The organism is Niallia circulans, assembly GCF_003726095.1.
Lineage (GTDB): Bacteria > Bacillota > Bacilli > Bacillales > Cytobacillaceae > Niallia > Niallia circulans_A.
In genome coordinates this window covers 57,672-288,357 of record NZ_CP026031.1, presented here as the reverse complement: position 1 = coordinate 288,357, position 230,686 = coordinate 57,672, and the positions used below count along the sequence as shown (strand labels likewise).

The 230,686-nt window shown below is 35.1% G+C and carries 210 protein-coding genes, 1 tRNA gene and 4 pseudogenes (2 of these 215 only partly in view); 62 read left to right on the top strand and 153 right to left on the bottom strand.

Going from position 1 to position 230,686, the window contains the following annotated elements:
• The 4 genes from C2I06_RS01320 to C2I06_RS01305 all read right to left on the bottom strand — a co-directional run.
• Positions 1–1,082 carry the 5' portion of a glycoside hydrolase family 172 protein gene (locus C2I06_RS01320; protein ID WP_123257314.1) on the bottom strand. 19 nt of this gene lie to the left of the window's left edge, so 1,082 of the gene's 1,101 nt are visible here — the first part of the coding sequence; it begins with the start codon at positions 1,080–1,082; its stop codon lies off the left edge, out of view.
• A gap of 18 nt (positions 1,083–1,100) precedes the next feature.
• Positions 1,101–1,943, bottom strand: coding sequence for a carbohydrate ABC transporter permease (locus C2I06_RS01315; protein WP_095332185.1), 843 nt, complete (start codon positions 1,941–1,943; stop codon positions 1,101–1,103).
• Between the two features lie 14 nt (positions 1,944–1,957).
• The gene (locus tag C2I06_RS01310; protein WP_123257313.1) at positions 1,958–2,851 is read right to left on the bottom strand and encodes a carbohydrate ABC transporter permease; all 894 of its coding nucleotides are present in this window, start codon (positions 2,849–2,851) and stop codon (positions 1,958–1,960) included.
• A 74-nt stretch (positions 2,852–2,925) separates the two neighbouring features.
• Positions 2,926–4,206 (bottom strand): sugar ABC transporter substrate-binding protein, encoded by a 1,281-nt coding sequence (locus tag C2I06_RS01305; RefSeq protein WP_123257312.1) that lies wholly within the window; start codon positions 4,204–4,206, stop codon positions 2,926–2,928.
• A 210-nt stretch (positions 4,207–4,416) separates the two neighbouring features.
• Between C2I06_RS01305 and C2I06_RS01300 the strand changes: the two genes are divergently transcribed.
• The 3 genes from C2I06_RS01300 to C2I06_RS01290 all read left to right on the top strand — a co-directional run bounded on the left by C2I06_RS01300 (position 4,417) and on the right by C2I06_RS01290 (position 8,517).
• Positions 4,417–6,249 carry a sensor histidine kinase gene (locus C2I06_RS01300; RefSeq protein WP_164463597.1) on the top strand — a complete coding sequence of 611 codons (1,833 nt, stop codon included), beginning with the start codon at positions 4,417–4,419 and terminating at the stop codon, positions 6,247–6,249.
• Position 6,250: 1 nt separating this feature from the next.
• Positions 6,251–7,840 carry a response regulator gene (locus C2I06_RS01295; protein WP_123257310.1) on the top strand — a complete coding sequence of 530 codons (1,590 nt, stop codon included), beginning with the start codon at positions 6,251–6,253 and terminating at the stop codon, positions 7,838–7,840.
• 134 nt (positions 7,841–7,974) lie between these two features.
• The gene (locus C2I06_RS01290) at positions 7,975–8,517 is read left to right on the top strand and encodes a flavodoxin family protein (protein WP_123257309.1); all 543 of its coding nucleotides are present in this window, start codon (positions 7,975–7,977) and stop codon (positions 8,515–8,517) included.
• A 46-nt stretch (positions 8,518–8,563) separates the two neighbouring features.
• On the opposite strand, the gene C2I06_RS01285 is transcribed toward C2I06_RS01290, so the two are convergent.
• On the bottom strand, positions 8,564–9,865 hold the full coding sequence (locus C2I06_RS01285) for a globin-coupled sensor protein (protein ID WP_123257308.1): 1,302 nt from the start codon (positions 9,863–9,865) through the stop codon (positions 8,564–8,566).
• Between the two features lie 214 nt (positions 9,866–10,079).
• On the opposite strand from C2I06_RS01285, the gene C2I06_RS01280 reads away from it, so the two are divergent.
• The gene (locus C2I06_RS01280) at positions 10,080–10,979 is read left to right on the top strand and encodes a 3-hydroxyacyl-CoA dehydrogenase (protein WP_095332171.1); all 900 of its coding nucleotides are present in this window, start codon (positions 10,080–10,082) and stop codon (positions 10,977–10,979) included.
• Between the two features lie 37 nt (positions 10,980–11,016).
• Here the strand turns inward: C2I06_RS01280 and C2I06_RS01275 are convergent, their stop codons facing one another.
• Both C2I06_RS01275 and C2I06_RS01270 read right to left on the bottom strand, forming a co-directional pair.
• A complete protein-coding gene (locus tag C2I06_RS01275) occupies positions 11,017–11,484 on the bottom strand; it encodes a hypothetical protein (RefSeq protein WP_095332169.1) in 468 nt (155 codons plus the stop codon).
• Between the two features lie 2 nt (positions 11,485–11,486).
• Positions 11,487–12,275, bottom strand: coding sequence for a hypothetical protein (locus C2I06_RS01270; protein ID WP_123257307.1), 789 nt, complete (start codon positions 12,273–12,275; stop codon positions 11,487–11,489).
• 203 nt (positions 12,276–12,478) lie between these two features.
• Between C2I06_RS01270 and C2I06_RS01265 the strand changes: the two are divergent.
• Positions 12,479–13,180 (top strand): annotated as a pseudogene (locus C2I06_RS01265) (HAD family hydrolase); the annotation flags it as partial.
• A gap of 367 nt (positions 13,181–13,547) precedes the next feature.
• On the opposite strand, the gene C2I06_RS01260 reads toward C2I06_RS01265, so the two are convergent.
• Genes C2I06_RS01260 through C2I06_RS24795 form a run of 3 tightly spaced genes read right to left on the bottom strand, consistent with a single transcriptional unit; the run spans position 13,548 to position 15,365 of the window.
• Complete coding sequence (locus C2I06_RS01260) at positions 13,548–14,450, bottom strand: ABC transporter ATP-binding protein (RefSeq protein WP_123257306.1); 903 nt, start codon at positions 14,448–14,450, stop codon at positions 13,548–13,550.
• Positions 14,450–15,139, bottom strand: coding sequence for an ABC transporter permease (locus C2I06_RS01255; RefSeq protein WP_123257305.1), 690 nt, complete (start codon positions 15,137–15,139; stop codon positions 14,450–14,452). The genes C2I06_RS01260 and C2I06_RS01255 overlap by 1 nt, the downstream gene beginning before the upstream one ends.
• A 55-nt stretch (positions 15,140–15,194) precedes the next feature.
• Positions 15,195–15,365 carry a hypothetical protein gene (locus C2I06_RS24795; RefSeq protein ID WP_164463596.1) on the bottom strand — a complete coding sequence of 57 codons (171 nt, stop codon included), beginning with the start codon at positions 15,363–15,365 and terminating at the stop codon, positions 15,195–15,197.
• Between the two features lie 149 nt (positions 15,366–15,514).
• On the opposite strand from C2I06_RS24795, the gene C2I06_RS01250 reads away from it, so the two are divergent.
• On the top strand, positions 15,515–16,216 hold the full coding sequence (locus C2I06_RS01250; protein ID WP_095332161.1) for a response regulator transcription factor: 702 nt from the start codon (positions 15,515–15,517) through the stop codon (positions 16,214–16,216).
• Position 16,217: 1 nt separating this feature from the next.
• On the top strand, positions 16,218–17,939 hold the full coding sequence (locus tag C2I06_RS01245) for a sensor histidine kinase (protein WP_123257304.1): 1,722 nt from the start codon (positions 16,218–16,220) through the stop codon (positions 17,937–17,939).
• 347 nt (positions 17,940–18,286) lie between these two features.
• Here the strand turns inward: C2I06_RS01245 and C2I06_RS01240 are convergent, their stop codons facing one another.
• From C2I06_RS01240 to C2I06_RS01230, 3 genes and pseudogenes are all read right to left on the bottom strand, one after another.
• Positions 18,287–18,700 (bottom strand): DUF6678 family protein, encoded by a 414-nt coding sequence (locus C2I06_RS01240; RefSeq protein WP_095332157.1) that lies wholly within the window; start codon positions 18,698–18,700, stop codon positions 18,287–18,289.
• 17 nt (positions 18,701–18,717) lie between these two features.
• Positions 18,718–19,232: pseudogene (locus C2I06_RS01235) on the bottom strand (IS1595 family transposase); the annotation flags it as partial.
• A 194-nt stretch (positions 19,233–19,426) separates the two neighbouring features.
• Positions 19,427–19,633, bottom strand: coding sequence for a hypothetical protein (locus C2I06_RS01230; RefSeq protein ID WP_123257303.1), 207 nt, complete (start codon positions 19,631–19,633; stop codon positions 19,427–19,429).
• Between the two features lie 177 nt (positions 19,634–19,810).
• Between C2I06_RS01230 and C2I06_RS01225 the strand changes: the two genes are divergently transcribed.
• Positions 19,811–20,485: a response regulator transcription factor gene (locus C2I06_RS01225; protein WP_095332153.1), complete on the top strand. Its 675-nt coding sequence runs from the start codon at positions 19,811–19,813 to the stop codon at positions 20,483–20,485.
• The gene (locus C2I06_RS01220; protein WP_123257302.1) at positions 20,482–21,513 is read left to right on the top strand and encodes a HAMP domain-containing sensor histidine kinase; all 1,032 of its coding nucleotides are present in this window, start codon (positions 20,482–20,484) and stop codon (positions 21,511–21,513) included. Before C2I06_RS01225 ends, C2I06_RS01220 begins: the two co-directional genes overlap by 4 nt.
• Positions 21,514–21,563: 50 nt before the next feature.
• Here the strand turns inward: C2I06_RS01220 and C2I06_RS25395 are convergent, their stop codons facing one another.
• The 4 genes from C2I06_RS25395 to C2I06_RS01205 form a co-directional block, all read right to left on the bottom strand.
• On the bottom strand, positions 21,564–21,863 hold the full coding sequence (locus tag C2I06_RS25395; protein WP_249928266.1) for an SF0329 family protein: 300 nt from the start codon (positions 21,861–21,863) through the stop codon (positions 21,564–21,566).
• Between the two features lie 32 nt (positions 21,864–21,895).
• Entirely contained in the window at positions 21,896–22,039 is a 144-nt protein-coding gene (locus tag C2I06_RS25390; RefSeq protein ID WP_249928265.1) for an SF0329 family protein, read from the bottom strand.
• Between the two features lie 122 nt (positions 22,040–22,161).
• Positions 22,162–23,265, bottom strand: coding sequence for a 5-methyltetrahydropteroyltriglutamate--homocysteine S-methyltransferase (locus C2I06_RS01210; protein ID WP_123257301.1), 1,104 nt, complete (start codon positions 23,263–23,265; stop codon positions 22,162–22,164).
• Between the two features lie 309 nt (positions 23,266–23,574).
• Positions 23,575–24,405 (bottom strand): manganese catalase, encoded by an 831-nt coding sequence (locus C2I06_RS01205; protein ID WP_095332145.1) that lies wholly within the window; start codon positions 24,403–24,405, stop codon positions 23,575–23,577.
• Between the two features lie 300 nt (positions 24,406–24,705).
• On the opposite strand from C2I06_RS01205, the gene C2I06_RS01200 reads away from it, so the two are divergent.
• Both C2I06_RS01200 and C2I06_RS01195 read left to right on the top strand, forming a co-directional pair.
• Entirely contained in the window at positions 24,706–25,056 is a 351-nt protein-coding gene (locus C2I06_RS01200; RefSeq protein ID WP_095332143.1) for a DUF485 domain-containing protein, read from the top strand.
• The gene (locus C2I06_RS01195; RefSeq protein WP_123257300.1) at positions 25,053–26,579 is read left to right on the top strand and encodes a solute symporter family protein; all 1,527 of its coding nucleotides are present in this window, start codon (positions 25,053–25,055) and stop codon (positions 26,577–26,579) included. Before C2I06_RS01200 ends, C2I06_RS01195 begins: the two co-directional genes overlap by 4 nt.
• Before the next feature lie 119 nt (positions 26,580–26,698).
• On the opposite strand, the gene C2I06_RS01190 is transcribed toward C2I06_RS01195, so the two are convergent.
• Both C2I06_RS01190 and C2I06_RS01185 read right to left on the bottom strand, forming a co-directional pair.
• A complete protein-coding gene (locus C2I06_RS01190) occupies positions 26,699–27,430 on the bottom strand; it encodes a polysaccharide deacetylase family protein (protein ID WP_123257299.1) in 732 nt (243 codons plus the stop codon).
• 69 nt (positions 27,431–27,499) lie between these two features.
• Positions 27,500–28,090: a spore coat protein gene (locus tag C2I06_RS01185; RefSeq protein WP_095320305.1), complete on the bottom strand. Its 591-nt coding sequence runs from the start codon at positions 28,088–28,090 to the stop codon at positions 27,500–27,502.
• A gap of 265 nt (positions 28,091–28,355) precedes the next feature.
• Between C2I06_RS01185 and C2I06_RS01180 the strand changes: the two genes are divergently transcribed.
• Both C2I06_RS01180 and C2I06_RS01175 read left to right on the top strand, forming a co-directional pair.
• Entirely contained in the window at positions 28,356–28,550 is a 195-nt protein-coding gene (locus tag C2I06_RS01180; RefSeq protein ID WP_123257298.1) for a hypothetical protein, read from the top strand.
• Between the two features lie 37 nt (positions 28,551–28,587).
• Positions 28,588–28,944, top strand: coding sequence for a hypothetical protein (locus C2I06_RS01175; RefSeq protein WP_123257297.1), 357 nt, complete (start codon positions 28,588–28,590; stop codon positions 28,942–28,944).
• A gap of 51 nt (positions 28,945–28,995) precedes the next feature.
• On the opposite strand, the gene C2I06_RS01170 is transcribed toward C2I06_RS01175, so the two are convergent.
• The 9 genes and pseudogenes from C2I06_RS01170 to C2I06_RS01130 all read right to left on the bottom strand — a co-directional run bounded on the left by C2I06_RS01170 (position 28,996) and on the right by C2I06_RS01130 (position 41,307).
• Complete coding sequence (locus C2I06_RS01170; RefSeq protein WP_123257296.1) at positions 28,996–29,292, bottom strand: rhodanese-like domain-containing protein; 297 nt, start codon at positions 29,290–29,292, stop codon at positions 28,996–28,998.
• Between the two features lie 31 nt (positions 29,293–29,323).
• Complete coding sequence (locus C2I06_RS01165; protein ID WP_123257295.1) at positions 29,324–29,797, bottom strand: DsrE/DsrF/DrsH-like family protein; 474 nt, start codon at positions 29,795–29,797, stop codon at positions 29,324–29,326.
• A gap of 94 nt (positions 29,798–29,891) precedes the next feature.
• The gene (locus C2I06_RS01160; protein ID WP_123257294.1) at positions 29,892–30,152 is read right to left on the bottom strand and encodes a metal-sensitive transcriptional regulator; all 261 of its coding nucleotides are present in this window, start codon (positions 30,150–30,152) and stop codon (positions 29,892–29,894) included.
• Positions 30,153–30,295: 143 nt separating this feature from the next.
• The gene (locus C2I06_RS01155) at positions 30,296–32,236 is read right to left on the bottom strand and encodes a CoA-disulfide reductase (RefSeq protein WP_172860158.1); all 1,941 of its coding nucleotides are present in this window, start codon (positions 32,234–32,236) and stop codon (positions 30,296–30,298) included.
• A gap of 288 nt (positions 32,237–32,524) precedes the next feature.
• Positions 32,525–33,541 carry a threonine aldolase family protein gene (locus C2I06_RS01150; protein ID WP_123257292.1) on the bottom strand — a complete coding sequence of 339 codons (1,017 nt, stop codon included), beginning with the start codon at positions 33,539–33,541 and terminating at the stop codon, positions 32,525–32,527.
• 256 nt (positions 33,542–33,797) lie between these two features.
• Positions 33,798–34,393, bottom strand: a pseudogene (safA, locus tag C2I06_RS01145) (SafA/ExsA family spore coat assembly protein).
• 140 nt (positions 34,394–34,533) lie between these two features.
• Positions 34,534–37,947, bottom strand: coding sequence for a pullulanase (locus C2I06_RS01140; protein ID WP_123257291.1), 3,414 nt, complete (start codon positions 37,945–37,947; stop codon positions 34,534–34,536).
• Positions 37,948–39,124: 1,177 nt separating this feature from the next.
• The gene (locus C2I06_RS01135) at positions 39,125–40,273 is read right to left on the bottom strand and encodes a PstS family phosphate ABC transporter substrate-binding protein (RefSeq protein WP_123257290.1); all 1,149 of its coding nucleotides are present in this window, start codon (positions 40,271–40,273) and stop codon (positions 39,125–39,127) included.
• Between the two features lie 182 nt (positions 40,274–40,455).
• Positions 40,456–41,307, bottom strand: coding sequence for a TetR/AcrR family transcriptional regulator (locus tag C2I06_RS01130; RefSeq protein WP_123257289.1), 852 nt, complete (start codon positions 41,305–41,307; stop codon positions 40,456–40,458).
• Between the two features lie 96 nt (positions 41,308–41,403).
• Here C2I06_RS01130 and C2I06_RS01125 point away from each other — a divergent pair, with 96 nt between their 5' ends.
• On the top strand, positions 41,404–44,487 hold the full coding sequence (locus C2I06_RS01125; RefSeq protein ID WP_123257288.1) for an efflux RND transporter permease subunit: 3,084 nt from the start codon (positions 41,404–41,406) through the stop codon (positions 44,485–44,487).
• A gap of 323 nt (positions 44,488–44,810) precedes the next feature.
• Positions 44,811–45,641, top strand: coding sequence for a dimethylarginine dimethylaminohydrolase family protein (locus tag C2I06_RS01120; RefSeq protein ID WP_123257287.1), 831 nt, complete (start codon positions 44,811–44,813; stop codon positions 45,639–45,641).
• A gap of 59 nt (positions 45,642–45,700) precedes the next feature.
• Here the strand turns inward: C2I06_RS01120 and C2I06_RS01115 are convergent, their stop codons facing one another.
• Complete coding sequence (locus tag C2I06_RS01115) at positions 45,701–46,462, bottom strand: sugar phosphate isomerase/epimerase family protein (protein ID WP_123257286.1); 762 nt, start codon at positions 46,460–46,462, stop codon at positions 45,701–45,703.
• A gap of 174 nt (positions 46,463–46,636) precedes the next feature.
• Here C2I06_RS01115 and C2I06_RS01110 point away from each other — a divergent pair, with 174 nt between their 5' ends.
• Positions 46,637–47,434: a nucleotidyltransferase domain-containing protein gene (locus C2I06_RS01110; RefSeq protein WP_095332111.1), complete on the top strand. Its 798-nt coding sequence runs from the start codon at positions 46,637–46,639 to the stop codon at positions 47,432–47,434.
• A gap of 103 nt (positions 47,435–47,537) precedes the next feature.
• Here C2I06_RS01110 and C2I06_RS01105 read toward each other — a convergent pair whose 3' ends face one another.
• Entirely contained in the window at positions 47,538–48,428 is an 891-nt protein-coding gene (locus C2I06_RS01105) for a cation diffusion facilitator family transporter (RefSeq protein WP_123257285.1), read from the bottom strand.
• A 335-nt stretch (positions 48,429–48,763) separates the two neighbouring features.
• Here C2I06_RS01105 and C2I06_RS25715 point away from each other — a divergent pair, with 335 nt between their 5' ends.
• On the top strand, positions 48,764–48,895 hold the full coding sequence (locus C2I06_RS25715) for a hypothetical protein (RefSeq protein WP_275068574.1): 132 nt from the start codon (positions 48,764–48,766) through the stop codon (positions 48,893–48,895).
• A 358-nt stretch (positions 48,896–49,253) separates the two neighbouring features.
• On the opposite strand, the gene C2I06_RS01100 is transcribed toward C2I06_RS25715, so the two are convergent.
• Both C2I06_RS01100 and C2I06_RS01095 read right to left on the bottom strand, forming a co-directional pair.
• The gene (locus C2I06_RS01100; protein ID WP_123257284.1) at positions 49,254–50,189 is read right to left on the bottom strand and encodes a glycosyltransferase family 2 protein; all 936 of its coding nucleotides are present in this window, start codon (positions 50,187–50,189) and stop codon (positions 49,254–49,256) included.
• Entirely contained in the window at positions 50,171–51,280 is a 1,110-nt protein-coding gene (locus C2I06_RS01095; RefSeq protein WP_095332107.1) for a polysaccharide pyruvyl transferase family protein, read from the bottom strand. Before C2I06_RS01095 ends, C2I06_RS01100 begins: the two co-directional genes overlap by 19 nt.
• 156 nt (positions 51,281–51,436) lie before the next feature.
• Between C2I06_RS01095 and C2I06_RS01090 the strand changes: the two genes are divergently transcribed.
• Together C2I06_RS01090 and C2I06_RS01085 are read left to right on the top strand one after the other, a co-directional pair.
• Complete coding sequence (locus C2I06_RS01090; protein WP_249928264.1) at positions 51,437–52,393, top strand: glycosyltransferase family protein; 957 nt, start codon at positions 51,437–51,439, stop codon at positions 52,391–52,393.
• The gene (locus C2I06_RS01085) at positions 52,390–53,481 is read left to right on the top strand and encodes a polysaccharide pyruvyl transferase family protein (protein WP_123257282.1); all 1,092 of its coding nucleotides are present in this window, start codon (positions 52,390–52,392) and stop codon (positions 53,479–53,481) included. Before C2I06_RS01090 ends, C2I06_RS01085 begins: the two co-directional genes overlap by 4 nt.
• Positions 53,482–53,647: 166 nt before the next feature.
• On the opposite strand, the gene rfbG is transcribed toward C2I06_RS01085, so the two are convergent.
• From rfbG to treC, 6 genes are all read right to left on the bottom strand, one after another.
• The gene (gene rfbG, locus C2I06_RS01080) at positions 53,648–54,718 is read right to left on the bottom strand and encodes a CDP-glucose 4,6-dehydratase (RefSeq protein WP_123257281.1); all 1,071 of its coding nucleotides are present in this window, start codon (positions 54,716–54,718) and stop codon (positions 53,648–53,650) included.
• A gap of 20 nt (positions 54,719–54,738) precedes the next feature.
• Positions 54,739–55,683 (bottom strand): NAD-dependent epimerase/dehydratase family protein, encoded by a 945-nt coding sequence (locus C2I06_RS01075; RefSeq protein WP_123257280.1) that lies wholly within the window; start codon positions 55,681–55,683, stop codon positions 54,739–54,741.
• 12 nt (positions 55,684–55,695) lie between these two features.
• Complete coding sequence (locus C2I06_RS01070) at positions 55,696–58,647, bottom strand: cell envelope integrity TolA family protein (RefSeq protein WP_123257279.1); 2,952 nt, start codon at positions 58,645–58,647, stop codon at positions 55,696–55,698.
• A 24-nt stretch (positions 58,648–58,671) separates the two neighbouring features.
• Positions 58,672–59,418, bottom strand: coding sequence for a sugar phosphate nucleotidyltransferase (locus C2I06_RS01065; protein WP_123257278.1), 747 nt, complete (start codon positions 59,416–59,418; stop codon positions 58,672–58,674).
• A 331-nt stretch (positions 59,419–59,749) separates the two neighbouring features.
• Positions 59,750–60,223: a PTS sugar transporter subunit IIA gene (locus C2I06_RS01060; RefSeq protein ID WP_095332091.1), complete on the bottom strand. Its 474-nt coding sequence runs from the start codon at positions 60,221–60,223 to the stop codon at positions 59,750–59,752.
• 111 nt (positions 60,224–60,334) lie between these two features.
• Positions 60,335–62,017 (bottom strand): alpha,alpha-phosphotrehalase, encoded by a 1,683-nt coding sequence (gene treC, locus C2I06_RS01055; RefSeq protein WP_123257277.1) that lies wholly within the window; start codon positions 62,015–62,017, stop codon positions 60,335–60,337.
• A gap of 697 nt (positions 62,018–62,714) precedes the next feature.
• Between treC and C2I06_RS01050 the strand changes: the two genes are divergently transcribed.
• Complete coding sequence (locus tag C2I06_RS01050) at positions 62,715–63,566, top strand: STAS domain-containing protein (protein ID WP_420915973.1); 852 nt, start codon at positions 62,715–62,717, stop codon at positions 63,564–63,566.
• 291 nt (positions 63,567–63,857) lie between these two features.
• Here the strand turns inward: C2I06_RS01050 and rhaD are convergent, their stop codons facing one another.
• The 15 genes from rhaD to C2I06_RS00980 all read right to left on the bottom strand — a co-directional run bounded on the left by rhaD (position 63,858) and on the right by C2I06_RS00980 (position 82,675).
• Positions 63,858–64,694: a rhamnulose-1-phosphate aldolase gene (rhaD, locus tag C2I06_RS01045; protein ID WP_123257276.1), complete on the bottom strand. Its 837-nt coding sequence runs from the start codon at positions 64,692–64,694 to the stop codon at positions 63,858–63,860.
• Between the two features lie 249 nt (positions 64,695–64,943).
• The gene (locus tag C2I06_RS01040) at positions 64,944–65,708 is read right to left on the bottom strand and encodes a DeoR/GlpR family DNA-binding transcription regulator (RefSeq protein ID WP_095332085.1); all 765 of its coding nucleotides are present in this window, start codon (positions 65,706–65,708) and stop codon (positions 64,944–64,946) included.
• Between the two features lie 147 nt (positions 65,709–65,855).
• Positions 65,856–66,968 (bottom strand): multiple monosaccharide ABC transporter permease, encoded by a 1,113-nt coding sequence (gene mmsB, locus C2I06_RS01035; protein WP_235844462.1) that lies wholly within the window; start codon positions 66,966–66,968, stop codon positions 65,856–65,858.
• 88 nt (positions 66,969–67,056) lie between these two features.
• Positions 67,057–68,592, bottom strand: a complete 1,536-nt coding sequence (gene mmsA, locus C2I06_RS01030; RefSeq protein ID WP_095332081.1) for a multiple monosaccharide ABC transporter ATP-binding protein — start codon at positions 68,590–68,592, stop codon at positions 67,057–67,059.
• 30 nt (positions 68,593–68,622) lie between these two features.
• Complete coding sequence (gene chvE / locus C2I06_RS01025) at positions 68,623–69,672, bottom strand: multiple monosaccharide ABC transporter substrate-binding protein (protein WP_235850310.1); 1,050 nt, start codon at positions 69,670–69,672, stop codon at positions 68,623–68,625.
• Positions 69,673–70,001: 329 nt separating this feature from the next.
• Positions 70,002–71,228 (bottom strand): response regulator transcription factor, encoded by a 1,227-nt coding sequence (locus C2I06_RS01020; RefSeq protein ID WP_095332079.1) that lies wholly within the window; start codon positions 71,226–71,228, stop codon positions 70,002–70,004.
• 6 nt (positions 71,229–71,234) lie between these two features.
• Positions 71,235–73,037, bottom strand: a complete 1,803-nt coding sequence (locus tag C2I06_RS01015) for a cache domain-containing sensor histidine kinase (RefSeq protein ID WP_095332077.1) — start codon at positions 73,035–73,037, stop codon at positions 71,235–71,237.
• A gap of 19 nt (positions 73,038–73,056) precedes the next feature.
• Positions 73,057–74,058: a substrate-binding domain-containing protein gene (locus C2I06_RS01010; RefSeq protein ID WP_095332075.1), complete on the bottom strand. Its 1,002-nt coding sequence runs from the start codon at positions 74,056–74,058 to the stop codon at positions 73,057–73,059.
• A gap of 427 nt (positions 74,059–74,485) precedes the next feature.
• The gene (gene rhaA, locus C2I06_RS01005) at positions 74,486–75,739 is read right to left on the bottom strand and encodes an L-rhamnose isomerase (RefSeq protein WP_095329943.1); all 1,254 of its coding nucleotides are present in this window, start codon (positions 75,737–75,739) and stop codon (positions 74,486–74,488) included.
• A gap of 15 nt (positions 75,740–75,754) precedes the next feature.
• Positions 75,755–77,173 carry a rhamnulokinase gene (rhaB, locus tag C2I06_RS01000; protein WP_095329944.1) on the bottom strand — a complete coding sequence of 473 codons (1,419 nt, stop codon included), beginning with the start codon at positions 77,171–77,173 and terminating at the stop codon, positions 75,755–75,757.
• 169 nt (positions 77,174–77,342) lie between these two features.
• Positions 77,343–78,308, bottom strand: a complete 966-nt coding sequence (locus tag C2I06_RS00995; RefSeq protein ID WP_095329945.1) for an AraC family transcriptional regulator — start codon at positions 78,306–78,308, stop codon at positions 77,343–77,345.
• A gap of 255 nt (positions 78,309–78,563) precedes the next feature.
• A complete protein-coding gene (locus tag C2I06_RS00990; RefSeq protein ID WP_095329946.1) occupies positions 78,564–79,166 on the bottom strand; it encodes an NDxxF motif lipoprotein in 603 nt (200 codons plus the stop codon).
• A gap of 369 nt (positions 79,167–79,535) precedes the next feature.
• Positions 79,536–81,605 (bottom strand): bifunctional aldolase/short-chain dehydrogenase, encoded by a 2,070-nt coding sequence (locus C2I06_RS00985; RefSeq protein WP_123257275.1) that lies wholly within the window; start codon positions 81,603–81,605, stop codon positions 79,536–79,538.
• A 172-nt stretch (positions 81,606–81,777) separates the two neighbouring features.
• On the bottom strand, positions 81,778–81,930 hold the full coding sequence (locus C2I06_RS24790; RefSeq protein WP_163188539.1) for a hypothetical protein: 153 nt from the start codon (positions 81,928–81,930) through the stop codon (positions 81,778–81,780).
• Between the two features lie 139 nt (positions 81,931–82,069).
• Positions 82,070–82,675, bottom strand: coding sequence for a thioredoxin fold domain-containing protein (locus C2I06_RS00980; RefSeq protein ID WP_123257274.1), 606 nt, complete (start codon positions 82,673–82,675; stop codon positions 82,070–82,072).
• 215 nt (positions 82,676–82,890) lie between these two features.
• On the opposite strand from C2I06_RS00980, the gene pepT reads away from it, so the two are divergent.
• From pepT to rpe, 3 genes are all read left to right on the top strand, one after another.
• The gene (pepT, locus tag C2I06_RS00975) at positions 82,891–84,123 is read left to right on the top strand and encodes a peptidase T (protein ID WP_095329949.1); all 1,233 of its coding nucleotides are present in this window, start codon (positions 82,891–82,893) and stop codon (positions 84,121–84,123) included.
• 457 nt (positions 84,124–84,580) lie between these two features.
• Positions 84,581–85,003, top strand: coding sequence for a hypothetical protein (locus tag C2I06_RS00970; RefSeq protein ID WP_123257273.1), 423 nt, complete (start codon positions 84,581–84,583; stop codon positions 85,001–85,003).
• A 191-nt stretch (positions 85,004–85,194) separates the two neighbouring features.
• Positions 85,195–85,839 carry a ribulose-phosphate 3-epimerase gene (gene rpe / locus C2I06_RS00965; protein ID WP_123257272.1) on the top strand — a complete coding sequence of 215 codons (645 nt, stop codon included), beginning with the start codon at positions 85,195–85,197 and terminating at the stop codon, positions 85,837–85,839.
• Positions 85,840–85,878: 39 nt separating this feature from the next.
• Here the strand turns inward: rpe and C2I06_RS00960 are convergent, their stop codons facing one another.
• On the bottom strand, positions 85,879–86,322 hold the full coding sequence (locus C2I06_RS00960; RefSeq protein ID WP_095329952.1) for a hypothetical protein: 444 nt from the start codon (positions 86,320–86,322) through the stop codon (positions 85,879–85,881).
• On the bottom strand, positions 86,319–87,107 hold the full coding sequence (locus C2I06_RS00955) for a hypothetical protein (protein WP_095329953.1): 789 nt from the start codon (positions 87,105–87,107) through the stop codon (positions 86,319–86,321). The genes C2I06_RS00960 and C2I06_RS00955 overlap by 4 nt, the downstream gene beginning before the upstream one ends.
• Before the next feature lie 263 nt (positions 87,108–87,370).
• Here C2I06_RS00955 and C2I06_RS00950 point away from each other — a divergent pair, with 263 nt between their 5' ends.
• Entirely contained in the window at positions 87,371–88,864 is a 1,494-nt protein-coding gene (locus C2I06_RS00950; protein ID WP_123257271.1) for a peptide MFS transporter, read from the top strand.
• A gap of 96 nt (positions 88,865–88,960) precedes the next feature.
• Here C2I06_RS00950 and C2I06_RS00945 read toward each other — a convergent pair whose 3' ends face one another.
• The 6 genes from C2I06_RS00945 to C2I06_RS00920 all read right to left on the bottom strand — a co-directional run bounded on the left by C2I06_RS00945 (position 88,961) and on the right by C2I06_RS00920 (position 94,854).
• On the bottom strand, positions 88,961–89,452 hold the full coding sequence (locus C2I06_RS00945; RefSeq protein ID WP_095329955.1) for an RNA polymerase sigma factor: 492 nt from the start codon (positions 89,450–89,452) through the stop codon (positions 88,961–88,963).
• Between the two features lie 379 nt (positions 89,453–89,831).
• Positions 89,832–90,596 (bottom strand): LamB/YcsF family protein, encoded by a 765-nt coding sequence (locus C2I06_RS00940; protein WP_123257270.1) that lies wholly within the window; start codon positions 90,594–90,596, stop codon positions 89,832–89,834.
• A 316-nt stretch (positions 90,597–90,912) separates the two neighbouring features.
• Positions 90,913–91,632 (bottom strand): GntR family transcriptional regulator, encoded by a 720-nt coding sequence (locus C2I06_RS00935; RefSeq protein WP_095329957.1) that lies wholly within the window; start codon positions 91,630–91,632, stop codon positions 90,913–90,915.
• Entirely contained in the window at positions 91,629–92,381 is a 753-nt protein-coding gene (nagB, locus tag C2I06_RS00930) for a glucosamine-6-phosphate deaminase (RefSeq protein ID WP_095329958.1), read from the bottom strand. Before nagB ends, C2I06_RS00935 begins: the two co-directional genes overlap by 4 nt.
• A complete protein-coding gene (nagA, locus tag C2I06_RS00925) occupies positions 92,378–93,586 on the bottom strand; it encodes an N-acetylglucosamine-6-phosphate deacetylase (protein WP_123257269.1) in 1,209 nt (402 codons plus the stop codon). The genes nagB and nagA overlap by 4 nt, the downstream gene beginning before the upstream one ends.
• Before the next feature lie 284 nt (positions 93,587–93,870).
• Complete coding sequence (locus C2I06_RS00920) at positions 93,871–94,854, bottom strand: LacI family DNA-binding transcriptional regulator (RefSeq protein ID WP_095329960.1); 984 nt, start codon at positions 94,852–94,854, stop codon at positions 93,871–93,873.
• Between the two features lie 274 nt (positions 94,855–95,128).
• On the opposite strand from C2I06_RS00920, the gene C2I06_RS00915 reads away from it, so the two are divergent.
• On the top strand, positions 95,129–96,676 hold the full coding sequence (locus tag C2I06_RS00915; protein ID WP_164463593.1) for a glycosyltransferase family 2 protein: 1,548 nt from the start codon (positions 95,129–95,131) through the stop codon (positions 96,674–96,676).
• A 129-nt stretch (positions 96,677–96,805) separates the two neighbouring features.
• On the opposite strand, the gene galT is transcribed toward C2I06_RS00915, so the two are convergent.
• The 3 genes from galT to C2I06_RS00900 are packed head-to-tail and all read right to left on the bottom strand — an operon-like array spanning position 96,806 to position 100,551.
• Positions 96,806–98,323, bottom strand: coding sequence for a UDP-glucose--hexose-1-phosphate uridylyltransferase (gene galT / locus C2I06_RS00910; RefSeq protein ID WP_095329962.1), 1,518 nt, complete (start codon positions 98,321–98,323; stop codon positions 96,806–96,808).
• Positions 98,324–98,358: 35 nt separating this feature from the next.
• Complete coding sequence (galE, locus tag C2I06_RS00905; RefSeq protein WP_095329963.1) at positions 98,359–99,348, bottom strand: UDP-glucose 4-epimerase GalE; 990 nt, start codon at positions 99,346–99,348, stop codon at positions 98,359–98,361.
• Between the two features lie 30 nt (positions 99,349–99,378).
• A complete protein-coding gene (locus tag C2I06_RS00900; protein WP_123257268.1) occupies positions 99,379–100,551 on the bottom strand; it encodes a galactokinase in 1,173 nt (390 codons plus the stop codon).
• A 248-nt stretch (positions 100,552–100,799) separates the two neighbouring features.
• Here C2I06_RS00900 and C2I06_RS00895 point away from each other — a divergent pair, with 248 nt between their 5' ends.
• Positions 100,800–101,669, top strand: coding sequence for an AraC family transcriptional regulator (locus C2I06_RS00895; RefSeq protein ID WP_095329965.1), 870 nt, complete (start codon positions 100,800–100,802; stop codon positions 101,667–101,669).
• Positions 101,670–101,672: 3 nt separating this feature from the next.
• On the opposite strand, the gene C2I06_RS00890 is transcribed toward C2I06_RS00895, so the two are convergent.
• Positions 101,673–101,921 (bottom strand): hypothetical protein, encoded by a 249-nt coding sequence (locus C2I06_RS00890; protein WP_095329966.1) that lies wholly within the window; start codon positions 101,919–101,921, stop codon positions 101,673–101,675.
• A 271-nt stretch (positions 101,922–102,192) separates the two neighbouring features.
• Between C2I06_RS00890 and gntK the strand changes: the two genes are divergently transcribed.
• Positions 102,193–103,737 carry a gluconokinase gene (gntK, locus tag C2I06_RS00885; RefSeq protein WP_123257267.1) on the top strand — a complete coding sequence of 515 codons (1,545 nt, stop codon included), beginning with the start codon at positions 102,193–102,195 and terminating at the stop codon, positions 103,735–103,737.
• A 233-nt stretch (positions 103,738–103,970) separates the two neighbouring features.
• Here the strand turns inward: gntK and C2I06_RS00880 are convergent, their stop codons facing one another.
• Complete coding sequence (locus C2I06_RS00880; RefSeq protein ID WP_095329968.1) at positions 103,971–104,267, bottom strand: TIGR04104 family putative zinc finger protein; 297 nt, start codon at positions 104,265–104,267, stop codon at positions 103,971–103,973.
• 124 nt (positions 104,268–104,391) lie between these two features.
• The gene (gene gnd, locus C2I06_RS00875) at positions 104,392–105,288 is read right to left on the bottom strand and encodes a phosphogluconate dehydrogenase (NAD(+)-dependent, decarboxylating) (RefSeq protein ID WP_095329969.1); all 897 of its coding nucleotides are present in this window, start codon (positions 105,286–105,288) and stop codon (positions 104,392–104,394) included.
• Positions 105,289–105,467: 179 nt separating this feature from the next.
• On the opposite strand from gnd, the gene C2I06_RS00870 reads away from it, so the two are divergent.
• Entirely contained in the window at positions 105,468–106,313 is an 846-nt protein-coding gene (locus C2I06_RS00870) for a MurR/RpiR family transcriptional regulator (protein WP_095329970.1), read from the top strand.
• Positions 106,314–106,418: 105 nt separating this feature from the next.
• Here the strand turns inward: C2I06_RS00870 and C2I06_RS00865 are convergent, their stop codons facing one another.
• Together C2I06_RS00865 and C2I06_RS00860 are read right to left on the bottom strand one after the other, a co-directional pair.
• Positions 106,419–107,468: a C45 family autoproteolytic acyltransferase/hydrolase gene (locus tag C2I06_RS00865; RefSeq protein WP_095329971.1), complete on the bottom strand. Its 1,050-nt coding sequence runs from the start codon at positions 107,466–107,468 to the stop codon at positions 106,419–106,421.
• Positions 107,469–107,805: 337 nt separating this feature from the next.
• Complete coding sequence (locus C2I06_RS00860; RefSeq protein WP_095329972.1) at positions 107,806–109,137, bottom strand: GntT/GntP/DsdX family permease; 1,332 nt, start codon at positions 109,135–109,137, stop codon at positions 107,806–107,808.
• Between the two features lie 443 nt (positions 109,138–109,580).
• Between C2I06_RS00860 and C2I06_RS00855 the strand changes: the two genes are divergently transcribed.
• Together C2I06_RS00855 and C2I06_RS00850 are read left to right on the top strand one after the other, a co-directional pair.
• Positions 109,581–110,999 carry a polysaccharide deacetylase family protein gene (locus C2I06_RS00855; RefSeq protein WP_095329973.1) on the top strand — a complete coding sequence of 473 codons (1,419 nt, stop codon included), beginning with the start codon at positions 109,581–109,583 and terminating at the stop codon, positions 110,997–110,999.
• A gap of 140 nt (positions 111,000–111,139) precedes the next feature.
• Positions 111,140–111,361 carry a hypothetical protein gene (locus C2I06_RS00850; protein WP_095329974.1) on the top strand — a complete coding sequence of 74 codons (222 nt, stop codon included), beginning with the start codon at positions 111,140–111,142 and terminating at the stop codon, positions 111,359–111,361.
• A 438-nt stretch (positions 111,362–111,799) separates the two neighbouring features.
• On the opposite strand, the gene C2I06_RS00845 is transcribed toward C2I06_RS00850, so the two are convergent.
• Positions 111,800–111,871 (bottom strand) — tRNA-Val (locus tag C2I06_RS00845).
• Between the two features lie 125 nt (positions 111,872–111,996).
• Positions 111,997–112,524, bottom strand: coding sequence for an NADPH-dependent FMN reductase (gene ssuE, locus C2I06_RS00840; RefSeq protein ID WP_095329975.1), 528 nt, complete (start codon positions 112,522–112,524; stop codon positions 111,997–111,999).
• A 267-nt stretch (positions 112,525–112,791) separates the two neighbouring features.
• Between ssuE and C2I06_RS00835 the strand changes: the two genes are divergently transcribed.
• Positions 112,792–113,322, top strand: a complete 531-nt coding sequence (locus C2I06_RS00835; protein ID WP_095329976.1) for a DoxX family protein — start codon at positions 112,792–112,794, stop codon at positions 113,320–113,322.
• Between the two features lie 102 nt (positions 113,323–113,424).
• Here the strand turns inward: C2I06_RS00835 and nrdG are convergent, their stop codons facing one another.
• The gene (gene nrdG, locus C2I06_RS00830) at positions 113,425–113,955 is read right to left on the bottom strand and encodes an anaerobic ribonucleoside-triphosphate reductase activating protein (protein ID WP_095329977.1); all 531 of its coding nucleotides are present in this window, start codon (positions 113,953–113,955) and stop codon (positions 113,425–113,427) included.
• Positions 113,952–115,796 (bottom strand): anaerobic ribonucleoside triphosphate reductase, encoded by a 1,845-nt coding sequence (locus C2I06_RS00825; protein WP_123257266.1) that lies wholly within the window; start codon positions 115,794–115,796, stop codon positions 113,952–113,954. The genes nrdG and C2I06_RS00825 overlap by 4 nt, the downstream gene beginning before the upstream one ends.
• A gap of 209 nt (positions 115,797–116,005) precedes the next feature.
• On the opposite strand from C2I06_RS00825, the gene C2I06_RS00820 reads away from it, so the two are divergent.
• The 4 genes from C2I06_RS00820 to C2I06_RS00805 all read left to right on the top strand — a co-directional run bounded on the left by C2I06_RS00820 (position 116,006) and on the right by C2I06_RS00805 (position 118,706).
• Positions 116,006–116,731: an alpha/beta hydrolase gene (locus tag C2I06_RS00820; RefSeq protein ID WP_123257265.1), complete on the top strand. Its 726-nt coding sequence runs from the start codon at positions 116,006–116,008 to the stop codon at positions 116,729–116,731.
• Positions 116,732–116,929: 198 nt separating this feature from the next.
• On the top strand, positions 116,930–117,439 hold the full coding sequence (locus C2I06_RS00815) for a 2'-5' RNA ligase family protein (RefSeq protein WP_095329980.1): 510 nt from the start codon (positions 116,930–116,932) through the stop codon (positions 117,437–117,439).
• 6 nt (positions 117,440–117,445) lie between these two features.
• On the top strand, positions 117,446–117,871 hold the full coding sequence (locus C2I06_RS00810) for a GNAT family N-acetyltransferase (RefSeq protein WP_123257264.1): 426 nt from the start codon (positions 117,446–117,448) through the stop codon (positions 117,869–117,871).
• 160 nt (positions 117,872–118,031) lie between these two features.
• Positions 118,032–118,706, top strand: a complete 675-nt coding sequence (locus C2I06_RS00805) for a DUF421 domain-containing protein (protein WP_123257263.1) — start codon at positions 118,032–118,034, stop codon at positions 118,704–118,706.
• A gap of 15 nt (positions 118,707–118,721) precedes the next feature.
• Here the strand turns inward: C2I06_RS00805 and C2I06_RS00800 are convergent, their stop codons facing one another.
• Entirely contained in the window at positions 118,722–118,979 is a 258-nt protein-coding gene (locus C2I06_RS00800; protein WP_123257262.1) for a hypothetical protein, read from the bottom strand.
• 160 nt (positions 118,980–119,139) lie between these two features.
• On the opposite strand from C2I06_RS00800, the gene C2I06_RS00795 reads away from it, so the two are divergent.
• The gene (locus C2I06_RS00795; protein ID WP_123257261.1) at positions 119,140–121,467 is read left to right on the top strand and encodes a UvrD-helicase domain-containing protein; all 2,328 of its coding nucleotides are present in this window, start codon (positions 119,140–119,142) and stop codon (positions 121,465–121,467) included.
• A 113-nt stretch (positions 121,468–121,580) separates the two neighbouring features.
• Here the strand turns inward: C2I06_RS00795 and spoVIF are convergent, their stop codons facing one another.
• From spoVIF to C2I06_RS00760, 7 genes are all read right to left on the bottom strand, one after another.
• Positions 121,581–121,835 carry a sporulation-specific transcription regulator SpoVIF gene (gene spoVIF, locus C2I06_RS00790; RefSeq protein WP_031536798.1) on the bottom strand — a complete coding sequence of 85 codons (255 nt, stop codon included), beginning with the start codon at positions 121,833–121,835 and terminating at the stop codon, positions 121,581–121,583.
• Positions 121,836–122,019: 184 nt separating this feature from the next.
• Positions 122,020–122,148, bottom strand: a complete 129-nt coding sequence (locus tag C2I06_RS00785; RefSeq protein WP_095329986.1) for a YjcZ family sporulation protein — start codon at positions 122,146–122,148, stop codon at positions 122,020–122,022.
• A 163-nt stretch (positions 122,149–122,311) separates the two neighbouring features.
• A complete protein-coding gene (gene spoVAE / locus C2I06_RS00780; RefSeq protein ID WP_123257260.1) occupies positions 122,312–122,668 on the bottom strand; it encodes a stage V sporulation protein AE in 357 nt (118 codons plus the stop codon).
• 54 nt (positions 122,669–122,722) lie between these two features.
• Positions 122,723–123,733 carry a stage V sporulation protein AD gene (gene spoVAD / locus C2I06_RS00775; RefSeq protein WP_123257259.1) on the bottom strand — a complete coding sequence of 337 codons (1,011 nt, stop codon included), beginning with the start codon at positions 123,731–123,733 and terminating at the stop codon, positions 122,723–122,725.
• The gene (spoVAC, locus tag C2I06_RS00770) at positions 123,733–124,215 is read right to left on the bottom strand and encodes a stage V sporulation protein AC (RefSeq protein WP_123257258.1); all 483 of its coding nucleotides are present in this window, start codon (positions 124,213–124,215) and stop codon (positions 123,733–123,735) included. The genes spoVAD and spoVAC overlap by 1 nt, the downstream gene beginning before the upstream one ends.
• Before the next feature lie 12 nt (positions 124,216–124,227).
• Positions 124,228–124,707, bottom strand: coding sequence for a sporulation protein (locus C2I06_RS00765; RefSeq protein ID WP_123257257.1), 480 nt, complete (start codon positions 124,705–124,707; stop codon positions 124,228–124,230).
• Between the two features lie 389 nt (positions 124,708–125,096).
• Positions 125,097–125,453 (bottom strand): DUF1360 domain-containing protein, encoded by a 357-nt coding sequence (locus C2I06_RS00760; protein WP_123257256.1) that lies wholly within the window; start codon positions 125,451–125,453, stop codon positions 125,097–125,099.
• A 160-nt stretch (positions 125,454–125,613) separates the two neighbouring features.
• On the opposite strand from C2I06_RS00760, the gene C2I06_RS00755 reads away from it, so the two are divergent.
• The gene (locus C2I06_RS00755; RefSeq protein ID WP_095329992.1) at positions 125,614–126,102 is read left to right on the top strand and encodes a CotY/CotZ family spore coat protein; all 489 of its coding nucleotides are present in this window, start codon (positions 125,614–125,616) and stop codon (positions 126,100–126,102) included.
• Between the two features lie 354 nt (positions 126,103–126,456).
• Here the strand turns inward: C2I06_RS00755 and C2I06_RS00750 are convergent, their stop codons facing one another.
• The 4 genes from C2I06_RS00750 to mgtE all read right to left on the bottom strand — a co-directional run bounded on the left by C2I06_RS00750 (position 126,457) and on the right by mgtE (position 131,448).
• Positions 126,457–126,963: a CotO family spore coat protein gene (locus C2I06_RS00750; RefSeq protein WP_095329993.1), complete on the bottom strand. Its 507-nt coding sequence runs from the start codon at positions 126,961–126,963 to the stop codon at positions 126,457–126,459.
• 182 nt (positions 126,964–127,145) lie between these two features.
• Complete coding sequence (fabI, locus tag C2I06_RS00745; protein ID WP_016204335.1) at positions 127,146–127,919, bottom strand: enoyl-ACP reductase FabI; 774 nt, start codon at positions 127,917–127,919, stop codon at positions 127,146–127,148.
• A gap of 263 nt (positions 127,920–128,182) precedes the next feature.
• Positions 128,183–130,036: a monovalent cation:proton antiporter family protein gene (locus C2I06_RS00740; protein WP_123257255.1), complete on the bottom strand. Its 1,854-nt coding sequence runs from the start codon at positions 130,034–130,036 to the stop codon at positions 128,183–128,185.
• A 20-nt stretch (positions 130,037–130,056) separates the two neighbouring features.
• The gene (mgtE, locus tag C2I06_RS00735; RefSeq protein WP_123257254.1) at positions 130,057–131,448 is read right to left on the bottom strand and encodes a magnesium transporter; all 1,392 of its coding nucleotides are present in this window, start codon (positions 131,446–131,448) and stop codon (positions 130,057–130,059) included.
• Between the two features lie 162 nt (positions 131,449–131,610).
• On the opposite strand from mgtE, the gene prpE reads away from it, so the two are divergent.
• The gene (gene prpE, locus C2I06_RS00730; RefSeq protein ID WP_095329997.1) at positions 131,611–132,369 is read left to right on the top strand and encodes a bis(5'-nucleosyl)-tetraphosphatase PrpE; all 759 of its coding nucleotides are present in this window, start codon (positions 131,611–131,613) and stop codon (positions 132,367–132,369) included.
• 39 nt (positions 132,370–132,408) lie between these two features.
• Here prpE and C2I06_RS00725 read toward each other — a convergent pair whose 3' ends face one another.
• The 4 genes from C2I06_RS00725 to C2I06_RS00710 all read right to left on the bottom strand — a co-directional run bounded on the left by C2I06_RS00725 (position 132,409) and on the right by C2I06_RS00710 (position 135,369).
• Entirely contained in the window at positions 132,409–133,293 is an 885-nt protein-coding gene (locus C2I06_RS00725) for an RluA family pseudouridine synthase (protein ID WP_123259088.1), read from the bottom strand.
• Between the two features lie 45 nt (positions 133,294–133,338).
• Entirely contained in the window at positions 133,339–134,133 is a 795-nt protein-coding gene (locus C2I06_RS00720) for an NAD kinase (RefSeq protein ID WP_095329998.1), read from the bottom strand.
• An 86-nt stretch (positions 134,134–134,219) separates the two neighbouring features.
• Complete coding sequence (yjbM, locus tag C2I06_RS00715) at positions 134,220–134,852, bottom strand: GTP diphosphokinase (RefSeq protein ID WP_095329999.1); 633 nt, start codon at positions 134,850–134,852, stop codon at positions 134,220–134,222.
• A 148-nt stretch (positions 134,853–135,000) separates the two neighbouring features.
• Positions 135,001–135,369 carry a UPF0738 family protein gene (locus C2I06_RS00710; RefSeq protein WP_123257253.1) on the bottom strand — a complete coding sequence of 123 codons (369 nt, stop codon included), beginning with the start codon at positions 135,367–135,369 and terminating at the stop codon, positions 135,001–135,003.
• Between the two features lie 522 nt (positions 135,370–135,891).
• On the opposite strand from C2I06_RS00710, the gene C2I06_RS00705 reads away from it, so the two are divergent.
• The 4 genes from C2I06_RS00705 (at position 135,892) to C2I06_RS00690 (ending at position 138,632) form a co-directional block, all read left to right on the top strand.
• A complete protein-coding gene (locus C2I06_RS00705; protein WP_123257252.1) occupies positions 135,892–136,479 on the top strand; it encodes a CYTH domain-containing protein in 588 nt (195 codons plus the stop codon).
• Between the two features lie 140 nt (positions 136,480–136,619).
• A complete protein-coding gene (locus C2I06_RS00700) occupies positions 136,620–137,246 on the top strand; it encodes a lytic transglycosylase domain-containing protein (RefSeq protein WP_123257251.1) in 627 nt (208 codons plus the stop codon).
• Between the two features lie 106 nt (positions 137,247–137,352).
• Entirely contained in the window at positions 137,353–137,760 is a 408-nt protein-coding gene (locus C2I06_RS00695; protein WP_095330003.1) for a globin domain-containing protein, read from the top strand.
• On the top strand, positions 137,760–138,632 hold the full coding sequence (locus tag C2I06_RS00690) for a ClpXP adapter SpxH family protein (RefSeq protein WP_095330004.1): 873 nt from the start codon (positions 137,760–137,762) through the stop codon (positions 138,630–138,632). Before C2I06_RS00695 ends, C2I06_RS00690 begins: the two co-directional genes overlap by 1 nt.
• 331 nt (positions 138,633–138,963) lie before the next feature.
• Here the strand turns inward: C2I06_RS00690 and pepF are convergent, their stop codons facing one another.
• The 11 genes from pepF to C2I06_RS00635 form a co-directional block, all read right to left on the bottom strand.
• A complete protein-coding gene (pepF, locus tag C2I06_RS00685) occupies positions 138,964–140,787 on the bottom strand; it encodes an oligoendopeptidase F (protein WP_095330005.1) in 1,824 nt (607 codons plus the stop codon).
• Between the two features lie 180 nt (positions 140,788–140,967).
• Complete coding sequence (locus C2I06_RS00680) at positions 140,968–142,143, bottom strand: competence protein CoiA (RefSeq protein WP_164463591.1); 1,176 nt, start codon at positions 142,141–142,143, stop codon at positions 140,968–140,970.
• Between the two features lie 190 nt (positions 142,144–142,333).
• Positions 142,334–143,851, bottom strand: a complete 1,518-nt coding sequence (cls, locus tag C2I06_RS00675) for a cardiolipin synthase (RefSeq protein ID WP_095330046.1) — start codon at positions 143,849–143,851, stop codon at positions 142,334–142,336.
• 314 nt (positions 143,852–144,165) lie between these two features.
• Positions 144,166–144,828: an adaptor protein MecA gene (gene mecA, locus C2I06_RS00670; protein WP_095330007.1), complete on the bottom strand. Its 663-nt coding sequence runs from the start codon at positions 144,826–144,828 to the stop codon at positions 144,166–144,168.
• 521 nt (positions 144,829–145,349) lie between these two features.
• Positions 145,350–145,745, bottom strand: a complete 396-nt coding sequence (gene spxA / locus C2I06_RS00665) for a transcriptional regulator SpxA (RefSeq protein WP_016204317.1) — start codon at positions 145,743–145,745, stop codon at positions 145,350–145,352.
• Positions 145,746–146,322: 577 nt separating this feature from the next.
• The gene (locus tag C2I06_RS00660; RefSeq protein ID WP_095330008.1) at positions 146,323–146,898 is read right to left on the bottom strand and encodes a GNAT family N-acetyltransferase; all 576 of its coding nucleotides are present in this window, start codon (positions 146,896–146,898) and stop codon (positions 146,323–146,325) included.
• A 5-nt stretch (positions 146,899–146,903) separates the two neighbouring features.
• Positions 146,904–148,109 carry a putative glycoside hydrolase gene (locus C2I06_RS00655; RefSeq protein WP_123257250.1) on the bottom strand — a complete coding sequence of 402 codons (1,206 nt, stop codon included), beginning with the start codon at positions 148,107–148,109 and terminating at the stop codon, positions 146,904–146,906.
• A 178-nt stretch (positions 148,110–148,287) separates the two neighbouring features.
• Positions 148,288–150,282 carry an ABC transporter ATP-binding protein gene (locus C2I06_RS25710; protein ID WP_123257249.1) on the bottom strand — a complete coding sequence of 665 codons (1,995 nt, stop codon included), beginning with the start codon at positions 150,280–150,282 and terminating at the stop codon, positions 148,288–148,290.
• A 12-nt stretch (positions 150,283–150,294) separates the two neighbouring features.
• Positions 150,295–151,212: an ABC transporter permease gene (locus C2I06_RS00645; RefSeq protein WP_095330012.1), complete on the bottom strand. Its 918-nt coding sequence runs from the start codon at positions 151,210–151,212 to the stop codon at positions 150,295–150,297.
• A 2-nt stretch (positions 151,213–151,214) separates the two neighbouring features.
• Positions 151,215–152,150, bottom strand: a complete 936-nt coding sequence (locus C2I06_RS00640) for an ABC transporter permease (RefSeq protein ID WP_095330013.1) — start codon at positions 152,148–152,150, stop codon at positions 151,215–151,217.
• A 185-nt stretch (positions 152,151–152,335) separates the two neighbouring features.
• The gene (locus C2I06_RS00635) at positions 152,336–153,949 is read right to left on the bottom strand and encodes a peptide ABC transporter substrate-binding protein (protein ID WP_123257248.1); all 1,614 of its coding nucleotides are present in this window, start codon (positions 153,947–153,949) and stop codon (positions 152,336–152,338) included.
• A 680-nt stretch (positions 153,950–154,629) separates the two neighbouring features.
• Between C2I06_RS00635 and trpS the strand changes: the two genes are divergently transcribed.
• Positions 154,630–155,619 (top strand): tryptophan--tRNA ligase, encoded by a 990-nt coding sequence (gene trpS / locus C2I06_RS00630; RefSeq protein WP_095330015.1) that lies wholly within the window; start codon positions 154,630–154,632, stop codon positions 155,617–155,619.
• 325 nt (positions 155,620–155,944) lie between these two features.
• Here the strand turns inward: trpS and C2I06_RS00625 are convergent, their stop codons facing one another.
• The 5 genes from C2I06_RS00625 to C2I06_RS00605 form a co-directional block, all read right to left on the bottom strand.
• Positions 155,945–156,691, bottom strand: a complete 747-nt coding sequence (locus tag C2I06_RS00625; protein ID WP_047942457.1) for a YjbA family protein — start codon at positions 156,689–156,691, stop codon at positions 155,945–155,947.
• 342 nt (positions 156,692–157,033) lie between these two features.
• Entirely contained in the window at positions 157,034–157,789 is a 756-nt protein-coding gene (locus C2I06_RS00620; protein WP_235850257.1) for a DUF2268 domain-containing putative Zn-dependent protease, read from the bottom strand.
• A 346-nt stretch (positions 157,790–158,135) separates the two neighbouring features.
• On the bottom strand, positions 158,136–158,558 hold the full coding sequence (locus C2I06_RS00615; protein ID WP_163187663.1) for a Fur family transcriptional regulator: 423 nt from the start codon (positions 158,556–158,558) through the stop codon (positions 158,136–158,138).
• Positions 158,559–158,823: 265 nt separating this feature from the next.
• Entirely contained in the window at positions 158,824–160,065 is a 1,242-nt protein-coding gene (fabF, locus tag C2I06_RS00610; RefSeq protein WP_047942462.1) for a beta-ketoacyl-ACP synthase II, read from the bottom strand.
• Between the two features lie 70 nt (positions 160,066–160,135).
• Positions 160,136–161,074 carry a beta-ketoacyl-ACP synthase III gene (locus C2I06_RS00605; protein WP_095330017.1) on the bottom strand — a complete coding sequence of 313 codons (939 nt, stop codon included), beginning with the start codon at positions 161,072–161,074 and terminating at the stop codon, positions 160,136–160,138.
• Positions 161,075–161,463: 389 nt separating this feature from the next.
• On the opposite strand from C2I06_RS00605, the gene C2I06_RS00600 reads away from it, so the two are divergent.
• Positions 161,464–161,862 carry a hypothetical protein gene (locus C2I06_RS00600; RefSeq protein WP_095330018.1) on the top strand — a complete coding sequence of 133 codons (399 nt, stop codon included), beginning with the start codon at positions 161,464–161,466 and terminating at the stop codon, positions 161,860–161,862.
• A gap of 64 nt (positions 161,863–161,926) precedes the next feature.
• On the opposite strand, the gene C2I06_RS00595 is transcribed toward C2I06_RS00600, so the two are convergent.
• The 11 genes from C2I06_RS00595 to C2I06_RS00545 all read right to left on the bottom strand — a co-directional run bounded on the left by C2I06_RS00595 (position 161,927) and on the right by C2I06_RS00545 (position 171,875).
• A complete protein-coding gene (locus C2I06_RS00595; protein WP_163187661.1) occupies positions 161,927–162,703 on the bottom strand; it encodes a Cof-type HAD-IIB family hydrolase in 777 nt (258 codons plus the stop codon).
• A gap of 21 nt (positions 162,704–162,724) precedes the next feature.
• The gene (locus C2I06_RS00590) at positions 162,725–163,402 is read right to left on the bottom strand and encodes a transaldolase family protein (protein WP_123259087.1); all 678 of its coding nucleotides are present in this window, start codon (positions 163,400–163,402) and stop codon (positions 162,725–162,727) included.
• Between the two features lie 146 nt (positions 163,403–163,548).
• Positions 163,549–163,992 carry a PTS glucitol/sorbitol transporter subunit IIA gene (locus tag C2I06_RS00585; protein WP_235850258.1) on the bottom strand — a complete coding sequence of 148 codons (444 nt, stop codon included), beginning with the start codon at positions 163,990–163,992 and terminating at the stop codon, positions 163,549–163,551.
• On the bottom strand, positions 163,973–164,995 hold the full coding sequence (gene srlE, locus C2I06_RS00580; protein WP_123257246.1) for a PTS glucitol/sorbitol transporter subunit IIB: 1,023 nt from the start codon (positions 164,993–164,995) through the stop codon (positions 163,973–163,975). The genes C2I06_RS00585 and srlE overlap by 20 nt, the downstream gene beginning before the upstream one ends.
• 16 nt (positions 164,996–165,011) lie before the next feature.
• Positions 165,012–165,563: a PTS glucitol/sorbitol transporter subunit IIC gene (srlA, locus tag C2I06_RS00575; protein WP_095330020.1), complete on the bottom strand. Its 552-nt coding sequence runs from the start codon at positions 165,561–165,563 to the stop codon at positions 165,012–165,014.
• A 15-nt stretch (positions 165,564–165,578) separates the two neighbouring features.
• Positions 165,579–166,028: a transcriptional regulator GutM gene (locus C2I06_RS00570; protein WP_095330021.1), complete on the bottom strand. Its 450-nt coding sequence runs from the start codon at positions 166,026–166,028 to the stop codon at positions 165,579–165,581.
• Positions 166,029–166,039: 11 nt separating this feature from the next.
• On the bottom strand, positions 166,040–167,974 hold the full coding sequence (locus C2I06_RS00565; RefSeq protein WP_123257245.1) for a BglG family transcription antiterminator: 1,935 nt from the start codon (positions 167,972–167,974) through the stop codon (positions 166,040–166,042).
• A 118-nt stretch (positions 167,975–168,092) separates the two neighbouring features.
• The gene (locus C2I06_RS00560; protein ID WP_123257244.1) at positions 168,093–168,893 is read right to left on the bottom strand and encodes an SDR family oxidoreductase; all 801 of its coding nucleotides are present in this window, start codon (positions 168,891–168,893) and stop codon (positions 168,093–168,095) included.
• A 253-nt stretch (positions 168,894–169,146) separates the two neighbouring features.
• Positions 169,147–170,166 carry a BMP family ABC transporter substrate-binding protein gene (locus C2I06_RS00555; protein WP_249928263.1) on the bottom strand — a complete coding sequence of 340 codons (1,020 nt, stop codon included), beginning with the start codon at positions 170,164–170,166 and terminating at the stop codon, positions 169,147–169,149.
• Between the two features lie 22 nt (positions 170,167–170,188).
• Positions 170,189–170,974, bottom strand: a complete 786-nt coding sequence (locus tag C2I06_RS00550) for a Rossmann-fold NAD(P)-binding domain-containing protein (RefSeq protein ID WP_123257243.1) — start codon at positions 170,972–170,974, stop codon at positions 170,189–170,191.
• A 163-nt stretch (positions 170,975–171,137) separates the two neighbouring features.
• Positions 171,138–171,875, bottom strand: coding sequence for an alpha/beta hydrolase family protein (locus tag C2I06_RS00545; protein ID WP_095330023.1), 738 nt, complete (start codon positions 171,873–171,875; stop codon positions 171,138–171,140).
• A 284-nt stretch (positions 171,876–172,159) separates the two neighbouring features.
• Here C2I06_RS00545 and C2I06_RS00540 point away from each other — a divergent pair, with 284 nt between their 5' ends.
• Positions 172,160–172,351 (top strand): YjzD family protein, encoded by a 192-nt coding sequence (locus C2I06_RS00540; RefSeq protein WP_047942476.1) that lies wholly within the window; start codon positions 172,160–172,162, stop codon positions 172,349–172,351.
• Positions 172,352–172,526: 175 nt separating this feature from the next.
• Here the strand turns inward: C2I06_RS00540 and clpB are convergent, their stop codons facing one another.
• The 13 genes from clpB to C2I06_RS00475 all read right to left on the bottom strand — a co-directional run bounded on the left by clpB (position 172,527) and on the right by C2I06_RS00475 (position 189,798).
• Complete coding sequence (gene clpB / locus C2I06_RS00535) at positions 172,527–175,127, bottom strand: ATP-dependent chaperone ClpB (RefSeq protein WP_123257242.1); 2,601 nt, start codon at positions 175,125–175,127, stop codon at positions 172,527–172,529.
• A gap of 210 nt (positions 175,128–175,337) precedes the next feature.
• Positions 175,338–175,517 carry a YjzC family protein gene (locus tag C2I06_RS00530; RefSeq protein WP_047942478.1) on the bottom strand — a complete coding sequence of 60 codons (180 nt, stop codon included), beginning with the start codon at positions 175,515–175,517 and terminating at the stop codon, positions 175,338–175,340.
• Between the two features lie 237 nt (positions 175,518–175,754).
• Positions 175,755–176,702 carry an ornithine carbamoyltransferase gene (gene argF / locus C2I06_RS00525; protein ID WP_123257241.1) on the bottom strand — a complete coding sequence of 316 codons (948 nt, stop codon included), beginning with the start codon at positions 176,700–176,702 and terminating at the stop codon, positions 175,755–175,757.
• On the bottom strand, positions 176,699–179,821 hold the full coding sequence (locus C2I06_RS00520) for a carbamoyl-phosphate synthase (glutamine-hydrolyzing) large subunit (protein ID WP_123257240.1): 3,123 nt from the start codon (positions 179,819–179,821) through the stop codon (positions 176,699–176,701). The genes argF and C2I06_RS00520 overlap by 4 nt, the downstream gene beginning before the upstream one ends.
• A complete protein-coding gene (locus tag C2I06_RS00515; RefSeq protein WP_095330027.1) occupies positions 179,814–180,896 on the bottom strand; it encodes a carbamoyl phosphate synthase small subunit in 1,083 nt (360 codons plus the stop codon). Before C2I06_RS00515 ends, C2I06_RS00520 begins: the two co-directional genes overlap by 8 nt.
• Positions 180,897–180,974: 78 nt before the next feature.
• Positions 180,975–182,132: an acetylornithine transaminase gene (locus C2I06_RS00510; RefSeq protein WP_095330028.1), complete on the bottom strand. Its 1,158-nt coding sequence runs from the start codon at positions 182,130–182,132 to the stop codon at positions 180,975–180,977.
• Positions 182,129–182,902, bottom strand: a complete 774-nt coding sequence (gene argB, locus C2I06_RS00505) for an acetylglutamate kinase (protein ID WP_095330029.1) — start codon at positions 182,900–182,902, stop codon at positions 182,129–182,131. The genes C2I06_RS00510 and argB overlap by 4 nt, the downstream gene beginning before the upstream one ends.
• Before the next feature lie 12 nt (positions 182,903–182,914).
• Complete coding sequence (gene argJ, locus C2I06_RS00500; RefSeq protein ID WP_095330030.1) at positions 182,915–184,150, bottom strand: bifunctional ornithine acetyltransferase/N-acetylglutamate synthase; 1,236 nt, start codon at positions 184,148–184,150, stop codon at positions 182,915–182,917.
• A gap of 12 nt (positions 184,151–184,162) precedes the next feature.
• Positions 184,163–185,197, bottom strand: a complete 1,035-nt coding sequence (gene argC / locus C2I06_RS00495; protein ID WP_095330031.1) for an N-acetyl-gamma-glutamyl-phosphate reductase — start codon at positions 185,195–185,197, stop codon at positions 184,163–184,165.
• A 558-nt stretch (positions 185,198–185,755) separates the two neighbouring features.
• Positions 185,756–186,472: a LutC/YkgG family protein gene (locus C2I06_RS00490; protein ID WP_095330032.1), complete on the bottom strand. Its 717-nt coding sequence runs from the start codon at positions 186,470–186,472 to the stop codon at positions 185,756–185,758.
• Positions 186,472–187,899 (bottom strand): LutB/LldF family L-lactate oxidation iron-sulfur protein, encoded by a 1,428-nt coding sequence (locus tag C2I06_RS00485; protein ID WP_095330033.1) that lies wholly within the window; start codon positions 187,897–187,899, stop codon positions 186,472–186,474. The genes C2I06_RS00490 and C2I06_RS00485 overlap by 1 nt, the downstream gene beginning before the upstream one ends.
• Positions 187,900–187,916: 17 nt before the next feature.
• Positions 187,917–188,636 (bottom strand): (Fe-S)-binding protein, encoded by a 720-nt coding sequence (locus C2I06_RS00480; protein WP_123257239.1) that lies wholly within the window; start codon positions 188,634–188,636, stop codon positions 187,917–187,919.
• A 433-nt stretch (positions 188,637–189,069) separates the two neighbouring features.
• Positions 189,070–189,798, bottom strand: coding sequence for a FadR/GntR family transcriptional regulator (locus C2I06_RS00475; RefSeq protein ID WP_095330035.1), 729 nt, complete (start codon positions 189,796–189,798; stop codon positions 189,070–189,072).
• 254 nt (positions 189,799–190,052) lie between these two features.
• Between C2I06_RS00475 and C2I06_RS00470 the strand changes: the two genes are divergently transcribed.
• Positions 190,053–191,738: an L-lactate permease gene (locus C2I06_RS00470; protein ID WP_123257238.1), complete on the top strand. Its 1,686-nt coding sequence runs from the start codon at positions 190,053–190,055 to the stop codon at positions 191,736–191,738.
• Positions 191,739–191,792: 54 nt separating this feature from the next.
• Here the strand turns inward: C2I06_RS00470 and C2I06_RS00465 are convergent, their stop codons facing one another.
• The 4 genes from C2I06_RS00465 to C2I06_RS00450 all read right to left on the bottom strand — a co-directional run bounded on the left by C2I06_RS00465 (position 191,793) and on the right by C2I06_RS00450 (position 195,513).
• Positions 191,793–193,058, bottom strand: coding sequence for a molybdopterin molybdotransferase MoeA (locus C2I06_RS00465; RefSeq protein WP_123257237.1), 1,266 nt, complete (start codon positions 193,056–193,058; stop codon positions 191,793–191,795).
• 103 nt (positions 193,059–193,161) lie between these two features.
• Positions 193,162–194,163, bottom strand: a complete 1,002-nt coding sequence (gene moaA / locus C2I06_RS00460) for a GTP 3',8-cyclase MoaA (RefSeq protein ID WP_095330038.1) — start codon at positions 194,161–194,163, stop codon at positions 193,162–193,164.
• Between the two features lie 133 nt (positions 194,164–194,296).
• The gene (locus C2I06_RS00455; protein WP_095330039.1) at positions 194,297–194,605 is read right to left on the bottom strand and encodes a metal-sulfur cluster assembly factor; all 309 of its coding nucleotides are present in this window, start codon (positions 194,603–194,605) and stop codon (positions 194,297–194,299) included.
• A gap of 119 nt (positions 194,606–194,724) precedes the next feature.
• Complete coding sequence (locus C2I06_RS00450; protein ID WP_095330040.1) at positions 194,725–195,513, bottom strand: alpha/beta fold hydrolase; 789 nt, start codon at positions 195,511–195,513, stop codon at positions 194,725–194,727.
• A gap of 330 nt (positions 195,514–195,843) precedes the next feature.
• Between C2I06_RS00450 and C2I06_RS00445 the strand changes: the two genes are divergently transcribed.
• The 3 genes from C2I06_RS00445 to C2I06_RS00440 all read left to right on the top strand — a co-directional run bounded on the left by C2I06_RS00445 (position 195,844) and on the right by C2I06_RS00440 (position 197,136).
• On the top strand, positions 195,844–196,662 hold the full coding sequence (locus C2I06_RS00445) for a Cof-type HAD-IIB family hydrolase (RefSeq protein ID WP_095330041.1): 819 nt from the start codon (positions 195,844–195,846) through the stop codon (positions 196,660–196,662).
• 135 nt (positions 196,663–196,797) lie between these two features.
• On the top strand, positions 196,798–196,950 hold the full coding sequence (locus tag C2I06_RS24785) for a hypothetical protein (protein WP_162837581.1): 153 nt from the start codon (positions 196,798–196,800) through the stop codon (positions 196,948–196,950).
• Positions 196,951–197,136 (top strand): DUF3813 domain-containing protein, encoded by a 186-nt coding sequence (locus C2I06_RS00440; protein ID WP_095258823.1) that lies wholly within the window; start codon positions 196,951–196,953, stop codon positions 197,134–197,136. It begins immediately after the preceding gene.
• Between the two features lie 132 nt (positions 197,137–197,268).
• Here the strand turns inward: C2I06_RS00440 and C2I06_RS00435 are convergent, their stop codons facing one another.
• On the bottom strand, positions 197,269–197,631 hold the full coding sequence (locus C2I06_RS00435; RefSeq protein ID WP_095330042.1) for a hypothetical protein: 363 nt from the start codon (positions 197,629–197,631) through the stop codon (positions 197,269–197,271).
• Positions 197,632–197,644: 13 nt separating this feature from the next.
• Complete coding sequence (locus tag C2I06_RS00430; RefSeq protein ID WP_095330043.1) at positions 197,645–198,469, bottom strand: YitT family protein; 825 nt, start codon at positions 198,467–198,469, stop codon at positions 197,645–197,647.
• Positions 198,470–198,676: 207 nt separating this feature from the next.
• Here C2I06_RS00430 and C2I06_RS00425 point away from each other — a divergent pair, with 207 nt between their 5' ends.
• Both C2I06_RS00425 and C2I06_RS00420 read left to right on the top strand, forming a co-directional pair.
• Positions 198,677–199,537, top strand: coding sequence for a DegV family protein (locus C2I06_RS00425; RefSeq protein ID WP_123257236.1), 861 nt, complete (start codon positions 198,677–198,679; stop codon positions 199,535–199,537).
• A gap of 90 nt (positions 199,538–199,627) precedes the next feature.
• Positions 199,628–199,759, top strand: coding sequence for a DUF3941 domain-containing protein (locus tag C2I06_RS00420; protein WP_082138337.1), 132 nt, complete (start codon positions 199,628–199,630; stop codon positions 199,757–199,759).
• 505 nt (positions 199,760–200,264) lie between these two features.
• Here C2I06_RS00420 and C2I06_RS00410 read toward each other — a convergent pair.
• The gene (locus C2I06_RS00410) at positions 200,265–201,146 is read right to left on the bottom strand and encodes a CvfB family protein (RefSeq protein WP_095330052.1); all 882 of its coding nucleotides are present in this window, start codon (positions 201,144–201,146) and stop codon (positions 200,265–200,267) included.
• A 199-nt stretch (positions 201,147–201,345) separates the two neighbouring features.
• Here C2I06_RS00410 and C2I06_RS00405 point away from each other — a divergent pair, with 199 nt between their 5' ends.
• From C2I06_RS00405 to C2I06_RS00385, 5 genes and pseudogenes are all read left to right on the top strand, one after another.
• Entirely contained in the window at positions 201,346–201,840 is a 495-nt protein-coding gene (locus tag C2I06_RS00405) for a YajQ family cyclic di-GMP-binding protein (protein ID WP_123257234.1), read from the top strand.
• 540 nt (positions 201,841–202,380) lie between these two features.
• Positions 202,381–203,256: an SDR family oxidoreductase gene (locus C2I06_RS00400; RefSeq protein ID WP_095330053.1), complete on the top strand. Its 876-nt coding sequence runs from the start codon at positions 202,381–202,383 to the stop codon at positions 203,254–203,256.
• A 158-nt stretch (positions 203,257–203,414) separates the two neighbouring features.
• Positions 203,415–205,193, top strand: coding sequence for an alpha-glycosidase (locus C2I06_RS00395; protein ID WP_123259084.1), 1,779 nt, complete (start codon positions 203,415–203,417; stop codon positions 205,191–205,193).
• 137 nt (positions 205,194–205,330) lie between these two features.
• Positions 205,331–206,236 carry a DMT family transporter gene (locus C2I06_RS00390; RefSeq protein ID WP_095330055.1) on the top strand — a complete coding sequence of 302 codons (906 nt, stop codon included), beginning with the start codon at positions 205,331–205,333 and terminating at the stop codon, positions 206,234–206,236.
• 255 nt (positions 206,237–206,491) lie between these two features.
• Positions 206,492–207,591: pseudogene (locus tag C2I06_RS00385) on the top strand (GerAB/ArcD/ProY family transporter).
• Between the two features lie 49 nt (positions 207,592–207,640).
• Here the strand turns inward: C2I06_RS00385 and asnB are convergent.
• Positions 207,641–209,488 carry an asparagine synthase (glutamine-hydrolyzing) gene (gene asnB, locus C2I06_RS00380; protein ID WP_095330057.1) on the bottom strand — a complete coding sequence of 616 codons (1,848 nt, stop codon included), beginning with the start codon at positions 209,486–209,488 and terminating at the stop codon, positions 207,641–207,643.
• A gap of 242 nt (positions 209,489–209,730) precedes the next feature.
• Here asnB and C2I06_RS00375 point away from each other — a divergent pair, with 242 nt between their 5' ends.
• The gene (locus tag C2I06_RS00375) at positions 209,731–210,294 is read left to right on the top strand and encodes a DUF2777 domain-containing protein (RefSeq protein WP_095330058.1); all 564 of its coding nucleotides are present in this window, start codon (positions 209,731–209,733) and stop codon (positions 210,292–210,294) included.
• 77 nt (positions 210,295–210,371) lie between these two features.
• Here C2I06_RS00375 and C2I06_RS00370 read toward each other — a convergent pair whose 3' ends face one another.
• The 3 genes from C2I06_RS00370 to C2I06_RS00360 all read right to left on the bottom strand — a co-directional run bounded on the left by C2I06_RS00370 (position 210,372) and on the right by C2I06_RS00360 (position 213,565).
• The gene (locus C2I06_RS00370; RefSeq protein ID WP_095330059.1) at positions 210,372–210,863 is read right to left on the bottom strand and encodes a GNAT family N-acetyltransferase; all 492 of its coding nucleotides are present in this window, start codon (positions 210,861–210,863) and stop codon (positions 210,372–210,374) included.
• Positions 210,853–211,383, bottom strand: coding sequence for an NUDIX hydrolase (locus C2I06_RS00365; RefSeq protein ID WP_095330060.1), 531 nt, complete (start codon positions 211,381–211,383; stop codon positions 210,853–210,855). Before C2I06_RS00365 ends, C2I06_RS00370 begins: the two co-directional genes overlap by 11 nt.
• Positions 211,384–211,600: 217 nt before the next feature.
• Positions 211,601–213,565, bottom strand: coding sequence for a glycoside hydrolase family 127 protein (locus C2I06_RS00360; protein WP_206426413.1), 1,965 nt, complete (start codon positions 213,563–213,565; stop codon positions 211,601–211,603).
• Positions 213,566–213,704: 139 nt separating this feature from the next.
• Between C2I06_RS00360 and C2I06_RS00355 the strand changes: the two genes are divergently transcribed.
• Both C2I06_RS00355 and C2I06_RS00350 read left to right on the top strand, forming a co-directional pair.
• A complete protein-coding gene (locus tag C2I06_RS00355) occupies positions 213,705–214,568 on the top strand; it encodes an AraC family transcriptional regulator (RefSeq protein WP_123257232.1) in 864 nt (287 codons plus the stop codon).
• Between the two features lie 168 nt (positions 214,569–214,736).
• Positions 214,737–215,639 carry an ArsR/SmtB family transcription factor gene (locus C2I06_RS00350; protein ID WP_095330063.1) on the top strand — a complete coding sequence of 301 codons (903 nt, stop codon included), beginning with the start codon at positions 214,737–214,739 and terminating at the stop codon, positions 215,637–215,639.
• A gap of 113 nt (positions 215,640–215,752) precedes the next feature.
• Here the strand turns inward: C2I06_RS00350 and C2I06_RS00345 are convergent, their stop codons facing one another.
• Together C2I06_RS00345 and C2I06_RS00340 are read right to left on the bottom strand one after the other, a co-directional pair.
• The gene (locus tag C2I06_RS00345; RefSeq protein WP_123257231.1) at positions 215,753–216,751 is read right to left on the bottom strand and encodes a Gfo/Idh/MocA family protein; all 999 of its coding nucleotides are present in this window, start codon (positions 216,749–216,751) and stop codon (positions 215,753–215,755) included.
• Between the two features lies 1 nt (position 216,752).
• Complete coding sequence (locus C2I06_RS00340; RefSeq protein ID WP_123257230.1) at positions 216,753–217,769, bottom strand: Gfo/Idh/MocA family oxidoreductase; 1,017 nt, start codon at positions 217,767–217,769, stop codon at positions 216,753–216,755.
• 166 nt (positions 217,770–217,935) lie between these two features.
• Between C2I06_RS00340 and C2I06_RS00335 the strand changes: the two genes are divergently transcribed.
• Complete coding sequence (locus C2I06_RS00335; RefSeq protein ID WP_095330065.1) at positions 217,936–218,790, top strand: MurR/RpiR family transcriptional regulator; 855 nt, start codon at positions 217,936–217,938, stop codon at positions 218,788–218,790.
• A 64-nt stretch (positions 218,791–218,854) separates the two neighbouring features.
• Here C2I06_RS00335 and C2I06_RS00330 read toward each other — a convergent pair whose 3' ends face one another.
• From C2I06_RS00330 to C2I06_RS00305, 7 genes are all read right to left on the bottom strand, one after another.
• Complete coding sequence (locus C2I06_RS00330) at positions 218,855–220,474, bottom strand: hypothetical protein (RefSeq protein ID WP_095330066.1); 1,620 nt, start codon at positions 220,472–220,474, stop codon at positions 218,855–218,857.
• Positions 220,471–221,253, bottom strand: a complete 783-nt coding sequence (locus tag C2I06_RS00325; protein ID WP_095330123.1) for an ABC transporter ATP-binding protein — start codon at positions 221,251–221,253, stop codon at positions 220,471–220,473. The genes C2I06_RS00330 and C2I06_RS00325 overlap by 4 nt, the downstream gene beginning before the upstream one ends.
• Positions 221,254–221,432: 179 nt before the next feature.
• Positions 221,433–222,194 carry a class I SAM-dependent methyltransferase gene (locus tag C2I06_RS00320; protein ID WP_249928261.1) on the bottom strand — a complete coding sequence of 254 codons (762 nt, stop codon included), beginning with the start codon at positions 222,192–222,194 and terminating at the stop codon, positions 221,433–221,435.
• Positions 222,195–222,365: 171 nt separating this feature from the next.
• The gene (locus tag C2I06_RS25705; protein ID WP_268877119.1) at positions 222,366–222,494 is read right to left on the bottom strand and encodes a hypothetical protein; all 129 of its coding nucleotides are present in this window, start codon (positions 222,492–222,494) and stop codon (positions 222,366–222,368) included.
• 92 nt (positions 222,495–222,586) lie between these two features.
• The gene (locus C2I06_RS00315) at positions 222,587–223,681 is read right to left on the bottom strand and encodes an ABC transporter permease (RefSeq protein WP_123257229.1); all 1,095 of its coding nucleotides are present in this window, start codon (positions 223,679–223,681) and stop codon (positions 222,587–222,589) included.
• The gene (locus C2I06_RS00310; protein WP_123257228.1) at positions 223,678–224,934 is read right to left on the bottom strand and encodes an ABC transporter permease; all 1,257 of its coding nucleotides are present in this window, start codon (positions 224,932–224,934) and stop codon (positions 223,678–223,680) included. Before C2I06_RS00310 ends, C2I06_RS00315 begins: the two co-directional genes overlap by 4 nt.
• Before the next feature lie 11 nt (positions 224,935–224,945).
• Entirely contained in the window at positions 224,946–225,878 is a 933-nt protein-coding gene (locus C2I06_RS00305; RefSeq protein ID WP_095330069.1) for an ABC transporter ATP-binding protein, read from the bottom strand.
• A gap of 214 nt (positions 225,879–226,092) precedes the next feature.
• On the opposite strand from C2I06_RS00305, the gene C2I06_RS00300 reads away from it, so the two are divergent.
• Both C2I06_RS00300 and C2I06_RS00295 read left to right on the top strand, forming a co-directional pair.
• Positions 226,093–227,421 carry a hemolysin family protein gene (locus C2I06_RS00300; protein WP_123257227.1) on the top strand — a complete coding sequence of 443 codons (1,329 nt, stop codon included), beginning with the start codon at positions 226,093–226,095 and terminating at the stop codon, positions 227,419–227,421.
• A gap of 356 nt (positions 227,422–227,777) precedes the next feature.
• Complete coding sequence (locus tag C2I06_RS00295; RefSeq protein ID WP_095330071.1) at positions 227,778–228,617, top strand: YitT family protein; 840 nt, start codon at positions 227,778–227,780, stop codon at positions 228,615–228,617.
• 160 nt (positions 228,618–228,777) lie between these two features.
• Here C2I06_RS00295 and C2I06_RS25910 read toward each other — a convergent pair whose 3' ends face one another.
• The 4 genes in view from C2I06_RS25910 to C2I06_RS00280 are tightly spaced (at most 2 nt apart) and all read right to left on the bottom strand, a layout consistent with a single transcriptional unit that may run on beyond the window.
• Positions 228,778–228,966: a response regulator transcription factor gene (locus C2I06_RS25910; protein WP_338134265.1), complete on the bottom strand. Its 189-nt coding sequence runs from the start codon at positions 228,964–228,966 to the stop codon at positions 228,778–228,780.
• Positions 228,960–229,421: a response regulator gene (locus C2I06_RS00290; protein WP_338134264.1), complete on the bottom strand. Its 462-nt coding sequence runs from the start codon at positions 229,419–229,421 to the stop codon at positions 228,960–228,962. Before C2I06_RS00290 ends, C2I06_RS25910 begins: the two co-directional genes overlap by 7 nt.
• A gap of 2 nt (positions 229,422–229,423) precedes the next feature.
• Positions 229,424–230,620 carry a sensor histidine kinase gene (locus C2I06_RS00285; RefSeq protein WP_123257226.1) on the bottom strand — a complete coding sequence of 399 codons (1,197 nt, stop codon included), beginning with the start codon at positions 230,618–230,620 and terminating at the stop codon, positions 229,424–229,426.
• Positions 230,604–230,686, bottom strand: the 3' end of a protein-coding gene (locus C2I06_RS00280) for a YisL family protein (RefSeq protein WP_095330074.1). Its footprint extends 256 nt past the window's final position; 83 of the gene's 339 nt are visible here — the last part of the coding sequence; the start codon falls outside the window, past its right edge; its stop codon occupies positions 230,604–230,606. Before C2I06_RS00280 ends, C2I06_RS00285 begins: the two co-directional genes overlap by 17 nt.

Sequence of the window (230,686 nt, the reverse complement as noted above, 5' to 3'; positions counted from 1 at the left end):
TCTCTTAAAGGGAAAACAGGGAATGGCTCATGGGGCAATGTCTGATACCAATAAGCAACAGTAGAAACATCATCCTGTCTCTCAAACAATCCACGATGGCTAACACCAATTTGTTGTACTGTTATCTTAATTTCCTCTTCAAAGCGAATAGGATCCATAATATGCCAGCGATAAAATCCACGCATTGGCGGTACATCATCATTATGGTAAGGATTAACAACGGTATTATCCTGTTTCGCATAAAACGGAAAGCCTAAAAAAGGTGTAGAATAAGTTGTTTCATCCATTTTGCCATGCTCATCGTATGTTGCAAAACTCCAAGCACCACCAAAATAATCCTCTGTTCCAGTTCCGCAAATAGTCGGGTAATCTTTGTCTCCATCTAGAAAAACCTTTACCTCTCCTTCTCCCCACCAATATCTTTCTAATGTAGATAATGCCATATACGTACCAACATACTGCCCTTTTCCTTTCACACCATCTAAAATAATATAATCCTGTCCTTTTTCAGTAATACTCTGTCTTCTCCATTGGGCATGAAAATAAGCTATTTCTTTTGGCAAGGTATCATATAAGCAATAGTCTACTTGATAAAAAAAGGCAGGAATTGCTTCTTCGCATTGATTTTCGATCGTAATGCGTGCTTTTTTATGAAAAGGCATAGAAAAATAACTATTCATTCCTCTATTTGGATTAACAGCTATAGGCATGGAATTCACTAAACACCCTTGCCCAAATCCACAGCAAAAGAAATCTCCCAATGGACTTTCAACTGATGGATTCTCTTCATCATCCCAATACATTCTAATAATAATATCTCTTAATACAAACGGATTTTTATCATTTATCTTTGCAGGAACCGTTATCCAAATATGTTCAATTACACCCGGTCCATCTATTTCAGCTAATACTTTTACTTCGCCTGATTTAATGTCTCTTAAGCACGGAGCCCCTTTTCGCGAAGGCCCAAGATTACTTGCTGCCTTCCCTCCACCTCCTTTTTCACCTGTAGGATTTTCCGCATTAATTGCTCTTGTTCTTCCATTATTTAAAATAGGTAAGGTAGATAGTCCATTAAACATCGTATCACTCCAATTTTTTTATTGTTTAACTCCTCCAGCAATAATTCCTTCCATAATGTTCTTTTCAAAAATCATCACAAATAAAATAATAGGTAAAGTAATGAACCAGCCCATAGAACTTATTAAATCCCATGGAACTTCAAAATTACTTGTTCTTGGAATCGTTGTAATCCCCACACTTAATACTTTAATTTTGTAAGAAAAAAATAAAGGGGTAAAAAACTCATTTAAACATTGGATAAAGTTAATAATACTAACAGTAGCTATAGCTGGCTTCATCAGCGGAAAATATACTTTGAATAATACTTGTAAAAAATTTGCTCCATCTACTTGAGCAGCTTCTTCCAAAGACGGAGGAATTTGTTTCACGAAATTATAGAGAATTAGAACAGAGAACGGGAGCAAGGAACTCGTATATAAAATGGTTAACCCTAAATAGGTATCGACCAATTGTACCGACTTCATAAAATCGTATAGCGGTCGCGCAGTTATAACTGGTGGGATTAGTGCTGAAAACAACAGCAATTTATATCCCCAGCTAACCCCTCTTGAATAATCATATCTGGCAAATCCATATGCAGCTGCCGTACCAAATATAATAGAAGCAACTAAAGATAAACCAGTAATCAACAATGTATTAATCGCCATTTCCCCAATTCCCAATTGAATAAATAAATCTTGATAGTTTTGAAAAGTAATGGTCTTAGGAAAGTAATCAATAGGGGTTTGGAATAGAGAACCCTTTGGCGTTATAGATGAAATAAAAATCCAGTAAAGAGGCAGCAAGATAATAATTGCTACAACAAAGGTCAATCCCCATCTAAGAAAAAAATAAAAACTTTTCGTCGACCTTATATTCATTCTTTACATACCTCCTAATAGTCATTTTTCTTGATCCCTAATAAACTTATACTGCTGATAATAATCATCATCAAAAATAAAAGTACTGCTATAGCAGAGGCATAACCAATATTTAAGTTCGTGAAAGCTTCTACTGCAATTCTATATGCTAGTAAACTCGTCGAATCACCAGGTCCTCCAGTAGTCATGGCATAGACAATATCATAGCTAACAATTCGCCACATGGTGAAAAAGATACATAATGTCAACAAATTCTTCATTATTAGGGGAATCGTAATAGAGAAAAATGTTCTAATCACATTTGAACCATCCATTTTAGCCGATTCATAAATCTCTTCTGGGATAAACTGAAGTCCCGCCAAAACGAGAATCGCAAAGAAAGGAACATCTTTCCATAAGTCCACCAAAATGACCGCAATTCTTGTAGATTCTGGGTGAATTAACCAATCGAAGTGAAATGTAGTAAAGATTCTTCGTATTAAATCATTCACTAAACCATAGCTATCATTAAATGCCCATCTTGCTGCTAACCCTGTTACAACCATAGGCATTGCCCATGGTATTAACACAATTGTTCGTAAAAACTTCCTTCCTTTAAACTTCTGATTTAATAAAACGGCTAAGAATATACCTAAGATTACATGAAAGATCATGGATATGATGGTAAAAATCAATGTGAATTCTAAAGAAGTAATAATCTTATCATCTTTAAAAATAGCAAAAAAGTTTTGAAATCCTATAAATGTTGCAACCCCGCCTTTAAACATATTAATTTCAAACATACTATTAATAAAGGTAACTATAATGGGATAAATAATCGTAAATCCTCTAATAATTAATACTGGTAGTATCAAAATCCAAGCAATAACTAACTTGTTTTGAAAGGATTTATTAAGAACAGTCTTCATTTTATAGCTCCTTTCCATAAGAGGACCAAAATTCTATATAAATTTGATCCTCTTCATTTGTTTCAAGATTGTAGTTACTTGGCTAAACGAGCGATTTCCTTTTGTGCCTGCTCTACCGCCTCGTCTAAACTTATTTCATCAGAAATAAACTTTTGGAATATCGCTCCAATTCCATTAACAAACTCCATAGCCTGAGGAACTAAAGGTCTACCTCTCAACGTACTATTGCTGATATATTCTTTGACACTCTCTAATCCTTTGGCAGTAAAATTAGGATCATTAATTACATCGAGACGTGCAGGAAGTCTCCCAGACATTTCGCTATATGCTAATTGTCCATCAGGGCTAGCAATATATTGCAGTACTTTTTTTGATGCAGCTTTCTTCTCAGAAGATTTATTTAATACATAATGCCAGGAAGCAATAAAGGCATCGTTTGTCTCAAAAGTTGGCATTGGCTCTATATTTAATTGTTCAGGACTAAATTTCCCAGCTTCTTCAAATGTAGGAATTGCACCTGTATACATAAATAGCATTCCATATTTCCCATCAATAAATTTTTGATTCATAGGGTCATAGATATCAGCAAGCTGGGATATCGGGGTTACCTTTTCTTTGTGTGCTAAATCATACATAAACTGCAATGCTTCTTTTGTTTTTGGATTGGTCCAATCAAAATAATCGCCGCCAAAAAGATTAACAAAAGTACCAATTTCATTAAAAACATAACTTTTTTCCCATGAGCCGCCATAACCATATACATCGTCTTTTGTTGCCGCTTTTGCGTATTCAAGAAATTCTTCTTTTGATTTTGGAGCCTCCATGCCTGTTTTTTTCAATAATTCATTATTCACCCAAAATGCTAAGATTTCTAAGTAGCTAGGCACGGAAAAGATGCTCCCATTATAAGTTGGTATATCCTTTATATATTGCTCAGAAAAATTCTTTACGATCTCAGGAGTCATAACCTCTTTTTCTAAGGGCTCTAGATAGTCTGCTCTCGAAAAGGCTGTAATTAATTCATCATTAACATGCATTAAATCAATTGTATTATCACCTGAAGAAAGAATAGTCGTCATTTTGGCTACCATATCATCTGGGTTGGTAGGTGTAACAATAATATTTAACTTTACTCCAGTAGCCTCTTCTATTTTCTTCTGATAAACAGACCATCCTGCCTTTGTTGAATCATTTGTCATTAAAGTAATAGTCTCTCCTTCAGCCTTCCCTTCGCCTCCGGAAGCTTGATCAGCATTAGAACTTGTGTTATTTACTCCGACACAGCCAGTTAGGAAAATTGCTGTTACAATCATTAAGCATAAAACAATACTGTACCACTTTCTTGATTTTTGCATTCCCTTAACCTCCCTTTTTATAAAACGCTTTCACATATTCGAACTCATTATATAAAAGAAAAAAAAACACTTAAATATAAATTCTCATCTAAAAAATATAATATTTGTTGATTGATTATATTTTTTAAATCTATTGCTTTAATAAACTTTTCTAGATAAACTTATGGATAAAAAGTAAGCGGTTTCTGAATGGAGGGGGAGAAATATTGTATGCGTCTATACTTCTATTTAAAGAAACTTTTTCAAAGATACTTTACTAGTTTTCAAAAGAAGATTTTATGGAGTTTTCTTCTTACTTCCATTATCCCATTAATCTCTTTAAGCGTTCTCTCTTATTTTCTGTCTTACAATATTGCAAAAAATAAAATCTTTGATTCCATCTCTTATTCAAGTAATCAATTAAATGTGATTCTTTCTAATCGTTTTGAGCAGATGAAAAATGCTTCCAGTTTAATTCAGAATTATTTATACCCGTTAGTAATTCAACCACCACAAAAGTTATCGGACCAATTAGAATCATATAGTACGGTTAGGAATAATATTATTTACTTAAAAGAAGCTTACTTGTTGGATAATATCACCATTTATATAAACCCACAATTTCTTTTCAGTGATGAAGGAATTACCTTCTTTCCTACAAGTGAGTTACATAAACGTGGAATAAACGAGCAGCAACTATCTATTAATACGAACAAGCTAGAATGGATTCTATCTGAGAATATTAATGAGCCCTTTGTGGTAAACCAGTCTTATCAAAAGAAAAGGTATTTAACTTGTTTTATCACCTATCAAAAGAAAGACACAAAAACAATAGATTATGCCATTTTTCTTGATTTAGATGCACAGGAAGTAAATCAATTACTTGATGAAAGTTCTACTGACTCTTCTATTAATAGCTATTTAATTGATCAAAACGGGATTATTTTAGCACATAATAATAGCAAGCTAATCGGCCAGCAAATGAAAAAAAAGATATTTAACAAAATAGCTACGAATGAAGAGCCATTTAAAATCAAGAATAACCAGTATATTTTTAAACGTAACGAAATAACTGGCTGGTATATTGTTACAGAAGTTCCAACAAGCTATATTGTTAAGAATACTATAGTCCTTATAAGTATCTTAATTTCAGCGGTCATACTAGTTATCATCATTAGCATTGTCAGCAGTTTATTCATCTCCAAGGAATTAAGTAAAAAAATAAGAACAATAGCTAAAACGATTAAATCAATCTCTCTTGATAACAATAATCTTATTTCTGTTAAGTTGCCTATAGATAAAGAAAAGGAATTTAAAGATGAATTTGATTCATTAGCAATAACATTTAACAATATGACAGAATCGATAAATACCAATTTTAATGCTATTTTAAATTTCAAAATACAAGAAGAAAAAATGAAATATCAGTTAGAGCAATCTAAAATAAACCCTCACTTTCTATATAACATGCTTGATTCTATTAAAACTTGTCAGACCCTTGGTCGAATAGATGATGCAAATAAAATGATATCCCAATTGGCGCTTTTCTACCGGATGATTTTAAAGAAAGGCGATGAACTTATCCTAATAAAGGATGAACTAGAAATTGCTCAAGTTTATCTCCAGTTAGAAAAATTAAACAAAAGCATGGAATTTCATTGGAAGATAGAGAAAGAGGAAGGAATTGAAAATTTTCTTATTCCAAAATTTGTTCTGCAGCCTATTTTGGAAAATTGTATCCACCATGGAATGAATAATGTTAACACACCATTATTCATTCAAATTTCTATTACCTATAAAAATGATGCTATTCAATTTACGATCCAAGATAATGGGCGAGGAATTACGGATGAAAAAATAGAAACACTATGTCAGGTTCTAAACAATAACGCTTTTCGTACAAATCATTTTGGTCTAAGCAATGTAAATTATCGATTATCTTTATATTCATCCGAAAAGCCGACAATACAAATAAGTAGATTACATCCACAGGGTACTCTAGTTTCCTTCACTATCCACCAAATGATATCGGAAGAATTATTTTTTGAAGAATTAGGAGGATAAAATGAAAAAAATTATAATGATTGACGACAACACCGTTTGTTTAGAAGGTATTTATAAAAACATAAAGTGGGAAGACATTGGAGCGACCGTTTGTGGGATATATGCTAGTGGGATAGAAGCACTGAAAGAAATAGAAAAAACCCAGCCAGATTTAGTTATTTCCGATATTCAAATGCCAGAAATAACTGGAATCGAATTGGCAAAATCTATATTAACAAGATTTCCTTTTATAAAAATTATATTTATCAGTTCCTATGATGATTTTGTTTATGCACAGGAAGCAATTAGACTTAATATTTGTGACTATGTCGAAAAGCCAATTGACTATGATTATCTCACTACTGTCATTCAAAAAGTACTACGGAATATTCAACAAGAAACAGAAACGATGGAACAGTTAAAACATAGTCAACCAATATTGAAAGAGAAATTCTTTTTAAACCTTATTAATGCTGGTCCAACTTATGCAGAATACATGCTTCAAAATCAAGCTAGTTACCTAAATTTGCAATTTACAAAGAAGCAATACATTTGTATTTATTTAGAGATAAGTAAACATATAGACTACATGAACAGCCTCGGAGTAGAGCGATATCATCTCTATACTTTTCAACTGATTCATGCTGTAGAAGACTACTTCGCCTCTGAAGATGTCTATACTATAAATCAAGGGGGACGAATCATTTTTATTATTGGTCAAAAGCAATATCCCCATAAATTAAGTACCCATGTTATGAAAGCTTTCGAGACGATAAAGAAACAGTTTGATTTTTTGACGATTACAATAGGAATCGGTCATACGGTACAATCTATCTGGGAAATTTCGAATTCCTATCGAAATGCAAAAAAAGCAACAGAATATAAATTTATTTTTGGAGACAATAATATATATTCGACGGAAGAAATACATCAAGCTGCTTCTCCTCCTCTTTTTCTATCAAGACAGGATGAAGAATTACTAATTAATTTAATCTCCAAAAAAGACAAACAGGGAATTAAAGAATTTCTAGCCTATATAGAAAACAACTGGTCTAGTGTATATTATAATAAAAATGGCATTCTTTCATACATTTCATCCATTCTGTCAAAAATTTTGCGTTTTCTCTACGAAGTTGAAATTAAAGATACGGAAATTGTGGAGAAAATAACGCATATCTTTTCTATCTTGGATACATTTAACACGGTAGAAGAAGTTTGTGAAAATCTAGAAAAAATTTGTCTTCTTACTAGCGAGAAAATTCAACAATCTATTCATTCTAAACATAGCCAGATTGCTGAACAGATCATACAATATATCGAGAATCATTATAATGATTTAACGCTGAACTTAAATACGATCAGTAATCATATTAATATGAGTCCATCCTATGTTGGATCTATTTTTAAGAAAATTAAAAATACCAGTATATCTAAATATATTACATTTCTAAGAATAAATAAGGCAAAAGAACTCTTGTCTTTTACAAGTATACCAATTATGGAGATCAGTGAAAAAGTAGGTTATTCCAATCAATATTATTTTAGTGCATCCTTTAAAAAAGTAACCGGACTAACACCAACTGAATATCGTACTCATTCCACTACCGTTTAAATATAGTTGTACTCTGTTTGATAGCTTTATTCTACTATCAATTTTCTCGATGACACCTATCTAAATATTCATCTTTATTATTCGTCCCATCCAATATATGATTAATATAAATGAATAGGAAAGGGTGTAAATCCATGAAAAAAATTGCTGTTATTGATGGAGGAACTCGTCCCAATGGGAATACAGCTCTCCTGACTGAGAAAGTAATCGAAGGTATTCCGGTAGATACTATTCTGCTTAGAGAGTATACTATCCTTCCTATAATGGACATGCGCCACACTTTAGAAGGATTTCAAGAAAGAGAGGATGACTACAATTCAATAGTAGATCGCATACTTCCTCATGATATATTAATCTTCTCTACTCCTATATATTGGTACAGCATGTCTGGTTTAATGAAAAATTTTATTGATCGCTGGTCTCACTCACTCAGAGATTCAAGCTATCCTGATTTCAAAGCGAAGATGGCAAGAAAAAAAGCTTATGTTCTGTCTGTTGGTGGAGATAATCCCACTATAAAAGGGATACCAATGATCCAGCAATTTCAACATATTTTTGATTTTATGGGGATTGAGTTTGGAGGGTATATTTTAGGAAATGGCAATAAACCTGGCGATATTTTGGAGGATAAAAATGCCATTTTTGCGGCTGCTCAGTTAAAAAAGGAATTATTATAAGAACGAAAGCATCTTTGCTTGCTTTCGTTCTTTCTTTATGTCAAGGTCAAAATCCTGCCACAGTTTCATTCAGTTCCTCTGTAGATACTGCCATTTTCGCTACCGCTTGATTAATCTCCTCTAGTAATTGAATAAGCAATTGTAAATCATTTTCTGTACTTTTGATCATTTTATTATTATCTCTGCTGCTTCCTAAAATGTTATCAAAAACATCTGTTGTCAATTTAATCTCGTGGTTACCTGTATCAACTACTTTGTTAATGGTACTAATTTGCTCAATCACATTAGCGATATGTGCAATAGTACCTTGGACTAGTTCTGTAATACTGGAAGAAGAGTCCTTTGTTTGTTCTGCTAATTTTCTTACTTCATCAGCGACAACCGCAAATCCTTTTCCATGCTCTCCTGCTCGTGCTGCTTCAATCGCTGCATTTAGTGCAAGTAAGTTCGTTTGATCGGCAATCCCTGTAATAACATTGACAATTCCACCGATTTTCTTTGAGTTATCTTCTAACTCATCAATCGTTTTCATTATTCGTTGAATATCTTCCTTCAGCTCTTGCATATTTTTAATTACTTTATCTAGTTGAAGCTTTCCATTTTCTGATCGTTCTTCCATTTCGATAGAACTAGCTAAACTTTTTTTAGCACTTGTAGCAATATGACCAGATTGTTCTACAATTTGCTCAACAGAAGCGCCCGTTTCTTCTGTCATAGCAGCCAAGTTTTCCACAAATCCTCCGACAAAATTCTTAATATCTATTTTCGCTTCTTGTTCTTTTTTAGCAATCATATTTTTTTGGGCATTATGCATGGAATCGATAACTAGTTGATTTTCTAGGTTGAATATTTTGGAAATGGCCATAAATAAAATAGTAGCTTCTTTTTCATTTAACTGTAGTTCTTGGTTGACCTTTATCATAATTTCTGTCATTAACAAGTGATAGACAGAAAGAAACCAGCGAATTTCCACACCTATTTTCACATACATTTGCGCTAACATTGCTCTTCTTTGCACGTATTCCCGATCAATTTTCCCATTAAAAAAAGATAAGAAATATTTCATGCTGTCTTCTGTTGAGATTCCAATCCTGGAAGTATCAATAATTTTAGACATACCTTCATGTGAAAAATGAAATGATTCTGTTCTAATAGCTGGTAGATGCTTTGCCACGATTGGTTGAATGCTTTTTAATAACGCTAAATCCTCTCTTTCTAAACCAATAACATTTAGCTGCATCTCATAATCTGACCCTTTTTCAATATCTATTGATACTTTATTTATTTCTTGGTCAATGAGTTGCTGAATTTTATTTTCTTTCTCTTTGACACTTTTTTTAAAAAGCATGGATTTTCCTCCTACTAAGTCCTTTTCCTTTATATCGGAAAAGAAAATGGATTTTACAGTAAAAAAGAGGGAATTATAAGAAATAAATGGGAAATAAATAATATATTTGTACCATACTCAAGTTGACAAGATTTTAATAATTGCGTAGATTTAAAAGAAGAATTGAAAGAAGTGGTACATATGGGCAAATTAGTTGAAAAAAGGAGCATACAACATGGATATTAAACAGATCACCGTTGCAGGCAGTGGCGTATTAGGAAGTCAAATTGCTTTTCAAGCGGCATATAAAGGATTTCAAGTTGCTGTTTATGATATTAATGATGAAGTACTAGAAAAGTCTAAAAATAGAATGAAACAATTAGAGGCATTTTATCAAAGAGATTTAGATGCAACACCAGAAGAGCTACAAGAAGTATATAACCGCCTATTCTACTCTACCAATTTAGGAAAAGCAACAGAGAAAGCAGATTTAGTCATTGAAGCAATACCAGAAGTAGTCCAAATTAAACGAGACTTTTATCAGGAATTAGCAAAAGTAGCACCGAAGCATACTATTTTTGCAACGAACTCTTCTACCCTTCTGCCAAGCCAATTTGCTGAAGCAACTGGTCGTCCAGAAAAATTTCTAGCACTTCACTTCGCTAATGAAATTTGGAAGAACAACACAGCAGAAATTATGAAGCATCAAACAACCGAGGAACAAGTATTTCAGACAGTGATTGCTTTTGCTAAAAGTATCGGAATGGTGGCTTTACCGATTCAAAAGGAACAACCAGGTTACGTATTAAACTCTTTATTGGTTCCTCTATTAGAATCAGCAGAAATGTTACTTGTGAACGAAGTCGCAGAAATTGAAACGATCGATAAAGCATGGATGATTGGTACAGGAGCGCCGCTTGGACCATTTGCAATGCTAGATGTAATTGGTATTACTACTGCTTACAATATCGTAAAGGGCAAAGCGGAAGCTACTGGTAACCCTGCTTATATAAAGCTTTCACACTTATTAAAAACAAACTATATTGATCAAGGAAAATTAGGCAGAAGTACAGGAGAAGGATTCTACAAATACCCGAACCCTAGCTTCATTCAGCCAGATTTCTTAAAAAATTAACATTAAAAACAGTAGAGGAGAATAGATAGATTCTCCTCTACTGTTTTGCTTTTACCTTCGCTACCCCTAAAGCATAATGGCTAAATAATACATTCTCTATCATCTCCCCTTGCGACTCTTCGCAATCAACAATAACAATTATTTCAGATTGGAATCCCTTCAGTAATCTTCTCTTCTTTTTTACTATAATTTCTGTAAAAAGACGAATAACAAATCCTAGTAAAAAGCCAGCTGCCGCACCAATTAGTCCCCAGTATATCGGCCCCCATGCAAGCTTAAATCCTATACTTGCAAACACAACAGATAATGCCGTTGCTAATGCAACACCTATATCAATAAGAGAAGTTCCGTCTGATCGATGCAAGTCATCAAAAATCTTTCGTTGCTCGGTTCTATTATCAAGTGGAACAACAAATATATTTTCTTTTTTTATCCCCTTTTTTTCTAATGTGCTGAGTGCCATTTCTATAAAAACTGAGTGTTCAAATGTCGAAAATAATTGCATCTTTAATTCACCTTTTGCCCTTTTAATACTTGAAAAGACGAAGATTGATATTTCTCCCTAAAATAGAAACGTTGTTCTTTATCATATAGCTTATTGTTTTCTACCGTATTTATATAAGAATCAAATATTGCAAACCCATAAATAGATGGAAAAAACAAAAGCCACTCTGAATTAATCACATCCGTCGCTTGTTTAATCTCTCCCAAAAACAATAGGGACAAAGCTTCTAGTCCATGAGATAAATAAAAAAACACAACGCCCCAAATGATAACAAAGAATGCAGTTATTACTCTATGAATGTATAATTGTCCTAAACCAGGCATAAATAGGGACCAGATGATAGCCATGAGAGGATTTCTTTTATCAAGATAATTGATTTCCATGATACCGATACTAAATGAATTAAAGCGGTGCTCCTCTCTTTCTGCCAACACAAAGATTTTATTCAAATCTACCGTCGTTCGATAACTATCCCAAATAGCGAATATATAAACTGGGATATAAATGAGTAACCACCTTGTATCTAAGATTTCTTTAGCCTTTTCAATCTCTCCCTGAAAGGAATAAATCATCGACAAATTTAAATTGCTGTTTACATTTACTACTACTTCCCAAATGAATAAAACGAATCCTCGCAGATATTTGGATAATAAAAGATGACCAAATCCAGGGAAAGCTGCACTCCACCATGCAATGATATAAGGATTTCGCAGGTGAATTTGTGTAGTACCAAGCGTACTTACATGTGCTCTATATCTTCTTGCTGTATTGTCATTATTATAGTTGTCCATACTCACCTACACCTTTTCCATCTATGGATAATAAAAGAGAAATCATTACTAAAAGTTATTTTTAACAAAATCATGTAATTCCATCCATTTGCCGATTTTTTTAGTAGAATAGAACTAGAAGAAAAATAAACAGATTAGAATTGATAAGAATCTTTGGTTTATTAGGTTTATGTTAAACTGTACATAAATACATAAAGTTTCAAAAGGGGGAAAGTGAGTTGTCTCAAGCAATAATATTTGATATGGATGGTACACTCTTTCAAACAGACAAAATTTTAGAAATATCTTTAGATGATACTTTTCATTACTTGCGCTCGATTCATCAATGGGATGGAGAAACACCTATTGATAAATACCGCGAAATTATGGGTGTTCCATTGCCGATTGTGTGGGAAACATTATTGCCTAATCATTCCCTTAGCTTAAGAGAAAAAATAGATGCTTATTTTCTCGAACGATTAGTGACAAATATAAAAAAAGGCAAAGGGGCCTTATATCCAAATGTCAAAGAAGTTTTCTCCTATTTAAAGGAAAATGATATTTCTATTTATATCGCTAGTAATGGATTAACAGCATACTTGCAAGCGATCGTTGAATATTATCAATTGGATAAATGGGTGACAGAAACATGCAGTATTCAGGACATTGAATCATTGAATAAGTCTGACCTCGTTTGTAGGATTATTAAGAAGCATGGAATTACTCAAGCAGCTGTTGTGGGAGACCGCTTATCTGATATAAAAGCTGCAAAAGAAAATGACCTTCTATCTGTCGGTTGTAATTTTGATTTTGCTAAAGATGACGAAATGAAGCAAGCAGATATGGTTATTGATGATCTTATCGAATTAACTTCCATCCTAGCAGCATCACCTGCATTTCAAATAAAAAATAATACGATTAAATAATAGCTCACTTATACCAAAGACCAAACATAGCCTCGGGAAAAAAGGGAATATGCAGGCATAACATTTGCTTAATTCCATATATTTCCACGACCGTTACATTAATGTGAACCCAGTTTTGTTTGCTATTTTGATTGTCGTGAACTGAAATTTTGTGGTGTAAAACTTAAATCAGCTAAAATGACTGATATGTGTAAGTCCTATAGAAATAGCCGAGCTCTCTTTCCGGTCTATTTCTTGGACTGCTTATTTTTATCCATACCATCCTCATTTTTATATTTCTGATCATACTTTAATATCTACCTCCATTTTTTATCCTTATGCCTCCTTCATTAAGTGTCTAAATGTCTAAGACCCCTAATTTAAGGGGTCAGTCTAAAAATATCTCTTCTAAAGTTGGTTCCTCAACATTGACTCGGTAAACATTTGTATTACATGCCGTTAGGGCTCTTGTGATTTCAGAAATTCTATTTTCTTCCTCAACTGTGATAGTCAGTGATTCCTCTTTTAAGTGAATTTCCGTACCTTTATCTTTAATCCATTGGTGAAACTTTGATAATTCTGAAACAGGTATTGGACTATGTTTAATATTTACGATAATGTTGGAACGGTAAAATGCTCTGAGTTCATTCATTGTCCCGATTTTTACAATCCTACCTTCTTTCATGATAGCAATTCTGGTACATAATTTCTCGACCTCATCCAAATTATGAGAAGTTAAAAGGATCGTCTTGCCTTCTCCATGCAGTCTTTTTATCAGCTGTTGAATTTGAATTGCTGATTCTGCATCCATCCCTGATGTTGGTTCATCCAAAAATAAGAGCTCTGGATCATGGATAATGGCTTGAGCGACACCAAGTTTCTTTTTCATTCCAAACGAGAACTTTCCTAATTTTTTATTAGCATGATCAGCTAATCCGACTGCTTCTAATACTTCAAGACACTCACTTTTTTGTGCAGTTTCACCAGATAGTGCAGAGAAGAACCGCAAATGCTCCAGTGCTGTAGTGGATTCGTAGAAACTTGAATAATCAGGAAGCACACCAATTTTTCTTTTAACCTCTATGTGATCTATATTTCCTCCTAACAAAGAAAATGAACCTGAAGTAGGTTTCGCAATCCCTGTCAGCATATTGATAAAAGTTGATTTTCCTGCGCCATTTCTACCCAAAAATCCAAATAATTCCCCTTCTTCAATTATTAAATCAATTCCGTTAACTACTGTTACTCCGTTATACACCTTTGTCATCTTTACTGCTTTAATAGCTGACATCAGCATTCCCTCCTCTTGAATAATAAATTAGTAAGATAAATTAAGATAGCTGCAACTACAAGAAGAACTAAGAAGCTATATTCATTTAAGTCCAGATAATAAAAAGGTGATACATATTTTAGCCAACTAATTGCTGGATTAGAAGTAAGCACAAACCAACCTCCTAATATTGGTAACAATATCCCTCCAAGAATTCCAAGGAACATTGTTGCTCCTGGCTTATTGATGAGAACGGACATTAAGAGAATGAATGATATCTGCAATGTAAGTAGGCTCATCGTCTGAGCAAAAACTAGAAAATCTATTTTTTCTGTTGTTAGAGCAATTATTAAGAATGACAGAAACAGACAAACAAACCAAAACATCCAAATACCCAAAAACTTACCAACTATAATAGAAAATCTAGTTGTTTTAGTTACTAAAAACCGCATGGTTCTTTCACGGATTTCTTTATTTATACTGTCATGAGATAGACTCGCCACAAATAAATGTCCAAAAAACATAACTAAAAACAATAATCCAACTAAATGAGCTTCACCTGCCTCTTGCGCTGTCAGTTCCATTGCCTCAGCTATACCATCAGCAAACTTAGCTGAATAATAGGATGTGACTAAAAATACTAAAATTAATAAAATTGATTTAAACCCTTTAAATAATTGGAGAAATTCTCTTTTCCCTATAGTAAGCATAATATTAAACTCTCTCTTTCATCCTAAATTTTATCCTGATTCTCTTAAAGGCTGCTTAATCACTAACTTTTTTCTCTCGAAAATGGAAGAGAATTTGACCAATTAATCCAATCATCAGGATTATTGCTAAGCTAGAATAATTCTGAGCTGCAAACTCATTTCCAATATGTCTTGAAAGCATAATTACGGCCGCTACGGTTGCTATAGCACTAAATACTTTTTTCATTCTACACCTCATTTCCTTAATCTATAAGAATTATATCTATCGTACCTTAACCCTTTAAAATCAGAACCTTAATTCTTCCTTAATTTCTAATAATGAGGATAAAAAATGATATGATATCTTTATATTTGGACATTAGGGAGACGAATTATATGAAAAAGATAAGATTGTTAATAGTGGATGATGAACAGGCTATCCACCAGATGTTAAAGATTATTTTGCAGAAGGAAGGATTTGAGCGAATTGATACTGCCGAAACAGCGGAGGAAGCATTACAACTATGTGCAGTTAACGATTACGGCTTAATTTTTCTAGATGTCATGCTTCCAGATCGAAGTGGTTTTGATATTTGTCCTTTCATTAGAGAAAAGACAAATGCCACCATCTTCTTCTTAACAGCGCGGTCCACTGACCTTGATAAACTTTCAGGGTTTGCATTAGGTGCTGATGATTATATCACCAAACCCTTTAATCCATTGGAAGTAGTAGCGAGAGTGAAAGCTCATCTGAGAAGATATACAGCTAATACAGTAAAGGAATCAACTACATATCAATATGGTGACTTATTTGTAAATAGTTCATCTGGAGAAGTCATGGTAAGAGGAGTTAAAGTTTCCATGCCTGCACAGGTGTATCAGTTACTACTATATTTCTGCAAGCATCCTAATCAACTTTTCAGTAAAGCTCAACTTTATGAAAATGTGTGGGGCGAGAATTTTCTTGGAGAGGATAACACGATTATGGTTCATATACGCAAACTTAGAGAAAAAATTGAAGTAGATCCCAGCCAGCCGCAGTATATCGTGACAGTGAGAGGGCTCGGCTATAAATTATCTGTAGAAGGTTATAAATAAAATGAATATGACCAAACGATTCATCCTGCAATTCTTTTTTCAGCTTTTGTTTGTTTTTTTTCTCGTATCCATTATTTTTTTATTATTTTGGGCAATTATTGGTTTCACTGTCATGAAAAACGAACTATACTCTGACTTGACTCAGGCTGACTCATCTAATATGGAAGACTGGATATCAGTTAAAAATAGTCATATTTCTATATCCAATGATTTAAAGGATTTAGTCAGGAAACAGAATGGTTGGCTTGCTATCTTGGCGGAGGACGGAAATCCCATAAAAACATATAATCTGCAAAAGGGTACCTCATTCTCCAAAATCGACTTTGCCCTGCTACTTTCGGAAAGTGAAGATGATTCATACCATTACTATATGTGGTCAATTCAACAAGATACTGCTGAGCCCCTCATTGTCCTTTATGGAAAGGAAGTTGGCAGCAAGTCCATTTTAAATACTATTAAAGTTGCAGTAAACTGGCAGAAAAACCAACTAAATATTACCGATACTCAAGGAAAAACAATTACCAATAAACACGGTTGGGTTCAGCTGGTTAGTAAAGATGGTGTAGTTCAGGACAGTTATGAAGCAGACAATCAAAAGGATAGGTACTCTTTCCAAGAACTATTTCAGCTTACTAAGAACGAACAAAAGGATGTATCCGCCTACTATAATAGAGAGACAGGTCAGGTTCTTCTAACAGGTACAGACCAAACAAACAGCTTGCAATCCGATACAGAAATAATGCAAGATACTGGGAACAAAATTCTTTTCCTATTTTTGCTTGCTCTTTTATTGTTAATTATGCTTAATATTTGGTTTGGTTATAAATTCGGTGCTCCACTTGTTACCATCATGAAATGGATTGGAGATTTGGGGAAGGAAAATTATGAAGAAGGGCATAACAAGCACTCTATGATGCTTACGAAAAAAGGAAAGCTACAACGGAAATATAAAATATATAAGGAATTGATTACCACACTTATCCAATTGACAACATCGCTGGAACAAAATAAACAATTAAGAAGAAAGGCTAACAAAGCTCGAGATGAGTGGATTAGCGGACTATCCCATGATTTAAAAACGCCGCTTGCCTCTATAGGAGGATATGCTGAGATGCTACAATCAGATCAATATTCATGGACTGAAGAAGAAGTTCGGACTTTTTCTAGCACAATCAAGGAAAAGGCGCACTACATGAAACAGCTTCTGGAAGATTTGACCTTAACGTATCAGCTTAGAAGTGAGGGCTTTCCTATCGCCAAGGAAAAAGTGGAAATAAATGAACAAATCAGACGAACTGTCATCCACTATGTGAACGGGCCTGCAGGACAGCAATATGAATTTGTATTTCAGCCTTCCCCTAAGGAACTGATTGCAGCAGTAGATCCAAAGTGGTTCCAACGCATTATGGAAAACTTAATTGAAAATGCAATTAAGTATAATCCACCAAAAACGACTGTCACAATAACGATCGGAAAGCTTGACCATCATTTGCTGGTAATTACGATTAAAGATAATGGTGTGGGCATGGATAATGAAACACTAAACAGATTGTTCGAACGCTATTACAGAGGAACAAATACAAGCAGCTCAATGAACGGAACAGGACTCGGTATGACGATAACAAAAAAGCTAATTGAACTCCATGGCGGTTCCATTAAAGTAAGAACTGAGCTTGAGAAGGGAACAACCATCAGAATACTCCTTCCGTTACTTGATGATTAAATTTATCTTTATTGTAAAAAAAAGATAAATTCTCAAGAATTTTCCCAGCAAAATGTCTCATGAACTGGTGAGTCTAATAGTTTCTGCTCCTGGTTTTGGGAGCAGAGCTTGAAGTTTAAACAAGCTATAAACAGTAATAGCAAAAAGGCAACTACTATAACATGGGCCATTCTCTTATATTCTTTTAACTGTATTTGATCGATAAAAAAACAATTGCATCCGATTGATTATGCTTTACTCGCTAGTTTTATTTATTAAAAACAAAGGCTCTGTTAAATTTTAATGTACAAATATGGATAGTAAGTAGGGGAACCTTTTTTGGATCCCCGCTCTTTTTCATTCAGGGCTTAACAATTGAATGTTTCTGTACTTTTAACATAACCATAAATACAAATTATGCTATCTTCTTTAACAAACGGAATATTTAGCTTTTGTAATAATTCTATGAATTCATCAGTTATATCAAATCTTTCAGGTTCAATAAGTCTACCTCTACTTTTTACATACCTTGGTCTGATTCGCAACCATTCTATGGAATAGAACGGACGCAGCCCCTGTTCCCAATCACCCCAATACCATACATCTTCTATAAAAGTTTCTGGGTAAGGAGCATCTTCTAATACATACTTAACTTGATAAGGTGGGGTGAACGGCAATGTATCAATTACAAATTTCTGCAACTGCTCCCATTTCGTGTTGTTCATAACTGAAGCTAATTGTTTTTTATTTACAACTGCAACAACCTTTTGCTTTTCGTCCATATTCTCCCTCCTAAAATCTAAGCTTTAAACTTTGATAGGCGTAAACTATCATAAGTGTCGGTCATCTCAAATACAAATGATGTTAACAGAAATTCTTTAATATTGTGTTTTATGCTTTCTTACTACGGTTATCTACAAACAAAAACCACGCGAGATAGTTGTCGAGATACTTTGTATCTACACATTTAAAACGGTCTATCCATCGTTTGATTTAATTCGATAATGTTTTAATCCTTTTTCCTTTCCATAGGTTTTATAGGCTCTCCAAGCATCTTGTAACGAGTAGATTATCAGTTGTCAGTTTAGAGCCAATCATACTCTCCACTATCATTTTAACGACATGCCCCATACAAGCTACTTTTGAGACAGTTGCTTTGATACGGTCTCTTGCAATAAGAACACAAACTTGTTCGTGGCTTATGCCTCAAAGGTTGGATTTCCCGCCACGTTTACGAGGTTTGCGTTCCGAAATCCTACGTTGACCTTTTTGAGAGTACTGGAAATGGTTCTCGTTAACTTCAACGATACCTTCAATATTAAGCTCCAACTCCTCCGCTTATTTTATCATAATTATCTAAAGTGATTTTAAAAGTTCTATGCAAGAATATGACATGTTTACGAATCAGAAATATCTTGCCTATCTACACAGGAATTTAATCAAACTTTTTTATAAATGAGCAGACCTTATTAAAAGACGACATTTATGTATCTTTCCGGCTATCTGCTTCAATTTTTAATAATCTCGGCAATATTCATAAATTTGCTAGTACGAAATCCCCATAAATCGACATTTCCAATAAATTTGTAGTTCTGCTCTATTAATAAGGTTTCTAAGCTCTCTTTTCGTTCTTTAACTGGAAGTTTATATTCATCTATCAAATGTGCTTCTTCTCCTACTATTTCATAATAACTAAATAAAATGGTGTAACCCATTAAAACGATCTCCTCTCTACTACCTATCCAAATGTCTACTTAATGATTATCCGGTTTCTTCTTTATGTTTCTTAGTATACCGTGGTAAAGTAAACTGAATATAAACTTCTCTAAATTAATTTTCAGTTTACATTTTTATAATAAAATAGGTATAACTTAAATGAATGGAGGTATTAGATGTTTAAAATACTCGTGGTAGAAGATGATACAAATACTAGAAAATTAATGTGTGCTGTCTTAAAGCACCATGGATTTCAGACTTATGCAGCTAAAGATGGGATCGAAGCTCTTCAGATAATGGAAAAAGAGCATGTTGATTTAGCTGTACTCGATTTAATGATGCCCAAAATGAACGGGTACGAATTAACACAGCATTTGCGGCAGACGTGGGAGAACCTCCCTATTTTAATGGTTACCGCCAAGCAGGAGGCAGCAGATAAACGAAAAGGATTTCTTGTTGGTACGGATGATTATATGACCAAACCAGTAGATGAAGAAGAAATGATTTTACGTATTAAGGCTCTGCTGCGGAGAGCGAAGATTGTAAATGAGCATCGTTTAACAATCGGGAAAACTGTACTCGACTATGATGCCCTTACCGTTTCTCGTGAGAATCATGTTATTACCTTACCACCTAAAGAGTTTTTCTTATTGTTTAAACTATTATCATATCCAAATATGATTTTCACTCGAATTCAGCTTATGGATGAAATCTGGGGAATGGAATCTGAAACGGATGATCGTACACTCAATGTCCACATTAACCGATTAAGAGACAAGCTTCGTGATTTTCCAGAGTTTGAAATTTTAACAGTCAGAGGACTTGGTTATAAGGCAGTGAAAAAAGGATGAGAGAATTTTTCACAAAACGTTTAAGCCTTGCCATTACACTAGTCATGTTTGTTTTTGGCGTCATGATGGCAACAGTCCTAGTTGTTGCTGTTATAACTTTTGCTTTACAGCATTTAGGGATTATTTCAGACAATAGTCAGCTTCCCGTATTCCCGCTCATTGCCTTTTTAGGTTTTTGCATTTTACTTGGGACTTCCCTAACAGCCTTTCTCAGTAAGAAAGCATTAAATCCTATTCGGACGGTAATTGATGCAACCCATAAAGTAGCCAGCGGGGATTTCTCTGTACAAGTTAACATAAAGGGAATAGGCGAATTAGAAGAATTATCTCATAGCTTTAATAAAATGACCCAAGAGCTTTCTGGAATTGAAACATTACGAAGTGATTTTGTTAATAATTTTTCTCATGAATTCAAAACACCTATTGTTTCATTACGCGGTTTCGCAAAATTACTAAAAGAAAATAACTTAACGGAAGAGGAAAGACAAGAATATCTTGATATAATCATTACCGAGTCTGAGCGCTTAGCTGCACTCTCTACAAATGTACTCATCCTATCAAAGTATGAAAATCTCGAGATTATTACCGAAAAAACTCCATTTCGATTAGATGAGCAAATTCGAAAAACGATTGTATTGATGGAACCAAAATGGTCCGCAAAAGATATAGTCATAGATGTCGAGCTTGATGAAGTTACTTATCACGGAAATGAAGATTTAACTCAGCAAATTTGGCTAAATCTTTTAGATAACGCTATTAAGTTTTCCGAAATTGGCGGAAACATAACAATACATCTCACTAAGTTCAAAGAAGAAGTTTGTTTTTCGATTCACGATAATGGTCCTGGAATGGATGACCAAACAAAAAAACGTCTTTTTGATAAATTTTATCAAGGCGATACCTCTCATTCCCAATCGGGAAATGGTTTAGGATTAGCACTAGTAAAGAGAATCGTCGAACTATGTAACGGGAAAATTTATGTGGAGAGTGAAAAAGGAAAAGGGAGTATTTTTATGGTGAGGCTCTAAGCTTGTTTGAAGATGGCAAAAAGATAACCAATTAGACAGTAGCTAATCCGTTATCTTTTTGCCATTTTTTCTACCTGACATCGTATTTGATAAAATTTACTAATTAATGGATGATTCAGTGTCTTTCTATCTATATTACTTAATCTCCTTTTTCCAATCCTCCTATCAACCATAGCAAAAGCTCTAATAAATTCATTCTCAGAATGTAAAGCATGATCTATAGAAAGAGAGCAATAATCAAGAAAGGATTGATAGACATACCCACTATCCATTATATTTGCAGTTAAGAGACTTTGTTCTGCCTCTTCAGAAGCTCTTACCAATTCTTGTCGCTCCTCTGATTCATACATTTTCCACCAATCCGCCTCATACGGAATTGGCTTTAATCGTTCTTATCAAAAGTTATCCAAATCCTTCTTGGGCTATCATGGAATTTTCGATAAGCAGTAATATGAATTTGCATTCTATCTTTTAATTTTTCACTAATAAAACCTTCCATTTTGGTCTTTAACTTACTCCATTGCATCTGCTATTCCTCTCTTCTAAAACAAACTTCATAACCTTATTATATCTTTTTATAGAAGTTGCTAAAAAAAGAGGCACATTTAATATGAGTATGTGCCTCTTTTATCCTCCTATAAACCTATCTTATCCCCAAATCTCTTTCGCTACATCTACAATATATTTTAATTTATTCCATTGTTCTTCTTCTGATAAGATGTTTCCGTGATGGGTTGAAGCAAATCCACATTGCGGGCTGATACAAAGCTGTTCAAGGGCAACGTATTTAGAAGCTTCTTCTACACGTGCTTTGATTGCTTCTTTATCTTCTAATTCACCAGTTTTTGATGTGAATACACCTAAAACTACTTGTGGACCTCCATTTGGTACAAATTCAAGTGGCCTGAATCCACCGGAACGCTCATCATCATACTCCAAGAAGAAACCATCTACTTTTTCTTTTGCAAAGAAGCTAGGAGCGATTTTATCATATGGACCTTCAAACGCCCAAGTAGATTGATAGTTTCCACGGCAAAGATGTGTTGTTACGATTAAATCTTCTGGCTTTCCTTCTAGAACACCATTCACCACACGTAAAGCTAGGTCAATTAATTCTTGTCTTTCTAACTCACTTTTTGCAAATGGCAGCTTTGGAGCACAAAGTCCTGCAATATATACATCATCAAATTGTAGATAACGGCAGCCTGCCTCATAGAATGCTTGAACAGCATCACGATAAGCTTGGATAATATCATTTGCATAATCTTCAATATCCGGATAGATTTCTTCATTACGGATACCCGCATTGAAAAATTGGTTTGGACTTGGAATGGTCATTTTTGCAACGGCACGATCGCCCACAATCTCATAGAATTCTTTAAAATCTTTTAAATGAGGATGATCAGGATTAAAAGATACTTTTCCTGTTACTCGCACATCGTAAGCTTCCGTTTCAACCCCATTAAATTTATAACCATGGTCTGGTACATAGCCTTCTACTCCTGTTAAATGCTCCATGAAATCAGTATGCCAAAATCTGCGGCGGAACTCTCCATCCGTAACGGCTTGAAGACCAACCTCAATCTGCTTGTCCACAATACGTTTAATTTCTTCTGTTTCTACTGCACGTAGTTCTTCTGCTGAAATAACTCCATCTGCAAACTTCTTTCTAGCATCATGAATAGATTGAGGACGCAGTAAACTTCCTACGTGATCTGCTCTAAATGGTGCTTTAATAATCGTTTTTGTCATTTGAATCCCTACCTCCGTAAAATTTCTTCTCTCTCTTTAATATTAGATTTTTCAGAAATATGTATATATTTTTATGTATAGAAAAATCTAACTTGTGGCTTTCACACCGCTAGAATCCATAACTTGTTTAAATGTAACATGAAAACAAGCCGATGGAAACACGAAAAATTTAAACTCTTGTGATTATTTAAACTTTTTTTAAGTTATTCTACACTATTTCCAACAAGATTACTAGCCAATAAAAAGGAAAAAAATAGACACAAACTATTATTGGACCGAATAGTTTGTGTCTATTTTCCTCTATATTTTTTACTTTTTAATATTTAAATCATGATGCAATGATTCAGGTGGAATGGGATTGAGAGGAACTTGCCCCTTTGGAACTGGTTCTTTTACATACACAAAATCTCCTGTTCCATCTTGGGCACTACCTGTTGCCCAGAGACCTTCTGAAGAAGCATCTCCTTCTGATAAATTCCAGAATTCATACGCTTCTGGCTGAGATTCTTTTTCTGCTTCCGGAGGGAAGGTTGCTGGAACAACTACACCATTTTTAGCTTCTAATTCCTCGATTGCTGCTAGCCATTGATATTGGTGGTAACGATCACGAGCTAACATTTTTCTAAATGTAGCTCTTACTCCTTCATCAGTTGTCATATGATACAATCTTGCTACCTGTAAGCGTCCTTGGCTTTCTGCATGTAAATTTGAACGCATATCTGCTAAAAGATTTCCACTTGCGACAATATACGATCCATTCCAAGGTACCCCATTAGAATTAGTTGGCATGCCACCCAATCCACTTACAAGTAGATGTTGTGGATTAATTCCACCCATAATGGCTGCAACTGCTGGATCTTTCGCTGCTTCAGCCTGATCCTCAGGTGATGCACCATCTAGAAGCTGACTGATTAGAGAGCAAAGCATTTCAACGTGACCAATCTCTTCCGTTCCTATATCCATGAGCATATCCTTATATTTTTCTTCTCCGCGACAATTAAAACCTTGGAAAAGATATTGCATCATTACGGTCATTTCACCGAATTGTCCTCCAAGCACCTCTTGAATTTGACGTGCTAACATTGGATCTGGTCTGTCCACTTTCACTTCAAACTGTAATTCTTTTTGATGACGAAACATGACGCTATCTCCTCCTTGACTTTTCATATTGCTGTTCGATTAAGATGTACCCCGTCTTCAAACTTAATAAACAAAGAAAAAAATTTTAATATAGTAAATACTTCTACACAACACTATCAAAATAATTCCATTTTCCCTTAAGCTTCTATTCGCATAAATTTAGTTGTTTTCAACAAAAATAAGCCCTTTCGCTCAAGTAAAACGCTTACATTTAAGAAAAAAGAACCATTGCGATTCTTCTATGAAGTTTTTACACTATTGTTATATTGAAAAATATATTATTTTCAAGGGGGAAAGTGAATGAGTAATTTGGCCAAAGATGCAAAAAAGCAATCTCCGCCTTACGATTTCGTACAAATTGCCAATAGTTCTAAGTTCAAGCAATTAATGTCCCAAAAGAAAAAATTTCTAATTCCTCTCACCGTCTTCTTTTTACTCTTTTATTTTATGTTACCAATTTTGACTTCTTACACAACTATTTTAAACAAGCCTGCTATCGGATCGATTACATGGACGTGGGTGTATGCATTTGCACAGTTTATCATGACTTGGGTGTTATCCATGATTTATGTTCGAAAAGCAATGAAATTTGATGAATTAGCTGCTGACATTGTGGAAGAAAACCAGATGGAAGGGGCTAACAATAAATGAGTCCAATCGCATTAATGTTGTTTGTCATTATCGTCCTCATCACTCTTATCATTACATATTGGGCAGCTAAAAGAACCAATACAACCAGTGAATTTTATACTGCTGGCGGGGGATTAACAGGCTGGCAAAATGGCTTAGCCATTGCAGGGGACTATTTATCAGCCGCCTCCTTCCTCGGAATAGCAGGTGCCATCGCGTTAACTGGTTTTGATGGATTTTTCTATTCGATTGGATATTTAGTTGCTTATTTAGTCGTTCTTTATATTGTTGCAGAACCACTAAGAAATTTAGGAAAGTATACAATTGCTGATATGATAAATGCCCGCTTTGATCAGAAAAAAGTGCGTGGTGTAGCCGCATTAAGCACGATTACCATTGTAATTTTTTATATGATTGCTCAATTAGTTGGAGCTGGCGCCCTTATCCAGCTATTATTGGGAATCGATTATTGGCTTGCGGTTTTAATTGTTGGCGTCATGATGACTATTTATGTATTATTTGGCGGTATGACTGCTACAAGCTGGGTTCAAATTATAAAAGCTGTCCTTTTAATGCTTGGAACAGTTGTTATCTCCTTTCTTGTTCTTGCAAAATTCAACTTTAATATTCTTACGATGTTCGACGAAATCAAAACACTTACACCATTAGGAGAAAACTATATTAATCCCGGCGTGAAGTATACCAACTCTCTCGATACTATTTCTATGATGGCAGCACTCGTTCTAGGAACTGCTGGTCTGCCGCATATACTAATGCGCTTCTTCACAGTAAAAGATGCGAAAACTGCTAGAAACTCTGTTGTAACAGCAACTTGGGTTATAGGCATTTTCTACATCTTAACCATCTTTTTAGGCTTTGGAGCTGCTGCTTTTGTAGGGGCTAGCAACATTGTGGAAGCAAATGCTGCGGGCAATATGGCAGCACCATTGCTTGCTCACGCTCTTGGCGGTGACTTTTTAATGAGTTTTGTCTCGGCGGTAGCATTTGCGACCATTCTAGCAGTTGTTGCAGGACTTGTATTATCAGGTGCCTCAGCCTTTGCCCATGATATATATGGTCAAATAATCAAAAAAGGAAAGGTTACCGAAAAACAGCAAATGAAAGCAGCTCGTTATGCTTCGGTTGCAGTAGCCTTGCTATCCATTATCCTTGCACTTTTTGCTCAAAAAATGAATGTAGCCTTTCTCGTATCCCTTGCATTCTGTGTAGCAGCCAGTGCTAATTTACCAGTTATCATTTTTACAATCTACTGGAAAAGATTTAATACAGCCGGCGCTATATCAGGCGTAGTAACAGGACTACTTACGGCGTTAGTGTTGGTTGCCATCAGCCCAAGTGTACTTAATCCTGTACCTGGTGCTGCTATTTTAACTGGAACGGCTATATTCCCGTTAACAAATCCTGCTATCATTTCCATTCCTGCAGGTTTTCTCGGTGCAATTATTGGGACCATCCTCTCCAATAAACGAGATGAAAAGAAATACGCCGAGGTTATTGTGAAAGCAAATACGGGTATGAAGTGAAGAAAAAAGACTGACTTTCTATAGCTTAAACGTTAGAGTAGAGTCAGTCTTTTCATTTTCCGGGAAATAAAATGACAAAAAGCGCCAAAAGTCGATTACTTTTCAAAGCAATCAACCCTTCACTGCCCCTCGACTATATCAGCAAACTCCTCTAATGTGGTAGAGTACTTAACATACTTACGCGGTAACAGATAGAGTTCATCCTTTATTCCCTTTGCACTATAGAATTCTGGTGTTGTGGTTAGCCCAAAAGAATAATGCTTCTTGACTTCCTCCATTGTCTTAGAATCAATATTTCCATAAGGATAAGAAAGGGCAATGACTTTCTTTCCTGTAATTGCTTCGATTTTGTCTTTCGAATCTTTTAGCTCATGTTTATAGTCTGTTGTTTTCACCAAATCAGGATGTGTTGCTGTATGGGATTGAATTGATAGAAAACCTGAACTAGCTAATTCTTTCAACTCTTGATTAGATAACCTATTGGCATTTCCGATAAAATCTGCTATAACAAACATCGTTGCTGTTGGGGTAAAATCGTCTGTTTTTATCTTTCGAAAAATTCCCAACACTCTTACATTATTTTTATAACCATCGTCTAACGTAATAAAAATTGGCTTTCTAACTTTATTTATATCCTGCCATTTTTCAAAAGTTAACGGAGTAAAACCATGATCTCGCAAATAAATCATTTGCTTTTCAAAATTTGCTGGAGTCACATATAATTCTTTTGAACCTTGTCCATGGAACTCTTCAATGGAATGGTAAACCAAAATAGGAATCTTTGTTTGTGCAATCACCATAGAAGGTAGAAAGGGAATTAAAAGAATTAACATCATTACCGTTTTTCCCATCATACAAACCTCATTTTAACAAAGTATTATGGAGGAAAGTTATCTCAAAGAGAGATAACTTCCTTTAAATTAATGCATATTATTATTCATATTCATTTGCTGCTGCATCATTGGAGCTCCTTGTGCAGGTGCAAATCCGTTTAAGATATTTTGCATATCTTGAGCAGCTAGCTGAGGAACTTGATAATAATGATGCTTGTTTTGGTATAAAGATACTTCATAAGCCATTTCCAAACAGTTCGGAATAGAAGCTGCAATAACTCGACGTACAACCGGATTAGTTGTTTCAGCTGCTGCCATTGTTTTCATGGAAGCAGAAGCTTTTAATGCACTAAGCATTGCAACTGCAGCTTGCTGATCACTCATTTCCGTCACATTTTGAATTGGCTTTGCAGGAGGCATCTGGGTCATTCCAAAGATGAAATCATTATTTTCTTTCATCATATATGGTTCAGTTCTCTTTGCAGGAGGTTGTCCAGTTTGAAAACACTCTAATGTTAAATTGTACTCTTCTTGAATAAATTGATATTGTCTGTTTTGAATATCTCGTAATTCTGGATCCTGAATATGGTTTCCTAACAATTTATACAAATTCATTGTATTTATTGCTCCAACTAGTACTTCATGAACATCAAACATTTCATGTCCGCCATGATTCATCGCTTGTGGAACTTGACCTGTTTGTAGATTTTGGTGTACTTGCTGTCCGTTTTGCAACAATATAATCTCCCCCTGTAAATGGATTTTAAACAACAGGATTAGTATGGTGAACGTTCTGGAAACTATACGCTTAAAAATTGTTAATAATCGACAATGATAGAACTATTGCTTTGTTAATTTTTACTAGAGACTAAAGGTTTTAAAAACACTAAACCATGGATTTTTTTCTTTCTTTTTATCCATCCTATCACTAGGAGGTGTCAAGATGCCTAGAAATCAAGTTCAAGTAAATGTTGATCCAAATATGGATGGTCCACGTGAAGGGGTAATGGCGGACGCTGATGGAGATCAGTTAGGAATAAGTAGAGATACAGAAGTTGAAACAACAGCATTTCATGTCAAGCAATTAAAAAAAGATCCTGAATTAACAAAATTTAATCAGTCTTTTAAAGATAAATGATAGTAACACGAAAATTAGCAATTGTATGGAGGAAAAAATGAATAGTTATTTGGATACGATGGTCACTAAAGTGAAAGATTCCATTATTCAGGCTGCTGATTCGGTTCGAAAAGGTTTTTTCACCTTAACGGGTGAAACTTCTCTGTCCGTTAATGAACTGGCAAAATATATAAAAGAAAATAAAGAAACAAAAACAGAAAGAAAATATTTATTAGGCAATTATTATTACTTCAGTCACTTACAAGAGAATGGTATTCGTTATTATTTAGAAACAAATGGAGACTTCATCTTACAATTGGATGCGAGTACAAAAGATCATGTATTGATCGCCTACCGTTCTTACAAGGACAAGCTTTCTATAAATACTCCCGTGAAATTTCCAAAGATACAATAACAATGTTTAAAAACAGGAAGGGTTTACGCTTCCTGTTTTTAACTATACTTCTTATTCAACTTTTCCTTCCCAGCTTTGCATACCACCAATGACATTTACTACACGATATCCATTTTTATTTAATATTTGAGCAGCCTGACTACTTCTTCCTCCCGATTGACATACCATAAAATATTCTTTTTGTTTATCTAATTCATGCATTCTAAATTCAATAAGACGCAAAGAAATATTTATCGCTTCAGGAATTTTCCCTGTCGCCACTTCCGCTGGTTCCCGAACATCAATAATCGAGACTTTCTCTCCACTCTGCAATTTGCTATTTAATTCCGTTGTTGTTATTTCTTTCATTTCATTTACCCCTTCCCTCGAAAAACTAATTTTAGATAAATAAATTCACATTGCCATCCTCTGCTTCAGCCAAATAGGCAGCAACACCAGCATAATCAATCCCTTTTAACAGCTCTTCTTCTTTTAATCCAAGTAAATCCATTGTCATCGTACATGCGACAAGATTTACCTTCTGTTCCTGCGCCATTGCTATTAATTGTGGAAGTGTCATTGCCTGATGCTGTTTGCTAACATGTTTAATCATCATAGGACCAAATCCTAAAAAATTCATTTTGGATAGCCCCATTCTATCTGCTCCTTTTGGCATCATTTTTCCAAAGAGCTTTTCTAACAATCCCTTATTTACTTTTATATTTTCTTCTTTTCTTAAAGTATTTAATCCCCAAAAAGTATGAAAGATAGTAACTTCATGATCGTAAGCAGCTGCCCCATTAGCAATTATATAGGCAGCCATCGCTTTATCATAATCACCACTGAATAACACAATCGTCGTTTTCGTTGCCATATTATCTCCTCTCTTAATTACCGTTACCCCTACGGGTATATAATCATCTAAAATTATAAGCTCTACTGGTTCTAGAGCTTTTTATCTTTGTTCATTATCTGCTTTTGACTAACAGATTTACTGCTTCCTTAATCACATCATCCATTTTTTCTCCGTTTTCCTGGGCTTCTACCACACAGTCAACTAAGTTAGTGCTCACAATAACACCCATTGTTCGATCTACTGCTGAACGAACAGCTGATAACTGTGTAATCACTTCCTTACAATCTTTATTCTCTTCCATCATTTTCAGAATTCCTCTTAATTGTCCTTCCATTCGCTTAACTCTATTTTTTAATTGATCATTATATTCCAAGAAAATACCCCTTCCATTTGCTATATTTTCAGTTAGTCACTATTATCCTACATTATACATGATTTATTGATCATTATTATAGCCTGTCAAACTAGCTGAGGCGAATGTATAGCAATTGTAACTAAAGAGAATTCTCTATTTCTTTATTTTTTCTTAATCCAAAATTTAATAGTAGAACCTACTTGTTCCATTTTTAAAATTTGATGTCCTACCTTTTTTGTCCATGCTGGCAAATCACTTAATACCCCTCTATCTGTCGCTTGCAACTCTAGCACTTGCTTACTCTCTAATTGATCCATCCCTTGTTTTAATTTCACAATTGGCATTGGACAAGTTAATCCGGCAACATCTAGTACAGTTTCAATTTGAAAGCCTTCGTCTTCTCTTATTTCTTCATTTGTTTGATTGCTTTCTTCCGTTCTTTCTACCTTTTTTGTATACGCAAAAGCTGAGGAATAGGTTTTCCAGCCACCATCAACGTTTTTAACATTAAATCCGTTATTTTTTAATATTCTACTAGCTAAATATCCTCTTAAACCAACTTGACAGCTTACATAAATCGGTTGATCTTTTGATAACTCATCCATTCTCTCTCTTAGTTCACCTAATGACATATTAAGTGAACCTTCTATATATCCAAACTCTCTCTCTACACTTTCTCTTACATCCAGTAAATATCCACCATCTTGCACAATCTGATCTACCTCATGCCATTGGATTTGCTCTAATTCTCCATCTACAATATTCGACGCCACATATCCTGCCATATTTACAGGATCCTTGGCAGATGAATATGGTGGTGCATATGACAGTTCTAGATTAGTTAGATCTTCTACACTTAAATTACCTTTAATTGCAGTTGCAATGACATCAATCCGTTTATCGACACCTTCTCTTCCAATTGCTTGTGCCCCATATATTTGTCCTGATTCTTTATCAAATATCAATTTAAACGTAATTGGAGAACTTTCAGGATAGTAGCCAGCATGTGAATTAGGGTGAATATGGACTACTTCATAAGGAATTTCCCATTTTTGGAGTGTTTTTTCATTATTCCCTGTAGTAGCTACTGTTAAGTCAAATACTTTGACAATTGAAGTACCTAATGATCCTTCATACTTCTCTTTTTTTCCCATCATATTATTAGCAGCAATTCTCCCTTGGCGATTTGCTGGCCCTGCGAGAGGTATCATTGTTTTCTTTCTATTGATATAGTCACGAACTTCAATAGCATCCCCAACAGCATAAATATCTTGATTAGAAGTTTGTAATAAGTGATTTACAACAATACCACCTTTTTCTCCAATTTCTAGTCCTGCTTGTTTGGCTAACTCATTTTCTGGTCTCACTCCAATAGATAGAATGGTTATATCTGTTTGCACTTCCGTCCCATCTTCCAGTACTATAATATTTCCATTACCTTTAAATTGTTTTACTCCATTACCTAAGATAAGTGTTATCCCGTTTTGCTTAAGATGTGTTTGTACAGGACCTGCCATTTCCACATCAAGTGGACCTAACACTTGATTCCCCTTCTCCACAATCGTTACCTTCATTCCACGGGCAACTAAGTTTTCTGCCATTTCTACACCAATAAATCCGCCCCCTATAATGACAGCACTTTCTGGTGCGTTTTGATCTACAAAGGCTTTTATGCGATCTGTATCTGGTATATTTCTTAGTGTAAATAGTGATTGATGGTTTTCTATACCTATTATAGGGGGAATAATTGGTCTTGCTCCTGGTGAAAGCAACAGCTTATCATAAGTTTCTTCGTATATCTCTTCTGTTTGTAAATTTTTAATCGTGACTTTTTTATTATTCGCATCAATCGATATTGCTTCACTCTGTACTCTAATATCCAATAAAAACCTTTTTGACATTCCTTCCACTGTCTGTACGAGCAACTTACTTCTGTCTTTAATCGTTTCTCCAATATAATAAGGCAGCCCACAATTAGCAAAAGAAATGTGCTCTCCTCTTTCAATCAAGATAATTTCTACTTCTTCACTTATCCTTCTTAATCGTGCAGCAGCTGTTGCGCCACCTGCCACACCACCAATAATAATTACTTTCTTCCTCATAATATAAGATCCTCCTTATATACCTATACGGGTATTTTTTCTGATAAAAATTATACCCCTAGGGGTTTATAAAATATTATAGAGAGCAAACAAACATAAGTAAAGAAAAAAATGCTGGGTATTATAAATGACTCTTGTTTTTCTTATAATTAGTAAATTTTAGTGGTCTAACTATTAGCGCTTTTCTGTAGCAATTCTTCAAATTCTTTTCTACGGAACTTTCATAGGAAATAATACATAATGGCATACCGAAATATTCCTGTATGCCATTGATAATTTTAATTATTCTTATTTTAAATGGTTAATAAACCGCTCCACTTCCTCTTCTTTTGTTGCCCAAGAGGTGACAAGCCGAATCGCAGAATGTTCCTTATCAATTTTCCCCCATATGTTGAAGTGATAATTTTTCTGTAATTCTATAATCTTATCGTTAGAAACAATCGGAAAAACCTGATTAGTCGAAGATTGGGTTAAAAAACGATAACCTTTCTCGGCTAATGCTGTCATTAGTCTTTCTGCCAGCCTATTAGCGTGTTCAGCCAATTCGAAGAAAAGATTATCCTTAAATAGCTCATAAAATTGGATTCCTAGCACTCTGCCTTTTGCCAGCATTGCTCCTTTTTGCTTAATATGATAACGGAAATCCTCCTTTAAGGAATCTTTCTTTAACACAAGCGCTTCCCCCATCAATGCTCCATTTTTGGTACCGCCAATATAAAAAGCATCCAGAAGTTGAGGTAAATCACTTAACGTAAGATCATTGTCTTTGGCACAAAGTGCTGACCCTAAACGTGCTCCATCCATATAGAAAAGCAATTGATTCTTCTGGCAAAATTCACTTAACTGTTTAAGCTCGCTTTTGGAATAAATCGTTCCAATTTCAGTTGAATTGGATATGTATACGAGTTTTGGCTTTACCATATGTTCATCTGTATGCTCATCAAGTACCTTTTGAATTAGACTTGGTGTTAACTTGCCATTTTCCGTATCAACTGTAAGAACCTTATGACCAGTGGCTTCGATAGCTCCTGTTTCATGAACAAAAATATGTCCAGACTTAGCGGCAATGGCTGCTTCATGTGGTCTTAAAAAGGCAGAAATGGCAATTAAATTAGTTTGCGTTCCGCCAACTAAAAGATGAACATCTACCTCCTCACAATTCAGTTTTTCTTTCAATATTTCAACTGCTTTGTGTGTAAAGGAATCTTGCCCATATCCTATTTCTTGCTGCAAATTGGATTCTAGCAATGCTTGTAAAATTCGTGGATGTGCTCCTTCACTATAATCATTATTAAAACTATACATGGACATAGCCTCCTTTTTAAAAATATTTTCTCACAAAAAGATTCGTCTTGTCACTAAATGTTTTGGCAATTGTCCACTTTATCGCGGTTGTCGAATAACTATATGAAAATGGTTGGCAAGGCTTCACTGAGAACTGTGTGGATTTTCAAGAGGAAGCATTAATAGCCAGCTAGCTACCAAAATTAGAAGTATTATCTCATCACAACAAATAAAGGGATTATCACTTAATTTTAAGTAGTAATCCCTTGCTAAAATATTATTTTGATATAAACATTTTCGTCCAATAGTTACCATTTTGGTAATATCCTACACCGATTTGTGTAAAGTTTTCACTTAGTATGTTTGCTCTATGACCGCTCGAATTCATCCACGCTTGAACTACTGTTTATGCGCTTGTTTGACCTTGGGCAATATTTTCTCCAGCTGCTTTATAACTAATTCCGTATGCTTTCATCATATCAAATGGCGATCCGTATGTTGGACTTGTATAACTAAAGTACTTTTTTTGAGCCATATCCATCGATTTATCTCTAGCAACTCTTGATAATTCCCAGTTTTCCGTTAAAGCAGGAAGTCCATTTTTTGACGTTCTATATTGCAAAGTCGGATTACTTCCCGTTCTACTGTTTTAATGGAATCAATATTGGGGATAGTCAATTTTTGATTTGGATAAATTAAACTAGGATTTGAAATCTGTGGGTTCGCAGCAATAATCTCTGTTAAGCCAATTTGATATTTCACCGCAATTTCCCACATCGAATCTCCATTTTTAACGATATATGTATCAGCAAATACCATCGTAGGGAGTGCTATTAAACAAAAAAAAGTAACCATTGCTATTATTTTCTTCATTTTACCATTCCTTCTGAATAATAAGGTGCGCACAAAATTTCGTTCTTATCCTTTCGTCCATTATTTTTTTGCTTTCTTTCCCTTTTTTAAATACAAAAAGCAGAAGTTAGCTATACTCCTAACTTCTGCTATCTATTTATTTATTCTGCATCTGCTTTTTTTCTGCGAACGATGATAGAAAGACAAACACCTGCTGCTAAAATAACTATCCCAATCAGTAGATATGTGCCATTATTAGTTGCTGTATTTGGCAAGGAATTTTTTGATTTTCCGTTATTATCAGCCTTCTCACCGTTATCTCCTTTATCTCCCTTATTATCAATGGGATTCTTATCTGCATTAACTGGGGCTTCTTTATCTGGTTTTTCTGGAACTTCAGGATCTGTTGAATCCACTGGATTTTCTGGATCATTGGGCTCTTTGTCGCCATCATCCGGATTTCCGCCTGTCTCTTTTTCATTTTTTATGACAATAGTAGTAAGTGGCTCAAGTGTTATTTTTTCTGCTGTTAAAGTGAAGCCACTTTTCTCTTCAACAGAATCTTTACCTGCTTCATCATTATCCACTACTACTTTAAATTCGGTTAAATCTTCACTTAATGTCAGCTCCCTAGCTTTTGTATCACCATTCATAAATACATAATAGCTGCCTGTATTGTCTGTTGACTCATTTTTATAGGCAATAATAACATCTTCTTCCTGTATCTCTTGTGCATCAATCATGGTTACATTAGAATCGACTAAACTCTTTTCACCTAGTCGAAAAGCATTGCTTGATTTTCTTAATTCAATTAATCCTTTTGTATATTCCACCGTTTCATTATTTATTGGATATGCTTCCTCATTGGTGGCTTTGGACCAATCAAACATATTAATGGCATCAGATGAATCATAGGAATCATGAACAAAGTAACCAAACACATTGCCATTTTCATCTGTAAAAGCATCATATTTTTGTTCTGGAATTCCCTCTCCTAGCCATTGCTTGGTTCTTCCATATTCTTGTCCTGCATGTAAAAATGCCGTGCCTTGTGAAGTCAGAATCAATGAGTTTCCAAGGCGAATGCGTTTATGAATTTCTAGATCATTTTCTGGAATGGCTGGATCTTTTTTCAAAGCTTTCGCAATAATATCGTAGAGCGGCAGATTATCATGTGCTTCAATATATTGCACCATGTCTCCTGGATCATCTGCTGGCGTATTGGATGGCTGTGCTTTTATATTATTAAATATCGTCTGAATATTACGAGCTCCGCCAGTGATAAAGCGCGGCTCTCCTTCTGAACCAAAACCCGATTTTAACTCATTTCTTATTTCATCAGAGAAAACACCGACATCATCGGTTTTATCCATCCAATCTTGGTCTGCACCTTTTCCTGCCAAAGATGGGTCTGCTAAATGACCAGAGAACGTCCTCCACCCTTCTCCAATAAATAATGCATTGGGATTGATGCCTTTCGCTTCATCATAAGCTTTTTGAACAGCTTCATAGGTTGCATCCCCCATCATATCCCATCTCATGCCATCGATTTTAAATTCACGAAACCAATATTTCACTGAATCTATCATTAGCTTTTCCGCCATTTTATGATTTGTAGCTAAGTTATTTCCAAATCCTCCCACAAACTTACCATTACTGTCTTGGAAAAAATAATAGTCTGGAACAATATCATTTAATAGACTAGCATTGGACATATGTGTATATACAACATCTAGAACCACTCCCATGCCAGCAGCATGAATCGCATTAATTAGCTCCTTTAATTCTTTAATGCGCAGCTCTGGATCTTTTGGATTTTCAGAATAGGCACCATCTGGTGAGAAATAGTTATGAGGATCATACCCCCAATTATATTCATTTCCTGCTGCCGAATACGCTAATTCCCTTTCTCCCATTCTCGTTTCATCTCCCCAATACCAAGCATTAACTGGCAGGAGCTGGACATGGGTAACACCCAAGGATTTTATATAATCCAGTTTATCAATAAATGCTTTATAAGTTCCAAAGCGACCATTTAAATCAGTCTCAATGGTTGGATCAGAAGTAAAGTCACGAATATGAGCTTCCCATATAATCGCATCTTCTCTTTTTTCATAACCATCGATGTTAACACCACTAAAGTTAGCTGGGTTGGTTTGACTTAAATCAACAATGGCCGCCTTTCCTACTGTATCGCCATCACTGCCAACTTTTCCCTCTGTGTTAACAGTAAATGCTGCCATTGATTTAGCATAAGGATCTAAAACTTTAGATACTTTTCCATCATTGGTTACTTCATATTGATAATAATATCCTCTTGTGTCGTTGATGCCGAGCTCACTCGCTTTCGCTTCAATCCTCCATACCCCTTGATCCCCTTGTACTAAATCTAAACTGCCGATTTTCCTTGCTGCATCATTTTTATCATAAAAAACAGCGGTTACCTTTGAGGCTTTCGGTGCCCATAATTTTAATGTTGCATCTTTATTATGATAAGTGGCCCCTAAATCATTGCCCTCATAAAAGTAATTTTCATCTAACATTTTCCACCCAGATTTAGCTGTAACAGATCTTCCTTGATAAGAGATTGTAAAAGGCCCCTTTTCCGCATCATAAATACCTGTTATTTCCACTGTGGTTTCATTAATAATTTTCACTGCACGAAAATCTATTACTTCTTTGTCCTTATCTACAATAGATAATGCTTGCGCTATTTCCTCTTCCACAAGTCCTTTTGTACTGGAAAAAGTTAATTGGATGGTTGTGTCAGACAATAGTTCCCCTGATACTAAATCAGTTGGGGATTCCCAGTATGGTGAAATATACACTTGATCATCTTCATTTTTAATCCACAAATGATCGTATTCTTCCAATAATGCAAATCCTTTGTCTCCAGCTATCTTTTCACCATTTTCACGGTTTACAATAAGAAAGCCAATTTTTTTAGCATTCTCTTTCACTTTTATATCAACATAAGCACCATAGCGATCATTCTTTTCTAACGCTACGGCATCAGTTGGCCAATTAACAGTAGGTGATTCTACATCTTCCCATAACCACACCCCTAACTTATCATAGTTTTGGTCATCTCTTTGATAATGAATTCTAACTGTATTGTCAGCCAGCTCTACCGGCTCAAATAGATGAACACTATCTGAACCTTCTTTAATCCATATTTCATTTAATGATGGATTGTTTATCGTAACTGACTTATCTCCACTCTCTTTCTCTCCATTGGTTCTGTTTACAACAAGAAAGCTTACCTTTCTAGCATCTTCTTTCAAAGGGATATCAATATATGTACCATACTCATCTTGATTCTCTTCTTCAAACGCTGCAGCACCTTGTGGCCAATTGGCAGTTGGCGATTCTACATCTTCCCACAGCCATAACCCTAGATCCTGATACTTGTTCTCCTCATTTTGATAATGAATTCTTAATGTGTTTTCAGGTATGTCTTTTCCACTTGTGTTCTCTGCTTTTACGTTCATTTGATTGAATAAGAAGCCTCGTGTCGTGAACACAAGAACAAATATCGTTAGAATAATGAGTAATTTCCTTAACCAGTGATTCATTCCTGTTCCTCCTGTTTTAAATGTTTTAAATGTTTTAAGCAACTTAAGTCTTTTGCTAAACCTAACTAGTTGTAAAAAAATAAGCGTTTACTTCTTTTAGTGATGTAAAAGTAAACGCTTTCTTTATATGTGAGATTATAAATATAGTAGATTATGAGTGTCAATATTTCTTTTGATTGTTCACGGTAACAGAATTCCAAGCAAGATAGTTACAGGCATCCAGCTTTATAAAATAGACAAAAAATTAATGAAGCTTTTTGGTTTTCATTTTTATGAGGATTGGACGCGTTTGGCTGATATTTTCCTAGTTCGGCTGATTCCCCTGCTGTTTTGGCTGATATTTTCCTACTTTGGCTGATTCCCTTGCTGCTTTGGCTGATATTTTCCTAGTTTGGCTGATTCCCTTGCTGTTTTGGCTGATATTTTCTTACTTTGGCTGATTTCCTTGCTGTTTTGGCTGATATTTTCTTACTTTGGCTGATTTCCTTGCTGTTTTGGCTGATATTTTTTCTTACTTTGGCTGATTGCCCTGCTGTTTTGGCTGATATTTTCCTACTTTGGCTGATTCCCTTGCTGTTTTGGCTGATATTTTCTTACTTTGGCTGATTCCCCTGCTGTTTTGGCTGATATTTTCTTACTTTGGCTGATTCCCCTGCTGTTTTGGCTGATATTTTCCTACTTTGGCTGATTCCCTTGCTGTTTTGGCTGATATTTTCTTACTTTGGCTGATTGCCCTGCTGTTTTGGCTGATATTTTCCTAGTTTGGCTGATTCCCTTGCTGCTTTGGCTGATATTTTCCTACTTCGGCTGATTCCCTTGCTGCTTTGGCTGATATTTTCTTACTTTGGCTGATTCCCCTGCTGTTTTGGCTGATATTTTCCTACTTTGGCTGATTCCCCTGCTGTTTTGGCTGATATTTTCCTACTTTGGCTGATTCCCCTGCTGTTTTGGCTGATATTTTCCTACTTTGGCTGATTCCCCTGCTGTTTTGGCTGATATTTTCCTACTTTGGCTGATTCCCCCCCTATTTACTGATATCTATCATTCTAATTAGTTAGTTTTCACTTATAAATACAAAATAAAGATTCTTTCATTGCTGTTTACCATATAAATGGGTAACTCGGTCAGTAATAAATACTACCGGTTACCCAAATAAAGATTTTCCACATATTAGTATCTATTCAACTGCCACATAACCAGTTTCCGAAACAATCTGTTGGCCTTGCTCTGACACCATCCATTTTAAAAATCCATCTATTTGGGGAGAGCTATTATCCTCCAGCGTTATAGCATAAAATTCATTAATGAATGGGTAACTTCCATCTTTAATTGTTTCTACTGTAGGAGGTATTCCATCAACAGCAATATTTCTTATTTTTCCATTACGCACCATATCTTCTGAAAAATGCCGGAAAGAGAATCCAATTGCATTACTTTTATTCTGATAGTCTGCAGTTTCACTTATTATGCCTTCCATTGCATCGACAATATCCTTTGTGGGAGGGTCCATTAACGGTTTTCCATCCATGACCCTTAGCAAGGCAGATTGACTGCCACTTTCTTCTGGTCTTTGAAATGCTCTAATTTTTTCATGTTTTCCACCGACTTCCTTCCAGTTTCTTATTTTCCCAGAATAAATATCCTGTATTTGTTCTATGCTGAGTGTTTCCACTGGATTTTTTGCATGAACAAAAAAGATAAATGCCTCTCTCCCAATTGGCGTCAGCTTTAATTTCACCCCCTGGCTCTCAGCCATTTTATATTGTTTCTCTGAAGGCTTTGGCATAAATATAATGTCTGCCTCACGATTTAATAAGCGATTATATGCCTCACTTGTTTGACTTGAAACTACCTCACTTTCCTCTAACGGATACTTCTTTTGTGGATACACTGCTTGAACAAATCCTGCATATACAGGATAAAGAGCGGTAGAGCCATCTAACCGCGGAAGATTTTTTTCAATTTTAAATGGTGATTCTTCTTTCAGCGAAACTGCTTTTGTTCCCTCTAAAAATGGCATATATTCTGTTAAATCCGTATCTTGACTACTAACAACCTCTAAATTTTTATCGTAATGTTCATAAATTATATAACCCGCTATCCCGCAGATACTAATAGCTAAAATCATTAATCTTGCCTTTTTGACCGCTTTTTTCTTCCACCATTCAAAAATTAATAGATAAACAGTTATTATATAAAGTACAGTAATAATCGGTAAAAACCATAGATAAAATGTACTCGCTGTGAATAAAGTGGTTAACATTGTTGCAAAAAAACCGATAAATCCAATAAATACCGTCATTATAATTGCTTGAAATACTTTCATTTTTTTCTCCTTTATCATTACAAACTCTCATTTATTCGTCATAACAAATGATTTATTTCAATTTTAGTGTATATTTTCACTTTTATCAAGAATATTTTATTTGATACGATTCCTTGATTGCTTTGAAAGGATTTAAATAAAAAAAAGATGAATCCTGTAAAGAATTCATCTTTAAAATATATCTATTGTTGATGACTCGGATGAAGCTGAAAATATTGAAATAATAAATAGGATAACCAAATACAGTCACGATGATGTCGAATGTTTTCAATCAATCCTTTTAGTAAAACCGGGTTCAATGTTTTCTCTTCCAACTGCTCTATCAGTAAAGAAAGCGATTCGTTCACATAATGATCATCTACTTCTTCCCTTTTCCCTTTTATAAGTTGCAGTAAATCCTCTTTTGTCGCACTTTCTTCCTTAACGGACTGATGCAGCAACTGATAGATACTTTCTGTAAAATATGGTGATTCTGTATATGAAGCTAGGATGTCTGTTTTCTCTACAAGAGATTTTGCAAGCCTGTGTAAATCAAAATCAATATATTTATTATGGTTTAATACAATATGCGTATAAGTATTAAGAAACCCTTTAATACTAAATACTAAATCATACTTGATTGCTTGTTTGGATGAATCATATACTTCTCCAATCATATGCTCGATTGTTTTTTCCAATAAATGATCATAATAAGTAAACTTTCGAATAAATTCTTCATTAAACGAAAGCGCTTGCTCTTTAATAAATAACATCGCAAAACTAGAATTTTCCTTAAATGTATATAATATTTCATAATAAAAATGATAAAGAATATCATCTACGTGATTGACTGCATAGTCAAGTTTCACGATGAACTGTTCCATAAAATAATCAACTAAAGCCATAATTAGTTCATCCTTTGACTTAAAGGATAAATAGAAGGCCCCTTTAGAAATCCCACAATGTTCCGTTATTTGTTGAACGGAAGTAGCCGCAAATCCTTGCTTTGCAAATAACTCTATTGATTTTTCCATGATCAGCTGTTTTTTTGTCATCTCATTCTCTCCTATGTACTATTGATTGACATATGACTACTTAGTCATTTATTATAAGTAAATGAGTTAGATTAGTCAATAAAGGGAAGGTGTATTATGAAAGGTTTAGTAAATTTTGTGTTAGGTAACAAGCTTGCGGTTTGGTTACTAACCATTATTATTACTGTATCAGGTATCTATTCTGGTACAAAAATGAATATGGAAACCATACCAAATATCTCTATTCCATACTTAACCGTAATGGATGTTTACCCGGGAGCTACGCCGGAGAAAATCATGGAAGAAGTTTCCATACCGATAGAAAAAGTAGTAGAAAATCTGGAAGATGTTAAAGCTGTCTATTCGAATTCTTATTCGAACATGGCAAATGTTCAATTAGAATATGAATATGGGACGGATATGGATGAAGCAAAACGAGCTTTACAATCCGCTCTGGATAATGTCACCTTACCTAAAGATGCAGAGGAACCTACAATTACAGCAATCAGTATGAACATGATGCCAGTTGTAGCGTTAAGTGTCAGCAGTACAAAAGAAGACATTACCGAATTAACCTCAACTGTGGAAGATATCATTCTCCCAAAAATCGAAAAGATTAATGGTGTCGCTTCTGCAACTATCACAGGTCAGCATATTGAAGAAGTAGATTTAACATATGATAAAGAAAAAATGGCGCAATTAGATTTAACGGAAGATACTGTTAAAGATATGATTCAAGCGAGTAACTTAGCAGTTTCTTTAGGACTTTACGAGTTTGAAGAAGGCGAACAAGCAGTTGCAATTGATGGGAAATTTATGACAGAAAAAGAACTAAAGAATATGCAAATTCCTGTCACTCCATCTCAACAAAATCCTTCCCCATTTGTAAAACTTAGCGATATTGCCAAAATTAAAGTAGTTGGGAAAGTGGAATCAGTTTCTCGTACAAATGGTAAAGATGCAATCGCCATCCAAATTGTCAAAGGTCAACAAGCAAACACTGTTGATGTTGTTAACAGTGTAAAAGATTTAATTAAAGATGAGCAAAAAAATATTGATGGCTTAGTAATTGATGTTTCTCTCGACCAAGGAGATCCGATTGAAAAATCTGTGCTTACAATGGTTGAAAAGGCCGTATTTGGTTGTTTAATTGCTGTATTAATCATTTTACTATTCTTACGTGATTTTAAATCAACGATTATCTCGATTATTTCCATTCCAGTATCTATTTTCATGGCATTGCTACTATTAAACTGGATGGATATCACATTAAATATTATGACGCTAGGTGCTATTACCGTGGCAATTGGAAGGGTAATCGATGACTCCATCGTTGTCGTGGAAAATATTTATCGACGCTTGCACCTGAAAGAAGAAAAATTAACTGGCCGCGCGCTTATTAGAGAAGCAACGATTGAAATGTTTAAACCAATCCTGTCTTCTACTTTAGTAACAGTTGCGGTATTTGCTCCATTAATGTTTGTTGGAGGCATGGTTGGAGAATTATTCCGTCCTTTCGCCTTAACAATGGCTTTCGCACTTGGAGCATCATTACTTGTTGCCATTACAATCGTTCCAGCCCTTTCTCATTTCTTATTTAAGAAAAAATTATATAGTGAGAAAACAGAAAGTAATCATAAAGAAGCTGGAAAATTGGCAACTTGGTATAAAGGTATTCTCGAAAAAGCACTTAATCATAAAATCATCACTTCCGTTATCGCTGTTATTTTATTAGCTGGAAGTGTTGCCCTCACTCCTTTAATCGGCTTTAGCTTCCTAGGAAGTGAAGAAGAAAAAACGATGTATATCACCTACACTCCAGAAACGGGTGAACTAAAGGATGAGACATTAAAGAACGTTACAGAAGTAGAAGAAAAAATGCTTGACCGCAAAGATATCGATATCGTTCAATTATCGATAAATGATACAGCTGATGCACAAAGCGCAATGATGGGCACTGGAGCTGGCGGTGCACTTATGTATCTCATCTTTGATGAAGATATGAAAAATTTCCCTGAAGCTCGTGATGAAATTGAGGAATATATTACAAATCTCGACCAATCTGGCGAATGGAAATCCCAAGACTTCTCATCAACCGGAATGTCAACAAATGAAGTTAGCTATACATTCTACAGTGAAGATTTAGATAAGCTGAATGAGTCAGTGAAAAAAGTGGAAGATATGTTAAAAAAGAATGATGGTTTAGAAGATGTTACTACAACAGCTGAAGACGCTTATGTGGAATATACATTTAAAGTAAATCAGCAAGAATTGTTACAATATGGGTTAACAGCTGGTCAGCTACTTGCAACACTAAGCCCTAACAATTCAAAAGATGTGTTAACAACGATTGAAAAAGACGGGCAGGAGCTTGATGTTATTGTCCAACAAGAAAAATCAGCACAGCCGAAATCAATCGACGATATGCTAGATACAGAAATCCCGACTGCTACTGGCCAAAATATGCCACTTTCAAAACTTGTGGATGTAAAAAAAGGAACTACCCAAAATACGCTTTCTCGTAGTGAAGGCGAGTACTATGCAACTGTATCAGGAAAAATCATTGGTGATAATGTGTCCAAAGTAACAAATGAAGTAGATAAAGAAATCGATAAAATCGACTTACCAAAAGGCGTTACAATGGGAGTTGCGGGTGTAACTGCAGATATGAATGAAACATTCACACAATTAGGTATTGCTATGATTGCGGCTGTTGCGATCGTGTACTTTATCCTTGTTGTTACATTCCGAGAAGGAGTTGCTCCATTTTCGATTCTATTCAGTTTACCATTTGCTGTTATCGGTTCGTTTGTCGGATTGTACCTATCAGGTCAGACCATTTCTGTTTCGGTAATGATGGGGCTCTTAATGTTAATTGGTATTGTAGTAACGAATGCCATTGTATTAGTAGACCGAATCATTCATATGGAACGAGATGGAATGAATATGCGTGAAGCGATTCTTGAAGCAGGATCAACACGTCTTCGTCCAATTCTAATGACAGCTATTGCAACAATTGGTGCATTAATTCCACTAGCAGTTGGTTCTGGTGGTAGTGGATTAATCTCTAAAGACCTTGGTATTACTGTTATTGGTGGTTTAATCAGTTCTACGTTGTTAACACTTGTTATCGTCCCTATTGTTTATGAAATTCTTTCTAAACTATTTAAGAAAAATCGTAAAGATATTGACGAAAACTAATGACTAAATGACAAAAGCCAGTGAAGGCATTCTTCACTGGCTTTTGTCTGTCTTTTTTTCCTTTGGTTTAACTATAATAGTGGAATGAATGCTACTTCTACTGGTTTTTCTTCGCTTTCATTTCCCTGATGAACGCCACTTCCTCTAGGTTTTCTTGCCCATATCCCTTCTATGAACACCACTTCCACCACTTATTCTTGCAATTGTGTCTTTCATTGCCTTCACATAAACCTCATCCCCTAAAAATGATTTCACAAGTTCTTTCATAAAAAAAGTCATTCAGGAAAAACTAATTTCTATACTATAATGGAAAGGGTTTTATCATGAAAATACATTGTTCCAATGAATATGATCCATTAAAAACAGTGGTCTTAGTTTCTCCCGAATATATGGCTATTAAAGTCCCTATAAATGATATTCAAAAAAAACATGCAAAGAAAAATATTGATAAAAAACTAGCCGTAAAGCAGCATGAAATGTTTATTGAAACTCTACAAAAAAATGGAGTGGAAACACTGCTTCTTCCATCAGAAGAAAAATACCATGAACAGGTTTTTACAAGAGATATCGGCTTCACTTTAGGAAGTCAGATCTTTGTGGCAGAAATGGCACGAGATGCTAGACATGGAGAAGAAAGAGTTTTAATAGATTATTTAAAGAAAAAAGAAATCACTTATACAGATATTAAAGGCAATTTTATTGAAGGCGGCGATGTGATTATTGATGGGAAAACAATTTTTGTAGGCATCAGTCAGCGTACAAATGAAGCAGCGGTCCGCCATTTACAGACCTTGATGCCTTCTTATGATGTCATAGCTGTCCCGTTTACGGATACATATCTCCATCTAGATTGTGTCTTTAATATTCTTTCTCCTACAGAGGGATTAATTTTCCCAGGGGAATTTCATAAAGAAAAAGAAAAATTACTGCGAGAACGTTATGAATTCATTCACGTAAGCGCTAAAGAGCAAGAAACATTAGGTACAAATGTATTATCCATTGGCAACAAAAAGGTAATTAGTTTACCTATGAATGAAGGGGTTAATAAAGAATTGCAAAAAAGAGGGTATGAAGTACTCGAGGTTGATTTTTCCGAAATCATTAAATCTGGTGGATCATTTCGTTGTTGTTCCATGCCCTTACTTAGAGAATAGGAAAAGGTACATTTCATCAGTGGGGAAATCCCCACTGATTTATCTAGTTACGTTTATATCTACCGTACCGCTAACATTTCCCTTAGATTTCGCAAACTAATTTCAATGCTTTCCAATGGAGTTCTTCTAGTTGCATCCTGTTCAATGATCCACCATTGGATATCTATGTCCTCTCCTTTTTCAAGTATTGCTTGAAAATCAATACTTCCTGTACCTACCTCAGCAAAGAATTGTTCTTCATCGGTTGTCATATCCTTTAAATGAATAAGCTTCATTCTGTCTTTATATGTATCAATCCATTTTGCTGGATCATAGTCTCGCTTCGAAAGCCAGTATACATCCGGTTCTGCAAAAACTAATGTTGGATCTGTATCTTCCATTATCGTAGCTAATGCCGTTCTTCCATCACTCATTATATCTAATTCAAAATCATGATTATGATAACAGAGAGATATCCCTGCTTTTCGACATTCTGCTCCTGCCATATTCAAGAAAGAAATTAGTGATTGATAATCCGCTTCTGTTCTTTTGTCTGGTAAAAGATAGGGACATACTAAAAATTTACTCCCTAATACTATTTGATCTTGAATAACCTGGGAAAGATCGCTCTCTAAATCAGTTAATGGCACATGGCATGCTGCTACTCGTAAATTTAGTTCATCCAATAATTCCTTTAATTCTGCTACAGGGATTCCCCCATATCCAGCAAGCTCTACTCCTTGAAATCCAAGATCCGCCACTTTACGGAGGGTTCCGCGAAAATCCTCCTCACACTCATTTCTTAACGTATACATTTGGATGGCAATCGGTATATTCTTCAATTTTACTTCCTCCTCCTTGTTATTCTTTCCCCCAATTACTCCCTAAAGGGATAGTCAGACAAAATAAGCACTCCCTATTATTGTACATGAGAACGTTATCATTTTGCAGATTAATATGGTAAATCGCTGATTTTTTTGGTAAAATGAGCAAAAATCAATTGGAGGTATATGCCTTTGGAAAACCATATCAGAAAAGTGATTGAGCAAACGGAAAAGGAATTTAACATAAAGGTGCTTTATGCATGTGAATCTGGAAGTCGGGCATGGGGCTTTCCATCCAAGGATAGTGATTATGATGTTCGCTTTATTTATATTCACCAGCCAAACTGGTACTTATCGATTGATCGCAGCCGAGATGTAATCGAGATTCCAAACCACGATTCATTATCAATCCCTGTTGATCCCTTATTAGATATGAGCGGCTGGGAACTAACTAAAACGCTTAAGCTTTTTCGCAAGTCCAATCCTCCGTTATTAGAATGGTTACGCTCTAATATGGTATATTATCAGCGTTTTTCAACCATCGATCAAATGAAAGAACTAGAAAAAGAAATATTCTCGCCTGCTTCCATTATCTATCATTATTTAAATATGGCAAAAGGAAATTTTCGAGAATACCTACAAGGAGATACCGTTAAAATAAAAAAATATTTTTATGTATTAAGACCAATTTTAGCAGCAAAGTGGACTCAAATATACCAAACGGTTCCGCCAATGGAGTTCGAAACATTAGTACATGAACTTATCCCTGCTGGTGACCTTCTTACAAGTATTAGTACTTTATTAGAAAGAAAAAAATCCGGCGAAGAATTATCACTTGAACCACGAATCAATCTCATTAATACATTCTTAGAAAGTGAGATCCACGAGCTAGAAGCATACGCAAAAGGGTTGCAAAAAAATTCGGAAGATCCAACCGAACAATTAAATGAGCTATTTCGATTTTCATTAAAAGAAGTCTGGAATTATTGAAAAAGGTCATTGAAAAAGCGTTCATGTAAGAACAACACTTTTTCATGACCTTTTTTAGTTATATAAAAAGTAATTGCGGTATCTTTGCATGGACAAAAGAATGCTAGTCCTTAAAATATGGATTCAAATGAATTAGCACTTCATTAATATTATCGTGCTTTGCCATTAATTTCTTTTTTATTTTTCTAGATAAATCATGACCTTCCTTAATGGTTTTATCGTAATCGATTGAGATACGTAAATCGACTAATATATAGTGACCATGTTCTCTAGCACGGAGTCGGTCAATTCGCTTTACTTCAGCAAAGGAAGAAATTATGTCATGATACTCTGCTAAAATTGCCAGATCTATATTCCGCTCCAGTAAAATATCAAAAGCTTCACTTACCATTTCCTTCGCAATTTTAAAAATCAAATAAGCTACAATGATCGTTGCAAGCTTATCTCCATAAAGAAATAAATGTATATTCAACTTTTCTCCAAGGATAGAGAACAGAACGCCTATTGCTGCTGCAATGGATGCCACAATATCAGCCTTATGATCATAAGCAATTGCTTCAATTGCTTTACTGCTTTGTTCCTTCGCAATCCTTTTACTATATCGATATAATAGCACTTTCGAAATATAAGAAATAACAGCAACCCACATTGCAATCATACTTGGTGTTGTGATGGGATGGAATAACCCAATTATTACTTCATATACCAAGTAGATAGAGACACATAAAAGAATCATACCAACAATACCAGATACAATTATTTCTGCCTTCCCATGTCCATATGGATGTTCCTGATCTGCCGGTTTATTCGCAATTTTAATAACGACTAAAACAAGGACAGAGGCAAACACATCTGCAGCTGAGTGAATTCCATCGGCAAAAACCGCATCACTATTCCCTATCCAACCCACTATTATTTTCCCAATTGTTAAGATAATATTACTAATTACACTAATCCAAGCTACTCGTTTGGCTAGCAATTCTCTCGATCCCAAATTTCATCAACCTCTTTTATTTTCCAAAAATTTCAATACACTTAAAAAGTCAACTTAAACATATTAGCAGAAAAGAAAGCAGTGGGTCTAGAGAAAAAAAGTTGCCTTCTTACAAATTAATCATTTACTTTTCTTTAGGAATGTATTCGTTTGTGGGAAATGAAAGTAAGAAAATAAGTTATATTATTCATAAATGAAAATTTTGGGATAGTTATAGTTGCAGTGAAGAAAGCTAACATTTAAATTCAAGTTGATTAAATACGGTAAGTAAACCAAAATATCATATAGTATCAGTCAAACGGGGAATTTATCTGCCCCTTTGGATTTATTAGCTAATGCGAGATGGATTTCAGCCTCTGCAAACGGCTTTTCAGCCAAACTATGGATTTATTCAGCCAAAGCGAGGGTGGAATCAGCCAAACTTGGATAATATCAGCCAAAACTTCAGGGATATCAGCCAAGCTTGAAATATATCAGCCAAAACTTCAGGGATATCAGCCAAACTTGAAATATATCAGCCAAAACTTCAGGGATATCAGCCAAACTTGAAATATATCAGCCAAAACTTCAGGGATATCAGCCAAGCTTGAAATATATCAGCCAAAACTTCAGGGATATCAGCCAAGCTTGAAATATATCAGCCAAAACTTCAGGGATATCAGCCAAACTTGAAATATATCAGCCAAAACTTCAGGGATATCAGCCAAACTTGAAATATATCAGCCAAAACTTCAGGGATATCAGCCAAACTCCCAATTTTTCAGCAAATACCATAAATAACTTCTCGCCTCCGCTTGTATTAGCATGGGGCACTTTTTCCTAGGATTACAGCTTACGGGCATTTTTTATTATGTTTTTTTGTGTAAAACTATATTTATTGCTGATTTTTTTCCAATAGTAGAATAACCAAAGTTTTATTTTTTGCCATTTATAAACACTTGCTTTTGTATTCTGTAATTCTTGCCAAGCAGAATCTAATTTATTTGCCTCTAGTAATCTTTTACTATAGTCTAATTTTAATTTTGACAAATACAAATCTATATATGGAATTTCCTCTTTATGAAGCAAATTCTCTAATGAATAAATGATCGGATAGCGATTTAATATGGTCAAATCCATGCATACACTGTTTTCTAACCCGCGGTAATAAATGGCATTGCTTTCATTTATATAAGCAATCGAATAGTTCATTCCAATTCGCAACCACATATCTTGATCTTCACCAAGAGGCTCTCCCTCTTTAAATAAACCTATTTTATCAAAAACTTGCTTTCGAACTGCGATTGCAGAAGAAATGATTGGTAAATCCTTTAATGTTTTTTCAACATAGTTTGTAAATACCCCTTCCCACTTTTCAGGTGTTTGATATATGGATGGGATTATTTTCTTTTTCGTCGGCAGAACGATTTCATAGCTTGTTGCATAAGCGCCACATTCAGGATATTTATCTTTTAAATAGATAATTTTCTCAAGAAAACCTGGTTTCCACTCATCATCTGCATCAATAAATGTAATTAATTCAGCTGTAGCTGCAAGTATTCCCTTGTTTCTAGCTGCTGAGGCACCTTTGTGTTCCATCTTTAGGACCTTAATCCGCTCGTCTATCCATGTTTCCGCTTTTTCAACACTGCCATCTGTTGAACCATCATCTACAATAATAATCTCAAAATCTTGAAATGTTTGCGAAAGAATGGACATAATCGTTCGTTCAATATATTGTACTTTATTATATAGTGGAATAACTACTGAGACAGCGACCATCTTGCACCCTCCCAATTTTTCATCGCTAGTGATTGTGCATCCTTTATCGATAGTTTTGGATACCTATATTGTCCAGCTATAATTTGTTTAAGAGCATGCCATATGCTCTCCTCTTCAAAGGAATGGGACGGAATAATATACTCTTTATCTGCTTGAATTTGCTTGGCCCATCCATCACATTTAGGATGGTAAGAAAGAATGATTGTCGGTGTATTTGTAATATAGCCAAACACAGAGCTATGCAGTCTCATCCCAATCAATCCCTTTAATGAGGCAATAGTTCGGAGAGTGTTCATTGGATCTTTATCATATGACAGATGCTTAATAGGAATCTTTGTGTGTAATTGGTCGATGACTTCACGATGTATGTCTTGATCTCCAAAAATAGGATGACCATTAAAATCAATAAAGACTAACTCTTCTATTTCCTCCTGGTGAAGTCCATTTAGAACATTGACTATTTTTTTCAGTCTCGTCTTTTCAATACTTGTATCTCCACCAATATATCTCTCGTAGTGACATAAGGAAATTCCCAAACCTTTTCTTGTGTGAATTCCATTAAAATTTTCACCAGCTACAAGTGGTAAAAGTACGGCTAAATCAAATGTTAATTCTACCTTTACATCGGAGGAGAAAGAACGAATTAGTTCATAGCTTTCCTCATCTCTACAGCCGATATAATTAAACTTTTCGATAAGCTTTTTACATGCACCTTCAGCAGCCGAATCTCTAAATGGTCCAAAGGATACCCCAATTGCCGCTGCTCCTTTTCCTCTATTTAAATCGATTAAATCGCTATCTCTTGTCATTTTATCTGTCGAATGAAAAACAGAGCCACCACCAAATAAAATTAAATCACTCTCATAACAATGCCTGTACAAACGAAGTAAGTTTTCATTACGTTCTTGTTCTTCTTGAACAAATAATGCTTCAATTTCCGCATTTAATGGCAGAACAGGCTTTTGTATACATGTCCCATAAATTTTATCTCCAGATAGAAATTTCCGGCTTCCCCAAGAGGATACTAGTAACAATGCATCATCTCCGCCATTCTGTTCTCCATAATAACCTGAAAGAATAATCTTACTCATCTAAGTACTCCTCCTACCTCTCATATCTCTTAATAGTATATGGACAATCCATAAAAAGGTGACCAGCAGCTAACATTTGGACCATTTGCTATGGTCCGATTTATGGGGGACAAGAATAGAATATATAGTAAACATTAGGGAAAGGACATGATGCTGATGACATTAAAGAAGAAAAGAAAGATACTTTTTATTACAAAAAATTGGGAAAATGGGATAGAAAGAAATACGTATTATTTAACAAAAGAATTAAAAAAATACGTTGATATTAGAACCTGGGAGGAAGACGGTAATATAAGTGAGACGATACAAAAAATGAACTTTCAGCCTGACTTTATCCTAGTTAATGATTTACGTCCTACCCGATCACCAAAAGTAACTGGTCTAAAGGACTGCAATATTCCATTTGGGATTATCATGCATGATTTAAACTACCAAATGGATCAAAGAAGAGCATTCATTAAAGAAAATAATGTTAAATATATCTTCACCCATTATAGAGATACTTTTTTAGAATGGTATCCAGAATTTAAAGATAAAATGATATGGTTTCCTCATTATGTAAATATTGATGTATTTAAAGACTTCAAGCAACCGAAAACCATTGATTATTTAATGATGGGGGCTGTACATCCTACTGTTTATCCATTACGTCAAAAAATTCTTGATCAAATGAAGAATTTATCAAATTTCACCTATCATGCGCATCCTGGCTATTTCCACCAACAGTATGATGAGAGATCATTTAAAGTAGCGAGCAGCTTCGCACAAGAACTGAACAAAGCAAAAATGTTTTTTACTTGTGATTCCATTTATCATTATCCTGTAATGAAATACTACGAGACTTTAGCTTGTAATACTTTATTACTAGCTTCCTGCACAAAAGAAATTAAAGATTTAGGATTTATCCCTGGAGTTCATTTCATTGAAATCAATGAAGAAAATTTTATGCGTAAGGCTAAATATCATTTAAGAAATTATGAAACATTAGGGAAAAAAATTGCTTTAAATGGCTATAAAATGGTAAGAAAAAAACATTCTGTACAAGTTCGTGCGCAGCAGCTCCTTGCTCATATTGAAGAAATTCTTGCTAAAGAAGGGGGCAACGAGCAATGAGAATCTTATATCTTGGTTATTTGGGTGTTAATAATATCGGAGATGAAGTTTGTTATGAAGCATTTGCTCAAGCTTGCGAAAGATGGCTTCACGAGGACTATACTTTATTCTCCTACCCAATTAATTCTTCTAAAACCCTAAAAGAATTATATGGAGAAAAACCATTTGATATCGTTATCTTAGGAGGTGGCTCTTTATTTCAGGGCAATTTCTTTATCGATTTGGCATTAGAGGCAATCGAAATGAAACTTCCACTATATTGCTATGGAACAGGTATTGATTATATGACGGAAGAAACAATTGAATCCTTTAAAAGGGGAAAATTCCAATTATCCTCCACCACCTTCAATAATAAAGAGATTAATAGAGAAAAAATAAAAAAAGTGATTGAATACTCCACATTCGCAGGTCTTAGAGGCCCACTTACACAAAAGTATATTAAGACTTTAAATCCTTCGCCAACGAGTAATTACCAGATAATCGGTGATTCTGGGATGCTGTTTACTCCCCAAAAGGACGACTATATAAGAAGCAAATACTTGCAAGATCACGATAAAAAAATAATTGCGGTCAATTGGGGTACCACCCAAAACATCCTTTTTGGCTATGATGAATATAAACTTAAAAAGCAAATCATTAAAGCATGTACCAATCTTTTAAAAAAAGGATACCAAATTGTAATTTTTCCAATGTGGGATTTAGATGTTCCTCACTGCAAGGAACTATATGAGAGCATAAAGAAGAAAGGAAAAGTCACATTCATTCCAGAAGTTTGCACAGCTTCACAAATTTATTCTTTCTTATCGCTATGCCACTTTTCGCTTAACTTAAAGCTGCATGCAAATGTACTTTCTGCATCAAGCGGTACCCCATTCTTCCAATTAGCTTATCGCTCAAAAGGTGTAGATTTCGCCGCCTCTGTCCATCAATTACCTTATACGTTACTATCCAATACGGAGAAACTAGCAGAAACGATTGAAAACAAAGAATATTATTTAACAAGCAATAAGAACCGAAAAAAGCTTAGGCAAGCAAAAGAGAGAATTGTCGCAAGACATAAAAACTTTATCTTGTCATTAAAAAAGTAATTTAAAAGGGATGTTCCTATTCTACGGAACATCCCTTTTATACATATAAAAAGCCGGTATAAGCTATATTAACCTAAAAAAATAAAAATAGAAGCTCTTTAAACCTTTCCCTTTTTGGAGCCATTCTCTATTAAAGGGAAGGAAAGCTTCTATTAATCGGATGATTTTATTTTTCATACTCATTTATCTGTTTTAAGCATAGCTCGTAAACGTCCACTTTTTGATACAACCTATACCATTCCATTGTATAATAAACGGTCTGATCAATATTCCATTTGGGATGCCAATCTAAATAATACTTTGCTTTATTTATATCTAAACTAAGAAGCTTTGCTTCATGTTCTGCAGAACATGATGGTTCTACTTCCCATGTGCCACCATTCCAGTGTTCAACAATTTTTTCGACTAATTGTTGTACGGTTGTCACACTATCAGATTCTGGCCCAAAGTTCCAGCTTTCGGCATATTGTGTTTTCCCCTCGTATAGATAAGCACCTATTTTCAAATAACCTGAAAGCGGCTCTAATACATGCTGCCACGGACGAACAGAATGAGGAGAACGTAATTTTATCGCTTGATCAGACATTAAGGAGCGAACGCTATCAGGGATAATGCGATTTTCCGACCAATCCCCTCCCCCAATTACATTACCCGCTCGTACAGAAGCAATTAACTTACCATGCTTAGAATAAGACTCAATTGGAAAGAAGGAATGCTGATAAGAAGAAATCAATAGTTCACAGCATCCTTTACTGGAACTATATGGATCATATCCTCCCATCGGATCTGTTTCACGATAGCCCCATACCCATTCCTTATTATCATAACACTTATCACTGGTTACCATTACACCTGCTTTTACAGAAGGTGACTTTCTGATTGCTTCCAATACATGCATTGTCCCCATTACATTCACTTCATACGTATAGATAGGGTCTCGATAAGATTGTTTCACTAATGGCTGTGCTGCCAAATGAAAGACAATTTCAGGTTGATATTCTTCAAAAACTGCTTGTAGTTTAGCAGCATCACGAATATCTGCTCTAATATCCTTCACTTTATTATTCAGTTCTGTTAATTTAAATAAACTCTCTTCTCCAATTGGATCTAAAGAATAACCAATTACATTCGCGCCTAGCTTCATTAACCAAATAGCCAGCCAAGAACCTTTAAAACCTGTATGACCAGTTATCAGTACCGTTTTATTTTTATAAATTTTTCGCCAATCAGTTGTCATAAGTAACACCTCCACTCCCATTAATGAAAATGATAATAACTTTTATACCAGGCAATGGTTTTCTTTATCCCCTCTTCTATGGAAACAGCAGGAGTCCATCCAAGCACTTTTTGAATCTTTGTAATATCAGGGATAGGCGCATTTCTTTCATTCTCCCTTTTGGGAATGGCACCATATAATGGTACTTGCTTTGTGCCTAAATGCTGATAAATCAAATCAACAAAATATCGTAAAGGATAGGCATTTCCAGAAGCCATATTTAAAATCATATTATTACTTCCTTCATATGTGGCTGCAAGGATTAAGCCATCGACGATATTGCCGACATAACTATAATCACGGTATTGATCACACGACGTTAATTTCACCTCGTCACCACGTAATACTTTTTCAATAATATGAGAGAATAATTTATGATTATCTTCTGCTTCCCCAAAAATATTAAATGCCCGTAAAGTGATAATGGGAAGCTTATATTCTTGTGCTAACTGATGGGAAATAATAGTAGATGCTGCTTTTGTACTTCCATAGATATCAACTGGTTCTAATAACATATCTTCATGAATCTTTTCCTTTTTATCTCCATATTCAGAACTACTGCCAAGGCAAATAATTTTTTTACACTTGGTACCTTTGGCTGCAAATAAAATATTCATTGTTCCAACAATATTAGTTTCATATGCAAGTAAGTCATTTCTGTTACTTGGGTTTGTTCCATAAGCTGCTAAATGAAAAATATAATCTGGTTGAAATTCATGAATAATCCGACATATGTCTGAGCGATTTTGAATATTTGCCTCATATTTTTTTAAATGAGGCAAATATTCCTGTACTCTCCAAGGATTGGAATGTTCTCGAATAATAACAGCGACAGACGCATTTTCTTTCACTAACCGTTTAATAAGATGGGAGCCAATAAAACCATAAGCACCTGTAACTAAAACTTTTTTATTTTTTAACTTCATGTCACCCACCTCTTATAATGAGGCAATGGAATAAGGATTTTTGGCTATATATCCGCTAGGAAGATTAGCAAAGAATTGGGCGTTATTAGATAAGCTGCTCAATAGCTCCCTTACTTTCGTTAAATACGGATTATAAATATACGTTAAAGTGGCGGATGAAATGTCTACTTTTTCTAGCTTCCATAGATCAAATTCATTCTCATTTAAGATCAGGAGGCTTCCAAAATGGAAGAATATCAATGGATTACTGTCAATATATACATTATTCTCCCTCATGGTTACTTCTTGGTCTGTATTGTTCAAAATAAGATTCCATGGAGCAGCGTTGATTCCTGGGTTTTGATTCACTTTTATATTTTCAAATAATTCTGGGATGCGGTCTAAATACAATTGGTCTCCCCATGATTTACGTTCATCGTTATAAACCTCTGAACATTCTTCTAAACACTTCTTCTTCCACCAATTTAGAATTTTCCGGCTATTTCGTTCGTTTTTGAAGCCGATAAATCCCGCTTGATATTGTCCATGAAAATGTTCCAGTGTATCTGTTCCGCGTTGGCGACATAAATAAACAGAGTATCTACTAAAATCATCAATTACAGAAAGTGGGTTAGAGAAGAAATATAAATCACTATCACAATAGAAGAGATGGTCAATATCTGCATGTGTGGATAGTAAATGTTCTAGTAACGTCGCTTTTATTGTCCAACAATATTCTTGCAGCGTTCGTTGTTGTTTTATCTCTTTTAATTGTGGGGTTTCAAATGTCTCTACTGGTATTAGCGTAGCATTTTTCAAGTTAAGATTGGATAAGACATCATAGGTTTCTGAATCCATTGTACAAATCCATATGTGAAAATTATCTATTTGTCTGCTAAGCGAGTGATACATTGCAAGTCCTTTAACTAAATATTCTTTACTAAATATGGAGGTTAATAATAAATAGTTATTGTATTGAATCATTCTTTTTTTCAATTTTGTTGATTGATATTTTGTCTTCGCTTGAATAAAGTCTTTTGTCGATAATGTTGCCTTAATAATACCAGGATAACTATTTTGATAGTTTTTGATTAAATTTTCTAATAAATCAAGGTATGGAACATAAATATAATTCATAATTTCCTTTTGAATATTTAATTGATGCATACTCCATAAATCATATTTATCACTATCATATATGGTTATACAGGAAAAATGATAAGCAACAAGTGGATCGTTATTGATAAAAACTTTATCTCCTTGTAAAGAAACGTTGAAATCATTATTGTAGATAATATTCCAAGGTGCAGCATTTACTCCTAAATTAGAAGATATTCGCACGTTATCATACATTATTGGCAGTTGATCTAAATACTTTTGATCTCCAAAACGTCCATTGCTCTCAACTACTCCACACCATTCAATGCAGCGCTCCTTCCACCATTGAACAGCTGACAATCCAATTTCATCTTTTCTAAATCCAATAATACCTGCTTGGTACTTCCCATATTTTTGTTCTACCCAATCTAGATCTCTTTGTGGAGTTAAAAAGATGGAAGCAGAACCCCACTCATTAAAAATACTTGCTGGATTAGAGAAGAAATAAATATCTCCGTCGCAGTATAATACTTGCTCAATATCGTTATTTTTTAAGATATATTCAATTAGGAAAGATTTTAATGTCCAACAATATTCATTAATCATTCGTTCTTGTTTAACTGCTCTTAATTGATCATTCTCTATTTCTTCTACTCTAATAAGATGCATATTTTTTAGATTCTTTTCATTTAAAAATTTGTGCGTAATAGCATCCGTACAACATACCCATAAGTTGAAGTTATCACTATTTTTAGCAAGAGACTCATAAACCGCCATAATTTTAATGCAATATTCTTTACCGGCAATCACACAAAAATTTTGATTGGTTGATGCGATTGGCTCTGTTGGCGATAATTTAGTTTGCTCTTTTGTGTTTACTAATACTATTTGTTGATCTTTTGCTTCTTTTAACGCTTCTTGCTTTGCTTTTTCTTTTGCTGCCGCTTCTTGTCTTGCTTTTTCTTTTGCCGCTGCTTCTTGTCTCGCTTTTTCTTTCGCCACTGCTTCTTGCTTTGCTTTTTCTTTCGCCGCTGCTTCTTGTCTTGCTTTTTCTTTCGCCGCTGCTTCTTGTTTTGCTTTTTCTTTCGCCGCTGCTTCTTGTTTTGCTTTTTCTTTCGCCGCTGCTTCTTGTCTTGCTTTTTCTTTCGCCGCCGCTTCTTGTCTCGCTTTTTCTTTCGCCGCTGCTTCTTGTTTTGCTTTTTCTTTCGCCGCTGCTTCTTGTCTTGCTTTTTCTTTTGCCGCTGCTTCTTGTCTTGCTTTTTTCGCTTCTGCTTCTTGTCTTGCTTTTTCTTTCGCCGCCGCTTCTTGTCTTGCTTTTTCTTTTGCCGCTGCTTCTTGTCTTGCTTTTTCTTTCGCCGCTGCTTCTTGTTTTGCTTTTTCTTTTGCCGCTGCTTCTTGTCTTGCTTTTTTCGCTTCTGCCTCTTGTCTTGCTTTTTCTTTCGCTTCTGCCTCTTGTCTTGCTTTTTTCGCTTCTGCCTCTTGTCTTGCTTTTTCTTTCGCTTCCGCTTCTTGTCTTGCTTTTTTCGCTTCTGCCTCTTGTCTTGCTTTTTCTTTCACTTCCGCTTCTTGTCTCGCTTTTTCTTGATCGATTACTTCTGCATTTTGTATAATAGCCCCCATTGTTTCCTGGGCATTTTCATTAACAACTGATGCTTGTGCATCTATAATCTCCGGTGTGGAAGTTTCTGCTTGTGGTGAGGGTAATTCCAGTACCTTATTATTTTTCCTTGCCCCATTTATAATATCAACTAGATTATCTACATGGAATTTCACTGAAATCTCTTTTGAAAACAGTTGAATATTTAACGTCGCTGACTTTTCTTGTTTCTCCTCACTCGACAATGCTTTTAAAAAGTCTGATATGATATTTCTTTTTAGCCATTTCATGGCAATCCTCTCTCTCCCTTATATCTATTGTTCTTTTTTCCAAATCTTTCTTGCATCTTCCAAGTCCTTTGGCGTATCAATAGATACCCATATACCTTCATGCAAATAGACAGCAAGTTCTCTCTTTTCAATTAACTTTCTTAATGGCTCTTCCTCTAACACACAATCCGGCTGGGCTGATAGATACTGAAAGAACTCCTTATTGCAAACAAAAAATCCCCCATTAATCCAGTCATCTAAAATCGGCTTTTCGGCAAAGCGGTTAGCAATACCATCTTCTATATCCAGTACTCCATATTGATTATTTTTTTTGATGCCTGTAAGTGTAACTGTTTTTCCTTTTTCTTTATGAAAGGCAATAAGTTTATCTAAGTCAATATCAGACAAACCATCTCCGTAGGTTAATAGAAAGATATCATCATCTATATATGATTCTAACTGTTTAATTCTTGCTCCAGTCATTGTATCTTGACCAGTATCTATACAAGTTATTGTCCATGGCTCTGTTTTTTCTAGAATGTTATATTGATTGTTTGCTAAATCAATTTGTATATCATTATTTCTCCAGGCTGAATTAACAAAGTAATCTTTTATCTGCTCTCCTTTATAGCCCACTGGTAAAACGAAATCTTGATGACCATATTCACTATAATGCTTCATAATATGCCATATAATTGGCTTCCCATTAACATCAGCTAAGGCTTTCGGTATATTCTCTGTTAAGCCTCTCATTCTCATTCCTTTGCCCCCACATAAAATTACAACTTTCATGCTTTCACCTCTTCTCTTAGTATTTTCATGCCATTATATGTACAGGCTACTAATTATGCGTAGGTTGTTTCATTAGGTTTGGTAAGATATAGGCGAATTTTTCGAGTAATTTGAAGAAAATACTGATCAGACTGTCCTTTTTTGAAGGATATTATGAGTCCTTACTCTTCTTGCTATAGAAGAGAACAGCAATACTTTTTATAAAATTATCCCTAAAGAAAGAGGGGAAATTCAAACAAATATAAAAAACCTACAGTTTTACCTGTAGGCAGTTTATCCCTATTCCGAATAAAAAAAGCTATAAGGTAAAATTACCTCATAGCATTCATTATTATCCTATTCTAATCTCATTACCTTCTACTATCACTTTTTCATTCTCTTCAAGGTTAGTAAATACCATTGGCGTAATGATGGAAGGAACCTTTGATTTGATTGCATCAAAATCAATTTCCATTAATTTTTGTCCTTGTTTTACTTTATCTCCATCTTTAACAAAAGAAGTAAACCCTTCCCCTTTTAAACTAACTGTATCTAATCCAACATGAATTAAGATTTCTTTTCCATTGTTATCAGTCATACTTACTGCATGCTTTGTTGGGAACACATTCATAATTTGACCATCTGCTGGAGCAACTAATACGCCATTGGATGGATCAACCGCTATGCCGTCTCCCATCATTTTTTGCGCAAATACTGGATCTGGAACTTCTGTAATGCTTAATAGCTTTCCTTCTAATGGTTGAATATAAGTTTGAGTCGTATTCGTTTTTTCTTCCTTATTTCTCTTAAATAGATTTTTAAACAAGGTAGCACCCTCCAATAAAAGATTCACTTCCTATTTTAACTTAATAACAAAAATTTTCCCATAAATCTAATAAATAATATTTCTAAAAGCCTATATCTGCACGAAATATTATTACTTTATATAATAGACAATAGACTCATATGCTCTTAGCTTTATACTTTCTCTCATGGAATCGGAATCAGGGTAATTAGATAGAAGAATGGTACCTGTTAATCCTGTCCAATCAATGTGCTCTGATAAAGTAAATGTCACTTCTTCTTCATAGAAATTATTAACGACTAATAATTTCTCTTTGTCTGTACTGCGTAAATAGGCAAATATTTTATCATCTTCAGGAGCAATTAGTTCATAATCTCCGTCTGTAATGATATTGTATTCTTTCCGCAGCTGGATAAGTTTTTGATAGTGATAAAAAATAGAGTCTTTATCCTTTAATGCATTTTCTGCATTTAGTTCTCGATAATTTCGAGCCGTTTCAATCCATGGCGTTCCATCCGTAAACCCAGCATTTTTCTTACCATTCCACTGAACAGGTGTACGAGAGTTATCACGTGATTTTCTGCGCAAAATTTCGAGAATTTCTTCTTCTGATTTACCGTTTGCTTGTAAAATATTATACATATTCAAAGATTCCACATCTCTATACTGATCAATCGAAGTAAATTTAGGATCTGTCATGCCAAATTCTTCTCCTTGATAAATATAAGGTGTGCCTTGCATCATGTGGATGGTAGTAGCAAGCATTTTAGCAGATTCGTTGTGGAATTCCCCGTCATTCCCATAACGGGAAACAATACGTGGTTGATCATGGTTACACCAAAAAAGTGCGTTCCATCCTCCTCCTTCATTCATACCAACTTGCCATTTAGATAAAATTTGTTTCAGAGCATGAAAATCCATTTCGCCAATTTCCCACTTCTCTCCATTGGGATAATCAACCTTTAGGTGGTGGAAATTAAAAGTCATACTTAACTCATTTCGCTCTGGCTTTGTATATTTAACGCAATGCTCTAGTGTTGTAGAAGACATTTCTCCAACTGTCATACTGTCATATTTGGAAAATACTTCTTGATTCATTTCATGGATAAATTCGTGCACACGAGGTCCATCTGTATAAAATTTCCTTCCATCTCCAGGCGCTACGGATCCGTCATCATCTGGGAAATTTTGATTTTTTGAAATCAAATTAATGACATCAAGACGAAAACCATCTACGCCTTTTTCAAACCAAAATTGCATCATTTTATACACTTCATCACGAAGATGCTCATTTTCCCAATTTAAATCAGCTTGCGTTACATCAAAAAGGTGTAAATAATATTGGCCAGATTTTTCATCATACTGCCATGCATTTCCACCAAATTTAGATTGCCAATTCGTTGGTTCACTGCCATCTTCTTTTCCATCTTTCCAAATATAAAAATCACGGTATGGATTATCTTTAGAAGATGCTGCTTGTTTAAACCATTCATGTTCCGTTGAAGTATGGTTAACAACGATATCCATAATAACTTTCAGGCCTTTTTGATGGGCTTCCTTTAATAGCTGATCAAAATCTTCCATCGTTCCATATTCATGATGAATGGAATAATAATCACTAATATCGTAGCCATTATCCTTTTGAGGAGAAGCATAAATAGGTGTTAACCACAATACATCTACCCCTAATTCTTTTAAATAATCTAATCTTTTAATAATCCCTTGAATATCTCCTACACCGTTTCCTGTTGTATCTTGAAAACTCTTCGGATAAATTTGATACACAACTGCCTTTTGCCACCATGCTTGTTTCATCTATATACACCACCGATGTGAAAATTATGTTCTTTTTCCTGTCTGTAAAAACACAATACAGTTAGCATTTACGTTTTTTTACTTCCTTTTGATTACTAGTACTTGCTCAATAGATTTACGAGTTGGTTTGACATTATAGAAACGTTTCTTCTATATGATTCGGAATTTGAACAAGACTAATAATTTTTATTCTCTTTCATCATAACATGTATATACAAGTTGTCAACTGATTAGTAATACGTTTTCAAAACTTCCTTTGTCATAAACCAAGTTAGCTCTTACCTCTACTTGCCCGGATAAATCCCCTTACATTTTCCACTTTTTTATGTATTCCCTAATAAAAAGTTTTTTTGTAAATCCCTTAAAATTCATTGGTTATTTACTGCTTTTTTTGATAAGATATCCCTATAATTTTTAGAATTTGATTTAACTAATCAATGATATTCCCATACTCTAGCTTGTATGGACATGAAAAACATTGCCTATAGATATTGCTAAATAGAAATGTAAAAACGGTTCATCTTTATATTTACAGACAGCACAGAAAAAATTAAGTAGAATAAAAAGGGTTGATTAAGACATAGAAAGCTTACTCAATTTTTTTCTGCGAAATTATTAATTTATCAATGGTGGAAAAGCTCATTTACTCCACATATAATGAAAGAACATGTATACTATTAATAGATTTAAACTAGGAGTGAGCATTTTGAAGGATGAATTAGCTTATATCGGGAACAAAATTATAGAAAACCAGAACATCCTTGCTGAAAACACAAATAGGCTGCTTTCGCAATTTTTACAGCAGCAGGCATCTGATTTTTCTCTTCCTTATCCCGAAGAAGATATGCATAAATGGAACGCTAAGCTTTTCTTTATCTTGGCCGAAGCGTTAAAAGATAAAAAAAATTCGGAAGGAATAGAGTATTGGTCGGATAAAACTGGGAAAGCCTTTGTAAAGAACCATATTCCATTACAATCTGCCCTGCGTTCCTTATCGATATACCGAAATGTGATCTGGGACGTATTCACAGAAGAATTAGAACAGAAATCTTTCGCGCCAATTACCATGTTGGATGTTGGCAAGATTATTGATCCTATACTCGATGAAATTAGTGCTTACATAGGGCATATTTATGAAGAGCATAACACACAGATAATGAAGCTTGCTTATACAGCTTTAGAAGAGCTGTCTGTTCCAGTTGTTCCAATAGCAAAAGAAACAGCCATCATACCTCTTATTGGGGAAATTGATACACAGCGATCTCAATTAATTTTAGAAGTTGCCTTGCAGGAATCTGCCAATTTAAAAATTGAATATCTCATTTTAGATATTTCAGGAGTACCAATCGTCGATACAATGGTGGCAGACAATTTATTTAAAGTCGTTCATGCCTTAGACTTAATTGGTGTTAAATCCATCGTTTCTGGTATTAGACCAGAAATTGCTCAAACGATTATTTCATTAGGAATCGACTTTAGTAAAATTACGACATGTGCCAATTTACACACTGCTTTAGCTAGCATTGGCTTAAAGCGAGTCGTAGAATAAAATAAGGATGTCTTAAATAGTTAGTTAAACTCTTTAAGACATCCTTTATTATTTTTACGCAATCGTTTCTCATCTAAAACTTTAGCTAACTGTCCACCGATTTTTTCATATATGTTGGTTGCAAGGAATAAACATGTAAATTGTCATCAGCACTTCCTGCAGGCAGCCTCTTCCCATTAAATTTGTACTTGGAACATAAAATACATGTGCACACATTTGATTTGCCTCCTTTTATTTGTTCAATAATTCACATGATTATTTATAAAGAAAGAGCGATTTGCCCTGATTCTTTTATAGATGTAATATGCCTTCTCTAGGTACTACTTGAAAAGCATCTGCTAAGTCTTGTAACTGCTGGTCCGTAATGGTTTGCTTAATCTTTGAAGCATCCCCAATAATCGTATAAATTTGTGCTGCTTTTTCTGCTGTTTCAATCAGCCCGAATGTTTCATCCATTGTGGATCCGGCACCGAATATTCCATGATGTGGCCAAACAACTAAACGATGCTCTCTCATTTTCGCTGCTGTTTTTTCTCCAATTTCATCTGTTCCAGGAACCATCCAAGGCAGAATCCCGATTGCATCCGGAAAAACAACAATACATTCGGTACACATTTGCCATAGTGTTTTTGTAAAACTTGCTTCATCTAAATCATGCATAAATGTCATTGCAAGTATATTTGTGGCATGGTTATGCATGATAATCCGATGATTTGGGTCTACTCGTAAACGTGCAATATGGCTCATAAAATGGGAGGGTAACTCACTTGTAGGATTCGACCCATCTTCAAATCCCCATAGTATATGCACTTTTTCTCCACTCTTATCTATTTTTAAAACACCAAGTGTATTTGCAGGATCTTTTTTCACATTTTTAAAATACTTCCCAGATCCTGTTACAATAAAATACTTCCCTGCCAATTCTGGCACTGGAAACTTCAAAGGGATAGACCGAATAATTTTGCCAGTATCCAAATACTGTTCCACTAACTCTTCTTCTAAAAGATAACTGATATTTCCTCCATTCCGTTCATCCCAGCCCATATTCCACATATTAAATGTTGCTTCACACATTTCTTTAATAAATGGAGCCTCTAAAATATTTTGCTTTTGCATAATCGCAACCATTTCTCTTCACTCCCTTAATCTATTAATCTTGTTTTTCATATCCTTATTTTATGACTTAAACAAAAATAAGTCAACACATTCAAAAATAAAAACAACTTATTATTTTGTATTTTCTGTGATTTTTTTTGTTTTATTTTGATTTGTTTTTAAAATCACATTCTCTCCAAATAAAAAAAGATAGCACCAATCTATTATCAAAAATATTGGTGCCATCTTTCATTTTCTGCCCGTAAGCTTGAACAAATCATTTTATGACGGAACGACCTGAAAAGAGATATTTTTTTCTTGAAACCAGTTTGCATATTCTTCCGGAATACGTTCATCTGTAATGACATATTGTATTTGATCTAGATTGGCAATATGAGCAAAAGTCTTTACTCCGAATTTGCTTGAATCAACAAGAAGAGTAACCTCTGATGATATATTCATCATCTGCTTCTTTAATAATGCCTGCCATTCATTAGCATCACTTAGACCACTTTGCATATCTACTCCTTTACATGATAAAAACAGCTTATTAACATAATATCGTTCAAGGGAACGTTCAGCCAGTGGTCCTACATAAGATAATGATTTCGACAAAAGCATTCCACCTGTTGATATTACTCTAATCTGTTCCTTCTTACTTAATTCCAACGCTACTTTAATAGAATTAGTAATCACAGTTAAAGGCATATCAGGTAATTGTGACGCCATATACCAGGCAGTAGTACTACCATCCAAGATGATTTGTTCTCCAGGCTGTATGCGCTTTACCGCTTCTCGGGCTATTGCTCTCTTTTGTTCTGCGTTCGTAACCTCTCTCTCCATGAAAGGAGTATCACTTGGTTCTTTTTCAATACTCACTGCCCCTCCATGACTTCTCATCAAAAGCTTATCCTGCTCTAATTTCTCTAAATCTCTTCTAATCGTTTCCTCCGTTACCGAAAAAATTTCACTTAATTCTGATACGCGTATACTTATTCTTTCATTCACAAGCTCCACAATTTTTCTACGTCTTTCTGCTACAAGCACTTTCGAAGTTCTCCCTCCATTTTTGTTTTCTTGGGATTAAGTTGATATATGTTTATTACTATAGCATATTTTTCGTTTTAATAAGAAGCCCTCCCATCAAAAAAAGGATGAAATAAGATAATCCTTACTCCATCCCTTCCTATCAAACTATTGTGCTTTGTTTTTATTATAAATATCAAATGCTACAGCTGCTAAAAGTACCAGCCCTTTAATTCCTTGCTGCCAGTCAATGCCAAGTCCCATTAGTGACATTCCATTATTCATGATTCCCATTACCAAACCACCAATAATTGCTCCAGGTATGGTTCCAATACCCCCATATGCAGAAGCTCCACCGATGAAACAAGCTGCAATGGCATCCAGTTCAAAAAGATTACCAGCTTTTGGAGTAGCCGCATTCAAACGTGCAGCGAATAAGAGACCAGACAATGCAGAAAGTACTCCCATATTAACAAATACCATAAATGTCATCTTTTTCGTTTTAATCCCAGAAAGCAAAGCTGCCTTCTCATTTCCTCCGATTGCATAGATATGTCTTCCTGCTTTTGTTTTGTTTGTTACAAATGTATAAATAACAATCAGAATACCTAATACAATTAAAATATTGGGGATGCCCTCATAGGTTGCGAGAACAAAGGTAAAGATATTCAAAATTAAAATCATTCCTACTAACTTCGATACAAATAGGCCAAATGGTTGGACATCAAATTGATGTTTTAATTGATTCCTTCTGTTTTTTAATTGAAGGAAAATGATAATGATAGATAAAACAGCACCAATTAAAATCGTTAATAGATGCAGCGATCCTCCACTTATATCAGGAATAAATCCAGAGCTGATTTTCTGAAAGGATTCAGGAAAAGGTGCAATCGATTTCCCTTCTAATACAATCATCGTCAACCCTCTAAATAGGAGCATTCCTGCTAGTGTGACTATAAATGCTGGAATTCGGACATATGCAATCCAAAAACCTTGCCATGCTCCGATAACAGCACCTAATACTAAAGAAATGACGATTGCTAAAAATGGTGACATTTCATAATTTACCATCATAATGGCAGAGATGGCTCCAACAAATGCGGCAATTGATCCTACCGATAAATCAATGTGTCCCGTGACGATAACAAGTAACATTCCAACTGCTAAAACTAATATATAGCTATTTTGTAAGATTAAGTTTGTAATATTTAAGGGTTTTAGTAATAATCCATCCGTAATAATTTGAAACAATACCATGATGAATACTAAAGCGATAATCATACTATACTGACGGAAATTAACATGAAAAAGTGATTTGCTTTTTTGTGAACCTACTGGATTTGGTTTTATTTGTGGCTGCATTGTTCGCTTACCCCCTTACTTTACTTTTGGTCATATATTTCATTAATTTCTCTTGATTTGCTTCTTCTTTAAGAACTTCTCCTGTTATGCGCCCCTCATTCATTACATAAATACGGTCACACATCCCTAATAACTCTGGTAATTCAGACGAAATCATTAGAATACTTTTTCCCTCATTGACAAGATCATTAATGATTGTATAAATTTCATACTTAGAACCAACGTCTATTCCTCTAGTAGGTTCATCTAAAATTAAGATATCCGGCTCTGAAAAAACCCATTTACTTAATACGATTTTCTGTTGATTACCGCCACTCAGATTTCCAGCTTTTTGAAAGATGCTTGGCGTTTTTATTCTGAATTTCTGCCGATATTCTTCTGCAACCTTTATCTCTTGATTCTTATCTAACACAGAATGTTTAGAAATACGGTCAAGCGTTGCAAGCGTAATATTCTGTTTAATGTCTTCCATTAAGATTAAACCATTGCCTTTTCTATCTTCCGAAACATAGGCTAGCCCATTATTGATAGCTGCAGTTACATCTTTGAATTGCACTTCTTTCCCATTTTTTATTATTTTTCCATTAATATTCTTTCCATATGCTCTTCCAAATAGGCTCATTGCTAATTCTGTACGTCCAGCTCCCATTAACCCCGCAACCCCGACAATCTCTCCCCTTCTGATTGTTAAGGAGACATTATCGATCACTTTCCTATCCATATGCTTTGGATGGTATACATTCCAATCTTTTACCTCAAAAACAACCTCTCCAATATGAGGAATTCGCTCAGGATATCGATTGGTAAGATCTCTCCCTACCATACCTTTGATAATTCTGTTTTCATCCACCTGATCATTCTTTACATCCAATGTCTCAATCGTTTTTCCATCTCTTAAAATGGTAATAGAATCGGCAACCTTTTCAATTTCATTCAGTTTATGCGATATAATGATGGCAGACATTCCTTGTTTTTTAAGGTCTAATAATAAATTTAGTAAGTTTTCGCTGTCATTCTCATTTAAAGAAGCTGTTGGTTCATCTAAAATAAGCAGCTTAACATCCTTTGATAAAGCTTTTGCGATTTCTACTAATTGTTGTTTACCTACTCCAATATCACTTACCTTTGTATTTGGTGATTCACTTAATCCGACTTTTTTAAGCAATTCCCGTGTACGCAAAATTGTTTTATTCCAATCAACAACGCCCTTGTTAACGATTTCATTTCCTAAAAAGAGATTTTCTGCTATCGTCAATTCCGATACTAATGCAAGTTCTTGATGGATGATTACGATTCCTAGCTCTTCGCTTTGTTTGATGTCTTTAAATATGCAAACTTCATTATGAAAGAAAATATCTCCAGAATAAGTACCATGTGGGTAAACTCCGCTCAATACCTTCATTAAAGTTGATTTACCAGCACCATTTTCCCCACAAAGAGCGTGTATTTCTCCTTGCTTAACCTTTAAATTAACATCATCTAAAGCTTTAACGCCTGGGAACTCCTTTGTAATATTTTGCATTTCAAGAATTATATTTGCCATGTCCTTCACCACCTCTATTTTTTCTTACTATTACTGTCCCAGCTGCTCTTTCGTATAATAATTCGTATCAACTAATTCAGCTTCATAATTTTCTATATCCACAGAAACCGGTTTCAAAAGATAAGCAGGAACTACTTTTTTTCCGTTGTTATATGTTTCCGTATCATTTACTTCTGCTTCCTCTCCATTGAGTAATGCCCTTGCCATTTCCACAGCTTTCTTAGCTAATTCTCGTGTATCTTTGAAAATGGTTTGCGTTTGTCTTCCATTTATAATTGCTTTAATAGAAGCAAGCTCTGCATCTTGCCCTGTTATAATCGGCATCGGTTTATCTTTGCTTCCATAGCCAACACCCCTTAAAGACGAGATAACCCCAATACTAATACCATCATAGGGAGACAAGACGGCATCTATCCGTTCAGAGGAATAATGTGCGCTTAATAAATTATCCATTCTAGCTTGAGCTAGTGCCCCATCCCAGCGGAGTGTCGCTCCTTGACTAAATTTTGTTTGCTTACTTCTTACGACTAGTTTGCCAGAATCTATATATGGCTGAAGGACTGACATTGCTCCATCGAAGAAAAAGTATGCATTGTTATCATCTGGTGATCCTGCAAAAATCTCTATATTAAATGGTCCTTCAGATTCTTTCAATCCTAACTTCTCCTCAATATATTGTCCTTGCAGCTCTCCTACTTTAAAATTATCGAATGTTGCATAATAATCTACATATTCACTGTGCTGTATTAAACGGTCATAAGAAATAATTTTTATGCCATCCTTATGGGCTCTCTCTAAAACTCCTGTTAAACCAGATCGGTCATCGATGGGGGCAATGACAAGAATATCTACGCCTTTTGTGATCATATTTTCAATTTGTGCTGTTTGATTTTCAATCACATCCTCTGCATATTGTAAATCCGTTTTAAAGCCAAGTTCTTCAAACAGTTTTTTCATATTTTCTCCATCATTTACCCATCTTTCTGATGATTTGGTAGGCATGGAAATACCAATAAACCCTTTTGACTCTCCAGATGTTTTTTCAACTCCACATGCAGTAGTAATAAATGTTAGTACAATGACAGCAATAAATGTATACACTTTTTTACACAAACAAACTTCCCCCTTTCTACATTTTTCTTAAGCATTTATTTTGACTAAACTTACTATAGCATCTGCCTCAAGGATGGTCTTTTCAAATAATTTACTATTTTTATACTTTTTTAACTTAAATTAAAACGCTTTCATTTCACTAAAAAAAGATTTGTGGTGTCTTATCTATCCCTTTACCCATCTTAGTTAATTCAATTGGCTATACGGACAGTTGATCTTCCACCTATTTTCCTGGTCAGCGTTTAGGCTTATTACGCAAAAAAAAAGAAGCCCATCTTTCATGGCCCCTACTTCCTTCACTTTATATTATTTGTTTCCTCCATAATATTTCTACGATATTTATTAGGGGAAACGCCCATAATCTTTTTAAACGCTGTACTAAAATAATGCTGCGTTTCATACCCTACTAGCTGAGATATCGTGATAATTGGATAATCCGTTGATTGAAGTAAGTATATTGCCTGTTTCATTCGTTTCGTTGTAAGGAGCTGGACGAAACTTACTTTTAATTCTTGCTTCATTAATCTACTTAAATAAACAGGAGATACCTGTAAAGTGATCGCAACCTTCTCGAGTGAAAGGGAAGAATCTGCATATTGATGGTCAATAATACTCTTTGCCCTTCTCACAATAGGTGAAATATTCATTTCCTTTTGGATCATTTCTTTACAGTTTTTATATAAGGAAAAGAGTTGTTTGTAATCCACTTCATTGTTATTTATATAGATGGCAATAGACATTTTTAGTTCTTTTCTGATATATTCCTCCAACTGTAAAGCTACCTCATTAGTGATAGTTTGCCAGATAATTAGAGCGATCAAACCTGATTCATCATGAAAATAACCTATTTCCTTGTGTTTTAAGAATAAGAGAATATGATATTTTAACGATTCTTGAATCTCTCCTTTTTCCTTTTCACTTAAGATAGACTTGTTCTCGAGAAATTCCAAACAAGAAATAACTACTAGTTGTTTAGGTATACTCGTATTTAAATAGTAAAAAGCTAATTGTTCCTTTATTTCCTCGTTCGTTAATTTGCCCCCTATCCATTCACGGAAGAAATTATGTTGTAAGGTCGGCAGATTTTTAGTGAATTGCTCGGACGTTCTGTCCAATAAAGCCCTTTTTTTATTTACTTCTACTAACTCCATTTTTATCTTATTTAACAATCCCATTAGATGATCTGGATCGATAGGTTTTAATAAATAATCGAATACATTTAATCGAACGGCTTCTTGGGCATACTTAAATTCATCATACCCCGTTATAATAATAATTTGGCAGTCTGGCAGCTTGGCTTTTACCTGTTTAATCACCATTAATCCATTTGCAATTGGCATATTTATATCTATAAGGAGGATGTCGACAGAATGCATCAGCGAAAGCTCTATCGCCTCTTCCCCATCCTCCGCTTCTGCTATAACATTCATCTGAAGTGCAGACCAATCGATGACATTCCGTATCCCTTCCCGAATAATGGGTTCATCATCGGCAATTAACACATTCCATATTTGTTTATCCATTCATTCTCACTCCTTCTTTTCCTCTAGATTCATGGGAAGTTTTATCGTTACTGTTGTTCCTTTATCAGGCTCACTATCAATTGTGAGACCATACGCGTCTCCATATGTAAGTTTAATTCTTGCTTGTACATTCATCATGCCATAGCCAAAATTTATCTGTTCCTTCCTTTCCTTTTTTAAGATCACAAGTGTATTTAGTTTTTCTCTTAGTGCATGTAACTCCTCCTCTTCCATGCCTTTTCCATCATCCGTAACTTTTAAAAGTAAGCACGCATTTTCCTGAATTGCAGAGATTATTATGTTTCCAGGTCCTCTCCTTTCTTTTATTCCGTGATAAATTGCATTCTCCACTATAGGCTGAAGGACCAACTTAAGGATTGTTACTTCTGTCAAATTAGAATCATATATAATTTCATAACTTAATTTCTCCTGATATCTTGCCTTTTGAATCATAAGATAACTTTGAATATGCTTCATTTCGTCTTTTAAGGGAATCATATCATTGCCCTTACTTAAACCAATTCTGAAAAAGGAAGATAATGATGCAACTACCTCTGCAACATCTTTTGCTCCATGCTTTCTTGCCATCCAATTAATCGTATCTAATGTATTGTATAGAAAATGTGGCTTTATATGTGCTTGAAGACTTCTTAATTCTGCTTCTCTCTTTTGTTTTTCTTGCACTTCTGTTAATGTTATTAAACTATTAATCTTTGTAATCATATGATTAAATGTTTTTCCTAGTCTGCCAATCTCATCTTTTCGTTTCCCCTTATAGCGGATTTCCATCTGGCCATCTTCAATTTTTCTCATCATCGTCATTAATTCAATGATCGGATTGGAAATAGAATGAGAAAAATAATAAGACACCGTTATACCGGCAAAACATAAAAAAAATACAAAAAAGAACAAATACAATTGAATTTCTTTTACCTCTGCTACTGATTCATCTGAATGAAATATCCCAACTGTTGTCCAATTGGAAAAAGGGGTTCTTTGATAAATAAACTCCATCTTCTCCCCATCTACTACCTTTTTATAAGCCCCCCAATCTCCTTCCAATAAAATCGTTTCTGGAATCTCGATTGCTTCACTATTAGAAGTAGAATAAATCTCTTTGCCATTTTCATCTATTACAGTTAAAAATCCCGATAATCCAATATGGACATTATTCATCGCTTCTCCAATGACTCTTAATTTTAAATCGATTAATAAGACACCGGTTATTTCTTGTGTATCTCTATCGACGATTGCCCTAACAACAGTCACGACATCTTCATCCTTGTAATTAATTTGGCTGATAATATGACGCTTTTCAGGCTTCCCAATAATTTTAAAGATCCCTTTATTACGGACTGCTTCCTTGTACCACTCCTCCTTTGTTAAATCAACCTTATCCTCTGCATAAAGTTCATTACTAATATATTTTCCTTGCTTATTTATTAGTAGGATTCCTGCAATTTCTGGGTACAAGGATGTAAACCCTTGCATTGTTTGGCGAATAGAATAACTTTGATCCGTCTCGTTGCCTTCCTTTCGATTTGAGGAAAAAAAAGTCTTAATTTGTGCATCCATCGAAATGAGATAACTTACATTTTGTACATTTGTTATGGAAGATTCTAATGTCGTGTTTACTTGATTGATTAATTGCAAGGTATTTTTTGTTGCTTGTTCTCCTAAAATTTTTTCCACTGTTACACCGACTAATAAACCTAGTCCAATGGCTGGGATAATACTAATTAGTAAAAACAAAGCAATCAATTTATCTCTTAGTGAAAAATCATTAACTTTCCTTAATTTCGCAAACATTTATCTAAACCTTTCTTCCTTACTTTGTATATTCGGCATAGTATTCTTTCACATTATCCTTTGTAACAATGGTAATTCCCGTATCGACATAAGAAGGCAGGCCATGAGGATCGCTAATGATGTCCTTTTGATGCAGTTTAAAAAGAAACTGCATGGACCAATAGCCCATATTCCATGTTCCCTGAGCAATGGTTGCAGATATAGTTCCGTTTTCTATGTTATCTAATGTCTTTCTGTCTACATCAAAGCTAATAATCTTTACATCCATCTTCTTGTTTTCTTTTGCTGCATCTGCTACTCCGACTCCCCCATTTGCTTCTGTTACAAATATCCCTTTAATATCTGGATAGTTTTTCATTATCTCTTTTGCTATTTTTTCCGATTTCAGTTGATCGCCTTCTCCATTTTGGACTTGCACCACTTCAATATTCGGATAGTTTGATTTAATGGTTTCCACAAACCCTTTTGTTCTTTCTTGATGGTTTAACTGATCTGGTAACGTAATGACGGCTACTTTTCCCTTTTTATTTATAAGGGATGACAGTTTATCTGCTGCCTTTACACCCGCTTCATAATTGTTAGTACCTAAAAAGGCTGATGCTTTACTTAACGGTGCATCAGAATCGAACAAAACAACTGGGATTCCCATCTCCACAGCTTTATCAATGGTGGCATTTAGATTATTCGGATTTATGGCAGAAAGAGCAATCCCAGCAGGCTTCTTGGCAATCACTTGCTCTAATATAGTAATTTGCTCATGCAGGTCATATTGCGTTCCACCTCTATAAGCAACCGAAACATTCCATTCATTAGCCGCATCCTCAAATCCCTTTAATGCCGACTTCCAGTAATCCATCCCTGCCAGAAAGGTGACCATCACAAACTCGTCATTAACGACAACTTGTAAGCGCTCTCTTTTTACACCGTTATTATCGTCTAAAGCATTATACAAATGAGAATAATAAAAATAAATACCAAATAATATAAAAACAAACATATATACATACAGTAACCGCTTCAAAAACCACACCTCCAAAGGAAAAAACTGTATGTATCATTATACATGGAAACATTTGCAGTGAAAAGAAAAAACAAGTATCCAACATGCAATTCCACCTTTTAACCAATAAAAAGAAACCACTCACGGTTGAGAGTGGTTTCAGCTTGTTGACAAAAGGAATTTAGGAAATGCAAATGGAATTATTATGCATTGATTGGAGTGGAAGGGGTGAGACTCCTGTGGGATCTGCGAGACAGTCTGAGACCCTGCAGGCCTTTAGGGCGAAGCGGCTCAGCGCGAGCCCCACGGAAAGCGAACCCCTGCAACGGAAATCAACTCTTATTTAAAAGAATGTATATGTATAAACTAAGACAAACTCCTAATTACTGAATTAGGAGTTTGTCGACAGTCTGAAACCACTCACGGTTGAGAGTGGTTTCTTTTTATTTTATCTTTTGGATAGAACTTCTTCCTCATACACTTTCACTTCATTCAGCCAAGATTCACGCACCGGTACATCCATTTGTTCACAATAGTAATCCCAGATTGCCCCAAATGGATATGTTTTAAATTCTTCCATTAATGCCAATCTCTCTGTAAAATTTCCTTCCTCTTGTAATTGTTTTAATTTATCATTTGGAAGCAATAATGCATTTAAAAGTGCTTTAATCATATTTCTTGTACCAATTGTCCATGCTGCTACGCGGTTAATGCTTGCATCAAAGAAATCAAGACCTATAATTACTTTATCTAATGCATCATTACGTACGATTTCTACAGCAATTTCTTTTAGTTCATCATCTAAAATAACAACATGATCACTATCCCATCTTACTGGTCGAGATACATGTAATGCCAATTTATCACTAAATAAAAGCATGGAAGAAATTTTATTCGAAACAGTCTCGGTCGGATGATAATGACCTGTATCCATGAGGCATAATTTATTATTTTTCAAGGCATAGCCTAAGTAAAATTCATGGGAACCGACTACATAAGATTCTGAACCAATTCCAAAAACCTTGCTTTCTACTGCATCTAAATTATAGCGTTCATCTGTTTCTACAGCATAAATTTTATCCAAGGAATCCTTTAGTCTTTTTCTTGGAGTTAAACGGTCGCTTGGAATGTCTTTGTAGCCATCCGGTATCCATATATTCGTTAATGCAGGCGTTCCGAGCTCTTTCCCGAAATATTCAGCAATTTTTCGACTAGCAATACAATGTTGAATCCAAAAATCACGAATTTCTTGATCTGGATGAGCTAACGTTAATCCATCAGCTGCTTTTTCATGGGAAAATAAAGTCGGATTAAAATCCAGCCCTAAGCCATTTTCTTTTGCCCATTGCACCCAATTTTCAAAATGCTTTGGCTCTAGCTCATCTCTTTCTACGGCTAGCCCATTGGTTTCTGCATAAATAGCATGGAGATTCACGCGATGTCTTCCAGGAATAAGTGAGAGCGCCTTCTCTAAATCGCTTCTTAATTCCTCCGGATTCGTTGCTTTCCCAGGATAATTCCCTGTTACATCAATACCACCAGATAATTCTCTTTGATTTACTTCAAATCCAGCAATGTCATCCCCTTGCCAACAATGGATTGAAATCGGGATATTCTTTAGCTTTTCTAATGCTTCTTCTACATTTACTCCCCATTGCTCATATTGTTTTTTTGCCAGCTCAAAATTTTCTTTAACAGACATGTTTGTGTCCTCCTTTTATTTGATTGCATCTTCCGCAGCTTTATATACTTTTATCTCAAATGATTGCTTTATCATTTGTCTAGCCTCTGATAAACTATCTATTTCTCCTAATGCGATGAATTGAGAAACAATATTCCCAATTGCTGTCGCTTCTATCGGTCCAGCATATACCTCCTTCTGAGACGCTTCTGCAAGTAGCTGGTTTAGCATTTCATTCTGACAGCCGCCGCCAATAATATTAATACTCGGAAAAGTTTTTTCAAAAATTTCTTCTATCTCATTTATCGCTATAACATAGCTATCTACTAAACTATCATAAACACATTTCGCTATTTCTCCAGGTGTTGCCGGAACTTGCTGTCCTGTTTCTAGACAATAGTTCTGAATTTCTTCTACCATATTGTCAGGCTTTAGAAAACGATTATCATTTACATTTACAATACTTGAAAAACCTTGTGCCTCTTTTGCTAATTCAACAAACTTGGCAAAAGAGTATTGGTTATTATAATTGCGTCTGACTTCCTGTATCATCCATAGTCCCATAATATTTTTTAAGAAACGATAGCGATAATCAATTCCTCCTTCATTAGTAAAGTTATAATCTAAAGCCTTTGTCACACAAATTGGAAATCTATTTTCCACACCAATCAATGACCATGTCCCCGAACTGATATAGATTGTATCATTAAAAGCTGGAACTGAAATTACTGCTGAACCTGTATCATGAGTCGCTGGCAAAATCACTTTCATATCAAAGCCAAACTCTTCCACTAATTCTGGTCTTAAATTCCCAAGAATCGTATTTGGCTTTTTAATTTCTTGGAATATTTCTTTATTGATCTCTAATGTATCAAGTATCGTTTTATCCCATTTTTTGGTGAAAGCATTTAATAACTGTGTCGAAGTAGCATTGGTGTATTCATTCACTGCAATACCTGATAATAAATAGTGTAAATAATCAGGTATCATTAAAAAGGTTTTCGCTTGTGCGAATACTTCTGGCTGTGTCTTTTTTAACGAATATAACTGATAAATAGTATTAAATTTTTGGAATTGAATTCCCGTTTCTAAATACAATCTTTCTTTCATTATTTTCTGGAATACTTCTTCCATCATGCCATCCGTTCGATCGTCCCTATAAGCAACAGCATCTGTTAAAAGTTCCCCCTTTTCATCTAGTAATACAAAATCTACTGCCCATGTATCGATACCAATACTTTCAGGAGTAATTCCTATGTCATTACATTTTTTAATTCCTTTTTTTATTTCCGAAAATATCATTTCTATATCCCAGCAATAATGCTGTCCTTTTTTGATCATCCTATTTTCGAACCGGTGAATTTCTTTCAGTTCTAATTTTTCTAATGAAACAGACCCGAGAATAAGCCTACCACTTGAGGCCCCAATATCTACTGCCAGTGTATATCTAGTCATTTACACCTCTCCTTGAAAAGGAATTAAAAAACGTTTTCTTAGGGATATTGTAATGGGTTTCATTTTTAAATAAAATAACGCACTTTTCTTTTTTATTGTCCTTATTTTCCATATCTCCTTCATTGTTTTATAAAAGGAATTAGATTACAAAGAAAAAACTAGCATATTACTATTTTGCTAGTTTCAACCGAAACGCTTTTGGCGTCATTCTATATTTTTCTTTAAATATCCGATAGAAATAACTTATATTATCATAACCTACTTCTTCTACAATCCTCTTAATTGGAAGATCCGTTGTCTCTAATAGATTCTTTGCTTCGCTCAGTCGCTTTTCCTGCTGCAATTCCTTAAAAGTATAGCCTGTTGCTTTCTTAATATTTTTACTTAATGAAGACATTGATTGGTGAAGGCGTCCAGCAAGTTCATTCAGTGTCCCTAGCTGATAGTGCTCTTCGATGTAACTCAAAGCCTCTATGACTACATAATGATCTTGTGTTACTCCTTCATTTTGTTGAATCTTATCAGTATTTTTTATCAGTTCAATCATTAATAATCCCATATAAAGCTTCATCGTCGATTCAGATAAAATGGAATTATTACTTTCTTCTTTTAATAGTTTCCCAATTATATCCTGAATTTCTATGACCTCTGAAACCTTGTAATATAAATACTGACCACTCTCTTTATGTTTAAATAAACTACTAATTAAAAAATCTGTCAGCTTATTTTCTTCATGTAAATATTGAAATATAAATTGAAAAAATGGCGGCTGAATGATGAAATTAACGACGATATCGTCCTTATCACACGCCTCTATTTCATGTTCCATGTGCTGATTTAAAAATAGAAGTTCTCCTCTTTTCAACACGATTTCATCGTTCCCAACTTTCTGCTTTAACTGACCATTTACGACATAATTAATCTCAATATAATTATGCTTATGTTTAGGAAAATCAATAAAACGTGTATGCTTTCTAACCGCTATCATTTTATCATTACGCAAAAACTTTTCACTTTCTATGATAAAATTACTTTGACTAGTATAGATGTCTTTTATTACCCCTTGTTTTTGCTGAACAATGCATATTTCTTCCTCTGTTAACTTCCTTAATTGTTCCATTAAAACATGATCCAAGAAGGTCTGCCTCCTAATTTAACTATCTTTGTATTATTATGAGAGTACAGAATAATTTAGCAACTATTCCGAGGAATCTTACATATTTTTTGATAAATAAGGTGGGGAGGAATTAACGCTAACACACAGAAAGTTAAACTGTAAACGGTGAATACATAAAGCAGCTCTCCCTATAAAAGAAGCTATGCTGCTTTATCTGTTTTGCCATTCTATTTTTAAGAACAGCCCTGTTTACAGTTCTAATCTGCTGTTTTCTTATTGCTTACGTCCAAATGCTTTAGTCTTGATATTTTTATTTTCCAGAAACTCTTCTATTTTTTTCTGTTCTCTTCCGTTAACTACCTTACTGCTTTTATATAAAGAGTCCATGTTTACTGTAGGAATGACATCTTCATTCAAGTCGTCTGTAAGTTGGTCGAGCACTGTATCTAATTCATCTAGCATCCCATTTAAACTTGTAATATATCTACTTATTCTTTCGGATTCTTCTTGATAACCCTGGGGTAATGTATTTTGTGAGATATAGTTTAAAAAGTTATCATCATTTTCTCTTGTAAGCCTGTTAATTTGCTTTAACTTCTCTAAATCACTTTTCGTTAATTCTTTTTCTTCGTCTATTATCTCTTGAAAAGGGGAACTAGCAAGAGATAATTCTTCATGGGTGTCTAAGTATGTTTTTATGCTTGATTTCATTTCTTCTTCATCAATTACACTATTTTGTTTGTCAGAATAAAAAATGGTACTAGGAACCTTCACATTATTTGTATCGACTATTTCCTCTTCCGTCTCCATTCCACCTCCTTTTGAACATGCACTTAATAGAAAAAGAATTAGCATACTATAAAATATTCTTTTCATTAACGCCTACTCCCCTTTGCAAATTTAATATTCCCTGGCTTTAGAGGACTATCACAAATGGTATATCCACTTAACCAAATTGACCTTCCATTAGTTGAGGGTATTAGCTGGAAAAATATTTTAGTCATTCGTTAATACTATTTCACAGAGATGTCCTCATTTCCCTCGACTTATTCAGGAATACAAAACAACTTTTAACCAATTTTCATCCGTTAGTTTAATAAACATTCATAAACCATATTAACATATATTACCTTATTTAACATTAAAAAGAAGTATGATTTTCATGGAAATCACACTTCCTTTATGCTTATCTTTATCTCTTTAAGGCTCTCAAAAGCACAAATTAGAATAATAATCTAACCAATATTATCTCGTAAAGGCCGCTGGAACTCCTCCATCTACTGTCAGCATGCATCCAGTAGTTTTCTCCGCTTTGGAGGAAGAGAAATAACAAATCGCTTCCGCTATATCCTTTGGAAAAATATTAACTAATAAAGTGGTCCGTTTTTTATAATGCTCTTCTAATTGATCTGGTTCAATTCCATAGTTAGCTGCTCGCTCTTCACGCCACTTAGAGCCCCAAATAGCGGATCCTTGTAATACGGCATCAGGTAAGACAGTATTAACACGTATACCGAATTCTCCTCCCTCTGCTGCAATACATCGTGCAAGATGCGCTTCCATTGCTTTTACAGAACTATAGGCCGTAACATTCTTCCCTGCGTAGACAGAGTTTTTAGAACCAATGAAGACCATACTTCCACCTAGTCCTTGTTCCTTCATTTGTTTGAACGCTTCTCTTGCAACTAGAAAATACCCTGTACCAAGAACATTTAAGTTTAAATTCCATTCTTGTAGAGACGTTTCGTCAAACGGGCTAGAAGTAGCAAGACCAGCGTTATTGACGATGATATCCACACCACCAAAGGTTAGAGCTGTTTTCTTGTACGCTTCTTTCACCGCATCTTCTTTTGTTACATCCATCTTAACAGCTAATGCTCTCATGGAACCATACTTCTCATTTATTTCTGCTGCAACCTTTTCGGCACCTTCTATATTAAGATCTGCAATAACAACATGTGCCCCTTGCTCTGCAAATAGTCGACATGTTTCACTGCCTATCCCACCAGCTCCACCTGTAACAAATGCGACTTTACGAGAGAATTCAGCTTCTTTCGGGGCAAGGGATAATTTATACAATTCTAGTGGCCAATACTCTATTTTAAATGATTCATTTTCATTTAACGAGACGAAATTACCTAAGGTGGTAGTTCCCTTCATAACAGAAATTGCACGGTGGTATAAAGCGCCGCTTACTGCTGCCATAGCTAGTGTCTTCCCAGTGTTAACCATCCCAATGCCAGGTATTAGAATAACACGCGGAGCAGTTTCAGAAATTTGATCTCCAGTCTCTTTGTTTCTATCAAAATACGATGTATATTCTTTTTTAAATTCTTCTACACCTGATTTAATCTTTTCTTTTAAACTAGCAATATCTTTCGTTGTTGGATTCCATTCAATATATAAAGGCTGTCTTTTCGTATGTACAAGATGATCTGGGCATGCTGCACCAATTTGTGATAAGGTTTTCGCATCCTTGCTATTTACAAATTGAAGCACATCAGCCCCTCTATCGTAGGTTAACAGCATTTGTTTTTCTCCACTAACCGCGCCCCGGATTACTGGCATTACTTGGCTTAAAATTTCTTCTGCCTCTTCTTCATTTAAAGCAGGATATTGTTCTCCGCCAAATACTTGCTCCTCGTCTATTTTATTATGAATATATTTTTCCGCTTCGTTAATAATTGAAATTGTTTTGTTATAGCTTTCTTCGGCAGTTTCTCCCCAAACAACAAGACCGTGTTTTTCCATTAATACTAATTCTGCATTTGGATTATTCTTCACACCTTCTGCAATCATTTTAGATAAGGTGAAGCCAGGACGAATATACGGTACCCAAACGAAACGATTCCCATATATTTCTTCGGCAATTTGTTTTCCATTATCAGCACAGCAAATACTAATAATAGCATCGGGATGTGTATGATCTACATGTTTATACGGTAAAAAAGCGTGTAATAAAGTTTCAATAGATGCCCTTGGATGAGAACGATCAATCATACAATGAGATAGATAAGCAACCATTTCCTCATCTGACATTTCTTTTCTTTCCATTAACGGTTTTATATCCTCTAGCTTTAGATCAGTAAAATTATGCGCTTTCATTGTTGCTAAATCTGAACCACTTCCTTTTACCCACATTACTTCTATGTCTCTACCACGGAAATCCTTTTCGATTGTTTTCATTGAAGTATTACCGCCACCCCAATTACATACTGCTCGATCTGTTCCGATTAAGTTGGAACGATATACAAGTTCTTCTAATCCCTTATTTAACTGCGAAGCTTTTTCATTATTCCATAAATTCTGTACCATTAATATTTCTCCCTTCAGAAATTGTTTTTTTATACCCCAAATACATTATATAATATGTTTGTTTGTTTTTGAAATAGTTTATTTGTTTTTATTTCTCTTTTTAAAGACTAATCCTCTTAAAAGGGAAGAATATGATGTGTATCTATGTTACGCTTTCGCTTATTATTGTTTTTTAGTGAGTTAAGATGTATTTTCGCTTTCTTTTGCTTGATGAACGCCACTTTTCTCTTTGACCTTCTTCTTTCTGACTTTCATTCCCTTCATGAACACTACTTTTTCCGAATGTTTTTGTTTTTTGGGCTTTCATCCTTTTAATGAATGCCACTTTTCTTTTTCCCGTCCTACTTTTTGGCTTTCATTCCTTTTATGAACATCCCTCCCGCCGAATTCTGTCACTTTGTCGCTCTTCTTCAAAAAAAGAAGCTTTAAGACAGGTTCACCCTATCTTAAAGCTTCTTTACTGTTTACTTCCCTAGCATTTCTACAGTTTCTTCCACGCCGACTGCATATGCTGCAAATTTCCCATCTTTGATTTTTATCATCGTTGGTGTTCCTGTAATCTCAATTTCTTCCGCGTTTTCTGGTACTTCGTTTCCGAAAGCAGTATTATGTGTTGCAATGATTTGGTTTTCTTCGTTCGCGACAATTCCCCAAGCAGTATTTTTATCATTTTGGAAATTCTCTATGTTTATGCCCTCATTCCATACTTCTTTCCCGTCTTCGATTTTCCCAATTACTTGGTCATACTTTTTATGATGCTCTTCCCAGTCATACCAGCTCGATTCATTTTTTTCATCGTGCATATCTACAACATAAATAGGTGTGTCACCGTTATTGCTAAAAGAAAGAACATCTTTTTCAATTTGTTTACAGTATGTACAAGTGGCTTGCCAGAAATAAACGATATATTCTTCCTCTTGTTGATTAAAAGTAGCTGATGCATTTATTTTCTGTATGTCTTCAATTGCGTCATTATCCTTACTCTTTAGTGTCCATATAGCTGCGATACAAATAATAATAATTACCACAATTACACTAAATATAATAATCGGTCTATTTTTTCTTTTCATTCTCAATCTCCTTTTTCAAACCCTATTAACTATATTCTATCTAAAAAGCTCTGTAAATAAAGCATCAATCCTCCACTAAATTCAACATAATTGTGAACATACCTATTTACCAACGACAACTGAAATGGGAGACTTTTTAGCATAAATTCACAATATTCGTCTTATTCATTCCTCCTATGATAAAATCAAACTATCTGATAAAGGAGTTGAATCGCATGAAAGAAAATATAATAAATCGTTTTGTATCGTATGCAGTTGTCGATACCCAATCAAATGAAAATAATTTAGAATGTCCGTCTACACCAGGACAATTAACATTAGCCAATTTATTGGTGGAAGAGCTGAAAGAAATTGGTATGGAAGAAGTAACGATTGATGAAAACGGTTATGTGATGGCAACTTTGCCAGCAAATACTGAGAAAAAAGTGCCGACAATCGGCTTCCTTGCTCACTTAGATACTGCTACTGATTTTACAGGTAAAAATGTACGTCCACAAAAAGTGGAAAATTATGATGGGGAGGATATTACCTTAAACGAAGATTTACATATCGTTTTATCTCCTAAAGATTTTCCAGAATTAAAAAATTACGTAGGACATACTTTGTTGACAACGGATGGCACAACCTTACTAGGAGCAGATAACAAAGCAGGTATTGCCGAAATTGTAACAGCTCTTATTTACTTAAAAGAAAACCCAGCAATTAAACATGGTAAAATTAGAGTGGCATTTACACCAGATGAGGAAATCGGCAGAGGTCCACATAAATTTAACGTAAAAGCCTTTAATGCTGATTTTGCTTACACTGTTGATGGCGGGCCATTAGGCGAATTGCAATATGAAAGCTTCAATGCTGCTGGCGCAAAAATCACAGTGAAGGGAACGAATGTTCATCCTGGTACAGCAAAAGGAAAAATGGTTAATAGTATGAAAATAGCGATGGAATTACAAAACCGCTTACCAGCAAATGAGGCACCTGAATATACGGAGGGCTATGAAGGTTTTTATCATTTACTATCCTTTGAGGGAGACGTGGAAGAAACAAAGCTTGCTTATATTATCCGTGATTTTGATCGTACTTCTTTTGAAGAGAGAAAAAGAATCCTGCAGACAATTGTAGCGGAGTTAAATGAAAAGTATGGTGCCGAAACAGTAAAACTGGAATTAAACGACCAATACTACAATATGCGGGAAAAAATTGAACCCGTAAAAGAAATTGTGGATGTAGCTTATCAAGCAATGGTAAATCTCGGTATTACACCAATTGTTCAGCCAATTCGCGGTGGTACAGATGGTTCACAGTTATCTTATATGGGATTGCCAACTCCCAATATTTTTACAGGTGGAGAAAACTTCCATGGTAAATATGAGTTCATTTCTGTCGATAACATGGTAAAAGCAACAAATGTAATCGTAGAAATTGTCCGCCTATTTGAAGAACGTGGATAAAGGAAAGAAGGCTTTTGATGCCTTCTTTCAGCTTGTTGACAAAAGGAATTTAGGAAATGTAAATGGAATTATTATGCATTGATTGGAGTGAAAGGGGTGAGACTCCTGTGGGATCTGCGAGACAGTCTGAGACCCTGCAGGCCTTTAGGCAGAAGCGTCTCAGCGCGAGCCCCACGGAAAGCGAACCCCTGCAACGGAAATTAACTCTTATTTAAAATAATGTATATTTATAAACTAAGACAAACTCCTAATTACCGAATTAGGAGTTTGTCGACAGTCTGAAAGAAGGCTTTTGATGCCTTTTTTTCTAAGTTTGCTAACCTTATTTTTACAGATGTTTATTTCGTTAACCGAAGTAAATTTTGTACTTTTAACAGTTTAGTATATAATGATTCAGTGCCAAATCCCTATTTTCTATGGATTTAGTGGTGAAAGAAAAGATTAGAGGAGTTTTGCAATGGATACAATGAGTAAGATGCAAGAAGAAGTAACACAAAATACAGAATTACATCACTATATATTAGAAACTTTTGGACTTCAATCGAAGAAAAAAAGAGTTCGTAAAAAACTTTTGAAACAAGTAATCTCGCAAGAAAAAGTTCTAAAAAAATTGGTGAGCGAATTTAAGAATACAGACCAAGAACAGCCTGTAGTTTCTAGAAAAGAAGAAGTAAGCACTGTTTCCTTTGAGAAACTACCCGTTACTACTCTATTAAAAATCGGGAAAGAATTTTTTAAAGAAGAAGAAAGTGTTCGTTTTTATTATAATAAAAACAAAGAACCTTTCTACAAGAATAAAGAAATGCTTATTACATGTATTTCAACAAATTATGCTGCAGCACCAGCTGATATTCAAAAAGAAATCATAACTAAACTATAATTCTTCACTATGATGAGATTCACTTATGGATAGCCACTTCTATTTATCCTCTTATTCGAACGAAGTGGCTACAATTTTTTATCCTCAACCTTTCATAAAAACAAGCAAGCGCATCCAATCAGCTTGTTCGATATCTCACAATCTGCTATAATTTTGATGTAATACATAGATTAAGAAAGGGAGGCATACAAATGATTAAGATTGCACCCTCCATTCTCTCCGCTGATTTTGCTAAGCTAGGGGATGAAGTGAAAGATGTAGAACGAGGTGGCGCTGATTACATTCATGTGGATGTAATGGATGGTCATTTTGTACCAAATATAACTATTGGCCCACTTATTGTGGAAGCAATTCGTCCTGTGACAACTTTGCCATTAGATGTTCATTTAATGATTGAAAATCCAGATGCTTATATTCCAGCATTCGCTAAGGCTGGTGCTGATATCATCACCGTACATGTAGAGGCCTCTCGCCACTTGCATCGTACTATTCAATTAATAAAAGAACAGGGCGTAAAGGCTGGAGTAGTATTAAATCCAAGTACGCCAGTAGAAATGATTAAGCATATTATCGAAGATATTGACATGGTTCTATTAATGACAGTTAATCCTGGTTTTGGCGGACAGGCTTTTATTCCTAATGTCCTTCCTAAAATTAAAGAAGTACGTCAGTTAGCAGATCTGTTAAATCCAACACTTGATATTGAAGTAGACGGTGGTATTAATACTGATACTGCTGTATTAGTCAAAGAGGCAGGCGCGAATGTTCTTGTTGCCGGATCATTTATTTATAACAATCCTAATCGTGAAGAAGCAATTAAAGCAATACGTGGATAAAATAGTAACAAGGAGTCTATAAATTTAGATTCCTTTTTTTTATATTTTAACTAACCCAATTGTATGATGTTGGTACAATAGACTTTCTATTAAAGCTACTTGAGTCTCCTCACAATGAATAACGATAATTAACTCCGCTTTACTTGGCTTTATCTCTTCTTTATTTCTCCACCGCTTATACAAATAATCTACCGGAATAGTGATACAAATTCCCGCTATTAAACCAATTAATCCCCAAAGAATTGGACCTAAATAAAGAACAAATCCATAGATGGTCCCCAAAAGCATCATAATCATACTCACACTAGCAACAAAGAACATATTAAAACCATCTGCATTGAAAGGATCCATATATTTTTTCTCTACCCCTTTTTTATTAAGAGATGATACAAATATATCTTCCTTGCGAATATGATGTTTTTCTAATTCATGTAGTACCAATTCGACTTTTAAGGAATGATCAAAGACGGAGATAATATTCATGGATTATTGTCCTTTATTTTAAAGTTTCTTTTAAGATAAAAAGAATATTTTTGTTCAAGATAATGGCTCTGTTCTAGTCTAAACAGTTGATTCATTTCAATGGCATGGTAATATGTATCACATGCAGCAAATAGATAAATGGACGGCAGAAACAGAAGCCATTCTATATTAATAATGGAGGTCGCTAAACCATACAATCCTCTGCAAGTGAAATAAATTCCTTCTAATGCTTTTGAATGGTAGATTATGATTAGATGACTAGCTAATAAAAATGAACCCGTTAAAAAGTTTCTAAGAATTAAATGACCAAGACCTGGAGTAATGATGGACCAAAATACTGGTACCCATTTATTTACTCGCTGCAAATAATTGATTCCCAATGGATGGATGACAAATGGCATTAGTGGATATCTTTCCTCTTTAGCTAACTTAGAAAATTGATTAATATCCGTAGTTATTCTGTATGCATCCCATGCATTAAAAATATAAATTCCTACATAGAAAAAAAACCATCTTATATCCAGCGATTCAGCAGCTAATTGAAATTCGCCAATACAGGAGTACAAAATAGCTAAATTTAAATGCGCCTGTGTATTAATCAAAAATTCCCATATAAATAAAAGTACTCCTATCAATAACTTTCCAACCATAATATGACCAGTACCTGGCATGGCAAGAGCCCACCATAGTGGCATCAAAGGATTGCTTACACTTAAATAATTTGTTCCAATAATAGACATATTCATGTTTTTATGTCTATATGCTTGCTCATTGAATTGTTGCACCCGTGCTCACCAACTCGTTTTTTTCTAGTATGCTTCCTTCTGCTAATTTTTTATACATATATTTCGAATCAAATTAAAACTACTCACTTGAAGCGAAAAAAATTATATTAAAAACATTATTATTTTTCATAATAAAATGATTATTATGAATTCAGACTCTAAAAAGCCACAAATTATTCCAATTTTATGTTCTAGCAAAATTTTTTTTGACAAGTCTAGTATCTTTTCAGTATTATATTAAAATAATAGAGGAGGTTTCTTTAATGTCAGATTTAAATAAACAGAAAATTGTGGACAGTGTTCCCCAAAAGGGATTTTTTGGTCATCCTAAAGGGTTGTTCACACTTTTCTTTACAGAATTTTGGGAAAGATTTTCCTACTATGGGATGAGAGCCATCCTAGTTTATTATATGTACTACGAAGTATCTAAAGGTGGATTAGGTATTTCCGAAGGTACGGCGATTGCCATTGTATCTATATACGGTTCACTCGTTTATATGTCTGGTATTATTGGTGGATGGTTTGCAGATAGAATATTTGGGACAAGTAAGGCCGTTTTCTATGGCGGTATATTCATTATGCTTGGTCACATTGTATTAGCTGTGCCGGGTAGTATTACCATGTTCTTTATTTCCATGATTTTAATTGTTATCGGAACAGGATTATTAAAACCAAATGTATCAAGTATTGTTGGAGAAATGTATAGTCCAGAGGATGCGCGTCGTGACGCAGGTTTTAGTATATTCTACATGGGAATTAACCTTGGTGGATTCCTGTCACCAATTATTGTTGGCGAAATTGGAATGAATTATAGTTTCCATCTTGGTTTTGGACTTGCTGCAATTGGTATGTTATGTGGATTAATTGTATTCATGATGACAAAGAAGAAGAATTTAGGTCTTGCTGGTACATTTGTGCCAAATCCATTATCTAAAAAAGAAAAGAAAAAGGTATATTCTTCTATTGGTATTAGCATAGTGGTCATTGCCATCATTTTAGCTATTTTAATTCCATTGAAAATCTTAACTTTCGAATCTTTTGTCACAATTGTCGGAATTCTCGGCTTCTTAATTCCAGCTATTTATTTTATTGTTATGTATCGCAGTCCAAAAACTACTCGTGATGAGCGTTCTAGATTGATTGCCTATATCCCACTGTTTTTAGCTGCCGTTATGTTCTGGGCGATTCAAGAACAAGGATCAACCATTCTTGCTGCCTATGCTGATAAACGAACACAATTAGAGTTTGGCGGATTTAGTCTTTCACCAACTATTTTCCAATCAATCAATCCATTGTTCATTATTATATTTGCACCGGTATTTGCATGGATTTGGGTTAAGCTTGGAAATCGTCAACCTTCTGTTTCTAAGAAGTTTTCAATTGCTTTATTGTTTGCCGGTTTATCCTTTATCATTATGATGTTACCTGCTTATTTAAGCGGAGTAAACACATTAGTTAGCCCATTATGGTTAGTATTAAGCTATTTCCTAGTAGTAGTTGGAGAGCTATGTATATCTCCAGTTGGCCTGTCTGCTACAACTAAACTGGCGCCAGCGGCTTTCTCTGCACAGACAATGAGTCTTTGGTTCTTATCCAGTGCTGCTGCCCAAGCACTAAATGCACAAATCGCCCCATTATTCACAAAAATATCTGAAGTTGCATATTTCGGTATTCTTGGAGGAGTAGCTATTTTCTTAAGTATTATCCTTTTCTTGTTATCACCTATGATTCAAAACAAGATGAAAGGAATAAAGTAAACAAAAAAAGTGGAGGATATGCCTCCACTTTTTTAATGTAAGTGAAAGTTAAATTTGTCCCTAACACATTTAACTCCTTCTGTTACCTTGCGGACTTTATATGCCTACTAAATTCTTTTTGAGCAATTTTAAAGCCCGATGCTGTGTCGTCTTCACTTTACTTTCAGACCACCCCAAATTCAAAGCAGTTTCTCCTATAGACAATTCCTTTAAATATCTGCAGTAAATTACTTTTTTTTGATCTTCTGTACAACAATAAAGTAAATGTTTAATCCAATCAAGCTGTTCTTTCTTCATGGCAACTTCATCAGGAAGAGCTTGTTCATCCTTTATATGGATAGGTATTTCACAATCAAAGGTATAGGAATTTTTTTGTTTTCTAAAATGATCAATGGCAATATTTTTAGCAATTGTATATAGCCAAGTTCGCTCACTACTTTCCCCTTTAAAGAGACACTTTGTTTTTAGCAATCGTATAAAAACTTCTTGTACTAAATCTTCTGCCTCTTCCTTTTTCACCCCTAAATAGATCAGAAAATGAATTAATTCTTGACTATATCTTTCATAGAGCTCTTCAATCGAACCCATTTCCCCCACCCCTAACAAAACCAGTGAATCAACGGACAGATAACAATCAAAAAACTCCTATTACTAAAATTCCAGAGAGCATTTTTTATTCCATTATTAAATAGTAAGTATGTATTTCTTGCGAGTTCTTCATTTAATTATTACTATCCTAAAGTATTTATCTTTTTTGTTACAAAGCAATTACAAAACTACTTTATTGTAACATCAATGAAATACATTATACATCTTAACGTAATAAAAATTCCAGTTTTTTCTTTAAAAATTGATTAATTTTCTATTTATTTCATCGGATCATTAATTGTAACTAAATTCTTGGTATTGTAATTAGTTTCCAACATTCTAGTTGAGGGGGTTTTTTAGCAATACTACATTGAAATCCTTATGTTTTCTCCATAAAATTGCGGATGGTTATTGTCGATTGAAGTAACGTAGATGTTACTTCTTTTACAATGGATATACCATGGGTGGAATCACCATGAATACATATGGTATCTGCTTGAATAGGTATCTCTTCACCTTGTACAGAGGTAACCTTTTTATTCTTAACCATATCAATTATCTGTTTAGCTGCCTGTTTAGGGCAGTCGATAAGAGCTTGTTTATGTGTACGTGGGGTTAAACTTCCATCTGATTGATAAGTTCGATCTGCAAATACCTCGTTAGCAGTTTCTAAGCCATAACGTTTCCCTGCTCTAATCAATTCACTGTTCGCTAAACCGAATAGAATATACGCAGGATTTATCTTGTAAATAGCTTTGGCAATCGCATCAGCCAATCGTCCATCTTTCACAGCCATATTATATAACGCACCATGTGGCTTTATATGCTGCAAGGTTCCGCCCTCTGCTTTCACAAATGCTTCTAATGCTCCTATTTGATAAATGACTATATCATATACTTCATTGGGTGATATATTTATTTCTCTCCTTCCGAAGCCAAGAACATCATTAAAGCCTGGATGGGCACCAATCGCCACTTTATTCTCCAGTGCAAGATTCACCGTTTTCCTCATGATAGTTGGATCACCGGCATGAAAACCACAAGCAATATTTACACTAGTTACATAGGGGATAATTGTTTCATCATTCCCAATTCGATAAGCACCATAGCTTTCCCCTAAATCACAATTTATATCAATAGACATATAGGCTCCTCCTATTTAGTAAATTTCTTCCCCTATTTATTCACCTCAAGCCCCAATATAATGAATTCTAGAATACAGATGACTAAACCTCCTCTTCTCTACTATTTCCCTTTTCACTTTACAAAAAAAATACGGAAGTCCTACAAAGAGGCTACCGTATTTCCATTGTTATATTTATGTTTTTCATCAAACTTTATTTTAAATATGCTGTCGTCAGAAGCAATTACTAACCATATTTATACAGTCTCTATTTGTAGGGACTCCATCTCTTTATCATCAGTTCATGTAACTACTTTGTAGTAATCTAGCATCGTGATTAAGATCTCTTCATATCAATAATAAATTTATACCGGTCTCCGCGATAAATAGATTTCACATATTCAAAAGGAGTTCCATTAGCCAAATAACTAAAACGCTCCATCAGCAGCACCGGTGCCCCCTCTTTAATCCCAAGAGATGCACTTTCATTTTTATGGGATAACGTTGATTCAATTGTTTGGGTAGCGTGACTAATCTTTTGATGTAAAGTTTGCTCCACATATTCATATATAGAACCATGTAAAGTCTCTTCCTGCAGCTCCTTAATCAAGAGCGTTGGAAGGTAGGAAGTTTCAAGGGCCATTGGGATATCATCCGCAATCCGTAATCGGCTAACCTCATAAACTTGGTCGCCCTCTTCTATCTTCAACTTACTGGCAATGCCTCTTGGACAAGGAATTATTTTAAAATCAAGAATTTTAGTTTTTGGTGTTAACCCTCTTGAATGCATATCTTCCGAGAAACTTGTTAATCCAGAAAGCTCTTGTTCTACCTTTTGTGCAGCAACAAAAGTCCCTTTCCCTCTTTGACGAACAAGTACACCTTCAGCTACTAAGTTATTAATAGCTTGACGAACCGTCATCCTGCTAATACCGTATTTTTCGGAAAACTCCCGTTCCGAGCTAATAGGGTCACCAGGCTTTAGCTCTTTAATGATTTCTTTTATCTCCATTTCTAATTGATAATAGATAGGAATATGTGAATCTTTAATGATCAACTATACACACTTCCTTTATTTTCTTTCAAAATAGATAAAGCCTCCTGATCAGCGATAATTGTAACATCCGGATGCTTTTTCAAAATAGAAGCTGGAAGATCCTCTTTTATATCGGAATGAAATAACTGATTAAGCACAGATGCCTTCTTCACTCCAGACACGAGCAATAAGATTTTCCGACTTTTCATTATAGTGGAAATCCCCATAGAGATAGCATGTGTTGGTACCTCATCCATACTAGTAAAATAGCGAGCATTTGCCTCTCTTGTCGAGTCAGCTAATTGAACAACATCAGTTGTAGAAGAGAACGAAGTACCTGGTTCATTAAAACCGATATGTCCATTTTCACCTATTCCTAAAACTTGCATATCCATTCCACCAAAAGAATCAATCAGTTTCTCATAATTTTTTCCTGCTTCTTTATCATCAATATTTTTGGCAAAAGGCAAATGAGTTTGATTTTCAGGAATATTTATATGATTAAATAAGTGTTCTTTCATATAATAGCTATAACTTTGAGGATTATCCTCTTCTAAACCAACATATTCATCTAAATTAACGGTGATAACTTTTTCATAGGATGTTTGGTTCTCCGTAAAATCCTTTATTAAATACTGATAGGTTCCTACTGGAGTTCCCCCAGTAGCAAGACCTAGCACACTATTTGGCTTCGTTTGTATTTGCTCTATTATTTTTTTGGCTGCTACTTTACTCATTTCATCGTAGTTTTGAACTTCAATTAATTTCATGCTGAAAATCCTCCATTCGAATATACAATTTTCCCTTTACAAATTGTTAGTGCCACTTGATTATTTTCATCTAATACGACTAAATCTGCATCTTTACCTTTTGCAATACTTCCCTTTTTATCCAAGACACCAATTTGCTTAGCTGGATTATAAGATGCCATCTTGACAACATCCTGTAAAGAGCATCCTGTAAATTTCATCATATTATTGATAGCATCATTCATTTTTAATGTACTACCCGCAAGAGCACCATTTTCTAATAACGCTTTTCCATCACGAACAATTACCTTTTGCCCACCTAAGGATGAAATACCATCCGCAAGCCATTTTGCCCGCATGCTATCTGTAATGAGAATGATATGTTCAGCCCCCTTTTGTAAAAAAGCAAGTTTAACTATTTCTGGATGAATATGAACACCATCGACAATCATTTCAGCCATTAACTCCGAATGGAGCAAGGCTGCGCCTGCAACTCCTGGATCACGATGATGCAGACCTCTCATTCCATTAAACAGATGAGTAACATGATTTACACCAGCTTGAATGCTTGATAATACTTGCTCATAAACTGCATCTGAGTGCCCTATTGATGAAACGATATTCTCTGCCTTTAAATAGCGAACAAGCTCAAAGTTTTCATCTTCCTCAGGTGCCATCGTAACAAGTTTGATTTGATTATTGGATAATGTCTGCCATTTTTTAAATAACTCTACATTCGGCTTTTTAACAGATTGGACTGGCTGTGCTCCAACTCTCTTTTCGGAGATAAAGGGACCTTCTAAGTGAATCCCGATGATTTCTGCTTTTCCTGATTGATCAGCTGTCTCGACATACTGGGCAATAGTTGTGAGCGCATTTTCAATACTTTCTACCTCTTGTGTCATGGTAGTTGCTAAAAAGCTTGTTGTTCCTTCTTTCGGCAATGTCTCAGCCATAATTTCTAAGGCTTGCTGTGACGCATCCATTGCGTCAGCATTATTTGCTCCATGGATATGAATATCAATAAACCCTGGTATTAAATTCATACCCTTTGGAAAATCTAGTATATGTGCATTTTCCCATTCTTTTTCAAGGAAGGAGTCCATTAACCCAATCGAATTAATTTTCCCTTCCTTCACAACTACATACCCATTTGGATTAACTTCCGTTTCTGTGTAAATACATACATTTTTTAATATTAATTCTTTTGGTTCATCCGTTATCATGATTCTAAAAGCTCCTTTTTTTAAAAATATGCGTATCTATATATCTAGATGTCTATACCAGTTGATTTATACTTATTCTTCTTGGATGATTAAATATTAACCTATCAGATATTCACTATTTTTCTATTTCCCCAAACTAACTAGCGGTAATCGGTTTCACCTCAAATTATAGTTATTTCCTTTTATTTCGTCAAGTTCCTATTGTCCTTCTTGCTGCTATTTCTAAAAATATGAATAAATGATATCGGCTAAATCCACTTTTAGCTGATATCATTTAGTTGAACTTACATTTGCCTAACACTTTCGCGGTAAATAATTTCATACCCAGAAACTGTTTTCATGGGAGTATCATCACCATTAATGAGACTTAACATCTTTCTGGCTGCTAGATTGCCAGCATCTTTATAAAAAAACTTTGCAGTGGTTAAACCTGGATATATCATCTCAGTCATTTCATACCCACCAAACCCGGTTATGGACAGATCGCAAGGAATAGAAATCCCCTTCGAATAGATTGCTTTCATTGTTCCCATGGCAATATTATCTGTAGCACATACAATGATGCTAGGGTGAAATCGATCGATTATTTCAGAAACAATGGAAAATGATTGTGTTTCTTGATCCATCTTCACCTCAAAAAATTGGACATCTATATTTGCTGTTTCCTCGATACTTTTCTTAAACCCTTCTTTCCGATCAATTCCTATTGCAACATTTTTTTCTTGGAGACCAAGGAAGGCGATTCTTTTATGCCCTTGAGAAAGTATATATTTCCCTAATTCATATGCTGCTTCATAATCATTATGAATTAAACTTGGAATCTCCTCATGCTGTTGCCCTACAATAAGCACAGGGATTCCTAGTTGTTTAATGATCATTAAATGGCGATTCGTAACTTCTGTTGCTAATAAAATGATCCCAGCAACCTTCTGTCTTACTAAAGAATGAATATTTTCTATTTCCCGTTCCAAATCTAAATTTGAATGAGAAATTAACATTTGATAATTCCTTGCCTTCAACTCTTCATCTATTCCTATTAAAGTCCGTGAAAAAGCATACGAATCTAATTGAGGCACAATTGTTCCAATAATATTTGTCTTCTTTGCTTTTAAGCTTTGAGCAAATGCATTAGGCGTATAGCCGGTTTCTTTGATAATATGCTGTATTTTTCTTTTCGTGGCTTCACTGACAGAACCTTCATTTAAATATCTAGAAACAGTACTTTTGGCCACGCCCGCAAGTTTAGCGATATCACTAATAGTTGTCACCTATAAACCTCCTTATACATTGCTTTCTTCCAGAAAAATCAATTATAGAGCAGGCATTCTTTGAAACCCGCTAATTAAGAAAGCCTTTTCATTTTTCCTTGATGTAAAGCTAGATTTCCTTACTTGTTCTTCTCTCTCTATATTATACAGGATAAAAAACAATAACGTATGCACTATTTTTTCTATTTATGGAAGTATACCTTGTAGCTTGTTGATTCATAATGATTGCTATAAGGACTTTCTTTTAGTTTTAATTATGAAGGTAGGGAATGCAATGAAAAATATATCATCTCTTCGAAAAAACAATAAATATAAATATGAACTATTACAGAGTGCAAACTATTTAGAACAGCCGATTATTTCTGTTATTACCCCCGTATTTAACAATGAAAAAACGATCCAGAAGACGATTGAATCGGTTTTACAGCAATCCATTATGCCACAGATTGAATATATACTTATTGATGATGGCTCTAAAGATCAAACTCGTTCTATCTTGAAGAAATTTGTTAACGAGCATCCTAATATTAAACTCGCTCTTCTAGCGAAAAACACAGGCACACCTGGCTATCCTAGAAATTTAGGCATTGAACTTTCATCGGCCCCTTACTTAACTTTTTTAGATGCAGATGATTGGTTTGAAAAGACTGGCTTGGAAAAACTCTATAGTGTACTAAATGAAACAGATGATGATTATATAGTGGGAAAAACAATTAAAGTCACGTCTAAAAAAAATGCCATAGTAGGCGAACACGAATCATGGAAAGAAAGAAGAAGTATCCCCCCGGCGAGTATCCCACATATTTTTCATCATTTAGGACCTAGGGCAAGATTAATGAAGTCTAGCATTATAAAACAGAACCAAATTCAATTTCCTGAGATGAAGTATGGAGAAGATAAGCAATTTTTCATGGAAGTATTGACTAATTGTAAAAAAATCTCAACAACAGAAGCTGTTATCTACTATTTAAATCGCTTAGATGATAATGACGAATCCTTGACGAAGCAGACGAATGTATTAAATAAAATGCATTGTAATCGAAAAGTAATCAACTACTTTAAAGAGAAAGAAATGGATTCAGAGTTAAAGCGAATGGTCCTTAATCGCTTGTATGAATTTGATTGCTTTAATCGATTTATAAATCGGTATCATACGCTAAGAACGGAAAACAATCAAACATTTAAAGGGAAATTAGATGAGTTTTTAAAAAGGAAAGCATATATATCCACCATGAAAAAAATGTTACGGACGACTTCTTCGTTGGATTATGAGATCAGTGACCATTTTTACCATCCTTATAATAAGGTTTGTTATCAGTTATTTTCACAAAAACGCTATAAGGATATCGAAACATTATTTCGATGGATGAATCAAGAAAAAATAAAAAAACATGTAGTTAAAGATGATACTGCTTACTGGGTTTCTCCGCTAAGCTCGCCTTATAACTTTATTAGAGTCCCTATGTATGCTGAATTAATAAATTGTGAATATACGAATGGTTTCTTCCGCTTCGATATTCGTATTGCAGGTGATCACCCAAAAGAGATTGAACATCTCCTGTTCCGCGATCGAAACAACATCCATAACCAGTTTATGTTTTCGATTGAACCATATGAAGGGGCTTTAAAGAGAATTATGGTACCAGAAGCATTCTTTACCGCTCTTGGAAAATCAGTTTATACTATTTATTTATCTTATAGAGATTATCATAAAGTCCAATTACATATCCCGAACCCTAAGCTCCGGTTAAAAAAGCAGCAAACAGATAAGCAGCATTTTTATAAAACCATTCACAATCACTTGGCGCTAAAGGTTCTTTAATATTAAGTTTAAGAGTTGATTTCTTAGAGACCGCCTGTTTTCTTATAAAACGAGTGATCTCTAAGAATTTTTTTCATCTCTCATTCATATTCTAACCTTAACCAATCTAATCTTTTTCCTCTGCACTTTTTATAGTGTCTCTATAAACCGATAAAAGGCTTTTGTTCCATCGTCATCTCTTTTAAATACACCGGCATGATGTAAGATTGTCTCAAAAACAATTCCTATTTCTGTTTGTAAGATAGTACTTACATTTTCTTTTGTCATCTGTGGATTGTTTTCTTTAACTTTTTTTGCCCATGCTAAGTGTTTTACAATAGCTGGCTCTAGACGGATGCGCTCTTCAAAATCAGCTTTGACGATATTCTCTGCAAGTAAGCTCATTTCTACTTTCAATCTTCCTGGCAAAACTGCTAACCCCATCACTTCAATCAAACCAATATTCTCTTGTTTAATCGCATGAACTTCCTCATGTGGATGGAAGATCCCGAATGGATATTCTTCACTTGTACGATTATTACGGAGCACTAAATCCATTTCATATTGGCCATTGCGCATTCTTGCAATTGGCGTGATCGTATTATGACGAACACCGTTTGTATATGCAAGAATATCAACACTTTCATCACTATAATCCAGCCATTTTTTTAATATATAATCAGATGCTTCCACTAATTGTTGTTTGTCTGTACCATTTAGACGTAAAACAGACATCGGCCATTTAACTATTCCTGCATGGATAGCAGGAAACTGCTCCAACGTAAATCCAGCTTCTATTTCTGCCTTTGCCATCGGAAATTCATGATATCCCCCTTGAAAATGCTCATGGGCAAGAATGGACCCTCCAACTATCGGCAGATCGGCATTAGACCCCATAAAGTAATGAGGATATTGGTGAACAAATTCTAGTAATCTAGTAAATGTTCTTTTCGAAATGGTCATTGGCTCATGCCGTTCAGAAAAACAAATAGCATGCTCATTATAGTAAACATATGGCGAAAACTGCAGGAACCATTGTTCCTCTTCTAGAGTCACTGGTATAATACGATGATTTTGTCTAGCCGGATGATTAACTCTTCCTGCATAACCAGCATTTTCTTTACATAACAAACATTTAGGATAAAAACCTTGTTTTACTTTTTTTAGAGCAGCTATTTCTTGTGGATTTTTTTCTGGCTTAGACAAGTTAATCGTAATCTCTAAATCTCCATAACTCGTATGCGCCAGCCACTCTTCATTTTTAGCAATTCGATCCGTGCGGATGTAATCAACTTTTTTTGAAAAGTCATAAAACCAACTAGTTGCACTCTTTGCTCCCTTATCCTTATAGAGCATGGCAAATCTATTATTTATTTCAGAGGGCAGCGGAACAAAGCAAGCCATTAATTTAGTATCTAGTAAATCTCGATAGGTAATTGTATTTTCTACCAAGAGATTATGTTCAGCAGCCCAATCTAAAATAGTATCTAATAGTTCACGCAACTCTATTTTCACTGGAGCGCTAATCTCTGATGGGACAAAATCATCCAATTCTAAGATTTCGAGTAATTTATTCCGCACTACATCTATATCCCATTTTGTAATTAAGTTTGATTCTATTCCATAATGAAGCAATTGTTCTACATGCTGATAAATAGTGGTTGTCATATAACATTGCTCCTTTCCTCTTAGTGCATTCTCATTTATTCTTTATAGCCATTCGGATTTGCTTGGAACCAGTTCCATGCACTTCCTATCATTGTCTCCAGTGAAGTGTACTGTGGATTCCACCCTAACTCTACTTGCGCTTTCTCTGATGAAGCAACTAATCGCGCCGGATCCCCTGCTCTTCTTGGAGCAATTTCTGCTGGAATAGGATGCCCCGTTACCTTTCTCGCTGTCTCAATTACTTCTTTCACCGTGAAACCTGTTCCACTCCCTAGATTGTAAATACCGCTTGTTTCTTCTTTCTGCAATTTTTTTAAAGCAAGGATATGAGCATTAGCCAAATCGGTGACATGAATATAATCTCTAATACATGACCCATCATGTGTCTCATAATCATCACCAAAAATACTAATTACTTCTCTCTTTCCTAACGCTACTTGCAGTATAATGGGAATTAAATGCGTTTCTGGAAAATGATCTTCCCCTAATCTCCCATCTATATGCGCACCTGCTACATTAAAATAACGAAGAGCTACATAATGAATCCCATATGCTGCTTCACACCACTTTAGCATTTTTTCGATGGCTAGTTTGGTTTCTCCATAGGGATTCGTTGGAATCGTGTCATCACTCTCCTGAATCGGAAAATTCTTTGCCTCTCCATAAGTTGCTGCAGTTGACGAGAAAACAATTCTCTTCACATCATTTGCGTGCATCACTTTCAATAAAGTCATCGCACCGTTTACATTATTATCATAGTATTTCAACGGATTTGTTACACTTTCACCTACTAAAGAGTCAGCAGCGAAATGGACTACCGCTTCAATCGTATGATTCTTAAAGACCTCTTCTAAGAAGCTTTCATTCCGTAAATCGCCAATATAAAGGGTTGCTTCCGCTCTTACAGCAGCTTTATGCCCAGTTTGAAGATTATCAACAACAATTACTTCTTCACCTAGGTCTAATAATTCAGAAACCATATGACTTCCGATATAACCGGCACCACCACATACTAATATCGCCATATTTTCTCTCTCCTTTTTATTTTACTGTTACTATTCAACAATTTCCTTGGCTCCATCTCCAACTTGAACAACATAAAAGTCTGCCTTCAATCCTGTTTGCTCCTCATATTTCGCTCCGACCGTCTCGATAAAAGAATCAATATGCTCATTGTTGACAATACTGATCGTACAACCGCCAAAGCCTGCTCCCGTCATACGAGATCCAATAACCCCTGCTTGTTCCCAAGCAGCTTCCACTAATGCGTCTAATTCCTTTCCGGTCACTTCATAATCATCACGTAAGGAGATATGTGATGCATTCATTAATTGTCCAAATCCTGCAATATCTCCTGCTTGAAGTTTTTTTACAGCTTCTATTGTTCGAGCATTTTCATACACAGCATGCTTTGCTCTCATTCTATCGACATCTTGCTTAATCAAATGAGCATGCGAATCGAATTCCTCTGGCGTTAATTCACCTAATGATCGAATCTCTAATTCTCCCTGCAAGTCTCTTAATGCTCTTTCACACTCTCCTCGTCTCTCATTATATTTAGAATCCGCTAGCCCTCTGCGTTTATTTGTATTGGCAATAATTAAAGAAGCTGCATCTAAATCTAGTGGGCTGTACACATAGTCAAGTGTGTCGCAATCTAGTAATATAGCATGTTTTTCTTTGCCCATTCCGATTGCAAATTGATCCATAATTCCACAGCTCACACCAATATATTCATTTTCTGCTTTTTGACACATTTTTACTAAGCTGACTTGATCAATTGCAAAGGAATACAACTCATTTAACATAATGGCTGTCACTACTTCAATGGATGCAGACGAAGATAAGCCAGCACCATTGGGAATTTCTCCTTCATATAAAACATCGAATCCAGCATCGAGCTGATATCCATATTGCGCAAGCGTTACTATTACTCCCTTTGGATAATTCGCCCAATCATCTGCTTGATTAAAGGATAGATCGTCTAAAGAAACATTAATAATACCTAAATCCGCAAAATTTGTAGAATAAAATTGAATCACTCGATCTGATCTTTTTCTTACAAGTGCTGTCGTACCAATAGATAAGGCACAAGGAAAAACATGTCCTCCATTATAATCAGTATGTTCACCTATTAAATTCACACGTCCTGGTGCAAAAAAAGTACGGATGCTTGTTTCTGTTTCATTAAAAATATTTGTAAAAGTTGCAAATAGATTTTTTGCCATTTCTATCTCTCCTTTTTTATGAACATTTATGCTTACTCATATTTCTAGACTTCCATTAAACCGTTTACAATTTTATTTTATGCTTCAAACCTTTCTCTCTCAATGGTAAAATAAGAAAGGGAAAAGGGTAATAATTTGCTAATAAATTTCAAATTTTTATGCCAAACACTTAATTTCTATCTATTACTCCTATCTTATCCAAGGCAAGTATCTACCAATGCCAGCTCTACTAAGAAAGGAGCATTCTATTGTCCAAAAAAGATAATAATGTATTTGCTTACAGATTTACGGAAAAAATTACAAAAGAGGTAGCCCAAATTTGGTCAATCGGATGGGAAAATCAAACCTCCCATCTATATAATTGGAAAGGAAAAAAGCGTAAAGAGGATAGTATGTATGTTTTTCAATATACCATATCTGGAATTGGTGCTATTGAACTTGGAGGTAAAAATCATAAATTGACAGCTGGAAAGGCATTTTTAATTGATATTTCAGAGGAATACAGATACTATCTGCCTCCAACTAGTGAGCATTGGGAATTTATTTTTATTACACTATATGGTGAAACGGTAAAAAAATGCTGGCGTTCTTTTACGGAAAACGAGCAGCCAATTATTCAATTAGCTTCGGACTCGAGACCCATTCAGCACCTTCTGCATATTTATCAGCTAGCAAAAGATAAACAGATAAATAACGCTTTTTATGCTTCAAGTCTCGCCTATTCCTTTATCATGGAATTGTATCAATATAAGAAGAACATAGGAGACATTCAGCTTCCTGAAAGTATACTAAATGCGACATTATTTGCTCAAAATCACTATCATAAACCAATCGGACCAGATGATATGGCAGAGGCTGCTGCGCTTTCCCGCTTCCACTTCACTCGTTTATTCAAAAAGGTACTTGGAATTACACCGATTCAATATTTAACGAATATCCGTATCATAAAGGGAGCAGAGTTATTATATCAAACCAAATATTCTATTGAAGACATTTCAGTCCAAGTAGGTTTTGCGAATGCCAACTATTTTACAAAAGTATTTCGGAAATCTACTGGTATTACTCCTGGAGAATTTCGAAAGAAGAATATTCGGCCAAGCGAGGATATTCTTCTTTAATGCTTATTTTTCATCAAACATTTCCAAGCTGAACATTCCTTTTTCATAAATAAAGTTCAGCTTTTTCCCTGGTGTAAGCATATTTTCCAAAATATCTTTCGAGGCTTGAAGGGCAATAGACATTCTAATTAACTGTTCTTGATCCTCTTCTTGCCATGAACCTGCTTGTATACTCAACGCTTCCAGTTGCAGTTGAAAATGGAGAATTTGATTATAAATAGCCTCGTAAGTCGTTTCAATCTCGTTATTCATTCAAAAAACTCCTTCCCCATAAGATAGATTAAGTTTAGCATATTTTTGCTTTATTTTTATGCTAACCAGGGCAAAAATTTACAGCTATCTGAGAAATCAACAATTATTTTATCTTTTGAGGAAGAATAATGGGAAATTAATTTAAAATAATGAATGAAAACAGTTTCAAAATCATTTTGTTTCCTTTAAAATATAATTAAAGAAATTTTTTTCTGTGAATTTATATTTTTATGAAATATTTTTTAGACTTTTTATTAAAGGAGTTTTTAATATGCAATTATCATCCCTATATTTAGGTGTAGACATTGGTACAACGAGTACAAAATCTGTCTTATTTGCTGAAGCTGGCAAAGTATTAAGCATGCATCATGTCGAATATCCGCTGCATAGCCCTGCACCAGCCATCGCAGAGCAAGATCCAGAGCAAATTTTTCAGGCTGTAATGGAAACAATGAAAACAGCTATTAAAAAAGCGAACGTGGATACTAGTAAAATAAAATTAGTTTCCTTTAGTTCAGCAATGCACAGTGTTATTGCATTAGATGAAAAGGGGAAACCAATAACACGTTGTATTACTTGGGCTGACAGCCGTTCTTCCTCTTGGGCAAAAAAAATCAAAGAAGAATATAATGGCTTGGAAATATACCGCAGAACAGGAACGCCAATTCACCCTATGACTCCTTTATCAAAATTAACTTGGCTAAGAAATGATCAACCAGATATTTTTACAAAGGCAGCTAAATTTATTGGCATTAAAGAATATATTTTCTATCGCTTATTTAACGAATTTGTGATCGATTACTCAATTGCTTCTGCAACAGGAATGTTTAATCTTGAACACTTAAATTGGGATCAAGAAGCTTTAAAAGTTGCCGGCGTAACATCTGAGCAGTTGGCAAGACCCGTTCCGACGACCCATTATTTAACAGGACTGAAGGATAACTATGCAGCGGAACTTGGAATTCCTGCTGAAACTCCATTTGTGGTTGGCGCAAGTGATGGCGTACTATCTAATCTTGGGGTAAATGCTATTGACCCTGGAGTTGTCGCTGTGACAATCGGTACAAGCGGGGCGATTCGTACTGTAACCGATAAACCAGTAACCGATCCTAAAGGAAGAATCTTTTGTTATTGCTTAACAGAAGATCACTGGGTAGTTGGTGGCCCTGTAAATAATGGCGGCATGACATTCCGCTGGGTTCGTGATGAATTAGCTTCCTCGGAAGTGGAAACGGCAAAGAGACTCGGAATTGATCCTTATGAAGTTTTAACAAAAATTGCTTCTAGAGTTACACCTGGTGCGGACGGTTTATTATTCCATCCATATCTTGCTGGGGAACGAGCGCCTTTATGGAATGCCAATGCAAGAGGCTCCTTCTTTGGACTAGGTTTACATCATAAAAAAGAACATATGGTGAGAGCTGTATTAGAAGGAGTTATCTTAAATCTTTATACGGTGATGTTAGCCTTACAAGAAGTGATTGGAGCACCAAAGCAAATTCAAGCAACAGGTGGCTTTGCTCGTTCTGAACTATGGAGACAAATGATGGCAGACATTTTTGATCAAGAAGTAGTCGTTCCAGAAAGCTTTGAAAGCTCTTGTCTTGGTGCCATCGTTTTAGGTATGTATGCACTCGGAGAAATTGATGATTTTTCGATTATGAAACAATTAGTCGGTAGTACACATTCCCATCAGCCAATTCAAGAGAATGTTGATATCTATCAAGATTTAACCGCTATTTATATCCGTATTTCTCGAGCTTTAGAAAAAGAATATGATGCCATAGCATCTTTTCAGAATAAATGGGTTAAATAAGCACCACAAACATCTTAAGAAAATTACCTGCATATAAAGTAACTCAGTCGAACGAATTCAAACCCAAACAATTTTACGGTGATACCAATATATCGTATAATTGTTTGGGTTTTTTATGCTTTTTAAGAAAGAAGGTTTGTGGATCATCCACAGTCTGTAGTGTAACGAATTGGGCCGCGCTACTAAATTAAAGATTTTGTCTTTCCACCTTTTATTAGTTAGCCTGCTTATTGCTATGACCCTGTTTCTTTATTGGAAAGTTCGACCCAGAAAGGATAAAGTCCAAGAACGATTAGGATAAAACTTATTAGAATAACTACAAAGACAAAGGAAGGTCCAAAGAGAAGATTGCTAAGCAGCGTAAATGTGATTATTAAAATAGTTGCCATAAACGTTATCCCTCTTGTTCGAGAGGTAACATATTGCTTTTCCCTGCAATGTGGACAAATCAGTTTATTATCTAATGTAAAAGAGCTTTTTAAAGTTTGCTTCCAAGTCCATTTTTGATCACAATTCTGACAAGTTCTCATGTATTTCCGCCTCCTTTTTCTGTATTCTTACCATAGTTAAGAAACCATTCCGATACATTAATATTATTTTATCAAAAAAATCCTTCAGCATTACTTCTACCTGCTAAAGGATTTTCTTGTCATTCTATTTTGATTCTACACTATGCCCACCAAACTCATTTCGTAAGGAAGCAACCACTTTTCCAGAGAAGGTATCTTCCTCTAACGAACGATAACGCATCATTAAAGATAAGGCTGTAACTGGCATAGCAGTTTGTAAATCTAGGGCTGTTTCTAGCGTCCATTTGCCTTCACCAGAGGAATGCATTACTCCTTTGATTCCTTCCAGTTTTGAATCCTTAGAAAAGGCATTTTGTGCTAATTCCATTAACCACGAACGAATAACAGAGCCATTATTCCAAACCTTTGCAACTCCTTCATTATCAAAATCATACTCACTTTTCTCTAACAATTCAAATCCTTCTGCAATGGATTGCATCATGCCATACTCAATTCCATTATGAACCATTTTCAGAAAATGGCCGCTTCCAGACACGCCGGTATACGTATAACCATTTTCCACACATAAATCTTTAAATAATCCTTCTACCTTATCAAATATTCCTTTATTGCCGCCAATCATCATACAGGCACCATGTCGAGCTCCATCTACTCCGCCGCTTGTGCCAACATCTAGATAGAAGATTCCTAACTCTTGTAAATCTAATCCTCTTCTCTTGGAATCTTTATAATGGGAATTCCCACCATCGATAATAATATCCCCTGCTTCCACATATTTCTTTACTTCACGCAAGACATTTTCCGTTACTTCACCTGCTGGCACCATTAGCCAAATTACTCTTGGAGCTGGCAAATTTCTTACTAATTTTTCAATTGTATTAACTCCTGTTACATTTTTATTAGAAATTTCTTTTACAGCGCTTTCATTTATATCAAAAGCTGTTACACTATACTTATGGTCCACCATATTTAAAGCCAAGTTAAAACCCATTTTTCCTAAACCTATAAGACCGATGTTCATTCGTTATCTCTCCTTTTGAAAAAATATTTCTTTCTACATACTATTATATAGAAATTTTTTTCGAAAATATACCCCCTTGAAAATATTTTTTGAAAAAAATTATTTTAATAAGAAATTTTTTTTCAAGAGACTAATTGTGTTATACTACAACTATATTAATTTGGAAAGGATAGAAGTCAATGGCGCAAAATTGTCTTGGGAAAATTCGTTCCTATTACGCTAGACTGAGTGAAAAAGAAAAAAAAATCGCTGATTATATTCTTGAGAATCCAGAAAAAATCATTCATTCCACCATTAACGAATTAGCAGAGGATCTAGGAGTAGCAGATGCTACTGTTTTTCGTTTCTGTAAACGAATTGGATTTAAAGGCTATCAAGCAATGAAAATAGCATTGGCCTCAGAAGTAATTGAACCTATTCAGCAAATACATGAAGAGATTAATGAAAATGACAGTGTAAAAACCGTTACTGAAAAAGTATTTAAGTCGAATGTACGTACACTAGAAAATACATTAGAAATATTAAATGGTCATTCGATTCAAAAAGCAGTGGAATTTCTCTTACAGGCAAATCGGGTTGAATTCTATGGTACAGGTGGTTCAGCAGTTATCGCTATGGATGCTTTTCATAAATTTGTCCGAACTGGAATTAAAGCGTTTTCATTCGTTGACTCTCATTTTCAACTAATGTCCTCTTCTCAGCTTTCAGAGAAGGATGTAGCTGTAATTATTTCACATTCTGGCACTAATAAAGATACTATTAACATAATGAAAACAGCAAAAAACAATGGTGCCAAAACAATCGGTATCACTGGGTATCCTAAATCACCAATCGGCCAGAATACAGATGTAGCACTGTTCACAAGCTCTGAGGAAACAGAATATCGTTCGGAAGCTTTATCATCAAGAATTGGCCAGCTTAGTTTAATAGATGCATTGTATGTCAATGTAATGATTTTAAATAAAAATGTTGCTAATCAATCATTAGAAAGAATTAGGAATGCCATTTCTGATACACGAATCTAACGGAAGAAAAACAATATTCCCTACTTCAGAGTTTCAGCAAACGCAAAAAAGGAAGTTAATTATGATTGTTCTTACCATCACTAACTTCCTTTTTATATAAATACACTATAATAGCTCCATATTAATAAAGGGAGTATCATAATCAAGCTGCCCTATAATTTTTTTAAAGTTCAGCTTTTCTCCCTTTAAGAAAGATTCTAAATCGATGATAACAGGCATTCGATCACTCCCAAGCGCAAACCACGCTTTTCTTTCATTAGGTAAATATGCTGCGGTGTGCAGTGTTCCAGACCAAGCATTATACTTATTTGAAAATATCTCTTTATCTCTGTCATTCAATATTCGAAAGGCCTCATACACATTTGAATGATTTCCCTGCTGCTTTTCGATATTCTGCTTTCTTTGTATAGATTCATCCATCTGATAGCGGTTTTCTTCTTTTAATATTTCAAAGTGATTCGTACTAATATTAGATTTTCTGGCAATGACAGATCGTGGAGTTGCTTCTACAACATACGCCTCTCCACTTGGATCTAATAACACATAACTAAAGGATGTTCGGTGTGGTATTTCTTTTAATAAATCAATGGCCTCTTCTACATTTGCACATGTCTCTAAAATCATTCGACCAATCATATTACAAATAAAACCATCCCCTGAACCAACTCGATTAATAAAGTTATAACCCATTGCGAGACCTTTTTCATTTATCCCATCTATTCTTCCTGTTATTTGCATAGATGGACCGATTACTGCATATCCAGTATCAGTTGGCTGATAGATCATATAGCGACCCTCATAGGAACCTGGATGACTATCATAGTTTCTAATTAAATACTGGGAGCCTGCTAAAATAGAGCATCCACTTCTTCCATACTCTACATAATGGCCGCCAAATTCTCGTAATGCATCCTCTATTCTCCACTGAAGAGCGTCAGCTAATCCAGTGATTTCTGCTAGCATTCCAGGAATAAATTTATTTAGGAGTTGGATAGATTCTTTTTCATTTATGGTAAAATAGCGTTTTCGCTTAGATGTCCAGTGCTTTATGCGATTAGGGAGAATGGGTGAATCCTTTAATAATTCTCCCTGCATGTATCCAAAATCATAATGACTTCCGCGAAACTGGATGAAATCACTATATACTTGTTTCATTAACATTTCCCCTTTAATTGCTTCCCTATGGAGAGTTGAAGAATACTCTATTTCAGTAAAAGGAAAACTTCTAGAAGTTCAACTGAATAATTGAACCATTCGAGTTTTACAGACGTCAACCTTCCGCGCATTCACCTAAAAAGGTGAGAGCTTTACTGTACATGAAGCAAGGGGGAATGACAAATAAATTGCTCGTGTAAATTTTTCTAACTAACTTAGATCTGACCAATCACTTACCGTTCCAATAAACTGGTTACCATTAAACGATTAACTAAAGTACATATCATATAAGAAGGAATAATCCCTCTTGCCTTTTATTAACTTATACAACTGTCTATTAAACAATTAAATCTAAAATCAAGACGCCTGCAAATGCAATGAATGATAATATCGTTTCTAATACTGTCCATGTTTTGAAGGTTTCTTCGACTGTTAGTCCTAAATATTCTTTTACCATCCAGAACCCAGCATCATTTACATGGGAGAACATTAAGGAACCAGCACCGGTTGCAATCACTAATAGTTCCACATTTACGCCAGACATTCCTGCGATTATTGGTGACACTATCCCTGCTGCTGTTGTTAAGGCTACTGTTGCAGAACCAGTTGCTATCCGAATCAATCCTGCAATCATAAAAGCTAATACAAGTGGGGATAATGATAAGCTCTCTGACATTGATCCAATTGTATCGCCTACTCCACTAGCAATTAACACTTGTTTAAATGCACCGCCAGCACCGATAATTAGTAAAATAGAACCGACCGGCAAGAAACAATCTTCTGTAAACTTTTTGATACTCTCTTTGTCCATTCCTTGACGCATACCGAGGAAATAAAAAGCGAAAAATACAGCAATTAATAAAGATAATAACGGGCTGCCAAGAAAGATAAGTACATTTCTTACGCCTTGTGAGAAAATCGTTAAGTAAGGGGCAGCGGTTCCAATGATCATTAAAATGACAGGTAATAAGATAGATAGGAAAGACACGCCTATACTTGGCAATTTATCTTCTGCTATTGGCTCTGCCGTAATAAGTGTTGACTCTCCTTTAGGAAAAACACGGCTATTGATCCACTTTGCAAATAAAGGTCCCCCGAGAATCCCTGCTGGTACTGCAATAATCAAGGAGTATAATAAGACCGTACCTAAATTAGCATCAAAAATACCAATAGCAGCAATTGCTCCAGGATGTGGCGGAACAAGTCCGTGTACAATGGATAATCCAGCAATACCAGGTAAGGCAATCAATAAAATATTTTTCTTTGTTGCCTTTTGAATGGAAATAACAAGCGGTAATAATATTAAAATACCAACCTCAAAAAATACCGGAATTCCAATTATAAACCCCGAAAAAAACATAGCCCAAGGTAATTTCTTTTCTCCAAAAACGTTTACAAAATAATTTGCAATTCTTAAGCCTGCACCTGATTCAGAAAGCATTTTTCCTAAAATTGTACCTAGTGCCAATATACCAACTAAGTGACCTAATACGCCACCTACTCCTGTTTCATAAGCGCTTACAATCTTATCAAAAGATAGTCCTGAAAAAACAGCTAAAAATAAACTCGCCACTGTTAAACTGATAAAAGCATGCCACTTAAAAAGGGAAACTCCAACAATAACAATGACAATGGAAAGTAATGCAATAATCAATAAATAGGCATCCATATTATTACCACCTTTTCTTTTACGTTTGAAAGTGTTTTCATTTAATAGAATTATTATACGAAAAAATATTTCTTTTATCAAGTTACAAACAAAGAAAATTTTTTATTCATTATATTAAAGAAAAAATATAGTTTAATCATACAGACTTAAGATAAAACCCCATTTTTTAGAAATATAAATTTGAGTAAAGTATATGTATTAACCTCCTTGAATCAGAGGGTGCTTTCTGTAGGACTAACGCTGATTCCACAGGGAGTCTCCTCCTCCTCCTCAAGAATCGCATGAAAAGGAAATTCTAGTTCTGCAATCTATTTGGCGACAAAATTATAATTGTATCCATCTTTTTTTGAAAAATTTAACTAAATGTAAAACTATTTCCCCTTCTATTACGTCTATATAAATGATGAAGCATTACCTTTTATTTCAAGTAAGGAGTTAACAACATGAAACGCTTAAAATGGAGAAATATTTTTATACTTTTTATTTGCCTCACTCTTTTAGTATTTATTTTCAAGTTTTTCGATAGTGAAAAAAAGCAGGCTGCTGAACCCTCAGAAAAACAGCCAGAGGTCAAAATACAATATGATCAAAATTATAAGACAATTGAAATAAACTCATATACTAAAGATGAAAAGCATGGAGGCTACTGGACCAGCTATCCAATCCTTCCAGATGAAGAAATTACTGCTGCCCTGAAAAAATATATTACAAACAAAATTACCGAATATGACAAACATATTCAAAAAGCAAATGTTCCAGACACGCAGGAAACTTCCTTACATATTTCCTACACGATTACGCATTACAGCAAGCAAACAATCTCGATTCTTTTTGAGACGTTTGAATATACTGCAGGACCTAAAGGGAATTTGACAACAGAAAGTTTAACATTTGATTTACAGACACATAAACAGCTTTCATTAAAAGACATTTTCCAAGAAAAAAGCAATTATTTATCTCTCCTTTCAAAAATCAGTTATGGAGAATTAATAAAGGATAAAGACCTGGCAACAGACAAAGCGTTAGTAAAACAAGGAACTGCACCACATGAAGGTAACTTTCAAAACTTTGCGGTTCTAAATGATTCTATTCTTTTTTATTTTCCTCCTAACCAAATTGCGGCGGAAAAACTAGGTGTTCAAGAACTTGCCATCAAAAAAGAGATTTTACAAGATAAATTACTAGCAATCTATCAAGAGGAAGAGAAAAATAAAAATTTACTTGCAGAAGCAAAACCGAAAAAATTGGTCACCGAATTACCTGAAGTAGCAAAAATTGATCCATCCAAAAAAGTTATTGCATTAACATTCGATGACGGTCCAAGTAATAAACCAACAAAAAAAATTCTCAAAGCATTAAAGAAATATAATGGCCATGCTACGTTTTTTGTTCTTGGTGAGCGTGTTCAATATTATCCAAACGTCCTTCGGCAAGCTATTGAGAACGGGCATGAAATAGGGAATCATTCATGGAATCATCCCCTTCTCACTAAAATGAATACCAAGAAAGCCTTAAAGGAATTTCAAGATACGGATAATTTAATCAAAAAGGTAACAGGAGTGGAACCAACTCTCATTCGTCCGCCTTATGGAGCTATCCAGCTTGAACTAAAAAAAGAACTAGATAAAGAGATTGTGCTTTGGAACATTGATCCAGAAGATTGGAAACATCCATCGAAAAAGAAAATTGTTGATAAAGTTATGAAAGCAGCGAGTGATGAAAGCATTATCCTAATGCATGATATATATGAAAAAAGCGCTGATGCAGCAGTGGAAATTATTGAAAAATTAACAAAAGAAGGATATCAACTTGTGACTATTTCTCAATTAAGGGCAGTACAGGAGGAGAGAAATAGTAATTAAAAATGTAATAGATTTTTTGTATCATAATAAATCTTTTTAAGCACCGCAATTGCTGGTGCTTTTTTTCTTTATAACTATGAAACAACCATCTATTTATCAAACTTCACATAAGATAAATCAAATATAAAGGAGGCAAACATATGCAGCCAACTATTATCACTGGGCTAGATGGCGTAATTTATCAAAACTTCCCCCAGCCGACATATGGAGCATGGAACCAACAACTTCTTGGAAAGGATAACTCTTATTACTACTTGATTGGTGGACAAATGTATTATATCGCTCCAAGGCCACAAGGAACTCAAGCTTATTACCCTTACTTAGGTCCAAATGTACCGTTAAATAGAGGACCATGGTATTGATATTTTCCGCATCTACCAAGTGCTTACTCGCTTTCTTCTCGAAAAATGCTGTTTATTATGTATTTGGTTAGCAGGACTATTCAAATTAATAAAATTTTGAAGTACGTTTACAAAGAAAAAAAGCTTCTCTACTGAGAAGCTTTCAGACTGTCGACAAACTCCTAATTCAGTAATTAGGAGTTTGTCTTAGTTTATACATATACATTTTTTAAATAAGAGTTGATTTCCGTTGCAGGGGTTCGCTTTCCGTGGGGCTCGCGCTGAGCCGCTTCGCCCTAAAGGCCTGCAGGGTCTCAGACTGTCTCGCAGATCCCACAGGAGTCTCACCCCTTCCACTCCAATCAATGCATAATAATTCCATTTGCATTTCCTAAATTCCTTTTATCAACAAGCTGAAAGCTTCTCTAATGAGAAGCTTTTTTCTACGTTCCTTTATAATGACCTGTACTGGGTTCGAACCAGTGACCCCTTGCCTGTCAAGCAAGTGCTCTCCCACTGAGCTAACAAGTCATGATTATAGATTATTATTACCTGCATCTTTTAAAATACTCTTTCTATTCTTATCATACCATGTCCACTCTCCACATTCTAGGAAAATATAGAAAAAGTGATGGTCTGCCATCACTTTTCCACAATTATTGAATTCCCTCCAGTAACTGTTCTAATTGATTCGTAATCCTTGTTTCTGAATCGATATCTAATACATAGTTTTGATTGTCTTTCTTTGCAATTTGATTATCTGTTACATATGCCCCTGTTAATAAATTTGTCGCACCTAGGTTCGCTAAAACAGGCTTTAAAGCATAATCCATTACTAATAAATGGGCAATACTTCCTCCTAGCATCAGTGGAAGTATTGCCTTATTTCGTAGACTCTTTTGTGGTAATAAATCAAGAAACGTCTTGATAATTCCGGAATAAGATGCCTGAAATACAGGTGATAATACAATGACACCATTACTTTGTTCTACTTTTTGTCTTGCCGCTATTATATCCTTGTTCATAAAGTCTGCTGTAATTAAGGCAGCACTTGGTAATTGATGCACTTGAATGATATGAACAGCCACATTCTTCTTTCCTAAATAATCTACCGCAAATTGTAAAATACCTGTTAATCGTGAGTCTATTTTATGTCCACCAGCTATGATGGTTACCGTTGTCATGAAAGCCTCTCCTTTATAATAAATTCCCCTTATAAATACGATGTTTTTTATTTATCCATTATTCTAACACGAAAAAGAAGAACCGTGCTGAAATGATGATCCCCAAATTAAATGCAATATAAATTACTTTCCATTTAATTATGTTCACAATTCTGTCATATTCTTTTGTAGATATTGTGAATTAAATCACAATATTGTTTTTTTCTTAGGAGTATTTGATATATTTAACTTGTAAATAATAGAAACAAAAAAGAAGGGATGATTCTTATGTTTATGAGCTTTTTTAGAGAAAATAAAGTCGCAGCTGGACTTTTAACCATTATACGTTTGGTGCTAGGTTATTCTTGGTTTACTTCCGGATTTGGTAAATTAACTGGTGGAGGATTTGATGCTTCTGGTTTTTTAACAAATGCCGTTACTAATCCAGTTACAGGACCAGACGGAACCGCGGTTTATGGATGGTATACAAGTTTTGTCGAAGGATTTGCTTTACCAAATGTTGGACTATTTAATGTGCTCGTCCCAATTGGAGAGGTATTAGTTGGTCTTGGGTTAATTTTAGGTTGTTTAACTACAGCAGCAGCATTCTTTGGTGTCATTATGAATTTCTGTTTCTTACTTGCAGGCACCATCTCTCATAACCCAACTGATATCTTAATGGGCATGATTATTATGTTTGCTGGAGCAAATGCTGGGTACTTCGGATTAGATCGATGGGTATTACCCTATATCAGAAAAACATTCTTTAAAAAAGAAGATCATAATGCAGAATTTACAAAAAAACCTCGTTTAACATAATAGAAAGTTGTTAGGAAATAATTAAGCGGATGGTCTGTAAAAAAAACCGAACAATTATACGATTTCCCATTACCATTTACGTATAATTGTTCGGTTTTATATTTAGTTTAAAATACTTATCTCCCGGTCTCTTTCCTCTCTCTTACATTCATTAAATAAACAAACTTTATCCTCTTTTAGACTTTTTTGACAGTCAATAATTCGTTGATTGCTACTTCCTTTAAATAATAAACTTAAATCTTTTTGTTCTAGCACAAATCGACCATCTACTAAAACATCTACATACATACTTAGTTCAGCAAATTCATCAGATTGGGTTGCTCTCAATTCTTCCCAAAGATATCCAGTATAACACCAAATATTTTTATTTAATTGTTTACATTCCTTAGCTAATTGTTTAAGCTCAGTTATTTGTAGCATTGGCTCGCCGCCACTAAAGGTAATATCGTTTAAAGGGTTTTGCTTTACTTTCCTCATTATTTCGTCTATTGACATTTCTGTTCCGCCATTTATTTTCCAACTTTCTGGATTATGGCATCCTCTACAATAATGCGTACACCCTGCAAAAAAGATAGTAGTTCGCAATCCTGGACCATCTACAATGCTATCTTCCACAATCGATAACACTCTCATCGATGTTTGACCCTTTCCCGTTCTTCAGCACGTTTTGCATTATTCCACCGATTAAGTGATCCAACAAGATAACCGGTTATTCTCCGAATCCTTTCAATCTGGTTCTCATCTTTCTCCCCACAATTTGGGCATTCATTATCGATTATTCCTTTATGTCCACAAGTCATGCAACGATCCACGGGATGATTAATGCTTCCGTATCCAATCCCTGCCTCTTTCATCGTCCGTACGATTATTTCTATGGCTTCTACATTCTTACTGGCATCTCCGTCCAATTCTACATACGTAATATGTCCCGCATTTGTTAACGCATGAAACGGTGCTTCGCGCTGAATTTTTTCATGAATAGAAATGGGAAAATAAACGGGAATATGAAAACTATTCGTAAAGTATTCTCTATCTGTCACCCCTTTTATAATCCCAAATTTCTTTCGAGCAGCTCTTAATGCTTTTCCAGCGAATGATTCTGCTGGAGTAGCAAGAAGAGAGAAGTTAAGCTGATATTTTTCCAAGGCTTCGTCTGCCTTTTGGCGCATAAATTGAACAATCTGTAAACCAATTTCATAGGCCTTTTCACTTTGTCCATGGTGGACACCAAGCAAGGATACCAGGCATTCCGCTAAACCAACAAAGCCAATTGATAGTGTACCTTGTTTCAGAAGTTCTTCTAGTTGATCATCCACATTCAATTCTTCTCCGCCCTGCCAAACACCTTGTCCGTATAAAAACTTGAAATTCGCTACTTTTTTCTTTCCTTGATAATGAAACCTTTCAAGGAGTTGATCAACAACTAAGTCGATCGTTTCATCCAGTTTATGAAAAAATGATTCTATCGTCGTTGACTCTAAAGCCAATAAAGGAAGATTAATACTTGTGAAGGATAAATTCCCTCTTCCTATTGTTTGTTCACTTCCGTGGATATTCCCCATCACTCTAGTCCGACACCCCATTGTGGCGACTTCCGATTGAGGAGTGCCGTTATAATAGGCTAAATTAAATGGGGCATCTATAAAAACAAAATTGGGAAATAATCGTTTACTTGTCGTCTCTATCGCTAAGCGGAATAAATCATAATTAGGATCATTCTTTTGATAATTAATTCCGTCTTTTACTTTAAAAACGATAATTGGAAAAATTGGCGTTTCTCCTGCCCCAAGTCCTGCTTGTGTTGCCAATAATAAATTCTTTGTCAGCATTCTTCCTTCTACTGATTGATCCGTTCCTAAATTTACGGAAACAAATGGCGTCTGACCACCGCCGCGGGAGTGCATACTGTTGCAATTATGTATAAATGCCTCACATGCTTGATAGGTTTCTCTTTCTGTCCATTCCCAGGCCTTTTTCTCTAGTTCCGCCTTTTCTTGAATTACCTCCTTTAACCGTTTTTTATTCTTTCTATATGTTTTTTGTATATATGGCGCAAGATCATAGTCTAACATTGGGATGGATTGTCCACCATGCTGCTGATTTTGATTAGCTTGCAAAATAATAGAAGTAAGAGCCATTGCACTCATAATTGATTTTGGTTCTCTCATATATCCATGACCAGTGTTAAAGCCATCCTTTAAGATTTGGGCCAATGGGATTTGACAGCATGTTGTAGTACCAGAAGAATAAAAGTCTAGATCGTGAATATGGATATATCCTTCTTGATGTGATTGTTTTACCTTTTCTGATAATAAATGTTCCATTGTATAGTATTTAGAAGCTGTTGCAGCAAATTGCATCATATGACTCATCGGTGACATTCCGTCTACATTTGCATTTTCTTGAATAAAGTCCTGATTATTGCTGTTCATTATTTCTGCAAATTGATTTAATAGTTGAACCTCATTACTCATTTAACTCACTCCATTCTAAATGAATCCTTATCCATTATAATTGAACAAATCATCATTTCACTATATATTGTGTTAATTTCACAAAAAGTACACAATATATAGAAATCCCAACATAGGAAAATTCCTATCGTTTTAGCTTTATACTATTCATAATGTGCTTTTATTGATAAACTAATTGTAAAATCAGCTGTAATAAAGGAAGGATAACTATGACAACAAAAGGGACAATAAAAGAGGAAACTATCTTTAGTAAAGAATTAGGAGAAGAAGTGACTTTATTAATCTATCTCCCACCAGCATTTTCTCCTCTTTATAAATATCATTTACTCATTGCACAAGATGGGAAAGATTATTACCAATTTGGCCGAATCGGCAGAGTAGCTGATGAATTACATGGCAATCATCAAATTGCGGATACGATTATTGTTGGAATCCCCTATTCCTCTGTCCAAGATCGTCGCAGGAAATATCATCCTGATGGCGCTCAGAATAAAGCATATATTCGCTTCTTAGCACATGAACTTGTTCCCTATTTAGATGATCAATATCCCACCTTCCAAATGGGAATGGGACGTGGACTCATTGGCGACTCGTTAGGTGCAACTGTATCATTCATGACCGCTTTAAAATATCCGCATACTTTTGGAAAGATTATGTTGCAATCTCCCTTAGTAAATGAAGGTGTTTTTGATGCAGTTGATAAATTCGATTCTTTTCATTTACTAGAAATAGATCATATTATCGGTATAGGTGAAACATCTGTAAAAACAACCATCAACACAACCGAGGATTTCCTGACCCCTAATCGAGAGTTATCTCAAGTTTTGCAAACAACAAATGCTGATTATTCATATGAAGAATTTAATGGGGATCATACATGGAAATATTGGCAGCCTTATATTGCGAAAATGCTCATTAAAATGTTTCCTTCTTAAAAGAGAGCACTCAATTGACTGTCTTTGTTTCCTAACAGTGAGTACCTCGTTAACCATTAGATTTTTTCTGAAATCTTTGAACATAAATAACTAATTTTGTTATAATATCTTACATATAGAACATTGAAATCGTAATAATAGATAGTCTATCTTCTATATCTTTGTACACTCTTTTATTTTGAAATGGAGGTTCGTCGAATGAAATACGGTATTGCTATTTTCCCTGGTAAGGATTTGCAGGATTTAGCTAATTCACTTCGCAAAAGATATGACCCGAAATATGCTTTGATACCACCACATATCACGTTAATCGGTGATTTTGAAGCTAGTAACGAGGAAATTGAAGAAGTAAGTAAAAAACTAGCAACGATTGCAAGTCATTATCATTCTATTCCTATTAAAGTAACAAAGGTCAGCTCTTTTAAACCCGTAAGCAATGTTGTTTATTTAAAGATTGAACCAAGTACAGACTTAGAACATCTTCACCAAGAATTAATCAGTACATTGGGTGTTAGTCTAGAGCATCCGTTTGTGCCACATATTACACTTGGGCAGGATTTATCGAGTGATGAGCATTTAGACTTATATAGTAATTTACGCATGCAAAACTATCATTTTGAAGAAACAGCGGATCGTTTCCATTTGCTATATGAATTGGAAAATGGTTCTTGGACCGTCTATGAAACATTCCGTTTAGGAAAGGAATAGTGGAAAGTGGAAGTAGTTATTGTTAAAACTGATAAAGAGTTAAAAGATGCCTTTTATGTTCGTCAAACTGTTTTTGTTCAGGAGCAGAAAGTACCAATGGAAGAAGAAATAGATGCATATGAAGAGGATAGCGTTCATTTTGTTCTCTATGATGACGACAATAAGCCTATTGGTGCTGGACGTTACCGAACATTTGATGAATACGGAAAGGTAGAAAGAATCTGCATCCTCTCCACTAATCGAAAAGGTGGAGCTGGAAAAGCAGTTATGAATAAAATTGAGGAATATGCCTCAAATAATGGGGCTCCTGCCTTAAAACTGAATGCCCAAACACAGGCCATTCCTTTTTATAGCAAACTTGGATATGAAGTCATCTCGGAAGAATTCCTAGATGCTGGTATTCCACATAAAACCATGATTAAGCATTTATAGATTTTGGGACTGCCCAATGGATGGAAAAGCATAGCTTGTCTTTAAAGCTTGTGATTATCCGTCATGGAGCAGTCCTTTTTATTTTTCGCGATTAGCGAAAAACAACGGTTTAATTTTCTTCCATTTGCCTACAATAGATGGAAGAAGGGGGTGAGTTGAATTGGAATTCACTCATATATTTAGCGAGCTTATTATTGGCTATTTTTTATTGTTGCTTTTAACAAAGGTGTTAGGAAAGACACAGATCACGCAGATTACTACCTTTGACTTTGTTTCTGTCTTAGTACTAGGCGAGCTTGTCGGAAATGCTATGTATGATACAGAGACAGGAATAAAAGAAATAATGTACTCCATTCTTATTTGGGGAGGATTAATTTACATAACAGAATTCATCACGCAAAAGTTTCGGAAAACCAGACAACTTTTAGAAGGAAAACCGTCTATTATTATAAATAAAGGCAAGATTGATTTTAAGGAATTAAAAAAAAATCATTTAGATATAAATCAATTACAACATTTACTTCGTGCTAAAGATGTTTTTTCAATAGCAGAATGCGCCTATGCCATTTTAGAAACAGATGGCACGATCAGTGTGCTCAAGAAATCAGCATTCGTGAATCCAACAAAAAAGGATATGAATTTATCGTTAGAAGCCACTTCCCTTCCGATAAGTGTCATTCTTGATGGAGAAATCATCAAAGAAAACTTACCTCGTATCGGTTGGAATGAAGAGCAATTAATGCAAGAATTAAAAAAACGAGATGTTCAATCTCCAAAAGATATCCTCTATGCCGAATGGCAGGAAGGATCGCCTTTATATGTGCAAAGCTACTAATTGAATTAAAACACTTTAGATTTGCGCATGAAAATAAGTACCCTTTCCAGTTAGTTGTGCAATTAACTTCTCATTGGGTACTACTTCTTCATGCCTTTGTTTCTTCTGGTAAGATGTCTGAGAAGGATACTTTATCTGTAGGTAGGTAGAAGAATTAACGATTTTAGCCGCTGGATAAATTTCTTCTTTCTTATAATTCTTTGTTTTGCTTATAATGTCTCTAACCGCGTACTGCTCTGCTTGATAATGAGTAATTGGCAAGATATATCCCATCAGAATCTGTCCCTTCTAGTTTATTATTTATCCTTTTCCCTTCTTTTCCAAAAAGTAAACCCCTTTTCTACTCTTTAAACAATCATCTCTTTTTGATATGATAGATATTATTTCAAACTTATGTACGGCTCCAGATTTATTAATAGATTCGAGGTTTCCTATGTTAACAGCTTTTTATTATGATAGACTTATTTCATTAAATACCATTGACAGACAAGAATTACAGAAAATTTATGAAGCTGGCAAAAATGGATTTCTCGCATGTTCTGTATGCGGAGAAGCAGTAAAGCTTTATTTAGGATTAAAAAATACTCCCTATTTTTATCACTATTCAGCTAAACAGCCCTGTATGACAGAATCATCTACTATTGAACAGGAACAAGCTGCTGCAGCTGATATCGATTACGAAGAAAAAAATGGGTTCCGGATTCCTAAGAGTAGAAATATTTCCAAAGACAATACAGAAATTACTCCTTTTAGACCGCCTATGTCTATAAAGGCGATTACCCATACATCTGATGTCGCTGCTAGTCAAACAGTTACTTTTCCACAAGAATCTTATTTAAATACACTGAAACAAAACTGCTATTCTCTTGATATTACACAGAGTGAGGCTGTCGCAATAGATGATGGACCCATTCTAGTCCTTGCAGGTGCCGGTAGTGGCAAAACCCGAGTGTTAACAATGAGAGCAGCTTATCTCATCCAAGAGAAAAAGGTAGATCCGTCAACCATCATGCTCGTTACCTTCACCAATAAAGCAGCAAATGAAATGAAGGAAAGACTCTTACACTATCCAATGATGAATAAAGGGATTGTGCAAAAAATTGTTTCTGGAACTTTTCATAGTATTCTTTACCAAATTTTAATCTTTCATGAACGGGAGAAATGGCAGCGAAATAAATTATTAAGCAGTAATTGGCAGCGAGAGCTTTTGTTAAAGGAAATTGCCCGTGAAAAGCAATTAGATGAAAAAGACTTCCCTTTCGATGCAGCTCTTCAATTAATCGGTGCATGGAAAAATAGTATGCTTTTTCCTCATGAAATAGAGCCTGATAATGACTGGGAAAAGAAGGTTGCCCAACTATATAGTGGCTATGAAACAAAAAAACAACAGCGAAATTTGTATGACTTTGATGATATGCTTCTTGGAGGCTATCATTTCTTTCTTGAAAATCCAGCTATTTTAGCAACTTATCAAAAGCGTTTTACTCATTTCTTATTAGATGAATTTCAAGACATCAATAAAGTTCAGTACGAATGGATGAAGCTAATGGCAAGGTCAGCTCATTCTGTCTATGCAGTAGGAGATGATGATCAATCTATCTATTCTTTTCGTGGTAGTGATCCAAAATACCTTTTAGATTTTGAAAAAGATTATCCGAATGCTAAAACGATTATTCTTGATTACAATTACCGCTCTTCTCAAGAAATTGTATCCATCGCTAAGTCTACAATCAGTAAAAATACGAAGAGACGAGCAAAAAAAATGATAACTGGCTATTCAGGCCAAACCCCCATTGCCTTTTATCCTTATGATGAGGAAGAAGAAGCTACGATGATTTTGACCGATATTCAGGAGAAAATAAAGACAGGCTATGAACCGAAGGATTTTGCAATTCTCTTTCGAACTAATACAAATAGCCGTGCCATGTTTGAGCGACTGGCTTCTTCCAGTCTACCATTTCGTTTAGAACAAGATACAGGTTCTTTCTATCAAAGATTTATTGTGAAAAGTATGATGGCCTATTTAAAGCTCATTCATGATCCAGATAACCAGCAAGCGGTTGCCGATATTCTCCCAACCCTATTCTTAAAAAAAACGGTATTACAGGATATTAAAGCAATAAGCATATTAGAAGATTGCAGCTTTTTAGATTGTCTAGTTTTTATTAAAACAGGCTTCGCATTTCAAGAAAGCAGATTGAAAAAGATTCCTGAAATAGTAAAACGATTAATTCGTTATTCTCCTCTGGATGCTATTAATTATATTGAAAAGGAATTAGGCTTTCAGGAATTTATAAAAAAACGGGGAAACGAAGGAAATCAATGGGATAAAGGCTCTGATGATATTCGCGATTTAAAAGTGGTGGCACGTAAATTCCAATCGATTAAAGAATTTGTTCAATATACAGACCATATGACTGCTATGAATGAAGAATTACGAAAGCAATATAAAAACGAAGAAAATGTAATCACATTAAGCACCATTCATCGCGCAAAAGGTTTAGAATATAAAACAGTCTATATTGTTGGTACGGTTGATGGTTCCATTCCCCATGACTTTGCACTAGAATCATTCCGCAATAACAACTTCATGCCGATAGAAGAAGAACGCCGCCTTCTCTACGTTGCCATGACAAGGGCACAACAAGAACTATATTTATCGGTTCCTATGTATTTAAGAGGAAAAAAAGCAAAAACTTCGCGCTTTTTATCACCCTTGTCAATGGTTGCTATTAAAGCAGCTGAAAAGGAACGGTCATAATAAAAAATCAGTAATTCAAACCTTACACAGATACATTCTTTACAAGAATCATTTTACAGGAAAAAAACAGGGTAACTATGTCGTTAATTCGCGCAGCTACCCTTTTTTCGATTTTACTTTTTGTTAATCATTTTAGATAATGTATTAAAATCAAGCTGTTTACCATCTTTAACAATTGATTCAACAATCTTATCTTCCGTTTGCTTTGGAACAGATTTTCCAGCAATTTGTGATACTCTGCGAATGACACTTCTTACTGTTTTTTCATCTTTAAAATTTGCATTTTGTAAGGAATTCGCTAGTTCTAAAATATCTTTCATATTAACGCCAGTTTTAGACTCAATGTTTTTAAAGAAATTATTGTTCATACCTGTGTTTCCTCCTTCGATGAGCTACTTTACATTCTATGAAGGAAAGAAAAAAAGGTGAAAACTCAAGAAAAAGAAAACAAAAAAATGAACAAAGCGCTTAAATAAATATGGAAAATCCAAAGAACAAACAGAAAGGAGCTCTCTTTGCAAGAGAACTCCTTTTCCCATTGACTAACCTGAATTAGTTGTAGAAGCTAGCTCCTACGATTACTAAAAGGATAAATAAAACAACGATTAATGCAAAAGAAGAGATACCATATCCTCCGCCGCTATAACCGCCGCCGCCATAGCCATATCCGCCATAACACATTCCTACTTCACCTCGCTTCTCCTTGTACTCCTTAACAGAATATGGAGAATTGAAGTTTATGTGTAGGCAAGCTACTATTAACAAATAGAATGTACGATTGTCACAGAGATAATCATTTATTTCCCGGTTTAAACAACGTTTTTCTTTTAAAACATATGATGCTTTATCCTTTAGGTTTAAACAATAGTGCTCCTATAAAGCCAAATACGATTGCCGCAGATATCCCAGAGCTTGTCACTTCAAACATACCTGTTAATACACCGATAATGCCATGCTTTTCAGCTTCTTGCATCGCCCCATGTACTAAAGCATTCCCAAAGCTTGTAATTGGTATTGTCGCACCTGCTCCTGCAAAATCAGCAAATGGCTCGTATAGTCCAAATCCATCTAAAACTGCACCGACTACAACTAATGTTGTTAATGTATGTGCAGGCGTGAGCCTTGCAACATCAAACATAAGCTGACCAATGACACAAATTATGCCACCAATCACAAAGGCCCAAAAGAACATTGGGAGCATATAGATTCCTCCTTCTTTCTTATACATAAGCATTTTGTATAGAAAAAATATTGCTTAAATTTCAATTGATACAGCATGAGCGATACAGGGTATTGTTTCCCCTTGTTGAACGGTAAGCGGTGAGAGAAGCGCACCAGTGGCGACACAGAGAATTCTTTTATACATACCTTTTTTCATTTCATTTAATAAATGCCCGTACATTACTGTTGCGGAACAACCTGCACCACTGCCTCCAGATTGCACAGGCTGCTCATTTGTGTATATTAACAATCCGCAGTCTTTCATTTTATTTTCATCAATTGTTAAACCTTTTTCCCTTAAAAGTCCTATTGCCGTTTCTCTACCAATTTTCCCCAAATCGCCTGTTACAATTAAATCATAGTGAGAAGGATCTAAATGTAAATCTTGAAAATGGGCAAAGATTGTATCTGCAGCAGCTGGAGCCATTGCCCCGCCCATATTAAAAGGATCTGCTAATCCCATATCTACCACTTTCCCTATTGTTGCAGAGGTTGTGTAGGGAAGTTGCTCTTCTGACTGATTCTTCGTAACTAAAGCAACACCGGCACCTGTGACGGTCCATTGAGCAGTCGGCGGCTTTTGACCACCATATTCTGTTGGGTAGCGGAACTGTTTTTCGACTGCTGCGTTATGACTAGAAGCACCTGTTAATACATTATTAGCTCCTTGATAATTCACCATAAAGGAAGCAAGTGCTAAGCCCTCCATAGACGTGGAGCAAGCACCAAATAACCCGAAATAAGGGATTTGTAAATCTCTAGCAGCAAAACTAGAAGGTGTAATTTGGTTGATTAAATCACCTGCTAAAAAGAACTGGATATCTTCTAGCCTGAGTTCTCCTTTTTTCATGGCTGTTTGTGCTGCTTCTTCCAATAAAATGCGATGAGCCTGTTCATACGAGGTTTTTCCCATCCATAAATCATCATGTAATACGTCAAAATCAGCAGCTAATCTTCCATTTGCTTCAAAAGGACCGCCTGAAACTCCGGTAGATTTTATTACTGGATGATTTTGAAATACCCAGGACTGTTTTCCCTGAAGCATTAGAATCCCCCCGTCATCATAATAAATAGTGTTTTTATAAGAGCAACTACAAAAGCAGAAAAAACACCGAACAATATAACCGAACCAGCTAGCTTGAAAATATTTCCTCCGACTCCTAGCACAAATCCCTCTGTGCGATGTTCAATTGCGGCAGAAATAATGCTATTACCAAATCCTGATACTGGTACTGCGCTCCCAGCACCAGCAAACTGGCCTAACCGGTCATAAACTCCAAATCCAGTCAACAGCATCGAAAGAAATATAATGGTAGCAGAAGTTGGATTTCCCGATGTTTGTTCTGTAAAATGAAAGAAATATATATAGAAGTAAGAAATAAATTGACCAATCATACAAATAAATCCACCTACAAAAAATGCTTTAATGCAGTTCTTAAGAACAGGTCGTTTCGTTTCAAATTTTTGCTCGAATTTTTCATATTGCTGCTGCTCTGGTGTCTTGTTTTTTTTCTTACTATCCGCCACCTTTTTCCCTCCTTACGTTAATTCATTATTCAATTGAATAATCTCTTTCAAACGCTTATCTGCTTTTTCTTTACTATAGTCCGGCTCCTGGATTTTATCCCATAAGCGGATGGTCTCTAAGAATATCTTAAAATCACTAGAGACAGTGAATCTTTCATCTGGATATTTTGCTTCAAGCTTCTTCGTTAATTCCTTTTCAATACTCTTCATTTTAAACCTGGCCATTTGCTTTACCTTATATGCAACTAATGTATCTTTCTTCCCCTTAATTACCGCAACATCATAAATGGACGAAATGGTATTTGTTTCTTCTTTTATTCCTTCTACTATTTTCTCTTGGTTCTCATCAGTCTCAGTATAAAGAGCAATTGGTGCTGGATTAATTCTTTTAAGCATTGACCATCGGCTATTCGGTGTTTCCTTTGCACAACCAGCCAAGAATACACATATGCTAAAAATCAATAGATAAGATGCACGCCTTCTATTTGTCATATTCTTCCCTTCCTATGTAAAGATGAATTAATGTATCTTTATTTTTTACGATTTAGGCTATAATTATTAGATGTTTTCACAACAAAAGAAATCCAATTTTTACAAACTGGGTTTACGTCATAAAAAATACCCGCACAAAGTCGGGTATTTTTTGTTATTTCGCTAATTTTTTTCCACAGTTACATCCAGATTTTTTTCTCTTTGCTTTAGCTGGTTGCGACTTTACTGGCTCAGTCACTTTAGGTACTTTTTTTCCTAGCAACTCCAATCCCTCCAATAATGATGATCTATGCATGTATAAAAACATTAATTTTTAATGTTCTTATCCCATTGTATGTCAGGAAAAAATGTATGTGTAAACAACTAGCCCAGCAGTTAGTAACTATTAACTATTCAACAAACACTCGTTGTAAAATAGCTTCTAACAAAGACGCTCCTCCAGCGATCGCAAAAATAAGTACAACAGGTTCACAAATGACTGGGAAGAAATAATATAAAATGGTAAGAAAGATTGCTACCCATACTCCGGTACACCAATAGCAACTAATTAATTCGCCAATAAATCCACGAATTTTACCTGACTTAGGGACAATATAAATTTCTGTTTGCCCGTCCTTATTTTGTTCCTCTACTTCTTCTAAAAATATTTTCCGGAAAAATTCAGTAATCTGATCAAACACAATTAATCTTGTTACACGAAAGCTTGCCAAAATGAGTAAAAAAAACTCCATCCAATGGATATCCATCTCCATTCTCCTCTCCGATAGACCAAAATATTCTAAACGAATGGTCATATGCCCAAATTTTAAGAAAAAAGGCGTTTGTCCGTAACCCATAAGGCTCTTCGGCAATATGTTAGTAATGTAAGAAACATAAAGAAAGAAACAAACAAGGAGGAAAACAATTATGGGTTGTGGAAAAAAAGAAGATATTCACGGTACATCCAGCTGTGTTTGCGAAGTGGTTCGTGCCATTAAAGATATCCAGGATAATGCTGAAGACAATTGCGAATGTGAAACTAACTGTTTCTCAGAGCCTTTAGGATCTCTTGTATCTCCATCAAAACGTAAAAAAGCAGATACACGTGTATTCGTATTAAGCAGTGCAGATGGCTCTCCATTCCATGCATTCTTTACAGGTCATGACTGCAACTGTGTTTCCATCTTTTTCAGAGTTGAGGATGTTTTTGATAACTGCTGTGCAGTATTAAGAGTTCTTGCTCCTATTGGTAAAGATGGAGAAACTCTAGATATCGTTGGACACAAAGGAATCGACTTAAGCAAAATTTGTGAATTAGAAGGATTCCAACGTACTTCAAGCTGTATAACTGTTGACTTAAGCTGCTTCTGTGCTGTTCAATGTATCGCTGACGTTGACTTAAATGTTTGTGACTAAGAATTACTAACTTTGTATATGCTATACACTCGGAGGTCGTCTTTAAGACGCCTCCGTTTTATTTATCGCTCCTTTCTCTCCGCCTTATATTTTATGCATAAGAAGAAGCAAGCATGTTATTAGACGAGTTTGATTCCTATATGTTCACGAATTTGTTGAATATTGTATCCTTCAATCCTTCCTAATACTTTTTATGCTTGTACGATAGTATCCGATGAAAAAAAGTTATTCCAAATGGAAAAATGGTGCCATTTACATTCTAGCGAGTAATATAGTAAATATAACTGCTATTATATTTATGACGCCAAATATTCCAATTTGAAATAACTCTCTATTAAAACGGGAAAAGATTGTTTAAATACCAATCATTTTAATCTCATCGATCGTTGCAATATTTAAAGTAACGATTGTCTGATCCATTAATTTTATATCGACTTTATCTGCATTTAAATCAACAACAAATCCACGAACAGTCTCCTGCTCAGTTACAACCAAACATGGGACTGGTGGTAACTGTTTCGGAAAATGAAGTAAGTACTCTAATTTCTCGACAATTCCCATTTCTTTAAAGCTTTTTAATCGTTTAAAAGCTGGTTTTCTTGGTGTTTTTTCCACTTGCTGTTCTTGATAGCTTTGAATTTGTTCCTGAACATTTGTAGTATCTAGTTTTTCTGCTCCTTCTTTCGCAGCATCTTTTTTCGCTTTTATTTCTTGGAGCGCTTCTTCCTTCTGCTTTTTTTCCATCAGCTCTTTGTATTGCTTCTGTTTAGAAATTTTTGCTGAATAGCTCACTTGCATATTGCCTTGCATCGTTTTTGTGCCTGACTGAGAAAGATAAGGCTTATTATTCTCACTATACATCTATAATCACCTCCTAAAACAGAGAATACAAATTTTATAGGATTCATCCTAATGTATGCATGATTCGCCTAATATGTAACTTTAAATAATGAAAAAGAAAACTAGTACAAGGGAGTGGAATTGGGGCAAAGGAAAGAGCAAAAAAAGACAGTCGATCTATTGATCGGCTGTCTTGAATGAAATTAACCAACAATATGGAAACCTGAGTCAACATGAATGTTTTCTCCTGTTATCCCTCTTGCTAAATCACTGAATAAGAATAATGCTGTATCGCCAACTTCTTCTGGAGTAGTTGTTCTTCTTAGTGGAGAACGTTCTTCAATTTCTTTAAGAATGGAATTGAAATCACTGATTCCTTTTGCTGATAATGTACGAATTGGACCTGCAGAAATAGAATTAACTCGAATGCCTTCTTTTCCTAAATCAGCAGCTAAGTAACGAACACTAGCATCTAATGAGGCTTTGGCAACACCCATTACATTATAATTTCTAATAGCGCGCTCTCCGCCTAAATAAGTTAATGTAACAATGCTTCCACCTTCTGTCATTAACCCTTTCGCTTCTTTTGCTACAGCAGTTAAAGAATAAGAGCTAATATTATGGGCAAGTAAGAATCCGTCTCTTGTTGTATTCATATAATCACCTTGCAGCTCTTCTTTATGAGCAAAAGCAATACAATGAGCAATTCCATGAATGGTTCCTACTTCTTTTTTTATTGCTTCAAAACAAGTAGCAATCTCTTGGTCATTTGTAACATCACATGGCAAAACAATGCTGTCTGTTGAATCTAAAGTTGCAACAAGGTCACGAACGCTTTTTTCTAATCTTTCCCCTGCATAAGTAAAAATTAAACGCGCACCTGCTTTATGCAAGGAAGTCGCAATTCCCCATGCAATACTTCTTTTATTCGCAACACCCATCACTACATAGGTTTTGCCTTTTAACGAAAAAGTCATTCTTATTCCTCCTATATACTATTACAAGTTATTAGTACCTAGTACTAATTTTACTACAAAAACGTAAAAAAAGAAAGCACTGTTGTAATAGGCGTTTTAATCATTTTCTTCTATATTAAGTACTCTACTATTTCTTTCAGCAAAAACTATTCATTACAAACCATCTTCCTTTTATCTATTTTCGCCCCCATTATAAGGAACCAAACTCTAAAAAAGCTTTCTCTTCCTATTGTTAAAAGAAAGAGAAAGCTCGGTTTACTTCCTTACTTATAATTAAACTCTAGTTGACGTTTTAATTCTGTTACATATGAGTGTGATCCTGTAACAAGAAGATGATCATTAAGCTGTAATTCTGTATCGCCATGTGGAATGACAAAATCAGAGCCTCTGAAAATGCGGACGAAAATAACGTCTCCCGTAAATGGGAATGAGCGCAATGACATCCCTTCAAATTCTTTGTTTCTTAATGTAATCTCATGTAATGCTGTTTCCGTATTACCAAGCAGGGCAAAGATATTTGGTGATTGAATTAATGCCGTTAATAAAGCTTTCGTTGAAGTAAGCATAGAGAAAACTTCGATATCTTCTCTGCGCAGCTCTTCTTCTTTCTCCATGTTCTCGACACGACAAATAACTCGGTCTACTCCTGCCCTTTTTATCATGAGACTCATCTCAGCATTTAAGTAAGAATCTCCAGTGGAAACAACTACAATATCTGCTCCATAAATATCTGTTTGTTGCAGTATATCTTCCGAATAATTTTCCAACTCAATGATTTCAAATAAAGAGTCAGCAATTTGAAAATCGTGTTTTTCTTGTTTTTTATGATAGAAAGTAACATCATACAGGGTGGACTTCAACTCTTGATAAACCTGCATGGTTACCTGATTTACCCCAATAATAGAAACATTTATCACTTTTTCACGTGCAGCATCTTTAGGGAATAGCTTTTTAAAGACAACAGGTGTAATGATACAAGAAATAATCGCTACAAGAATAAAAGTCCCACTCATTTGCGTAGTAATAATATTCAATCGTTCCCCAATTGTCGCGGCTGCAATAACAAGGGATAAGGTTGATGTTAATAAAAATCCGGAAGCCACAATCGTTTTAGTATCATACCATTTTTTTAAATAATAGACTGGCAGCAGCTTACTTACTAATAATGCTACTAATAACAATGGAATAAATAGCAATAGTTTAAGATCAGTAAATAATGACCATATATCCATCTCCACCCCAATCATTACAAAGAATATAGGAATTAAAAATCCATAGCCAAAAGAATCAAGTTGATGAACCAATTCTTCATTTGGCGATAATAACGACACTAGGACCCCTGCCAAGAATGCTCCCAAAATATGTTCTGCTCCAACAGATTCGGATAAAGCAACAAGAAAAATAATTAGTGCAAATACTGCTCTCGTACCAATTTGCACGGTTCCTCGGGAAAGAGTATCCATAAATTTTTTGTTTTTTATTCTTCTACCAACAAAGTAAAGAATTAATCCTGCCCCAAAAAGAATTAATAGCAGCCAAGTATTTCCCCCTGATTCATGAATAGAAGCAAAAACAGCGAGCAAAATCATCGTGACTAAATCTGCGATTACAGCCACCAGCAAAATAATTTGCCCAATAACTGATTTCATTATATTTGCTTCTTTTAAAGTAGGTACTACTACTCCTAAAGAAATAGTTGCAATAATTATTGTCATTAAGAAAGTACTATCAACAAAACCAGCAAGTACAAACAAGAAGCTTAATCCAATAGAAAGAACGAGAATTGCTACAAATATAATAATTGCCGTTTTAAAGGATTTTGGCTCCAATTCTCCATTAGGTAGTGTCTCTCTTTTTTTCTTACTAGAGAAAGCAGAAAAGTCTATCTCTAACCCGCTTAAAAACATTAAAAAGATAAATCCTAATGTTGATAGCGTTTCTAGCCACATATCCTGTTCGACTAGATTAAAACCGCTTTTTCCTATAATTAATCCCATCAAAATTTCGGCAACAACTACCGGAATGACATTCAATTTAAGCCGCTGCAAAATAATAGGGGTTAATAGAGCTACCGTCACGACGATAACTAGTGATGCGAAAGAAGCACCATGTGCCATCGCTATCCCTCCTCTTTTTTCTAATTTGTTAAATAACTCATAAACATTGTTGCCATACCAAAATAAATCAAAATACTGATAATATCATTTATTGTCGTTATAAACGGTCCAGAAGCGACGGCAGGATCAATTTTAAATTTATGCATAATAAGGGGAATAATCGCCCCAGCTATTGTAGCTACAATCAGGGTTCCCAAAATCGAAATTCCCACCAGCATTCCTAAAAAGAAATCACTCTTCCATATATACACAACCATCATAACAAGCAACCCACAAATTGTTCCGGTAATAAGCCCTGTCCCCGCTTCTCTTCCTATTAACTTCCAACTGCTTTCTTTGCCAATATTCCCAGTAGCTATCCCACGAACGGCTACAGCTAAGGCTTGTGTTCCAGTATTTCCAGCCATTCCCGCAATAAGCGGAATAAATACAGCAAGGATAGCAACCTGGTCTAATGTTTTTTCAAAGCGACCAATTAAGCTTGCAGTAAACATGCCAAGAAATAATAAGATAATCAGCCATGGCAATCTCTTTTTGGCAGCAGAAAAGGGATGCTGATCAACAAAATCCATGTTTGATACAGCAGCGAATTTAGAATAATCCTCTGAAGCCTCTTCTTGCATGACGTCTACAATATCATCAATAGTAATAATCCCAAGCAACCTTTTTTGAAAATCAACCACAGGCAGCGCCAAAAAATCATAGTCTTGCATTTTTCTTGCTACTTCCTCTTGGTCTTCACTTACAGAAACAGAATAAATGCGGTCATTCATAATTTCCTTTATGAGCATCTGATTATCACTAACAATTAAACTTCGTAACGATACGACACCTACCAACTGCTTTTGTTCATTAACGACATATACATAGTAGATTGTTTCCGCATTAGGAGCCTCTCTTTTCAGTATCTCCATAGCGGTTTCTACTGTTTGTTCTGCAGATAAACTAATATAGTCAACTGTCATAATACTTCCGGCAGTGGACTCTTCGTAATGCATAAGTGCTTTAACTCGTGCGGCAGTTGGCTGATCCATTATTGCCAAATAGCTTTCTACTTGCTCTTTATCCAACACATTTAAAATATCGACTGCGTCATCAACGGACATATTTGCTAATGTCTCTGCAACATAATCAGGTAACAGTTTAGCAAATAACGTTTGATATTCCCAATTATCCATTTGTAAGTTCTCGAACATCTCTGCAATCTCATTTGGAGCTAAATATTCAAAAACTTGAGCTCTTTCTTCGATCTCCATTTCCTTAAAAAATGAAGCTTGATCGTATGGATGTAAATCAAGGAAATTTTTTCGGAATTCTTGTAAGTTTTCATTTTGTAAAGAATGGAGAATTACAGCATGCTGTGCTTCATTTGTTAATATTTTCTCTGCCACCGTTGTTCTTCCTCCTTTCATAAAAAAATAATATGATTTTTATAGTAACAAAAGATAAACGATTTGTCTTTTATTTATACATAAACTAAATACTCTCTTTATAATTCCCCAAATAGAGAAACAATTAACAAAAATGCACATTATAGCAATTGGGTATAGTAAAAAGGTAAAGGGGTGATTTTAATGAAGCTTGATATCATTGGAGATATCCATGGATGTTACGAAGAGTTTACGCTTTTAACAGAAAAATTAGGCTATACTTGGGACCAAGGTTATCCCTTGCATCCAGCAGGAAGAAAGCTTGCCTTTGTTGGTGATTTAACAGATCGAGGTCCTGCTTCCTTAGCGGTTATCGAAACTGTTTATTTATTAGTAAAGAAAGGGTTAGCTTATTATGTACCCGGAAACCATTGTGATAAACTATACCGTTTTTTCTTAGGAAGGAAGGTAAAAATTGCCCATGGTTTGGAAACCACTGTTTGTGAATGGGAGCAATTAAATAAAAAAGAACAACAAAGAATCAAAAGGATGTTTAAAGAGTTATACGAAAATGCACCATTATACCATATTTTGGATAACCAAAAAATAGTCATTGCCCATGCAGGTATTCGTGAAGATTATATTGGAAAGTACCATAATAAAGTAAAAACCTTTGTGCTTTATGGCGATATCACCGGAGAAGTTCATGAAGACGGTTCTCCTGTAAGAAGAGATTGGGCCAAAAAGTATAAAGGAAAACCGATTGTTGTATATGGACACACCCCTGTGCGCAATGTAAGAGAAATGAATCGAACATACAACATAGATACCGGCGCGGTCTTTGGAGGGAAATTAACAGCACTTCAATATCCAGAACTAACTGTTGAATCTGTGCCCTCCAGTATGCCTCTTGTAGAAGAAAAATTTCGCACATTTGATACAGAAACAGCAAAGAATCTTTAATTTACTTTAGAAAATAACAAAAAAGAGTGAAGTTTCCTTTTAAATGGATTCTTCACTCTTTTTTATTTTCCGTTCAAGCCCTTTCATATCATCAGGGAGATCAACTGTAAAAGTAATCGATTGTTTCGTCACAGGATGCGTAAACTTAAGAAAAAAACAATGTAAGGCTTGCCGATTTATCCAATCTCGTTTTCCTCCATATAAATCGTCACCTAAAAGCGGATGTCCCTGATAAGCTAGATGAACACGAATCTGGTGCGTTCTTCCTGTCTCTAAAGACAATTCTATAAGGGATAAATGCTTATCCTGTGCTAATACACGATAATGGGTAATGGCTGTTTGGCCATCTTTCCTTACTTCCCTTTTAATAATACTGTCCGAGCATCTGCCAATTGGCTCATTAATGGTAGCAGTAAACGGCGAAATTTGTCCTTCAGCAAAAGCGAGATATTTTCGTTTTACATCACCGCCTTTTTGCTGTTCACTAAGTAAATGGTGAATGTGACGATGTTTAGCAATAAGCACTAATCCAGATGTATCCCGATCTAATCTCGTGACAATATGGGTTGTTGCTTCAATTCCCTGCTTTTGATAGTAGCCTACTAATGCATTAGCTAAACTACCACTAGGATGCTCTCTTGATGGTATCGTATTCATCCCAGACTCTTTTTGTACAATTAAGAGATACTCATCCTCAAAGACAATGTTTAACGAGATCTGTTCTGGAATTAAGCCCCTACTAGGCAGCTCCGGTGGAAAAGAAACCACTAATTGATCGCCTTCCTTTAATGTGTAGCGAACATTTTCTTCTTTTTCGTTAACAAGAATCTTCCCACCCTTAAACTTTATATCTGTTAAAGCCGCCTTAGAGATATGTTGAGTCTTCAAAAATTCCTTAATGGTCATACTTTTATCTTGCTGCATAACCCACTTTAACGTAAAGCTCAAGCTATCGCTCCTGTCTATTTCTTATTCAGAAATGAAAGAATCATGTACTCGTTTCCAAAATGGAAATGGTCGAAACCTTGCAAACCGTACTTTTTCTTCTGCTACTCGATATTGAATCGAATGTACTTTTTTATGTAAAAGATTCAAATGATCAATAGAGATTTGAAAATTAGGTTCATTCACTGGCTTTAACACACATGTATGATGTTTCGGTAAAATTAATGGGGAGCCAACCGTTCGAAAGACTCTATTATTTATGGAAGCCATTTCTGCCAACTGTATTGCTTCAATAGAGGGATGCACAATCGCTCCGCCTAAAGCTTTATTATAAGCAGTACTTCCAGAAGGGGTAGATACACAAAGACCATCCCCTCTAAATCGTTCGAAATGTTTGCCGCTCATTTCTACGTCCATAACAAAGGTTCCTTCCATACTTTTCACCGTTGATTCATTTAATGCTAAATATCTCGTTTCTTTTTCCTCATTTTGATAACGAACTATCACTTCTAAAATGGGATATTCAATAATGTTATATGGCGTTTTTGCTATCGCAATGACGAGTTTTTCTAACTCAGCTGGCGTCCAGTCTGCATAAAAACCTAAATGACCAGTATGCATCCCAACAAAGGCAGTTTTATCTAAACGATTGCTGTATCGATGAAATGCATAAAGAAGTGTCCCATCTCCTCCTACGGAGATTACAATATCCGGCTCTTCTTCATCATATACCAATTCAAAATCAAGCAAATATTGTTTAATTATTTGGACTAAGTTTTCTGATTTCGAATCACCCTTTGAGGTAACGGCAAATTTCATAAGTTTGGTAGCTCCTCTTCTCAGTTTTTAGAAATGCAGAATATCTTTGAATTTCTTTTTGTGCTTAGAAACGATCTAACTAAAAACTACTTATTTTTATCATTTTCTTTCTTACGGTTAAAGAAAGCTTGTGCTTCTTGAATTTCTCCCCGGATTAAAGACATTTCTTTATCTAATCGAAAAGCAGCTTCTGCCGCTCCTTGCAATCTCATTTTAATATCTTCGGGAAATTGGCCTTTATACTTATAATTTAGCGAATGTTCAATCGTCGCCCAGAAATTCATCGCAAGCGTACGAATTTGAATTTCGACTAAGAGTTTCTTTTCCCCATTTATGGTTTGTACTGGATAGACAATTACCACGTGGTAAGAACGATAGCCGCTTTCTTTTCTATGTAAGATATAATCTCTCTCTTCGACAATGTCAAAATCATTTCTTTGTCTTAATAGTTCAACAACTCTTATAATATCGTCAACAAATGGACACATCATTCGAAGTCCTGCAATATCTTGCATTTCTGTTTCTAGTTTATCTAAAGGTATCCCCTTTTCATTTGCCTTATCCAATATACTTGCTATTGGTTTTACACGCCCTGTTACAAATTCTATCGGAGAATGATCATCTTCATGATCAAATTGACGTCTCATTCCTTTTAGTTTAACCTTTAGCTCATCTACCGCTTGTTTATAGGGCGCCAAAAATTGATCCCACTGTTTCATATATATAACACCTCAATTCCAAGGTTCTTTTCAGACGAGGTATTTCTTTTATAGACGATTTGTCGATTAATTATCTATTTTTTCAAAAACAGGCAGAATTACACCATTAAACAGTGGATAAACCTGCTTTATACAATCTAACAAATCATTATAGAAAAACGGATGAAACTCCTTTTTCCATATCCTCTCCATAATTTCCATTTCCTCGAATATTCTCAATTAAATACTCTAATTCCTCTTTGAAGTTTTCAAGCAATAAATGCCCCTTCTCATCTTTTATAAAAAATGAACTATTTGACTCTAATGCCTGTTTACAATCCTTCCATACGCTTTTCGGAATTTCTAGATAAACATATTCATTTTCCTTTTCAAGTAAATATATAAACGCAAGAGCATCAGAATCAACAAGTATTTGACCACATGCCTTCGCATTTTCTAAATTGACATCCTCTTGCAGTTGAAATACTAGTTCATTTTCCCTTTTAATTGTCTCTTTAATTTGCCATTTTTGTTTCATCATTCACCCTCCAACTATGCATATTTTACCACAACCACAAGAATTATCATAGAAAAGCGGAAGCACCTTGTCAGCGGTGTACAAACTGGAGGACTAACGACTAAGATAAAGGAAACACGATAAGCGGCAGCGAATCGATGTTGACTTATCGTAGGGAGGTAGTCTGAAGTTTGCTAACCGCTAGGCGCTGCAGCTAGACAGATAGAAAAGCGGAAGCGCCTTGTCAGCGGTATACAAACTGGAAGGCTATCGACTGAGATAAAGGAAACACGATAAGCGGCAGCGAATCGATGTTGACTTATCGTAGGGAGGTAGTCTGAAGTTTGCTAACCGCTAGGCGCTGTAGCTAGACAGATAGAAAAGCGGAAGCGCCCTTGTTAGCGGTGTACAAACTGGCCGACTAATTACGCCACATCCTGTACGTCGGAAGACATCGATTGAGATAAAGGAAACACGAACATAGCTTGTTTCTCTTTCTACCATTATAATAATAGACAAGATGGTTTAAGAAAGGATCTATATATGTCTAAAAATCAAAACATTGAAATCGAATTTAAAAATATGTTAACAAAAGAAGAATATGAACTGCTCCTAACTCATTTTCAAGTGAGCGAGGAAGATTTATTTGAACAAGAAAACCATTACTTTGATACTAGTAATTTTGCTTTAAAAGCTAATCACTCCGCACTTCGAATTCGTAAAAAAGAGGCAGAATATGAATTAACATTAAAGCAGCCGCATCCAGACGGGCTTTTAGAAACAAATAAAATTCTTTCCAAAACAGAAAGCGATGATATTTTTTCAACTGGAAGAATAAGTGATGAGCAAATTTCAAGTCTGTTAAGAAACATGAACATCGATCCAACATCTATTATATATTTTGGAAGCCTACGAACAATTAGGGCGGAAAAGAAAATTGGAAATGGTTTACTAGTTTTGGACCATAGTTTTTATTTAAAAAAAGAAGATTATGAGTTAGAATATGAAGTAAGCAATCGGGAAGAAGGAAAAATTTACTTTCAGGAGCTATTAGCCACCTTAAAAATTCCCGTTAGAAAAACAAAAAACAAAGTACGCAGATTTTATGATGAAAAATATAACCAAAAGTAATTTAGTACATTTGCTAGATTATTCTACACCGTTGTACCAGCAATAAAGTTTATTCACCACTTTATTGCTTCTATTTTGTTCACTGCGAAGTGTTGTTACTTGATGTAAATAGTCTTATTTCTCATAAATGGAGGAAAGCAATGAAAATTGATCAGTTTAAGGTAATGCTTGAACTCCAAGCTTTACAAGGTTTAAATTCACAAAATACAGGTAGTGCATCTACCCTCTTTCAAGATTTTCTGAGTAATATGTTATCATCTGAGACAAAATTAACGAATGCAATTGAAAATAATACACTAGGAGCAGCTTCCATACCATTAGGCTTAGCGAATACTAGCCCTCTTATGCCATTAAGTTTAACCAAGCTGTCTTCTTCATCGGCATCTACCACTTCTGATTTCGATGAAATGATTAAAACAGCAGCAGAAAAATATAACTTACCTGAAAAGTTAATCAGCTCTGTTATCAAAGTGGAATCCAATTTTAATCCTAATGCAACAAGCTATGCCGGAGCATCTGGATTAATGCAGCTAATGCCGAGCACAGCAACATCGTTAGGTGTGCAAAATGTTTTTAATCCATTAGACAATATTATGGGTGGCAGCAAGTACTTAAAACAAATGTTAGATAAATATAACGGAAATGTCGAACTTGCTTTAGCAGCCTACAATGCTGGACCTGGTAATGTGGATAAGTACGGTGGCATTCCGCCATTTAAGGAAACACAGAATTACGTAGCTAAAGTAACGCAGCATTATACGGCATAATGTCCCTCTCGACCTGTTTACAAGCTATTTATTTGTACAATGAAATATCGATTGTTACAATATAGTTAAAGTACTGCTATAAAAGAACGATAAAGGAGTTTTAAATATGGTCGAGAAAATGTCGACACCTTATGAAAAAATTGGTGAAGCCACATTAAATAAACTTGTAGATTCATTCTACAATCGTGTTGGTCAACATCCTGACCTAGCTCCTATCTTCCCAAAAGATTTAACAGAAACTGCTCGTAAGCAAAAACAATTTCTCACACAATTTTTAGGCGGTCCACCTCTTTACTCTAATGAACATGGTCATCCAATGCTAAGAGCGAGACATTTACCTTTTCCAATAACAGAAAAGCTTGCCCTAGCATGGTTATCTTGTATGGATGAAGCCATGGAAGAAGTAGACTTAGATAAGGAAATACGAGAAGAGATTTTTTCAAGACTCGTGCTGACAGCGAAACATATGGTTAATTCGGAGGAAATTGAAACTAAAAAAGGTGATAACACGTGATGGAAAAAGACATTTCTATATCCAAGCCGAAAACAGCTGATGACAATTGCCAAGATAGAAAACCACTCGAAATATATATGTTTATCGACCCACTCTGTCCAGAATGCTGGGCGCTTGAGCCTATTATGAAAAAATTACAGATTGAATACGGACGGTATTTCTCCCTTAAACATGTATTAAGCGGTAGATTATCTTCCTTAAATTGTAGTAAGAAGAGCAAGCATGCGAATATCGCCGAATTTTGGGAAAAAACCGCTAGTCGTTCAGGAATGTCATGTGATGGTTCTTTATGGTTTGATAACCCTATCGTTTCTCCACATTTACCTTCCATCGCACTTAAAGCAGCAGAATTGCAGGGACGGAAATCTGGAATGAAATTCTTGCGAAAATTGCAAGAACTATTGTTTTTAGAGAAAAAAAATATTGCCACCTTTGAAGTTCTTAAGTCCTGTGCTAAAAGTGTAGGAATCGATGTAATAGAATTTGTATCAGATATTCATTCAAATAGTGCAGCTAAAGCTTTTCAATGTGATTTAAAAATCACAAGGGAAATGGAAGTAAATGAAATACCAACATTAGTCTTCTTTAATGAGAATATTGAAGAGGAAGGGATTAAAGTTACCGGTTACTATCCATATGAGGTATATGTACAAATTATCGAGGAAATGCTTCAGATTCAGCCAGAAAAAGCAGCTCCACCGCCACTAGAAAACTTTTTAGAGTGCTTTAAACTTGTTGCATCAAAGGAATTATCTGTTGTTTATAATAAATCCATTCAAGAGATTGAAAAAGAAATGAAGAAATTGCAATTAAGACAACTAGTAGAACAAATACCAGCTAAATACGGGGTATTTTGGAAATATATCGGTTAAAACTGGGGGATATGGTAATCTATTAAGATGCCATGTCTATTTTTTTATAATGAAATACGAAAAAAAATAAAAAAGGACTTGCTGTCTCAAGGCAAGGCCTTTTTTACTTTTACGAACAAAGGGGATGGGAGAAATTTTTCACGGTCAAACAAAGGGGTATAAGTTTGTTTGTGATTAACTTCACAACTAAATAGTATCATAATTTAATTATCTTCTGCAATACATCTGGGGGGATGTTCACAAAACCTTCATAATTTCAAACTGTTCGCAAACGAAAAAAAGCGTGTAATAGAGTTTTCCTCTACCACACGCTTTACTATTCTTAAGGCAATTAAATTTCGTTTAATAAGCTTTCCATCTCATTCAATTTTTCTTCAAAAACCTGGCATGCCTCTTCGATTGGCGTTTTGCTTGTCATATCTACTCCAGCTTTTTTAAGTACTTCAATTGGATAATCAGAACTTCCAGCCTTTAAGAACTCAATATATCGTTCCACTGCTGGTGTCCCCTCTTCTAATATTTGTTTACTCAATGCTGTTGCAGCACTATAGCCAGTTGCATATTGATATACATAGAAATTATAGTAGAAATGCGGAATTCTTGACCACTCTAAGCCAATTTCCTCATCAATAATAATATCTTCTTCCCCAAAATACTTCTGATTTAAAGCATAGTATTCCTTTGTCAGTAAATCAGCTGTTAATGGCTCATTATTACTTGCTTTTTCATGAATTAATTGTTCAAATTCAGCAAACATCGTTTGACGGAATACCGTACCACGGAAGCCCTCTAAGAAATGATTCAGTAAATATAGACGTTTTTGTTTATCTGTTATTGTTTTTAGCAAGTGATCGTTCAATAAGGATTCATTGCAAGTAGAGGCTACTTCTGCAACAAAGATGGAATAATTACCATAAGGATATGGCTGTGATTTTCTTGTATAATAGCTATGCACAGAATGCCCAAATTCATGTGCTAACGTAAATAGATTGTTTACATTATCCTGCCAGTTCATTAAAATATATGGATTGGTTCCATAAGATCCAGAAGAATAAGCACCACTTCTTTTCCCTTTATTCTCATGTACATCCACCCAGCGGTTTTCAAAGCCTTCTTTTAAGATAGACGCATATTCCTCACCAAGTGGAGCCAAGCCTTTTATAACTAATTCTTTCGCCTCTTCATAAGGAATTTCCATTTTCACATCTTTGACTAATGGTGTATATAAATCGTACATATGCAGTTTTTCTAGGCCAAGGACTTTTTTACGCAATTTCACATAACGATGTAATAATGGTAAATTCTTATTAATTGTTTCCACTAGATTTTCATACACTTGTTCTGGAATATTATTGGCAGCCAATGCAGCATGTCGTGGCGAATTATAGTTTCTTATTTTTGCATTAAATGTATGACTTTTTACTTCTCCACTCAATGTAGAAGCAAATGTGTTTCTAAATTTGCCATAGGTATCATAGACAGCCATAAATGCATCACGGCGTACACGTTGATCCGCACTTTCCAGAAAGCGAGAATAACGGCCATGCGTAACTTCTACTTCTTCTCCGTTTTCATCCTTAATGCTTGGAAACTCCAAATCGGCATTATTCAGCATCCCAAATGTATTGCTAGAAGAATCTAATACCTCTGATGCTTGTGCAAGCAGGGCTTCTTGGTCAGCATTTAACACATGAGGTCTTTGTAAATTGATTTCTTCTAAAGCCTTCTTATACAGCTTTAATTCATTATTTTCTTCTAAATATGCACTGATTACTTTTTCATCAATGGATAATAGTTCTGGTACCATGTAAGCTAACGCACTTGCAGCCTGTGCATACAAGCTTTTAATACGTCCGTCTACGCCTTGATAGAAACTATTAGTCGTATCTTGATCATAACGCATATGTGCATATGTATATAATTTTCCAAGTCTTGATAAAAGCTCATCCTGATATTGCAAAGCTTCATAAAGAACCTCTGCACTTTCGGAAAGCTTCCCTTGATACTCTGTTGCTTTTTGAGATAATTTCTTTACTTCTTCAAATTCTTTATCCCATTCTTCATCACTTGCAAATATATCCTCTAATCTCCAAGTATCTTCTACTGGTACCTCATTACGCAGTGGTAATTTTTTTACTCCTGTTTCTGCTGACATATTCCATCCTCCACTCTTTTTTTATTTCGGAATTCGAAAATAAACGTTATTAAATATTCTCTGTTTCCAAACCAATTCCTTCTTATTCTACCAAATTTTCGATCTATTTCCGATTTTAATGCATGAGCAATTTTTCTACATATACAATAGCATATGTATTTTATGTTTTTTCATTTATCTTTATTGCTTATTGATCAAATTTTTTAATTGCTTATAGAACATTACTTCTTCCTGTTCCTGTATCTCATAATTTCTGATTTTCTTCTTATAAAGCATCTGATAAAAACAAGGTTTTATTTCCTCTATAACCTTTAGTTCCACCAGAAGGAGTATATATTGTTTAACTGTTTCTCGCCAGTCTACCTCGCTTATAAAAGGACAATCTCTTATTTTAATTTGTCCCCTTTCAATTCTCTTATGGAAATTCACATAAATCTTTTGAAGGGGGTATATTTTCGTCTCTTCTTTAAAGCTATCCAGAAAAATAGTCGCCTGCCAATATAATGGTGGTGTTTCGAGGAGAACCCCTTCCTTTAAAGGGATACCAATAAATGGGGGTAAAAAATGGGGATGAAGACCATGGGCATACAGTTCTTTTAAAAATTGATAATTTGTTTTAGTTTGGTAATGTACATCCTTTGTTTTTTGCCGATGAATGATCTCACGCCAATAAGCAAAATGCCATTTTTTTCTGGGAATAAAGGGCTGCTTTCCCTCTATTTTTACTAATGGAAAGCAAAAAGTAGTCACAAAAGATTGGGAGATGGATATTGGTATAGGGTTCTGAATCAAATAAAACGCCCGGTCATATGGACAATACGACGGTAGGAGATATTGTTTGCGGTATAAGATGAAAAACTGATAAACAAATGCAGAAAGCTTCAATTTGATTGGATTCCACTTCTTTAAATGGCAAAAGCCGATAATCCAAATAGGATGAATGTTTACTTTTCGATAACCTTCTGTACGTTTCTTGATTAACTGTGGAGAAATCACAGCACATTGATATTCAATTACATACTGCTTATTACGAAAGACAAAACTAATATCTGCCCGTTGCTTTATTTCTGGATAATAAGGCTCTAATAGGGGATGAAGATTCAATTCAACTAATTTTTGATATAATTGCAACTTTCCTTGTAAATGATAAGTAGACTCCGCCTCTCCATTACTTGAACAACACGCTTTCCTTTCATGGGCAAAATGTGTAATCTTTTTTTCTCCCATTTTTAAGAGAACACGTCCCTTACATTCTGGACAATACAATGGAGTTTGCCGTAAGCCTTTTAAATCATCTTTCTCCTTCCTAGTGAATAAGTTGATTATTTCGCCAGCTTCTGTTATGGCTGTAAACAAAGAAATTTCCTCCTTTTCAATTTATTCTATACCTATTCTTGTTTATGATTAGAATCCCCTTCTTAAACTTCTTTTTTATTTCAATTTCTCTTCCTTCTTTCTTAGAGAATGTCCCATACGAAAAAAGAGCTCGCTTTTGCTCATTATCTTAAATAAGCATAAATACGCGCCCTTTAGAGGGAAAAACACTTTATAATAACGGTGATAATAATCTGGAGGTCGATTCAAGCATTCTATAGCCATAATGCCTCTTATTAAAGGTCTCTTCTTCTAATTCGATTGACTGATTTATATCCTCTAGATAGTCTTTTACGAGCTTTTCGATACTTCTTGTTTTATATAAAAAAGCGCTAACTTCAAAATTTAAATGAAAGCTTCTCATATCCATATTACATGTCCCAATGGAAGCAATTTCTCCATCTACAATAATAATTTTACTATGCATAAATCCGCGGTTATATTCAAAGACCCTGACTCCCGACTCTAGTAATTCTGGAAAATAAGAGCGGGAAGCATGGAAAACAATTCTTTTATCCGGTTTACTAGGAACAAGAATACGTACATCTACACCACTTAATGAAGCAATTTTAATAGCAGAAAATATATCTTCATCTGGAATAAAATAAGGAGTAGCAATCCAAATCGATTCTTTAGCCGTAGTAATCATGCTAAAAAAGATACTTTTGATGACGCTCCATTCATTGTCAGGTCCCCCCGCAATCAATTGTACGCCACCATGCGAATTTTCCTCTGAAATAGGCGTTAAATATTCCTCTGTCAAAAAGCTATGGTTCGTCATATAGTACCAATCTTGTAGAAAAATTAATTGTAAGGATCTTACAGCATTTCCTTTTACTAATAAATGAGTATCCCTCCAGTATCCAATGGAAGGATTTCTTCCCAAATATTCATCGCCAATATTAAGCCCGCCAACAAAACCAATATTGCCATCTATTATAATAATTTTACGATGGTTTCGAAAATTAAACTTACTATTAAAAAAAGGCATTTTAACTGGACCAAAAGCGATAACTTCAATCCCTGCCTCTTTCATCTCTGAACAAAATTTTTTCGATAACTTCCAAGAACCAACTGCATCATATAAAAATCGCACTTGCACCCCAGCTCTGGCTTTTTCAACTAATACATCCTTTATCTCCTGACCAATGGCATCATCTCTTACAATGTAATATTCTAGGTGGATATGATGTTTTGCTTTCTTCAGTTCTTTCAAAATAGCTGAAAATGTTTCCTCTCCATCTGTTAATATCTCTGTTGAGGTACCAAAGGAAATAGGCGTATTTCCAAGCTTCTCAGCTAGGTGAAATAAGTTCCGTTGATGTCCATCAAGTATCTTTCTCTTTTCTTCTCTTCTCGAACTAATTGCTTGTTCGATCTTCAGGAATGCTTCTTTATCTAGAAAGTATTTTTTACGATAAATTCTTTCTTTTCGATAGTTCCTGCCAAAAAATAGATAAAAGACAAACCCGATAATTGGAAAACTCCCCAAGACGATTAACCAGGTTAATGTTTGTGTAGGATGTCGATTTTCAAAGAAAATGACCAAGCCGATAAAAACAACTGATAAACTGATCACTAAACTTAATTGTCCGTAAATTCCTCCCTGTATAGAGAAAAATAAATTAAACACATAAACAAACAGAACCGCTACGATAAAAAACAAGCCTAATCTAGCAGTATGATTCATAATAGACACCGCCATTCTCCCAATATACTTACATTAAGCTTAGAATTATCTCTTTTATTCCTATATATATACCCATAATTACCATAAATTACTCCACAGGCGCCCGATAATCAATCTATTAAGGGAGAATTAGTCTATTTATTTTGGATTAAAATTTACACTCTCCGGAGAAGTCTCTATATAGTTCAGAAGGATCAGCACTTAAATATTCTACTTTTTCTCACAAAACGCCAAGAAACTCTACAATGAAAGGCTATGACCGAACATTGTAGAGTTTCTTTAACTTTTTAGTATATGATTGGCACAGATACTATTTAATGGAAGTACTTTCTTAATTCCATAAAGACTTCATTCTCAATAATAACTTTACCATATTCTTGGAGAACATGAATGGTCATTTTAGAATCTTCTTGAGCATATTCAAGTAAAATGCTCAATGCATTTTCTACTTCCTCTTCTGCAATTTCTTCATCAAGAAATTGCACAAATAAGTAATATTTTCCATTGTAATTATAAAGCTTCGTATCGATCCCTTCTAGCCCCTGCATCTTAGATAAAGAAATAATATCCTCAAAATCATTGAACGTTAAGAGGAACTCGAGACTTTCATCGTACTCTTCTTCTCCCTCTTTAATCGTAAAATGTTGATCCATTAAATCTTCAAAACGTTCATCAATTGGTAAATCCTTTAGCTTATCCTCTGGTATAGAAATTTCAAACTTCTGTCCATCTTTCGAAAGCTGCGCTTTTGTAACTAAGATTTCCAACCCTTTTTCTAGAGCTTGAACTTGAATCCATAATGGTCCATCAAATATGAAGTCTTCCTCTTGATGCACTTCATCCATCATTTCCCAAAATAACTCTTCACTGCGTTCCCGATTATACCAAATCTCCTCACGCTTAAACCCACGTTCTTCTATATCAATATACGAAATATAAAACTTTACTGTATGATCATTAATTCTTTCAATTTCCATACGCTAACACTCCCTTCAGACTATGATGGAAGGGACAAGAGACCCCCATACAGATTGTTTTATTTCTTACAAGTAAATTTTCTGAAATAAAATTTTTATTTTTCCTTGTATTGTACCTTGTACTTTATATTTTATGACAAAAGCAGTATAAATGGAATTAAAATATCTTGGGAATGGAAAAAACCATTAAATGCCTATTCAAAAACCATTCACAATTTTCAATTATCTAAATAAATGAAGGCTTATTCGAAGTCAGCAATTAGTTCTTTTTTATACCATATTCCTGTATCATTATATTTAGTAGTATTACCTCATAGAAATTATTTCAAACTAAAAAGTCCAGACAATTACTAACACTTTAACCAGACTATCTAATCAAGTTAGATTGTTTTCTACCTTAAGTAACTAGGAAAACCTCTGTTTTTTCTTGATTACTATAAAAAAAGAAAAACCTGACTGAACGATACCAAATTTTCATTTAGTACCGCCTTAAGCCAGATTTTTTTATACTTTCTTCTTAATTAGTTAACTAATCTTTGTGCCTCTCTTAACTGGAAAGTACGAACTTTTCTTGGTAAGAATCTGCGAATTTCATCTTCATTGTATCCTACTTGTAGTCTTTTTTCGTCAATGATTATTGGACGTCTTAATAGACCTGGATTATTTTGAATAATACCAAACAAATCTTGTAATGGCATTGTTTCTAAATTCACATTTAACTTTTGAAAAGTTTTACTTCTTGTTGAAATAATTTCATCTGTTCCATCTTCCGTCATACGAAGAATTTCTTTAATTTCCTCAATAGAAAGCGGTTCAGAAAATATATTTCTTTCTTTATATGCGATTTCATGTTCCTCTAACCATGCTTTTGCTTTTCTGCAGGATGTACAACTTGGTGAAGTGTATAATGTTACCATTTTACAAATTCACGCTCCCTTTATTTAGACATGTAATTAACTACATTCATTATGATTATAAATAACTTGAGTTATTTTCTTGCTAATTCTTAAATTATAATTAATTCAATCAAGTAATTTATATTAATTATTATACACTAATTGTTTGCTTTATGGTATATGTTTTAAAAAATTTATCCACAAGTATCATTAATTTCTGTATATAAGCTGCTATAGGTATTTGCTGTGATTCTCCTCCTTTATGTAAGAAAAACTCGTTATGAAAGTACGAATCCTTCAGTTATTTTGTTACTTATCATTATAGACGTTTGAAAACCAAAAAAGTTTCAAAAAATTATCTCATCTGTTAATATATTTGTTCTAAATATATATTTTCTGATTATATACCCAATATTTCTTTCTATTAAACCTCTATCTATTCTCAATTAAGGAGATTTTAATGAAAATATAAAAAGATTTTAATACAATTCAACATTAAATATAGCAGCTAATCGACATCAGTTATCTTCTTCATTACAAGGTGACCGCTCCTTTCATAGGAGGACTGTCACCTTGAGGATATTTTATTACACTTTAATCAAATTTCATCAAATAAATTTTTTCGTTTTTGTTCCAAATTTAGTTGGACTACCTCATCAACTGGTTCATATGATTCTCCGTAAAACTGTAAATCTTTATATGTGTGAATTTTATTATATGTTCTTACCAATGCTTGATAAACGACATCTTCTCCTTCATTATTAGGTGCCCAGTAGAGAATTTCCATTGCATTCACTTCCCTAGTTGCTAACGATAAACGTCTATAACCAATAGAGGTTGCATGCTTAAAGTCTTCTCGCCGGTAAAATTTCAGCCGTTTTTTCGTATCACTATCTTTATAATTTATCGGTTCCACTTCCAAAATAATCGGTTTTCCCTTTTTTTTCAGTTTTTCCACTAATTGATGACCAAGCCCCTGCCCTCTTGCTTCGTCAGAGACAAATAAATAATCGACAAAAACAAAATCCTCTGCTTCCACATACATTAACACATGATACTTCCCTTCATCCTTATGATAATATTCTGGAAAGTCTTTTAGTAATGCTTCCATATGTTCTTGTGATTTCATTTCTTCCACAGGAAAATATTGATTTAACTTATCGTACCAATGCATCTAATTTAATCTCCTTTATCCTCTTTATTTTTCGGTGTATAATCGACATTCTTCGTATAATTATTCCCAGCATTCCATAATAAAAACTCATTAACTCCTTGATCATTTAAAGCTTCAATTTGTTTTTGAACCTCTTCTTTTCCATATACTTGATAATTATCTTTACCCAGCCAGGCAGCTGTAAAATCCTGTAGCCACGGTCTTGAAATAGGTGGGTTCTCTAATTGATTTAATTTTTGCTTTTCTACTTTCATATACTCCCTTACAAGTTCATAGGGGAATAAATCGGGTTTTTCAATCCCAAAATAATTTGTCCAGTGACTTGGATAGATCATAGAAGAAATAACATCGACATGTTTGCTTATTTTTGAAAAATTTTGACCAATCCCAGGGGCTTCTTCTATGGTTGCTGTATATCCAAATATATCAACAGAAACTTTCACATTATATGGCTTTAATTTTTCTTTTGCATATTGAACAAAATCTGTAACTGCGTCTACTCGTTTATCCCCTTCATTCTTATTTAATTTACGATAATCTCCTTTCGTATAGCTTAGTATATCTCCTTTATTTTCAAATCCCTCTGGAAAACGCACGTAATCAAACTGTATCTCTTGAAACCCCATTTTAGCTGCTTCGATAGCAATATTAATGTTATAATCCCAGACCTTTTTTTCAAACGGGTTAACAAACGCTTCTCCTCTCCCATTCGTCCAAACCTTCTCTCCTTGGACAAAAGACCATTCGGGTTTTTCCTTAGCTAATATAGAATCTTTAAAGACAACAATTCGCGCAATCGGATAAATTTTTTCCTTTTCAAGCTCCTGTAAAAGCACTGTCATATTTTTTATCGATTGGCTGCCAATTTCTCTATAAGGCGAATCCTCTTCCGGCATAAAAGTCAAATTACCATGATCTTCTTTATAATCAATTACCATAGCATTCAAATCTGTCGTTTTCACTAATTCCATTAATTGACTCCATTTGTTTCCTTCAATGGATTGACTGTTTACATAAATACCTCTCACAGCATCCGGATATGTAAAATTAAGGTTAGTCTTCATTCTAGGTAAAGAAGCTGGCAAATGTTTAACCATAATTTCTACTTGTTTAGTTGGTTGTTTAGGAATTACCTTTTCCCCTTTTGCAAATGCAATATTGGGGATCAACAAATATATACTTAATCCAATGGATAATATTTTCTTTTTCATCGTGAAAACTCCCATCTACATACAGTATCTATTATCTATTGAGACTCTATCCATGATGTATCCCTTTTATTGTAACAAACACAATCAAGCATAATCTAGCAATTTCCCAACTGTGCGTAGGCAACCATTCTAAAAAGCCGACAATCAAGGATTGCCGGCTTGGGATTTACTTATTCTCTCATTGTATTTTATATTTTTTATATTCACTTTCAGAGCAATAAACGAAATGTCCTGGTTTAATTTCTCTCATTTTAAGCTCTTCACCCTCTTGATATTGATGAACCGCTGGATCATAAACCGTTCTTTTTCTTGTTCGCTCTGTTTCTGGATCTGGCAGAGGAATCGCTGACAATAACGACTGTGTATATGGATGAATCGGATTATTGTATAATTCATCTGCAGGCGCTATTTCCACTAATTTCCCGAAATACATCACACCAATACGATCACTAATATATTTCACCATGGATAAATCATGGGCAATAAATAGATAGGTTAAACCCTTTTCCTTTTGAAGCTTCTTCATCAAGTTTACTACCTGTGCTTGAATAGAAACATCTAATGCAGAAATTGGTTCATCAGCAATAATAAAGTCTGGATCTACAGCTAATGCACGCGCAATTCCAATTCTTTGTCTTTGACCGCCTGAGAACTCATGCGGATAACGATTGGCATGCTCTTTATTTAAACCAACTGTATGAAGCAGCTCATATACTTTTTCCATTCTCTCTTTTTTGTTTTTCGCTAAACCGTGAATATCAATGCCTTCTGCAATTATATCAGCAACGGTCATTCGAGGATTTAAAGAAGCATACGGGTCTTGGAAAATCATTTGCATTTTACGATTAAATTTCTTTAATTCCGCTCTTGATTTTCTTCCATGAACATCTTCTCCATTAAATAAAACTTGACCGCCTGTTGCATCATAAAGGCGGATAATTGTTCTACCAGTTGTAGATTTCCCACAGCCAGATTCGCCTACTAAACCTAATGTTTCTCCTTTGAAAATATCAAAGGTAATATCATCTACTGCTTTGACAACATTAGGAGTATCGACATTGAAATACTGCTTCAGATTTTTTATTTCTAATAACTTTTCTGCCATTTTATTTATCCCCTTTACTAATACTGGTGTTTCAAAGTTAGAGGGTAACGTTCTTATTCTTTCTTTAACTGAAGCTGGTGGTTCTACTGCTGGCGCATTCGGATGCAGTAACCACGATTTCACAAAATGTGTTTCAGACACTTGATACACTGGCGGCTCTTGTTCAAAATCAATTGCTAATGCGAATGGATTTCTCGCAGCAAATGCATCTCCTACAGGAGGATTCGTTAAATCTGGAGGTGTTCCTGGAATAGCAGCAAGCTCATCTTCATTATCATTGTCTAAACTTGGCATAGATGCAAGAAGCCCCCATGTATAAGGATGTCTAGGATCGTAGAAAATTTCATCAACTGTTCCCATTTCAACAATTTGGCCAGCATACATTACAGCAACACGATCAGCCACATTTGCCACTACCCCTAAATCATGGGTAATGAAGATAATGCTTGTATTCATTTTCTCTTGCAAATCTTTCATTAAATCTAAAATTTGCGCTTGAATCGTAACATCTAAAGCTGTTGTTGGTTCATCTGCAATTAATAGATGTGGATTAGCCGCTAAAGCAATAGCAATCATCGCACGTTGTCTCATCCCACCAGAAAATTCATGCGGATATTGATCCACTCTTTTCTCTGGTTTAGGAATTCCAACTAAACTTAACAATTCAATTGCTTTCTTTTTTGCCTTTTCCTTGTTCATTTGCTGATGTTTTATCAGTACTTCCATGATTTGTGTACCAATACGCATAGTCGGATTCAAAGATGTCATAGGATCTTGGAAGATCATACTCATTTCCTTCCCACGGATACTTTCCATCTCTTTATCTGTTTTTTGAACAATATCTTCTCCATCAAATAAAATTTGTCCACCTTTAATATGGCCAGGAGGCATCGGGATTAATTTCATTAATGTTTGGGACGTAACACTTTTACCTGATCCAGATTCACCAACAATAGCTAATGTTTCTCCTTTGTATAAATCAAAGGATACTCCACGAACTGCCTGCACTTCTCCTCCATACGTATGGAATGAGACTTGTAAATCCTTTACTTCTAATAATTTTTCCATGTATCTCACTCCTTACTTACGTAGTCTTGGATCAAGAGCATCTCGGATTCCATCGCCAATAACATTAAAGGCAAATATTGTTAAACAGATAAACATGGCAGGGAAAAATAATCGCCATGGATAATATTGCAGTGCTCCGATTCCATCATTAGCCATCGTTCCCCAGCTGGCTAATGGAGGAGTTAATCCTAATCCAAGATAGCTTAAAAATGCCTCTGTAAAAATAGCATTAGGTACAGTTAAAGTTAATGTCACAAGAATTGGCCCCATTGCATTTGGGACTAAATGCTTGCTCATAATTCTTGAAACACTTGCTCCTAGCGTTCTGGAAGCAAGAATATATTCTTGGCTCTTTAAGGATAATACTTGTCCTCGAACCATTCTCGCCATATTAATCCAGCCAGTAATACTCATTGCCAGAATCATCGTCCATATTCCCTGGCCAAGAACAACCATTAAAAGAATTACTAGTAAAAGATAAGGAATACCATATAATACGTCCGCTATACGCATCATTACTTCATCGGTTTTGCCACCTTTATAACCTGCAATCCCTCCCCAGATTACGCCGATAACTAAATCAATCAATGCTGCGGCTACCCCAATAAATAGTGATATTTTCGCACCATACCAAATCCGCGCAAACATATCTCGGCCAAGATCATCTGTTCCAAAATAATGTTCTGCACTTGGAGGCTGATTCGTTTTTGTATAATCATTCTCATAATAATTATACGGAGTTAATAACGGCCCTATTAAAGACATAACAATTAAAAGAATTAAAAGAACAAGTCCAAAAACCGCAAGTTTATTTTTCTTAAAACGAGTAAAAACATCTTTCCAAAAAGACAGACTTGCTTTTGATATTTTCTCTGATTCTATGGTACTGTTGCCGACTATTTCAAATTTATCTTTCGAAATTTCTTGCATCTTTACGCTCCTTTCTTCCCGCCCGATAGTTTAATTCGAGGATCTATTAATCCGTACAATAAGTCGACAAGAAGAACAGATACTAACAGGATAATACTATAGAAAACTGTTACGCCCATAATCGCTGTATAATCACGGTTATTTATGCTTTTAACAAACTGTGATCCAAGACCTGGAATACCAAAAATTTTCTCAATAACAAAACTACCTGTAACAATCCCAGCCGATAATGGCCCCATGTATGAAACAACCGGAAGAATCGCATTGCGGATGGCGTGCTTCACTGTAATATTAAAGCCGCTTATTCCTTTTGCTTTTGCTGTTTTAATATAATCATTGCTTAATACTTCTAGCATAGAAGATCTAGTTAATCGAGCAATAAATGCTGTAGGACCAGCTGCTAATGCGATTGCTGGCAGAACACTTTGCATAAATGTTCCCCATCTTGCTACAGGGAATATCCCTAGCTTCATTGCCAAAATATATTGCAAAAAAGCTGCCATAATAAACGAAGGTACTGATATTCCTAATACAGCAACAATCATTGCCAGATAATCTTGCCATTTATTATGTCTTAAAGCAGCAATTACACCTAATGTAACACCAATGGCCAAGGCGATAAAAATTGCTTCTACACCCAAGACTAATGATACTGGGAATCCTTCATTGATTAATTGATTCACTGTTTGGCTCTTATATTTAAAAGATGGACCAAAATCCCATTGAACAACTCTTAGCAAATACTCTCCATATTGAACATACCAAGGCTGATCAAGTCCATAATGGGCATTTAAATTTGCTTCAATTGCAGGCGGCATTTTCTTTTCCGATGTAAATGGGTTACCTGGTGCCATCCTCATGAAGAAAAACGTAGCTGTAATGATTAACCATAAGGATAACGCCATAAACAGCAAACGTTTTGTTAAGTACTTTATCATGGTTTTACCTCCATTTTTTTCTAAAACAATGCCAATTAGCAAGGAAGAGGATGCCCTAGGAAACGAGCTTACTAAGAAAGTATCACTCGTTAAATAAGGCAGCCTCTTTTTTCTCTTTAGCTTTGTACTTTCATAAAAATTCGAATTTCCTAAAGCATGATGAATGAACAAAGCGAACCATTGTATTATTCAAAATGTGCCCATTTTAACTGTGCTTCTCCTAAACCTGAAATGACTACATCTTTCAGATTATCTTTTTGTACCCATGTATTTGTATAGAAATAAACAGGTGCAATCGGAAGTTCGTTCATTAAAATAGTTTCTGCATCTTGTAATAATTGTTTGCGTTTTACCTCATCTGTCTCTTTTTGTGAAGCATCAAGAAGTTTTTTGTATTCTGGATTTTCCCACCCAGTATCGTTATTTCCTCCGTTTGCATCACGGTATAATTCTAGGAAATTAAATGCGTCATTATAGTCACCAGACCATGACATACGTCCAACCTGGTAGTCACCAGAATCAATTTTCTCTAGATAAACTTGCCATTCTTCATTATCTAGCTCTACATTAATTCCAAGATTTTTCTTCCACATATCTTGAACCGCTTGTGCAATCTTAGCATGCGCTTCACCGGTATTATATGATAATATGATTTTTGGTAAGTCTTTTACACTTGCATAGCCTTCCTCTTTTAAACCTTTTTCCAGAGCTGCTTTTGCTGCTTTGATATCTTTATCTTTAAAATAACCTTTTTCGTTTTCTGAAAACATGGTTGGAGGAACAACTGCTGTTGCTGGAATTTGTCCACCTTGTGTAATTTGCTCAACAATTGCTTTACGATCTATCGCATATGTTAAAGCTTTACGAATATTTTCATTGTTAAATGGCTTTTCATTTGTATTAAATTTATACCAATAAGTACCTGCTATCGCTTTGATATTTAGGTCACCTTTATCTTTTAAAGCTTTAATAGAATCAGTAGGTAATGCACCAAAAGGTAAGCCAGCCCAATCTAATTCATCGTTATCAAACATGCTTAATTCTGTTGTTGGATCTTCTACCATTGTCATTTCTACTGTTTCTAATTTAACTTTGTCTGCATCCCAATAGTCTTCGTTCTTTTCTAAAAGGATAGACTCACTATGATTCCATTCCGTCATTTTGAAAGGACCATTCGTTACATAATCATCTCCAGCATTTTTATACCAATCTGGATTTGCTTCTGCAACGTTTTTATTAACTGGGAAATAAGTATAGAAAGCTAGCAATTGTAAGAAATATGGCGTTGGGTTTACTAATGTTACTTCTAACGTTTTTTCATCTACTGTTTTAATAGCAACATCATCAAGACTACCTTTACCATTGTTTGCTGCTTCAGCACCTTTAATGGCATATAGTTGATAAGCATACTGTGATTGGTTTTGAGGATTAAGTGCCCATTTCCAAGCATATTCAAAGTCTGCTGCCGTTACTGGATCACCATTTGTCCATTTTGCATCTTCGCGGATTTTGAACGTGTAAGTTAACTGATCATCTGATATATCGATTTTTTCTGCCATAGCTGGCTGCGGAACTCCATCTTTATCAATTCGAGTTAACCCTTCAAAAGTTTGAATTAACACTCCACCAGATGTTGAATCTGTAGCTAATGCTGGATGTAATGTTGGTGGCTCTGAAACAATATTTAAACGAAGATTTTGTGATGCTTTATCACTACCACCTTTGTTATTACCACATGCAGCAAGAAAAGCACTGAGTATAAGCACTAAACTCATTAGTACAACCATTCTTTTTCTCATGTAATTACCCCCTTAATAATTTCCTCAAATGGAACTTCGAAAATATCTTTCCCACTCTAAACCTCAGAATACACAAGCAATCATTTCCTAAATAGTCAGTCAATTAGAATAAATGACAGTTTCCAATTAAAATAGAGCACAATAAAACGCACAAAATATTATACAGGAATAATTATTTCATTCATTACAAATTATTTATGTATTCTTACATGTTTTTAAATAGTCTGAAATATTACTACCTAATCCATTCGCAATGACAATTATATAATTGGATTATTCAACACGCAAGAACTTTGTGGAATTTTGTAGAATTTTGTAGAATAAAAACAAATCTGAAATATATAAATCTACAGAATAATTATATTAATATAAATTTATCAGAATTTAAATTTATTCCTCGCATATTAGTTGCATCTATTCTTTTTTATTAAAATTGGCAAACTTTAAGAAAACAGCCTTTGCATATCAACTAATCATGCTAAAATGGTTATAATAATGATATTGATCATTAAGTTTCTAGATTCTATTTTTAACAGTACTATCGTATTTGCTTGAAGAAAACTGTTTCTCTTGCAGATAACCATGGCTCTAAAATAAACTATTAAATAGAATAAACCGCTTGATTAGAAACATCTATAAACTAATCAAGGGTCTAGAATACATATTGGAGGAAGTATTTGATGAAAACTATCTTTTCTGGGATTCAACCAAGCGGCACCATTACATTAGGGAATTATATAGGTGCATTAAGTCAATTCGTGGAGCTACAAGATGAATACAATTGTTTCTTCTGTATTGTGGATCAACATGCCATTACAGTGCCTCAAGATCGCATGGTACTTCGAAACAATATTCGCAGCCTAGCAGCTCTGTACTTAGCTGTAGGAATCGACCCTAATAAAGCGACTTTATTTATTCAATCAGAAGTACCAGCCCATGCCCAAGGAGCTTGGGTGATGCAGTGTATTTCTTATATCGGCGAATTAGAAAGAATGACACAATTCAAAGACAAATCAACTGGTAAAGATGCTGTTTCTGCTGCATTATTAACCTATCCACCATTAATGGCTGCAGATATCCTTCTATATAGTACAGATATTGTTCCAGTTGGAGAAGATCAAAAACAACATCTTGAATTAACTCGTGATCTAGCCGAGCGTTTTAATAAAAAATATAATGATATTCTTACTATTCCTGAAGTACGCATTCCAAAAGTAGGAGCTCGCATTATGTCCTTACAGGATCCTACAAAGAAAATGAGTAAATCTGATACAAATAATAAGGCAACCATCACTTTATTGGACGAGCCAGCACAGATTACGAAGAAGATTAAAAGTGCGGTAACAGACTCTGAAGGTATCGTTAAATTCGATCGAGAAAATAAACCAGGGGTTTCCAACCTTTTATCAATTTATTCTATTCTTTCAGGGGAAAGTATCCAAAGCCTTGAAGAAAAGTACGAAGGAAAAGGATATGGAGATTTCAAGTCTGACTTAGCCAACGTTGTAGTGGATGCATTAAAACCAATTCAAGAAAAATACAATGAGCTAATGAATTCAACTGAATTAGATGACATTTTAGACGAAGGTGCGGCAAAAGCAAATAAAGTGGCAGGGAAAATGATTAAAAAAATGGAAAACGCAATGGGATTAGGACGTAAACGTCGTTAAGCCCCTCCCTTATCAAAACGATGGTTAACGCCATCGTTTTTTTATGCTCCAAATCAGTAGGGGGAAGATATTAGATGGGGAATTACAGTTGACACGAATTTATGGGATGTGTGAGAAAAAATATATCAGGGGCAATTTGTCTTTATAACAGAGAAGCCTTCCCTGTTACCTTTTCCTGATGAAATTTCGCAAAATGACGAATAAAACCCAAACAATCACTGGAAATATACTTGCTATCTCCTCAGAGTGTTTGGGTTTAACTTAGTGCTAGGATACTTAAGTGGCAGGCTTTTTTATCCTATTAATTTTATTAAATTGGTTACTATTAATTTACTTTCGGACCATGCTCCATTTCCCAAAGCTTTTCAAAAAAGGGCTGACCTTTTATAATATTCTCACAAAACTGTTCATGCTTTTTAGACCATCCGTATTTTGTACACTCATATAGTTCATTCCATGCATGCTCAAAATCTAAATGCTGAATTTCAAAATAGCGTTCTGGGCTCCATTCTGTATACCAATAACGAACTTCTGCTACGTTTTCAGAAGAATGTAGTTGATCTAATGCCATAAACAGTAATTGCTTTAATTGCCTTTCTTTTCTCGTTAATCCATTCATCACATGAGGATCAGGTGATAGTATATGGAACTCCTTTTTCTCTTCCGTGTTTTGAAAATTATAATAAATCGTTTCTTGATTTTCAAGCAATTCATAGGCCAATTGTTCTTGTCTAGGTATCATTCGGCTTTTTCGAATGGGAACAGAGTATCCGATTGTATCTACTACTAAAAGACCAATCCCATCAGAAACAACAAAACAATAATCTAATTGAATTCGTTCATGATTCTTTCGTAGATATGCCTTCTGATAAATCTCTTCTAATAATTGTCGTGGTATTTCTGCCAAGTCATTTTCTATGTAATTGTATAAGCATGAATCTACTTTCAAAAGTGGAACTTGGTCCAATAATTCAACACCATCATCTTTTCGCCATTCATGAAAGTGACATACATTATATCCGTTTTCTTCCCCTTCAAACCAATTTACCCAAACATCATGAAGATACTGCATATTTTATCCCTCACTTCAACAACTGTTTGTCCATAAGTATTGTCAGAGCTTAGTAAATTTATTCCTATTTTCAAAGGATTATTTTTTTTATGACGATTTTCTCTTTATGTTCCAGTTTCCCTAGTAATAGGCATACATATAGCGGAATATCATTTTTCTCTTTAAATATATTGCTAAAGTTCATCCTAAAAATTGAACAATCATTTTTATAACCTATTAACATAATATGTACAAACTTTCGCTAACATGTCTTTTTTATAAAGAGGAGATCCCCTTTCAATGTTCCCATAAAAAATAGACGAGCTATTCTGCTAAACTCGTCATTCAAATAGTAGTATAGTATTACAAAAAAGCTTCACTATTAATTGTGAAATGATCTTTTTCTAAGATTTTTTGCTTGGAATGTAAAGAATTCACAAGATAAAAACCTGTATTATAGCCAATAAGACGGGGATAGCGTCTATAACCATACAATAAATCATCATGTTTCTCTTCTGTTTTCTTTACATGTAAATGTTCCTTAAGCTCTGTCTCCCAAAATTGCTTTATTTCTTCTTCATCATACAAGTGACACCAATTAGCATTATAGGCTTCTCCGCAGTTTTCTTTCACCGCAAGCTCCGCTAATCCTTCCATTATGATGGAATCTAGTAAGGTATAATCCTCTATAGCTTTCTTTTGGTAATGAATTCGGCATACATGATGATATTCATGAATAAAAAGGGCTTCTAGCTCTTTTTCATTTTCGACATCATCAATAAATAAGAAGAGTTGATCAGGAAACGATACACCAGATTTATTTTCGTCTCCTCTCCAAGAAGACTGAAAAGGAAATACGTATATAGGTATATCTGGCCCCTTCCATTTTTTCTTATACTTAAAAAAAATCCGTTCTACTTTACTCCACGTATCTTGTTCCTTCATCTTCTCAAATGCTTGTCTCGAATGTCTTGATGGCTTATACATCCCAAATCTCATTAAATATCGATATATATTTTGAGGCTTATCTCCATCAAATGCTGATTGAAAATGTTCACATATTGTAGTTGGTTCATAAAAATTATCTTCTAACCATTTATTTGTTTTGATTACCCCCACTGCTATTTCCCCTCTTCATTCTTTTTCCTATTCATTTAAACAGTATATGGAAATCGAAATTAGAGGTTCCAGAGCTGGCAGCGTATTGATACTAAATGACTTACTATTTAACCTTGATAGCAGTCAGGCTTTTCAAAACCTCCCTATACAAAAAAGGATAGACAATGAAGAACGCACTCCCAGTTCTCCTTTGTCTATCCTTTTCTTTGTAATCCAAATAAATTTGTATATTTAGCTTTATTTCTGAAAATCTTTCAATATTCTACTTCCACATCCACATCGGATGGAATGCTTTAATTTTTTGATTGGTTGTTTACATTCTAAACAAATAGTTTCTTGTTTTCGTTCATGCTTTTGAACACTGCTCACAGGTTCCATAAAATTGGAGGCTGTGGGAACTGATATGGAATTTAGATATGGATTTCGCAAATGCCTCTACCTCCCTTAACGTAGGATACCAAATATCAACTATTTCTCCGCAATCACTACAGACAATATGATAATGCTCCTCTTTCTTCCATTCATATTTACTTAATCCTTCTCCGAATTGTATTTCTTTTAATAATTGTAATTCCGTAAATAAATGAACATTATTATAAACAGTTGTAATACTAACCGAAGGCATATTCTCATTTAGGACATGGTAAATTTCATCTACTGTCCAATGCTTGTTGTCTTTAGAAAGTATATTAATTAATTCTAGCCGTTGTGGTGTTAAACGTATATTTTTTTCTTTTAAGAGGTTTTTAGCTCTTTCTATACTAAGCATAGAATTCTTCCTTTCTACGTGATATGCTAGTTCACCTTCTAAAGAAAGCGTTTTCTTTATAAATTGATTCATTCCGAATTTTCTATGTTAAATAATAGAATTATAGTTTTAATTATATACACTTTATAATAATAGTCAATATTAATTTAAAATTATTATAAATAAAGGAGATTTTATTTTAACATTAAAAAACTGCTAAGCCTCGATTAATAAATGAAGCTTAGCAGTTTTTTTATTAAATGCTCTTTCAAACAAAATCCATGAATTATTGATATTTTTTAAACACAATTGTAGCGTTATGACCGCCGAATCCTAGGGAATTACTCATTGCTACATTTACTTCTTGTTTTCTATGTGTATTGATAACATAGTCTAGATCACAATCTGGATCTGCTGTTTCAAAATTTATTGTTGGTGGCACGATGCTATCTTTTATTGCTAATACGCTAAAAATAGCTTCAATTCCCCCTGCTGCACCAAGTAAGTGACCTGTCATTGATTTGGTTGAACTCATTGGTACTTTATAAGCATAGTCTCCAAATACTTCTTTGACTGCCATTGTTTCAAACTTATCGTTATAAGCAGTACTTGTACCATGTGCATTAATATATGAAACATCTTCTGGAGTAAGTCCTGCATCATTGATTGCCATTTTCATTGCTCTTGCTCCACCTTCGCCTCCTGGTGCAGGGGAAGTAATATGATAAGCATCTCCAGTCGAACCATACCCAACTATTTCTGCATAGATTTTAGCACCTCTCGCTAATGCATGCTCTAATTCTTCAAGAACAACGATTCCTGCTCCTTCTCCGATAACAAAGCCATCACGATTTGCATCAAATGGTCTGCTTGCTGTTTTTGGATCTGGATTGAAAGATAACGCAGTATTTGCACAGAAGCCTGCTACTGACATTTTAGTAATCGGCGCTTCTGCCCCTCCAGTAATCATCGCATCAGCATCGCCACGCTGAATTACTTTAAAGGCATCTCCGATTGAGTTTGTACCCGTTGCACAAGCAGTAACCGTACAAGAATTCACGCCTCTTGCTCCTAATGTAATCGATACCTGTCCTGATGCCATATCTGGAATTAACATTGGTACGAAGAAAGGACTTACACGTTTATATCCTCTTTTTTGGAAAGTTTCATATTGATTTTCGAAAGTCTCCATTCCACCAATACCAGACCCAATCCAAACCCCAACACGCGGTGCGTTTTCATCCGTAATTTGCAATTCGGCATCCTTTACAGCCATCAGGGAAGCTGCGACTGCATATTGTGTAAAGCGATCCATTTTTCTAGCATCTTTTTTATCCATAAAATCCTCTGGATTAAAGTCCTTCACTTCTGCAGCAACTTTAGCTGGATATTCATCTGCATTTATTCTAGTTAATGGTCCAATCCCAGAAACTCCAGCAACAATATTTTTCCAGGTAGTTATTGCATCATTACCAAGCGGTGTTACAGCACCAATACCAGTAACAACTACTCTTTTATTTGTACTCATGACTTTTTCTCCTTTTTTGTAATTATCATCAACTTAAAAAGTATGTTCTATTTATATAGGAAGTAATTTATTATCTACCCCAGCGCATTGCAATCGCGCCCCAAGTCAGACCTCCACCAAAACCAACCATTACAAGTACATCATCATCTTTGATTTTACCAGCCTCTAATTCTTCCACCAATGAAATCGGTATAGATGCAGCACTTGTATTTCCATATTTATGAACTGTCTTCGATAGTTTTTCTTCCGGTAAATTCAATCTTTGTCTAGATGCTTCCATAATGCGAATATTAGCTTGGTGTGGAATAAGGAAGTCTACGTCTTCTTTAGATAAACCAGCTTTCACCAAAACATTCTCACTGCTTTCTCCCATTTGGCGAACAGCAAATTTAAAAACTTCTCTACCATTCATGTAAATATAGTCTTCCTCATCTAAATAAAGATGTTTTCCACCAGAACCATCTGCCCCTAGTTCAAAAGAAAGAATGCCTCTTCCTTCAGAAACTTTCCCTAATACAGCAGCTCCTGCACCGTCACCAAAAAGAACAGCAGTATTGCGATCTTCCCAGTTCGTAATTTTAGAAAGCTTTTCTACCCCAACTACTAGTATATATTTATAAACTCCTGTATCAATAAATTGTTTTGCAGTTATCATCCCATACATAAAACCTGCACATGCAGCACTTAAATCCATCGCTGCTGCTTTTTTAGCTCCTAGTTTCTCTTGAATCATACAGGCAACAGAAGGGAATGATTGATCTGGCGTAACAGTTGCCACCATAATCATATCAATATCTTCTGGGTGAATACCAGCATCATCAATTGCTTTCTGTGCTGCAGCTAATGCAATATCAGATGTATCTGTATTGTCGTCTGCAATTCTTCGTTCTTCTATCCCAGTTCTTGTTCTAATCCATTCATCATTCGTATCAACCATTTTTTCTAAATCAAAATTTGTTAAAATTTTCTCTGGAAGTTCACGGCCAATACCAATTATTCCTGTTCCCAAAGCTTTCAGCTCCTTTATAGTCACCGGTTATCCGGTATATGTTTCGTTTATGACTGTTAATATGAACAGTCTTTTCATAAAATCTTATTAGAATGATTGCTACAATAATGCCAGTCTGGTTGAGTTTAAATCGGTGCCTTTTGTAATTCACAAACAAAGAAGCTTACCATTTTCTTCGTTTCTCCTAACTGTTATTCAAGAAAAAAGAAAATAGTATTCATACAGTATATATTATTATCAATTATTATGACTTGGTACTAATTTTATCAAATTCCTCTACCCTTTTGCAACATATTTTACTTTCTATTACATTGGTCTAAGCATTCCTTGATATTTATCATAGCATATTAAGAGCATCATTCCATGATCGTGAAATAGGAGGAAATATTGTGGAGGATTTTAAAGATGAATTCTATGATGAAAAAGACAAGGAAAAAATAGAAGAGGAAGAAATTGAAATTGATCACTTTTCCATGTTTATGTTTGGTACAAACCGTCAATCCGTTAGAAAAAAGCAACAGATTGAACATTCTCAGCATAACGACAAGGAACCATCCTACAACAGAAGAGAGAAAGGGGATGATTGGATTCTTGGAAGAAGTGGCGGAAATACAAAGCAAGTGGAAGAAAAAGATGAAAATGTAAATATTGATGCGGTAGCAAATTTTTTAAATCAAATTGACATGGAGCTTCTGATTAAAAACGTTGATATGTTTATGACATCGGCAAATGACTTAAAGCCTATTTTTAAGAAAATTACCCCATTTATAAAAAAATGGATGGATTAACTTTGCAAGATATCATTACTTGTTAATCCATCCTCTTTTATTATTTTTAATTTTTACTAACGGATCAAATGATTCCACATAATTGCAATCCATTTACAATACCATCCTCATCGTTACTAGTTGTAACATAGCTGGCTGATTTTTTCACAATATCAAATGCGTTTCCCATTGCAACTGGATATTTAACGAGCTCAAACATTTCTAAATCATTTAATCCGTCTCCAAATGCATACGTATTCTCAACAGAACAATTTAAATGAGTTAACAAATACTTTATGCCCGTTGCCTTTGACTTTCCTTTGGGGTAAATATCACATCCATAAGGTGAATTTCTTATAAACTGAAAATGTGGGAACTTCTCCTGATAATAGACTTCTTCATCCGGTTCACAAAAAATTAACATTAAATGAACGGGTTCTTGATTGTACAAGCATTCATTTATAGGAGGATATTTCCCACCTACTCTTTCATAATTCTTCCTAATTAAAGTAGAACCCTCATTTGTAACACAAATCTTTTCCGCATTATAGAACGCCATTTCATGCCTATTTTTAATTGTATCCAGATGAAGTTCTTTTACTACACTTACTTCTAATGGATTTTCATAAATCGTTGTTCCTTTATACACTACATACTGTCCATTCATAGCAACTACTGAATTAATACCTGTTGCTTCTAATATATATCCTATTTCCATTAATGTTCTACCTGTAGCTATAATAGGCTCAATCTCGTTTTCCATTAATTTTTTAATTGCCGCAATAGAACTATCTGACACAGTAAGCTCACTCGTCAGAAGTGTTCCGTCTAAATCAAAAAATACAATTTTGTTCGTTTCCATATTTGTTTCGCTCCCATTCATTTACTTAAGAAGGGGATTTCCACCCTTTCCAAACGTATCCTTCCACTGACTCTGAAAGACCCTAACATCTCTAGTAGTTGCTGGAAAATCAATTAATTTTTCAATTATTTCAGGAGCTACAGTTATAGTATGAGCTCCAGTTAAACATGCTTCATAGACCTGTTGTACGTTTTTAAAACTTGCCGCTAACACCTCTGTACTAATTTTATGTGTGGTAAACAGAGTAATTATTTCACTCACTACACGAATGCCATCTCCAGATAAATCATCAATCCGATTAACATAAGGAGCAACATACTTTGCACCTGCTTTTGCCGCGATTAATGCTTGAAATGGAGTATATATCGTTGTGGCTAACGTTGGTATTTTTTTAGCAGTCAACGCTTTTATTGCTTTTATCCCTTCTTCCGTAACAGGAATTTTTATAATTATCTTCCCTGAAATCCTTGTTTGGAAATACTCAGCTTCCTTTACTATTTCACTTGCATTATCTGCGATAACTTGAATAAAAAGCTCTTTCTCTTCTCCTATTATTTTCCGAATATCTTGAAGAACTTGAATATAGGGCTTTTTTTCCTTTACGAGAATAGAAGGATTAGTAGTCACACCAGAAATGGGATAATATTCATTTATTCTTTCAATTTGCTCATAATTTGCTGAATCAATATATAGTCTCATGGAAAGATTCTCCTCTTTTCTTTTAAAAAAATTTAGCAAAAAATTAAAAATAGAAGATTCCCAATTCATTATCAACATGCACCTTATTTTTACTTAACTCATTGCAATGTTTATAAATTCTAATTGGAAATCTCCTATCGAATCTTTTACTCGGAAACAATTCGTATTTTCGTACCAATTTCTAAAACTGGCATGTCTTTATCTTCTATATAAAGAGTACCAGGAAGTTCAGGAGTTGTGGCCCCATTAAAGCGTAAAGTAATATGTCCCATAGATGTTAAATTTTGTTCTACAATTTCGCCAACAGATGTTATTTCATATGATTCATTATTTATCATTACTTTCTGACCTGTTTTTATCCTATCCTTGACACCAACTACTTCAATTCCGTAGCAAAATTCTGCTAATTCTTTAGGTGCTCCCTCTCCAAAGAGAATGATCATCTTTTCTTCTACAAAGCTTGTGGCTAATGGCCCTATACTATTAATTGTGTTTTCGTAAATTGTTTTCATCTTAACCGGCATATTGAGATGCCATTCGCCTCCATTAGTTGTTTTATTATCCTCTTTCTTAATTACTATATAATCCAAAACTTGCTAACCAAGCAACGAATACTCGTGGTACCCCTATTAAAAATCTTGAATATAAAACGGACGGTACCCCTACTTCTACTGTTTCTGCTTCTGCCTCTGCTAGACCTAACCCGACAGGAATAAAATCTGCTGCACATTGTGTATTTATAGCAAAAACTGCAGGTAACGCTAAGTTCGGTGGGATATTCCCCTTACCAATTTCAACACCTATTAAAGTTCCGATAATTTGGGCAATTACCGCCCCAGGTCCTAATAACGGTGATAGAAATGGTAAAGAGCATATTAAACCGATTAATAAGAGACCGATAATGTTTCCTGCTAATGGAGACATTAAATTAGCGAATACGCTTCCAATTCCGGAACCTTGAATGATACCAATTAATAATGATACAAATGCCATAAATGGAATAATTGTATTAATTAATGTTTGAACTGCTTCACGACCAGCTTGATAAAAAGTACTGATTACTTTCCCTGCTCCAAGCCCTATTTTTGTAAGAAGTCCTTGTTTATGATTTTCAGCCAATGTTTGAGAGATTTTTTTGTCTGTACTATATTTATATTCTTTCTTAGGTATATTATCTTCCTTATCTACTGAACTCGCATTCTCCAAGACAGCTTCGTTTTCCATAAGTTCAATTTGATTTAATCCTACCGCAGACACATAAATATCTTCTGTGATAAATTTTGCTAAAGGACCACTTTTCCCTGTAGGCATTATATTAATCGTTGGTATTCTTTTTTGTGGATAAATCCCACATCTTAATGTCCCACCACAATCAATAATTGCAATGGCAATTTGCTCATCAGGTACAGAGGTTTTAAATCCATTAACCGCCTCCACTCCTGTTAATTCCACAATTTTATCAACTATATCTGGCTTTGCTCCTCCACCAGTAATATATACAATTTTATTTCTTTGCTCCGTTGGAGTAACTATCAGCGGACCACCAAATCCACCATTCCCTTTTTTTATTTTTATCGTTCGATAATGTGCCATATCGGTATCCTCCATCTTAATGATTTAAATTCACTTCGGAATTTAATTTTATTCCTTGCTGTTTTTCTACCATTTTCGTTGTAAAATCCGTAATCCAACCTGCGAAGAAATTCATAACTAATCCCACAAGGAAGTACCTAACCGCTAAATCAGCCGTGCTAAAGCCTAATTGTTCTATTCCTGCAGCAATTCCTAGGAAAATAAATAGCTCTCCTGGATTAATATGAGGAAATAGTCCATTACTTGTGTGACAGAAGTAAGATGCAGATGCATAATAACTAGGTTTATATTTCTCTGGTAAAAATCTTCCTAACGATAATCCCATTGGATTACCTAACATAAATGTCCCTAATAATGGCAAAACTAAATATCTTAATAATGGATTTTTGGAAGAAGCCGACGCTAAACGATTAATGCGATTTTCACCTATTAATTGAATGATAGTATTCATCGCTACCAGTAGTAATAACACTACTGGAACTATACCTGTCATCCAGGAAATGAACGTCTCTGCTCCTGTATCAAATAAATTTCTAAATCCTTCAGCAAACTTTATGATATAATCCATGAATTACACCTCTTCTTATTTTTTAAATGAAACGGCATTTTCTGCTCGTATCATCATTCTTTTAAAGAAACTATCTTTTTCTGGCACGACTCCACCATTCATAATTATCTTGTAATTATTCGAGGCATCTAAAATTGCATCTCTTAGTAATTTATTGCAATGCTTTAAATCTTCTTCTTTTAAATTTCTAATATTCTTATCAAGAAAACCTGGCAAATCTCGAAATTTCGCCATTACGGTGACTCCTTGCATTTTTTTTGCGGCAAGGATTCTGCCATTTTTATTGATTGCAAACAAAACAATTGTGCCTGCTTTAATCCGACCAGGTTTCTTCCCAATCGCTACTTTTCCCATTCTTCTTAGTTCCGAATAACCTTTAGTAAAATGTTTAATCTGTAAAAATCCCAATCCCATTTGAATAACAAATGCTCCTGCTATTAAAAGCATAATTATAATTAGTTCCATTCATTCACATCCTAAATATCCTTCTCTATTCCATCCTCGAGATAAAGACATAAATCTTCATATTTTTTAACTTGAATTAATTTATTCACTAATTTTGTATTAGAAGATATATTAATAATTTCATCATAAATTTTCACTAATAAACTAGCATCATATTCTGTATGTTCTGGTAAAGCTAACAAAAACACTAACTTTAACGCATGATTATCCTGCCAGACTGTTTCTGGAAAAATCCCTACCGCCAGCTCTATTTTGTCTGACTGATAATTGAGGGTATGTGGAAGTGCAATATATTTATCAAATATCATCGACCCTTTTTCTTCTCTTATTTGCAAGCGCTGTTTGAAGCCATCATCCACATAACCATTTAAAGTTAGCTGATCAACCATCCAATTTAGATTTTCTGAGTAACTTAACGATTTATCTAAAATAAAGAATTTTTGTTTATTTAGCAGTAGTTTAATAACAGAATGGAAACTTGTACTACTATTTTCTTTTATTTTAAATTTATCTAAGTAACTAATATGTTCGATTTGTTGCAGAACCTTTTTCTCATCAAAGATTTCATTAAGGATAACTAACGGCGTTTGAATGGCATAGGGTATATTAACTGTCGAAAAGACAATATCATACTTATCTAATGTATTCTTACTTAATTCATTTTCAGAAAAGATATCTATTTTAGTATGGGGGTCGAGTATTTTTTTCAGCTGCATTGCGACAATTTTTGCTGTCCCTCTACCAGTTCCACATACCACTACTACCTGTTCTAATTTCTTTAGATTGTCCTTGTTATTCTCAATGAAAATACCAAAGTATAATGCGATATATCCTAGTTCTTCTTCTGAAACTTTCATTCCATATTCTTTGAAAATACTTTCTCCAACTATTTCTGACATTTGATATGCCAAGGGGTACTTTCCTTTGATATCTTCTAATAAAGGATTTTTCAACTGGATATTAAACATTAATCGATTTATCATAAAAGTAAGATGATATTGTAAATCCTTATAAAAATCTCCACTTTCTTTTACCTTATTTAAATTAAACCCTAAATAAGTGATGCTATTATCCAAAAGATTCGTGATTTCCTTTGTTACTATAATACCTTCAATGGAATGACTATTAATTGGTGTCCTTCTCCCGACGATTGGCAATGCAATAAAAAGAATCTCACATCTAGGTAGGTTTATAGATAATTTCCTTTCAAGAACTTTGCCTATTTCTAAGGCTATATTGAAATCAGGTGAATTTACTATCTTATGGTAGTTATCATCCATTTCTTTTATAGAGTGACCTTTTAAAAAACGATCAAGCATAATAATAATAGAATGAAGTAATCTATCTTTCGTACTTATCTCAAAGTCATAATGATTGGCCACTTCTATAATTGCTTCTTTAATATCTTTATCCAATGAATCTTCGGTGAAAAGATATGGAAATAAATTATCCAGTATAAAAAATCGCAAATCTATTTCTCTACCTTTTAAGTACATTCCCTTGTTCTGTTTTCCTTTGATGGCAAGATTATACGTTTCAAGAGCCACTGAAGCTTTTTTTAATTCATTCACTAATGTTGTTCTTCCTAAATTTAGCTCAAAGGCCATTTCATCCATAGTTATTATTCCATCATCATTCAATAACATATCGATAACAGTTGCGATTCTTCTTTGAGGTGAATCAACCATTTGAGAGAGTTTATTAAACTGCTCTATAACCCTATTAAGCTTTTCCTGATTGTGGATTTTCAAAAAAAAACCTTTCCCTCTTTCATTAATCAATTCAGCTATTCCTTCTAATTCTTTATTAAATTGCTTAATAACTAGCCGAACTGTTCTTGCACTTATCCCCATTTGTTGCGCAAGATAATCTAAAGGACAATACATTTTTTTAGCTGTTAATTCTATAATTTTCCCTATGCGACTACTGGAATTTAAATCAGCCATTTAATTACCACACCCTTATATCCTGTTGTTCATATATGAACTATGCTTATATTCAATTCACTAAATATATCATAAAGCATTGGTATATTAACTGATTTATTCATTAAATGGTTAGTTATTAGCCACGTGATTTTCCACCTGATATATTAAAGGTTGTCCCTGTAATATAACTAGCTCTATCTGAAGCAAGATAGGATACTAAATCACCAACCTCTTTTAATTTCCCCTCCCTGCCAATCGGAATTGATTTACTGTAATCAGTTGATAGATCGTCTACAGTAACACCTCGAGTATAAGCTAAAGCTTCATTGTAAGCACTCGTGCGTAAACCTGTTTTCTCTAATATTCCTGGAGCAATAGCAACTACGCGAATATTATATGTCCCTAACTCTTTTGCCCATGCGCGAGAAAATGAGATTAGCGCTCCTTTGGTAGCAGAATAACAACTCTGACCTGCCGATCCTTCTTGACCAGCTTCAGAAGCAACATTAATAATTACCCCTTTACCTTGCTTCAGCATTTCCTTTGCTGCCGCTTGTGCACAAAGATATGGACCTTTTTGATTAACCGCAACCATAAAGTCAAAGTCTTTTTCATTTAATTCATATTGTGGTTTTTCTCCTTTTATATCAACTAGCAATCTTGGTAAGTTCACACCAGCATTATTAACTAAAATGTCAATCTTTCCATATTGTTCAACAACTTTATTAATCATTCGATCAATACTTTCTTTATTGGTGACATCACATTTAATAAGAAAAGAACCGTCTGCTTGCTGTCCCTCTTCTCCTACTAAATCAGAGATAATCACCTTCGCACCATTATTAACTAACTCTTTTGCAATAGCAAAACCAATCCCAGAAGATCCACCTGTTACAATGGCAACTTTCCCTTCCAGGTCTAACCATGAATTATTCATTTAAATTTCCCTCCTCATTATTAAGCGTTTTCATTTCTATGTTTTTTAGTATAAAGCTCATTCTTTATTACATTAATACCTTTATTTGCACATAATTGTGCAGACTCCTGTATTAATTTAAAAATGTATGATTTCCTTCCATTTCAGCTAAAGCTGCGAGTATTCCTAGTCATTTTTTAAATTTTTTTGTTCAAAAAAAAAACAATTTTTCAAAAGATATCAAGCTTTCTTTCGAGAAATTGTTTTTGATTTTCTATTTTAATTTAATTTCATCTGGCAACTTGCCTGTATTCTTATAGCGGTCTAAGTCTTTTTCCAATCGTTCTATAAACTCTTTATCTACATTGGGGCTATATTTCCCTAGAAAAATGGTATCATCTCTAATCCCACAGGAGCGATTTCCAGACTTTAGTTTGCCTTCATCAAATGCTTGAGCAATTTGCCCATAAAGCTTGGGGATATCTTGAATGGTGCTTGTTAAGACAGCATACTTCCCAATAGTGGACTGATCTGAAATATATCCAATCGCGTATAAACCATTTTCTTTCATTTTTTCCAGGATCCCCACATGAAAACTATCACCAACTGGATAAACCACGTCTACATGTTGACTGATCTCCTTATCTAACAGGTTCATTGCCCTTTCACGGTTATCCCAATCATTAACGAATTCTTTCAAGACATCTACATCCTTATTGATATAGTGGACGCCTGCTTCAAAACCAGTGGCTTCCTCTTGCCATTCGTATGCACCAATAACCCCAACCTTATTTGTTCTTGTCATATGTCCAGCAACCATCCCGCCAAAAAAGCCCATCGGATAATTCTCTAGTCTAATATTACTTGTATTCGGTTGTGTTGCAGGTTCTCTTCCATTTAAACTAACAAAATGGATGGAGGGAAATTTATGAGAAAGAATGTTAAAATACTGCACAAAGTTTCCGCCGTGGCCAAAAATTAAATTGACCCCTTTTCCCTGTAATTCCTTCACTGCTCTTTCTGCAACTGTGTAAGAATCAATAGACTCTTTATAAAACACATCTACCCCAAGTTTCGTATGTATATTTAATAATCCTTTATATCCTTGCGTCCCCCATGCCTGATCATTTACTGTTCCAACTACAAGAAGACCAACTTTTTCTATTTTCCCTTGTTTCTCCAGTGAACTATTAAAGAATAGAAAAAGGAAAAGAACACACGCCATTAGAGGAAGGATAAAAAAAAGCTTTCCCCTAATTATTGATTTACGAATGTTCATCCATGCACTTTTCATTGTATTTACTCCTATAATACTGCTAAATTCTATTAAATAAGTAATGCCTTTTTTGCTTTTCTATGTTATCCTCTATCGTCCCTTTGTTTTCAATGATTACTTCTTGTAAATTTCGAGATAATTGCAATGTCTTATTTGTTTTTGGTATATCCCATTGTAATTGTTCTAAGCATCTTTGCCAATGGTTTATTTCCTTACTCTTTAATAGAATATCATTATTTTTTCCTTTCGTTGTCATTTTTACTACTTCCCTTACCGCATCTTCAATAAAAATTGCATCCATTGTATACTCGCGTACATTTAACTGAATATCGTTCTTCTCTTTTCCCTCTACAATCTGTTGAAATAAAAAATCATTTGGCTGCCACGGACCATAAAGTGTTGGTAGATGAATTACTTGTATATCATGGTCAACTAAATTATCTTTTAAAAAGGTTGCAAACTCTCTTTCTGACTCTATAGAAGTAATATTCACTAAAAAAATCAACTTTTTACCGCAGCTCTTTTCTTTATCTCGAAAATTTGAAAACAGACTTTGGACCTTTTCGTATATTGATATTTGTTTTAATGTATAAAGGTCAAAATATATATGTTGTACATTTGAATCTTGGAGAATAAAAGGGAGCTTATCCAAGCTTTTCTCACTAAAATTCGCATTGCGCCCAATTTCCATTTTCTTATCTTCTAAATCTTCTATCGAAACTTCCGGATAGGAGATGCCGATTATTTTCTCTCCTTCTTCTAATAATGCGGAGCATATATGAAAGCCCACAAACTGATAAACGCCAAATATTACAGCTTTCTTCATGAAAAAGCCTCCCATTAAAATTACTTAATGTATCATATGCAATAAAAAAGACAATTATTTCATATGCTTAATAAAAGCTTGATTTAGTACCCATTCTTCTATGAAAAATTCAAAAAAGATGGTGCCTAATATAGCCTATGCTACTTGGACACCATCTTTTCTCTCAAAGCGACTTTTCATATTTTTTAAAAAACGTAGCAATTTGTTTCGGAATGGCACTCCTTTTCTCCGGTAATACATAAGAAACAAAAATAGGCAGGTCTTTTTCTTCCCAAATTACAGAAGCTTTTTTTAATCCATTTGATTGGTAATAGGATCTACCGTTATGCAAAATGTGAATAATTTTTGTTGGGATGTCTGCCTCATCTAACTGATACTCCTTTTTCTCCTTTACCATTTCGAATAACTCCTGCTTATTCGTATTAAAAGCGATACTTATCTCATTCGTTAACTTTTTTATAAAAAACTTATGCTCTTTCTCTCTATCTAAATGTTCTTTTAAAGATAAAATTGGGTTTAGCAAAACAACAGATCGAATATTGTCTTTCATCTCCATCATTAATTGGATCGCTGTCAGTGCCCCCATTCCTTCAGCAATTATATGAATTCTCTGGTTTAATATTTCTGTTCGAATAATATGTTCATATAATCTTTTCGCCAATTGCAAAGCTTTTTCACTGCCCCAGTTCTTTCCATATAGATTGGAATAAAATATCGTATATCCATTATCCCGTAACGATTCAATTAAATTCCGCTTTCCTTCATTTTGGTTCCAAAAACTATTACTGTCGGTTACATAATTTCTTTCGTCTCCAATTATTAAGATACCGAAACCATTAGGTCGATGAGGATAATGTATCATGTTCCATTCGGTATCTAACAGGAAGTTCCGGTTCTCCATCTTAAAAACTCCTTTTTAGCATTTTCCTTCTAATAATGTATGTCTCTTTTATTAAAACGTAAGGGAGTTTGCCTATATTTCAAGAAGAAATGCGGAGTCATCTCAGAAAATAATCAGATTTTTTATCTATTTCTGTTAAAGGAATGACATATTAACAGAATCGGAAATACTATTTATAATGGAAAAAGTGAAGAATTTAAGAAAGCTCTATCATTCACATTTATTATTTAGCTTCGATGTGGTAAGATGGTTATGATAAGCAAGCTATAAAGAGGTGATTTCGGTTGCGTTACATAATGACAATTTTTTGGACATTTTTACTTGCTCAAATGTTAGTTTATGTTGTGGGTTCAATGAATGGGGTTCCTTTTAATTTTTCAATGGGGCTAATTCTGACAGCTGTCTTTTCCGTACTAGTTTTCATTTTATCAGCAATTATTCCAGATGAACCTGCTCATGAAAAAGGTTCTCATTAAAAATCTGTATATTGTAAGATTGGGTGATTAAATATATGCACTAATAGGGGAATACTATTCGTGTATTTTGTTTAATCACCTTTTTTATTGCAGCCATAAAAACATGCCTGAATACAAATATTTACTCGTTTGTCCAATTGTATTCAGGCTGTTACAAACACTTAATAGTCGAAAATTACAAAGTATGTTTTAAAATTATTTGTTCCTCTTCTTCATCAATTAAGACATGATCATTTTCTTTTACTTTACCAGCAATTATATCTTTTGCCAGCAGTGTTTCAATTGTTTTCTGTAAATATCTACGAAGTGGTCTTGCTCCAAATTTTGGATCAAATCCATTTCTTGCAACAAATTCTTTCGCCTTTTCCGTCATATCAATAGTGATATGCTGATCTGTAAGGCGTGCTTGTAATTGAACAACTAGCTTGGATACTATATCTTTAATATTTCCGAGTGATAATGGTTTGAATAAAATAACTTCATCAATTCTGTTTAAAAATTCTGGTCTAAAATGTCCATTTAATTGATTCATAACGCCTTCTCTTATTACTTCGGGTATTTCCTCTGCTTCTCCCGTTTCTAATAAAAGATGGGAACCAATATTGGATGTCATGATGATGACTGTATTTTTAAAGTCCACTGTTCGTCCTCTCGAATCTGTAATCCTGCCATCATCAAGAACTTGAAGCAGAATATTGAATACTTCTGGATGAGCTTTCTCTACTTCATCTAATAGGACAACAGAATATGGTTTTCTTCTGATTGCTTCTGTTAATTGTCCCCCTTCTTCATAGCCTATATATCCTGGAGGAGCACCGATTAAACGAGACACAGCATGTTTTTCCATATACTCGGACATATCGATACGAATCATTTGCTCTTCACTATCAAAAAGCGTTGCCGCTAAGGTTTTTGCAAGTTCCGTTTTCCCAACACCTGTAGGTCCCAAAAATAAGAAGGAGCCAATTGGTCTGTTTGGGTCTTTTATTCCTGCTCTCGCTCTTAATACTGCATCACTGACTAACTGCACTGCCTCTGCTTGGCCAACCACTCTTTCTTGCAGAATTGCTTCTAAGCGTAATAATTTTTCTCTCTCTTTCTCCACTAGCTTGGATACAGGAATCCCAGTCCACCTTGCAACAATATTGGCAATTTCCTCTTCTGTCACTTCTTCTCGAAGGAGACGGTTCTCTTGTCCTTGTTTTATCTTTTCTTCCATCTTCTTAATTTCTTTTTCTAATTTTGGAATGCTGCCATGTCTTAGCTCAGCTGCTTTATTTAAATCATAATTATTTTCTGCATCCTCTAACTCTCTCTTTTTTCGTTCAAGCTGTTCTTTTTTCTCATGGATGGATTGTAAAGCATCCTTTTCCTGCTGCCATTTTGCTTTTAAGACATTAGAACGTTCTCTGTGATTAGCTAATTCCTTTGCAATAACCGCAAGTCTCGCTTTACTTTGCTCATCCTCTTCTCCATGCAATGCCGCTTCCTCAATTTCAAGCTGCATAATTTTTCTTGTTAGTTCATCTATTTCAATTGGCATCGAATCGATTTCTGTACGAATCATCGCGCAAGCTTCGTCTATTAAATCGATAGCTTTATCCGGCAAGAAGCGTTCTGTTATATACCTGTCCGATAAAGTTGCAGCTGCAATAATAGAACGATCTTGAATATTTACACCATGATGAATTTCAAATCTTTCTTTGAGTCCTCTTAGTATAGCAATCGTATCTTCCACTGTCGGCTCTGAGACTAAAACCTGCTGAAAGCGGCGTTCAAGTGCAGGATCTTTTTCAATATATTGACGATGTTCATCTAATGTTGTGGCACCAATACAGTGAAGCTCTCCTCTTGCCAGCATCGGTTTAAGCATATTTCCTGCATCCATTGCACCATCTGTTTTTCCTGCCCCGACAATTGTATGCAATTCATCAATAAATAAAATGATTCTGCCATCACTATTTTTCACTTCTTGTAAAACAGCTTTTAAACGTTCTTCAAATTCGCCTCTAAATTTGGCTCCTGCTACTAATGCCCCCATATCTAAAGAAAAAATAGTTTTATCTTTTAGGCCTTCTGGGACATCTTTTCGAACGATCCTTTGTGCTAAACCTTCTACAATAGCCGTTTTTCCCACTCCCGGTTCCCCAATTAAAACAGGATTATTTTTGGTCTTTCTTGATAGTATACGGATTACATTACGAATTTCATTATCACGACCAATCACTGGGTCAAGCTTGCCCAACTTTACTTCTTCTACTAAGTCTCGTCCATATTTACTAAGTACTTCATATGTCGCTTCGGGATTTTTGCTTGTCACTCTCTGTGTCCCCCTTATCTCTTTTATTACTTTCTTTATTTCCGCTAATGAAATATCTTCCTCTTTCAATATTCTTCCTATTGCAGAGGATTCTACTTTATAGGCTGACAGTATAAGATGCTCTACAGATAAGTATTCATCTTCCCATTCCCGCATCTCTTCTTCTGCTTTCATTAAAAGCTGCTGCAAACCAGCAGTTATATATACCGTACCTTGTTGAGAACCACTAAATGATACTTGTGGCTTTTTCTTTAATTCTTCCGCTAATTTATCGCTCACTCTATTTGGATCTTTTTGTAACTTGTTTAAAATGGCCGTCATTAAATTATCCTGTTGATGAAGAATTGCCATAAATAAATGAATATCATCTATTTCTTGATGACTTTCTTTTCTTGCAAGGGATTGTGCTTCAGTTATGGCTAATTGGACTCTTTCTGTCATCTGCTCTACGTTCATTTTACAAGACTCCTTTTTTGACCTTTTTTGACCTTTGTTTTTATTATAGTATAATTTATCCATATGTAAAGGGATCTCTCTTGGACAAAGAGTATATTCAAAACAATGATCTCAAGGAGATAATCATCATGAAGCAGACTCTTTAGAGAAATCCCTTTTTAAATCATTATACGAGTATTGGTATCATCGTATAATATTGGGGTTACCTTATTATGGTTTTCTTTGATATGTCCATAATCGATTATGATTCGATGTTTCTGGAAAGCGGTCTCCAGCTTTCAGTTTTAGCATTTGAGGATTATTTACGTTACTTCCGGTTTCACCAATTTCTATATACAATCCATTGTTTGGTGCCTTTTGCCCTGGACGAAACTGTCTATTTTGACCCAAAATAAACTCCTCCTTTATCCATTACCAATTCAAATGCTAAGTAAACACGAAGCAAAAAACGTGTTACTTAACTGCTTATTAGTATTACCTTTTTTCAAAGTGAACATTACGGAAAATAATGACTGGCTTTTTATTAGATAAATACATTTTCATTCGAGCATGCTATAAGTACATACCTATAAAAAAAACTAAAAAGACTGTTAACAAACATGTATCTGTTAACAGTCTTCACAAAAATTATTTTAAAATTTCCACCAATAATGCCTTTTGTGCATGTAATCTATTGCCGGCCTGCTGAAAGACGTAGGAATGACTTCCATCGATAATTTCTGATGTTACTTCTTCTTCACGATGGGCTGGTAAACAGTGTAAAAAAATGTAATCCGATTTTGCATGGCTCACTAATTCTGCATTAATTTGAAAGCCTTGGAAATCTTTTAAACGCTGCTCATTTTCCGCTTCTTGCCCCATACTGGTCCATACATCTGAGTAGATAGCATCGGCCTCCCGAACAGCTTCTATAGGATTATGAGTAAGGACAATTTTACTGCCACTTATTTTTGCAAAAGAATAGGCAAGTTCCGCCACTTTTTTATCGACTTCATAATTTGGTGGTGTCGCAATGGAAATATCGACTCCTACTTTCGAGCAAGCGATAAGTAAAGAATGAGCCACATTATTTCCGTCCCCGATATACGCAAGCTTTAGACCTTCCAAACTCCCTTTTACTTCCAATAAAGTAAGTAAATCTGCTAATGCTTGACATGGATGATATAAGTCCGTTAATCCGTTGATAATAGGTATGGTTGCATGCTCTGCTAATTCTTCGACAATATCATGAGAAAAAGTACGTATCATAATGGCATCTACATATTGGGATAACACTTTTGCGGTGTCTGATATAGTTTCCCCTCTGCCAATTTGCAGATCTCGACTATTTAAATATAGTGCATGCCCTCCGAGCTGAGTCATCCCCGCTTCAAAGGAGACTCTTGTTCGCGTTGATGATTTCTCAAAAATCATTCCTAATGTCTTTCCTTTTAGAGGGGCTATTATTTCTCCCTTTAAGTGTGATTCTTTTATTGCCTTCGCCTTATCTAATAATTCAAGGATTGTTTCTTTTGAATAGTCAGCCAATGTTAATAAATCTTTTCCCTTTAAATCTAGATTAGATGTAATCATCATACTGTACTCACTCCTTTTCTTATATTTGTATGCCATTCCTGAATCGAATGAACGGTTATGTCTTTTCCTTTAAAAGAGGAAATAAATGCTTCGAGACTTTCTTTTTGCGTGAAGGTAATAATACGATTTCTCGTTGCTAATTCGCGAGATTGTCGATCTTCTTGTAAGTTTGTTGGATTATAAAAGGCAACTGTACTCTTATCTGCTAATAACGATTCGACAGTCTGGCTATCAGCGATTTCAACTGATAATTGGACTTGGTCTGCTTTTTCATAAAGATCTGCTAGATCTTCTGTTGTTTTTAAAACAATTTTCATCTCCTGTTTTGGCATTTTCTTTAAAGTAGGGTGAAATACTTTTCTCAACGCATCTTCTACCGTTTCTGCAAGTGCAATGCCTTCTCCTGTAGAACGCATTTCTGGTCCCAATTTAGAATCTAGCCCTTTTAAAGCATAATTGGAATAAACAGGATACTTAATACAAGTAAATTCTATATCATCCGAATATGTTTTTTCTTTTTCAGTCAATGTATATTTCCCAAGCAATATTTTTGTCGCAATTTGTACTAATGGTACACCAGTTACTTTGCTTACAATCGGTACTGTTCGACTAGCGCGAGGATTTACTTCCAATACATATACCTCTTCTTTATTGATAATATACTGGATGTTCATTAGTCCTTTATAGCCTGTATGCTGAACAATTTTTTTTGCGTAAGTGATCATTTTTTCTTTTACGCTTACTGATAAATTTTTAGCAGGCAATATAGATAAACTATCTCCCGAATGTACGCCCGTTTTCTCGATATGTTCCATAATCGTCGGGACACAAATATCGATTCCATCTGTTGCTAAGTCCAACTCTGCTTCTGAAGCTTCCATAAACTGATCAACAAGGACAGGGTAAGGTACATCCGTTCGTAAATAGGATTGTAATTCTGCTTCATTATTTATCCGTTCCATTCCCTTGCCGCCAATCACATAAGATGGACGGATAAGAACTGGATAGCCTATCTTCTTGACTGAAGCAATAACCTGCTGCTCATTTTCTGCGTTATCTCCTTGGATATGAGGAATATCTTCTTCTTCCAATAGCTTATAAAATAAATCTCTATCTTCTAAAACATCGATTGTGTCACTGTTTGTTCCAAGTATATGGACACCATAGGATTCCAGTTCTTTTGCTACATTAAGAGCAGTTTGACCTCCTAATTGGACAATGACATCTTCTATCCCTTCTGATTCGATAACATTCATAATATCTTCCACGCTTAATGGTTCAAAATACAAACGATCTGCCGTGGCAAAATCTGTACTCACGGTCTCTGGATTATTATTAATAAGGATTGTTTCCAGACCTTCATCTTTTAAGGCAAATACGCCATGAACCGAGCAATAGTCGAACTCTATTCCTTGACCAATTCTGATGGGACCACTGCCGATAACAAGTACTTTTCGTTTAGCACTTTTATTTTGCTCATTTTCACCATAATAGCTGGAATAGTAGTAATTAGTTTTTGCTTTAAATTCTGCTGCACAAGTATCAACCATTTTATAAATAGGCATCACTTGTAACTGTTTGCGTTTTTCTCTTACCTCTTTTTCAAAGCAATTCCACGCATTTGCTAAGAAAGCATCACTAAACCCTTTTTCTTTCCATTGCAGCAAACTCTCTTTTGTTACTGTTTGGAGGGAAGTATGGAATATTTCTTTCTCCATCTCAATCAATCTTTTAAATCGATGAAGGAAGAATAAATCGATTTTTGTTAAATCATGTATTTTAGCAATTGGTTCCTCTTTCCTAATTAGTTCTAAAATGATAAAAAATCTTTCATCCGTTTGTTCCAGCATTTTCTCGTATAATACTTCCACTGACATATCTTTTAATTCTCGAAGAATTAAATCATTTCCTTTTATCTCAAGAGAATGGATTGCTTTTAGCAAGGCCCGCTCCAGATTGCGGTCTATTCCCATTACTTCTCCTGTCGCCTTCATTTGCGTGCCGAGTTTTCTTGATACAGTAGGAAATTTATCAAATGGCCACTTTGGTATTTTTACTACGACATAATCTAATGCCGGTTCAAAGCTTGCAAATGTATCTCCTGTTACTGGATTAATTAGCTCATTGAGACAATAACCAACTGCCAGTTTTGCAGCCATTCTAGCAATCGGATACCCAGTAGCTTTTGATGCAAGGGCGGATGATCTACTCACCCTTGGATTTACTTCAATTAAATAATATTTCTTACTGTTCGGATCTAATGCAAATTGGATATTGCATCCACCTATAATTCCTAGGGCGGAAATGATTTTAATAGAAGCAGAACGAAGCATTTGATATTCTACATCTGTTAATGTTTGAGACGGAGCAATAACGATACTATCCCCCGTGTGAATTCCGACTGGATCGATGTTTTCCATATTGCAAATGGTAATACATGTATTCATACTATCACGCATTACCTCATATTCTACTTCCTTAAAGCCAGCAATACTTCTTTCCACTAAGCATTGACCAATGGCACTTTCCTTCAAACCGCCAGATACTAGACTAATGAATTCTTCCATATCCCCAGCGATACCACCGCCTGTTCCACCTAAGGTATAGGCAGGACGAACAATGATAGGAAAGCCAATTTCATTTGCAAATTCTATCGCTTCATCGACTTTATGCACAATTTTACTTTCTGGTACTGGTTCATTTAATTGATACATTAATTCTCTAAATGCTTCTCTATCTTCTCCCTTTTTGATTGATTCAATAGAGCTTCCCAGCAATTTCACTTGATACTTTTCTAAGATGCCTTGTTCACTTAATTGAAATGCCAGATTTAATCCCGTTTGACCTCCTAAAGTAGCAAGAATTCCATCAGGCTTTTCTTTTTGAATAACCTTTTCTAATACATCTACTGTCAATGGTTCAAAATAAATCGAATCAGCAAAAGTTTCATCTGTCATTATCGTAGCCGGATTATTATTTACAAGGATGACTTTATATCCTTCTTCTTTCAAAGCCATGCATGCTTGTGTGCCAGCATAATCAAATTCAGCTGCCTGACCAATTACAATTGGTCCTGATCCTATTACAAGTATGGTTTTTATCGTCGTGTCTTTAGGCATATGCGAAAACTCTCCCATTATTTGCTTTAACATTTTCTATAAATTCATCAAATATATAACATCCTTCTGAAGGACCTGGATTTGCCTCTGGATGAAACTGTACCGTTTGCAGTGGATAAATGCTGTGAGACAGCCCTTCTACTGATCCATCGTGAAGATTATAAAATCTTGCTTCACAACCTGTAGCAGATAGACTTTCTTCTTTTACTACATAGCTATGATTTTGAGAGGACATAATCACTTTCTTTTTCTTCCGATCCATTACAGGATGATTGGCTCCTCTATGTCCAAATGATAGTTTGGTAGTTTCTGCCCCTAAAGCTAATGCTGCAAGCTGATGTCCTAAACAAATACCAAGAGTTGGGTAATGCTTAATCATCGCTTTAATCGTTGGTAAAATACTGATTAACTCCTTTGGATTCCCAGGTCCATTTGATAAGAGAATGCCATCAGGCTGCAGTGATTTAATGCTAGTAAATGGTGTATTATAGGGAACAACCGTGACTTTACACTCACGCTCTAATAATGCTGTTAACATACTTTCCTTTTTTCCAAAATCAACAAGGACAATATGATATTCACCCTGTCCATACGTTTGAAAGTTCATTTCCGAAACCTTTGCTACTTTGACATCCTCCTTTAAAGAAAATGCAGGGATGGAAATCTCTTTTTCTCCTGTGATAACGGCAGGCATAGAACCAGATTGTCTTATATTTTTTACAATAGAACGGGTATCAACATGTGCTAGCATTGGAATATTCCATTTATTTAAATATTGCTGTAAGGAATATTCAGCTTGATAATGGAATGCGTCACTATTCGATTCATATACAATAACTCCTGCAACATGTGGCTTTTTACTTTCAAAATCTTCTTTGTTTATGCCATAGTTTCCAATTAACGGGTACGTAAAAACAATAATTTGATCTTTATAGGAGGGATCTGTTAGTACTTCCTGATATCCTGTCATTCCAGTGAAAAATACGATTTCTCCCTTTATTTCTTTGGCATCGCTAGTTGTAACGAACTCACCTTTATATTTCACACCATTGCTTAAGTGAAGATAACCTTCCATTTGTTAACACCTCTATAATGAATGTATAGTTACTCTTTATTTCTTATAATTATACATCATCATGCAAAAAAATACATGTTAGATTGTTACTTTTGCATGAATATTTAAACTTTTTTGTATTATTTCCATTCCCTTAATAAAATCTTCCTGTGAAGTATTAAGACTTGGCAATAAACGTATAACCTTTTCCCCAGCATTTAAAACGATTAAGCCTTCTCTTCTTAATTCTCCTAATATCGAAGCAACGGGTATATCCAATTCAATTCCAATCATCAATCCTAAACCTCGAATGTCCTTTACATGTTGATTTCCGGCTAATTTTTCTTTTAAAAGGCTAAATACCCATTCACTTTTTTTCTTTACTTCTTCTAAGAAAGCTGGTTCAAAGATTATTTCCATCGTTTTAACAGCTGCTGCCATCGCTAAAGGATTCCCTCCAAATGTGGTGCCATGGCTTCCTGGACCAAAGAACTCCTTTAGCTTTCCATCTGCCACAATAGCTCCTGTTGGAATTCCATTTGCCATTCCTTTTGCCACACTAATAATATCAGGTTTAATACCAAAGTGTTGAAAGGCAAAAGCTTTTCCTGTTCTACCCATTCCTGTTTGAATTTCATCAATTAGCAGCAAGACACCCTTTTCTTTGCAAATTGCTTCAACACCTTGTAAAAATTCTTGAGAAGCTACATATATACCGCCTTCTCCTTGTACTATTTCAAGCATTACGGCAGCTACGTCTTCTGTTAATTGTTCTTTTAATGCATTTAAATCGTTAAATGGAATATACTCAAATGTCTCCAGCATCGGTCCATAGCCTTGCTTTATTTTATCCTGACCTGTTGCTGACATTGTTGCAAAGGTTCTGCCATGAAAGGATTGCTGGAAAGTAAGAATTTTTGTTTTTCCTGTTGCTTTTCTAGCTAGTTTAATGGCTGCCTCATTTGCCTCTGCCCCACTATTCGCAAAGAAAACAAGATCTAACCCTGATGCCTTCGTCAATATTTCTGCTGCCTTTTCCTGCACTTCTAATGGAAAAAGATTCGAAACATGCCAAAATTTATTTAACTGTTGTTCAACAGCATCTTTTACTTCTGGATGGCAATGCCCTAAATTACATACTCCTATTCCTGAAGTAAAATCTAAATAAACGCCACCATTTTTACTATACAAATAACTCCCCTGTGCAGATTCTGGCTCTATTTCCCATTTTGAGTAGGTTGGGAATAAATGACTCATTCTACAATCCCTTCTTTCACAACAATTTTTGTTCCGATTAATTCTTCACCATCAAAAAACTGTTTTTTTCCTGATATAATCATGACACTATTTAACCCACTTTCCAGTGCTGCGATAGCAGAGGTAACCTTCGGAATCATGCCTCCATTGATCTGTCCAGTATTGATGTAATGAGTGATTTCCTCTTGTGCCATTCTTGCTTGAAGTTCTCCATCTATTAAAATTCCTGCCACGTCTGTTACAAAAAGGCATTGTTCGGCATGTAAATACTTCGCAACTGCCGATGCTACATAATCTGCATTAATATTTAATTTTCTTCCGTCTTCTGTAATCCCTAATGGTGTTAGGACGGGAATCAAATTTTCTTCTAAAAGGGAGGAAAGCAACCTGATATTAACTTGGGATACCTCTCCGACTAGTCCAAGCTTTTCTTCATCAATAAGAGAAGCATTTATGCAATTATTATCCGTTCCATTGAGTCCAATCCCATTCAAATCATGTTCTCTTAATAACTGAACAAGCTTACGATTTGTTTTGCCAGACAGGACCATTTCGACTATTTCCAACGCCTCTTTCGTCGTTTTACGAAGTCCATTGTGAAAGGCAGCTTTCACTTGAAAATAATCAAGCATTTCATTGATATCAGGACCGCCTCCATGGACGAAAACTAGTTGATAGCCTTTATTCTTTAACCTTTTTAAACTAGTAAAAAATTCTGATGTTAGTTGATCGATTACACTTCCGCCACATTTTATAACAATGGTTTTCACTACAGTATCACCTCAAGTTCTGTAGCTGGCATTTATCTTGACATAATCATAAGATAAATCGCAGCCCCAGGCTTTTCCTTCGCCCTTGCCATTATGCAAATCTACAAATATCTGAATAAAATCTTGGTTTAAATACTCGATTGCCGTTTGTTCTGAAAACGACTGTGGTTCACTTTCCTTAAGCATAAGGATATCGCCAATCGCTATGTCTACTCTTGATGGATTAACGGCTGTTTTTGTTTGACCGATAGCGGTGATAATTCTTCCCCAGTTAGCATCTGATCCATAAATTGCAGTTTTCACTAAATTAGAGCCTACTATTTGTTTCGCAATAATGCGTGCTTCTTCGTCATTATTGCTTCCTGAAACCTTTACTTCAATTAGCTTTGTTGCACCTTCACCATCTTTAGCAATCTGTTTAGCCAGACTCTCACATGTTGTAGATAAAAGCTCCACAAAGACCGGATAATCCGGATGCTCTTCGGTAAGAGGTTCGTTTTTTGCCATGCCATTTGCCAGTACAAGGACTGTATCATTTGTAGAAGTATCTCCGTCTACTGTAATTTGATTAAAGGTAGTAGGAATCACCTTACTTAACGCAGCTTGAAGAACTTCCGATGGGATGGCTGCATCTGTCGTAATAAATCCAAGCATTGTTGCCATGTTAGGATGAATCATGCCAGATCCCTTTGCTGTTCCTCCCATCGTAACAGTTACCCCCGCAATAGTTGCAGAATAGCAACATTTTTTCATTACTGTATCAGTCGTTAAAATGGCTTCTTGAAATGCTTCTGCATTTTGGGGAGTAGAATGAAAGATTAATTGATTAATTCCTTTTTCCATTTTATCCATTTGCAGATATTCACCAATCACACCTGTTGAAGAAACTGCCACATATTCTTCCTTTATTTGAAGATAATTGGCCATGATCTTTCTCATTTCATAGGCATCCTTTAAGCCTTTTTCCCCTGTACATGCATTTGCACAAGCACTATTTACGACAATTGCTTGAATTCGTTTTTCTTTGGCAATAGATTCCTGCGTTACTTTTAATGGTGCAGCTTGAAAGTGACTTGCTGTGTATACAGCGGCACAATTTGCTGGAACGGCACTTACTATTGCGCCAATATCTTTCTTATTGTATCGAAGTCCAGCATGGACACCGGCAGCTTTATAGCCAATTGGTGATACGATATTCCCATCCTTTATCTCCTCTATATGGGATTGAATATTATTCATAATCTGCACGTTGGCTCCTCCTTATGGGTAAAGCGGCAGAAACTGCAAACCAGCTGTTTCCTCATAGCCATTCATAATATTTGCGTTTTGAACAGCCTGACCCGCAGCCCCTTTCATTAAATTATCAATAACCGATACGATCGTTATCCTGCTAGTCCGTTCATCCACATTTATTCCAATATCACAAAAATTAGAGCCTTTAACTTCTTTTATCGAAGGATAGGTAAAAAGTGGTCTCACCCGCACAAAAGGACTGTTTGCATAAATTTCTGTATATAAATCATGAATTTGTTCATTTGTGACACTTTTATTTAAGGTAGCATATATGGTTGCCATTAATCCTCTGCTTGTCGGCATAAGATGGGTAGAAAAAGTAATAGCTTTCGATTCAGAATTCCAATCAGCTAATTGTTGTTCTATTTCTGGAATATGCTGATGTTCATTCACTTTATAAATTTTAAAATTTTCGCTCATCTCAGCAAACATATTAGCTCTTGAGGGACTCCTACCCGCTCCTGAAATACCAGATTTAGCATCCACAATAATACTATTTGGCAATATCAAGTTTTCTTTTACTAGGGGTGCTAATCCTAAGAGGGTGGCAGTCGGATAACATCCCGGATTGGAAATTCTCGTGCTGGTAGCAATTTTTTCTTTATTCCATTCAGAAAGCCCATAAACAAAGCTATCAATAAGGTCAGTGGAAACAGGCTCCTTTTTATACCATGTCTGATAATCACCTGTACTCCTTAAGCGCAGATCCCCAGATAAATCAACCATTTGAATCTCTTTATCTGCGAATTCTTGAACGAGCTTTCCGGATACACCTGTAGGAGTAGCAAAAAAAACAATATCGCATTCTTTTGCTATTTTTTCTGGATTAATTGGTTCTAGTTTGTTGTCCATTATATTAAATAAATGAGGATATTCATTCCATACTGGGACTTCATCTCTTGTTGTATGTACAGACTTAATTGTGAATGAAGGATGACTATGCAAAATTCTGATTAATTCTGCACCACCATATCCTGTTGTACCAATTATAGATACTTTCATAACTTCCTCCTTCCGAGTATAAATGTATATTTAATCATTTTTATTTATATTTATTAATCTAAGATTCTCTTATTATAAAAACTACTTCATATAAAATCAACACTTTTTCATAAAAGTAATAGTTTTCTCATTTTTCTGATAATTAACAAGGTATTTGAGGATAACATTTCCATAATTAGCGATGAGAGAGACTTAACAAAACGAAAATGATTAGAATAAAGGATATTATCAGCAGAAATTTCATAAAAATTTTTAAGCCTGCACAATATATGCCTTTTATAAAAATACAAAATTCATCAAAAACAAAGCAGCCAAAATACACTTAGCCTCCTGTAAAAGCTTAAGGGACATTCTACTTCTTGCAAATACTCGAGTGACTGTCGAAAGGGAAGTGTATTCAGACTGCAGGCACTAAACAGCAAAATTTATAAAAACAATCTAATCAAATATCCATCTCTCATTCTCTTCCTAAAATTTCCGTCAATAGAAATTCATTTAACAACATCATCATATGAGGGTTTTATCTCGTGGTGTCAGAAATTTTCACAAAATGCTTATCTATAGATCTTCTACCACAATATAGGCAGCTTTTACAGGTCCGTGAACACCAACTACTAAATCCATTTCAATATCTGCTGAGTTACTTGGCCCCGTGATATAATTAATACAAGATGGGAGTACTTCTCCGTTTTGTACTTTTTCCCGTAAAACTTTTGCTGCTTGCGTCATTCTTGGCACAATTGTACTTTTTGGAACGATTACAATACTATTTATAGGTAAAAAACTAACTGTTCTGCCACGATCTTTTCCACTATACACAACAACAGTACCTGATTCCGCTAACGTAAGTTCACTTATGGTAATCCCTATATTCGCTTGTTCTGCTTTAGAAATATTTTCTTTTCCTAAGGAGGCATCCCATTCAAAGACATCGATATTCTCATCAGGCAGTTTCTCTTTTAATAGTGGTTCTAATCCATATTGCTGATAACGTGGATCTTTCCAAGTAACAATCTTCCCGCCACCAAATTCTTTTATTAAATGATGAAGTGTATGGTTCAATTCCTTTTGTGAAGTAATGACTAAATCAGTATGAATAAGTGTACATTGGGATTTTAATACTTCAACTAACTCATCCTTTGACGCATCTTTAAGCACTTCTTCTTGTGGGCAATAATTCCATTTTGGCTTTTCAAGTTTTATTTTTCTTTGTCTGCCCAATCTCGACGCAATGGTTTCAAGAAAAGCATCTCTGTTATGGATTGTTCCTGTCATTATTTTTCCTCCTCCTTCTCTCGATTCTTGAACCAATCACGAAATCTCTCTTTATTTGGGGCAGGAAGATCACGAATATCTGTCCATTCTTTTAACATTCCGATCCCTTTTGTAATCTTGTCTCCTTTTACTAATGGTTTCGTCATAGCTGGTGCGATTTTCGAGCCTATATTATACAGCTTTGGCGAAGAAGCACCGATGCCAAATGCTTTGAATATCATTTTTTCAGAGATTGGGGCTTTCCCTTCCTTTTCGACTATTACTTGTCGATGCTTATGCAGCAGCTCATGAAGCGGGATTTTAACTGGGCATGCATCTGTACATGCAGCACAAAGAGTAGAAGCATAGGGAAGCTCTTTATATTCTTCATATCCACCTAATAGTGGAGAAAGTACTGCTCCAATTGGTCCAGAGTAAATAGAGCCATAGGAATGTCCACCAACCTGTCTATATACAGGGCAAACATTTACACATGCTGCACAGCGAATACATTGGAGAACAGATTGAAACGCTCCACCTAAAATATCTGAACGACCATTATCTACAATCACTAGATGAAAGTCCTCTGGTCCGTCCACATCCCCAGCTTCTTTTGGACCCGTTAATGTTGTTACATAACTTGTAAGCTTTTGGCCAACGGCACTTCTTGTCAACATCCCCACTAATACTTCCATTTCATTAAACGTGGGAACAATGCGCTCCATTCCCATTACGACAACTTGTGTTTTCGGAAGTGCTGCAACTAAATCAGCGTTACCTTCATTTGTTACGAGTGTAATCGAGCCTGTTTCTGCTACAGCAAAATTGCAGCCTGTAATTCCCATATCTGCCGTTAAATATTGATTTCGAAGCACTTGTCTTGCATGCCATGCTAATTCTTCTGGCTTTTCAGTATTTGTATAGTTTAATTTTTTTGTGAATACATCCCGGATTTGTTCTTTATTTTTATGCAAGGCCGGAACCACAATATGAGATGGAGGATCATGGTCATCTACTTGCAGAATATATTCTCCTAAATCTGTTTCAATTACTTCACAGCCTGCCTCTTCTAACTTTTGATTTAACGAGATTTCCTCCGTTACCATAGACTTTGCTTTTACTACTTTTTTCACGTTTTTATCTCTTGCCACTTGTTCAATATAGGCACTTGCCTCTTCTGCCGTTTTAGCAAAATAGACATGACCGCCACGTTTTGCCACCTGTTCGCTTAATTCATATAAATAATAATCTAAATTTTCTAAAACATGCTGGCGAATTTCTTCCCCGTGCGAACGCCAATCCTCCCAGTTTCCCATTGCCTCTGTCACATTGTTTTTTCTCGTTTGAATCGTTTGCTGTGCTTTGGAGACAGCTCCACGCATAAAGTCATTTCCTAGTTCTGTAGACACCCTATCTTTAAATTTTTGTGAACTTGTTTTCATCGACATAGCTTTTCATCCCCCTGTTAGGCTCGACTATTTAAAATTTCTGCTATATGTAAAGCTTTAATTGGTTTACCCTTGCGAGTAATTCTTCCCCCAATATTCATTAAGCAGCCTGCATCTGCACTAACTACATACTCGGCATTTGTTGATTCTACACAAGCTACCTTTTCGTCCACCATCTGCTCAGATATTTGCCCCATTTTCACAGAAAAAGTTCCTCCAAAACCACAGCAATTCTCTTTTAATGGTAATTCAGTATACTCTACTCCTTTTACATTTTTTAATAGCTTAATAGGAGCCTCTTTTACCCCTAGTAATCTCGTCATATGGCAGGATGTATGATAGGTGACCTTCCCATTGAAAGTTGCTCCCACATCTTCCACTTTTAAAACATCAACAATAAACTGTGTTAGTTCAAATGTTTTAGCAGCAAGTTCTTTTGCAATGGGCTCCCATACTGGATCCCCTTTAAAAATATGCTGATACTCATGGAACATATAGGCACAAGAACCAGAAGGGCAGACAATATATTCTGCATCTTGGAAGGATTTCATCATTGTTTTCATCACTTCCTTTGTTTCCTTTACATACCCACTATTATAAGATGGCTGGCCACAGCATATTTGTGTCGCAGGAAAATCGATTTCACATCCTAGTCTTTCTAATAATTCCACCGTTGCTTTTCCCACATCACTTTGAAACATATCAACTAGACATGTAGCAAATAATGTCACTTTCATCCTAAATATCCCCTTTTTAAGAATAAATGTACTACCCATTTGATGTTTATATTCCTATGAACAGGTCATCAGATGACTTGTTTACAATAAGACTGGCTCACGATAAATAGATAAAAAGAGTTACATACTTCCCCCCTATTTGATTTTGCTTATTTAGACTACTTCCTAAAAATTAGTAGATTTTAGAAAAATGAATTAGTTGGAAGGTTGGAACAACCAGAACACAAGCATACTCAGCTGGGATTAGTGAGACATTTGAGATTATGTATGTCTAAATAAACAGCGGTTTATACCAAGTCCTATATATTTTATGTTCCATCCTCATTACAGTAATTTTAAATAAATATTTCCATGAAGCGCTTTCATTAATATAGACTTTGTCGCTAAAATTTGCAAGAATAAAAAATGCAAATATCAATTTTGCAATAGCGGATCATACCTTCTGTTCTTTTTCAGCAAAATACTTTTGAAGCACTGCTTCTACCTTTTGTAAATGATAAAGCATCGCCTCACTCGCTTTTTCCGCGTTTTTTTCTAAAATAGACTCATAAATAGTAAGATGTTCCTCATAAAGTCGTTCCGTTGTTGTTTGTTTAGAAAACAGCCATAAACGTCTTGTTTCTTTCATTGCTTCCTGCATTATATCAGAAACGTTGAGCAATAAATTTACCAGCAAAGGATTTTGTGAAGCTGCTGCTACGCCTAAATGGAAGTTTAAATCTGACTTTTCACCTAATTCTTCTACTCCATTTGCCTGTTTCATTTCTTCTAGCGCCTGTTTCATTTTTTGCAAATCTTCGTTTGTACGTTTATTCGCTGCTGCAGCTGCAGCACCTACCTCCATAATCCTTCTTACTTCAAGGAGGTGATTTAGATCTTTTTCCTTCATCAAAATTGCTGTAGGAAAAGAAAAAGAAATTTGATCGGCTTCAAACCTTTTCACATAAGTACCTTCCCCTTGCTTCATTTCAATTAACCCTTTAGCTTTTAATGCGGAAAGTGCTTCCCTTACGGCTGAACGGCTTACTTGGAAGTTTTCGGCAAGCTGCTGTACAGATGCCAACTTTTCTCCAGGCTTTAAAGCTCCTGAGCGAATTCCTTCATGCAAGGCTTCTGCAATTTCTTCATAAATTTTTTTTGGACGGATCTGCTTAAATTCCATCGTTCTACCTCCAACGCGTTCATCCTTTTTATTGTTATTATACTGCTAAAAGTTACATTTTGCATAAAAAAAGACATAATATTGTCAATTTTATGTTGTTTTTTAAAAACTCTCATTTTATAATAGGTTCATCGAGTCATCAGATGACCTAATATTTTACAATTTATTTATGATAACGATTACTTCATCTGATAATTTAGATCAAACATTCATTAGAAAGAAATCGTAAGTAAAAAATTAAGGGGGCTGAAATAATGACGTTTACTCAAGACTTCACTGCTGTTGGCGACAATTTAGCATTATCCGCGATAGCTGCCGTAATTCCAATCTTATATTTTTTTTGGGCACTTGCCATCAAACGCATGAAGGGACATATGGCTGGAATTACAACCCTGCTTCTTGCTTTACTCCTTTCCGTAACCGCTTTCAATATGCCTGTTGGAATGAGTATTATGTCTGCGAGCCAAGGCATTGTTTATGGCTTATTACCTATTGGCTGGATTATTGTCACGTCAGTGCTTTTATATAAATTAACAGTGAAAAGCGGACAATTTTCTATCATACGAAATTTTATTTTGTCTATTACAGAGGATCGTAGACTTCAAGCATTGCTTGTAGCTTTCTCATTTGGGGCATTTTTAGAAGGCGCTGCTGGCTTTGGAGCACCTGTTGCTATTTCTGCTGCTCTTTTAGCTGGATTAGGCTTTAATCCATTATATGCTGCAGGCATCTGTTTATTAGCTAACACGGCACCTGTTGCATTCGGAGCGATAGGTATCCCAATTACTGCTGTTGAGGGACCAACTGGTATTCCGGCTTTTGAAATATCAAAAATGGTTGGTCGACAATTGCCTTTTATTTCCGTATTCATTCCGTTTTATCTTGTCATTATTATGGCGGGTTTTAAACGTGTATGGGAAGTACTTCCTGCTATTTTAGTATCAGGTATATCATTTGCACTTACACAATATTTATCTTCTAACTTCCTCGGACCTGAATTGCCTGATATTTTATCTGCGTTAGTTTCCTTATTTGCATTAGTTATTTTACTAAAGTTCTGGAAACCAAAAACAATTTTCCGATTTAAAGGTGAATTAGAAACAGCCGCTTCAGCTGAGATAAAAAAAGCTCCAGATCCTACATACTCTCCTGGTCAGATTTTTCATGCATGGTCTCCTTTTTTAGTATTAACTGCTTTCATTTCCCTTTGGGGGATACCTGTTATAAAAAATGCACTAACTGGCCATTATGAAGGGACAAATTTTATTTTAAAAGGTATTAATGGGTTGGGGGAACGATTGACTTTTCTGCCAGAAGTTCCATTACTTAACAATAAAATTATTAATGGCACTGGTGAAGCAGTTGCAGCTATTTTCAAATTAGAAGTGTTAGGAGCTGCCGGAACTGCCATTTTATTTTCTTGTATTGTAACAAAATATATTGCCCGCCTTTCTTGGAAAGATGTGTATGCAACAGCAAAGGAGACCCTTCATGAGTTGAAATTTCCAATTTTAACCATTTCATCTGTAGTCGGTTTTGCCTATGTAACAAATGCCTCTGGTATGTCTACAACACTTGGAATGACCTTAGCTAAGACAGGAGCTTTATTTCCATTTTTTTCTCCCGTATTGGGGTGGCTTGGTGTATTTATTACTGGATCTGACACATCTGCCAATTTAATGTTTGGAAATCTGCAAAAAGTAACTTCAATGTCTGTTGGTATGGATCCTGTCCTTGCTATTGCAGCTAACTCAAGTGGAGGAGTTACTGGAAAAATGATATCTCCACAATCTATCGCTGTAGCTTGTGCAGCTGTTGGTCTTGCTGGTAAAGAATCCGAGCTACTACGCTTTACCTTAAAACATAGTGTATTCCTACTATTAATAGTATGTCTCATTACTTTCCTGCAACACAATGTACTTTCTTGGATGATCCCTTAAAAAAATTAAAAAGAAGAGCAGTCTCTTAGATGAAAATGCTCTTCTTTTTCCGATCTACAATAATAATTGATTCTGAACCTCTTCCAACAGTATTACCTTTACTATATCCCCACATTTGTATCCAGATTCCCCTCCTGGCAAAATTGTAAGCCCATTGGCAGATGCCAAACTACTAACAATATTTGATTTGTCCATACCGCTAGTCCGAGTTTCTATCTTTCCATTTACAATAGATACCTTACTTCTAATAAGTCGAGTAAAGGAATTGGCATCTGGGAAATTCTCTTTTAATACCGCGTCCACAATAGGTAAGCGCGGGTTTTCTATAAATAAAAGGCTTTTTATGATCGGATTTGTAAATAACTCAAAACCAACATAGCAAGCAGATGGGTTCCCTGAAAGTCCAAATAATAATTTTCCATTTAAATTCGCTACCGTAGTGACACTGCCAGGCCTCATCGCAATTTTATTAAAAAGAACTTCTGCTCCAAGCTTACGGTAAATTTCTGGCAATAAATCATAATCGCCAACTGAAACACCACCTGTTGTTATCAACATGTCAACCGAATCTATTTTTTGGCGAATAGCTTCAAAACTTGTTTCCATGACATCTGGCAACTTGCCGAAATAGCGAGGAACCGCTCCTGCTCGTTCAATTTGTGCTAGTATCATATAGGCATTGCTGTTCCTTATTTTTCCTTCCTCCAGTTCCTCATGCACTTCCAATAATTCCGTTCCAGTTGCAAATAAACCTATAGTTGGTTTTTTGGCAACTGGAACTTGTTCTATACCAAATGTTGCTAAAACCGCCACTACTCCTGGATTGATTTTAGTTCCTTTTTTTAATAAGACTTCCCCCTTTTTTACATCCTCTCCTTGAAAAGAGATATTTTCTCCTTTATGTAACATATGATCTATTTTTATATATGTTTGGCCATTTTTTTTCCGCTCTACCGTCTTCTCAAGCATAACTACTGCATCGGCATCACGTGGTAACATGGCTCCTGTCATAATCCTGATTGCTTGGTACTCACCTATTTTTTTGGTCGAAACTTGCCCAGCACCAATTTCATCAATTATTTCAAACTCAACAGGCATTTCACATGATGCTCCATTTGTATCTTTTGCTCGTATTGCAAATCCATCATAGCTGGAACGATTAAATTTAGGCACATCATGTATTGCTTTTATATCTTCACTTAAATAACGGCCATTGCAATGATAGATTGAAACATATTCCTTTTCTCCTTCTCTCTTGTGTTCCATCACTCTGCTTATTGCCTCTTCTATTAGGATAGGAACTCTATTTTCCACTGTCATCGACTTTCACTCCTTATTTCCATGAACCAAAAAGAATGATGTATATCCTTCCACCATTCCTCCAAATCTCTTCTGTTGATTTTGTCATTTAATTTGTGGCATTTTATCCGCCTATATAAGACATTTCGACTTTTTTTCGCTGTTTTACTGTTTCTTCCGTTCTTTCATCGGAATAACGATCCCTTCTTTGTTCCCAAATGTTTTTTATAAAGCCTTCTAAAGCTGGATCATCTGCTCCTTCTCTAAGAAAATCACGAATATTATGGCCATTCCCATTAAAAAGACAGGTATATAGTTGGCCATTTGCAGAGAGCCGCGCTCTTGTACAGCTAGAGCAAAACGATTCGGAAACGGAGGTAATGAAGCCGACCAGCACACTTGCATCCTTATATTTATACTTTTTAGCTACTTCCCCAAAATAATCAGCCTCTACAGGCTCCAATTCAAAAGACTCTTGTAATTTCGCATATATTTCTTTTTTGGTAATAACATCCTTCATTTTCCATCCGTTAGTACTGCCAACATCCATATATTCAATAAAGCGAAGTTCTAGCTCATTTTCTTTACAATAGGTTGCCATTGGAATTATTTCGGAATCGTTCATTCCTTTTTTGATTACCATGTTTATTTTTATACTTAAGCCAGCATTTTGCGCTGCCTCTATTCCTTTTTTTACGGGAGCTACCCCTACATTGCGTCCATTCATCTGACCAAATAATTCATCATTTATACTATCTAAACTAATATTTACTCGCTTAAGACCAGCCTGCTTTAAATCACGGGCATATTTAGGAAGAAAAATTCCATTTGTAGTCAATGCAATATCCTCTAGACCTTCTAGTTGAATAAGTCTGGCAATTAGCACTGGCAAGTCCTTGCGTAACAATGGTTCTCCACCAGTTAACCTAATCTTCTCGACTCCCAATTTTACAAATATCCTAGCTATTCTTTCTATCTCATCATAAGTTAATAATTCACTTGGAGGAAGAAAGGGATAATCTGGACCAAAAATTTCTTTCGGCATGCAGTATTGACACCTTAAATTGCAACGATCAATCACACTAATGCGCAAATCTCTCAATGGGCGATTTAAAAGATCCTTCATATCATGCTTACTCCCTTTCCCTATACATTCACCAAAGTTTCACATTTATCTTTTTATCATACCATTTTTCATAATATACAGTATATTAAAAACAAAGAAAAAAAGAAGGTTTCCCTTCTTCCTCACTCACGGTTTATCGTACGCCTAAGGCAATTTTTGCATATCTGGACATTCTATCTTTTGTCCAAGCTGGCGACCAAACGATATTTACTTCTGTATCTTTAACTTCTGGAATATCTGTTAAAGCTGCTTTTACTTGATCCACAATAACGCCTGCGAGCGGACATCCCATTGCAGTTAGCGTCATGGTTACAACCAATAATCCCTCATCATTCAGTTCTAAGTCATAAACTAATCCTAAGTTTACAATATCAATTCCAAGCTCCGGATCGATAACAAGCTCTAGTGCACCCATTATACTGTCTTTTAATTCTTCATTCATTCAAAGGCACCCCTTATTTTTATTTATGGTAAAACGTATTTATCTATCTTCTAAAAAGGAAGCTTTATCTTTATAGTTACACTATAACAAATAATTATGATTTAAAAAAAGGATTTGAATCACGCTTTTACTAATCCTTCTGCTAAATGTTTCTCAAACCATTCCACCGTTTTCAGCATGGCTCTTCTGCTTACCTTATGGCCAGTATTATCTTCAGAAAGGTATTTTAGGCGATCTGGCGCATCTTTATATAAAGGTTTTATATGCTCATAAAATTGGTGGGAATAAGCATAAGGAACAACTTCATCTTTTTTACCATGCCAGAACATAAGAGGACGTTTTTGTAACATTTCTGGTGCCTTACTTAGGTCCAATTCCTCTAACTGTTTAATTAAATCTTCAATTTCATAATCACTTAATGGAAGCTCGTAGCCCCTCTTCTTTACTTCCGAAATGGTATAATGGGCAAATTTCTCATAATATGGCATTCCCATCAAGCTTACTGCCGTATTAATCCAAGGATACTTTCTTAATGCACCTAATGTAACGATTCCCCCCATACTTGTTCCTACAATCCCAATATATTGTTCATCGATTAGCTCTTTTTCGCTGAAATAATCTTTTATCACTTCTATTTCCTCAATCGTTTTCATCACGATATTCCAGAAATGCATGTTTAATTCCATCGCTGATAATCCTTGGTCTCGCTCTCCATGATACAAACAATCAGGCAATACAACACGAAACCCCTTCTCTGCTAAATGATAAGCGAAATGAAGATTGTGTTCCTTTGCACTAGTGAAGCCATGGGTAAATTGAATATATGGTCGTTTTTGATCATAGTGGTCTTTTTTTACAATATGCAGTACAGGTATTTCCTCTATATGTAATTTTTCAACCAAAATCATCGTTCAGCCCTCCTTTTTGGAAAAAAATAAATGATTCATGTAAAATAAAGGATAACTTCCTCTTTGATGATTAGGGAAACCAATCGGACTTTAAGGACTGTTATTTCCCCCTAATCATGCCATAAGCGAAAAAACGGCAAAGAATAGAAAGGGATTTATCTCTATCATTGATTTTACATAACTTAACATAAGTGAAAGTAGAATTAACGAATAAAGTGTAATAATATTTTATATGTATAAGTAAGTGTAACATGAAGTGGCTTTTTTTTCGAAAATTACGCCCCTTAAAGCTAGAATAAAAATTACTATATTGACACTAAAGGAGACATTATGACAGAAAAACATCTAATTGCCTTAGACCTTGACGGAACGTTATTAAAAGACGATAAAACTATTTCTCCTCTTACCAAAAAAGTCATCCAAAAAGCAATGGAGGATGGTCATGAAGTAATGATTGCAACAGGGAGACCCTTCCGCGCAAGTGAAGCGATTTATCATGAATTAAATTTACATACTCCTATCGTTAACTTTAATGGAGCTTTTATTCATCATCCAAAGGATACCGATTGGGGATTTTATCATTCTCCCCTTGATATACAAACAGCAAGGGATATTGTCGCCGCCTGCAATGATTACTCATTTCACAATATTATTGCGGAAGTAATGGATGAGGTTTATTATCATTATCACGATGAGAAATTGATTGATATTTTTTCATTAGGAAATCCAAAAGTAACTGTCGGAAATTTATTAGAATTTTTAGAAGCAGCACCTACTTCTATCCTTATTCATGCGGAGGAAGAACATGTTGCAGCCATTCGCAAGCATTTATCTGAAGTTCACGCCGATCTAATTGAACATCGCCGCTGGGCAGATCCATTTCATGTAATCGAAATTGTTAAATTAGGAATAAATAAAGCGATTGGCTTACAAAAAGTTTCTGATTACTACCAAATCCCACAAAGAAATATTATCGCATTCGGCGATGAAGACAATGATTTTGAAATGATTGAGTATGCCGGTAAAGGTGTTGCTATGGGAAATGCGATTGATGAACTAAAGACCCTTGCTAAGGATGTTACTTTATCCAATGAAGAAGACGGAATTGCTGTATATTTAAACGAAGCTTTAAATCTTCGTGTTCGCTAAAGCTGGTTATCATTACCGTCTTTAAAGACTAAAATATCGTCCATACTATAAGCGAAACAGTCACTACTGTTTCCGGGAAAATCAATGCTTCTTTCTGTCTTTCCAATTATACTCTAACACTCGGAGGGATCATCAATGGGAAAACGAAATAAATCGAAACGCTTCGTACAACAAGGAGTAGATTCCGTATCCAAGCATTCCGAACGTATCCCTTATCATATGACATATGCTGAAGCTGAGAGCTATAAAATGTCAAATGAAAGACAGTCTCATGGAGGATTAGAATAAATGGGAAATAGACTTTTTCAAGAAGCCAGACAAGCAGTTGAGGCAGCTAAATATGGAAATGGTAATGATGGCTTAGTGGATAAAGCAAAAAATGCCATAAGCTCTGCTTACGCAAATACCACATCAGCCGAACAACACCAATTAGCTGCATTACAAAAAGAGCTAGAGCAAATTCAGACACACTAATAAAAAAGCAGTCCAAGAAGGAACCCTCCATAAGCGATAGAAAAACAAATGCTTGGGAGAACGGCCTTTTAGGGGCTGCTTTTTCATTACCGAAAGTTTACTCCGGAGTAGCAATTCGCTTTTTTATACCAATTACGAAAATGTTTCTAGCACTACGGAATAGGGATCTCTTCCCTCTTCAGAAAAAAATATAATGATTGTTCCATTCGTCGGTAAATCTTTTTCCTCTATATGAATTTGCAGTGAGAATTGGTTATTACTAACTTGTAATTTCTGGTTTGCGATGAATTCATTGTGACCATCTTCGACAGAATAAAAAATGGTGCCTGTCGTAGTTGCTTTTCCTTCCACAAGATAATTCCCTCTTGTACCACTAACAGTTACATCTTCTATCTTGACTTGCTCTTTTCCTGAGTTAGCTGCTGCTGTTATGGTAAGAAACGGCAGGAAGCTGCTAATTAACATGCATAAGAATACGACAGTCGTTTTTTTCAATATCGTTCCTCCTTTAAGCTTTTCTAAAGAAACCTAGTACGGCTGTTGTTTGCACAACATTTGTAAATGCTTGGGGATCCACTTCTTTAATGATTCGTTCGATATCAAATAGCTCATAACGAGTCACGACAATCATTAGCATTTCCTTTGGCTCATTGGAAAATGCTCCTCTTGCTGGCAAAATCGTAATTCCTCTTACTAATTTTTCATGGATTGCTACTTTTAGCTCAGCTGTTTTCTTCGTAATAATCATTACCGTTAATTTTTGATGGGCTGTATGTATCGTATCAATCACTTTCGTTGCTGCATATAGATTAACGAGCGTATATAACGCTTTTTCCCATCCGAACATAGCACCTGCTGTGATAATAATAGCTCCATTTAGAATAAAGAAATAAGTACCGACAGGCTTATCCTGTACACGGGACAGAATCATAGCGATAATGTCCATGCCTCCTGTTGATGCACCCCACTTTAACGTTAATCCAACCCCCACAGCCGCAATGACACCGCCAAATACAGCATTTAACAATATATCATGGGAATAGCTTGTTTCCGGAATGATTTCCATAAATAAAGACATAAAAGCAACACTTAAAAAACTAAAGAAGGTAAATGATTTTCCGACTTTAATCCAACCAACTATTGCAATTGGAACATTCAGGATAAATAGTAAAAGCCCTGTAGAAATAGGCGTAATTTTGGATATAAGCTGAGCCACTCCTGCAAAACCGCTGGCATATACATCAGCAGGTATCAAGAAAAAATTCATAGCAATCGCATTTAATAGCGCTCCAAAGATAACAACGATTAATTTTTTTGTTAATAACCAATACATAAGTGTCCTCCAATACGATATATAGTAATTTTTACTATTTTTACTTTAACTATTCATTTGTTTTTTCTCTAAAAGTTTTATAAACTACAAATAAGTATGCCTTGTTTTCAAAAAACAAGGCATTTTCAAAGAGATTATCGTTATTTATCATAACCGTACTCCAATAACCATATGTTTTTATAAAAAAAAGAAAGAAGTGGAATGAATATGACTTTTAAAATCCTAGCAGATAGTGCGAGTGATTTACCTCTATCCTATTATGAGAAGAACGAGGTTACACTATTACCGCTAAAGGTTAACTTAGACGGTAAAGAATACGAGGATTTAAAAACGATTGAACCAGCTACTGTTTATAATGCTATACGCAGTGGACAAGTTCCAAAAACATCACAAGTTTCGCCAGCTTTATTTAAAGATGTTTTTACAACATTAGCTCAAAATAATGAAAAAGGTATTTATATTGCTTTTTCTTCGCAATTATCTGGAACATACCAAACAGCAGTAATGATTTCAGAGCAAGTAAAGGAGGAATATCCCGACTTTGCTTTAACCATCATTGATAGCAAATGTGCATCATTAGGTGCTGGTTTAGTGGTTCAAGAAGCAGTGAAACTCCGCGATCAAGGTAAAGACGTAAGTGAAATTATACCACGACTCCAATTCTTATGCGAGCATATGGAGCACTTATTTACTGTCGAAGATCTAGAATATTTAGCAAAAGGCGGACGTGTTTCGAAGGCCTCTGCATTCCTTGGCGGATTACTAAATATAAAGCCTTTATTACATGTAGAAGACGGGAAACTCGTTCCTCTTGAAAAAATCCGCGGGAAAAAGAAACTCCTGCGCAGAATGATTGACCTAATAGCAGAACGAGGAGATAAGCTGGATCAACAAGTGTTCGCGATCAGTCACGCAGATGATGAAGCAACAGCTGTGGAAGTAAAAGAAATGATTATGGAAAAATTCCAACCAAAAGATGTATTCATTTCCTCTATCGGCGCATCTGTAGGCTCACACACTGGTGCTGGAACAATCGCTATTTTCTTCTTAAATAAGCTACCTGAATAAGCACGGTAAAAAGTATAAAATTTACTTCTTTCACTCATACTAACAATGTTCTAACTGAACAAAAGCTGACGTTGAAAGGAGTATTTTTTTATGCCACATACTTCTGATAATGATAAAAAAGCAAAAGACAATAATGCATTGCGTCATGAAAAGAACATGATGCGTGAAAAAAACCGCAAAAAAGGCAAACATCAATACAGTAAAAAGACAGATCATTTGTAAGAAGATGGTTGCTAGATGAATAAGAAAAAGAGCTGCCAGATTATAGGCAGTTCTTTTTGATTGAAAGATTTCAGTTCAGTTTTGGCACTACCTCTAGCTGATGGAAAGTTATCGAAATCATACTCTATTCCGTTTTGCGGAAAAGGGCTCTGAGGTGGTTTCTCTGTTCCCGTTTTAGCTTTCTCTTTTACCAAACAGGCTCTGAGGCGAGTTCTCTGTTCCCTTTTAGCTTTCTCTTTTCCCAAAACGGGCTCTGAGGCGAGTTCTCTGTTCCCTTTTAGCTTTCTCTTTTCCCAAAACGGGCTCTGAGGCGAGTTCTCTGTTCCCTTTTAGCTTTCTCTTTCCCAAAACGGGCTCTGAGATTGCTTCTCTCTTCCCTTTTATCGTTCTCTACTGCCGAAACGGGCTCTGAGGCGAGCACCTCCTGAATTCCTAGATCTTTCTAAATAAAAAAGGCATTCCAAAGCTATAACCACTTTGAAATCCCCTTATATCCGCCTACATTTTAATTATTTTGATTATCTTCCTTTAAATACGTCCAGCCTTCTTCTTGGTACACTTTATTTTCTTTCATTAGTCTCCCAAGCGCTCGTTTGAACGAACCTTTACTTAAATTAAAACGTTCCTTAATGTCCTCAGGCATACTCTTATCCCCATAAGGCATTGCGCCTTTACGAGTTATTAAATAGTCTAAGATTAGTTGGGAATCTTTATCAAGCGCTTCTTCTTTTCTCGGCAATAATGAAACATTTACAGTTCCATCTAGCTTAACATCAATGATACGCCCATTTACTTTTTCCCCTAATCTTGGTTCCTTGCCTCGCTCAGATTCATGAATAAATCCTTTAAAGCCTTCTGCTGTATAAATCCAGCTTCCTACTTTTGCTGTTCGATAAATATACCCATGAATATTTTTATTAAAATCTTCTCTTGTTGCTTTTGCTGCCATTTCTTCAATAATAGGATCCGTTGCTGGTTTTACATATAAATAGTTATTCTTATTTACCTTTAATGTTATATAAAGCATATCGCCCACTTCTGGCCATACCTCTTCATGTACTGGTAAATCATCTTCCCCTAATAGCATGTCCTTTTTTAGCCCTATATCAAAGAAACAGCCAATTCCTTCTTTGCGGTCTGTTACTTTCACCCAATCGTATTTACCTACTGCAATGGACGGAATAAAGGTACTTGAGCAAGCTCTTCCCTGTGAATCACTATATATAAAAACGCGGACTTCATCCCCCTCTTCAAATTTTTGATCAGTTTCACTGAAGTGTAAAAGCACATCTTCGTCTTCCTCTTCAATTGTCAAAAAATACCCAAAAGATGCAATCCTAGCAACTGTTAATATTTCTACGCGTCCCATATAATCTCTTAACGACATTTTGTTTCCTCCTTAAATTCTTGTCTATTTCAACTTTATCTATATTCTGCTATCCTAATTATTCCCTTATTAACGAATACTTCATGCCTAAAGTTGTTACAACTGCTACATTTTACTATAATACAAGCATAAAAGAAATTGGATTTACTACAGAGTTGCTTTTAATTTGTGTTAAATTCCAATTAATCAGGAGGTAAATATGGCAAAAGAAAGTTCATTTGACATTGTATCCAAGGTAGATTTTTCAGAGGTTACGAATGCTGTCCAGCTTGCAATGAAAGAAATTCAAAATCGGTATGATTTTAAAGGTAGCAAGAGTAATGTGACGCTGGATAAAGAAGAATTGGTTCTTGTTTCAGATGATGAATATAAATTAGAACAGCTTAAAGATGTTCTTATTAGCAAAATGTTTAAACGTGGTATTCCTATTAAAAACTTGGATTATGGCAAAATCGAAGGTGCTTCCGGCGGTACAGTTCGTCAAAGAGCGAAATTAGTGCAGGGAATTGATCGAGATAATGCCAAAATTATTAATTCATTAATTAAAAACAGTGGCTTAAAAGTGAAAACTCAACAACAGGACGATCAAATTCGGGTTACTGCTAAAAGCCGTGATGATTTACAAAAAATTATTGCTGCTGTGAAAGAAGAATCAAAAATTACGATTGATGTACAGTTTGTCAATTATCGTTAATGAAAAATAACAGCGGACACCAAGCTGGTGAACGCCACTTTTCTTTCAGCACAAGATATTTATGGTGCTCATCATGTGTATGAACACCACTTTTCTTTCAAAAAAAGGTTTTTATGGCGTTCATCAGGCGGATGAACACCACTTTTCTTTCAAAACAAGATATTTATAGCGTTCATCAGGCGGATGAACACCACTTTTCTTTCAAAAAAAGGTTTTTATGGCGTTCATCAGGCGGATGAACGCCCCTTTTCTTTCAAAACAAGGTATTTATGGCGTTCATCAGGCGGATGAACGCCCCTTTTCTTTCAAAAAAAGGTTTTTATAGCGTTCATCAGGCGGATGAACACCACTTTTCTTTCAAAACAAGATATTTATGGTGTTCATTAAACAAAGGAACACCACTTTAATCAAACAACTTTCATCATGCTTACCCCTTCATTTCCACAACTCCATATCACTCAACCCTATTTTTACCATGTTTATTTAAAAGAATTTGGGAAAAATAAGTAAACATGTACAGAATTAGAAGGAGTGATTGAATTGACTAATAGTAATAAGGAACAATTACAACAAACATTTCCACCACAGCATCAAGATCAGCAGCCAGGCATTCAGACAGAGATGAATCCTATACCTAAAGATGTCGATCCCTCTTATAGAGGCTCTGAAAAATTAAAAGGAAAAACTGCCATCATCACTGGAGGCGATAGTGGGATTGGCCGTTCTGTTGCTATCTATTATGCAAAAGAAGGTGCTGATATCACTATCGTATACTTAGATGAGCATGACGATGCCCAAAAGACGAAAGAATTAGTCGAAGCTGAAGGAGTAAAATGCTTACTGCTTGCTGGGGATATTGGTGATGAAAGCTTCTGTAAAGAGGTTGTAAAAAAGACCGTTTCAGAATTTGGCAAGGTTAATATTCTTGTAAATAATGCTGCAGAGCAACATCCACAATCAAGCATTCTAGATATCACGTCAGAACAATTAGAAAAAACTTTCCGCACCAATATTTTCTCAATGTTTCACTTAACAAAAGCCACTCTGCCCCACTTACAAAAAGGAGATGCGATTATTAATACAACGTCTATTACTGCGTATAAAGGTAATGAGACATTAATTGATTATTCCGCAACAAAAGGAGCTATTACGGCTTTCACTCGTTCCTTATCAGGCTCTCTTGCGGAACAAGGAATTCGAGTCAATGGGGTAGCACCAGGGCCAATTTGGACGCCACTTATCCCATCTACTTTTGATAGTGAGCAAGTTGCTTCTTTTGGAGGAAATACTCCTTTTAAACGTGCTGGCCAACCTTGTGAACTTGCCCCAGCGTATGTATATTTAGCTAGCAATGATTCTACCTATGTAACTGGACAGGTTATCCATGTCAACGGCGGTACGATTGTTAACGGCTAATCTTTTTATATAAATTCACTCAGAATCGCTCGCATGCATTTTGCGAGCGATTTTTTTTAATGTAAACAATTCGCTTCTCTCCTTTTAAAATCTAGCTAAACTGGCAACACTAGTGGCAAAAGAGATAGCAAGATTACAAAGGGAGTGTGAGAAAAGTGATTGATTTAGCCTCTATTTACCATCGCAGTGGAGATAATTACTGTTATTTACAAAATAAAGACGCTCTCCATATCCGGATCCGGACAAAAAAGGCAAATGTCACTGAAATAGAATTAATCTATGGAGATCAATACGAAATAGTCGACTATCAGTGGGTATCCCAGCGGTTATCGATGGAAAAAAGCGGTTCTGATTCTCTATTTGATTATTGGCATTGTACGATAACAAATAAAAAAAGAGTTCGCTATGGCTTTATTCTCCGAGATTCGGAACAGCAAGTAACTTATACCGAAAAGGGATTCTTTCCATTTATTCCAGAAGATGCTGGCTTTTACTTTTGCTTGCCATATCTTCATCTGAAAGACGTTTTTACTCCACCATCTTGGGTATCACAAACGATTTGGTATCAAATTTTTCCAGAGCGTTTCCGCAATGGGGATAGCTCTTTAAATCCAGTTGATACTGCACAATGGGGACAAGAGGAGCCTGGCTTATATAATTTCTTCGGCGGAGACTTTCAAGGTATTATGGACTCCCTAGACTATCTTACAGACCTTGGGATTACGGGGATTTATCTTACTCCAATTTTTCACGCTAAAAGCAATCATAAATACGATACGATTAACTATTTAGAAGTAGACCCGCAATTTGGCGATAGGGAGATGCTTAAGTACCTTGTGAAAGAATGTCATAATCGAGGAATTCGAGTGATGCTTGATGCCGTTTTCAATCATTGCGGCTATCATTTTCCGCCCTTTCAAGATGTACTAAAGAATGAAGAGCGTTCACGCTATAAAGATTGGTTCCATATACATAAATTTCCGTTAAAAGAAAATGATATGCTGCATTATGAAACATTCGGTTTCTATGAAGCCATGCCTAAATTTAATACAGCCAATCCAGAAGTAAAAGAATATCTACTTCATGTAGCGAAATATTGGATTACAGAATGTGATATTGATGGCTGGCGCTTAGATGTTGCCAATGAGATTGACCATGAATTTTGGCGTTCCTTCCGATCTGTTGTAAAATCACTAAAGCCTGACATTTTCATTCTCGGGGAAATTTGGCATGATTCCTTACCGTGGTTAAGAGGAGATCAATTTGATTCGGTAATGAATTATCCATTACTAACAAAAGCATTACAATTTTTTGCATATGATATGATTTCCCCTCAACAATTTATGGAAGAAATGACCACAACCTTACAAGCCTATCCAGATACAGTCAATAATGTATTATTTAATATTATCGGCAGTCATGATACACCACGAATTCTTCATGAATGCAGCTACCGGAAAGAACGAGTGAGGCTTTTATTTACCTTTCTTTTCACCTACCCTGGCACCCCTTGTATATATTATGGAGATGAAATCGGCTTAGGTGGCGGCAGCGATCCTGGATGTCGAAAATGTATGCCTTGGAATACAGAAGAGCATGATACGGAGCTAAAAGAATTTGTTAAGCGATTGATTCAAGTACGCAAACAAAGTTCCCCTCTTATCAATAATGGCACTTTTTATTTTCTATCCCAGTCTGATTCCTGTTTAGCCTATTATACAAAAGAGGAAGAGGAAATTCTTTTAACGGTTATCAATAAGAGTGACAAGGAAGCACAATTTCTTCTCCCCTTTCCATTACGCGGAAAAAAAATCTCTCTTTTATTAACAGAAGAAGAGTATGCTGCTGAATCAGATGATCTTGCCGTAATACTAGGACCATATGAATGCAGTATCCTTCGTTTCAATATGAATTATGAATATATCCATACAAGGTAATCTATCAGGCGAACATCGATTAAGATGATCACCTGATTCTTTTTTCCAAAAGATGCAAAATAATGATTGTTTCCTATCTTTGAACGTACTATATTTACTATTATATCGAATTGTTACAATTGTCAGGGGGAAACAAAGTGAATCAGCAAACAGCACCTAAATCCATTGGGATTCCACTCCTTATATCGATTATCGCTATCTCATTTTCTGCGATTTTCGTAAAATGGTCGGAGGCACCTGCCACTATTTTAAGTATGTACAGGATGTGGCTTGCCTGTCTTATTATGATTCCTATGGTCTACATCCATCGAAATGATTTTAAAAAACTAACAAAAAGAGATTGGGCATTCTTATTTTTTTCAGGCTCTTTTTTGGCCTTGCATTTTGCCCTATGGTTTAGTTCTCTAAAGTTTACTACGGTAGCCAGCTCTACGATTATATTGGCTTTACAGCCTATTGTTTCTCTTCTTGGCGGGTTTATTTTCTTTCGGGAGAGAACTACCTCTACTGCTATTATGACTATGGGGATTGCCATTATTGGGGCGATGATGATTGGCTGGGGAGACATTGGATTAGACAGCAATGCTATTATAGGAGATGTTCTTTCTTTCTTAAGTGTAATTGCTGTAGTCGGCTACTTATTAATCGGTCAAAATATTATCAAAAAAATGACTCACTGGATCTATACGTTTACTGTTTTCTTTTTCGCTGCTTGTTTGTTAACCGTTTATAATCTATTGGCTGGTGAGGCATTAACAGGCTATTCTGGCAGAGAATGGGGTATATTTGTTTTGCTTGCGATTGTTCCAACACTTGCACATGTCATTAATAATTGGTTACTTAATTATGTTAATGCAACAACTATTTCCATGAGTATTCTCGGTGAGCCAGTCGGAGCCACGCTTTTAGCTGTTTTACTATTGAATGAGCAATTAATCTTCGCACAACTTTTAGGTGGATTACTCGTTTTGTTCGGGGTGTTCTTTTTCCTCCTACAAAAGCAACCTAAATCTACCATTACGCAAGAAAAACCAATTGGTTAGATTAACAAGAAACAGCAAGACTAGAATATAATCAAATATGATTTTTATAAGGCGAGCTATTCAATATATTTAAGTGCAATAGATAATAGTGTAAATCTTAGGCCGGAAATATTATTCCGGCCCTTTTTCTTTCCAAACCTCACCAATCAATCTTTTAAAAATCGCAAAAATCTTTTCCTCTTCTGCATATTCCTAGTAAATTAGCAAATACTACTTTAAGCATATACCATATTTCTAATTAGGAGATTCTTTTTCATGCTAAAAGAAAATCTATCTTTAAGTCAGTTATTTGCCATTATTATAGGCTTTAACTTAGGGACAACGCTTGTGGTGGTGCTTGGTATTACAGCAAAAGAGGATGCTTGGATTACCGTTCTTCTATCTACCATTATCGGCTTAATAGTGTCCTCCTTTTTTCTTCATATAAATGAGCTAGTACCTTCTAAAAATTTGTTTGAAATTATTGAGTTTGGATTCAATAGATTTATGGCAATCCCTATTACCCTCGTCTATTCCCTTTATTTTTTTATCTAGCCGCAAGAACGATCAGGGATTTTGGGGAATTAACATCTACCTTTATCCTTCCTTTAACTCCTATTGAAATCATCGTTATTACTTTAATGCTTATTATTGGCTATATTTTGTATTTGGGAATTGAAATCTTAGGGCGGACAACAGAAATATTCACTCCATACTCAGCAGTATTTCTGTTCTTGCTTATTATCTTTTTATTTGCTAGTGGCAATCTGTCTATTACAAAGATTCAACCTGTATTAGCAAGAGGGATACTACCAGTAGTGAAGGCTATATTTCCAATCGAAGTGAGTAGACCTTATGGAGAAATGCTTGTTATGACGTGTATATTTCCTCTCATAACGAATGTAAAATGGAGAAAAAAATCTATTCTAGCTTCCGTAGCTGTATCAGGTTTTTTGCTCGCCATTGCTACATTAATTATTATTTTATCATTAGGGATTAATACTTCCTCCAGGGCTACATTTCCCCTTTTAAGTACGACAAGACTTATTTCAATTGGAGAGTTTATTGAAAGAATAGATGCTCTAGCTGTTTTTATTATCATATTAGGAATAGTTATCAAGAGCTCTATCTTTATTTATTCCGGCTTAAAGGGATTAGAATATATTTTTAAACAGCCCTATCGCTTCTATGTTGTACCTATTATTTGTCTTATTTCGATGTTTTCTATTTTCATTAGTATGGAAATAAATGACCATGTTCGAGAAGGTGCAGTGGTTGTTCCGTATCTCCTATATATACCTTTGCAATTTGCCTTCCCTTGCTATTTATTATTTATTCTATTAATCAAGAAGGTTAAATCACATAACAATCCCTAGCTAGCAGAGTCATTCCTGCTAGCTAGGGATTGTTTAATTATTCACTATTTTATTCGACAATATTAATCTGATAGTCTTTAAACCAATAATGGATTTGTACTAAATGGGCAAGTAATTGTGGACCTGTCATCAATTGGCCGAACCATGGTTCTTTAAATGCAGAGCCTTCTGTTTCAATAATTTCGGTGAGACTTTCCTTATCAAAGAATTCATATAAAACAGAACTTTTATCTGCTAAAGCACTTTTCAGCATATCACTTACTGTTTTTGTGTAAATGGGATTATGTGTTTTAGGATATGGACTTTTTTTGCGATAGAGCACTTCATCTGGTAGGATTCCTTCTAACGCTTTCCGTAATAATCCTTTCTCTCTTCCCATGTAATTTTTCATTTCCCATGGTACATTCCACACATATTCAACTAAACGATGGTCAGCAAATGGTACACGCACCTCTAGGCTTGCTCCCATACTCATTCTATCTTTCCGCTCTAATAAAGTAGTCATAAACCATAATTGATTGAGATAAAACAATTCTCGACGCTTAGCATCTTCTTTACTTTCTCCTGCTAACTTTGGTGTTTCTGCAATGGTTTGATTATATTTATCCATCATATAATCTTCTAATTGCAATTTATTGCTCCACGAATCTTTCAATAAGTTTTGTCGTTCTTGGATCGATCTCATCCATGGAAAGCCTCCTCTTTGCAAATCGGCCTCTCTTCTAAACCATGGATAGCCTCCAAAAATTTCATCTGCGCATTCCCCAGATAAGCTAACGACAAAGTCTTTTTTTATTTCTCGACAAAACCATAAAAGGGAAGAATCTACATCTGCCATACCAGGCACATCTCTGACTGTTACTGCCTCATGTAAAAAGTCAGCTAATGTCTCTTGGGTGATGATACAATTATGGTGAATGGTTCCAAATGTATCTGTCATTTTTTTTATATACACACCATCTGAATTTGGCTGAAATTCATTTGCTTTAAAGAACTTATCATTGCCTTCATAATCGATGGAATACGTATGAAGCGGTCCTTTCCCTGTTCTTTTATATTCCATGGAAGCAATTGCTGTGATAGCACTTGAATCCACTCCACCTGAAAGAAACGTGCTTAATGGTACATCTGATACTAATTGTCTTGTCACAGCATCTTTAAAAAGAAAGCGTACTTTTTCGACCGTTTCCTCAAAAGTATCCGTATGTTCTTCACTCTTCACATTCCAATAACGCCATACTTTAAGTCCATCCTGAGTAAATTTTAATGCATGCCCTGGCCGAAGCTCTTTAATCCCTTTGAAAATACCACTTCCTGGTGTATGAGAAGGTCCAAGTGCAAACACCTCAGCTAACCCTTCTCTATCCAGCTCTGCTTTCACATTTGGATGGGCTAGTAATGCCTTCAATTCCGACCCAAAAATAAAACCAGTGCTAATTTCCGTGTAAAATAATGGTTTCACTCCTAAACGATCTCTTCCAATAAATAAGGAGTTCCGTTTCTCATCCCAAACAGCAAAAGCAAATATTCCGTTTAAGTATTGCAGACAATCTTCTCCCCACTCCATATAGGAAGTAAGTAAAACTTCTGTATCAGAATGACCTTGAAATGAATATCCTTTTATTAGTAATTCTTTTCTTATGTCTTCAGTATTATACAACTCGCCATTGTAGCAAATAGTGTAGTGAAATTCTTGTTTTTCTTTTGTCATTGGTTGAATACCATTTAGCGGATCTACTACCACTAAGCGTTTATGACCGAATCCTGCATGTAATGCAGTCCAAACATTTGTATCATCAGGGCCTCTTTTTGCCAATGTTTCAGCCATAGCCGATAAAATTTCCGACTCGTTTCTTAAATCTTTTTTGTAATCAACCCAACCTGTTATTCCACACATGATTATCATCCTTTCTTTCGTGGAACTTATGATTAGATACCAATCAATCAGTAGTATGAGGTATTCTATGCACCAAATCAAAAATGGTTATTTGTCCATAACAGGTTTATATATGTTCCATTCAAAAAAGAGAAATTAATCGTTTTCAATGTTTTAAGGAAGGAAAAAGAAGGATTAGTTATAAAATTTTGTTTATCTGTCTAAAAAGAATTTATGGGCGTGTAATCTTTGGGAGGTTTACAATGAACAATCAGCATAGATCAAAACTTATTGAATTTCAAACACGTGCCTTTACGAAAGGTACAGTCGAATATATAAATAATCAATGGATTTTTTTTGATGAAGAAACAGAAGAAGCAGCCATGCTGGATGAATATTTACACCAAGAAATTGAGATACGTTCTTTCAATCGCTGGCGAAAAGGCATTCTCCTAGAGGATGGCAAAGTAAATGTTTCTGGTACCATTCATTTTCTAGAGCACGAAGATCCTATCCGCATAAGAAAACACCTTGTGTTTGCTTTAGAAGAATTATTAGACGACTTAAGCGACGATAGCTTTTATCAGTTTATCACTACTTTAAATTCGATGAAGTTCTCCATATACGATTGTATATACTGTTATAATCATCTTACTTTTTTAAAGGATGAAAAACGAAAGAACGGGGTTAATATGATGATTTTTGATAATGAAGAAGGACTTTGTAGTGTTAATCATCATTTCTTTTATAATGAAAAAAGCACAGACCGCTTTGAATTCACCTTAAATACTGGAAAACGAATGATTGTGGAAAAATTGACTTCTTAAAAATGATCTGAATAAACTGTCGACAGAATGAATGCCTGCCGACAGTTTTCATTGTCTGATAAGCAATCGAAGCTCCCTTATTTCCATCCAAAAACAACTTCCGTTAATTTTTTGCCGCCTATTTCAACTTCTTCAGTCCCGATTCTTTTCCCGCCATTGGCTTCATAAAACTTACAAGCCGGATTATCTGCTAAAGCCAAAATAATCATCGGGAAGAGACCGATTTCCTTTAAATATTCCATTACCTTTTTTACTAACAAGCTTCCAATCCCTTGTCCTTGAAATGCTTCCAAAAGGTAGATGGCGTATAACTCACCAACATAACCTGGATACTGTCCGCTTCTTTCTTTTCCTCCATTAGCGAAACCAATAATTTCTCCAGTTTCATTTTCAGCAACAAAGACACTTCCAGTCGGGATTGCTTTCTTCCATATCTCTTCTCTTTCCTCATAATTAAGCCTTTCTAAAAATAAATCCGGAACTATTCCTTTATAAGTAGTGCGCCAACTATCTACATGTACTTTTGCAATCCTTTTGGCATCCTCATCCTTCGCTTTTCTAATAATCATCTGTGCTCTCCTTTTTTCCTTCTATTTGGAGGGATTTCTTCACTTCCCATTTCTCAAACCAAGTTACTTCAAGTCCAATTGAACCTGTTTGTATCCACTCTATTGCCTTTAGCACAAGTGGAGAAGCATTATGTATAGACAGATCGTTTAAGGAGACCCATTCCGCACCAAACGAATCCTGTCCTTCAAATTGCTTTGGTATTGAAATTTCCCCGCCTACTTTCCTTACTGTATAAAAAGCAGCGATATGATGAATATGAGTATATTCTCTCCATATACAAGGAAATAAAAAATCAGCCATACCTATTTGCTTCTCTATGGCAATCTTTATCCCCGTCTCTTCGAGAAACTCTCTCCTCATGGCTGTCGCCAAACTTTCCTCTGGTTCCAAGCTTCCTCCTGGCAAATCAAAGCGATTAGCATAAGGTCCTCTTTTCTTATGTATTACGAGTAATTTATCATTTTCCGTGTTAACCCCATACACCCCAAACGGCCGATGAAACTTTCTCTCTTCTTTCAATCCTATCCCCCCCTATTCATTTGATTGCACTCTTTCTAAAGATAATTAACTTGATTTTATCAGAATTCAAAAGCTTACTCCATTCTCTAAAACCAACTACTATTGTTATAGTCAGCATGCTTCCAGAAAGAAGGAAGCCTTCTCCCATGTATCCATTATTTCTCCAAAAAAGTAAAAAAGCATAAGGAAGTCTATCTATCCTTATGCTTTATGCACTCTACTTATATAGCCATACAACCATTTCACATTCTCCTCTATTTCCCCAGGAATAATAAGGAATGAGTGTAAGTTCTTTCTTTTCTGTATTCCCCCTGAAATTAAATTGGTATAATGTTTCCTGCCAACTTCTATCGACTAGTTCATGATCTGCTTCCACCATAAGTTGAGTAATCCCATTTAATACACCTGGCTGATAGCATACCTTTGCCCATTCAAGGTTTTTGGGGTTGATATGATAGGTTTGTAGTTTCTCTTCATTATCTATCGATTCTGCACAGTAAACAAAAGGGCCCCTTTGTATAGCTATACGATTAACATCGGCAACTACGTTAGGATTTGCCGTGACAGCCAACACTGGTGTCTCAAAGACAAGTTCCACTATTTCTCCATTCCACTTCCTTTTTAATTCCATATAGCCATCAATCATATTTATTTCGATTGTAGTTCCTTCCACATATAGTAATGGATTTTTTAGCCACTCGGGAATACGAATTTTTAAAGTAACTAATTGCCCATCCGTTTTGAGGCGATATTTCACCCTATTTTGCTTCGGAAATTCTGTCATTTGCTCTAAGGTTCCTCCCGGAAAGTCTAGGTTACTAGAAACAAATAGATTGCTGTAAATGATTTGTCTTTCTTCATCCCATGTATAAAAGTAACGCTGGATGGAACCGATTGTTCGCGCAAAGTTTGGCGGACAGCAAGCACAACCAAGCCAATTTGGCCGCTGAGACTTCACATGCCCTTGCCCAGGATTATTCTTACTTATGGACGGATATACTTCCAGTGGATTCACATAGAAAAAATGTTCTCCATCAATAGATGCTCCAGAAAGAGCACCATTATATAATGCCCGTTCCATAATCTCTATGTATTCTGCCTTTTGTTCTATTTTAAACATCTCATACGCAAAATAAATAAGAGCGATAGAGGCACATGTCTCACAGTACATGGTGTCATTCGGCAAATCATATTCACCTGTAAATGCCTCCCCATGAACAGTAGAACCAACACCAGCAGTTATATACATCTTCTTCTTGATAACGTCCCGCCAAATTTCTTTACAAGCTATAAATAGTTGTTCATCGTTTGAATGTTTTGCAATCCTTGCCATCCCAGTTGCCATATACAACATTCGAACTGCATGGCCAACTGCTGTTGTCTGCTTTTTCGGCTGAATATATGCTTGTAAATACTTTAAATCAATCTTTGGATGATCATTTGTTATTCCGTCTTTATTGTTTTGCTCTACTTGCTTGTCATAGAATAATGGATCTTTTCCTCTCACATCTATAAAGAAGGCTGCTAAATCTAAATATTTCTTCTCCCCAGTAAACTCATACAATTTTGCTAACGCTAGTTCAATTTCTTGGTGACCATCAGCTCCCTGTATTTTTCCTTCTTCATAACCAAAATACTTTGCAACATTGTCTACTACCTTTAATGCAATCTGCAATAATGCTCTTTTCCCTGTAGCTTCTGTATAGCCTATAGCCGCTTCAATTAAGTGTCCAGCGCAATATAATTCATGACTATAGTACAGCTCACGATATTTTCTATTAGGAAATTTCACTTGAAAAAAAGTTTGTAAATAGCCATCTTTTTCTTGTGCCTTGCCAATTAAATCAATGACACTGTCAGCAAGCTCCTCTAATTCCTTATCTGGAGAAATTTGCAAACTGTATGAAACTGCTTCTAGCCATTTGTACACATCACTATCTTGAAAAAACCAGCCGTAATGTTCTCCACCTTTTAATCCAGCTGCTATGCGAAAATTTTCGATAGCATTGCTTTTCTCTGCTGGTAAACTCTCATCCTCTCTTTCCCTCTCAATATTAATATCCATATCGTTATCCATCACTTTATATTGAAAGGGAATTGTTTTGTGCTTAATATTTTTGACATAATAATTCCAAAATGTATCCTTTATATGCACCTTGTTTAAGGCAAATTCACTTAACAATTTACTTCCTCCATTCCTTTTTGACACCGTTTTCAATAGTTTAACTGGTTTCACGTATGATGTAAGTAGGATAACAAATAGATGTGGTGGACATAAACTAGATGATCGTGCTACCATATCTTCAAAAGGAGGAAAAAAGATGCAAGAAACGTATATACTTTCCCGTCTAACAGGAGCGGTACCCTTTCATTCAGCTGGTTTATTTGTGTCAGATGTTCCATGGTCTCATGCACCAAGAAAAAATCCAAATGAAGAAATTATCCTATGTATTTCTGGTACTCTCTATTTAGAGGTAGATAATACCGCATATGAATTAAAAGAAAATGAATTTCTTTTCATTCCTGCCAACACATCCTTTAAAGGTAGTAAACACTCAGAAAAGGGCCTATCATTCTATTGGTTCCACTTTTATCTTCCACAAGGAAAAAAGGCTGTTTCAAATCCCTACGCACAAAAAAGCTCCTCTCCAGAAATATATTTACCTTTGTATTCATCTGAAATGAATCTTTCTAAAACCATCATTTTGTTAAATCAATTAATCGCAAGCATGAAATCATCTCAAACAAATAATGGTTTTCTTGATTATTTAGTAACAGCTATCCTATTAGAGCTTAGTGAGGAAGCCCGTAGTGTCTATGAAGATTCTGCCGAGAGAGAACCACATAATCGTTTCTTACACTATGTAAAAGAATGGATTCGGATGAACAGCAATCACCCCTTAACAATAGAAGAAATCGCCAATCATTTTGGATATAATAAAGCTTACTTATCACATACTTTTTCAAAAAATATCGGAACAACAATTAGCCAATTTATTCTTCAAGTTAGATTAGAGAAGGCAAAATCATTATTATTGAACACGAATGATACTGTTACGAAAGTTGCTGCCGACTGTGGTTTTAAAGATGAGAAATATTTTATGAGAGTATTTAAGCAAACAGAAAACATGACCCCAACTGCTTTCCGTTCTGCCTTAAGGCATATTAAATTAAATAATATTTAAGATAATGATACTATAAACTTAATAAACTTTATCAATAAAAATATTAACATTAATATTAATCATTCTTTGGATTAAAAGAAAACATTTACAGAGATTAATTTCCGTGTTATTTTTTGTATAAGAAAGAAACTTTACAGTTAATCAAACATACTGAAAGAAGGGGTCTATATGCAATTGGGGATCGATAAATCCTCTTTAGTCGTGTACGAAGCTTTAGCAAGTGAAGTTCGAATGACAATTATTCAGTTACTGTCTAAAAATAAAATGAATATAAAAGAGCTTGCCAAAGAATTGGGCATCAGCAGTGCAATTGTAACAAAGCATGTAAAAAAATTAGAAGATGCAGGTCTAATAAAGACTGAAAAGATTCCAGGAAAGTCCGGATTACAAAAAATTTCCATGTTAAAAGTAGACCACATCGAAATCAATTTTCCAAAGAAAATCTATCATTCTTTTGCTTCTTACGAAACCTCTGTTCCAATTGGTCATTACACAGATTATGATTTAAAACCAACCTGTGGATTAGCTTCTGAAAAGGATTTTATTGGCAGAGTAGATGAACCAAAACTCTTTATGGATCCAAAAAGAGTGGAAGCAGAAATTTTGTGGTTTACTCAAGGCTTTATCCAATACACCATCCCAAACTTTTTAAAAAAGGAAGAAAAAATCCAGCAATTTGAAATTAGTTTAGAAGTGTGTTCAGAATTTCCATTTTCTAATGATAATTGGCCTTCTGATATTACCTTTTCACTAAATGGATTAGAACTTGGAACCTGGAGAAGTCCTGGAGACTTTGCAGATACACGAGGTAAACTTACACCTGAATGGTGGCCGCATAATCTAAATCAATACGGGCTTCTTAAAACACTGCGAATTACAAACCATGGTACATATATTGATGGAGATCCAATATCCGCAGTTACCATCAATGAATTGGATGACAATTGTGATCGCTGGACATTTCGAATTGAAGTGAAAGAAGATGCTGAATATGTTGGAGGTGCCACTATTTTTGGGAAGAAATTCGGAAATCACCCACAGGACATTATTTTCAAAGTCTATTATTTATAAGAGAAGGACTTACTTTAATGCATTGGGAAACAGTCACTTGTTTCCCTTACCTTCCTCGTTGCTTCCTTCCCAATTAAAAAAGTCCTCTATTAATAGAAGACTTTCTTTCAAGCCTATTCGTTTATCCCTTTATCGGCAGCAAAAATGATTCCTGCCTTTTTTCTTGCCATTGTAAGAATCTCCATCACTTGAAGACTATGTTCTAGTCTTTTTAGCATTTCACTTTTGTTTTTCTCGCGTATTATTTTTTCAAATGCAACAAATTCTTCATACATTCGATGTTTATGCTCATTTTTATTTATCTTCTCTTCTCCATTACTTGCATTGCTGATAGTAAATGAATCTATGCTGTTAACAGGCCCATCAACTGTCAAAAAGCCATTATCGCCTTGAATAGTCGCAAATGATGCTCCCCTGCTATCTTTAGAACCTATACATACCGCTTTAAATCGCTCATACTCTAAAACTAAGACTCCAGAGGTATCAATCCCTCGTGACAAATTGGGATAATACTGCACCGCCATTGGTTTTCCAAATAATCCAACAACGAAATGAATATTGTAACTGTTAATATCCATCAAGGCGCCACCTGACATCTCTGGATTAAAAGCTGGTAAAATGTCTCCCTCTTTAAAAGCATCATAACGTGAGGAGTACTGAGAATAATTTGCTTCTACCACCTTGATATCTCCTAACTTAGGAAGTAACTCTTTTATTTGTAAAAAATTTCCTCTATATTGATTAGTAATTGCTTCTATTAAATAAAGATCATTCCTTTGGGCAATCTTTTCTAATTCCTGCAATTCCTTTAAATTAGAGGTAAAAGGCTTCTCACAAATCACATGTTTTCTGGCTTCTAAAGCTTGTTTTGTATAGGAATAATGAAGCTGATTAGGCAATGCTATATAAACGACATCTATATCAGTATCTGCAAGCATCTCTTTATAATCAACATATATTTTGTTTATAAGATATTCCTTTTGTAAGTCTAACAAAAATCCCTTTTTATTAGGTCTTCCAAAAATCGCCATCAAGTCAATTTGTGGAATAGATTTAAACATAGGTAATAAATCTTGAACAATCTTTCCTGCTCCCACTATTCCAAGTTTCATTTTATTTACATCCCTTCATTCCCGCTTCTAAAATTGCCAATTGTAATAGCGTTTCCTCATCTTTTATTATTTTTTCTTCCCCATGGATGATTGTATTATACATTCCATCATACACTCGCCCATAATCCCCTGCCTTTGATACAACTTTTTCTTCATGGTAATCTCCATTCTCATCTATATAAGTTAGGGTACCATAATGTTCTGGTTGGTCTATCCCAAAACTCTCTCCATCAGGCATATAGAAAAGTTTTAAATGTTCCTCTTGTCTATCTTTCGAATGTTTAATGAAGCTTCCCTTCTTACCGTAAACAACAAAGCTTGGTCTTTCTTTTAGACGGAAGTAACTTGACTTAATCGAAACCTTTAACTGATCATAATAAAAATCTAAGTCAAAATAGTCATTCATTCGTCCTTGTCCTAGTAATTGTCTTACATCATAATGAACATGCTGCGGTTTTCCAAAATAAGATATGACCTGGTCGATCGTATGGGTACCATGTCCGTACATAAAGCTACGATAATTATTATAAACCTGGACTGATTCTGGCACTTCTGGTCGATAATAGTCATAATTCAATTCTACTTCTAATAAATCTCCTAATTTACCACTCTCTATCACTTTTTTTGTTGTCAGAAAATCTGAATCATAACGGCGGTTTTGATAGCATTGAACAACAAGTCCTTTTTCTTTTGCATATAAGAATATTTCTTCGGCTTCTTCTACCGACATCATAAATGGCTTTTCCACTAGCACATGTTTATTATGATCTAAAGCTAACTTAGCAAATGCATAATGAGAGTCATGAGATGTTGTTACTACGATTAATTGAATCTCTTGATCATTGAGTATCTCGTTTAAATCCGTAGTATAATGAATATGTTTATATTTCTTCCATGTATCGCGAGCTGGGTTTCTACGATAAATTGTTTTCACCTTAATATGGTCTCTTTGTAAAGTAAAAGGAAGATGATACCGATTTGTACTTTTGCCATTTCCTATGTATCCAATTGTTAGCATAAAAGGCACTCCTTTTTTCCTTAATGGGATTATTATAGGATGGAATAACAGAGAATTCCATGTAAAGCTTTTGCATTAATGGATTTAGGATAAAATGTTCAAGCTTCCATCTGAAATTAAGCTGATTTAATGAACAAAATGTTCAATTTTAAAGGGGTGAGCCGATTTGTTGCTAAAACAAATTGCCAATAGAACGGATTATACAGCAGCAGAAAAAAATATTGCAAAATATATTTTGGAGAATGCTAACTTAATTGAGAGAATGACAATCCAAGAGTTAGCACAAAAAACATTTACTTCTCATACTTCTATCATTCGCTTTGCACAAAAGTTAGGAATGAAGGGCTTTAAAGATTTTAAAATTATGCTTGTTAAATCGATCGAGCAAAAAAACCATGTTTTATCTGAAATTAATCCGAATATCCCATTTGAGGATGATGCTTCTCTTATGAAAATCAGCCAGGATATGATGTATTTAACGCAACAGGCCATCAAAGAAAGCTATGAGCTCTTAAAGGAAAAATCCCTTTTTAAAATGACTAAGTATCTATACAATTCAAACCGCATCTTTATGTATGCTGTAGGAGATTCGCAAATTCGGGCCGAAAGTTTCCAAAATAAACTTTTGAAGATAAATAAATATGCCATAATCGCAACGGCCCGTAATGAATTTGCCAACAACACTGTTAACATTGAAAGAAATGACTGCGCCTTTTTTATTACTTATGAAGCTAAATCAAATGAGGACTTCATTGCTGCTCGTATATTAAAAGAAAGAAAGGTGCCGATTTTATTGTTAACCGCCTTTCCTGAAAGTAAATTAGCCAAAATGGCAGATGTTGTTTTAACCATACCAGCTTTAGAAAAGAAAGAAACAGACAAAATCGCTACCTTTGCATCACAAGTATCCATTGATTATGTACTTAATGTCTTATTTTCCAGCTTGTATCAAATAAATTACACACAGAACAGAGAGCATCAAAGAAAAAGTACGGAATTAATAGATCGCTTTTCTTTTTAAAATATAAGAAAATCCCTTAGTCTAAATATAGTTAAACTAGGGGATTTAAAAACGACACTGTCTGCTAAGGCTTCCATTTCTTCCAAAATAAAAGATTTACAAAGAAAAGCAACAGAGCGTAAATATATACACCATAAGGAAAAGTACTACTGATATAATGGATACCTGCTAAAATCGGCAATGGAATGAGCAGAAGGAATAATCTCCAGCTTTGTTGATTTCCACCTGATTCAAAAGACAGTGAAAAAGGGATTTGTTTATCTAATAACAAATTACAAACAATAGCATAAAAGAAAGCAGATAGAAAGACTACTAGCAAATCAGGAATAATTCTTATTCCAAACAGAAATAAAAACACAAAGCTTAATAAAAAATAAATAGGTAAATATAATTTGCTAATGACTGCTTTTAATGAACCTTTATAATACGCAGAAAAGTCAGCGACGGGGAGAATAGTAAAAATCCAAGCCCCTTTATATTTTCCGGAAAACCTCAACATAAAAATAATTGTTGGGATATTAATCATGGTAAAATAAATCGTTAAATAAGCCGAACTCGTGGAAAAATCGATATCCTCCAAATTCGTTCCACTATAAAGAAATAAAAAGGGAATAACGATCGAAAAACCGATTGACGGATAAACCTTTAGCTTAAAATCTCTTTCCTGGCTGATCATTTGCTCTGTGAAATGATAAAAGGCTTTTTCTTCCCTGCTTTTTATATATAACGATAATACCCACTCTTTAATCTTCAATATCTTTCTTTTTCTCGCCTTACTTTGACTTGTTAATTTTTCTAAACTTTTCTCAAAAACAGGAACTAGCCTTCCATAAATAATAATAGCGAGGATCGGTAAAACAAAGGCGATTGTCGCAAGAAGGATCATCATCATTTCCGTATTTCCGTTCAAAACCCATTCATACGGTCCTGCAAACCACATAGGAACAATGAATAGATGCCACCAATGCACTTCATAAATAATATTTAAATCAACAAATTCAAAGCTTCGAATTACAATCTGATACCCTATCATAATCATGATAGATAGACCGATCTGCACATAGTTAATAACATCTTTTAACTTTTCCCCATCAAAAAAACGCAAAATAGCCAAATATAATAATGCTGTCATAACAACAATAAATAAATTGGCTAACACAAGAAGAAGAATGGTTAATAGAAAAAAGACGATTCCTTGTTTGATCAAACTTACCATTAGCGGAACAAGCGTTATGGCAATCGTTAGTTGTGACAAATAAATCATTATATGCAACACTTTCGCTGCATTAATGGTTTTTCTATTAACTGGCTTCGAATGGACAATATGCTTATCGCGAACATCTAATAAGACAGCAGAAAAATCGGAAATCATAGAGGTCATAACAAGAAATAAAATGATTCCAAAAGAGATACTCATTTGAAAAAGATAATTATCCCCGAAAGCCATAAAGGGAATAAGAATTAATCCCATTAAGGCATATAACCACAAAGATTTGATATAGGCGTATTTATCCTCTTTTTTTTCTTTCTTTTGAATGGATTGTGAAAAGATAGTTGGCAGCTTCCGTTGATCCATTATAAGCTTTACTTGCAAAATGGCTCTTAACACCTCATAATCGATGCCTATTTTCAGAAAAAAAGCTTTAAAGTGATCAAGAAGTTTTAATACCTTATAATCTGTCATGTCTGCACCTCTTGCACAACAGACACAAAGGATTCACCTATTTCTCTATGATTATAAAAGCCTGTAAGTTGGTTAAAGATACCTTCTAAACTACCTTGTTGATTTTGTGCCTGCAGCTCTTTAAAGCTTCCATCTACTACAACCTTTCCGTCATTTAATAAAATAATCCGACTGCTTATCTTTTCTACCACATCCATAATATGCGAAGAATAAAAGATTGTTTTGCCAGAGGATGCCAGCTGTGCAAGAATTTCTTTAAATATCATCACACTATTGGCATCAAGCCCATTGATGGGTTCATCTAGAAATAAAATATCCGGATTATGCAAAACGCTAGAAATAATTAGTAGTTTTTGCCGCATTCCTTTTGAATAAGAAGATATTCTTGAATGATAGACCTCCCCAATTCCAAAGAGTTCCATTAACTTTTGGGCTTTTTGATCAACAAATTCAACCTTCATCCCATACAATTGACCAATAAAGGTTAAATACTCATATGCAGTTAAATTATCATAAACCTCTGCTATCTCTGGCACATAACCAATTCTCCGTTTATATTCGATAGAATTTTGGTTAATCTCCTTACCAAAAAGTTTTACTTCCCCTTTGACATACGTTTCAATCCCAAGAAGAATCTTAACAGTGGTACTTTTCCCAGCCCCATTTGGTCCAATATATCCAATAATCTCCCCTCGAGAAACATGAAGATCTATTCCTTTTAAAACTTCCTTTGCACCATAGTTTTTCCATAGTCCTTTTATCGTAATGATTTCTTCCACAGCCACTAACTCCCCTCCCTTTTCATAATTGTTCCAATTTACAAAAAAAGAATTAATCCTTCTTTTATTGTAACATTTCTCCATTCTCCTTGTAATAAATTTTCCTTTTTTTAGAAAAACTAAAAAAAACTCAGCTAAACCTTTTAGGTATTAACTGAGTTTCTCGTATAGTTCTTATGTTATTTCTTTCTCATCTTTAGATAAAAACGAGATTGGCTGGCATCAAAAAAGCCGTTTTTTTCGATGTACTGATGCAAACGATAGAGTTCATTTTGGTACTTTTCCACACTAAAATCAGGAACTTGCCAAGGTATCGCCTTTAAATAATAAATAAGTGCGCCCAAGTCATAGAAACGCTGGACAGGAAACTCCTCCTGGTGCTCCAGAACCTCCCATTCAGCATTAGGAAACTGGTTGAGAGCAATGGAAAGTTTCCACTCTTTAAATTCAGGATTGAGCGGAACTTCAAACCAGTCATTTATTTCCTTGCAATCTAAACCTCCAACTTGCTGGGTAAGAAAAATACCTTTTGGCTTTAAAATTCTTTTCACTTCTTTCTCGGAGTAAGACTCATGTCTATTAATGATTAAATCAAAATGATTATCGGGAAATGGCAATTCATTATCATCAACCACTTCCATCACTCTCACTCCTAAAGACTCTAGCTTCTTTTTGGCAATCGGTACGTTCGGCTTATACCCTTCAGTCGCATAAATGGTACTTGGAAAATAGCCTTTCAATAAAGAAAGAAACTCTCCTCCCCCCGTTCCCATATCCAATACAGCTGTGGCCTCCTGCATCGCAGAAATCACTTTGCTCCCGTAAGACCAAGAAATCATGCTGTTTTGGATTCTGCCTGTATCATAAATGCTAGAAAAGTCCCATCCTGAAAACTTCTCGTTTATTTCCTCTAAATACCTATGAAAATTAATATCTTTCACTTTTTATTCCTCCCTATTTTTTATTTTTCAATAAAGAATAGGGAGGAGGTCCTCTACAATAATGGTTTTATATTTCATGTTCCAGCGATTTCATAATCTCATATTCTCTCCTTTATTCCTTCTGTTAATCTCTATAAAGACTATCAGAAGCTTATCAACTACCATTAAGCCCTACAAATCTCTAATGGTGTCATTTGTTAACCAAACAAGATTTCCACTCGGCTCAAAAATAACAGAGATTAAAAATGTCAAAGGAAGAACTACAACATATAAATAGCCTTTCACTATTTTTCGGATCAACTGTTCCAGCTCCCTCTTCCTAAACTTGGAAATCTTTTCCCTTTATTATACACTATTTTTTATTTTTTCGAAATATTCCACTTTATATTTTCTTATACATGTCTTTTTTCTATAAGCTGAATACCAATACCTAGCATAATTGTTCCCATCAAACAAAGAATCCCTGCTGGAACCATGATATCATTCCAAGAAGCACTGTCGATAACACCTTTTTTTAATAGTTCCATTCCATAAGTAATAGGAACAACTTTAGATAACAAAATCATTATTTTGGATGTAACAATTTCGATTGGCCAGTAAGCTCCGCCTAGCATCGCAAAGCTCACAGATACCAACGGAATGAAGGCATTAAACTGGCTTGGTGTTTTCAGAAGACCTGTTAAGAGAATAGTCAATGCTACAATAGCGTACAAATATGGAATGATTAGAACAAATACCAGATGGAAATTTCCATTAAAATCAATATTTAATCCATACTTAAAAAGAAGAAAAATAATGATTATTTGGACATAACCTATTAAAAAACTAAATAATAAATGCCCCAAATATATTTGTGCTTTGGAAGTAGAGGATAAGATAAATCGATCCCATATTCCATTTTGTTTATCTCTTAGAATTTCAATAACAGTAAAGGAAACGGTAAAAATACAAAAGAATAAAGTAAACCCAAAGAGCGACTGGAGCGATTGATTATAGCTTGCTTCCTTTTCCGTTAATGTTTGTTCTGTTTCAACAGGTATAATTGGTGTCTCTTTATTATGTGCAAGCACCCTTTTAGCTTCTTCTTTATCCGCAGCTTCATTGATCAGCGCCTTTTCCTTAAGCATATTCGCATAATAGGTTTGAAGATAATTTTGAACCATTAATACATTGGACGTATCAGCTACTCGAAACATAGTATAAGTATCTGGATTTATCGCCACTCCCATATCTGTTTTTCCTTTTGCTAACTGTTCCTTTACTTCTTTTTCTGTATACATAACAAACGAATAACTTTCACTTTGATTTAAAAATTCTAGAATATCAGTTGTTTTCTCCGAGTGTTCTGTATAAACTGGCACTTCTACTTTTGTGAAAGAGGAGATTCCAACTAAATAAGCAAAAACGATACAAATGAAGGAGGTTATAATAAATCCACCCGGCTGTCTGATAAATTTCTTACATTTCCCCCATAAAATTGCATTCATCGGCGAACCCCTCCTCTTGTTTTCAAGGTAATCCCACTAATCAACAGCAAAGCAAGAGAAAATAGGAGGATTGCTTTAAGATGGCTCCATAAATCCACCAATGGGTAGCCTTGATATGCTTTTAAATAGGCAGTAAGTGCTGCTCCTCCTGGAGAATATTCGCCTAATGTTTCCATAAATCCACCAATCGCACTAACATTAAAAAAGCTGCCGCCAATAAACGCAAGAATAGGGACAATTAAAGAAGAAAAAATACTTTCCACATTTCGTGACTTAGCAGCAAAGGAAATTGCAGTTGCTATAGTAGCAAATGCTGCTGCCATTAGATTTACCGTTAAAATAACAATTAATTGATTTATCATACTAGAAAAGACGACTCCATAAATCAATGCTATTAAGCTAAACAGAATGGTCTGCTGTAAAAAAGACAGAATAAAGGCTGAGATAAAAATACCAGCAAAAAACATGATTTTCGGAACATTTGCTAGTAAGATACGTTCATACAAAAGCTCTTCTTTTTGCTGATACGCAAAGCCTGCTACCGTTGTAGATATATAGAATACAAACATCACAGACATGCCCACTCCATAATAAGCAAAAGCGCTGATTTCCTTTTTCTTTTCGATATTTTTGATTTGTCCATTTGCTTTTTCGCTAACTAATGTTGAATAATCAATTTGAAGATCTTGGGCTGTCTTTAGATACGTCCACTCTTTTTGATAATTCGCCAAAATATCCTCAATAATAGTTGCCTGAAGGGACTCTTGGTTTTTTGTCTTTATTATCCACGATGGAAGATCGGTTTCTTCCTCTAAAAAATTCGTATAAAAGTCAGAAGTAAATCCTTCGGGAATCAATAATACACCGTCAAAATCCTTTTCCTTTACTTTGGTCCGGTCATTATATTCCGTAACGGAAAGGAATTTCTTCAAATCAGGACTTTCCCCGACTGCTTTCATAAATGTAGCTATCGGCTGCAGAGCCTGAATATGCGCTATTTTTGCATTTTTCTCTTGATTGCTTAAAGGAGACTGGTTTATTTTTTCTATTATTTCTTGTTGGGCTTGCTGTTCTTGATCCTCTACCACCACAGCTAGCTTCGCTTTTACTTCCACTTCGCTATCATTATCCAAAGCTCCTAATGCGCTGCCAAGAATCGTGATAAGCACAAATGGCATTAACAACAAGACAACCAGCTCTCGGGGTCTTCTCCAAATCAGTAATAATTCTTTTTTTATCATTTGCCAAAGCATCTGGAATCCTCCTAATCTCTTAATTGACGGCCTGTTAAATGCAAGAACACATCTTCTAAAGTAGGCGCCTCAATATTTACAGAGAGTACATTTGTCTTCTGTTCTTCGGCAATCCGCAATATATCTTTTAACAAATTCACTTCCCTTGGTACAATAACCGTAATCACTGATTGTTGAATCGAGATATTCTTAATGCTTTCAAGATGACGGAGGGCTTCTGTAAATTCATGTTTGACGATTTCCACCTTAATGTTAATGGCTGTTTCTGCCGAAAGAATATTTTTAATATCCTCCTTCGTTCCCGAAGCAATGATTTCACCATGGTCCATAATATAAATTCGATTACAAAGAAACTCTACTTCTTCCATATAATGACTTGTATAAAGAACTGTCATTTGCTTTTCCTTATTTAGTCTTTTTACTGTTTCTAAAATATAATTTCTGGATTGTGGATCAATTCCAACAGTTGGTTCATCCATAATAATAATTTCTGGTTCATGGATTAAAGCAACACCAATATTTAATCTTCGTTTCATTCCGCCTGAGAAGGTTTTGACCAAATCCTTTTCCCGTTCTTTTAAACCAATTATTTCAAGAACTTCATCTACTCTCTTCTGTAAAATTTTTTTAGGAATACGATGCATTTTACCGAAAAATAGTAAGTTTTCTCGAGCAGATAAATCCATATAAACAGCAAGTTCTTGTGGTACTACTCCAAGAACCTTCCGTAAAGCCTGCGGTGTTTTTAAAATACTTTCATTATTTAAACGTACGTCCCCCTCTTGAGGAGAAACCAAAGAAGATATCATAGATATTGTTGTAGATTTACCTGCACCATTCGGTCCAAGTAAGCCTACAATTTCTCCACGCTCTAAATATAAATTGACAGAATTCACAACTTGCTTCCCTTTAAATGATTTAGATAAATTCATTATTTCTAACAAGGCAATCATCCTTTCTATATACAGAATAAAGAAAAGACTCTTCCATTCCTATACCTAAAGGTCATTTTTTTCCAAAAATAAAATGACTATAGTCATTTACTACAGTCATTTCTTTTTATGCTAATGCAATAAGCTGCTGCTTATTAACAAGCATACTTTCGTTTAAAAAGGGTAAAACAAATAAAAGATACTCATCGGAAAGGAGCTGAAAGATTTGGGCATTTTAGTTCTGGTCATCTTAATTGCTTTAAACGCTTTCTTTGCTGCAGCAGAAATTGCGCTCATTTCCTTAAATGACAATAAAATTAAACATATGGCTGACACAGGTCATAAGAAGGCTATAATAGTCCATAAATTGCTGTCAGAGCCGAGTAAATTTCTGGCGACAATCCAAATTGGAATTACTTTAGCAGGATTTCTAGCCAGTGCCTTTGCCGCGGACAGCTTTTCTGGTCACTTAACAGAGTTATTTTTAAGGATGGGGATTCCTCTCTCTAAAGGTTTGCTTGATTCTATTTCCGTCATTATTATTACACTGTTATTATCTTATTTCACGCTTGTTTTTGGTGAGTTAGTTCCTAAACGAGTTGCTTTGAAGAAAGCAGAGGGAATTGCGATGTTCGCTGCAAGTCCTCTAACAATGCTTTCTAAAATAACAGCACCATTTGTCGCGTTCTTAACTTTCTCTACTAATTTAGTTGCACGGCTTTTCAGCGTTCGTCCAGATGATGAAGAGGAGGAAGTAACAGAAGAAGATATAAAAATGATGATAGATGTAGGAAATGAAAGAGGAAGTATTGATGAAGATGAGCGAATGATGATACATAATATTTTTGAATTGGATAATAAAGATGTCACAGATATTATGACCCATCGCTCTAATATGGTAGCTATTCCTTCCCATTATACGTTAAAAGAGATAGCTACTCTTGTGAATCGTGAAATGTATACTCGCTATCCCGTATATGAGGGAAATATGGATAATATTATCGGTATCCTCCATTCTAAAGATCTTTTAGCATATATGGGGAAAGAAGAGACCTCTTTTCAACTAAGTAAGATTATTCGCGAACCATATTTTGTATTAGAATCAAAAAGAATTGATGAACTATTTATCCAGATGCAAAAAAATAATGTCCTTTTCGCAATTGTCGTTGATGAATACGGTGGAACAGACGGTATTGTGACAATGGAGGATTTAGTGGAAGAAATCGTCGGCAATATTTTTGATGAATATGATGAACCAAAACCTCCTGAGATTAAGATTATCGGGGAACATACCTATTTATTGCAAGGGACTATCAGTCTAGATGATGTGCAAGAATTATTGAAAATTACCTTGCCGATAGAAATTTATGATACATTGAGTGGTTTTCTCATCAGTAAGATTGGCTATATTCCTAACGAGAATGAAAAACCAACCATCCTCTTTAACAATTTCGAATTTCAAGTCGAGGAAATTGTGGACCGCAGAATCAGCCAAGTGAAGGTTACAAAAATAATCGAAGAGCAGTTCCCATCAAATACTTCTTTAGAAACATAAGTTTTCCAATGAACTGACTTAAATTTATGTTTTGGCTGGGACATAAGTTTCCCAGCCATAAATATAAATATCTGTGATTATCCCCACAGGCTGAATATACTTCTCTTTCTATTAGACTACATGAAAACCCCTGTCTTTCGCCTACTCTCTATTTCATGGTGTCTTTTACAAAGATTACAGCGCCATTTAAACTCCCTTCTCCATATTTTCCGCAGCTATCCCTTTTATACCAACATTTATCCAATTGAGTAACTAAATCTAATCACTTCTAAAACTTTTCCTTTGAATTAGGCTCTCTCTTTATTATACTGGTAATAGTTTGCATTAAGTTTCTGTTATTATTGGAGGTTTTTTTCATGAAAAAATACGGAAAGGATATCCTAGTGATTATTTTTGGAGCCTTCCTTTTTGCATTAGCTGTCAATTTATTTGTTATTCCTAATGATTTGGGAGAAGGAGGAGTAACCGGGTTAGCCATTATAGCTTATTACTTATTTCAATGGTCTCCAGGTATCGTCAACTTTGCTTTAAACACCATTCTGCTTATAATCGGTTATAAATTCTTAAATAAACAAATGATTATTTATACCATTATTGCTGTTTTTTTCAACTCTTTATTTTTGCATCTAACAGAGACATGGTCGATCCATTCTGACGAATTATTTGTTAATGTTATTTTCGGCGGTGTATTTGCCGGAGTTGGAATTGGATTAATTATAAGAGTAGGCGGGACAACAGCTGGCTCGACTATTCTAGCAAGACTAACCAATAAATATCTCGGCTGGAGTATTAGTTATGGCTTACTGTTTTTTGATCTCCTTGTTGTTTTCGCCTCCTTCTTCCTAATAAAGGCAGAAGGTGTGATGCTGACAATTATTATGCTCTATGTGGGAACAAAGGTGATGGAATTTGTGATAGAAGGAGTTAATCCGAAGAAGGCAGTCACGATTATTTCCAATCATCCTGCTGAAATTGCGGATCAAGTAAACGAACAATTAAACCGTGGCGTTACTGTACTATCAGGTCATGGCTACTATACAAAAGAGAACAAGGAAATACTCTATATTATTATTAATAAACAAGAAGTTGTAAAACTAAAGAAAATAGTAAAACAAACAGATGAGGATGCTTTTATTACCATTCATGATGTAAGAGACGTCTTTGGCGAAGGGTTTATTCACCTTTCTAAAGCATAATGAGGCTATTTCAGTCAGCATATAAACCCGAACCATTATACAGAAATGTTAATAAACCTCTTGTATAATCGTTTGGGTTTTGATTTCAAAAAAGAAGGTTAAAAGAAAGCAGCCACAAATGACTCCACTTCGCTTTCCTATTACTTAGCAGGCAAGGAGATCAAATATAATCATTCCGCACCGCATATATAGCCAATTGCGTTCGATCTCTTAATTCTAATTTTGCTAGAATTTGAGTGATGTGATTTTTAATCGTTCCAACAGATAATAATAACTCACGGGAAATTTCTTTATTTGTTTTCCCTTGGCCTATTTTTTTGAGGATTTCAATTTCCCGTGTTGTTAACACAACCGTCTGATCCCGTTCTTTCTCAGGCATGTTCTCTTTTTTAACAGCTTTGGCATTAATTTTGCGGCAACTTGATCATGTATCGACATGCCACCCGACAAACAACTTTTGATACTATTTACTAAAGTAGTATTATCTGTCGTTTTTAGCAGAAAACCATTTGCTCCTTCTTGGAATGCTTTTATTGCGTAGTCCTCATCATTAAAAGTAGTGAGGATAAGTATTTTTATATGTGGAAATTGCTGACGAATTTGTTTCGTTGCTTCCATTCCATCCATAATTGGCATACGAATATCCATTAAAACAATATCAACGATTGTTTTTTCTAATAAAAGCAACACTTCTTTTCCATTTTCCGCTTCAGCAACCACCTTGATGTCTTCTTCTTGTTCAATAATCATCTTTAAGCCATTTCTAACAATTGCTTGATCCTCCGCAATTAACACGCGAATCATCTTCATTCCTCCCCAACAGGAATATTTCCTTGCAGGATAAATTCTCCATTTGATTGAAGAACCTCTAATTTCCCATGTCTTTCTTCTATTCTTTTTTTCATATTTTCTAAACCAAAACCATAATGAAAGGGATGCTTATGAATATAAGGATTTCTGATTTCAAATGTCAAATGCCCAATCGGGGAAACACCTAGTGTAATATGGACAGCTTTCGAACTTCCATACTTCATTGCATTGGTGATACCTTCCTGTACGGATCGATAGAGAACAGCACTTTGTTTATTACTCAGGTTTGCTTGGAGTACCCCCTGCTTTGTTGTAAAATGGACGTGAATATTGTTTTCACTTTCCAATTTTTTTATCAGCGTAATAATAGAAGCAATTCCTCTTGGCTCTTCTACTTGTAAAAGACGTACTGCTTTTCTTGTTTCTTCTAAGCTGTCAGCTGTCATATTTTTCAAAGTTAAATATTGATCCTTTTTCTCCTTAATCCAAAATTGTTCGATTTGCATCATTAAAGCAGTCAATTTATGACCGACGGAATCATGCATCTGTCTGGCAATTAAATTTCTCTCCTCCACTCTTGCTGCATGCTCATTATAGTAAGATTGTCTTTTCTGTATACGATAATCATTTAGTAAAGATTCATATGTATTTCTTATTTGACGATAATCCTCCTCCAGTTCATTTGCATGTATAAGTAAATAGGAGATTAACAGGAGAAAACTTATCCAAATCAAAGCTAAATAGGGAGAAATTATAATAACTGTTGCAGCATTTATTATAAGAAACAAGCTAATAACAATCCGAAATAAATTGGTTGATATATACCTACTCATTACTATCATAAAATACAAAAGCATTAGTAATAGATAGCTATATAACTCTCTTCCTACTGTAAACAGGATTAATTCAAGCATAACAACGATAGCAAGAAACGGTATGCTTTTTCTTTTAAATACAGGAACGAGAAAATAGAATCCTATAATAATTGAAAATAGAAATAAGTGCATAGCAAAATGCCAAGCATCAATGTTATATGCCTGATATAAAGCGCCCAAACATAAAAAAATCAGAACCACTATTTTTATCGAAAAGTCCTTCATTGTTTCTCCCTTTTCTCCTTGATCTTCTTTTATAAAAAAGCTTGTAAAAGATATCTCTTCTACAAGCTCGTTTCTATTAAATGCTGTATCCAATCACTAACACAAGCGCAAAAGAAACTACCAATAAAATCCATAGTGTTTTTGTATTTTCGGATTTTT

Coding starts and splice junctions, on each gene's coding strand:
- C2I06_RS01315 (WP_095332185.1), bottom strand. CDS start 1,943: ATGAATATAAGGTCGACGAAAAGTTTTTATTTTTTTCTTAGATGGGGA.
- C2I06_RS01310 (WP_123257313.1), bottom strand. CDS start 2,851: ATGAAGACTGTTCTTAATAAATCCTTTCAAAACAAGTTAGTTATTGCT.
- C2I06_RS01305 (WP_123257312.1), bottom strand. CDS start 4,206: ATGCAAAAATCAAGAAAGTGGTACAGTATTGTTTTATGCTTAATGATT.
- C2I06_RS01300 (WP_164463597.1), top strand. CDS start 4,417: ATGCGTCTATACTTCTATTTAAAGAAACTTTTTCAAAGATACTTTACT.
- C2I06_RS01295 (WP_123257310.1), top strand. CDS start 6,251: ATGAAAAAAATTATAATGATTGACGACAACACCGTTTGTTTAGAAGGT.
- C2I06_RS01290 (WP_123257309.1), top strand. CDS start 7,975: ATGAAAAAAATTGCTGTTATTGATGGAGGAACTCGTCCCAATGGGAAT.
- C2I06_RS01285 (WP_123257308.1), bottom strand. CDS start 9,865: ATGCTTTTTAAAAAAAGTGTCAAAGAGAAAGAAAATAAAATTCAGCAA.
- C2I06_RS01280 (WP_095332171.1), top strand. CDS start 10,080: ATGGATATTAAACAGATCACCGTTGCAGGCAGTGGCGTATTAGGAAGT.
- C2I06_RS01275 (WP_095332169.1), bottom strand. CDS start 11,484: ATGCAATTATTTTCGACATTTGAACACTCAGTTTTTATAGAAATGGCA.
- C2I06_RS01270 (WP_123257307.1), bottom strand. CDS start 12,275: ATGGACAACTATAATAATGACAATACAGCAAGAAGATATAGAGCACAT.
- C2I06_RS01260 (WP_123257306.1), bottom strand. CDS start 14,450: ATGTCAGCTATTAAAGCAGTAAAGATGACAAAGGTGTATAACGGAGTA.
- C2I06_RS01255 (WP_123257305.1), bottom strand. CDS start 15,139: ATGCTTACTATAGGGAAAAGAGAATTTCTCCAATTATTTAAAGGGTTT.
- C2I06_RS24795 (WP_164463596.1), bottom strand. CDS start 15,365: ATGAAAAAAGTATTTAGTGCTATAGCAACCGTAGCGGCCGTAATTATG.
- C2I06_RS01250 (WP_095332161.1), top strand. CDS start 15,515: ATGAAAAAGATAAGATTGTTAATAGTGGATGATGAACAGGCTATCCAC.
- C2I06_RS01245 (WP_123257304.1), top strand. CDS start 16,218: ATGAATATGACCAAACGATTCATCCTGCAATTCTTTTTTCAGCTTTTG.
- C2I06_RS01240 (WP_095332157.1), bottom strand. CDS start 18,700: ATGGACGAAAAGCAAAAGGTTGTTGCAGTTGTAAATAAAAAACAATTA.
- C2I06_RS01230 (WP_123257303.1), bottom strand. CDS start 19,633: ATGGGTTACACCATTTTATTTAGTTATTATGAAATAGTAGGAGAAGAA.
- C2I06_RS01225 (WP_095332153.1), top strand. CDS start 19,811: ATGTTTAAAATACTCGTGGTAGAAGATGATACAAATACTAGAAAATTA.
- C2I06_RS01220 (WP_123257302.1), top strand. CDS start 20,482: ATGAGAGAATTTTTCACAAAACGTTTAAGCCTTGCCATTACACTAGTC.
- C2I06_RS25395 (WP_249928266.1), bottom strand. CDS start 21,863: ATGTATGAATCAGAGGAGCGACAAGAATTGGTAAGAGCTTCTGAAGAG.
- C2I06_RS25390 (WP_249928265.1), bottom strand. CDS start 22,039: ATGCAATGGAGTAAGTTAAAGACCAAAATGGAAGGTTTTATTAGTGAA.
- C2I06_RS01210 (WP_123257301.1), bottom strand. CDS start 23,265: ATGACAAAAACGATTATTAAAGCACCATTTAGAGCAGATCACGTAGGA.
- C2I06_RS01205 (WP_095332145.1), bottom strand. CDS start 24,405: ATGTTTCGTCATCAAAAAGAATTACAGTTTGAAGTGAAAGTGGACAGA.
- C2I06_RS01200 (WP_095332143.1), top strand. CDS start 24,706: ATGAGTAATTTGGCCAAAGATGCAAAAAAGCAATCTCCGCCTTACGAT.
- C2I06_RS01195 (WP_123257300.1), top strand. CDS start 25,053: ATGAGTCCAATCGCATTAATGTTGTTTGTCATTATCGTCCTCATCACT.
- C2I06_RS01190 (WP_123257299.1), bottom strand. CDS start 27,430: ATGGGAAAAACGGTAATGATGTTAATTCTTTTAATTCCCTTTCTACCT.
- C2I06_RS01185 (WP_095320305.1), bottom strand. CDS start 28,090: ATGAATCATGGCGGACATGAAATGTTTGATGTTCATGAAGTACTAGTT.
- C2I06_RS01180 (WP_123257298.1), top strand. CDS start 28,356: ATGCCTAGAAATCAAGTTCAAGTAAATGTTGATCCAAATATGGATGGT.
- C2I06_RS01175 (WP_123257297.1), top strand. CDS start 28,588: ATGAATAGTTATTTGGATACGATGGTCACTAAAGTGAAAGATTCCATT.
- C2I06_RS01170 (WP_123257296.1), bottom strand. CDS start 29,292: ATGAAAGAAATAACAACAACGGAATTAAATAGCAAATTGCAGAGTGGA.
- C2I06_RS01165 (WP_123257295.1), bottom strand. CDS start 29,797: ATGGCAACGAAAACGACGATTGTGTTATTCAGTGGTGATTATGATAAA.
- C2I06_RS01155 (WP_172860158.1), bottom strand. CDS start 32,236: ATGAGGAAGAAAGTAATTATTATTGGTGGTGTGGCAGGTGGCGCAACA.
- C2I06_RS01150 (WP_123257292.1), bottom strand. CDS start 33,541: ATGTATAGTTTTAATAATGATTATAGTGAAGGAGCACATCCACGAATT.
- C2I06_RS01140 (WP_123257291.1), bottom strand. CDS start 37,947: ATGAATCACTGGTTAAGGAAATTACTCATTATTCTAACGATATTTGTT.
- C2I06_RS01135 (WP_123257290.1), bottom strand. CDS start 40,273: ATGAAAGTATTTCAAGCAATTATAATGACGGTATTTATTGGATTTATC.
- C2I06_RS01130 (WP_123257289.1), bottom strand. CDS start 41,307: ATGACAAAAAAACAGCTGATCATGGAAAAATCAATAGAGTTATTTGCA.
- C2I06_RS01125 (WP_123257288.1), top strand. CDS start 41,404: ATGAAAGGTTTAGTAAATTTTGTGTTAGGTAACAAGCTTGCGGTTTGG.
- C2I06_RS01120 (WP_123257287.1), top strand. CDS start 44,811: ATGAAAATACATTGTTCCAATGAATATGATCCATTAAAAACAGTGGTC.
- C2I06_RS25715 (WP_275068574.1), top strand. CDS start 48,764: ATGCGAGATGGATTTCAGCCTCTGCAAACGGCTTTTCAGCCAAACTAT.
- C2I06_RS01100 (WP_123257284.1), bottom strand. CDS start 50,189: ATGGTCGCTGTCTCAGTAGTTATTCCACTATATAATAAAGTACAATAT.
- C2I06_RS01095 (WP_095332107.1), bottom strand. CDS start 51,280: ATGAGTAAGATTATTCTTTCAGGTTATTATGGAGAACAGAATGGCGGA.
- C2I06_RS01090 (WP_249928264.1), top strand. CDS start 51,437: ATGACATTAAAGAAGAAAAGAAAGATACTTTTTATTACAAAAAATTGG.
- C2I06_RS01085 (WP_123257282.1), top strand. CDS start 52,390: ATGAGAATCTTATATCTTGGTTATTTGGGTGTTAATAATATCGGAGAT.
- rfbG (WP_123257281.1), bottom strand. CDS start 54,718: ATGACAACTGATTGGCGAAAAATTTATAAAAATAAAACGGTACTGATA.
- C2I06_RS01075 (WP_123257280.1), bottom strand. CDS start 55,683: ATGAAGTTAAAAAATAAAAAAGTTTTAGTTACAGGTGCTTATGGTTTT.
- C2I06_RS01070 (WP_123257279.1), bottom strand. CDS start 58,647: ATGAAATGGCTAAAAAGAAATATCATATCAGACTTTTTAAAAGCATTG.
- C2I06_RS01065 (WP_123257278.1), bottom strand. CDS start 59,418: ATGAAAGTTGTAATTTTATGTGGGGGCAAAGGAATGAGAATGAGAGGC.
- treC (WP_123257277.1), bottom strand. CDS start 62,017: ATGAAACAAGCATGGTGGCAAAAGGCAGTTGTGTATCAAATTTATCCG.
- rhaD (WP_123257276.1), bottom strand. CDS start 64,694: ATGGTTGCGATTATGCAAAAGCAAAATATTTTAGAGGCTCCATTTATT.
- mmsB (WP_235844462.1), bottom strand. CDS start 66,968: ATGATTATCGCTTTAGTATTCATCATGGTATTGTTTCAAATTATTACG.
- mmsA (WP_095332081.1), bottom strand. CDS start 68,592: ATGGCAAATATAATTCTTGAAATGCAAAATATTACAAAGGAGTTCCCA.
- C2I06_RS01020 (WP_095332079.1), bottom strand. CDS start 71,228: ATGGATAAACAAATATGGAATGTGTTAATTGCCGATGATGAACCCATT.
- C2I06_RS01015 (WP_095332077.1), bottom strand. CDS start 73,037: ATGTTTGCGAAATTAAGGAAAGTTAATGATTTTTCACTAAGAGATAAA.
- rhaA (WP_095329943.1), bottom strand. CDS start 75,739: ATGTCTGTTAAAGAAAATTTTGAGCTGGCAAAAAAACAATATGAGCAA.
- rhaB (WP_095329944.1), bottom strand. CDS start 77,173: ATGACTAGATATACACTGGCAGTAGATATTGGGGCCTCAAGTGGTAGG.
- C2I06_RS00990 (WP_095329946.1), bottom strand. CDS start 79,166: ATGAAAAGAATATTTTATAGTATGCTAATTCTTTTTCTATTAAGTGCA.
- C2I06_RS00985 (WP_123257275.1), bottom strand. CDS start 81,605: ATGGTACAGAATTTATGGAATAATGAAAAAGCTTCGCAGTTAAATAAG.
- C2I06_RS00980 (WP_123257274.1), bottom strand. CDS start 82,675: ATGAAAAGAAAAAATAGACCGATTATTATATTTAGTGTAATTGTGGTA.
- pepT (WP_095329949.1), top strand. CDS start 82,891: ATGAAAGAAAATATAATAAATCGTTTTGTATCGTATGCAGTTGTCGAT.
- C2I06_RS00970 (WP_123257273.1), top strand. CDS start 84,581: ATGGATACAATGAGTAAGATGCAAGAAGAAGTAACACAAAATACAGAA.
- rpe (WP_123257272.1), top strand. CDS start 85,195: ATGATTAAGATTGCACCCTCCATTCTCTCCGCTGATTTTGCTAAGCTA.
- C2I06_RS00960 (WP_095329952.1), bottom strand. CDS start 86,322: ATGAATATTATCTCCGTCTTTGATCATTCCTTAAAAGTCGAATTGGTA.
- C2I06_RS00950 (WP_123257271.1), top strand. CDS start 87,371: ATGTCAGATTTAAATAAACAGAAAATTGTGGACAGTGTTCCCCAAAAG.
- C2I06_RS00945 (WP_095329955.1), bottom strand. CDS start 89,452: ATGGGTTCGATTGAAGAGCTCTATGAAAGATATAGTCAAGAATTAATT.
- C2I06_RS00940 (WP_123257270.1), bottom strand. CDS start 90,596: ATGTCTATTGATATAAATTGTGATTTAGGGGAAAGCTATGGTGCTTAT.
- nagB (WP_095329958.1), bottom strand. CDS start 92,381: ATGAAATTAATTGAAGTTCAAAACTACGATGAAATGAGTAAAGTAGCA.
- nagA (WP_123257269.1), bottom strand. CDS start 93,586: ATGATAACGGATGAACCAAAAGAATTAATATTAAAAAATGTATGTATT.
- C2I06_RS00915 (WP_164463593.1), top strand. CDS start 95,129: ATGAAAAATATATCATCTCTTCGAAAAAACAATAAATATAAATATGAA.
- galT (WP_095329962.1), bottom strand. CDS start 98,323: ATGACAACCACTATTTATCAGCATGTAGAACAATTGCTTCATTATGGA.
- galE (WP_095329963.1), bottom strand. CDS start 99,348: ATGGCGATATTAGTATGTGGTGGTGCCGGTTATATCGGAAGTCATATG.
- C2I06_RS00900 (WP_123257268.1), bottom strand. CDS start 100,551: ATGGCAAAAAATCTATTTGCAACTTTTACAAATATTTTTAATGAAACA.
- C2I06_RS00890 (WP_095329966.1), bottom strand. CDS start 101,921: ATGAATAACGAGATTGAAACGACTTACGAGGCTATTTATAATCAAATT.
- gntK (WP_123257267.1), top strand. CDS start 102,193: ATGCAATTATCATCCCTATATTTAGGTGTAGACATTGGTACAACGAGT.
- C2I06_RS00880 (WP_095329968.1), bottom strand. CDS start 104,267: ATGAGAACTTGTCAGAATTGTGATCAAAAATGGACTTGGAAGCAAACT.
- gnd (WP_095329969.1), bottom strand. CDS start 105,288: ATGAACATCGGTCTTATAGGTTTAGGAAAAATGGGTTTTAACTTGGCT.
- C2I06_RS00870 (WP_095329970.1), top strand. CDS start 105,468: ATGGCGCAAAATTGTCTTGGGAAAATTCGTTCCTATTACGCTAGACTG.
- C2I06_RS00865 (WP_095329971.1), bottom strand. CDS start 107,468: ATGAAACAAGTATATAGTGATTTCATCCAGTTTCGCGGAAGTCATTAT.
- C2I06_RS00860 (WP_095329972.1), bottom strand. CDS start 109,137: ATGGATGCCTATTTATTGATTATTGCATTACTTTCCATTGTCATTGTT.
- C2I06_RS00855 (WP_095329973.1), top strand. CDS start 109,581: ATGAAACGCTTAAAATGGAGAAATATTTTTATACTTTTTATTTGCCTC.
- C2I06_RS00850 (WP_095329974.1), top strand. CDS start 111,140: ATGCAGCCAACTATTATCACTGGGCTAGATGGCGTAATTTATCAAAAC.
- ssuE (WP_095329975.1), bottom strand. CDS start 112,524: ATGACAACGGTAACCATCATAGCTGGTGGACATAAAATAGACTCACGA.
- C2I06_RS00835 (WP_095329976.1), top strand. CDS start 112,792: ATGTTTATGAGCTTTTTTAGAGAAAATAAAGTCGCAGCTGGACTTTTA.
- nrdG (WP_095329977.1), bottom strand. CDS start 113,955: ATGAGAGTGTTATCGATTGTGGAAGATAGCATTGTAGATGGTCCAGGA.
- C2I06_RS00825 (WP_123257266.1), bottom strand. CDS start 115,796: ATGAGTAATGAGGTTCAACTATTAAATCAATTTGCAGAAATAATGAAC.
- C2I06_RS00820 (WP_123257265.1), top strand. CDS start 116,006: ATGACAACAAAAGGGACAATAAAAGAGGAAACTATCTTTAGTAAAGAA.
- C2I06_RS00815 (WP_095329980.1), top strand. CDS start 116,930: ATGAAATACGGTATTGCTATTTTCCCTGGTAAGGATTTGCAGGATTTA.
- C2I06_RS00800 (WP_123257262.1), bottom strand. CDS start 118,979: ATGGGATATATCTTGCCAATTACTCATTATCAAGCAGAGCAGTACGCG.
- C2I06_RS00795 (WP_123257261.1), top strand. CDS start 119,140: ATGTTAACAGCTTTTTATTATGATAGACTTATTTCATTAAATACCATT.
- spoVIF (WP_031536798.1), bottom strand. CDS start 121,835: ATGAACAATAATTTCTTTAAAAACATTGAGTCTAAAACTGGCGTTAAT.
- C2I06_RS00785 (WP_095329986.1), bottom strand. CDS start 122,148: ATGTGTTATGGCGGATATGGCTATGGCGGCGGCGGTTATAGCGGCGGA.
- spoVAE (WP_123257260.1), bottom strand. CDS start 122,668: ATGCTCCCAATGTTCTTTTGGGCCTTTGTGATTGGTGGCATAATTTGT.
- spoVAD (WP_123257259.1), bottom strand. CDS start 123,733: ATGCTTCAGGGAAAACAGTCCTGGGTATTTCAAAATCATCCAGTAATA.
- C2I06_RS00765 (WP_123257257.1), bottom strand. CDS start 124,707: ATGACAAATAGAAGGCGTGCATCTTATCTATTGATTTTTAGCATATGT.
- C2I06_RS00760 (WP_123257256.1), bottom strand. CDS start 125,453: ATGGATATCCATTGGATGGAGTTTTTTTTACTCATTTTGGCAAGCTTT.
- C2I06_RS00755 (WP_095329992.1), top strand. CDS start 125,614: ATGGGTTGTGGAAAAAAAGAAGATATTCACGGTACATCCAGCTGTGTT.
- C2I06_RS00750 (WP_095329993.1), bottom strand. CDS start 126,963: ATGTATAGTGAGAATAATAAGCCTTATCTTTCTCAGTCAGGCACAAAA.
- fabI (WP_016204335.1), bottom strand. CDS start 127,919: ATGACTTTTTCGTTAAAAGGCAAAACCTATGTAGTGATGGGTGTTGCG.
- C2I06_RS00740 (WP_123257255.1), bottom strand. CDS start 130,036: ATGGCACATGGTGCTTCTTTCGCATCACTAGTTATCGTCGTGACGGTA.
- mgtE (WP_123257254.1), bottom strand. CDS start 131,448: ATGAAAGGAGGAAGAACAACGGTGGCAGAGAAAATATTAACAAATGAA.
- prpE (WP_095329997.1), top strand. CDS start 131,611: ATGAAGCTTGATATCATTGGAGATATCCATGGATGTTACGAAGAGTTT.
- C2I06_RS00725 (WP_123259088.1), bottom strand. CDS start 133,293: ATGCAGCAAGATAAAAGTATGACCATTAAGGAATTTTTGAAGACTCAA.
- C2I06_RS00720 (WP_095329998.1), bottom strand. CDS start 134,133: ATGAAATTTGCCGTTACCTCAAAGGGTGATTCGAAATCAGAAAACTTA.
- yjbM (WP_095329999.1), bottom strand. CDS start 134,852: ATGAAACAGTGGGATCAATTTTTGGCGCCCTATAAACAAGCGGTAGAT.
- C2I06_RS00710 (WP_123257253.1), bottom strand. CDS start 135,369: ATGAAACAAAAATGGCAAATTAAAGAGACAATTAAAAGGGAAAATGAA.
- C2I06_RS00705 (WP_123257252.1), top strand. CDS start 135,892: ATGTCTAAAAATCAAAACATTGAAATCGAATTTAAAAATATGTTAACA.
- C2I06_RS00700 (WP_123257251.1), top strand. CDS start 136,620: ATGAAAATTGATCAGTTTAAGGTAATGCTTGAACTCCAAGCTTTACAA.
- C2I06_RS00695 (WP_095330003.1), top strand. CDS start 137,353: ATGGTCGAGAAAATGTCGACACCTTATGAAAAAATTGGTGAAGCCACA.
- C2I06_RS00690 (WP_095330004.1), top strand. CDS start 137,760: ATGGAAAAAGACATTTCTATATCCAAGCCGAAAACAGCTGATGACAAT.
- pepF (WP_095330005.1), bottom strand. CDS start 140,787: ATGTCAGCAGAAACAGGAGTAAAAAAATTACCACTGCGTAATGAGGTA.
- cls (WP_095330046.1), bottom strand. CDS start 143,851: ATGAATCATACTGCTAGATTAGGCTTGTTTTTTATCGTAGCGGTTCTG.
- mecA (WP_095330007.1), bottom strand. CDS start 144,828: ATGGAAATTGAAAGAATTAATGATCATACAGTAAAGTTTTATATTTCG.
- spxA (WP_016204317.1), bottom strand. CDS start 145,745: ATGGTAACATTATACACTTCACCAAGTTGTACATCCTGCAGAAAAGCA.
- C2I06_RS00660 (WP_095330008.1), bottom strand. CDS start 146,898: ATGCATTGGTACGATAAGTTAAATCAATATTTTCCTGTGGAAGAAATG.
- C2I06_RS00655 (WP_123257250.1), bottom strand. CDS start 148,109: ATGAAAAAGAAAATATTATCCATTGGATTAAGTATATATTTGTTGATC.
- C2I06_RS25710 (WP_123257249.1), bottom strand. CDS start 150,282: ATGGAAAAATTATTAGAAGTAAAGGATTTACAAGTCTCATTCCATACG.
- C2I06_RS00645 (WP_095330012.1), bottom strand. CDS start 151,212: ATGCAAGAAATTTCGAAAGATAAATTTGAAATAGTCGGCAACAGTACC.
- C2I06_RS00640 (WP_095330013.1), bottom strand. CDS start 152,150: ATGATAAAGTACTTAACAAAACGTTTGCTGTTTATGGCGTTATCCTTA.
- C2I06_RS00635 (WP_123257248.1), bottom strand. CDS start 153,949: ATGAGAAAAAGAATGGTTGTACTAATGAGTTTAGTGCTTATACTCAGT.
- trpS (WP_095330015.1), top strand. CDS start 154,630: ATGAAAACTATCTTTTCTGGGATTCAACCAAGCGGCACCATTACATTA.
- C2I06_RS00625 (WP_047942457.1), bottom strand. CDS start 156,691: ATGCAGTATCTTCATGATGTTTGGGTAAATTGGTTTGAAGGGGAAGAA.
- C2I06_RS00615 (WP_163187663.1), bottom strand. CDS start 158,558: ATGCTTAGTATAGAAAGAGCTAAAAACCTCTTAAAAGAAAAAAATATA.
- fabF (WP_047942462.1), bottom strand. CDS start 160,065: ATGAGTACAAATAAAAGAGTAGTTGTTACTGGTATTGGTGCTGTAACA.
- C2I06_RS00595 (WP_163187661.1), bottom strand. CDS start 162,703: ATGGAAACGAACAAAATTGTATTTTTTGATTTAGACGGAACACTTCTG.
- C2I06_RS00590 (WP_123259087.1), bottom strand. CDS start 163,402: ATGAGACTATATATTGATTCAGCAAATTATGAGCAAATTGAAAGAATA.
- srlE (WP_123257246.1), bottom strand. CDS start 164,995: ATGGCACATTATCGAACGATAAAAATAAAAAAAGGGAATGGTGGATTT.
- srlA (WP_095330020.1), bottom strand. CDS start 165,563: ATGGATTATATCATAAAGTTTGCTGAAGGATTTAGAAATTTATTTGAT.
- C2I06_RS00570 (WP_095330021.1), bottom strand. CDS start 166,028: ATGGAACTAATTATAATTATGCTTTTAATAGCAGGAGCATTTGTTATT.
- C2I06_RS00565 (WP_123257245.1), bottom strand. CDS start 167,974: ATGGCTGATTTAAATTCCAGTAGTCGCATAGGGAAAATTATAGAATTA.
- C2I06_RS00560 (WP_123257244.1), bottom strand. CDS start 168,893: ATGAATAATTCATGGTTAGACCTGGAAGGGAAAGTTGCCATTGTAACA.
- C2I06_RS00555 (WP_249928263.1), bottom strand. CDS start 170,166: ATGAAAAGTGCATGGATGAACATTCGTAAATCAATAATTAGGGGAAAG.
- C2I06_RS00550 (WP_123257243.1), bottom strand. CDS start 170,974: ATGAAGAAAGCTGTAATATTTGGCGTTTATCAGTTTGTGGGCTTTCAT.
- C2I06_RS00545 (WP_095330023.1), bottom strand. CDS start 171,875: ATGGAGAACCGGAACTTCCTGTTAGATACCGAATGGAACATGATACAT.
- clpB (WP_123257242.1), bottom strand. CDS start 175,127: ATGAACGTAGAGCAGATGACAGAAAGAGTCCAATTAGCCATAACTGAA.
- argF (WP_123257241.1), bottom strand. CDS start 176,702: ATGATGATTACATCTAATCTAGATTTAAAGGGAAAAGATTTATTAACA.
- C2I06_RS00520 (WP_123257240.1), bottom strand. CDS start 179,821: ATGCCTAAAGACACGACGATAAAAACCATACTTGTAATAGGATCAGGA.
- C2I06_RS00515 (WP_095330027.1), bottom strand. CDS start 180,896: ATGGAAGGTTATCTTCACTTAAGCAATGGTGTGAAATATAAAGGTGAG.
- C2I06_RS00510 (WP_095330028.1), bottom strand. CDS start 182,132: ATGAGTCATTTATTCCCAACCTACTCAAAATGGGAAATAGAGCCAGAA.
- argC (WP_095330031.1), bottom strand. CDS start 185,197: ATGAAAGTATCTATAATTGGTACAACAGGATATGGTGGTGCAGAATTA.
- C2I06_RS00490 (WP_095330032.1), bottom strand. CDS start 186,472: ATGACAGGAACAATCCATAACAGAGATGCTTTTCTTGAAACCATTGCG.
- C2I06_RS00485 (WP_095330033.1), bottom strand. CDS start 187,899: ATGTCGATGAAAACAAGTTCACAAAAATTTAAAGATAGGGTGTCTACA.
- C2I06_RS00480 (WP_123257239.1), bottom strand. CDS start 188,636: ATGAAAGTGACATTATTTGCTACATGTCTAGTTGATATGTTTCAAAGT.
- C2I06_RS00475 (WP_095330035.1), bottom strand. CDS start 189,798: ATGGAATTTAAGCAGATCCGTCCAAAAAAAATTTATGAAGAAATTGCA.
- C2I06_RS00470 (WP_123257238.1), top strand. CDS start 190,053: ATGACGTTTACTCAAGACTTCACTGCTGTTGGCGACAATTTAGCATTA.
- C2I06_RS00465 (WP_123257237.1), bottom strand. CDS start 193,058: ATGACAGTGGAAAATAGAGTTCCTATCCTAATAGAAGAGGCAATAAGC.
- moaA (WP_095330038.1), bottom strand. CDS start 194,163: ATGAAGGATCTTTTAAATCGCCCATTGAGAGATTTGCGCATTAGTGTG.
- C2I06_RS00455 (WP_095330039.1), bottom strand. CDS start 194,605: ATGAATGAAGAATTAAAAGACAGTATAATGGGTGCACTAGAGCTTGTT.
- C2I06_RS00450 (WP_095330040.1), bottom strand. CDS start 195,513: ATGATTTTGGTTGAAAAATTACATATAGAGGAAATACCTGTACTGCAT.
- C2I06_RS00445 (WP_095330041.1), top strand. CDS start 195,844: ATGACAGAAAAACATCTAATTGCCTTAGACCTTGACGGAACGTTATTA.
- C2I06_RS24785 (WP_162837581.1), top strand. CDS start 196,798: ATGGGAAAACGAAATAAATCGAAACGCTTCGTACAACAAGGAGTAGAT.
- C2I06_RS00440 (WP_095258823.1), top strand. CDS start 196,951: ATGGGAAATAGACTTTTTCAAGAAGCCAGACAAGCAGTTGAGGCAGCT.
- C2I06_RS00430 (WP_095330043.1), bottom strand. CDS start 198,469: ATGTATTGGTTATTAACAAAAAAATTAATCGTTGTTATCTTTGGAGCG.
- C2I06_RS00425 (WP_123257236.1), top strand. CDS start 198,677: ATGACTTTTAAAATCCTAGCAGATAGTGCGAGTGATTTACCTCTATCC.
- C2I06_RS00420 (WP_082138337.1), top strand. CDS start 199,628: ATGCCACATACTTCTGATAATGATAAAAAAGCAAAAGACAATAATGCA.
- C2I06_RS00410 (WP_095330052.1), bottom strand. CDS start 201,146: ATGTCGTTAAGAGATTATATGGGACGCGTAGAAATATTAACAGTTGCT.
- C2I06_RS00405 (WP_123257234.1), top strand. CDS start 201,346: ATGGCAAAAGAAAGTTCATTTGACATTGTATCCAAGGTAGATTTTTCA.
- asnB (WP_095330057.1), bottom strand. CDS start 209,488: ATGTGTGGAATAACAGGTTGGGTTGATTACAAAAAAGATTTAAGAAAC.
- C2I06_RS00375 (WP_095330058.1), top strand. CDS start 209,731: ATGAACAATCAGCATAGATCAAAACTTATTGAATTTCAAACACGTGCC.
- C2I06_RS00370 (WP_095330059.1), bottom strand. CDS start 210,863: ATGATTATTAGAAAAGCGAAGGATGAGGATGCCAAAAGGATTGCAAAA.
- C2I06_RS00355 (WP_123257232.1), top strand. CDS start 213,705: ATGCAAGAAACGTATATACTTTCCCGTCTAACAGGAGCGGTACCCTTT.
- C2I06_RS00350 (WP_095330063.1), top strand. CDS start 214,737: ATGCAATTGGGGATCGATAAATCCTCTTTAGTCGTGTACGAAGCTTTA.
- C2I06_RS00345 (WP_123257231.1), bottom strand. CDS start 216,751: ATGAAACTTGGAATAGTGGGAGCAGGAAAGATTGTTCAAGATTTATTA.
- C2I06_RS00340 (WP_123257230.1), bottom strand. CDS start 217,769: ATGCTAACAATTGGATACATAGGAAATGGCAAAAGTACAAATCGGTAT.
- C2I06_RS00330 (WP_095330066.1), bottom strand. CDS start 220,474: ATGACAGATTATAAGGTATTAAAACTTCTTGATCACTTTAAAGCTTTT.
- C2I06_RS00315 (WP_123257229.1), bottom strand. CDS start 223,681: ATGAATGCAATTTTATGGGGGAAATGTAAGAAATTTATCAGACAGCCG.
- C2I06_RS00310 (WP_123257228.1), bottom strand. CDS start 224,934: ATGCTTTGGCAAATGATAAAAAAAGAATTATTACTGATTTGGAGAAGA.
- C2I06_RS00295 (WP_095330071.1), top strand. CDS start 227,778: ATGAAAAAATACGGAAAGGATATCCTAGTGATTATTTTTGGAGCCTTC.
- C2I06_RS00290 (WP_338134264.1), bottom strand. CDS start 229,421: ATGATTCGCGTGTTAATTGCGGAGGATCAAGCAATTGTTAGAAATGGC.